The 230,686-nt window shown below is 43.7% G+C and carries 212 protein-coding genes, 6 pseudogenes, 1 riboswitch and 1 other annotated feature (1 of these 220 cut by a window edge); of the genes and pseudogenes, 195 read left to right on the forward strand and 23 right to left on the reverse strand.

Features of this window, described 5'->3' with window-relative positions:
* The 14 genes from AX677_RS08900 to AX677_RS01000 all read left to right on the forward strand — a co-directional run.
* The coding region (locus AX677_RS08900) for an LPXTG cell wall anchor domain-containing protein (protein ID WP_156445971.1) at positions 1-860 on the forward strand (860 nt) is incomplete at its 5' end.
* A gap of 336 nt (positions 861-1,196) precedes the next feature.
* Complete coding sequence (locus AX677_RS00940; protein ID WP_060975833.1) at positions 1,197-4,421, forward strand: SP_1767 family glycosyltransferase; 3,225 nt, start codon at positions 1,197-1,199, stop codon at positions 4,419-4,421.
* Positions 4,422-4,437: 16 nt separating this feature from the next.
* Positions 4,438-5,442: a sugar transferase gene (locus AX677_RS00945; RefSeq protein ID WP_060975834.1), complete on the forward strand. Its 1,005-nt coding sequence runs from the start codon at positions 4,438-4,440 to the stop codon at positions 5,440-5,442.
* A gap of 32 nt (positions 5,443-5,474) precedes the next feature.
* A complete protein-coding gene (gene secY2, locus AX677_RS00950; RefSeq protein ID WP_060975835.1) occupies positions 5,475-6,698 on the forward strand; it encodes an accessory Sec system protein translocase subunit SecY2 in 1,224 nt (407 codons plus the stop codon).
* Between the two features lie 8 nt (positions 6,699-6,706).
* The gene (asp1, locus tag AX677_RS00955) at positions 6,707-8,287 is read left to right on the forward strand and encodes an accessory Sec system protein Asp1 (RefSeq protein ID WP_060975836.1); all 1,581 of its coding nucleotides are present in this window, start codon (positions 6,707-6,709) and stop codon (positions 8,285-8,287) included.
* A complete protein-coding gene (gene asp2, locus AX677_RS00960; protein WP_060975837.1) occupies positions 8,277-9,806 on the forward strand; it encodes an accessory Sec system protein Asp2 in 1,530 nt (509 codons plus the stop codon). The genes asp1 and asp2 overlap by 11 nt, the downstream gene beginning before the upstream one ends.
* Complete coding sequence (asp3, locus tag AX677_RS00965) at positions 9,803-10,282, forward strand: accessory Sec system protein Asp3 (RefSeq protein WP_060975838.1); 480 nt, start codon at positions 9,803-9,805, stop codon at positions 10,280-10,282. Before asp2 ends, asp3 begins: the two co-directional genes overlap by 4 nt.
* Positions 10,275-12,656, forward strand: coding sequence for an accessory Sec system translocase SecA2 (secA2, locus tag AX677_RS00970; RefSeq protein WP_060975839.1), 2,382 nt, complete (start codon positions 10,275-10,277; stop codon positions 12,654-12,656). Before asp3 ends, secA2 begins: the two co-directional genes overlap by 8 nt.
* Positions 12,657-12,668: 12 nt before the next feature.
* Positions 12,669-14,189 (forward strand): accessory Sec system glycosyltransferase GtfA, encoded by a 1,521-nt coding sequence (gene gtfA, locus AX677_RS00975; RefSeq protein WP_060975840.1) that lies wholly within the window; start codon positions 12,669-12,671, stop codon positions 14,187-14,189.
* On the forward strand, positions 14,173-15,525 hold the full coding sequence (gene gtfB / locus AX677_RS00980; RefSeq protein WP_060975841.1) for an accessory Sec system glycosylation chaperone GtfB: 1,353 nt from the start codon (positions 14,173-14,175) through the stop codon (positions 15,523-15,525). Before gtfA ends, gtfB begins: the two co-directional genes overlap by 17 nt.
* Complete coding sequence (asp4, locus tag AX677_RS00985; protein ID WP_002897858.1) at positions 15,518-15,700, forward strand: accessory secretory system protein Asp4; 183 nt, start codon at positions 15,518-15,520, stop codon at positions 15,698-15,700. The genes gtfB and asp4 overlap by 8 nt, the downstream gene beginning before the upstream one ends.
* 1 nt (position 15,701) lies before the next feature.
* The gene (locus AX677_RS00990; RefSeq protein WP_048774456.1) at positions 15,702-15,923 is read left to right on the forward strand and encodes an accessory secretory protein Asp5; all 222 of its coding nucleotides are present in this window, start codon (positions 15,702-15,704) and stop codon (positions 15,921-15,923) included.
* Positions 15,924-16,096: 173 nt separating this feature from the next.
* Entirely contained in the window at positions 16,097-16,477 is a 381-nt protein-coding gene (locus AX677_RS00995) for a CidA/LrgA family protein (RefSeq protein ID WP_060975842.1), read from the forward strand.
* Complete coding sequence (locus tag AX677_RS01000; RefSeq protein ID WP_002910116.1) at positions 16,470-17,165, forward strand: LrgB family protein; 696 nt, start codon at positions 16,470-16,472, stop codon at positions 17,163-17,165. The genes AX677_RS00995 and AX677_RS01000 overlap by 8 nt, the downstream gene beginning before the upstream one ends.
* A 42-nt stretch (positions 17,166-17,207) precedes the next feature.
* Here AX677_RS01000 and AX677_RS01005 read toward each other — a convergent pair whose 3' ends face one another.
* Both AX677_RS01005 and AX677_RS01010 read right to left on the reverse strand, forming a co-directional pair.
* Entirely contained in the window at positions 17,208-18,047 is an 840-nt protein-coding gene (locus AX677_RS01005; RefSeq protein ID WP_060975843.1) for a hypothetical protein, read from the reverse strand.
* A 14-nt stretch (positions 18,048-18,061) separates the two neighbouring features.
* Positions 18,062-18,769, reverse strand: coding sequence for an ABC transporter ATP-binding protein (locus tag AX677_RS01010; protein ID WP_002900663.1), 708 nt, complete (start codon positions 18,767-18,769; stop codon positions 18,062-18,064).
* 180 nt (positions 18,770-18,949) lie between these two features.
* Between AX677_RS01010 and AX677_RS01015 the strand changes: the two genes are divergently transcribed.
* The 4 genes from AX677_RS01015 (at position 18,950) to lepB (ending at position 25,457) form a co-directional block, all read left to right on the forward strand.
* Entirely contained in the window at positions 18,950-22,060 is a 3,111-nt protein-coding gene (locus AX677_RS01015; RefSeq protein WP_060976043.1) for a DNA polymerase III subunit alpha, read from the forward strand.
* 84 nt (positions 22,061-22,144) lie between these two features.
* Entirely contained in the window at positions 22,145-23,155 is a 1,011-nt protein-coding gene (pfkA, locus tag AX677_RS01020; RefSeq protein WP_060975844.1) for a 6-phosphofructokinase, read from the forward strand.
* A 56-nt stretch (positions 23,156-23,211) separates the two neighbouring features.
* Positions 23,212-24,717, forward strand: coding sequence for a pyruvate kinase (pyk, locus tag AX677_RS01025; protein WP_060975845.1), 1,506 nt, complete (start codon positions 23,212-23,214; stop codon positions 24,715-24,717).
* Positions 24,718-24,899: 182 nt separating this feature from the next.
* Positions 24,900-25,457 (forward strand): signal peptidase I, encoded by a 558-nt coding sequence (gene lepB / locus AX677_RS01030; RefSeq protein WP_060975846.1) that lies wholly within the window; start codon positions 24,900-24,902, stop codon positions 25,455-25,457.
* A gap of 78 nt (positions 25,458-25,535) precedes the next feature.
* Here lepB and AX677_RS01035 read toward each other — a convergent pair whose 3' ends face one another.
* Positions 25,536-26,723, reverse strand: a complete 1,188-nt coding sequence (locus AX677_RS01035) for a cation diffusion facilitator family transporter (RefSeq protein ID WP_060975847.1) — start codon at positions 26,721-26,723, stop codon at positions 25,536-25,538.
* Between the two features lie 260 nt (positions 26,724-26,983).
* Between AX677_RS01035 and pcrA the strand changes: the two genes are divergently transcribed.
* The 21 genes from pcrA to AX677_RS01140 all read left to right on the forward strand — a co-directional run bounded on the left by pcrA (position 26,984) and on the right by AX677_RS01140 (position 53,181).
* Positions 26,984-29,272 (forward strand): DNA helicase PcrA, encoded by a 2,289-nt coding sequence (gene pcrA / locus AX677_RS01040; RefSeq protein WP_060975848.1) that lies wholly within the window; start codon positions 26,984-26,986, stop codon positions 29,270-29,272.
* A complete protein-coding gene (locus AX677_RS01045; protein ID WP_060975849.1) occupies positions 29,269-29,667 on the forward strand; it encodes an NUDIX pyrophosphatase in 399 nt (132 codons plus the stop codon). Before pcrA ends, AX677_RS01045 begins: the two co-directional genes overlap by 4 nt.
* 98 nt (positions 29,668-29,765) lie before the next feature.
* Complete coding sequence (locus AX677_RS01050; RefSeq protein WP_060975850.1) at positions 29,766-31,046, forward strand: O-acetylhomoserine aminocarboxypropyltransferase/cysteine synthase family protein; 1,281 nt, start codon at positions 29,766-29,768, stop codon at positions 31,044-31,046.
* Positions 31,047-31,144: 98 nt separating this feature from the next.
* Positions 31,145-32,071 (forward strand): glycosyltransferase family 2 protein, encoded by a 927-nt coding sequence (locus tag AX677_RS01055; RefSeq protein ID WP_060975851.1) that lies wholly within the window; start codon positions 31,145-31,147, stop codon positions 32,069-32,071.
* 54 nt (positions 32,072-32,125) lie between these two features.
* The gene (locus AX677_RS01060) at positions 32,126-33,349 is read left to right on the forward strand and encodes a hypothetical protein (protein ID WP_060975852.1); all 1,224 of its coding nucleotides are present in this window, start codon (positions 32,126-32,128) and stop codon (positions 33,347-33,349) included.
* A gap of 109 nt (positions 33,350-33,458) precedes the next feature.
* Positions 33,459-34,313 (forward strand): dTDP-4-dehydrorhamnose reductase, encoded by an 855-nt coding sequence (rfbD, locus tag AX677_RS01065; RefSeq protein ID WP_060975853.1) that lies wholly within the window; start codon positions 33,459-33,461, stop codon positions 34,311-34,313.
* A 117-nt stretch (positions 34,314-34,430) separates the two neighbouring features.
* Positions 34,431-35,759, forward strand: a complete 1,329-nt coding sequence (locus AX677_RS01070) for a lipopolysaccharide biosynthesis protein (RefSeq protein WP_060975854.1) — start codon at positions 34,431-34,433, stop codon at positions 35,757-35,759.
* Positions 35,760-35,765: 6 nt separating this feature from the next.
* Positions 35,766-36,758 (forward strand): glycosyltransferase family 8 protein, encoded by a 993-nt coding sequence (locus AX677_RS01075; RefSeq protein WP_002899985.1) that lies wholly within the window; start codon positions 35,766-35,768, stop codon positions 36,756-36,758.
* Between the two features lie 36 nt (positions 36,759-36,794).
* Positions 36,795-37,511, forward strand: a complete 717-nt coding sequence (locus AX677_RS01080) for a glycosyltransferase family 2 protein (RefSeq protein WP_060975855.1) — start codon at positions 36,795-36,797, stop codon at positions 37,509-37,511.
* Positions 37,511-37,870, forward strand: a complete 360-nt coding sequence (locus tag AX677_RS01085; protein WP_002895011.1) for a DUF2304 domain-containing protein — start codon at positions 37,511-37,513, stop codon at positions 37,868-37,870. Before AX677_RS01080 ends, AX677_RS01085 begins: the two co-directional genes overlap by 1 nt.
* Complete coding sequence (locus AX677_RS01090; RefSeq protein WP_060975856.1) at positions 37,860-38,639, forward strand: glycosyltransferase family 2 protein; 780 nt, start codon at positions 37,860-37,862, stop codon at positions 38,637-38,639. Before AX677_RS01085 ends, AX677_RS01090 begins: the two co-directional genes overlap by 11 nt.
* 24 nt (positions 38,640-38,663) lie before the next feature.
* The gene (locus tag AX677_RS01095; protein WP_060975857.1) at positions 38,664-41,645 is read left to right on the forward strand and encodes a rhamnan synthesis F family protein; all 2,982 of its coding nucleotides are present in this window, start codon (positions 38,664-38,666) and stop codon (positions 41,643-41,645) included.
* Positions 41,632-42,939: a DUF2142 domain-containing protein gene (locus tag AX677_RS01100; RefSeq protein ID WP_060975858.1), complete on the forward strand. Its 1,308-nt coding sequence runs from the start codon at positions 41,632-41,634 to the stop codon at positions 42,937-42,939. Before AX677_RS01095 ends, AX677_RS01100 begins: the two co-directional genes overlap by 14 nt.
* 3 nt (positions 42,940-42,942) lie before the next feature.
* A complete protein-coding gene (locus AX677_RS01105; protein ID WP_060975859.1) occupies positions 42,943-44,190 on the forward strand; it encodes a glycosyltransferase family 4 protein in 1,248 nt (415 codons plus the stop codon).
* Positions 44,191-44,303: 113 nt separating this feature from the next.
* Complete coding sequence (gene cps2T, locus AX677_RS01110) at positions 44,304-45,452, forward strand: beta 1-4 rhamnosyltransferase Cps2T (RefSeq protein ID WP_060975860.1); 1,149 nt, start codon at positions 44,304-44,306, stop codon at positions 45,450-45,452.
* Entirely contained in the window at positions 45,449-46,384 is a 936-nt protein-coding gene (locus AX677_RS01115) for a glycosyltransferase family 2 protein (RefSeq protein WP_060975861.1), read from the forward strand. The genes cps2T and AX677_RS01115 overlap by 4 nt, the downstream gene beginning before the upstream one ends.
* Positions 46,385-46,389: 5 nt before the next feature.
* Positions 46,390-47,196: an ABC transporter permease gene (locus tag AX677_RS01120; protein ID WP_060975862.1), complete on the forward strand. Its 807-nt coding sequence runs from the start codon at positions 46,390-46,392 to the stop codon at positions 47,194-47,196.
* Positions 47,196-48,401: an ABC transporter ATP-binding protein gene (locus AX677_RS01125; protein ID WP_060975863.1), complete on the forward strand. Its 1,206-nt coding sequence runs from the start codon at positions 47,196-47,198 to the stop codon at positions 48,399-48,401. The genes AX677_RS01120 and AX677_RS01125 overlap by 1 nt, the downstream gene beginning before the upstream one ends.
* A gap of 16 nt (positions 48,402-48,417) precedes the next feature.
* Complete coding sequence (locus tag AX677_RS01130) at positions 48,418-50,088, forward strand: rhamnan synthesis F family protein (protein WP_060975864.1); 1,671 nt, start codon at positions 48,418-48,420, stop codon at positions 50,086-50,088.
* A 56-nt stretch (positions 50,089-50,144) separates the two neighbouring features.
* Positions 50,145-52,613: an LTA synthase family protein gene (locus AX677_RS01135; protein WP_060975865.1), complete on the forward strand. Its 2,469-nt coding sequence runs from the start codon at positions 50,145-50,147 to the stop codon at positions 52,611-52,613.
* A 79-nt stretch (positions 52,614-52,692) separates the two neighbouring features.
* Positions 52,693-53,181, forward strand: coding sequence for an EbsA family protein (locus AX677_RS01140; protein ID WP_060975866.1), 489 nt, complete (start codon positions 52,693-52,695; stop codon positions 53,179-53,181).
* Here the strand turns inward: AX677_RS01140 and AX677_RS01145 are convergent.
* On the reverse strand, positions 53,178-53,375 hold the full coding sequence (locus tag AX677_RS01145; RefSeq protein ID WP_295345912.1) for a ferredoxin: 198 nt from the start codon (positions 53,373-53,375) through the stop codon (positions 53,178-53,180). The two genes, AX677_RS01140 and AX677_RS01145, sit on opposite strands and share 4 nt — an antisense overlap.
* Before the next feature lie 45 nt (positions 53,376-53,420).
* On the opposite strand from AX677_RS01145, the gene AX677_RS01150 reads away from it, so the two are divergent.
* The 15 genes from AX677_RS01150 to AX677_RS01220 all read left to right on the forward strand — a co-directional run bounded on the left by AX677_RS01150 (position 53,421) and on the right by AX677_RS01220 (position 65,750).
* Positions 53,421-53,858, forward strand: coding sequence for an SAG1386/EF1546 family surface-associated protein (locus AX677_RS01150; protein ID WP_002895035.1), 438 nt, complete (start codon positions 53,421-53,423; stop codon positions 53,856-53,858).
* A gap of 9 nt (positions 53,859-53,867) precedes the next feature.
* Positions 53,868-54,545: a (d)CMP kinase gene (gene cmk, locus AX677_RS01155; RefSeq protein WP_002897257.1), complete on the forward strand. Its 678-nt coding sequence runs from the start codon at positions 53,868-53,870 to the stop codon at positions 54,543-54,545.
* A 26-nt stretch (positions 54,546-54,571) separates the two neighbouring features.
* Positions 54,572-54,702: a sequence feature (ribosomal protein L20 leader region), on the forward strand.
* Positions 54,703-54,718: 16 nt separating this feature from the next.
* Positions 54,719-55,249: a translation initiation factor IF-3 gene (gene infC / locus AX677_RS01160; RefSeq protein ID WP_002895037.1), complete on the forward strand. Its 531-nt coding sequence runs from the start codon at positions 54,719-54,721 to the stop codon at positions 55,247-55,249.
* 33 nt (positions 55,250-55,282) lie between these two features.
* On the forward strand, positions 55,283-55,483 hold the full coding sequence (rpmI, locus tag AX677_RS01165; RefSeq protein ID WP_002895038.1) for a 50S ribosomal protein L35: 201 nt from the start codon (positions 55,283-55,285) through the stop codon (positions 55,481-55,483).
* 44 nt (positions 55,484-55,527) lie between these two features.
* Complete coding sequence (rplT, locus tag AX677_RS01170; protein ID WP_000124830.1) at positions 55,528-55,887, forward strand: 50S ribosomal protein L20; 360 nt, start codon at positions 55,528-55,530, stop codon at positions 55,885-55,887.
* Positions 55,888-56,104: 217 nt separating this feature from the next.
* The gene (locus tag AX677_RS01175) at positions 56,105-56,572 is read left to right on the forward strand and encodes a deaminase (protein ID WP_002895042.1); all 468 of its coding nucleotides are present in this window, start codon (positions 56,105-56,107) and stop codon (positions 56,570-56,572) included.
* A 172-nt stretch (positions 56,573-56,744) separates the two neighbouring features.
* On the forward strand, positions 56,745-57,167 hold the full coding sequence (locus tag AX677_RS01180) for a hypothetical protein (RefSeq protein WP_223311157.1): 423 nt from the start codon (positions 56,745-56,747) through the stop codon (positions 57,165-57,167).
* A 263-nt stretch (positions 57,168-57,430) separates the two neighbouring features.
* Positions 57,431-58,621 carry a methionine adenosyltransferase gene (gene metK / locus AX677_RS01185; protein WP_060975867.1) on the forward strand — a complete coding sequence of 397 codons (1,191 nt, stop codon included), beginning with the start codon at positions 57,431-57,433 and terminating at the stop codon, positions 58,619-58,621.
* Between the two features lie 267 nt (positions 58,622-58,888).
* Positions 58,889-60,148 (forward strand): UDP-N-acetylglucosamine 1-carboxyvinyltransferase, encoded by a 1,260-nt coding sequence (locus AX677_RS01190; RefSeq protein ID WP_060975868.1) that lies wholly within the window; start codon positions 58,889-58,891, stop codon positions 60,146-60,148.
* 33 nt (positions 60,149-60,181) lie between these two features.
* Positions 60,182-60,733, forward strand: coding sequence for a GNAT family N-acetyltransferase (locus AX677_RS01195; RefSeq protein ID WP_060975869.1), 552 nt, complete (start codon positions 60,182-60,184; stop codon positions 60,731-60,733).
* Positions 60,726-62,003, forward strand: coding sequence for a CBS-HotDog domain-containing transcription factor SpxR (gene spxR, locus AX677_RS01200; protein WP_060975870.1), 1,278 nt, complete (start codon positions 60,726-60,728; stop codon positions 62,001-62,003). The genes AX677_RS01195 and spxR overlap by 8 nt, the downstream gene beginning before the upstream one ends.
* A gap of 21 nt (positions 62,004-62,024) precedes the next feature.
* The gene (locus tag AX677_RS01205; protein WP_060975871.1) at positions 62,025-62,882 is read left to right on the forward strand and encodes a methionyl aminopeptidase; all 858 of its coding nucleotides are present in this window, start codon (positions 62,025-62,027) and stop codon (positions 62,880-62,882) included.
* Between the two features lie 33 nt (positions 62,883-62,915).
* The gene (locus tag AX677_RS01210) at positions 62,916-63,845 is read left to right on the forward strand and encodes a YihY/virulence factor BrkB family protein (RefSeq protein WP_060976044.1); all 930 of its coding nucleotides are present in this window, start codon (positions 62,916-62,918) and stop codon (positions 63,843-63,845) included.
* Between the two features lie 730 nt (positions 63,846-64,575).
* Positions 64,576-65,025, forward strand: a complete 450-nt coding sequence (locus tag AX677_RS01215; RefSeq protein ID WP_002924152.1) for a MarR family winged helix-turn-helix transcriptional regulator — start codon at positions 64,576-64,578, stop codon at positions 65,023-65,025.
* 17 nt (positions 65,026-65,042) lie between these two features.
* A complete protein-coding gene (locus tag AX677_RS01220; protein ID WP_002933166.1) occupies positions 65,043-65,750 on the forward strand; it encodes a B3/4 domain-containing protein in 708 nt (235 codons plus the stop codon).
* Positions 65,751-65,822: 72 nt separating this feature from the next.
* Here the strand turns inward: AX677_RS01220 and AX677_RS01225 are convergent, their stop codons facing one another.
* The gene (locus AX677_RS01225) at positions 65,823-66,263 is read right to left on the reverse strand and encodes a GtrA family protein (protein WP_002924154.1); all 441 of its coding nucleotides are present in this window, start codon (positions 66,261-66,263) and stop codon (positions 65,823-65,825) included.
* 28 nt (positions 66,264-66,291) lie between these two features.
* Positions 66,292-66,428: riboswitch (PreQ1 riboswitch) on the forward strand.
* On the opposite strand from AX677_RS01225, the gene AX677_RS01230 reads away from it, so the two are divergent.
* The 10 genes from AX677_RS01230 to AX677_RS01275 all read left to right on the forward strand — a co-directional run bounded on the left by AX677_RS01230 (position 66,426) and on the right by AX677_RS01275 (position 73,365).
* On the forward strand, positions 66,426-66,941 hold the full coding sequence (locus tag AX677_RS01230; protein ID WP_060975872.1) for a QueT transporter family protein: 516 nt from the start codon (positions 66,426-66,428) through the stop codon (positions 66,939-66,941). (Overlaps the previous riboswitch by 3 nt.)
* A 156-nt stretch (positions 66,942-67,097) precedes the next feature.
* Entirely contained in the window at positions 67,098-67,520 is a 423-nt protein-coding gene (locus tag AX677_RS01235) for a hypothetical protein (protein WP_060975873.1), read from the forward strand.
* 14 nt (positions 67,521-67,534) lie between these two features.
* Positions 67,535-67,927: a hypothetical protein gene (locus AX677_RS01240; protein ID WP_002924159.1), complete on the forward strand. Its 393-nt coding sequence runs from the start codon at positions 67,535-67,537 to the stop codon at positions 67,925-67,927.
* A 20-nt stretch (positions 67,928-67,947) separates the two neighbouring features.
* The gene (locus AX677_RS01245; protein WP_002924160.1) at positions 67,948-68,283 is read left to right on the forward strand and encodes a hypothetical protein; all 336 of its coding nucleotides are present in this window, start codon (positions 67,948-67,950) and stop codon (positions 68,281-68,283) included.
* Positions 68,280-68,939: a hypothetical protein gene (locus AX677_RS01250; RefSeq protein ID WP_002924161.1), complete on the forward strand. Its 660-nt coding sequence runs from the start codon at positions 68,280-68,282 to the stop codon at positions 68,937-68,939. Before AX677_RS01245 ends, AX677_RS01250 begins: the two co-directional genes overlap by 4 nt.
* A 1-nt stretch (position 68,940) precedes the next feature.
* Complete coding sequence (locus tag AX677_RS01255) at positions 68,941-69,417, forward strand: hypothetical protein (protein WP_002924162.1); 477 nt, start codon at positions 68,941-68,943, stop codon at positions 69,415-69,417.
* 15 nt (positions 69,418-69,432) lie between these two features.
* Positions 69,433-71,790 carry a hypothetical protein gene (locus AX677_RS09470; RefSeq protein ID WP_231730773.1) on the forward strand — a complete coding sequence of 786 codons (2,358 nt, stop codon included), beginning with the start codon at positions 69,433-69,435 and terminating at the stop codon, positions 71,788-71,790.
* Between the two features lie 12 nt (positions 71,791-71,802).
* Positions 71,803-72,462: a hypothetical protein gene (locus AX677_RS01265; protein ID WP_060975874.1), complete on the forward strand. Its 660-nt coding sequence runs from the start codon at positions 71,803-71,805 to the stop codon at positions 72,460-72,462.
* On the forward strand, positions 72,455-72,895 hold the full coding sequence (locus AX677_RS01270; RefSeq protein WP_060975875.1) for an NADAR family protein: 441 nt from the start codon (positions 72,455-72,457) through the stop codon (positions 72,893-72,895). The genes AX677_RS01265 and AX677_RS01270 overlap by 8 nt, the downstream gene beginning before the upstream one ends.
* On the forward strand, positions 72,895-73,365 hold the full coding sequence (locus AX677_RS01275) for a hypothetical protein (protein WP_060975876.1): 471 nt from the start codon (positions 72,895-72,897) through the stop codon (positions 73,363-73,365). Before AX677_RS01270 ends, AX677_RS01275 begins: the two co-directional genes overlap by 1 nt.
* 118 nt (positions 73,366-73,483) lie before the next feature.
* Here the strand turns inward: AX677_RS01275 and AX677_RS09290 are convergent.
* Positions 73,484-73,603, reverse strand: a pseudogene (locus AX677_RS09290) (transposase); the annotation flags it as partial.
* Here AX677_RS09290 and AX677_RS01280 point away from each other — a divergent pair.
* The 7 genes from AX677_RS01280 to AX677_RS01310 all read left to right on the forward strand — a co-directional run bounded on the left by AX677_RS01280 (position 73,593) and on the right by AX677_RS01310 (position 82,866).
* The gene (locus tag AX677_RS01280) at positions 73,593-73,856 is read left to right on the forward strand and encodes a hypothetical protein (protein WP_197416873.1); all 264 of its coding nucleotides are present in this window, start codon (positions 73,593-73,595) and stop codon (positions 73,854-73,856) included. The pseudogene AX677_RS09290 and the gene AX677_RS01280 sit on opposite strands and share 11 nt — an antisense overlap.
* 24 nt (positions 73,857-73,880) lie before the next feature.
* A complete protein-coding gene (locus AX677_RS01285) occupies positions 73,881-74,459 on the forward strand; it encodes a TMEM175 family protein (protein WP_060975878.1) in 579 nt (192 codons plus the stop codon).
* 183 nt (positions 74,460-74,642) lie between these two features.
* The gene (gene ligA / locus AX677_RS01290; protein WP_011837172.1) at positions 74,643-76,601 is read left to right on the forward strand and encodes an NAD-dependent DNA ligase LigA; all 1,959 of its coding nucleotides are present in this window, start codon (positions 74,643-74,645) and stop codon (positions 76,599-76,601) included.
* Between the two features lie 9 nt (positions 76,602-76,610).
* Positions 76,611-77,561, forward strand: a complete 951-nt coding sequence (locus AX677_RS01295; protein WP_060975879.1) for a diacylglycerol kinase family lipid kinase — start codon at positions 76,611-76,613, stop codon at positions 77,559-77,561.
* A gap of 23 nt (positions 77,562-77,584) precedes the next feature.
* Positions 77,585-79,882: a type I pullulanase gene (pulA, locus tag AX677_RS01300; RefSeq protein WP_060975880.1), complete on the forward strand. Its 2,298-nt coding sequence runs from the start codon at positions 77,585-77,587 to the stop codon at positions 79,880-79,882.
* A gap of 321 nt (positions 79,883-80,203) precedes the next feature.
* The gene (locus AX677_RS01305; RefSeq protein WP_060975881.1) at positions 80,204-82,000 is read left to right on the forward strand and encodes a serine hydrolase; all 1,797 of its coding nucleotides are present in this window, start codon (positions 80,204-80,206) and stop codon (positions 81,998-82,000) included.
* Complete coding sequence (locus AX677_RS01310; protein ID WP_060975882.1) at positions 81,985-82,866, forward strand: alpha/beta fold hydrolase; 882 nt, start codon at positions 81,985-81,987, stop codon at positions 82,864-82,866. Before AX677_RS01305 ends, AX677_RS01310 begins: the two co-directional genes overlap by 16 nt.
* Positions 82,867-82,966: 100 nt before the next feature.
* Here the strand turns inward: AX677_RS01310 and AX677_RS01315 are convergent.
* Positions 82,967-84,243, reverse strand: a pseudogene (locus AX677_RS01315) (ISL3 family transposase).
* Positions 84,244-84,405: 162 nt separating this feature from the next.
* On the reverse strand, positions 84,406-86,601 hold the full coding sequence (locus AX677_RS01320) for an LTA synthase family protein (protein WP_060975883.1): 2,196 nt from the start codon (positions 86,599-86,601) through the stop codon (positions 84,406-84,408).
* 250 nt (positions 86,602-86,851) lie between these two features.
* On the opposite strand from AX677_RS01320, the gene AX677_RS01325 reads away from it, so the two are divergent.
* From AX677_RS01325 to AX677_RS01525, 41 genes are all read left to right on the forward strand, one after another.
* Entirely contained in the window at positions 86,852-88,015 is a 1,164-nt protein-coding gene (locus AX677_RS01325) for a class I SAM-dependent rRNA methyltransferase (RefSeq protein ID WP_060975884.1), read from the forward strand.
* Positions 88,012-88,689 carry a type I 3-dehydroquinate dehydratase gene (aroD, locus tag AX677_RS01330; protein ID WP_060975885.1) on the forward strand — a complete coding sequence of 226 codons (678 nt, stop codon included), beginning with the start codon at positions 88,012-88,014 and terminating at the stop codon, positions 88,687-88,689. The genes AX677_RS01325 and aroD overlap by 4 nt, the downstream gene beginning before the upstream one ends.
* On the forward strand, positions 88,679-89,533 hold the full coding sequence (locus tag AX677_RS01335) for a shikimate dehydrogenase (RefSeq protein WP_060975886.1): 855 nt from the start codon (positions 88,679-88,681) through the stop codon (positions 89,531-89,533). Before aroD ends, AX677_RS01335 begins: the two co-directional genes overlap by 11 nt.
* Positions 89,534-89,543: 10 nt before the next feature.
* Positions 89,544-90,611, forward strand: a complete 1,068-nt coding sequence (gene aroB, locus AX677_RS01340) for a 3-dehydroquinate synthase (protein ID WP_060975887.1) — start codon at positions 89,544-89,546, stop codon at positions 90,609-90,611.
* Positions 90,612-90,701: 90 nt separating this feature from the next.
* Positions 90,702-91,868 carry a chorismate synthase gene (aroC, locus tag AX677_RS01345; RefSeq protein WP_060975888.1) on the forward strand — a complete coding sequence of 389 codons (1,167 nt, stop codon included), beginning with the start codon at positions 90,702-90,704 and terminating at the stop codon, positions 91,866-91,868.
* 16 nt (positions 91,869-91,884) lie between these two features.
* Positions 91,885-92,991: a prephenate dehydrogenase gene (locus tag AX677_RS01350; protein ID WP_060975889.1), complete on the forward strand. Its 1,107-nt coding sequence runs from the start codon at positions 91,885-91,887 to the stop codon at positions 92,989-92,991.
* An 18-nt stretch (positions 92,992-93,009) separates the two neighbouring features.
* The gene (locus tag AX677_RS01355; RefSeq protein ID WP_060975890.1) at positions 93,010-93,348 is read left to right on the forward strand and encodes a YlbF/YmcA family competence regulator; all 339 of its coding nucleotides are present in this window, start codon (positions 93,010-93,012) and stop codon (positions 93,346-93,348) included.
* A gap of 132 nt (positions 93,349-93,480) precedes the next feature.
* On the forward strand, positions 93,481-94,764 hold the full coding sequence (gene aroA / locus AX677_RS01360) for a 3-phosphoshikimate 1-carboxyvinyltransferase (protein ID WP_060975891.1): 1,284 nt from the start codon (positions 93,481-93,483) through the stop codon (positions 94,762-94,764).
* A complete protein-coding gene (locus AX677_RS01365; RefSeq protein WP_060975892.1) occupies positions 94,757-95,233 on the forward strand; it encodes a shikimate kinase in 477 nt (158 codons plus the stop codon). Before aroA ends, AX677_RS01365 begins: the two co-directional genes overlap by 8 nt.
* Positions 95,230-96,063, forward strand: coding sequence for a prephenate dehydratase (gene pheA / locus AX677_RS01370; RefSeq protein WP_060975893.1), 834 nt, complete (start codon positions 95,230-95,232; stop codon positions 96,061-96,063). Before AX677_RS01365 ends, pheA begins: the two co-directional genes overlap by 4 nt.
* An 18-nt stretch (positions 96,064-96,081) precedes the next feature.
* A complete protein-coding gene (locus AX677_RS01375; protein ID WP_060975894.1) occupies positions 96,082-97,431 on the forward strand; it encodes an LCP family protein in 1,350 nt (449 codons plus the stop codon).
* Positions 97,432-97,515: 84 nt separating this feature from the next.
* Positions 97,516-98,886, forward strand: a complete 1,371-nt coding sequence (rlmD, locus tag AX677_RS01380) for a 23S rRNA (uracil(1939)-C(5))-methyltransferase RlmD (protein ID WP_082730177.1) — start codon at positions 97,516-97,518, stop codon at positions 98,884-98,886.
* A gap of 323 nt (positions 98,887-99,209) precedes the next feature.
* Positions 99,210-100,274: a hypothetical protein gene (locus tag AX677_RS01385; protein WP_060975896.1), complete on the forward strand. Its 1,065-nt coding sequence runs from the start codon at positions 99,210-99,212 to the stop codon at positions 100,272-100,274.
* A gap of 22 nt (positions 100,275-100,296) precedes the next feature.
* A complete protein-coding gene (locus AX677_RS01390) occupies positions 100,297-101,592 on the forward strand; it encodes a hypothetical protein (protein ID WP_060975897.1) in 1,296 nt (431 codons plus the stop codon).
* 205 nt (positions 101,593-101,797) lie between these two features.
* Positions 101,798-103,351 carry an ABC transporter ATP-binding protein gene (locus tag AX677_RS01395; RefSeq protein WP_060975898.1) on the forward strand — a complete coding sequence of 518 codons (1,554 nt, stop codon included), beginning with the start codon at positions 101,798-101,800 and terminating at the stop codon, positions 103,349-103,351.
* A gap of 154 nt (positions 103,352-103,505) precedes the next feature.
* Positions 103,506-103,982: a type II toxin-antitoxin system antitoxin PezA gene (gene pezA / locus AX677_RS01400; protein ID WP_060975899.1), complete on the forward strand. Its 477-nt coding sequence runs from the start codon at positions 103,506-103,508 to the stop codon at positions 103,980-103,982.
* Entirely contained in the window at positions 103,982-104,764 is a 783-nt protein-coding gene (locus tag AX677_RS01405) for a zeta toxin family protein (RefSeq protein WP_060975900.1), read from the forward strand. Before pezA ends, AX677_RS01405 begins: the two co-directional genes overlap by 1 nt.
* Positions 104,765-105,214: 450 nt before the next feature.
* Entirely contained in the window at positions 105,215-106,972 is a 1,758-nt protein-coding gene (locus AX677_RS01410; protein WP_060975901.1) for a glycoside hydrolase family 13 protein, read from the forward strand.
* 86 nt (positions 106,973-107,058) lie between these two features.
* Positions 107,059-107,556, forward strand: coding sequence for a hypothetical protein (locus AX677_RS01415; RefSeq protein ID WP_060975902.1), 498 nt, complete (start codon positions 107,059-107,061; stop codon positions 107,554-107,556).
* Between the two features lie 58 nt (positions 107,557-107,614).
* A complete protein-coding gene (locus AX677_RS01420; RefSeq protein WP_060976045.1) occupies positions 107,615-108,157 on the forward strand; it encodes a ClbS/DfsB family four-helix bundle protein in 543 nt (180 codons plus the stop codon).
* Between the two features lie 33 nt (positions 108,158-108,190).
* Positions 108,191-109,036: a DUF4300 family protein gene (locus AX677_RS01425; protein ID WP_060975903.1), complete on the forward strand. Its 846-nt coding sequence runs from the start codon at positions 108,191-108,193 to the stop codon at positions 109,034-109,036.
* 46 nt (positions 109,037-109,082) lie between these two features.
* Positions 109,083-109,394: a hypothetical protein gene (locus AX677_RS01430; protein ID WP_060975904.1), complete on the forward strand. Its 312-nt coding sequence runs from the start codon at positions 109,083-109,085 to the stop codon at positions 109,392-109,394.
* Positions 109,395-109,534: 140 nt separating this feature from the next.
* Positions 109,535-110,629: a hypothetical protein gene (locus AX677_RS01435; RefSeq protein ID WP_002933323.1), complete on the forward strand. Its 1,095-nt coding sequence runs from the start codon at positions 109,535-109,537 to the stop codon at positions 110,627-110,629.
* Positions 110,630-110,975: 346 nt separating this feature from the next.
* Complete coding sequence (gene rexB, locus AX677_RS01440) at positions 110,976-114,257, forward strand: ATP-dependent nuclease subunit B (RefSeq protein WP_060975905.1); 3,282 nt, start codon at positions 110,976-110,978, stop codon at positions 114,255-114,257.
* The gene (addA, locus tag AX677_RS01445) at positions 114,254-117,928 is read left to right on the forward strand and encodes a helicase-exonuclease AddAB subunit AddA (RefSeq protein WP_060975906.1); all 3,675 of its coding nucleotides are present in this window, start codon (positions 114,254-114,256) and stop codon (positions 117,926-117,928) included. The genes rexB and addA overlap by 4 nt, the downstream gene beginning before the upstream one ends.
* 33 nt (positions 117,929-117,961) lie before the next feature.
* Positions 117,962-118,267, forward strand: a complete 306-nt coding sequence (locus AX677_RS01450; protein WP_060975907.1) for a DUF4298 domain-containing protein — start codon at positions 117,962-117,964, stop codon at positions 118,265-118,267.
* 473 nt (positions 118,268-118,740) lie between these two features.
* Positions 118,741-119,799, forward strand: a complete 1,059-nt coding sequence (gene hisC, locus AX677_RS01455; protein WP_060975908.1) for a histidinol-phosphate transaminase — start codon at positions 118,741-118,743, stop codon at positions 119,797-119,799.
* Positions 119,800-119,854: 55 nt separating this feature from the next.
* Positions 119,855-120,844 (forward strand): ATP phosphoribosyltransferase regulatory subunit, encoded by a 990-nt coding sequence (locus AX677_RS01460; protein WP_060975909.1) that lies wholly within the window; start codon positions 119,855-119,857, stop codon positions 120,842-120,844.
* Positions 120,841-121,485: an ATP phosphoribosyltransferase gene (gene hisG, locus AX677_RS01465; protein WP_002904747.1), complete on the forward strand. Its 645-nt coding sequence runs from the start codon at positions 120,841-120,843 to the stop codon at positions 121,483-121,485. Before AX677_RS01460 ends, hisG begins: the two co-directional genes overlap by 4 nt.
* Positions 121,482-122,774: a histidinol dehydrogenase gene (gene hisD, locus AX677_RS01470; protein WP_082730179.1), complete on the forward strand. Its 1,293-nt coding sequence runs from the start codon at positions 121,482-121,484 to the stop codon at positions 122,772-122,774. The genes hisG and hisD overlap by 4 nt, the downstream gene beginning before the upstream one ends.
* Before the next feature lie 11 nt (positions 122,775-122,785).
* Positions 122,786-123,370 carry an imidazoleglycerol-phosphate dehydratase HisB gene (gene hisB, locus AX677_RS01475; protein WP_060975910.1) on the forward strand — a complete coding sequence of 195 codons (585 nt, stop codon included), beginning with the start codon at positions 122,786-122,788 and terminating at the stop codon, positions 123,368-123,370.
* 34 nt (positions 123,371-123,404) lie between these two features.
* A complete protein-coding gene (gene hisH / locus AX677_RS01480) occupies positions 123,405-124,028 on the forward strand; it encodes an imidazole glycerol phosphate synthase subunit HisH (protein WP_060975911.1) in 624 nt (207 codons plus the stop codon).
* On the forward strand, positions 124,006-124,728 hold the full coding sequence (hisA, locus tag AX677_RS01485; protein ID WP_060975912.1) for a 1-(5-phosphoribosyl)-5-[(5-phosphoribosylamino)methylideneamino]imidazole-4-carboxamide isomerase: 723 nt from the start codon (positions 124,006-124,008) through the stop codon (positions 124,726-124,728). The genes hisH and hisA overlap by 23 nt, the downstream gene beginning before the upstream one ends.
* A gap of 2 nt (positions 124,729-124,730) precedes the next feature.
* Entirely contained in the window at positions 124,731-125,489 is a 759-nt protein-coding gene (gene hisF / locus AX677_RS01490; protein WP_060975913.1) for an imidazole glycerol phosphate synthase subunit HisF, read from the forward strand.
* Complete coding sequence (hisI, locus tag AX677_RS01495; RefSeq protein WP_009659375.1) at positions 125,489-125,833, forward strand: phosphoribosyl-AMP cyclohydrolase; 345 nt, start codon at positions 125,489-125,491, stop codon at positions 125,831-125,833. Before hisF ends, hisI begins: the two co-directional genes overlap by 1 nt.
* A gap of 112 nt (positions 125,834-125,945) precedes the next feature.
* Positions 125,946-126,260 carry a phosphoribosyl-ATP diphosphatase gene (gene hisE / locus AX677_RS01500; RefSeq protein WP_060975914.1) on the forward strand — a complete coding sequence of 105 codons (315 nt, stop codon included), beginning with the start codon at positions 125,946-125,948 and terminating at the stop codon, positions 126,258-126,260.
* Positions 126,261-126,293: 33 nt separating this feature from the next.
* Complete coding sequence (locus tag AX677_RS01505; RefSeq protein WP_060975915.1) at positions 126,294-127,043, forward strand: PHP domain-containing protein; 750 nt, start codon at positions 126,294-126,296, stop codon at positions 127,041-127,043.
* Positions 127,044-127,054: 11 nt separating this feature from the next.
* Positions 127,055-127,525, forward strand: coding sequence for a GNAT family N-acetyltransferase (locus AX677_RS01510; protein ID WP_060975916.1), 471 nt, complete (start codon positions 127,055-127,057; stop codon positions 127,523-127,525).
* A gap of 16 nt (positions 127,526-127,541) precedes the next feature.
* Positions 127,542-128,468, forward strand: coding sequence for a YafY family protein (locus AX677_RS01515; protein ID WP_060975917.1), 927 nt, complete (start codon positions 127,542-127,544; stop codon positions 128,466-128,468).
* Positions 128,469-128,551: 83 nt separating this feature from the next.
* A complete protein-coding gene (locus AX677_RS01520) occupies positions 128,552-128,917 on the forward strand; it encodes a nuclear transport factor 2 family protein (protein ID WP_060975918.1) in 366 nt (121 codons plus the stop codon).
* Between the two features lie 195 nt (positions 128,918-129,112).
* On the forward strand, positions 129,113-129,511 hold the full coding sequence (locus AX677_RS01525) for a hypothetical protein (RefSeq protein ID WP_060975919.1): 399 nt from the start codon (positions 129,113-129,115) through the stop codon (positions 129,509-129,511).
* A 93-nt stretch (positions 129,512-129,604) separates the two neighbouring features.
* Here the strand turns inward: AX677_RS01525 and AX677_RS08915 are convergent, their stop codons facing one another.
* A complete protein-coding gene (locus AX677_RS08915) occupies positions 129,605-129,775 on the reverse strand; it encodes a DUF3042 family protein (RefSeq protein WP_002895160.1) in 171 nt (56 codons plus the stop codon).
* Between the two features lie 82 nt (positions 129,776-129,857).
* Between AX677_RS08915 and miaA the strand changes: the two genes are divergently transcribed.
* From miaA to AX677_RS01665, 29 genes and pseudogenes are all read left to right on the forward strand, one after another.
* A complete protein-coding gene (gene miaA / locus AX677_RS01530; protein WP_060975920.1) occupies positions 129,858-130,742 on the forward strand; it encodes a tRNA (adenosine(37)-N6)-dimethylallyltransferase MiaA in 885 nt (294 codons plus the stop codon).
* Between the two features lie 31 nt (positions 130,743-130,773).
* Positions 130,774-132,012 (forward strand): GTPase HflX, encoded by a 1,239-nt coding sequence (gene hflX / locus AX677_RS01535; protein ID WP_060975921.1) that lies wholly within the window; start codon positions 130,774-130,776, stop codon positions 132,010-132,012.
* Entirely contained in the window at positions 132,005-132,628 is a 624-nt protein-coding gene (locus AX677_RS01540; RefSeq protein WP_060975922.1) for a hypothetical protein, read from the forward strand. The genes hflX and AX677_RS01540 overlap by 8 nt, the downstream gene beginning before the upstream one ends.
* A gap of 10 nt (positions 132,629-132,638) precedes the next feature.
* Positions 132,639-133,568, forward strand: coding sequence for a ribonuclease Z (gene rnz, locus AX677_RS01545; RefSeq protein ID WP_060975923.1), 930 nt, complete (start codon positions 132,639-132,641; stop codon positions 133,566-133,568).
* Positions 133,569-133,607: 39 nt separating this feature from the next.
* Positions 133,608-134,099, forward strand: a complete 492-nt coding sequence (locus tag AX677_RS01550) for a hypothetical protein (protein ID WP_060975924.1) — start codon at positions 133,608-133,610, stop codon at positions 134,097-134,099.
* Between the two features lie 28 nt (positions 134,100-134,127).
* Positions 134,128-134,883 carry an SDR family oxidoreductase gene (locus AX677_RS01555; protein ID WP_060975925.1) on the forward strand — a complete coding sequence of 252 codons (756 nt, stop codon included), beginning with the start codon at positions 134,128-134,130 and terminating at the stop codon, positions 134,881-134,883.
* A 6-nt stretch (positions 134,884-134,889) separates the two neighbouring features.
* Positions 134,890-135,600 (forward strand): class I SAM-dependent methyltransferase, encoded by a 711-nt coding sequence (locus AX677_RS01560; RefSeq protein WP_060975926.1) that lies wholly within the window; start codon positions 134,890-134,892, stop codon positions 135,598-135,600.
* Positions 135,601-135,657: 57 nt separating this feature from the next.
* The gene (locus AX677_RS01565; RefSeq protein WP_060975927.1) at positions 135,658-136,692 is read left to right on the forward strand and encodes an acyltransferase family protein; all 1,035 of its coding nucleotides are present in this window, start codon (positions 135,658-135,660) and stop codon (positions 136,690-136,692) included.
* Positions 136,693-136,756: 64 nt separating this feature from the next.
* A pseudogene (locus AX677_RS01570) lies at positions 136,757-137,347 on the forward strand (HD domain-containing protein).
* A 105-nt stretch (positions 137,348-137,452) separates the two neighbouring features.
* Positions 137,453-139,675 (forward strand): single-stranded-DNA-specific exonuclease RecJ, encoded by a 2,223-nt coding sequence (recJ, locus tag AX677_RS01575; protein ID WP_060975928.1) that lies wholly within the window; start codon positions 137,453-137,455, stop codon positions 139,673-139,675.
* Positions 139,676-139,719: 44 nt separating this feature from the next.
* Entirely contained in the window at positions 139,720-139,851 is a 132-nt protein-coding gene (locus AX677_RS09560; RefSeq protein WP_082730182.1) for a hypothetical protein, read from the forward strand.
* Between the two features lie 97 nt (positions 139,852-139,948).
* Positions 139,949-140,461, forward strand: a complete 513-nt coding sequence (locus tag AX677_RS01580; RefSeq protein WP_002906315.1) for an adenine phosphoribosyltransferase — start codon at positions 139,949-139,951, stop codon at positions 140,459-140,461.
* A 147-nt stretch (positions 140,462-140,608) separates the two neighbouring features.
* Positions 140,609-141,550, forward strand: coding sequence for a homoserine O-succinyltransferase (metA, locus tag AX677_RS01585; protein ID WP_060975929.1), 942 nt, complete (start codon positions 140,609-140,611; stop codon positions 141,548-141,550).
* An 8-nt stretch (positions 141,551-141,558) separates the two neighbouring features.
* On the forward strand, positions 141,559-142,239 hold the full coding sequence (locus tag AX677_RS01590) for a DnaD domain-containing protein (protein ID WP_002897343.1): 681 nt from the start codon (positions 141,559-141,561) through the stop codon (positions 142,237-142,239).
* 67 nt (positions 142,240-142,306) lie between these two features.
* Complete coding sequence (gene yghU, locus AX677_RS01595) at positions 142,307-143,095, forward strand: glutathione-dependent disulfide-bond oxidoreductase (RefSeq protein ID WP_060975930.1); 789 nt, start codon at positions 142,307-142,309, stop codon at positions 143,093-143,095.
* Between the two features lie 140 nt (positions 143,096-143,235).
* The gene (locus AX677_RS01600; protein WP_060975931.1) at positions 143,236-143,925 is read left to right on the forward strand and encodes a tRNA (adenine(22)-N(1))-methyltransferase TrmK; all 690 of its coding nucleotides are present in this window, start codon (positions 143,236-143,238) and stop codon (positions 143,923-143,925) included.
* Positions 143,912-144,709, forward strand: a complete 798-nt coding sequence (locus AX677_RS01605) for a Nif3-like dinuclear metal center hexameric protein (RefSeq protein WP_060975932.1) — start codon at positions 143,912-143,914, stop codon at positions 144,707-144,709. Before AX677_RS01600 ends, AX677_RS01605 begins: the two co-directional genes overlap by 14 nt.
* 11 nt (positions 144,710-144,720) lie before the next feature.
* Positions 144,721-145,815: an FAD-binding oxidoreductase gene (locus AX677_RS01610; protein ID WP_060975933.1), complete on the forward strand. Its 1,095-nt coding sequence runs from the start codon at positions 144,721-144,723 to the stop codon at positions 145,813-145,815.
* A 1-nt stretch (position 145,816) separates the two neighbouring features.
* Positions 145,817-146,287, forward strand: coding sequence for an 8-oxo-dGTP diphosphatase (locus AX677_RS01615; RefSeq protein ID WP_060975934.1), 471 nt, complete (start codon positions 145,817-145,819; stop codon positions 146,285-146,287).
* A gap of 22 nt (positions 146,288-146,309) precedes the next feature.
* Positions 146,310-146,977, forward strand: a pseudogene (locus AX677_RS01620) (ZIP family metal transporter).
* Positions 146,978-147,111: 134 nt separating this feature from the next.
* Entirely contained in the window at positions 147,112-147,981 is an 870-nt protein-coding gene (rfbA, locus tag AX677_RS01625; protein ID WP_002913447.1) for a glucose-1-phosphate thymidylyltransferase RfbA, read from the forward strand.
* Between the two features lie 4 nt (positions 147,982-147,985).
* The gene (locus AX677_RS01630) at positions 147,986-148,579 is read left to right on the forward strand and encodes a dTDP-4-dehydrorhamnose 3,5-epimerase family protein (RefSeq protein ID WP_060975935.1); all 594 of its coding nucleotides are present in this window, start codon (positions 147,986-147,988) and stop codon (positions 148,577-148,579) included.
* A gap of 169 nt (positions 148,580-148,748) precedes the next feature.
* Entirely contained in the window at positions 148,749-149,795 is a 1,047-nt protein-coding gene (gene rfbB, locus AX677_RS01635; protein ID WP_060975936.1) for a dTDP-glucose 4,6-dehydratase, read from the forward strand.
* Between the two features lie 203 nt (positions 149,796-149,998).
* Entirely contained in the window at positions 149,999-150,598 is a 600-nt protein-coding gene (locus AX677_RS01640) for a hypothetical protein (RefSeq protein WP_002909478.1), read from the forward strand.
* 90 nt (positions 150,599-150,688) lie between these two features.
* Positions 150,689-151,549, forward strand: coding sequence for a GNAT family N-acetyltransferase (locus AX677_RS01645; RefSeq protein ID WP_060975937.1), 861 nt, complete (start codon positions 150,689-150,691; stop codon positions 151,547-151,549).
* 64 nt (positions 151,550-151,613) lie between these two features.
* Positions 151,614-152,246 carry a copper homeostasis protein CutC gene (locus AX677_RS01650; RefSeq protein WP_060975938.1) on the forward strand — a complete coding sequence of 211 codons (633 nt, stop codon included), beginning with the start codon at positions 151,614-151,616 and terminating at the stop codon, positions 152,244-152,246.
* Between the two features lie 34 nt (positions 152,247-152,280).
* The gene (locus AX677_RS01655) at positions 152,281-152,952 is read left to right on the forward strand and encodes an MmcQ/YjbR family DNA-binding protein (RefSeq protein WP_060975939.1); all 672 of its coding nucleotides are present in this window, start codon (positions 152,281-152,283) and stop codon (positions 152,950-152,952) included.
* A gap of 88 nt (positions 152,953-153,040) precedes the next feature.
* A complete protein-coding gene (locus AX677_RS01660) occupies positions 153,041-154,783 on the forward strand; it encodes an ABC transporter ATP-binding protein (protein WP_060975940.1) in 1,743 nt (580 codons plus the stop codon).
* 1 nt (position 154,784) lies between these two features.
* On the forward strand, positions 154,785-156,524 hold the full coding sequence (locus AX677_RS01665; protein ID WP_060975941.1) for an ABC transporter ATP-binding protein: 1,740 nt from the start codon (positions 154,785-154,787) through the stop codon (positions 156,522-156,524).
* A 49-nt stretch (positions 156,525-156,573) separates the two neighbouring features.
* Here AX677_RS01665 and AX677_RS01670 read toward each other — a convergent pair whose 3' ends face one another.
* On the reverse strand, positions 156,574-157,893 hold the full coding sequence (locus tag AX677_RS01670; protein WP_060975942.1) for a PLP-dependent aminotransferase family protein: 1,320 nt from the start codon (positions 157,891-157,893) through the stop codon (positions 156,574-156,576).
* A 39-nt stretch (positions 157,894-157,932) separates the two neighbouring features.
* On the opposite strand from AX677_RS01670, the gene AX677_RS01675 reads away from it, so the two are divergent.
* Both AX677_RS01675 and AX677_RS01680 read left to right on the forward strand, forming a co-directional pair.
* Positions 157,933-158,799, forward strand: coding sequence for a pyridoxamine kinase (locus tag AX677_RS01675; protein WP_060975943.1), 867 nt, complete (start codon positions 157,933-157,935; stop codon positions 158,797-158,799).
* A complete protein-coding gene (locus AX677_RS01680; RefSeq protein ID WP_009659447.1) occupies positions 158,780-159,379 on the forward strand; it encodes an ECF transporter S component in 600 nt (199 codons plus the stop codon). Before AX677_RS01675 ends, AX677_RS01680 begins: the two co-directional genes overlap by 20 nt.
* A gap of 30 nt (positions 159,380-159,409) precedes the next feature.
* Here AX677_RS01680 and AX677_RS01685 read toward each other — a convergent pair whose 3' ends face one another.
* Positions 159,410-160,057, reverse strand: coding sequence for a hemolysin III family protein (locus tag AX677_RS01685; RefSeq protein WP_002900134.1), 648 nt, complete (start codon positions 160,055-160,057; stop codon positions 159,410-159,412).
* Positions 160,041-160,502, reverse strand: a complete 462-nt coding sequence (locus tag AX677_RS01690) for a DUF1836 domain-containing protein (protein WP_032905395.1) — start codon at positions 160,500-160,502, stop codon at positions 160,041-160,043. Before AX677_RS01690 ends, AX677_RS01685 begins: the two co-directional genes overlap by 17 nt.
* 129 nt (positions 160,503-160,631) lie before the next feature.
* Between AX677_RS01690 and AX677_RS01695 the strand changes: the two are divergent.
* Together AX677_RS01695 and yaaA are read left to right on the forward strand one after the other, a co-directional pair.
* Positions 160,632-161,230 (forward strand): annotated as a pseudogene (locus AX677_RS01695) (VanZ family protein).
* Positions 161,231-161,242: 12 nt separating this feature from the next.
* On the forward strand, positions 161,243-161,971 hold the full coding sequence (gene yaaA, locus AX677_RS01700; protein ID WP_060975944.1) for a peroxide stress protein YaaA: 729 nt from the start codon (positions 161,243-161,245) through the stop codon (positions 161,969-161,971).
* A gap of 211 nt (positions 161,972-162,182) precedes the next feature.
* Here yaaA and AX677_RS01705 read toward each other — a convergent pair whose 3' ends face one another.
* Together AX677_RS01705 and AX677_RS01710 are read right to left on the reverse strand one after the other, a co-directional pair.
* Positions 162,183-162,731, reverse strand: coding sequence for an NADPH-dependent FMN reductase (locus tag AX677_RS01705; RefSeq protein ID WP_060975945.1), 549 nt, complete (start codon positions 162,729-162,731; stop codon positions 162,183-162,185).
* Positions 162,732-162,816: 85 nt separating this feature from the next.
* Complete coding sequence (locus AX677_RS01710; RefSeq protein WP_002933417.1) at positions 162,817-163,263, reverse strand: MarR family winged helix-turn-helix transcriptional regulator; 447 nt, start codon at positions 163,261-163,263, stop codon at positions 162,817-162,819.
* Positions 163,264-163,377: 114 nt separating this feature from the next.
* Between AX677_RS01710 and AX677_RS01715 the strand changes: the two genes are divergently transcribed.
* The 7 genes from AX677_RS01715 (at position 163,378) to AX677_RS01745 (ending at position 172,038) form a co-directional block, all read left to right on the forward strand.
* A complete protein-coding gene (locus tag AX677_RS01715) occupies positions 163,378-163,866 on the forward strand; it encodes a DUF5590 domain-containing protein (RefSeq protein ID WP_060975946.1) in 489 nt (162 codons plus the stop codon).
* Positions 163,863-165,044 carry a pyridoxal phosphate-dependent aminotransferase gene (locus tag AX677_RS01720; RefSeq protein WP_060975947.1) on the forward strand — a complete coding sequence of 394 codons (1,182 nt, stop codon included), beginning with the start codon at positions 163,863-163,865 and terminating at the stop codon, positions 165,042-165,044. Before AX677_RS01715 ends, AX677_RS01720 begins: the two co-directional genes overlap by 4 nt.
* 350 nt (positions 165,045-165,394) lie before the next feature.
* A complete protein-coding gene (locus AX677_RS01725) occupies positions 165,395-165,760 on the forward strand; it encodes a VOC family protein (RefSeq protein WP_060975948.1) in 366 nt (121 codons plus the stop codon).
* Between the two features lie 22 nt (positions 165,761-165,782).
* Complete coding sequence (gene asnS / locus AX677_RS01730; protein WP_060975949.1) at positions 165,783-167,129, forward strand: asparagine--tRNA ligase; 1,347 nt, start codon at positions 165,783-165,785, stop codon at positions 167,127-167,129.
* Between the two features lie 156 nt (positions 167,130-167,285).
* Complete coding sequence (locus AX677_RS01735; protein WP_060975950.1) at positions 167,286-168,473, forward strand: MFS transporter; 1,188 nt, start codon at positions 167,286-167,288, stop codon at positions 168,471-168,473.
* Between the two features lie 96 nt (positions 168,474-168,569).
* A complete protein-coding gene (locus AX677_RS01740; protein ID WP_060975951.1) occupies positions 168,570-170,324 on the forward strand; it encodes an ABC transporter ATP-binding protein in 1,755 nt (584 codons plus the stop codon).
* Positions 170,302-172,038, forward strand: coding sequence for an ABC transporter ATP-binding protein (locus AX677_RS01745; RefSeq protein ID WP_060975952.1), 1,737 nt, complete (start codon positions 170,302-170,304; stop codon positions 172,036-172,038). Before AX677_RS01740 ends, AX677_RS01745 begins: the two co-directional genes overlap by 23 nt.
* A 74-nt stretch (positions 172,039-172,112) precedes the next feature.
* On the opposite strand, the gene AX677_RS01750 is transcribed toward AX677_RS01745, so the two are convergent.
* Positions 172,113-173,639, reverse strand: coding sequence for an ATP-binding cassette domain-containing protein (locus AX677_RS01750; RefSeq protein WP_060975953.1), 1,527 nt, complete (start codon positions 173,637-173,639; stop codon positions 172,113-172,115).
* Between the two features lie 617 nt (positions 173,640-174,256).
* On the opposite strand from AX677_RS01750, the gene AX677_RS01755 reads away from it, so the two are divergent.
* From AX677_RS01755 to AX677_RS01780, 6 genes are all read left to right on the forward strand, one after another.
* On the forward strand, positions 174,257-174,448 hold the full coding sequence (locus tag AX677_RS01755) for a hypothetical protein (protein WP_060975954.1): 192 nt from the start codon (positions 174,257-174,259) through the stop codon (positions 174,446-174,448).
* Between the two features lie 113 nt (positions 174,449-174,561).
* The gene (locus AX677_RS01760; RefSeq protein ID WP_060975955.1) at positions 174,562-176,352 is read left to right on the forward strand and encodes a serine hydrolase; all 1,791 of its coding nucleotides are present in this window, start codon (positions 174,562-174,564) and stop codon (positions 176,350-176,352) included.
* Between the two features lie 64 nt (positions 176,353-176,416).
* Positions 176,417-178,198 (forward strand): serine hydrolase, encoded by a 1,782-nt coding sequence (locus AX677_RS01765; protein ID WP_060975956.1) that lies wholly within the window; start codon positions 176,417-176,419, stop codon positions 178,196-178,198.
* Positions 178,199-178,403: 205 nt separating this feature from the next.
* Positions 178,404-179,216 (forward strand): CPBP family intramembrane glutamic endopeptidase, encoded by an 813-nt coding sequence (locus tag AX677_RS01770; RefSeq protein ID WP_060975957.1) that lies wholly within the window; start codon positions 178,404-178,406, stop codon positions 179,214-179,216.
* Positions 179,217-179,319: 103 nt separating this feature from the next.
* Entirely contained in the window at positions 179,320-181,101 is a 1,782-nt protein-coding gene (locus AX677_RS01775) for a serine hydrolase domain-containing protein (protein WP_060975958.1), read from the forward strand.
* A gap of 64 nt (positions 181,102-181,165) precedes the next feature.
* Positions 181,166-182,944 (forward strand): serine hydrolase, encoded by a 1,779-nt coding sequence (locus AX677_RS01780; RefSeq protein ID WP_060975959.1) that lies wholly within the window; start codon positions 181,166-181,168, stop codon positions 182,942-182,944.
* A gap of 58 nt (positions 182,945-183,002) precedes the next feature.
* Here AX677_RS01780 and AX677_RS01785 read toward each other — a convergent pair whose 3' ends face one another.
* Both AX677_RS01785 and AX677_RS01790 read right to left on the reverse strand, forming a co-directional pair.
* Entirely contained in the window at positions 183,003-183,743 is a 741-nt protein-coding gene (locus AX677_RS01785) for an amino acid ABC transporter ATP-binding protein (protein ID WP_060975960.1), read from the reverse strand.
* Positions 183,743-185,911 carry an ABC transporter substrate-binding protein/permease gene (locus AX677_RS01790; protein ID WP_060975961.1) on the reverse strand — a complete coding sequence of 723 codons (2,169 nt, stop codon included), beginning with the start codon at positions 185,909-185,911 and terminating at the stop codon, positions 183,743-183,745. Before AX677_RS01790 ends, AX677_RS01785 begins: the two co-directional genes overlap by 1 nt.
* A 195-nt stretch (positions 185,912-186,106) precedes the next feature.
* Between AX677_RS01790 and AX677_RS01795 the strand changes: the two genes are divergently transcribed.
* The 11 genes from AX677_RS01795 (at position 186,107) to AX677_RS01845 (ending at position 194,486) form a co-directional block, all read left to right on the forward strand.
* Entirely contained in the window at positions 186,107-187,042 is a 936-nt protein-coding gene (locus tag AX677_RS01795; protein WP_060975962.1) for a CPBP family intramembrane glutamic endopeptidase, read from the forward strand.
* 76 nt (positions 187,043-187,118) lie between these two features.
* The gene (locus tag AX677_RS01800; RefSeq protein WP_060976047.1) at positions 187,119-188,066 is read left to right on the forward strand and encodes a CPBP family intramembrane glutamic endopeptidase; all 948 of its coding nucleotides are present in this window, start codon (positions 187,119-187,121) and stop codon (positions 188,064-188,066) included.
* Between the two features lie 161 nt (positions 188,067-188,227).
* Entirely contained in the window at positions 188,228-190,216 is a 1,989-nt protein-coding gene (gene uvrB / locus AX677_RS01805; RefSeq protein WP_060975963.1) for an excinuclease ABC subunit UvrB, read from the forward strand.
* Between the two features lie 106 nt (positions 190,217-190,322).
* Positions 190,323-191,099 (forward strand): hypothetical protein, encoded by a 777-nt coding sequence (locus AX677_RS01810; RefSeq protein WP_060975964.1) that lies wholly within the window; start codon positions 190,323-190,325, stop codon positions 191,097-191,099.
* A 30-nt stretch (positions 191,100-191,129) separates the two neighbouring features.
* Positions 191,130-191,627, forward strand: coding sequence for a GNAT family N-acetyltransferase (locus tag AX677_RS01815; protein WP_060975965.1), 498 nt, complete (start codon positions 191,130-191,132; stop codon positions 191,625-191,627).
* A gap of 36 nt (positions 191,628-191,663) precedes the next feature.
* Positions 191,664-192,209: a DUF1697 domain-containing protein gene (locus AX677_RS01820; protein ID WP_060975966.1), complete on the forward strand. Its 546-nt coding sequence runs from the start codon at positions 191,664-191,666 to the stop codon at positions 192,207-192,209.
* The gene (locus AX677_RS01825) at positions 192,199-192,735 is read left to right on the forward strand and encodes a hypothetical protein (RefSeq protein WP_060975967.1); all 537 of its coding nucleotides are present in this window, start codon (positions 192,199-192,201) and stop codon (positions 192,733-192,735) included. The genes AX677_RS01820 and AX677_RS01825 overlap by 11 nt, the downstream gene beginning before the upstream one ends.
* On the forward strand, positions 192,713-193,156 hold the full coding sequence (locus AX677_RS01830; RefSeq protein WP_060975968.1) for a hypothetical protein: 444 nt from the start codon (positions 192,713-192,715) through the stop codon (positions 193,154-193,156). Before AX677_RS01825 ends, AX677_RS01830 begins: the two co-directional genes overlap by 23 nt.
* Before the next feature lie 73 nt (positions 193,157-193,229).
* Positions 193,230-193,655: a hypothetical protein gene (locus AX677_RS01835; protein WP_060975969.1), complete on the forward strand. Its 426-nt coding sequence runs from the start codon at positions 193,230-193,232 to the stop codon at positions 193,653-193,655.
* A gap of 22 nt (positions 193,656-193,677) precedes the next feature.
* On the forward strand, positions 193,678-194,145 hold the full coding sequence (locus AX677_RS01840) for an 8-oxo-dGTP diphosphatase (RefSeq protein ID WP_060975970.1): 468 nt from the start codon (positions 193,678-193,680) through the stop codon (positions 194,143-194,145).
* Positions 194,146-194,189: 44 nt separating this feature from the next.
* Positions 194,190-194,486 (forward strand): hypothetical protein, encoded by a 297-nt coding sequence (locus AX677_RS01845; RefSeq protein WP_002912660.1) that lies wholly within the window; start codon positions 194,190-194,192, stop codon positions 194,484-194,486.
* A gap of 120 nt (positions 194,487-194,606) precedes the next feature.
* On the opposite strand, the gene AX677_RS01850 is transcribed toward AX677_RS01845, so the two are convergent.
* Positions 194,607-195,140 carry a transcription repressor NadR gene (locus AX677_RS01850; RefSeq protein ID WP_185773126.1) on the reverse strand — a complete coding sequence of 178 codons (534 nt, stop codon included), beginning with the start codon at positions 195,138-195,140 and terminating at the stop codon, positions 194,607-194,609.
* Between the two features lie 20 nt (positions 195,141-195,160).
* Positions 195,161-195,685: a hypothetical protein gene (locus AX677_RS01855; RefSeq protein WP_060975971.1), complete on the reverse strand. Its 525-nt coding sequence runs from the start codon at positions 195,683-195,685 to the stop codon at positions 195,161-195,163.
* Positions 195,686-195,960: 275 nt separating this feature from the next.
* On the opposite strand from AX677_RS01855, the gene AX677_RS01860 reads away from it, so the two are divergent.
* From AX677_RS01860 to AX677_RS01915, 12 genes are all read left to right on the forward strand, one after another.
* Entirely contained in the window at positions 195,961-196,299 is a 339-nt protein-coding gene (locus AX677_RS01860) for a zinc ribbon domain-containing protein YjdM (protein ID WP_060975972.1), read from the forward strand.
* A gap of 7 nt (positions 196,300-196,306) precedes the next feature.
* Positions 196,307-196,939 carry a Pr6Pr family membrane protein gene (locus AX677_RS01865; RefSeq protein ID WP_060975973.1) on the forward strand — a complete coding sequence of 211 codons (633 nt, stop codon included), beginning with the start codon at positions 196,307-196,309 and terminating at the stop codon, positions 196,937-196,939.
* A gap of 138 nt (positions 196,940-197,077) precedes the next feature.
* Complete coding sequence (locus AX677_RS01870; RefSeq protein ID WP_060975974.1) at positions 197,078-199,615, forward strand: pneumococcal-type histidine triad protein; 2,538 nt, start codon at positions 197,078-197,080, stop codon at positions 199,613-199,615.
* A 234-nt stretch (positions 199,616-199,849) separates the two neighbouring features.
* Positions 199,850-200,368, forward strand: coding sequence for a bifunctional pyr operon transcriptional regulator/uracil phosphoribosyltransferase PyrR (pyrR, locus tag AX677_RS01875; protein ID WP_002904664.1), 519 nt, complete (start codon positions 199,850-199,852; stop codon positions 200,366-200,368).
* Between the two features lie 8 nt (positions 200,369-200,376).
* Positions 200,377-201,660 (forward strand): uracil-xanthine permease family protein, encoded by a 1,284-nt coding sequence (locus tag AX677_RS01880; RefSeq protein ID WP_049547679.1) that lies wholly within the window; start codon positions 200,377-200,379, stop codon positions 201,658-201,660.
* Between the two features lie 107 nt (positions 201,661-201,767).
* Positions 201,768-202,685, forward strand: coding sequence for an aspartate carbamoyltransferase catalytic subunit (locus tag AX677_RS01885; RefSeq protein WP_060975975.1), 918 nt, complete (start codon positions 201,768-201,770; stop codon positions 202,683-202,685).
* Positions 202,686-202,799: 114 nt separating this feature from the next.
* Positions 202,800-203,876: a carbamoyl phosphate synthase small subunit gene (locus AX677_RS01890; RefSeq protein WP_009659482.1), complete on the forward strand. Its 1,077-nt coding sequence runs from the start codon at positions 202,800-202,802 to the stop codon at positions 203,874-203,876.
* A 23-nt stretch (positions 203,877-203,899) separates the two neighbouring features.
* Complete coding sequence (gene carB, locus AX677_RS01895) at positions 203,900-207,079, forward strand: carbamoyl-phosphate synthase large subunit (RefSeq protein ID WP_060975976.1); 3,180 nt, start codon at positions 203,900-203,902, stop codon at positions 207,077-207,079.
* Between the two features lie 282 nt (positions 207,080-207,361).
* Positions 207,362-208,300: a metal ABC transporter solute-binding protein, Zn/Mn family gene (locus AX677_RS01900; protein ID WP_060975977.1), complete on the forward strand. Its 939-nt coding sequence runs from the start codon at positions 207,362-207,364 to the stop codon at positions 208,298-208,300.
* A gap of 9 nt (positions 208,301-208,309) precedes the next feature.
* A complete protein-coding gene (locus AX677_RS01905) occupies positions 208,310-211,861 on the forward strand; it encodes a pneumococcal-type histidine triad protein (RefSeq protein ID WP_060975978.1) in 3,552 nt (1,183 codons plus the stop codon).
* A 154-nt stretch (positions 211,862-212,015) separates the two neighbouring features.
* Positions 212,016-212,546 (forward strand): hypothetical protein, encoded by a 531-nt coding sequence (locus AX677_RS01910; protein WP_002930726.1) that lies wholly within the window; start codon positions 212,016-212,018, stop codon positions 212,544-212,546.
* A 125-nt stretch (positions 212,547-212,671) separates the two neighbouring features.
* On the forward strand, positions 212,672-213,265 hold the full coding sequence (locus AX677_RS01915) for a hypothetical protein (RefSeq protein ID WP_002930725.1): 594 nt from the start codon (positions 212,672-212,674) through the stop codon (positions 213,263-213,265).
* 127 nt (positions 213,266-213,392) lie between these two features.
* Here the strand turns inward: AX677_RS01915 and AX677_RS01920 are convergent, their stop codons facing one another.
* A complete protein-coding gene (locus AX677_RS01920; protein ID WP_060975979.1) occupies positions 213,393-214,772 on the reverse strand; it encodes a PLP-dependent aminotransferase family protein in 1,380 nt (459 codons plus the stop codon).
* 88 nt (positions 214,773-214,860) lie between these two features.
* On the opposite strand from AX677_RS01920, the gene AX677_RS01925 reads away from it, so the two are divergent.
* The 3 genes from AX677_RS01925 (at position 214,861) to AX677_RS01935 (ending at position 218,105) form a co-directional block, all read left to right on the forward strand.
* Positions 214,861-216,105, forward strand: a complete 1,245-nt coding sequence (locus AX677_RS01925; RefSeq protein WP_268687550.1) for an MATE family efflux transporter — start codon at positions 214,861-214,863, stop codon at positions 216,103-216,105.
* A 2-nt stretch (positions 216,106-216,107) separates the two neighbouring features.
* Complete coding sequence (locus AX677_RS01930) at positions 216,108-217,076, forward strand: NADPH:quinone reductase (RefSeq protein ID WP_002924420.1); 969 nt, start codon at positions 216,108-216,110, stop codon at positions 217,074-217,076.
* Between the two features lie 135 nt (positions 217,077-217,211).
* Positions 217,212-218,105, forward strand: coding sequence for an alpha/beta hydrolase (locus tag AX677_RS01935; RefSeq protein WP_002924421.1), 894 nt, complete (start codon positions 217,212-217,214; stop codon positions 218,103-218,105).
* Positions 218,106-218,641: 536 nt separating this feature from the next.
* Here the strand turns inward: AX677_RS01935 and AX677_RS01940 are convergent.
* Positions 218,642-219,238 (reverse strand): annotated as a pseudogene (locus AX677_RS01940) (IS256 family transposase); the annotation flags it as partial.
* Positions 219,239-219,349: 111 nt separating this feature from the next.
* Between AX677_RS01940 and AX677_RS01945 the strand changes: the two are divergent.
* The 3 genes from AX677_RS01945 (at position 219,350) to AX677_RS01955 (ending at position 221,293) form a co-directional block, all read left to right on the forward strand.
* Positions 219,350-220,021, forward strand: a complete 672-nt coding sequence (locus AX677_RS01945; RefSeq protein ID WP_002930721.1) for a PoNe immunity protein domain-containing protein — start codon at positions 219,350-219,352, stop codon at positions 220,019-220,021.
* 47 nt (positions 220,022-220,068) lie between these two features.
* The gene (locus AX677_RS01950) at positions 220,069-220,503 is read left to right on the forward strand and encodes a hypothetical protein (protein ID WP_060975980.1); all 435 of its coding nucleotides are present in this window, start codon (positions 220,069-220,071) and stop codon (positions 220,501-220,503) included.
* 130 nt (positions 220,504-220,633) lie between these two features.
* Complete coding sequence (locus AX677_RS01955) at positions 220,634-221,293, forward strand: DUF6572 domain-containing protein (RefSeq protein ID WP_060975981.1); 660 nt, start codon at positions 220,634-220,636, stop codon at positions 221,291-221,293.
* A gap of 46 nt (positions 221,294-221,339) precedes the next feature.
* Here AX677_RS01955 and pepT read toward each other — a convergent pair whose 3' ends face one another.
* The gene (gene pepT / locus AX677_RS01960; RefSeq protein WP_060975982.1) at positions 221,340-222,563 is read right to left on the reverse strand and encodes a peptidase T; all 1,224 of its coding nucleotides are present in this window, start codon (positions 222,561-222,563) and stop codon (positions 221,340-221,342) included.
* A 139-nt stretch (positions 222,564-222,702) separates the two neighbouring features.
* Here pepT and AX677_RS01965 point away from each other — a divergent pair, with 139 nt between their 5' ends.
* From AX677_RS01965 to AX677_RS01995, 7 genes are all read left to right on the forward strand, one after another.
* Positions 222,703-223,473 carry an SDR family oxidoreductase gene (locus AX677_RS01965; protein ID WP_060975983.1) on the forward strand — a complete coding sequence of 257 codons (771 nt, stop codon included), beginning with the start codon at positions 222,703-222,705 and terminating at the stop codon, positions 223,471-223,473.
* Between the two features lie 2 nt (positions 223,474-223,475).
* The gene (locus tag AX677_RS01970) at positions 223,476-224,618 is read left to right on the forward strand and encodes a glycosyltransferase (protein ID WP_060975984.1); all 1,143 of its coding nucleotides are present in this window, start codon (positions 223,476-223,478) and stop codon (positions 224,616-224,618) included.
* Positions 224,611-225,258 carry a hypothetical protein gene (locus tag AX677_RS01975; RefSeq protein ID WP_060975985.1) on the forward strand — a complete coding sequence of 216 codons (648 nt, stop codon included), beginning with the start codon at positions 224,611-224,613 and terminating at the stop codon, positions 225,256-225,258. The genes AX677_RS01970 and AX677_RS01975 overlap by 8 nt, the downstream gene beginning before the upstream one ends.
* A complete protein-coding gene (locus tag AX677_RS01980) occupies positions 225,227-226,510 on the forward strand; it encodes a glycosyltransferase (RefSeq protein WP_060975986.1) in 1,284 nt (427 codons plus the stop codon). Before AX677_RS01975 ends, AX677_RS01980 begins: the two co-directional genes overlap by 32 nt.
* A gap of 195 nt (positions 226,511-226,705) precedes the next feature.
* Positions 226,706-227,800 (forward strand): ferrochelatase, encoded by a 1,095-nt coding sequence (gene hemH / locus AX677_RS01985; RefSeq protein ID WP_060975987.1) that lies wholly within the window; start codon positions 226,706-226,708, stop codon positions 227,798-227,800.
* Positions 227,801-227,851: 51 nt separating this feature from the next.
* A complete protein-coding gene (locus AX677_RS01990; protein WP_060975988.1) occupies positions 227,852-228,217 on the forward strand; it encodes a TIGR02328 family protein in 366 nt (121 codons plus the stop codon).
* 367 nt (positions 228,218-228,584) lie between these two features.
* The gene (locus AX677_RS01995) at positions 228,585-229,160 is read left to right on the forward strand and encodes an NADPH-dependent F420 reductase (RefSeq protein WP_060975989.1); all 576 of its coding nucleotides are present in this window, start codon (positions 228,585-228,587) and stop codon (positions 229,158-229,160) included.
* Positions 229,161-229,237: 77 nt separating this feature from the next.
* Here the strand turns inward: AX677_RS01995 and AX677_RS02000 are convergent, their stop codons facing one another.
* Positions 229,238-230,053 (reverse strand): Cof-type HAD-IIB family hydrolase, encoded by an 816-nt coding sequence (locus AX677_RS02000; protein WP_060975990.1) that lies wholly within the window; start codon positions 230,051-230,053, stop codon positions 229,238-229,240.
* Positions 230,054-230,175: 122 nt separating this feature from the next.
* On the opposite strand from AX677_RS02000, the gene lepA reads away from it, so the two are divergent.
* Positions 230,176-230,686 carry the start of a translation elongation factor 4 gene (lepA, locus tag AX677_RS02005; RefSeq protein ID WP_060975991.1) on the forward strand. It continues 1,313 nt past the right edge of the window, so only the first 511 of its 1,824 coding nucleotides appear in the window; its start codon is at positions 230,176-230,178; its stop codon lies off the right edge, out of view.

The raw sequence follows: 230,686 nt of genomic DNA on the forward strand, positions 1-230,686 counted from the left end.
GCGAATCCGCTTCGACCAGCGCATCCGTGAGTGCAAGCACATCTGCCTCAACGAGCGCATCTGTAAGCGCCAGTGAATCAGCCTCGACAAGTGCGTCGGTATCAGCCAGCACATCCGCCTCAACAAGTTCGTCGGTAAGCGCCAGTGAATCAGCCTCAACAAGTGCATCAGTAAGTGCAAGTACATCTGCCTCAACAAGTTCGTCGGTATCAGCCAGCACATCCGCCTCAACAAGTTCGTCGGTATCAGCCAGCACATCTGCCTCAACGAGTGAATCTGCCTCAACAAGTGCGTCTGTAAGTGCCAGCGAATCCGCTTCGACAAGTGCGTCTGTAAGTGCCAGCGAGTCCGCCTCAGCGAGCGCGTCTGTATCAGCGAGCGAGTCCGCTTCGACAAGTGCGTCAGTGAGTGCCAGCACATCGGCCTTAACAAGTGCGTCGGTATCAGCCAGCACATCTGCCTCAACGAATGCATCCGTAAGCGCCAGTGAATCTGCCTCGACAAGTTCGTCAGTCAGCGCTAGCATGTCTGCGTCTACTAGCGCGTCAGTAAGTGCTAGCGAGTCCGCCTCAGCGAGTGCGTCTATAAGTGACTCTCAATCGACATCATTAAGCGCTAGTGTCTCAGTCTTTCATAGTCAGTCTGTATCAGCAAGTCTTTCTACGAGTCTGTTGGCTAGTCAGAGCACATCAGAAAGTCAGTCCGCTTCTGAAAGACAGTCTGAGCTGGATCTGATTTCCAGAGGTCTTTTACCTCAGACAGGGGAAACGGAGAGCAAAGCTTCCATCCTAGCTTTAGGCTTAGGAGCATTGAGCTTGAGCTTCAAGAAACGTAAAAAGAAAAGTGACTCTGAGAAGTAGTGTCAAGTAGAACTAATTAGTTTATATTTAGGCTGTTAAAAGTTCGCTTAGTTGGTAAGCTGTAGAAGTACTGAATGGAGCAAGATATGAGGAAATAACTTGATTTTCTCTAGTGTTTGTTAAAATTCTAGACACCGTACTAGTAAAAATAAACTGAGAAAAAATTGAAACAGGAAGTTTTGACAACTTCCTGTTTTTTGACAATTTTGTGAGAAAAAAATTTTTTATTGAATAAGAGAAGACTAGCTAATCTAGATTTTTAAGGTAATATTTTATATAATATCAAGTATAGAAATGATGTTTTAGAGTTTATGAAATGAAAGAGTAAGGGAAGAAATGAAAACGATTGTTTTGGTTGGTGATCAGGCCTATCAGGAGCAAGTTTCGACTACAATTAAGTCGATTTTGTATTACAATAAAAATGTAAAAATCTATGTTTTCAATCAAGGATTGAGTGACGAATGGTTTCGTGATTTTAATGAGCTGGCCGAGCAGCTGGACAGTGAATTGGTCAATATCAGCTTGGACCAAGTGACTATCAGTCCAGAGTGGCTGACTCAGGACCATATCAGCTCAGCTACCTATGCTCGCTATTTTATTCCACAGTTTGTTGCTGAGGGGCGAGTCCTTTATCTGGATAGCGATCTGGTGGTCAATAGAGATTTGCAGCCTTTATTTGATATTTCTCTAGAAGGCAAGCTTGTGGCTGCGGTTGGAGATGCCGGAGATTATGGCTTTAATGCTGGCGTTCTGCTAATTGATAATCGAGCTTGGAAAGAAAGGCAGCTGCAGGAAACCTTTATCAAGGAAACGGACCGCATCATGGGCTTGGTCCAGTCTGGCCATATGGAGGCTTTTAACGGTGATCAGACGGTTTTAAATCATGTGCTGGCTCAGGACTGGCTGCCCTTGGATAAGATTTACAATCTGCAGGTAGGTCATGACTTGGAGGCCTTTTACAGCGGCTGGAATGGCCATTTTGAGCTGGATCAGGAACCTCTGATTATCCACTATACCACCTTTCGTAAGCCTTGGAATTCGAAGATCAGCTATCGCTACCGCCAGCTATGGTGGGACTTTCAGGCCTTGAGCTTGGCGGAGATTTCAGCCCATCATCGGGGAGAGTTTGAGATGCCGGACCGTTGGGAGAAGGCAGCTCTGAACTGCATGCTCCTGACAGATGTGCAAGAGTTAGAGCAGATTGAGTTTTTAGCTCAGTCTCTGCCTAGCGTTCATTTTTATATAGCCTGTTACACAGATATGGGAGATTATCTGCGCTCTTTGGATCGCTATGAAAATATCCATCTCTATCCGCAGGTTATTCATGCAGTGCTGGATGAGCTCATTGATAAGTGCCAGGTCTATTTGGATATTCACCATGGAAGCGAGCACTATCAGCTGAGCAGTCGTTTCAAGGCACTTGGCAAGCCAGTTCTGGCTTTTGACAATACTAAGAAAAATGAAAACGAAGAACTGGTCTATCCCCATGAGCCCCCTCAGGAGATGGTGAGAAAGCTGCGCAGTCTGATGAAAAAAGAGAAGCCGCAAGCCTTTCGGGCTGTGGTGCTGGCGGCTAATGCTGCCTATAGTGAGCAGGTCTTAACCACCATTAAGTCCATCGTCTGCCACAATCGCTTTATCAAGTTTTATGTCATCAACAGTGATTTTCCGACAGAGTGGTTTGTCAGTATGCGGAAAAAGCTGGCCAAGCTAGACTGCCAAATCGTCAATGCTCGAGTGTCTGCTTCGCTAGTGTCAAATTTTAAAACGGATATTAGTTATACTGTTTTCCTGCGCTATTTTGTAGCGGATTTTGTCGAGGAAGACAAGGCTTTGTATTTGGATTGCGATATCGTTGTAACGCGGGATTTAAGCTCCTTATTTGAAACAGAACTTGGAGATGCACCACTTGCTGCGGTCAAGGATCTGGGTGGGCAAGTGTATTTTCATCAGCATATCTTTAATGCTGGGTTCTTATTAATCAATAATGCCCTTTGGAAGCGAGAAAATATTCGCCAACGTTTGATTGAACTGACCAATGAATGGCATGACAAGGTACCGTCTGGTGACCAAAGCATTCTCAATATGCTCTTTGAAAACCGCTGGATGGAGCTGCCTTTTGCTTATAACTGCATTACGCTGCACACGACCTTTTCGGACTATGAGCCAGAAAAAGGTCTCTATCCGCCTGTGATTCACTATCTGACCGAGCGAAAGCCTTGGAAAGAGTATACCCAGTCCATCTATCGTGAGGTCTGGTGGTTCTATCAGGGACTGGATTGGTCGGATATGCAGGAGCCAGTCGGAGCCCTGACTCAAAAGATGGTGGAAGGTGAAGATGGCCCAAGCCTGTCCTGCCTGGTCTACACCTACTCTTGTGACCTGATGCATATCAACTATCTGATTCAAGCCCTGCCTGTCTGTCATTTCTACATCGCTGCACCGGTAGTGGTAGCAGAGCCAATCACGCGTCTGCTCCAGTATCCTAATGTCAGCGTCAGTTCAGATATAGCGGGCATTCCGGCTCTCTTGGAGTCGCTGGAAGCCAAGTCTCAGCTGCTGCTGGATATCAATGCTGGTGATGAGGTCGGGGATATTATTGCCCGCTTTAAGTCTGCTGGCAAGCCGGTCTTTGCCTTTGATAGTACAGTCCATGGCCAGCAGGGGCAGGAAGTCTTTCCAGCTGATAACCCTGAAGTCATGGTGCAGGCTATTGAGAAGCTAAGATTGGCCGAGCCTGAGGAGCGGCAGATTTCTGTACTCTCTATCGACCAATCGCTGGATTATCTCTTGGAGAAAGGTGCTTCAGTGGTTCGTTTTGGAGATGGGGAGATGGATTTGGTTGCGGGCCGTAGTATCGTCTATCAGGAATACGATCCAGAACTGTCAGCGCGCTTGAGAGAGATGATGTCTATGGAAAGCAATGAGCGTTTGATGATTTGTCTGCCCGATGTCTTTACAGGGCTAGAGCGCTATTCCATCGATGCCCAGAATTTCTGGAGTCTAAATCATTTGCCACATTTTCTTGAGAAATATAAAAATATTTGCCGAGCACCTTGGTATGGATCGACCTTTATTTCCCGTCCTTATATTGACTTGGAAGATAAGACACCGTCTGCGGGCTATTTTGCAAAGCTCAAGCAGCTATGGAAGGACAAGGACCTCTTGATCGTAGAGGGCTTGACTTCTCGCTCTGGTGTGGGCAATGACCTCTTTGACGGGGCTAAATCCATCAAGCGGATTATCTGTCCTTCGCGCAATGCTTACAGCAAGCTGGAGGCGATTAAGCAGGCTGTTCGAGAGCATGCGGATAATCGTCTGATTTTGACCATGCTGGGTCCGACGGCCAAGGTCTTGGTCTATGATCTGGTTCAGGAAGGTTATCGAGCGCTGGATATTGGGCATATTGACTCAGAGTATGAATGGTTCCAGATGGGAGCTAGCCACAAGGTCAAGCTGTCGCACAAGCATACGGCTGAGCACAACTTTGATCAGGATATTGAGTTTAGAGACGACCAAGCTTATGACAGTCAGATTATTGCCAATCTGGCTCAGGAATGAAGATTAGAAAAAGAATATGAAAGTTAATATTACCAATCTATACGGTATGTCTGGCCAGAGTACGGCCTTGATTGCCCAGAATGATGTGACCAAGCTAGCCAAGCAGCTGGGCTTCAATGAACTGAGTTTTTATTTTTACGATATTTACAGCGATAGCCAGTCGGAGCTCAGTCGTCGTCTGGACGGTATCATGGCTAGTGTGGGCTATGGCGATGTGGTTATCTATCAGTCGCCGACTTGGAATGGCCGGGAGTTTGACCAGGCCTTTATCAGCAAACTGAAGATTTTGCAGGCTAAGCTGATTACCTTTATCCATGATGTGCCGCCGCTGATGTTCCCGTCAAACTACTATCTGATGCCGGAGTATATCGATATGTACAATCAGTCAGATGTAGTCATCGTTCCTTCTGAGCAGATGCGGGACAAACTTCTAGCAGAGGGGCTGACTGTGGACAAGATTTTGGTCCAGCGCATGTGGGATCATCCCTATGATCTGCCCCTGCACCAGCCTCAGTTTGCACCTAAGCTGTATTTTGCCGGAAGTGTGGAGCGTTTTCCACATCTGATTAATTGGTCTTATGCTACGCCTCTGGAGATTTTTTCGCCTGAGGAAGAGTCAAATCCAGAGGCCAATGTCAGCTATCGCGGCTGGGTCAGCCGGCCAGAGTTGCTCTTGGAGCTGTCCAAGGGTGGTCTGGGTCTGGTCTGGGGGGTTGAGGAAAATTCAGCAGACGAGCCGGAATACTATGGTCTCAATATCTCTCATAAGTCTGCCACTTATCTGGCAGCTGGGATTCCGGTCATCGTCCCTTCTTACCTGTCCAATGCAGAGCTGATTCGCGAGCGCGGTCTGGGCTTTGTCGTAGACAGTCTGGAAGAGGCCAGTCGGATCGTAGAAGGTCTGAGTCAAGAGGAGTATCAGGCTATGGTCGAGCGGGTTAGAAAGTTCTCTTTCCTGCTCAAGGAAGGTTATTTTAGCAAGAAAGTCTTAGTAGATGCGGTGATGGAAGTCTTATCTTAGAGCCTTTCCAGCCATCGTCATGAGGAGTCAGTGTGAAGTCATTTTTTAAACCAGTCATTATCAAGAAGTTTCTATGGACCTTATTTTTCTTATTTATCTATGTCTTGGGAACCAAGCTGACCCTGCCCTTCATCGATATGAGTAGGGCAGCTGCCATGGACGGGACCTCTACGACCTTGAACTATGCGACAGCTCTGATGGGTGGGAATCTGCGCAGTATGTCGCTCTTTTCTGTCGGCCTGTCTCCTTGGATGTCCTCTATGCTGATCTGGCAGATGTTTGCTGTGTCCAAGCGCCTAGGCTTGAGTAAGCTCCCTCTGGAAGTGCAGGAAAGGCGGCGGATGCTGCTGACCTTGGTCATTGCCTTGATACAGTCTGTGGCACTGGTCCTAAACTTGCCACTGCAAGAAGCAGGTGGGGTGGATATGACTACGATTATGGTCTTAGATACCTTGGTCTTGATGGCTGGGACCTACTTTCTCATCTGGATGACGGATTTGAATGCTGCCATGGGACTTGGCGGCTCCATCATGATTGTCATGGCCAGTATGATTGCCTACATTCCGCAGGATATTTGGAACTCTATTCAGGAGCTGAAGATTTCTTCACTTTGGCTGGTCTTGATGCTAGTTTTCAGTCTAGTCTTTCTCTATCTGGCTGTTACAGTTGAACGGTCTAAGTACCGAATTCCAGTCAATAAGATTAATATCCATAACCGTTTCAAGAAATACTCTTATCTGGATATTCGTCTGAATCCTGCTGGTGGGATGCCGATTATGTACGCTATGACCTTGGTCAGCGTTCCCCAGTATTTCCTTTTGATTATCCACTTTATCCAGCCGAACAATCAGCTGATTGATCAGTGGATAGAAGCGCTGTCTATGGGAAGTCCAGCTTGGTTTATCCTATATCTGCTGACCATTTTCATCCTGGCGCTGGCCTTCGCCTTTATCAATATCAGTGGCGACCAGATTGCTGAGCGGATGCAGAAGAGTGGAGAGTATATTGAAAATGTTTATCCGGGAGGAGCAACCCGTCGCTATATCAATGGTTTGGTGACCTATTTTGCACTAGTGGGTGCTTTCTATCTGATCCTGATTTCTGGTCTGCCTATGATGGTGGTCCTTCTGGACATTCGCTATCTGCGGCTCAGTATGATTCCGGGGATTTTTATGATTTTTATCGGGATGGTCTTTTCTATTAAGGACGAGGTGGATGCCTTGACGCTTAATGACCGTTATCGTACATTGTTGTAGGAGAAACTATGTATTATTTTATTCCTTCATGGAGTGGCAGTGGGGATCGGGTTTGGCACCGGGATATTGTCCCTTGGTACCGCTCTATGCAGCGATTGGAGTTTGATGACTCGATTCATCAGATTCGGATTTTTCAAAGTGAAAATTTGCCAGTCCAGCTGCTTTTGCCAGCCTATATGCCGCATGCCCGTTACCTCTTGCATCGGCAGGATATTTTTGAGACGGACTATTACTCGGTCTTTGATGAGATTCAGGGAATCCAGTCTAAAGAAATGCAAGTACTGCAAATCAAGGATCTGGACTGGGAACCAGACTGTGAGTTTGTCTATACGCCCTTTCTAATCATGGTCCGCAGGCAGGGACAGCTCTATGCCCATGTCGAGTTTGGAGTAGAAGGCTTTATCAGCTTTATCAAGTTTTTCAAGGATGACCAGCTGGACAAGTTTTATATCTTTGATGATCGGGGCTTTGTCTCCAGTATCACCTATTATGAAGAGGGGCAGCCCCTTTATCAGGACTACCTGCAGCCGGATGGTGACTGGCGGATTCGTGAGCATCTCAAGCCTGACGACAGTCGGATAGAGGTCAATCCTGCTTACTTACTGGACTTTGATAAGCTGGAGTATGAGCGGATGCCGGACTTGATCTTGGAGAAATTGGGCCACTATATCGAGCGCAATGCAGGAGCGGACAGCCGGTTCGTCCTGGCAGCGCATCCCTTATACACTCAAGCCATTTTGCGCTTATTGCCCAAGAATGTTCAAATCATTCTTAGCTTTTTCTACGAGCGCAATCATACAGTGGATTGGCCAGCTTTAGAAGCAGATTTGCAGCAGGCGGATTTAGTCTTAACTGACCGTATGGATTTCAAGAAGTCTATTCACCGCTACCTGCCTGGGCAGGCTCAGAAGGTGCATTACCTGTCACCTTTTGATACCCGTCTGCAGCTGGGCAAGAGCCAACGCCGTCGTGAATCCAAGATTTTTTATCAGATTAATCTGGAAGAAGGGCTTAATGACTATGCCATCTTCAAGGTTCTCCACTATGTGGCCAAGCATCCGGATACGGAGCTGACTATCGGTGTTTACAATGCTTGGCAGGAAGGAATCCAAAAGGTGGAGACCAAGGTACAGGAGATTATTGATGAGTATCTGAATCAATATGAATTTGTCAAGAATTACCGCCGCAGTGAGCAGGCTGAGAATGCCCTGCTGGAAAATCAGGAGCAGGATCTCCGTTTCACCATTAAAAATATCACAGACGAGCTCAGCTTGATTCAGGAGCTGGATGATACACGGTTAATCATTGACCTGAGTGAGCAGCCCAATCTCTATACACAGATTGCTGGGATTTCTGCTGGGATTCCGCAGATCAATCTGGTGGGCTCGGACTATGTGACCCATCTGCAAAATGGCTATATCTTGGATTCTATCTCTGATGTTCCGACTGCTGCAGACTATTACTTGGAAGGTTTGAAAAATTGGAACCAGGCCCTGATTTATTCTATTGAAAAAATCCATCATAATACTGGTCTGGAGCTGATTGGCCGGTGGGAGCAGTGGCTCAAGGAGGCTGAGAATGCAAAATAAGCTGAAAATCTTACAGATTGGCTCAAGCGACTGGAGCAAGGAGCTTGCCATTCCAGACAATATGGCCTGGTATTATTTCTTTCCCAACTCCAATCTAGCTATCAAAAAGGTCATGGAGATGGATAAGATTGGCAAGTTTGATGCGATTCTGGTGGACGACCTGCGTCGGATTCCAGATTTGTTTATGATTGAGGCCAAGATTATCCCTTATACAGTTTTCTATGATCGGGAACAGGAAACCCAGGAAGCGGATATTGAGTACTTCCTCAAGCGTCACTGCGCTCAGCCAACGGATATGAGCGATCGAGCTGATCTCATCCGCAAGCTGTCTAAGGCTCTCTTTTCCGGCCAGTATGGGGATAAGATGACCCCGCTTGATATGGTGGTCAGTCCCGGATTTCGGGGCAAGATTTGCTACAATGGCTATGAAAATCTGGAGCTGGAAGGTGACTTTGGTCAGGACTTTCAGCCAATCCTGTCTTGGAAATACAATATTATTGCCAATAAGTTCAATCCAGTTGAACTCTGGCTTGAATATGAAAAGTCCGGCAGCTGTGAGCTGCGGCTGCGCCTCTATAATATCCAGGAAGGCTCGACTGCAGATATTGCTCGCGAGACTATTTTCACAGAAGAGGACATGCGGGAATCCATGGTTCTGGACAATGACTTTACTTCCTATCTGGGTGTCAGTCTGGAGGCTAGAGGCGAGGGGCGGATTCAGGTCGGGGCTCTGCATCAGCGCTTAACCCGCTATGAGTTTGGCAAGTATGTCCTGGGTGGAAAGATTCTCCGCGACAGCCACCGTCAGGAGATTAATTACTTCTTTTATCCGGGAGATTTGAAGCCGCCCTTGGCTGTTTATTTTTCTGGTTACCGTCGGGCGGAAGGCTTCGAGGGCTTCGGAATGATGCGGAGTCTGGGCTGTCCTTTTCTCTTGTTTTCTGATCCGCGCGTGGATGGCGGTATGTTCTATCTGGGCAGTCAGGAGCTGGAGAGCAGTATTCATAAGATTATCCAAGAGCATTTGGACTTTCTGGGCTTTACTGAGCGGGATCTAATCCTGTCGGGGATGTCAATGGGGACCTATGGTGCGGTTTATTACGGTTCGGAGTTTCGTCCGCGAGCCATCGTTTTGTCCAAACCCTTGGGAAATCTAGGGACTATTGCCCAACGTGGTCGTTTACGCCTGCCTAAGGTCTTTCCGACGGCTCTAGATGTCCTTCACCGTCACACGGGTGGCAAAGACAAGGAGCATGTAGAGGAGCTGAATCGCCGCTACTGGCGTAAGTTTGAGAAGGCTGATTTCAGCCGGACGACTTTTGGTATCGCCTACATGAAGGAAGAAGACTATGATCCGACGGCCTATGAGGACCTGGTAGCGGCTCTTCATCTTACCGAAGCTAAGCTGATTAGCAGAGGTGTCCCTGGACGGCATAATGACGACTTAGCTGTGTCTGTGTCTTGGTTTATGAATTATTATCGAATGATATTGGAAAAGGAATTTGGGAGAAAGAAATGAACATTCAAAAAAGAAAGGGCATATACTGGGGAGAACTGAGAGGAGTTTCGGCAGCTGGTAAAATGACTGACTTTACCTATCTTTATGGCACTACCCTTATTATTCATTCCCCTTCACATATTTTTTTTGAAAATAAACTGATGGCCTCCGGCCAGACCATCCATGAATGGTCTTCCAAATGGAACTATCAGCGAGACCGGCAGGTGCCTGCTCTCCCCTTGCTCAAAAAGGGGGCTCGCTATTGCCTGTCTAGAGATATGACCACCTATCCTGAATCCAGCGTCTTTCTGAAAATCATCTTTTTTGACCGTTATGAGAAAGAAATCAGCAATCAAGTGGAGCGCTCGGAGAGTATGATCTTTACCTACCCAAAGGAAGCCTATAGCTATAAGGTTCAGCTGCTGAGTGCAGGAGTTGAGTCCTTAGAGTTTCATTGCCTAAACATTGACCAAATCATAGAGGAGTCTGATGATTAAAAATCATTTTCAAATTCAGCGCTTAAAGAAAATCTTAGCCAAAGTCAAGAGCTTTGAGTCAGAAATGGCTGGCTTGTCAGACGCTGATCTGCGAAAGAAAACACAGGAATTTAAGGAGAGACTGACCGCAGGTGAGACTTTAGACGACCTGCTGCCGGAGGCTTATGCTGTGGTGCGGGAAGCGGACAAGCGGGTGCTGGGTATGTTCCCCTACGATGTTCAGGTCATGGGAGCGATTGTTCTCCATGAGGGCAATGTCGCTGAGATGGCTACAGGGGAGGGCAAGACTCTGACGGCTACCATGCCGCTCTATCTTAATGCCTTATCTGGTCAAGGAGCTATGCTGGTGACCACCAATACCTATCTGGCTCTGCGGGACGCTCAGGAAATGGGGCAGGTCTATCGTTTTCTGGGGCTGACTATTGAGGCTGCAGTGGTAGCTGATGGGTCTGGAAATTTGACGCCCAAGCAGAAGCGGCTGATTTACCAGGCGGATATTGTCTATACGACCAATAGTGCCTTGGGCTTTGACTATCTGATTGAAAATCTAGCAGAGAATAAGGATAGCCAATACCTTAGCCCTTTCAACTATGTCATCATAGACGAGATTGACTCCATTCTCTTGGATAGCGCTCAGGTGCCTTTGGTTATCTCTGGTGCTCCTCGGGTTCAGTCAAACTTCTATAGTATCATGGATACCTTCATTACGACTTTGAAAGAAGACGAGGATTATCACTACGATGATGAGAAGAATGAAGTCTGGCTGACGTCGAAAGGTATTTTAGCGGCGGAGTCTTTTCTTGATTTGGAGCATCTTTTCTCCAAGGAAAATCAAGAGTTGGTCCGCCACCTCAATCTAGCTCTGCGGGCCCACAAGCTCTACAAGAAGGACAAGGACTATGTTGTCCACCAGGGTGACAAAGAAGCTGAAGTCGTACTTTTAGACCGTTCAACGGGCCGTCTACTGGAAATGACCCGGCTTCAGGGAGGCCAGCACCAGGCCATTGAGGCCAAGGAGCATGTCAAGCTGACGGAGGAAACGCGTGCCATGGCATCCATCACTTATCAGAATCTCTTCCGGCTCTTCCGGAAAATCTCTGGTATGACTGGGACCGGCAAGGTGGCGGAGAGCGAGTTTATGGAAACTTACTCCATGTCTGTCATCAAGATCCCGACCAACCAGCCAGTGATTCGACAGGATTTGCCAGACCAGCTTTATCAGACCCTGCCAGAAAAAGTCTTTGCTTCATTGGACGAGGTCAAGCACTACCATGCCCAAGGCAATCCGCTCTTGATTTTCACCGGCTCAGTGGAGATGTCAGAGATTTACTCATCCCTACTGCTGAGAGAAGGAATCGCCCACAATCTGCTCAATGCCAACAATGCGGCGCGTGAGGCGCAAATCATCGCTGAGTCTGGACAGAAAGGTGCGGTGACGGTGGCTACATCCATGGCCGGCCGCGGTACGGATATAAAGCTGGGACCGGGTGTCGCAGATTTGGGTGGTCTTGTGGTGATTGGTACTGAGCGGATGGAGAACCAACGGATTGACCTACAGATTCGTGGCCGTTCAGGCCGCCAAGGTGATCCGGGGATTAGTAAGTTTTTCATCTCGCTAGAGGATGATCTGCTCAGGAAGTGGGGGCCAGATTGGCTCAAGAAGTTCTACAAGGACTACTCAACTGAAGAAGTTCAGCAGCATCCAGTCCAGCTGGGACAGCGCCGCTTTAGACGCTTAGTAGCTAAGGCCCAGAGAGCCAGCGAAAGCAGTGCCAAGATGTCCCGTCGGATGACGCTGGAATATGCCCAGTGTATGAAGATTCAGCGGGAGATTACCTATGCTGAGCGCAATCGTCTGATTCAAGCTGAAGAGCGGATTGATGAAGAAATCAGCCGTGTCCTCAGTCAGGTCATTCATCAGGCGGCCTATGAGCAGTCCTATGAGACGCGAGCTGACCTCTATCGCTTTATTTTAGACCATTTCAGCTATCATGCTGAGCGTATTCCTTATGATTTCGATATTTATTCGCCGGAGAAAATTACAGAGCTCTTGCAGGATATTGCCGAGCAGGAATTGCAGGCAAAGAAAGCCTATCTCAAGTCTGATAAGCTCTTTACCCATTTTCAGCGGGTCTCTGTTCTCAAGGCTATTGATGAGAACTGGGTCGAGCAGGTGGACTATCTGCAGCAGCTCAAGACAGCCTTGAGCGGTCAGCATTTCTCTATGAAAAATCCTCTGGTAGAATACTACCAAGAGGCTTACGATGGATTTGAATATATGAAGGAGCGCATGAAACAGCAGATTGTCAAGAATCTTTTGATGAGTGAATTGGCACTCAACCCTAAAGGAGAAGTCATCATGTACTTCCCGTAAGACGAGGAGAATATGACAGTATATAACATCAACTTAGGCATCGGCTGGGCCAGCAGCGGTGTAGAGTATGCCCAAGCTTATCGAGCTCAGCTTCTGCGCAGGATCCAGCAGCCGGCTAAGTTTATCTTTATGGATATGATTTTAGCGGATAATATCCAGCATCTGACGGAAAATATTGGTTTTCTGGATGAGGAAGTTATCTGGCTTTATAATTACTTTACTGATATCAAGATTGCACCGACGACGGTGACGCTGGATCAGGTGCTGGCTCAAGTCGCAGGTCAGCCGGAACGCTCGGAGAGAGAGGGCAAGATTGTCCGCTATTTCTATCCGCAGGATGATCATTTTATCACTTGCTATCTGCGACATGAAGATCAGGACTTTGTGGAGCATGTGGAGTATGTCTCGCGGGGGAGATTGATTCGCAAGGATTATTTCTCCTATGTCCGCTATGCCAGCGAGTACTTTGCACCCCATAATGACGCTGCAACCCTCTACCAGCGCCGTTTTTACCATGAAGACGGCAGTGTGGCTTATGACATGCTGATAGAGGATGGTCAGGAAGAGCTCTATCGCTTTCCAGATCGGATTTTTTATTCCAAGTCTGAGCTGATCCGCTATTTTCTCCAATGTTTGCAGCTGCAGTCAGATGATGTGGTTATCTTGGATAGGGAGACAGGAATTGGTCAGGTTGTCTTTGAGGAGAGCCAGAAGGCTAAGCTGGGAGTAGTGGTCCATGCCGAGCATTTCAGTGAAAATGCCAGCAGCGATGACTACATTCTCTGGAACAATTTCTATGACTACCAGTTTACTAATGCTGACAAGGTGGACTTTTTCATCGTGGCAACAGAGGCTCAGAAAACGATTCTAGAGCAGCAGTTCCAGCATTACTCGAACAAGCAGCCTAAGATTGTCACCATACCGGTGGGGAGTCTGGACCAGCTGACTTATCCCAAAGAGCCTCGCAAGCCTTACTCCATGATCACGGCTTCGCGTCTTGCTACGGAAAAGCATATCGATTGGCTAGTGGCAGCTACTGTCCAAGCCCATGCCCAGCTGCCTGAGCTGACTCTGGATATTTACGGTAAGGGGGGCGAAGAGGAGAAGCTGCGCCGCAGGATTGAGGAAGCAGGAGCTCAGGACTACATTCGACTCAAAGGGCATTCAGATTTAAGTCAGATTTATGCAGGCTATGAGCTTTATCTGACGGCTTCAACCAGCGAAGGCTTTGGTTTGACTCTTATGGAAGCAGTTGGCTCCGGTCTGCCCCTCATCGGATTTGATGTCCGCTATGGCAATCAGACTTTTATCGATGATGGTAAAAATGGCTATCTGCTGCCGGTCAGTTCCAATCAGGTCGAGGATCAGATTATTGCTGCTTTTGTGGAGAAAATAGTAGCTCTCTTTAGTCAAGGGCGCCAGCAGGAGATGAGCCAACACTCTTATCAAGCGGCCGAGAATTATTTGACCAGCCGGGTTGAAGCGGCTTGGTCCCAGCTTTTAAAGGAGGACAGAGATGATTCAGCTCTTTGATTATTATAATCAGGAAACCCAGGATCTGCATGATTCCCTCCTTGCAGCTGGCTATGACTGTCCGACCATTGTCATTGAGGCCAATGGCTTTCTGCCGGACGACATGATCTCCCCCTATACTTATTTTTTGGGAGATGAAGAGGGAGTAGACCACCCGCTCTTTTTCAATCAAGTGCCAGTGCCCCCTTTCTGGGAAATCACAGGAGACCATCAGTCGGCACGTGTCAGTGACATGGGGGAAGAAAGAGCACGGATTCATTATGCCAGTCAGGCCAGGGGCCGGCTGGTCAAGCAGGTGGATTGGCTGGATAAAAAAGGCCAGCTGCGACTGAGTGAGCGTTATAATAAGCAAGGCCGTTGCTTTGCCAAAAAAGCCTATAAATCAGGCCAGGAGGCTTTCAACACAACCTATTACAGCACTGATGGTCAGGAGCGTATCGTGGAAAATCACGCCACCGGTGACATTATCCTGACCCTGGACCAAGAGCCCTTGCGGATTTTTAAAAGCCGAGTGGATTTTATCCGTTTCTTTTTAGAGCGGCTAGACTTTGACTTGGATCACATTCTCTTTAATTCGCTGGCTTATTCTTTCCTAGTTTCCCACAGCTTGACAGGCCGAGCTGGCCAGGATATTCTCTTTTGGCAGGAGCCTCTGTATGAAGAGCTTCCTGGCAATATGCAGCTGATTCTGGAAAATAGTCAGCTGCGGGCACAGACTATTGTCATTCCAGACTTAGCGACTTATGAAAAGGCCATGAGTCTGGCTGCAGCTGACCAGCAGCAGAAGTTCCTGCATCTGGGCTATCATTATGATTTCAAGCGGGATAACTACCTACGAAAAGATGCCTTAATCCTGACCCATTCGGATCAGATTGAAGGCTTAGAGACCTTGGTTCAGTCCCTGCCGCAGCTAGTCTTTCGCATTGCTGCCCTTACGGAAATGTCACCTAAGCTCTTGTCTATGCTGTTTTATAAGAACGTTGTCCTTTATCAAAATGCCAGTCTCAAGCAGATTGAGCAGCTCTACTTGGAATCAGACATTTATCTGGATATCAATCACGGCGGTCAGGTCCTGCAGGCAGTGCGCAAGGCTTTTGAGAACAATCTCTTGATTCTAGGCTTTGAGCAGACCCTGCATGACAGGCACTACATTGCCCGAGAGCATATTTTTGACAGCAGCCAGCCAGCTCAACTGGCATCAACTTTGGAAGAAGCCTTATCTGGTGTTGAGCAGATGCGGTCAGCCTTGCAAGCTCAAGGCCGACATGCCAATGATGTACCCGTCAGTCTTTATCAGGAGACTCTCCAAAGCTTATTAGGAGGTCAGCATGGCTAAAAAAGATTTATTTCATAAGGATATTGAGGGGCGGTTAGATGAGCTCAAGCATGGCAAGCCTAAGAAAGAGAAGGCCAGCTTGGGAGAAAATCTCAACAAGGCTTTTGTCATCGCCTTGGGCTTGATGATCTTGATTGGCTTGATTTTTACATTGATTGGAGCCTTGAGGAAATAAAATGCAAACAATATTGATTACACTTACCATTGTAGCAGCCCTTGTCTTGATTTTGCTGGTTAGTCTTCTTCCCAGAGAAAACCAGCAATTTTACAGAGACACCAATACATCAATCGGCAAGTCAGGCTACTGGGAAACCCACCTCGCAAAGAAAATCCTCGTTCTTTTAGCAAGCCTTGCCTTGATTGTGCTCATGATTTTCTTTATGATTCAATCCATCTAGTATCTGTTTAGGAAGTTACTCAGACGACTGCTAAATAAGAAAGACCCTCTATTGCAGATAATGGAGGGAATTTTTATAAGCAAATTTTTTATGTAAAGGTTTTAATTTCTGAAAGCACCTTGATATTTTTCTGAAAAGGAGTAAACTGGATATACAAGTGATGGAGGTTTGGTATGAAATTATACGTTCAGTTGATGATTATTTTTATGATTTCCCTCGTTGGAGAAGGAATTTCAAGTGTTTTCCACCTGCCTGTTCCGGGCAGTATCATTGGTTTGGTCTTGCTGTTTTTGGCTCTGCAGTTCAAGCTCCTACGCCTGCGTCATATCAGTATGGTTGGCAATTTTCTCTTGGCAAATATGACCATCCTTTTTCTGCCTCCTGCGGTTGGTATCATGGATAAATTTCAGGTCATTGCGCCTTATCTGCTGCCAATTATTTTGATTGTTTTAGGAGCGATTGTGCTTAATGTCTGCGTGATTGCAGTTGCGGTGCAGCTGATTAAGACTCGTTTTGAAGGAGATTATGAGGAAGGAGACGCCAGCAATGTCTGATTTATGGAGCAACCCTCTCTTTGGCCTTGCCTTGTCTATTTTGGCCTATCTTTGTGGGCTATTGATTTTTCGGAGATTTCCTCATCCTTTGACAACACCGTTGTTGATTGCAGCAGTTTTGGTTATTGCCTTTTTAAAATTAACCGGTATTTCCTACAAGGATTATTATGTCGGCGGCTCCTATTTAAACAACCTGATTGTGCCATCTACGGTTGCTTTGGGAATTCCGCTTTACAAGACTTTTCATTTGATGAAGCACCATGCGCGCAGTATTTTGATTGGAACCTTTGCGGCGGTTGTAGTCAATACCAGCTTCACTGCTCTGCTGGCTAAGTTTTTCGGAATGGACTTCTTTCTGGCTGTTTCTCTTTTTCCGAAATCTGTCACAACGGCCATGGCTGTCGGTATCACAGACAAGCTGCAAGGACTTGCTACAGTGACATTAGTGGTGGTGGTTGCGACGGGCATTCTGACCAGTGTCTTAGGGCCAACGCTTCTTAAGCTCTTAAAAATCACAGACCCGGTAGCTATCGGTCTAGCTTTAGGGGGAACCGGCCATGCGGTAGGAACGGGAACTGCCTTTAAATACGGCCAAGTCGCCGGAGCTATGGCAGGACTTGCGATTGGCGTGACCGGCCTCATGTACGTTCTGGTCAGCCCCATCGTGGCAGCCATTATTTTGAAGTAAAAATAAACAAGGTTGAAACGTTTTGTTTCAACCTTGTGTTGCTTATTGAAGATTTAGTTTGTTTTTTACGATGGTATGGATTGTAAAATAGAAACCGAAAATTTTGACCAGTTCGAAGATGATTCGGATAACCAGTGAAAAATCCAGTACCTGTCTAAGATTTGTATAGAAGTTATCATAACTATAATCATACAGATTTAGGAAGTTTGTTGCGGAATATGGAGTAGGCAGGAATATAGATAAGACCGTCAAAACAGTCCAAATCAAAAATCCAAAGAGTACAGCCATCATAATCCGATTTTTCTTAAAGAGCTGCCCAATAGATATGACCAAATAAAAGAAGAGAATGCCAGAGATAATTTGTAAAAGATTAAGGAATCCATATTTGATAAGCCAGATCCAGATATCTGGTATGTAACTAAGGTAACTAAACAGTTCTCCTAAGGAATGACCCGCGATAGGTAGGGCGATTCCAAAAATTAGGAGACTGCCAACAAACATGGTTAGTGTACACAAGAGACTCCATAAAATTGCTGAGAGGAGCTTGGATAGGAGAATCTGATGTGGTGTGACCGGAAGAGTCCAAGTCAGATAGCCTTCACGTCCAAATACATTTTTATAAAAACGCCGGATAATAATGATAGTATTAGACAGAAAGACAGCGCAGGCTGCTGAAAATATCAGTAAGAAGAGCAAGTAGAAAAAAACTAGAAATCCTAAAGTAGACGATGGATAATCACTCAGAAAATTCAGCTGTTCAGGTTTCAGAACACTGCCGGCAAATATCCCCATGACAATCGAGAGACTTAAGAAGATTGCAAAAGTGATACAGTACCATTTGTAATTAGACTTAAAATCGTATTTAAATAATTTTCCAAACATATAATGAAGCCCTCCTAATAAAAGCGAAACTGGCTGCGGAAGAGATTATCAATGGATTGATTGTACTGTTGACGCAGCTGATTAGCATTTTCATGCAAAAAGATCTGACCTTGGTTAATCAGGATTACTTCATCCAAGATTGGCTCGATATCTGCGATCAAGTGGGTGGAAATGATGACAGAAGACTGAGGTGTGCGGTTTTGAATGATGGTCTGCAGGATATAGTCACGAGCAGCCGGATCAACACCACCGATAGGTTCGTCTAGGATATACAGTTCCGCATGGCGGCTCATGACCAAAATGAGCTGCATTTTTTCTTTATTTCCTTTTGAAAGGCTTCCGATGCGTGCTTGAGGATCGATATGGAGATCCTTTAGAAGCTGCATGGCTTTCGCGCTGTCAAAATTATCATAAAAATCTTGGAAATATTTTACAGCTTCGATTACTTTGGAGCTGTCGCTTAGGTATGTCGTATCTGGTAGATAGGAAACGATTCTTTTGGTATCAGGAGAAGGTTTGACGCCTTTGAGATAAATATGACCAGAGGTCGGCTGCAAGAGACCATTGATAAGCTTGATAATAGTTGTCTTGCCGCTTCCATTAGGACCTAGAAGTCCGATAATTCTGCCAGGTTGGATGTTTAAGCTCACATCATACAGGGCGGGTGCGTCGCCATAATTTTTATGGACATGGTCAAGATAGACCAGAGGATACTGATTCATACATGTCTCCTTTGTTTTCTTCAATTTACAATTATTATACCTTTTCCTTAGGAAAATGGCAAAGAAAGCCGGAAAGGGTGAATGGAATCATTCTGTTCAGTCAAACTCCTATTTCCCTCATTCAGTGAATTGCGGTATAATAGTTATAAGAAGAAGCAAAGCATGTTCAAGGAGAAAAATGTGGTGATACAACTTGATACCAAGACTGTTTACAGTTTTATGGATAGCTTGATCCCGATAAAGAAATATGTGCAGAAAGCCAAGGACTTAGGATACAGTCATCTGGGCATGATGGATGTGGACAATCTCTATGGAGCCTATCATTTCTTAGAGGAAGCCGAATCTGCGGGACTGCAGCCGCTTTTAGGATTGGATCTGAGTCTGATCAAGGCAGAGAAGGAGCTTCATCTCCGTCTGCTGGCCTTGGACAGTCAGGGCTATCGCAATCTGATGAAAGTCTCGACTCTCAAGATGATGGGACAAAAAAATTGGGAAGATTTCCAGCATCTCTTTAAGGGCTTGGCTGTGATTGTTCCTGCTTTTGACGGAGTAGCAGATCTGGATTTGGGGTTGGATTTTTATGTTGGTGTCTTTCCAGCAACGCCTAAGCAGGAGTTCGGTCGGCCAACCCTGCCCCTGCATACCGTCCGATATTTTGACACGGGGGATTTGGAAACCTTGCAGATGCTCCGGGCTATTCGAGAAAATGCCAGCCTGCGGGAGATTGGCAGCCTTCCCAATCATGAGTTTTTGCTGGCACCAGATGCTCTGGCAGGAGCTTTTAAGGAAACTTTCCCAGAGAGTCTGGCTAATCTTGAGAAGCTAGTCCGTCATGTTCACTATGATATCAATAGGGAGCTGAAACTGCCCCGCTTTAATCGGGAGCGGCCAGCCGTGGAAGAGTTGCGGGAGCGCTCCGAAGCTGGCTTAAAAAAACGCGGTTTAACAGGTAAACTTTATCAGGAACGGCTGGACCAGGAGCTGGCTGTCATTCATCAGATGGGCTTTGATGATTATTTTCTCATTGTCTGGGATTTGCTGCGCTTTGGTCGCAGTCAGGGCTACTATATGGGCATGGGCCGAGGATCTGCTGTCGGTAGTCTGGTGGCCTATGCTTTGGAGATTACTGGGATTGACCCAGTCAAGAACAACCTGCTCTTTGAACGCTTTCTAAATCTAGAGCGCTATACCATGCCCGATATTGATATCGATATTCCTGATGTTTACCGGCCAGAGTTTATCCGCTATGTTCGTGACCGCTATGGCAGCATGCATGCGGCTCAGATTGTAACCTACTCGACTTTCGGAGCCAAGCAGGCCATTCGCGATGTTTTCAAGCGTTTCGGTCTGCCAGAGTATGAGCTAACCAATATCACCAAGAAAATCCGCTTCGGTGATAGTCTGACCTCTGCTTATGAGAAAAATATGGGCTTTCGTCAGATTATCAACAGTAAGCTAGAATATCAAAAGGCCTTTGATATTGCTAAAAAAATTGAAGGTCATCCCCGTCAGACTTCTATCCATGCAGCCGGCGTTGTGATGAGTGACAATGACCTGACAGACCAGATACCGCTCAAATACGGTGAGGACATGTATATCACTCAATATGATGCCCACGGTGTGGAGAGCAACGGTCTGCTCAAGATGGACTTTCTGGGCTTGCGCAATCTGACCTTTGTCCAGCGGATGAAAGAAGCAACCCTGAAAAAATATGAGGTAGATATTAAGATTGCAGAGATTGACTTGGCGGATGCAGACACTCTGAAACTCTTTGCGGCTGGTCAGACCAAGGGGATTTTCCAGTTTGAGCAGCCGGGTGCTATCAGCCTGCTCAAGCGGATTCAGCCGATTTGCTTTGAGGAAGTAGTGGCCACAACCTCTCTCAACCGTCCTGGAGCCAGCGATTATATTGACAATTTTGTCAAGAGAAAGCATGGACTGGAGCAGGTGGCGCTGATTGATGATAGTTTGGCTGATATTCTAGCTCCGACTTACGGTATCATGCTCTACCAAGAGCAGGTTATGCAGGTGGCCCAGCGTTTTGGTGGCTTTAGTCTGGGGAAAGCCGATATTTTACGAAGAGCAATGGGTAAGAAGAGTGCTGCTGAAATGCATCGCATGCAGGAGGACTTTGTTGCAGGTGCTCTCAAGCTAGGGCATTCGGAATCCAAAGCCAAGGAAGTCTTTGCTATTATGGAGAAGTTTGCTGGTTATGGCTTTAACCGCAGCCACGCCTATGCCTACTCAGCTCTGGCCTTTCAGTTGGCTTACTTCAAGGCTCACTATCCAGATGTTTTCTTTGATGTCATGCTTAATTATTCTAGCAGCGACTATATCACCGATGCCTTGAGTTTTGACTTTGAGACAGCGCCCCTCAGTATCAACAATATCCCCTACCATGATAAGTTTCAGGATAAGAAGATTTTTTTGGGTCTGAAAAATATCAAAGGCCTGCCTAGGGATTTGGCTTACTGGATTATCGAAGAGCGACAAAATGCCACCTTTACTGGGGTGGAAGACTTTATTCTGCGCCTGCCTCAGAATTACCATAAGATTCCACTGCTGACTCCTCTGATCCAGCTGGGGCTCTTTGACAGTTTTGAGAAAAATCGCCAAAAAATTCTAGCCAACCTGCCTAATCTATTTGTATTTGCGGATGAGCTGGGCAGCCTCTTCGCGGATACGACCTACTCTTGGACAGAGGCTCAGGATTTCAGCGATGCCGAAAAGTTTGAGCTGGAACAGAGCATTATCGGTGTGGGGCTTAGCGATCACCCCTTGGTTAAACTGGCCAAAGAAGCAGATCAGCCCTTTAGCTGGATTAGTGAGTTGACAGAAAATAGCAGAGCTAGGATTTTAGCTCAAGTCCAGACTGTCAAAACTATTCGGACTAAAAAGGGCGAGAACATGGCCTTCTTGCAGGTTTCAGATACGAAGAAAAAACTGGATGTTACCCTCTTTCCTGATACTTATAGACAGCTGGGTGAACGTATTAAGGAAAAGGGCATTTACTACTTGACTGGCAAGGTGCAGGAACGGGATGGCCGTTTACAGCTGGTCTTGTCAGATATAGAAGAAGCCACTACAGAACGCTTCTGGATAAAACTTGCTGGACATGAACATGATCGGGAAATATCTCAGATTTTGCAGAAATACCCCGGTAATATTCCGGTTGTCCTGCGCTATGAAGATGAGAAGCGCACCATGTCTGCACCGCATTTTCGAGTGGAGAAATCGGAGCAGCTGCAAGAGGAATTGAAGAATTATACTATGAAAACGATTTTTCGTTAAAAAATATGGAAAATAAGAGAATTTTCATGATGATTGTGGTATAATCTATAAGAATGTTAAAAAGAAAAAGGAGCAAAAAGCGAAATGAAACGTATTGCTGTTTTGACTAGTGGTGGTGATGCCCCTGGTATGAATGCTGCCATCCGTGCGGTTGTTCGTAAAGCAATTTCCGAAGGAATGGAAGTTTACGGTATTTATGATGGTTACGCTGGAATGGTAGCTGGCGAGATTTACCCACTTGATGCAACATCAGTTGGTGACATTATTTCTCGCGGTGGAACTTTCCTTCACTCTGCTCGTTACCCTGAGTTTGCCCAAGTTGAAGGGCAGCTGAAAGGAATTGAGCAGCTTAAAAAACATGGAATCGAAGGTGTCGTTGTTATCGGTGGTGATGGATCTTACCACGGTGCGATGCGTCTGACAGAGCACGGCTTCCCCGCTGTTGGTGTTCCAGGAACCATTGATAATGATATCGTCGGAACAGACTTCACTATCGGTTTTGATACTGCTGTTACTACAGCTATGGATGCGATTGACAAGATTCGGGATACCTCATCCAGTCACCGCCGTACTTTCGTTATCGAAGTAATGGGTCGTAATGCTGGTGATATTGCTCTTTGGGCAGGTATTGCATCTGGTGCGGACGAAATCATCGTTCCTGAAGAAGGTTTCAAGATCGAAGAAGTTGTTGAAAGCATTAAGAATGGCTATGCCAAGGGTAAGAAGCACAACATCATCGTCTTGGCTGAGGGTGTCATGTCAGCGGATGAATTCGCTGAGAAGCTAAAAGAAGCTGGTGATATGAGCGACTTACGTGTCACAGAGCTCGGACATATCCAGCGTGGGGGCTCACCGACTGCGCGTGACCGTGTTCTTGCATCTCGTATGGGAGCACATGCTGTTAAACTGCTTAAAGCAGGTATCGGCGGAGTTGCTGTTGGAATCCGCAATGAGCAGATGGTTGAAAGCCCAATTCTGGGAACTGCTGAAGAAGGAGCACTCTTTAGCTTGACTGCTGAAGGCAAGATTGTTGTCAATAATCCGCACAAGGCTGATCTGGACTTGGCTGATTTGAACCGCAGCATCAATATTTAATTATTATTTGTTATTCAGGCCAAGAGGCCAAATAGAAGAAGGAGTTTCATACAATCATGAATAAACGTGTAAAAATCGTTGCAACATTAGGTCCTGCGGTAGAAATCCGCGGCGGTAAAAAATTCGGTGATGACGGATATTGGGGAGAAAAGCTGGATGTTGAAGCATCAGCTCAAAACATTGCTAAGTTGATTGAAGCTGGCGCAAACACATTCCGTTTCAACTTCTCACACGGTGACCATGCTGAGCAAGGAGAGCGCATGGCAACTGTTAAGCGTGCAGAAGAAATTGCCGGTCAAAAAGTTGGTTTCCTTCTTGATACAAAAGGACCAGAAATTCGTACAGAATTGTTCGAAGGCGATGCAAAAGAGTATTCATACAAGACTGGTGAAAAAATCCGTGTTGCTACTAAGCAAAGTATCAAATCTACTCGTGAAGTCATTGCTTTGAACGTTGCTGGTGGATTGGACATTTACGATGATGTTGAAGTTGGCCGTCAAGTATTGGTTGACGATGGTAAACTTGGTCTTCGTGTTGTCGCAAAAGACGATGCTACTCGTGAATTTGAAGTAGAAGTTGAAAATGACGGTATCATTGCTAAGCAAAAAGGTGTGAACATTCCTAACACTAAGATTCCTTTCCCAGCACTTGCTGAGCGTGACAATGACGATATCCGCTTTGGTCTTGAGCAAGGAATCAACTTCATCGCGATTTCATTTGTACGTACTGCAAAAGACGTCAACGAAGTTCGTGCAATCTGTGAAGAAACTGGTAATGGACACGTTCAACTGTTCGCGAAAATCGAAAACCAACAAGGTATCGATAACTTGGACGAAATCATTGAAGCTGCTGACGGTATCATGATTGCCCGTGGTGACATGGGTATCGAAGTACCATTTGAAATGGTTCCAGTTTACCAAAAAATGATCATCACTAAGGTAAATGCAGCTGGTAAAGTGGTTATCACAGCAACTAACATGCTTGAAACCATGACAGAAAAACCACGTGCAACTCGTTCAGAAGTATCAGACGTATTTAATGCTGTTATCGATGGAACTGACGCAACTATGCTTTCAGGTGAGTCTGCAAATGGTAAATACCCACTTGAGTCAGTAACAACAATGGCGACTATCGATAAGAACGCTCAAACCCTTCTTAACGAATATGGTCGTTTGACAACTGATAACTTTGAGCGCAACTCTAAGACTGAAGTTATGGCTTCAGCAGTTAAAGATGCTACAAACTCAATGGATATCAAGTTGGTAGTTACCCTTACTAAAACAGGTCACACAGCTCGCTTGATTTCTAAATACCGTCCAAACGCTGATATCTTGGCTATCACTTTTGACGAATTGACTCAACGCGGTCTTATGCTGAACTGGGGTGTTATTCCAGTGACTACTGAAACTCCATCTAATACAGACGATATGTTTGAAATCGCTGAAAAGATTGCAGTTGAGCAAGGTTTGGTTGAATCTGGTGATGATATCGTTATCGTTGCTGGTGTGCCGCTTGGTGAAGCAGTTCGTACCAACACAATGCGTATCCGTACAGTACGTTAATCTAAGATAATAAGAAGAACCGTTGATTGAAAAATCATCGGTTTTTTCTCTTGTCGAAGTGACGACCATTATCTTGTGTGGGAAGAAGGAGACATCAGCGTTTTGATTTTTGAAATAAGATCGTCCCTTTGTCTATTTTATCTAAAAATGATATAATGGTATAAAAGAGATGAGAGAGACTAATGTTAAAGAGAGATTTATTAAGAAATATCATTATTTTTTCAGTACTGGCAGCTATTATTATAGGGCTGAGAGTTTTTATTTATACGCCTTATCGGGTGACGGAGCAAGACAGCAATGCTTACTTGGCAAAGAATGACTTGGTCTTGGCGACGAGAAAGCAAGACATCAAGCGTGGGGATTTTGTCCTCTATGAAGTGGACGGCAAAGACTATGTCGGACGGGTCATTGCCCAGGAAAAGGATCAAGTAACCTATATGGATGATCTTCTTTACCTGAACGGTCAGGTCATGTCGGAAGAATACATTGAGAAAATGCGCGAGAAATATCTAGCTTCAGCAGGAAGTTCGGGTTACTATACTCATGATTTCTCTGTTATGGATTTGAAGGGCTCAAAGTCTGATAAAATTACTAAAGATTCTTATTTGATTCTTAATGATCGACGGGAAAATACGAAGGACAGCCGAGAATTTGGGCTCATCAAAGCCAGTCAAATCAAGGGGGTGGTGGAGTTCCGACTCTCACCGCTGAGTAAATTCGGATTTGTCGAAACGAAGTAACCCACAGTTGCTTTGTTTTTTAAAAAAATCTTTTTAGGAAGAAAATTACTGTTTACAAAAAACAACCAGACAGTCTGTCTAGTTGTTTTTTCGTGTCTCTTGGTGAAAAATATTTTTCCATACTTCGTGGCGGCGCCAGAGGCTGGTATGGATAACACCATCCATTTCATAGCGGATGAGCTTGGTTTTTTGGCTGACAGAGAGCAGTTCAACGTTTTTGATAGGTGTTTTTGAGGCTCTTTCTGCCTGAAACTCAGCTTTGTTTAGCTGTCGACCATCTTGGGAAATATAGAGAAATTCAGCAGACAGAAGTGTATCCAGTTGGCTGCCTTGCTCCACGAGCTGCTCACGCATGAGTAGGTTTGGATAAAGATTGGCCAGCATCTCATCCTCGGGAATGGGAGCGGGCTCAATATGAATATCAATATCAAAGACTCCGAAGCGCTCCATAAGCATATCCTCAACTTGGTCCGCAATCTCATGGCTCTCAAAAACAGACAAATCTGGGTTCATTTCCAAAATAATATCCAGATAGATATTACTGCCATAGGTCCGGCCACGCTGCGACTTGACCTGAGTGATTTTAGGAATTTCCAGTATAGCTTGCTTATAGTCCTGCAGCAAGCTTTCATCAAATCCGTCGGACAGGCTGAAGGAAGATTCCATAAAGATATCATAGGCCGTCTTGAGAATGAAGAAGGTAATGATAATGGCTGCTAGCTTATCAACGATTGGGAAATTGAAGGCGCTGGCAATGATCGCAACTGAAGTGCCGATCGAAGTTACAGCGTCTGACAAGTTGTCCTTGGCTGCGGCATCCAGAGCCTTGGAGTGAGCTTTTTTAGCTAGCGTTTTATTGTAAAAATAAACACCCAACATAATGATTGCCGAGATAATTCCGACCACGGCACCAACTGGGTCAAGCTTGGTTTCTTGATTGGAGATAATCTTCTGAATGGTCTCTATCAAGACATCAAATCCAACGAAAAACATGATAAAAGATGTGATGAGACTGGCCAGATCTTCTATCTTCCAGTGGCCGAAGCGATGGTCACGGTCGGCTGGTTTTCTAGCCATACGCAGGCCAATTAAAACGGCGATATTAGCCACGATATCAGAAACATTGTTGAAGCCATCGGCCGTCAGACTGGAGGACTGGAGAGTTGAGCCTGCGATAATCTTGACCGCGGAGAGAATCAGATAGGTAGCGATGGACAGGATGGCTCCTCTCTCCGCTAGCTTCAGATTGTTACTAGGATTTTTCATGACAGCCTTTCTTTCTAAGTGGGGCAGCAGAATGGAAAAGAGACTTGCGAAAAAATGTCATCTCTGGAAAGATATTCTAAGTCTCATATGGGCATATTATAGCAAAAATAGGCCTGATTATCAATTTGCATCGGGCTTAGGAGGCCTTAGATGACTTTGTCGAAAATCTAATCTAAAATCAGAAATTCCTCTTCTTTCTGGTTTAGCTTCATCAGGATTTTTGTTATAATAGTAGCATTGACTTTGAAAGAGGAAGAAAAATGCATCCTTTATTAAACGGTATGAATGACCGTCAGGCTGAGGCGGTTCAAACAACAGAAGGGCCTTTGCTGATAATGGCGGGGGCTGGTTCGGGTAAGACCCGTGTCCTGACCCATCGCATTGCCTATTTGATTGATGAAAAAATGGTCAATCCATGGAATATCTTAGCCATTACCTTTACCAATAAGGCGGCGCGGGAGATGAGAGAAAGGGCTGAAAAACTTAAAACGGAGGCCCAAGATTGCTTAATCGCTACCTTCCACTCCATGTGTGTGCGCATCCTGCGGCGAGAAGCAGATCATATTGGCTACAACCGCAACTTTACTATCGTGGATCCAGGTGAGCAGCGGACTCTGATGAAACGGATTCTCAAAAATCTCAATCTAGATCCTAAAAAGTGGAATGAGCGCGCCATTCTGGGTACTATTTCCAATGCTAAGAATGACCTGATTGATGAGGTGGCCTATGCAAATCTAGCTGGTGATATGTATACGGAGATTGTGGCCAAGTGCTACACGGCCTATCAAAAGGAATTGCGCCAGTCTGAGGCCATGGACTTTGACGATTTGATCATGTTGACCCTGCGGCTTTTTGACCAAAATCCTGATGTCCTGATCTACTACCAGCAACGCTACCAGTACATCCATGTGGACGAGTATCAGGATACCAATCATGCTCAGTATCAGCTGGTCAAGCTCTTGGCTTCCCGCTTTAAGAATATTTGCGTAGTCGGAGATGCTGACCAGTCTATCTATGGCTGGCGGGGAGCCGATATGCAGAATATCCTGGACTTTGAAAAGGATTATCCAGAAGCTAAGGTAGTTCTGCTAGAGGAAAACTATCGTTCCACCAAGACCATTCTTCAGGCAGCTAATGAAGTCATCCGAAACAACCGCAACCGACGTCCTAAAAATCTCTGGACTCAAAACGAAGACGGTGAGGAAATTGTCTACTATCGGGCTAATGACGAGCAGGATGAGGCTCTTTTTGTCGCCCGAACTATTGATCAGCTGAGCCGAGAAGGATACAGTCATAAGGATTTTGCAGTTCTTTACCGGACCAATGCCCAGTCACGGACGGTGGAGGAAGCCCTGCTCAAGTCCAATATTCCCTATACCATGGTTGGTGGAACCAAGTTCTACAGCCGCAAGGAAATCCGAGATGTTATTTCTTATCTCAATCTCATCGCCAATCCTAGCGATAATATCAGCTATGAGCGCGTAATCAATGAGCCCAAGCGTGGAGTCGGTCCAGGAACGGTGGAGAAAATTCGGGATTTTGCGTCTAGTCAGGAAATGTCTTTACTGGATGCGTCGGCCAATATCCTGCTGTCACCTGTCAAGGGCAAGGCGGCTCAGGCGGTCTATGATTTTGCCAATATGCTTCTTGATTTGCGGGAGCGCTTGGACGACTTTACAGTAACGGAGCTGGTAGAAGCTGTGTTGGAAAAGACAGGTTATGCTGCGGCCTTAGCTGCGCAGGTAACCTTGGAAAGCCAAGCACGGATTGAAAATATCGAAGAATTCCTGTCTGTAACCAAGAATTTTGACGAAAGTCCAGACAATCCTACTGATGAGTCTGGTCTTGATAAGCTCAGCCGTTTTCTCAATGACTTAGCCTTGATCGCAGACACAGATGATGGGGATACGGAGAGTTCCGAAGTGACTCTAATGACCCTCCACGCAGCCAAGGGATTGGAATTTCCGGTCGTCTTTCTGGTTGGTATGGAGGAAAATGTCTTCCCTCTAAGTCGGGCGTCTGAAGATGAGGATGAGTTGGAAGAGGAACGGCGTCTAGCTTACGTTGGCATCACCCGAGCAGAGAAGATTCTCTATCTGACCAATGCTAATTCCCGTATGCTTTATGGTAAAACCAACTATAATCATCCTACACGCTTTTTGAGAGAAATCAGCTCAGACTTGCTAGACTATCAGGGACTGGCTCGACCGTCAAATAGCTCCTTTAAGGTTAGTTATACCAATAGTGATACCAGTCAATTCGGTCAAGGCATGAGTCTGGCCCAGGCCCTGCAAGAACGGAAGCGTCAGGCAGCACCAAGCTCGATTTCTACAGGCAGTCTGCCTTTTGGAAAGAGCGGTCAGAGCCAGCCATCTAAGCCAGAAGTTGCTTGGGCTATTGGAGATATTGCCCACCATAAGAAATGGGGCGATGGGACAGTTCTAGCAGTCTCTGGCAACGGCAATAGCCAAGAGCTCAAGATTAATTTCCCAGAAGTCGGTCTGAAGAAAGTGCTGGCCAGCATAGCACCGATTGAGAAAAAATCATGATGAGGCGGTCGATTGAAGCCTGGATTTATCATCCAGAGGAACGAGAAATCTTGCTCTTGAAAGTTGAGGATGAGAGAGTTTCCTTTTGGCAGCCCATTACTGGTGGGATTGAGAGTGGTGAGAGCCCAGAAGAGGCCTGCCTTCGTGAAATAAGAGAGGAGACAGGCTTGGTCTTAGCTTGTTCAAACCTGACGGCTCTTGGAGATTTCACAGTAAAGATTGATGAAAATCTGACCATCCACAAAAATCTCTTTCTAGTTCTGACAGAGCAGAAAGAAATTCGGATTTCTGATGAGCATGTGGGAGCTCAGTGGATAGCTTTAGACAAAGTTTCGTCGCAGTTGTACTGGCCTAGCAATCAGGCGACTTTTGAGATTATATCTGAGAAGCTATAAGATATAGCTTCTCTTTATTTCTTTTGATAAGGAAATTCTATTAGTCAAGCGAGACGTTTAGTGGTAGACTTATCACATAACTATAGTGAGGTGACCTTATGACACGTGAATTTAAATTTGAAACTCTGCAGCTTCATGCTGGACAGACAGTTGACCCGACTACTAAGTCGCGGGCTCTGCCTATTTACCAGACAACTTCCTATGTGTTTGATGATACTCAGGAGGGAGAAGATCTCTTTGCCCTGCGCAAACCGGGCAATATCTACACTCGGATTACCAATCCGACCCTGTCTGCTTTTGAGGAGCGCATTGCGGCTTTGGAAGGTGGAGTCGGAGCTCTAGCAACAGCTTCTGGTATGGCAGCTGTTACCTACACCATTCTAGCTTTGGCCCATGCTGGCGACCACGTAGTAGCAGCCTCTACCATCTACGGTGGTACCTTTAATCTGCTCAAAGAAACCCTACCTTGCTATGGCATTACCACGACTTTTGTTGATATTGAAAATCTGGCTGAAGTAGAAGCAGCTATTCAGGACAATACAAAGTTGGTTTTGATTGAAAGTTTGGGCAATCCGCTGATTAATATCCCTGACTTTGATGCTTTGGCAGAGCTGGTTCATGCTCATAAAATTCCGCTGATTTCCGACAATACTTTTGCCACTCCTTATCTGATCAATGTTTTTTCTCATGGAGTGGACATTGCGGTACATTCTGCGACCAAGTTTATCGGAGGTCACGGAACCAGCATAGGTGGTGTGATTGTAGACAGCGGTCGTTTTGACTGGGAAGCTTCAGGCAAGTTTCCGCAGTTTGTGGATCCAGATCCAAGCTATCATGATATCAGTTATACGCGCGATGTTGGAGCAGCAGCCTTTGTCACTGCAGTCCGGACTCAGCTCTTGCGCGATACGGGCGCAGCCATGTCACCCTTCAATGCCTTTCTCTTCCTGCAGGGGTTGGAAACTCTCTCTTTGCGTGTAGAACGCCATGTGTCCAATGCAGAGAAGATTGTTGATTTCCTGGTAGGGCATCCTAAGGTTGAGCAGGTCAATTATCCCAAACTTGCTGACAGTCCTTATCATGCTTTGGCTAAAAAATATTTCCCTAAAGGTGTGGGCTCCATCTTTACCTTTAATGTCAAAGGTGGGGAGAAAGAAGCTCGTAAGGTTATTGACAGCCTAGAGATTTTCTCTGACTTGGCCAACGTAGCCGATGCTAAGTCCTTGGTTGTCCATCCAGCTACGACAACTCACGGTCAGATGTCGCCAGAAGATCAGCTGGCAGCAGGTATTACACCAAATCAAATCCGTCTCTCTATCGGCTTGGAAAATGTGGATGACTTGATAGAGGATCTCAAACTAGCCTTGGAATCTATCTAATTTTCAAGGCCTCTAGACAGAGCAAATAAGATTAAAACTAGGTTTTCGCCTAGTTTTTTGTTATAATGAGAGATATTAAAAAATAGCAGGTAATCAAAATGACAATTTCAGTGATTGTTCCGTGCTTCAATGAAGAAGAATCTATTCCTCTGTTTCATGAAGCTATGGAAGCGGTCAAATATCAAATCCGTGACCAGTTTGAATATATTTTTGTCAATGACGGATCGACGGACCGGACCTTGGCTGTTTTGCGAGAGCTCAGTAGTCGCTGTCCAGATGTGCACTATCTGTCCTTTTCTCGTAATTTCGGAAAAGAAGCAGCCCTCTATGCTGGTTTGCAAGAGGCGAGTGGGGATTTTGTGACGGTCATGGATGTGGACTTGCAGGATCCGCCAGAGCTCCTGATTGAGATGAAGGCTTTGCTAGACTCGAATCCTGAGTTGGACTGTGTGGGTACCCGTCGCACTACTCGCGAGGGAGAGCCGCCTATCCGAAGCTTTTTTGCCAATTTGTTCTATAAGCTGATTAACAAGATTAGTCAGGTAGAGATGGTAGATGGTGCGCGTGACTTTCGACTGATGCGCCGCCAGATGGTAGAAGCCATTCTGGAGGTTTCAGAGTACAATCGCTTCTCCAAGGGAATTTTTGCCTGGGTAGGCTTCAATACCGAGTATCTGGAATACAAAAATGTCGAACGGGTAGCTGGTAAGACCTCTTGGAATTTTTGGTCTCTTTTCAACTATTCTTTGGAAGGTATTGTCAATTTCTCTGATGCGCCTCTCAACATTGCCTTTTTAGGGGGTATCCTGTCTTGGATTTTAGCCTTCATCCTGATGGCAGTGATTATTATCCGTACCTTGGTTTTTGGTGACCCGACATCGGGCTGGCCGTCCCTTATGACCGTCATTCTCCTTATCGGAGGCTTCCAGCTGCTGACCATCGGTATCCTAGGCAAATACATCGGCAAAATCTTCATGGAAACCAAGCATCGCCCAATCTATGTGATTAAAGAGAAGAGTAAATGAGTCTTTGAGAGTGTTTTTGAGCTTAAGTGACTCTTATTTAGCTGAGGAGAGATTGTGAAAAATAAAAAAATTAATATTGTCTTATGCTTGTCTTCGTTTATTTATGCGATACAGTTTTACATCAATAATAAAATCACTCCAGTAGGAGACCAAACGGCTTTTTTAGAATACGCTAAGGAATTTCATTACAATTATTTATTCTTTGGGATTGATCGTTATTTTACCTGGAGCAGTAGACTGCTCATTGAGTCAGCCACCTTATTATTTTCCGTTCACGAAAAGCTGTCTATAGCAGCAGCCTTTCTGGCAACTTTGCTTTTGGTCTATGCTTTAAGGAAGCTGACCCCTTCCTTACCTTGGCTGCCAGCTTTACTTATTTTTATATTCCTTCCGGCGACGGAATTTTTAAGCGCGGGCTCTATTCCGACCTATGTCAATTACATTTTCCCGGCTTCCTTGTTGCTTTTCGCACTTTTTTTCAGAGAATCTAAAAATATTTGGATTAATATGGCTAGCCTTTTGTGCTTTTTAGTTGCTATCATGCAAGAACAATTAGCTGTCTACGCTTTTTTGTGGCTTCTGTTTGAAACTGTTCTTGCGAAAAAAAATAAAAACCCTTTACTGGGTAATCTATGCTATTTGGCACTAAGCGCTTTAGGAATCATATCAGCCAAGCTGTCTCCGGGGAATGCTCTGCGTTTGGAGAAGAACATTGTCAGTTGGTTCCCAAACTTTCCTAACTGGAATATCTATCAAAAGCTTGGGCTGGGCTTTCTGGAGACAGGGGATAATATGCTTTCCACGTCCTTTGCCTTTGTGATGGTCTTCTTGCTTGTGCTCTTTGTCTATGCTCTTCATAAGAAAAATGTAACAGCCATAGCTCTGAGCGGTTTTGTCTTACTCAATATTTTTTCACAAAAAATGGGCTGGAATACTATTTTTGGTACCTTAACAGGTATCAGTAAAGCAGCCAGAGAATCAGGGACATTTTCTTTTAATATCACGTATATGAGCGCAGTAGCCTTTTATGGCTTGCTGCTATTAATGATTCTTTACGCTTTGTGGCTTGTAGTTTCTGACTGTAAAGAAAAAATATGGCTGCCCTATTTATTTGTAATTGGCTTTATTGGCCGCATGGTTATTTCATTATCTCCAACTCTCTACGCTTCAAGCACTCGAACCTTTTTGCCTCTGATGATAAGTCTATTCATTATTACTTGCAGATTGTTGTATCACTTGTATACAGAGTATCAAAAGCGGCAAGAAGCTCTTCTCTAGATCATACTAGGAAGTATATTTTCCGATAGGGATTCGACCAAGCAGATTTTTTCTGCTTTTTTTGTTATAATAAACTCATTGAATGTTTATGATGTGAAAGGAAAGACAAATGATTTTAATTACAGGTGCGAACGGACAGCTGGGTACAGAGCTTCGCTATCTTTTGGATGAGCGCAATGAGGAGTATGTGGCTGTTGATGTGTCGGAAATGGATATCACCAATGCCCAAATGGTGGACAAGGTCTTTGCGGAAGTCAAGCCAAGCTTGGTCTATCACTGTGCAGCCTATACCGCAGTTGATGCTGCTGAGGACGAAGGAAAAGAGCTGGACTACGCCATCAATGTGACCGGTACCGAAAATGTGGCAAAAGCTGCAGAAGCACACGGAGCAACCTTGGTCTACATCTCAACAGACTATGTCTTTGACGGACAAAAGCCTGTCGGTGAGGAGTGGGAAGTAGATGACCGGCCGGATCCGCAGACTGAGTATGGCCGTACCAAGCGCATGGGTGAGGAGCTGGTTGAGAAATATTCCAGCCGTTTCTATATTATCCGTACTGCCTGGGTCTTTGGTAACTATGGCAAGAACTTTGTTTTTACTATGCAAAATCTTGCCAAGACACATAAAACTTTGACCGTAGTAAACGACCAACATGGCCGTCCGACATGGACTCGTACGCTGGCTGAATTTATGACTCATCTGGCTGAAAACCAAAAGGAATTTGGTTACTACCATCTGTCTAATGACGCTGCAGAGGACACCACTTGGTATGACTTTGCAGTGGAAATTCTTAAAGATACAGATGTGGAAGTCCAACCGGTTGATTCCAGCAAGTTCCCAGCCAAGGCTAAGCGGCCTTTCAACTCAACTATGAGCCTGGTCAAGGCCAAGGCTACAGGCTTTGTCATTCCGACTTGGCAGGATGCCTTAAAAGAATTTTACAAGCAGGAAAAGAAGCAGTAATTGGCTATATAAAGAAGGACATAGTTGTCCTTTTTTTATTGGCTGATTAATGCCCTATTTTCACTTTTCACTGAAAGTATAGTATAATAAGAAATAGAATACATTTGGAGAAGAAAAATGCCCTCAAAATCAGGATCATCACCTTATGCTAAAAATAATGACGGTAATAAAGAAATAGAAAAAATAATCTCAAAAGAAGGACTGAAAAATAACTATATATGGAACATGTTGGGGACAGTCTCATCTTCATTGATATCAGTCGTCTTGCTTCTACTAGCTTCTAGATTTCTAGATTCAAGAGATTCTGATATTTTTAGTATTGCTTATGCTCTTGGTCAGCAGTTTTTTGTTCTAGGTTATTTTCAAGTTAGAAATCTGCAATCTACGGATGTAAAAGAAAGATACCAATTTGCTTCTTATCATAACACGAGACTTTTTACGGTCTTTTTGATGATTTTTACATCGTTTATCTATACTCTATGGCAAGGGTATGATATTTACAAATCTAGTATTATTTTATTGCTTGTTGTTTATCGGGCTATAGATGCATATTCAGATGTTTTTCAAGGATTATTTCAGCAAAAAAATAGATCAGACTTAGCTGGAAAGGTGCAATTCTATAGGAGCTGGATTTGCATGTTAATATTTGCGATAGTCCTGTTGCTTACAAAATCATTGATGGTAGCTAGTATTGTTATTTGCTGTGCGAATTTTATTCTGACCTTCCCCTTAGATTTCAGAAACTGTAGATTATATTTTTCTCAGGAAAAGTTTTCTCCTAAACTCCATGATGACAGAAAAAATGTGTATTCTATTTTGAAAAATAGTTTCCCTTTGTTTTTAAATGGATTTTTGCTAACGTATATCTATAACGAGCCCAAAATTGATATTGACTACCTTTTGACAAATGGCTATTTTCCATCTGGGATTCAAAGAGATTTTAATGTTCTATTCATGCCTGTCTTTGTTCTATCCCTTTTATTCTTTGTCCTGAGACCGTTGACTACACAGCTTTCCATTTATTGGAATGAAAAGAAATTTACACTATTTTTCAAACAGGTCAATACTCTAAATCTAGTAATGACTGTTTTAGGACTCGTTATTGTTATTTTGGGTTATCTGATTGGTACAGAAGTTCTTAGTGCTGTCTATGGTATCCAATTACAGGAGTATAAACTTCCTTTCACAATATTACTTATAGGCGGTATTTTGAATGTTTTTGCTCTAGTGGTTGATATCATTATGACCATCTTTAGAAAACAGCATTATCTGATGATAGCCTATTTATTGGCATTTGCTGTTTCAAAATTTATTACTTTACCATTTATTCGCGATCAAAAATTGCTGGGAGCTGCTAATTCCTTTTTAATCTCCATGTGCGTCTTTTATGCAACAAGTCTGATTATTTATGGCGTTGCTAAAAATCAGGAAAAAAGAAAGAAGTAGAATTCTATGAATATCTTATTTACATTAAATGATGCGTTTGTACCTCAAGTTGCAACCTGTATGTGTTCTATATTTGAGAATAATAAATCTGCAGAGAATATTACAGTATATTTAATTGGCGAGAGGATAAACCAAGAGAATCAAGACAAATTAAAAGGATTCGCTAAAAGTTACGATAGAAAAGTTTGTATTATTTCTATAAATAATATCGCAGACTATATTGACTTTGATTTTGATACAAACGGTTGGTCTTCAATTATTTTGGCACGTCTTTTTTTAGATAAACTTCTTCCACAAGAAGTTGATAGGATCTTATATCTCGATGGAGATACACTAGTTCTAGAAGATATAGGTTCACTTTTTTATAGCGACTTGGGAGATAAGGTAATAGGTATGTGTCCCGAACCAACTGTGGATAAGTCAAGAAAGGAATTTCTAGCTTTGAAAGAGCACCCCTATCATAATTCGGGTGTCCTATTGATTGATCTAAAAAAATGGCGTAAGGAAGAGATTGGTAAAAAGGTTATAGAATTTTACCAATTTCACGAAGGAAAGCTATTCGCACCAGACCAAGATGCCTTAAATGGAGCCTTGAAAGAGCAAATTTTTACTTTGCCAATTTCCTTTAATTATTTTAATATTTATGATGTTTATCCTTATAAAACGTTGAGTGAATTAAGTAAGCCAACTAAGTTTATATCACAGGAAGATTTTAATCATTTTCGGAAAGCACCTACAATTATTCACTATCTTGGTGAAGAGAGACCTTGGCGGAAGGGGAATACACATAGATTTAAAAAGGAGTATCTCCATTATCTCCACAAAACTCCATGGAAGGATACACCAATGGAAGAAGGTTGGCAGCTGTATTTTGTTTGTTTTAGAATCTTTAATATTGTTATGAAGCCTTTTCCAATGCTAAGATATAAGATTATCAATTCCCTAATCCCGAGCTTTATGAAATATAGAAAAAAACAGTTACAGAAAAACAAAAAATAATGTGATGACATGTTATAGAAAGAATAGATTAAATTAATGAAAGTTTTAATGATAATTCCTGCTTATAATGAGGAAGAAAGTATTTTAAATACGGTTATGAGCATTGTAGAATATCGGAAGAAAGTTGATTTTGACTTAGACTACGTAGTTATCAATGATGGGTCAGTTGATAGAACCAAGGATATTTTGGACAGCCATCATCTGAATGCTATTCATTTGGTTATGAATTTAGGGATTGGCGGAGCTGTTCAGACGGGTTATAAGTATGCTCTTGAGAAGGATTATGATGTGGCCGTACAGTTTGATGGAGATGGTCAGCATGATATTGAGTCGCTGGATGCTTTGCTGGAGCCTATTCGTCGTCAGCAGGCTGATTTGGTTGTTGGTTCTCGTTTTATCGGTGACAAGTCTTCGGAATTTCAGACGACTTTTATGCGGCGTTTTGGCATTACCATTATTTCAGCTTTTATTAAATTAACAACAGGCAAAAGGATTCTGGATACCACATCAGGCTATCGTTTGGCCAATCGATACATTATTCGACAATTCGCTGCGCGCTATCCTATCAAGTATCCTGAGCCAGAATCAATCGTCCATATCTTGAAGCGGAAATATAAAGTGGTGGAAGCACCGGCCAATATGTTTGAACGTGCAGGAGGAGTCTCTTCGATTACTCCGATTAGGTCCATTCGCTATATGATTGAAGTTTGCTCTTCGATCTTGATTGCTGCTTTTATGAAAGAGAGTGAATAATGTCCATTTTGTCTATTGTTATGCTGGTGGCTTCAGTCCTATTCCTGTATTTTGTCTTTCGGAATATCAATCAAAACAATATTTTATTTGAGCAAGCCTTTATGTGGATTATTATTGGCTTCGTTCTGATTGTTATTTCTATTTTTGATTGGATTCCCGTTTCGATTGCCAAATTGTTAGGTTTTGAGTTGACCTCAAACTTTGTCATGTCCTTGGCCATCTTTTTCCTGCTGGTTATTGTTTTTTTACATACTATTTCCATTTCCAAACAAAAGGAGCAAATCAAGCAGTTGGTGCAAGAACTGTCCATCATGAAGCAAAGAATGTCAAAGTTAGAGAGTAAAAAAGATGAAAAATAACCATACCTGGGTGATTTGCGCCTATGGCGAAAGTGAATTTTTAGAAGCTTGTATCCTGTCTTTGCAAGCTCAAACCTTGCCATCAAAGATTATCTGCTATAGCTCAACACCGTTGGATTCAATCAAGCAGCTGTGCCAGAAGTACGGTATTCCTTTTTATACGAAAGAAGGAGGCGGTATCGGTAAGGACTGGAACAATGCCCTTTCCTTTGTTGAGACTTCTTATGCTACCATTGCCCACCAGGATGACTACTATGAGCCAACTTATCTAGAAGCAGTGATGCAGAAGATAGAGCAGTCTAAGGACATTCTCATTGCCTATACAGACTACTTTGAAGAGAAAAATGGAGTCAAAATTCCGGCTAATACCAATCTGAAAATCAAGACTCTCATGCTTAAAACCTTGAATCTGATGCCATCCAGTCGTTTTTGGAGAAATCGGGTTCTAGCTTTTGGCAATCCCATTTCCTGTCCGGCGGTGACTTACAACTTAGAGACATTAAGGGATTTTCGATTTGATGAGGAAATGCGCGTGAGTCTGGATTGGTACGCTTGGTACAAGATTAGCGCCTATAAGGGTCGCTTTGCTTATATTTCTGAGAAGCTTATGTGCCACCGGATTCATGGAGAGTCGGAAACAACCAAGACTATTTCAGATAATACTCGGACCAAAGAGGACTTGTTTATGTATCAACTTTTCTGGCCAAAGTGGGTGGCTAATCTGATAAATAGAGCATACATGAAGAGTCAAGATGCTAACTCAAACTAATAGAGTTATTTACAAGGAAAGTATATGAAAGATTTAATATCTGTTGTTGTAACTTGTTACAACCATCAAGATTATATTGAACAGTGTTTGCGCAGTATTTTTGCTCAGACCTATCGAAATATTGAGTTACTGGTATTGGATGATGGCTCCTCTGACTATTCTGCTGAAATCATAGAGGCTGTCTTGGCGGATTCCCCTTTTCCGACTCAGTTTGAAAGCCACGAAAATATGGGGGTTGTCAAGACAAGAAACAAGGCTTTGCAGCAAATTCAAGGCACTTATTTTATTTTTGTGGATAGTGACGATTTTCTGGATTCAGACTATGTTGAGAGCTTCTACACAACCATGGTGCAAGAGGAAGCAGATATTGTCTATGGGGATTTGTATGATCCTGATAAAAAGGAGTTTTACCTTAAATCACGGCCCTATGACAAGCTAGCTTTCTTAACAGAGAATTATATTTCCAACTGTTCCCTCATTCGTCGTTCGGTTGCTGATGGTATTTATTATGATGAAGCGCTGAATCGTGAAAAACTGGAGGACTATGATTTCCTTTTAAACTTAATTATCAATCAAGGAGCGAGACCAGTTTATGATGCAAAAACAAAGCTGAATTACCGGGTCTTTGATAAGGAATCAATCTCTAAACGGGATTCTACGAGATATCATTACGAAATGTATCTGAAAATCTTGCGTAAGTATGTGAGAAAGATACCAGATGAAATATATCAAGCTTTGGGCAAGAACATATTTACTCTGGAAGGCCGTTTGGATGAACTGATTCAGCATATGGATAAAGTGAACGACTATGTTCTTGAACTGCAGGAGGATCAGCGACAGTTACATAAAAATCTAGATTCTCTGAAATCCAGACTGAGAACGATAAAGGAACAGCGAGATGAGGCTATTCAGGAGCAGTTTCGTATTCGCCGATCTATTTCCTATCGGCTGGGGAATGGTGTGATTACCCCATTGAAACGTCTGGCTCGATTAGTCAAAAATCCTCGCAGTATCAAAGCTGTTTTAAGTCGGATTAAGCAACAGTTGATTCGTCTAAAACGTCAAGTTAAGTCTCCTAAAGTTTATTATTATCAATGGCTGCGGAACTCTCAAAGGGAAAAAGCTCTTGCTTCAGTTTCAAGCGGCGAAAAAGTCTTAATTTATGTCATTTTTGAATCCGAGCCTCGCTTGCAGCAGTATAAGGTTATCTTTTTAGAAAAATTAGCAACCTTGGCTGATAAGACTCTCATCGTCGTTAACGGCGGACTGGCTGCAGAGGATTTAGAAACTTTAGAGCAGTATGGGCAAGTCTTGGTGCGGGATAATACCGGCTATGATACAGCAGCTTTTCGTGAAGGCATTCTTTCCTTAGGAAAGGAAAAGCTGCAGCATTGCTCTCAGCTGATGCTCGTCAATGACACCAATATCGGCCCTATGAGTGATTTGACGGCTGTCTTTCAAACTATGGCTGGCAGAAATCTTGACTTTTGGGGGATTTCCTATGGTGAGACCCAGGAAGATATCACTGGTTTTAACCGCTATGGTTACATTCCCAACCACCTACAGTCTTATTTTTTGGTGATTGAGCCTTTGCTGCTTCAGTCCGAAGAATTCTACGACTATTGGCAAGTGCTGACTGACACGGATTCACGGGAAGAAGCTATCGGAAAGCATGAAACGACTTTTACCAAGTACTTTGCTGACTTGGGCTATCGCTACGATGCCTTGGTTCACGAAAATCAGGATTCGGCTATGTATATTCATCCATTAAGGATGTTAAAGGCGGGTAGTCCTCTGATTAAGTACACTTCTTTGAAGAATTATGATGATCAGCAGTTTTTATGGCAAGGTTTGGAAAGAGAGTCAGAGGTTCCTGATGTATTGGACTATGTCCGGGAGAAGACAGACTACCCAGTGGAGATTCTTAAGAACATCGTTCAAAAATTCAAAGATGTGCCTCGTGATCAATATCTTCTCATCATTGACGGTGTAGAGAATATCATTCCACAGTGTACGCGCTACCGTGTGCTCAATAAGGCAGAGCAGCTTAGAAAAAATGGCTTTGCTGTGAAAGTGGTCAATGCGTCTAAGTTTAGTCTGGCTCAGGCCCAGTATGCCAGCCACATCATTATCTACCGCGCTCCTTGGTCCGCTCAACTCCAGCTTTTATGTGATTTGGCTCGGGAGGAGCATAAGCCAGTTTATTTTGATATTGATGATTTGGTCTTTGATACCCTTTATACCGACCAGCTAAGCTATACCCAAGGCTTGTCTGAGAAGGAAAAGGGCAATTACGATGCTGGTGTCAAGAATTACGGGAAAATGTTGGCGGCTTGTGATGGGGCGATTACCTCTACGAATCAGCTAAAAGAGGAATTGCTCAAATACAAGGATACAGTTCTGCTGAATCGTAATCTGGCGTCCAGCGAATTGATTGCGGTTAGCTCGCAGTTTTTGAAGGAAGACTTTGGTGCAGACGACAGAATCAAAATCGGTTATTTCTCTGGTTCTATCAGCCACAATGAAAATTTTGAGCTCATCAAGCCGGCTATCAAAGAATTGCTAGACAACTACCCAACTGTGGAGCTTCATATTGTAGGGCACTTGGATATCCCGCAGGATATGAAACAATATTCGCAGCGTATTATCGTCCATGACTATGTGGACTGGAAGGCCTTGCCTCAGTTGATTAGCCAGGTTGATATTAATCTAGCTCCGCTGGTTGACTCAGTCTTTAATCGGGCCAAGTCAGAAATCAAGTGGATAGAAGCAGCTCTAGTCAAGGTGCCAACGATTGCCAGTCATATCGGTGCTTTTTCTGATATGATGATTGACGGTCAGACTGGACTTTTGGCTAAAGATGGTGAATGGAAAGAAAAGCTGGAAAGCCTGATTCTTTCTACGGATTTACGCAGAGAACTGGCGGAGAATGCCTACGCTTTTGTATTAGAAAATTGCAGTTTAGATAAAAAAGATGAAATGGTGACTTATTTTGAAAAGAAATAAAGAAGTAAAAGTTGAGAATATTTTCTTGCTGCTGGCAAGTATCTTTGTCTTGACTTTTATGATTGCACAGCCGATTAATCGAGTGCCTGATGAGACCAATCATGCTCGTATGACATGGGAAATCTTCCATAAACCGACCAATCGAACATATAAATGGATGGACAAAATCCCATCTACTCCGAATGTTTCGCCGGCAGAGTACAAGCAGCTGTTCTCAGAGAAGATAGATCTGGCGCAAGAAGAGTTTGCCTTTGGCTTTAATCTCAAGGCTGTCTCTTTCCTGCCTCAGCTGCTAGGTATGACCTTAGGAAGCTTGCTTTATCCGTCAGTAGGCTTCATCGTGATAATGGGGCGGTTCTTTAATGCCTTAGCATACATCATCGGGGTTTATCTGCTGATTAAATACTTCAAATATGGCAAAAAAGCTCTGCTTTTCCTATCTCTTTTGCCTATTATGGTTCAGCAGGCAGCTTCTCTGTCTTATGATGTGATGAGCTATCTGGAGATTATGCTGGCGGTTGGCTTTTTGACCAATATTGCCTACCATAAGAAATTCACTAATAGAAATGTACTGGAGCTTTTGGTGATTTCTATAGGCCTCTTTGTTACCAAACCGAATAATGTCCTTTTATTAGGCTTGCTACCTTTTGTTCATTTTGAGTTTGAAGGATTCCTTGCGGTTCTGAACAAGCCTTTTGTTGCAACCAAAGCTTTTGTAGCTCGTTATCGCATTATCTTTTATATACTTGGCTTTGCAGCTTTCTTTCTTGCCCTGCATTTGGCATTTCGCAATCAGGGAGGGCTCTTGCACTATGGCCAAGTCTTGCTGAATACGCTCTTTAAGCAAAGTGTTAATGGCGACTTGAATACGATTTTGACAATTGGTATGTTTGGCTTTTTGGGGAATTTTACTATCCAGCTGCCGCTTTGGCTGATTTTTATTGATGTGGCAGTTTTGGCGCTTATCTTTTTGCAGTCGCAGAAAGATTTTATGACCAAGAGCTATACAGTCATGTCGCGTTATCTGTTTCTGGTTCAAGTGATTGCTGTTGTGTCGATTATGTATCTGCAGTGGACGCCCATCGTCCTAGGTAAAAATGCCATGATATCAGTTGGTGCTCAGGGACGTTATTTTACACCCTTCTTGATCTTACTGCTACCAACTGTTGCTAATTTAGGAACCTTGGACATTAAAGACAGGGTAGTGAATCGAATGATGGTTGGGACTCTGGTAGCTAACTTCTTGGTTTCCCTCTACTTGATGGTGCCCTTTTATTGGAATATATTAGGATAAGCTATGAAAAAAAAGATATTATTCATTTCGCCGACTGGAACGCTAGATAATGGAGCTGAAATCTCCATTGTCAATTTGATGGAATACTTGGTAGAGATGGGCCATCAGGTTATCAATGCGATTCCGGATTATCATGTAGCCGTTCAGCAGGACTATATCTCCAGTCTGGCAGCCTTGGGTATTGAGACTATAGCCTTGCCGGCAGTTAAATGGTGGTGGGAGGATGCGCCTGGTGGCCTGCCGGACAGTCCTGAGTCTAGAGCTCGCTCTTATCAAGATAATACCTCAGCGCTCAGAAAGATACTAACGGAGCGAAAGATTGATTTGGTTATTACCAACACGGTCAATATGTTTCAAGGTGCAGTGGCAGCTGCCTGCGAGAATGTTCCGCATTTCTGGCTGATTCATGAATTTCCTGACGGAGAGTTTGGCTACTATAAGGAAAAGCTAGATTTTATCAGTGATTATTCGCAGGAAATATTTGCAGTTAGAGGTGCCTTGCAGAGACAGTTACAGGAGCTGCTGCCAAACAGAAAAGTCTTGTCTTTTGCCCCTTTTACGAAAATTCATCCTACTAATACAGGAGAAAAGGATAGAGCCGAAAGACGTATTGTGTCAGTCGGACGTTTGACAGAGCGGAAAAATCAATTAGAATTGATAAAAGCCTATAACCAGTTATCTCAGCCAAAACCGCCCTTAGTTCTGATCGGAGCCTGGGATGAGGAGTACAAAAAAAGATGCGATACTTATATCTCTGAACATCAGGTCAAAAATATTAGTTTCTTGGGACACAAGGACAATCCTTGGGCAGAGGTGACGGCAGCAGACCTAGCGGTATTTCCTTCTGCTATGGAAACCTTTGGTTTAGTCTATATTGAAGCGATTATGAATGGTTTTCCGACCATTTTGTCGGACAATCCTGGTCATCTATCCGCCTATGAAATCTTTGAAGAAGGTCAGCTGTATTCATCTGGCAATATTGAGGAGTTGGCTGATAAGATAAACATTGCCTTGGCAAATTTTAAGGGATTAAAAGACCAGTCGGTGGCCAATCTTGGCAAAATCCAAGAGCACTACACAGTTCAGAGTGTTTACCAAAACTTATTGGATAAGATTGAAAACACTGAAATGTACCAGGTTAACTCCTTGCGTCATGTCAAATGCTTATTGGATACAAATTTACCTTCTCAACAAGCCAGCTCTTTCTTACGCAAAGTGAAAAATAAGCTATTTTCTGGTAGAAGAGGTTAAAGAAAGAAAAGGACAAGTGCAGCCGTGGCTCTACCTGTCCTTTTTGTATTATACAAATACACTAGAAAGTGGTATAATGGACTTGATTGTAAAATCTTGAATTGAGGGAAATCATGAAACATGTCTTCATCATCGGGAGTCGAGGACTTCCTGCCAAATATGGAGGATTTGAAACCTTTGTCAAGAAATTGACAGAGCATCAAATCTCTTCTCAAATCCAATATCATGTGGCTTGCTTATCAGATGATGAAGCTTTTCATCATTTTGACTACAAGGGGGTAGACTGCTTTACAGTTAAGCCACCCAAGCTTGGCCCTGCCCGTGTAATTGCCTATGATATGATGGCTGTCTCCTATGCCCTCAAGCTTGCTAAGAAAGAGCAGATTGAGCAGCCAATTTTTTACATTCTTGGAAATACGATTGGTGCCTTTATCTTTCCCTTTGCTCGTCGTATCCATCAGGCAGGCGGTCAATTCTTTATCAATCCTGACGGGTTGGAGTGGAAGCGGGCCAAGTGGTCTAAGCCAGTTCAAGCCTATCTCAAGTATTCTGAGAAGGTCATGACCAAGCATGCAGACTTGGTTATTGCGGACAATCAAGGCATCGAAAGCTATATTCAAAAAGCTTATCCTTGGGCTAAAACGACCTGTATCGCTTATGGAACCGACCTTTATCTGTCTAATCTGACGGAAAACGAAGGCAAGGTCAGGGTCTTCTTTGAAAAGTGGGCTAGTAAGGAAAAAGACTATTACCTGATTGTCGGACGCTTCGTTCCGGAAAACAACTATGAAACCATCATTCAAGAATTCATGAAATCCAAAACCAAACGTGATTTGCTGATTATCTGCAATCATGAGGGCAATCCCTATTTTGAAGAACTCAAGCAGAAAACAGGCTTTGACCGTGATTCTCGTATTAAATTTGCTGGGACGGTCTATGATCAGAATCTGCTCAAATATATCCGTAATCATGCTTTTGCATACATACATGGCCATGAGGTTGGCGGGACTAATCCGGGACTCTTGGAAGCACTGGCTCAGACAGATGCCAATCTGGTGCTGGATGTGGACTTTAACCGTAAGGTAGCAAAAGAAACAGCTCTATACTGGAAAAAAGAACCTGGCCAGCTGGCCCAACTGATTGACCGAGTAGATGCTCAAACAGAGTTTACGGAGCTAGGTCAAGCCGCAAAAGAAAATATGAAAGAAAACTACACCTGGGAAAAAATTGTGGGTGAATACGAGGATTTATTTTTATCATGAAAGTGACTATTCTTCTGTCCACCTATAATGGGGAGCAGTTTCTGTCCGAGCAGATTAAGAGTATCCAAGAGCAGACATATAGGGATTGGCAGCTACTGATTCGTGATGATGGCTCTACAGATGGGACGCGGGCTGTCATTGAGGACTTTTGCCGCAAGGATGACCGCATTGCCTTTATCAATCGGGAAAATTCACAAAATCTAGGTGTCATTCAAAGTTTTCATAGCCTGCTTCAGTACCAAGATTCGGATTTCTATCTCTTTAGCGACCAAGATGACGTTTGGCTGCCAGACAAGATTGCCATGCAATTGGCTGAGGCAGACAAGTATGATAGCAGTCTGCCCTTGCTGGTGTATACTGACTTGAAGGTCGTAGATCAAGAGCTACAGGTTGTTCACGAAAGCATGATTCGCACTCAGTCAGATCACGCTAATATAGAACTAGTTCAAGAGTTGACGGAGAATACGGTGACGGGCGGTGTTTCTATGATAAATCGCGCCTTGGCCCAACTTTGGACTGGGAAGGAAGAGCATGAACTGCTCATGCACGATTGGTATCTGGGCTTGCTGGCTGCGGCTTTTGGCAATCTAGTCTATATTGACAAGCCGGGTGAGCTTTATCGTCAGCATTCGAATAATGTGCTAGGAGCTCGAACGCTCAGAAAACGCGTAAAAAACTGGGTGCGTCCCCATGTTCTTTTTGCCAAATATTGGAAATTGATAAAAGACAGTCAGACTCAGGCCAGAAATTTGCTGGTCCTGCCACTGACTGCTAAAAATAGAGAGTTAATTGAGAACTTTGTGACCATTATGGAGGTGCCTTTTAAGGAGCGTTGGCGCAGGATTCGCCAGTACGACTACCGTAAAAACCGCACTTTTCATACTCTGGTTTTTACGAGCCTCATTCTCACAAAGTTTGCTTATAAGGAGTAATATTCATGGATTTTTTTAGTAAAAAAAATCGTATTCTTTTGAAAGAATTAATCAAGACGGATTTTAAGTTGCGTTATCAAGGGTCCTTGGTCGGCTATCTCTGGTCGATTTTGAAGCCATTGATGATGTTTACTATCATGTATTTGGTCTTTGTCCGCTTTTTGCGATTTGATGATGGGACACCCCACTATACAGTAGGGCTTTTGCTGGGGATGGTTTTCTGGTCTTTCTTTACCGAAGCCACCAATATGGGCATGCTTTCCATCGTCTCTCGGGGAGATTTGCTTCGTAAATTGAACTTTCCCAAGCATACCATCGTCATTTCATCGGTTCTTGGAGCAGCTATCAATTTTCTGATTAATCTGGTCGTTGTTTTTCTCTTCGCCTTGATTAATCAGGTGGAATTCGGCTTGTATACGCTAGTGATTATTCCTCTTTTTCTGGAGGTATTGGTCTTGGCAATGGGCTGCGCCCTCATGCTGTCTTCCTTGTTTGTGAAGTATCGGGATATTGGACCGATTTGGGAAGTGGCTCTTCAAGCAGGAATGTATGCTAGTCCTATTATTTACTCTCTGACCTTTCTTTTGCAGCGGAAGCAACTCTTCGTCGCTAAAATTATGATGCTCAATCCGATTGCTCAGATACTGCAGGACATGCGCCATTTCATTGTTGCTCCTGTTAATGTCAGAGGCTGGGATATCGTGAACAACAAACTAATCGCCCTCATTCCTTATATGATTCCTTTTGTGATATTGGCTCTAGGTTTGTTCTTCTTTAATAAAAATGCTAAGAGATTTGCGGAGATTTTATAATGTCAAATAATATTGCAGTAAAAGTCGATCATGTAAGTAAATTCTTTCGATTGCCTACTGAGGCTACTCAGAGTTTGAGAACCAGTCTGGTTAATCGTTTTAAGGGGATTAAAGGCTACAAAGAACAGCATGTTTTGAAAGATATTTCCTTTGAGGTCGAAAAGGGTGACTTCTACGGGATTGTCGGCCGCAATGGCTCTGGTAAGTCCACCCTCCTGAAAATTATCTCTGAGATTTATATTCCGGAGAAGGGCAAGGTAACTATTGATGGTAAGTTGGTTTCCTTCATTGAGCTGGGTGTCGGTTTCAATCCAGAACTAACTGGCCGCGAAAATGTCTATATGAATGGTGCCATGCTGGGATTCTCAACAGAAGAAGTAGACGACATGTACGATGATATCGTGGAGTTTGCTGAGCTGGGCGAGTTTATGAATCAAAAACTCAAGAACTATTCCAGCGGTATGCAGGTGCGTTTGGCCTTTTCTGTGGCCATCAAGGCTCAGGGTGATATTCTGATTTTGGACGAGGTCTTGGCTGTTGGGGACGAAGCCTTTCAGCGTAAGTGTAATGACTATTTCAAAGATCGCAAGGAGTCAGGTAAGACGACCATTCTGGTGACCCATGACATGGGAGCTGTTAAAAAATATTGCAATAAGGCTGTCTTGATTGAAAATGGCTTAGTCAAAGCTATCGGTAATCCTGATGATGTTGCCAACCAGTACAGTCTGGACAATGCGACTGAAACAAAAGCCATGAACGAAGGATTCCAGGTTGAGAATGCAGCGGTTTCTGATTTGAAGGTTAAGCTCTTGCATTCGTCTCAGATTTCACCTGAACAAGAGATTGAATTTGAAGTTTCTTATCAGGTAAATCAAGACCTACCGACCTATGTTTCCTTTTCTCTGACAGATATCGATCGAACTATCTGGCTTTACAATGATAATTCCATGGATCAGCCGACAGAAGGACCTGGACAGAAGCGCTTGACTTATAAGTGCCATGTGTCACAGATAAATAACGCTAAGTTAAAGCTGCAGGTTTCAGTGAGGGATCAGGAAGAACAGATTCTAGCCTTTGCAGACTCTCAGAACAACCCTGTTATCTTAGTCAATCGCCAGGATATTAAGGATGACGATGTCTCTGCTAAGGATTCTGCCACTGGCTTAATCCAGCGTAATGGCAGTTGGAAGATTTCTCAATCATAAAGAATAAGGTATTTTCATGGAACGAATATTACTCTATGTTCATTTCAATAAATGCAATCATATAAGCGGTCATGTCTTCTATCAATTGGAGCAGCTAAAGCCGCTTTTTTCTAAGATTATTTTTATTTCAAATAGTCCTTTGAGCAATGAGGACAAATGCCGGCTGAGAGAAGATTTGGGAATTTCTGACTTGCTTGAGCGGGATAATCGAGGCTTTGATTTTGCAGCCTGGCGTGACGGTATGAACCGGCTGGGTTTTGACACTTTACAGAACTCAGACTCTCTGACTCTCATGAACGACACTTGCTTTGGTCCGCTATGGGATTTAGCGCCCATTTATCAGCGCTTTGAAGAGGATTCTCAAGTTGATTTTTGGGGAATGACTAATTTTCGCAAGACCAGGTACTTTGAAGAACACTTGCAGAGCTACTTTGTAACCTTTAAGCAGTCAGTTCTCAAAGACAAGACTTTCCGTGAATTTTGGTCTCAGGTAGAAGATTTTACTGACGTTCAAGATGTGATAGACCATTACGAGACCCAGTTTACCAAGCGCTTTGTAGAGGCAGGATTCAGATATCAAGCTCTCCTTGATACCCGTCAGGAAGAAGCAGGGGAGTTGGTTCATCCAGACTTTTCATACTATAAGCCACTTAGGATTCTGGAAGCGAAGGTTCCTTTTCTAAAGGTGAAGGCTCTCTCGGGCAATCCTTTTTTGGCTAGGTATTTGCTGGAAGATCTTGAAACAAACTCATCCTATCCGACTTCCCTGATTAGGGAACACCTTTTCTATCATTTTGGTCCTGACCTTCCTTGTTTGCTGCAGGATAAGTATTTGTCTCAGGCAACTTCGAACTATCGGGCTCATCAGCCTGTCCTCCTGCATATTCATGTAACGGATTTTCCTATTTTTCAGCAGTACCAGGACAAGCTATTCTCTCTATCGTCTCAGTACCAGTATTTATTGACAACAAATCAGCCAGAAGTGCTGAAACAGCTGCAGACAGTGCTGGCTCATCTTGGCAATAAAGTGCAGATTATCCTAAGTCAGAAATCTCATGCCTGGCTTGCCATGCTGGAGCAGAAGGAAATTCTGCAAAACTATGCTTATATCGGTCATCTATCTACTCATAGATTGGTAGAGAATCAGGCGGCTTTTGACCAAACCATGCGCTCTGATTTGATAAATCTTATGGTGGATTATGCGGATGCAAGCATAGAAGCGCTAGAGAAGGAGTCTGCTGTAGGGCTGGTTATTCCAGATTTGCCGCGCCTAGTCAGAGATGGCTTGTTTGAGTCAGAACCTCCACGTCCAAGGCTGGCTGCTATCTGGCAGGAAGCTGGTTTGCATAAGTCTTTTGACTTTATGACCGCCCCTTCTCTGACGAGAGTCTATGGCGGCTTCTTATGGTTCAAATATTCTGCTTTGGCTAGTTTGTTCCCGATGAAGAGTTTAGAAAATTCGCCATCCTCTGAGCAGGAATTGTCTGATGTTTTAGAGCAATTATTGGTTTATCTAGCTTGGGACAATCATTATGATTTCAAGATTATGCCCTTATCTTCTCTACCCTCTTTACTGGACTGGCAGAGGAAAAAAGCAGAGTTGACCGAGCAAAAAGAAAAATTAAGTCAGAAAAATTTATCTCAAAAGATACGAAATCGTTTGTCCAATCTTTTAAAGAAAAAGTGAGATTCTTGGTTTACAAAAAATCTCGCTAGAGAATTTAACTATTTACCAAAAAGAAAATGAAATTTTTACTCAATCACTATAAGCAGTTCTCATACCTGCTAATTAGTTTTTTACTTTTAGATATAGTCGCTGTTACGACGGTTTTATTGTTGGAGGAAGGCGAAGATTTGCGGAATTATCCAGCCTTGTGGCTGGCCTTTCTGATGTTGCTCCCTCTTTTGTTTGGCTTGGGCAAGCTTTTGTCTCAGCTCTTCAGCAAAAGATTCTTTATATGGTTAGCCATTATTTACGCTCTCTATACGGGATTCTCTTACTTACTGACAGTAACGCAGCACGTCAATGATTTTGAGTTCAAAGCAGAACGGGTTTTCAGCAATCATTTTTGGCAGTTTAACTCCCTGCCTGGCTTGCTTTTGATTTTCTTATTTGCGTATATTTTTATCCATTTTCCAAAGCTTAAAAAACGCTTCCCAGATAAGTTCTTGCAGGTTAATAAGAAAAATAGAGAGGTACTGGAAAATCTTTTTCTATCCCAGCTCTTCCTATTTCTTGCTTTGATGGACGATAAGATGCCGGAATTGCTGCATCACCAAAGCTATTTAGTGAATTTCCTTGAGGAAGGCAAGTTGGATATAACGCAGAATTTTATGCTAACTCTCCTCTGCCTTATCGCACTTATCTTTATCCTGCTTTCTCTCCCCAGCTTTCTAGCTGTTAAGGGATTGCGCGATCTCGCTCAGAATAAAGCCAGTGTTTCTGTTGCTTTTGTGTTGAGTGCAGTGTTTGCCCTTGTCTTTAACTATACAATCCAAAATAGTATCCGAGGAGATGTGATTGTTTTGGATCAGTATCTTTTCACTGGAGCCAGTCTCTTTCAAATCATCGTTTTTTTCATGATTTTTATGGCTCTTTACCTGATTTTCAATCATTTTCTCCTGCCAACCATGCTGATAACAGCCTTAGTGGTGATTGTCACCATAGCCAGCAGTCTGAAATTTCAGTATCGCCAAGAGCCAATATTGCCTAGTGATATGGTCTGGCTGAGAAATCCCAAGACCCTCTTTGACTTTCTTGGAGGCAATTATGGATTTTATGCTATCTTGGGACTAGCTGCTCTAGGCGCTCTCTATTGGTATTTGCGCAAGAAAATCTTGCCAGGCAAGCTCATTACCGTTCTTAAATACCAGCTTCTCTTGCTAGTCCTGCCCTTGGTCTTTTTCTTGGGAGTCATGGATATATTTGCCACTAAAAAGAATGGCAAAATAGTAGAGAATATCCCAGTTATTTCGATCTTGAATAATTACCATGACCTGACCTGGATGGGAAATACTGTCAATTCACAGCTGCGCTCCCTTTCTTTTGTCTGGTTTTCACAGATGTCGGATACAACCATGACCGAGCCACGTGGCTATTCTAAAGAAAAGATTCAAGAGATAGAAAAAAAGTATAAGAATGTTGCGGAAGCTATTAACAAAGAACGCCAGAATAAAATCGAAGATCAAACGGTAATTTATCTCCTGAGTGAAAGTTTTTCTGACCCTGCTCGGGTTGACGGCGTTACTATGTCTGAGAATCCAATTCCTTATATTCAGGAAGTTAAAACTCGCACCACCAGTGGACTTATGAAGTCAGACGGCTATGGTGGAGGAACGGCCAATATGGAATTTCAGACCCTGACAGGTTTGCCTTTTTATAATCTGTCTCCATCTATTTCGGTTCTCTATACTGAAATTGTCCCGAGGATGAATAGATTCCCTTCCATTAGTGATGCTTATTCATCTAAGAATCGGACAGTAATCCATCTGGCCTCCCCTAGCAATTATGCCAGAAATGTCATTTACCAAGATTTGGGATTTGATACCTTTATTCACTATGGTACCAAAGGCCTGAAGGGGGATAATATAGGTGGTAATTACAGCGATAAAACGACTTATAATCAAGTCTTGGAGCATTTGAATGGCAAGCAGGGACAGTTTTTCTCTGTCATGACCATGCAGAACCACATGCCTTGGAGTGAGCCCAATCCTGTCTACATGTCTGCCAGCTATCCTGATTTTAGCAAGGAAGGGAACGAATCTCTTTCCAGCTATGTCAGAATGCTTTACCATACAGATCAGGCGACCAAGGAGTTTTTGGAGAAGCTTTCAAAGGTAGATAAAAAAGTAACAGTCGTCTTTTACGGTGACCATTTGCCTGGTCTCTATCCTCAGTCAGCCTTTAAAGAAGATTCAGAAAGCCAATATCTGACAGATTATTTCGTTTGGAGTAATTATGAAACTCCTAAACTCGATTATCCAAGAGTCAATTCTAGCGATTTCTCCGCTCTCTTGCTGGAGCAGACAAATTCCAAAGTATCACCTTACTATGCTTTATTAACAGAAGTATTGCATAAAGCCAGCGTGGATAAAAAGGAATTGGACGAAGAAGCTCAAGAAATAGCAGATGATTTGAAACTGATTGAGTATGATATGGTCAGAGGCAAGGGCTACTTGTCTGATAGCTTCTTTAAGACAGCAAAATCATAAATAAAAAAATAGAATAGGCAAGTCTACCTGTTCTATTTTTTCTAAATTTATGCTAAACTAGTAGTACGGGGGTGTGAGCATGATAAAGATTTTCGGTAAGGTTCGCTATCACTGGCAGCCAGATGTAGCTATCCTGATAATATATTGGTCTTTATCGGTCATTCCGATTTTTGTTGGCCTGGCTTTGATGTATGAAAGCTCACGAGTGCCGACTCTTGTTCTGTTTTCTTTCTTCTTGTTCATGGTTTTGCTGGGAATGGGAGTTCATCGTTATTTTACCATTTATGACGATGGAACCTTGCGAATTATCACAGCCAATCCCTTTACTCCGATAAAGGTCAAGATTTCAGATATTGAAAAATTAGAAGTGACTAAGACGTCAATTACCTTATATTTTAAAGGGCAGAGCCGCAGCCGGAGTTTTTGTATGCGCAAGTGGCCTAAAAAATATTTTGTCAATGCCCTAGCCCTTAATGAGCATTTTAAGGGTGAAGTAGAATTAGTAGATAATTTTACCCATATTGATTATTTTGAAGCTTACTATGGCAGTCAGTCCAAAAAATCCTAGTCTTTCAAAAGAGCTCTGGTTGGGCAGTTTTTGATGGCTTCCACGACATCGGGATCCTCAGCGATTTCCTTTTCTAGGAGCTGGTCGTCCTGGTAAAATTTGACGATGCCATTGTCATGATAGTCAAAAAGATCTGAGTAGGTTTGACAAAGCCCGCAGGCAATGCACCGTTCGGGAATGAGTGTTACTTTCATACCCATATTGTAATAAGATTTTAAGAAAAACTCAAGGAGGAAGTCATGGAAAAAGAACCATGGGAAGAAGATGTATACGATAACGGAGAAGATAAGTTGAAACGAACTAAGAAGTTTAGCGCATTGAATGCTGATCGTTTGTTGACCATATTAACCATTATTTTCTGTATTTTAGTGGTTGCGGTGGTATGCTTCCTGACCTATCTGTCTACTGGGGGAAGTAATAGACAGACCCAAATGGAAGGTTTTTACGGCACTTCAGCAGCAAGTTCCAGCAGTGAAGCGTCTTCTACAGCAGAGCAGACGGCGGCAAATACCACAGAATCATCTGAAGGAACTCTGACTGTCCAGCCTGGTGAAGGTGAGGCAGCCATTGCGGCGCGTGCAGGTATTTCTATTGCCAAGCTTGAACAGCTTAACCCTTCTCATATGTCCACTGGTTCTTGGTATGCCAATCCAGGTGACGTTGTGAAGATTGAGTAGGAGCCAGCTATGAAACAGATTCAAATTGCGATTGACGGTCCAGCTTCCAGTGGAAAATCGACCGTTGCCAAGATTATTGCTAAGGATTTTGGCTATACTTATTTAGATACAGGAGCCATGTACCGGGCTGCAACCTATCTGGCTTTGCGGCATCATCTGACAGAAGCAGATGCCACTGAAATTGTAGACTTGCTCAATAATCATTCGGTTAGTTTTGGTCGAGCGGAAGATGGCGAGCAGTTGGTTTTTGTCGGAGATGTAGATGTGACTCACCCAATTCGAGAAAATGAAGTTACCAATAATGTTTCCTGGGTATCTGCCATTCCTCAAGTCCGTGAGAAACTGGTGGCCTTGCAGCAGCAAATTGCAGCTCAGGGAGGGATTGTCATGGATGGCCGTGATATTGGAACGGTTGTCTTGCCTCAGGCTGAGCTCAAGATTTATCTGGTAGCCTCAGTCGAGGAAAGAGCTGAGCGCCGTTATAAGGAAAATCTATCAAAAGGTATTCCTGCTGACTTGGAGAAACTGAAAGAAGAAATTGCAGAGCGAGATTATAAGGACAGTCATCGCGAGGTTTCGCCATTGAGACCGGCAGACGATGCCATACATTTTGATACCACTGGTATTGGCATTTCTGAAGTTGTTGCATTTATCGAAGAAAAAGCGAAAAAAATTATTGACAAATAAAATGAAACTTGGTATGATAGTAGAGTTGAGAAAAGCAGAAGTGAGAGCTTCTCGCCTTGCGACTAACGTTGTCTGGCTCTACAGGATTCAGTTTCAGTAATGAAATACTATCATGTAGTGCGGGTTTGCGTTAGCAGGTCCGCACTTGTTTTTCTCTAAAAATAAAAAAAGAGGTGAAAACCATAGCAAAACAAGACTTATTCATCAATGATGAAATTCGTGTGCGTGAAGTTCGCTTGATCGGTCTTGACGGCGAACAATTAGGTATTAAACCGCTGAGCGAAGCGCAGTCTCTTGCGGATGAAGCAAATGTCGATTTGGTCCTGATTCAGCCACAAGCTAAACCACCTGTTGCAAAAATTATGGACTACGGTAAGTTCAAATTTGAGTACCAGAAAAAACAAAAAGAACAACGCAAGAAACAAAGTGTTGTTACTGTGAAGGAAGTTCGTCTCAGTCCAACCATCGACAAGGGAGACTTTGACACTAAACTTCGCAACGCACGCAAGTTCCTTGAAAAAGGAAATAAAATAAAGGTATCTATCCGCTTCAAAGGCCGGATGATTACCCACAAAGAAATCGGGGCTAAAGTTTTAGCAGATTTTGCTGAAGCGACTCAAGATGTTGCTATCATTGAGCAAAAGCCTAAGATGGATGGTCGTCAGATGTTCATGCAGATGGCGCCAATTCCTGACAAAAAATAGATTGTCAGAAAGATAGAAAAAGGAGAAAACATTATGCCAAAACAAAAAACACACCGCGCATCAGCTAAACGTTTCAAACGTACAGGTTCTGGTGGCTTGAAACGTTTCCGTGCTTACACTTCTCACCGTTTCCACGGAAAGACTAAGAAACAACGCCGTCATCTTCGCAAAGCAGGAATGGTGCATGCAGGAGACTTCAAGCGTATCAAAGCAATGCTTACAGGTCTGAAATAAGAGCTACTGTAACAATTATCTAGGAAATATTGGAGGAAATATAAATGGCACGTGTTAAAGGTGGCGTTGTATCACGCAAACGCCGTAAACGTATTTTAAAATTAGCTAAAGGTTACTATGGAGCAAAACATATCTTGTTCCGTACTGCAAAAGAGCAAGTAATGAACTCTTACTACTATGCATACCGTGACCGTCGTCAGAAAAAACGTGACTTCCGCAAACTTTGGATCACTCGTATCAATGCGGCAGCTCGTTTGAACGGACTTTCATACTCACAATTGATGCATGGTTTGAAATTGGCTGAGATTGAAGTTAACCGTAAAATGTTGGCTGACTTGGCTGTTAACGATGCAGCAGCTTTCACAGCTCTTGCAGATGCAGCTAAAGCTAAGCTTGGTAAATAATTAAAATAAGAACTGAGGATTTCCTTGGTTCTTTTTCCATAACTATTAATGAAAAGTATAAAGAAAGAAATAGCCCGCCAAGCCACTTATAGTATAGATAAAGGCTTGTTACTGATAAGACAGCTTTCATGGTAAAGCTAGTTAAAAATAGGGAATTGCGATATAATAGAAAAAACAGATACTTATGTGAATAAAAAATCAGTAGAATGGAGAAACTATGTCGGAGAATCGTTTAGCTTGGGATCAGTATTTTGCGGCTCAGGCTCTCTTAATCGCTAATCGTTCAACCTGTAAGCGAGCCAAGGTTGGCGCTGTATTGGTCAAGGATAATAAGGTTATTTCAACTGGTTACAATGGCTCGGTTTCAGGGACTGAGCACTGTATTGACCATGAGTGTCTGGTTATTGACGGTCACTGCGTGCGGACCTTGCATGCTGAGGTCAATGCCATCTTGCAAGGAGCCGAGCGGGGAGTCCCCAAGGGATTTACGGCTTATGTGACTCATTTTCCCTGTCTCAACTGTACTAAGCAACTGCTTCAGGTCGGCTGTAAGCGAGTGGTCTACATCAACCAATATCGGATAGATGACTATGCTCAGTATCTCTACAAGGAGAAAGAGGTGGAATTAGTTCATCTGCCGCTGGATGATGTCAAGAAGGCTATCGCTCAGACGGATTTGGTATAGAATGAGGAGTTTATGTGAAAAGCGCATATGTATGTTATGTAGCAAAATATTCTCTGAATCAAGCGTGTATTATAGAGGTTGGACATAAGTGAAATGCTATTATCTGAGGAACAATAGTGGGATAGATATCTTGCCTCTTCAGTCTAAAAAATAATTAGAAAGGATGAATCAAATGACGAATAATGAGATGAATAAAGATAATAATCAATCTATTGAGGAACAAAATATTCCTGACGTTACTATGAAGAATTCAAAAGAAACCAAGTATAGGTCAGGTCTGCTGTCATTTGCTTTTTATCTATCGATAATTTATCTTGTCTTGTTTGTTTTACTTTTCACTCTAGCAGGTCCATGGGGGATCGTCTTGTTAATTTTCCTAGCACCCAGCTTAATTTGTATTTTAATTGCGACCGTTTTAACTGGTATTGGAAAGAATAGAGGAAATAAGGGTTTACTGTATGCAGGTTCAGGACTTTACCTGATTTCTGCCTTTTTTGCAGGAGACCCAGATTGGTTTCTTTTTCAAATCGCTCCATTTGTTTTAGCAGCTCTTGTTTTGTTCGGAACTCTAATGGCTAAAGAAGTGGAGAGGTAACAGAAGAAAATTTGGTGCTAAACTATATCTTCTCTTTATGTTTTTATTTTGTTATTTAGTCTGGATAGGTTGGTTAACTTCCAAGAATGAATGGAGCTTAACAAGGTATAGTTTTAATCTATATCTTGTTCTTTTTTTAAAAAAAGGGAGTGGTATCGTAAATTATGGTATAATGAGAAAGTTATATAGTCCCGATAAGATGATAGGAAACTTCTATCAGTACTTTGTAACTCTATAACAATTTTTTAAGGGGGGACATTTCTATGTCAGAACGTAAACTTTTCACGTCTGAATCTGTATCGGAGGGACATCCCGATAAGATTGCAGACCAAATTTCCGATGCTATTTTGGATGCTGTCTTGAGTCAGGATCCAAATGCCCATGTGGCTGCTGAAACAGCCGTTTATACGGGCTCGGTTCATGTTTTTGGTGAGATTTCGACCACAGCTTATGTAGATATTAACCGTGTTGTTCGAGATACCATTGCAGACATTGGTTACACCAATACAGAGTATGGATTTTCAGCTGAGACAGTCGGTGTGCATCCGTCTTTGGTGGAGCAGTCTCCAGATATTGCTCAAGGTGTCAATGAAGCTCTGGAAGTTCGTGGGAATGTGGATCAAGATCCATTGGACTTAATTGGTGCTGGAGACCAGGGGCTTATGTTTGGCTTTGCAGTGGATGAAACGCCGGAGCTCATGCCGCTTCCTATCTCGCTCAGTCACAAGCTAGTCCGTCGATTGGCAGAGTTGCGCAAATCAGGAGAGATTGCCTATCTTCGTCCAGATGCTAAGTCACAGGTGACAGTTGAGTATGATGAAAATGACCAGCCTGTGCGCGTGGATACGGTGGTTATTTCGACTCAGCATGACCCAGAAGCGACTAATGAAGAGATTCATCGTGATGTGATTGAAAAGGTGATTAAAGCAGTAATCCCAGCCCAGTATCTGGATGATAAGACAAAATTTTTCATCAATCCAACCGGCCGCTTTGTAATTGGCGGTCCGCAAGGAGACTCTGGCTTGACTGGACGTAAGATTATTGTGGATACTTACGGCGGTTATGCTCGTCATGGTGGCGGTGCCTTCTCTGGTAAGGATGCAACCAAGGTCGACCGCTCAGCTTCATACGCAGCTCGTTACATTGCTAAAAACATCGTGGCTGCTGGACTGGCCAAGAAAGCAGAAGTACAGTTAGCCTACGCCATTGGTGTGGCTCAGCCGGTTTCTGTACGCATCGATACTTTTGGCACTGGTACTGTTGCAGAAAGCAAATTGCAGGAAGCAGTTCGTCAGATTTTTGATCTGCGTCCGGCCGGTATCATTCAAATGCTGGATCTGAAACGGCCAATCTACCGTCAGACAGCAGCTTATGGCCACATGGGTAGGACAGACATTGACCTGCCTTGGGAAAAGTTGGATAAGGTAGAGGCATTGAAAGCAGCAGTGCAGTAAGAAGACAGTTCTCAATCGTAATGGTTGAGAGCTTTTCTTTTTTAAGAAAAAGTTATTTCTATACAGACAACTTTTAAAAGGCAAGCAGTCTAGCCTTGCGCTTCTCTCATTCTTGGGAATACTGTATTTTTTTGAAAAAACTATTAAAAAAGCCATTTTCTCTGTTTCATTTTAATTTCAATTGTCTTATTTATCTAAAAGTATAGGAAATTTCCTGAATCTGTGGTATAATAAATGGCAATACCTTGAAAGAGCTTTATTTTAAACATGAAAAAAATTGTAATACATGGTGGTCGCCCCTTAAAAGGAGAGGTGACTATTAATGGTGCTAAAAACAGTGTTGTTGCCTTGATTCCGGCTGTGATTCTGGCAGATGATATTGTAACGTTGGATGGCGTTCCGGATATTTCGGACGTGGATAGTCTGATTGATATCATGATTGCCATGGGAGCTAGTGTTACTAGCTCTGAGGACAGTCTGACGATTGATCCGCGTGGTATCCAAAACGTCCCTATGCCTTATGGGAAAATCAACAGTCTAAGGGCTTCTTATTATTTCTATGGCAGCTTGCTTGGTCGCTATGGTGAAGCAACAGTAGGTCTGCCTGGTGGTTGTGACTTGGGGCCGCGTCCTATTGACTTGCACCTCAAGGCTTTTGAAGCTATGGGGGCTAAGATGACCATGGACGGCAACTACATGAACCTATCCACAGGAGGTCAGCAGCTGAAAGGCGCTAGCATTTATATGGATACAGTCAGCGTGGGTGCCACCATCAATACTATGTTGGCTGCTGTCAAGGCCAAAGGTCGGACTATTATTGAAAATGCAGCGCGGGAGCCAGAAATCATCGACGTAGCAACTCTCTTGAACAATATGGGAGCGCACATCCGTGGAGCAGGAACCGATATTATTACGATTGAGGGGGTTCCACACCTTCATGGAACGCGTCATCAAGTAATTCCAGACCGTATCGAGGCAGGGACTTATATCGCCCTTGCTGCAGCTATTGGTCAGGGAATTCAGATTAATAATGTCCTTTATGAGCATTTGGAGAGTTTTATTGCCAAGCTTGAGGAAATGGGTGTTCGGATGACGGTTTCTGAAGACAGCATTTTTGTCGAAGAGCAGCAAAACCTGCGAGCTATAAACATCAAGACTTCCCCTTATCCAGGCTTTGCAACTGACCTACAACAGCCGATTACTCCGCTCTTGCTGACGGCTAATGGCCATGGTAAGATTACGGACACCATCTATGAGAAGCGGGTTAACCATGTGGCGGAGCTGGCTAAGATGGCAGGTAAGATTTCGACCAGCAGCGACCAGATTGTCTATGAGGGGCCAAATCAACTGCAAGGAGCTCAGGTCAAGGCGACCGATTTGCGAGCAGGAGCTGCCTTGGTTATTGCAGGTTTGATGGCTCAAGGAAAGACAGAGATTACTAATATCGAGTTTATCCTGCGTGGCTATTCTAATATTATTGAAAAATTAACAAGTCTGGGTGCAGATATCCAGTTGATAGAAGAATAAGCGTTTTTCGCTTATTTTTTGTAGAGGTAGCAGATGAATTTATGGACACATTTAGCAGCCTGCTCATTTATTGAGACAGAGCATGCTTTTTTGCGGCCCATTGTCTTTGAAGATGCAGGAGCCCTATATAAGATTGCGTCCAATCCGGAAAATACTCAGTTCATCTTTCCGACAGAAGCAAGCCTAGAGGAAAGTGAATACGTCATTGCCAATTTCTTTATGAAAAATCCTCTGGGGATTTGGGCCATTTGTCACAAGGAAACGCAGGAAATGATTGGCTCTGTCAAGTTTGAAAAGATGGATGAGATCAAGAAAGAAGCTGAGTTAGGCTATTTTCTGCGGCAAGATTACTGGGGACAAGGGCTGATGACAGAAATTGTCCGAGAGATTGTTTTTCTATCTTTTACCCGCTTTGACTTCAAGCGTCTCAGCATTATCACTCATGCAGAGAACCTAGCCAGTCAGAAGGTAGCTCAAAAATCTGGCTTCAGCCTCTACCGGCAGTTTAAAGGGAGCGATCGGTACACGAGGAAGATGAGAGATTATCTGGAGTACCGTTATGAGAGAGGAGATTTTAATGAGTAAGCATCAGGAAATTTTAACCTATCTTGAAAATCTTCCAATCGGCAAGAGGGTCAGTGTCCGCAGTATTTCAAACTATCTGGGAGTCAGCGATGGGACGGCCTATCGAGCGATCAAGGAAGCGGAGAATCGAGGTATTGTTGAGACCAGGCCTCGGAGCGGTACGGTTCGGGTTAAGTCCAAGAAAGTTGTCTTGGAGCATCTGACCTATAAGGAAATCGTTGATATTACGGGCTCAGAAGTATTGGCTGGAGAAGATGGTCTAGAAAAAGAATTCAATAAATTTTCCATCGGAGCCATGACGGAGCAGAATATCCTACGCTATCTGACAGAGGGCGGTCTCCTGATTGTTGGAGACCGGACGAAAATCCAGCTCTTGGCTCTGGAAAATGAGAATGCGGTGTTGATTACTGGAGGTTTTGAAGTCAGCTCGGAAGTTCTGAAGATGGCTAATCTGCTCAATATACCGGTTCTCAGGACCAAGCACGATACCTATACTGTTGCAACCATGATTAATCGTGCCCTGTCCAATATGCAGATCAAGACCGATATATTAACAGTGGAGCAGGTCTATCGCTCCAGCCACGAGTACGGCTTCTTGCATGATACTGATACTGTGCGTGATTATCTGGACTTGGTTCGTCGCAATCGTGCCAGCCGGTTTCCGGTTATCAACCAGCAGCAGATGCTGGTGGGAGTAGTAACCATGCGGGATGCAGGGGATAAGTCTCCTCTGACAACCTTGGATAAGGTCATGACGAAAAATGTCTTTATGACAGGCTTATCTGCTAATATTGCCAATATCAGCCAGCGCATGATTGCAGAAGATTTTGAAATGATACCAGTAGTGCGCAGCAACCAGACCTTACTAGGTGTAATCACGCGGCGGGACATTATGGAGAAAATGAGCCGTTCTCAGATTTCTAGCCTGCCGACTTTCAGTGAGCAAGTGGGACAGAAGATTAGCCGTCAGGATGATTTGTTTTCCTTTACTGTTGAGCCATTTATGCTGGAGCAAAATGGTGTGCTGGCCAACGGTGTGCTGACAGAAATTTTGACTCGGATTACCCAGCAGCTCATGGTCAACAGCGGCCGCAGCCTGATAATCGACCAGCTGATGATCTATTTCTTTCAGGCGGTTCAGATTGATGATCTGCTGCATATCCAGCCACGTATTATTCGTCAGACTAGGCGAACAGCTATTATTGACTTTGAGATGTATCTGGAAGCGATGCTGGTTGCCAAAGCGACGATTACAGTGAAAATTAATTAAGAAGAGGAATTTAGAAAAAGAATGATTACTTTAAAATCACAGCGTGAAATTGACTTGATGGACAAGAGTGGAGATTTTTTGGCTTCGGTCCATATCGGTTTGAGAGACTTGATTAAGCCAGGCATTGACATGTGGGACATCGAAGAGTATGTCCGCAAGCGTTGTAAAGAAGACAATGCCCTGCCCCTGCAGATTGGTGTTGAAGGCTCTGTCATGGACTATCCTTATGCGACTTGCTGCTCTCTTAATGACGAGGTGGCCCATGCCTTTCCCCGTCATCAGAAGCTGGTAGAAGGTGATGTCATCAGCGTTGATATGGTGGTTGGCCTGGTTGATAAGGCCGAGCTGGATGTGTCCAAGCTAGATTTTGACAATGTGGAACAGATGAAGCAGCATACAGAGAGCTTCCGGGGCGGTGTGGCAGACTCTTGCTGGACCTATGCTGTAGGAAAGATTAGCCCAGAGGCTCAGCAGCTGATGGATGTGACTAAGGAATGTCTCTATCGTGGAATTGCGGCTGCCAAGGTTGGCAATCGCATCGGCGACATTGGCGCAGCTATTCAGGAATACGCTGAAAGTCATGGCTATGGTGTTGTGCGTGATTTGGTCGGTCACGGTGTTGGCCCAACCATGCATGAGGAGCCTATGGTACCGCATTACGGTCGAGCAGGACGCGGCTTGCGCTTGCGTGAGGGAATGGTTTTGACTATTGAGCCCATGATTAATACAGGTACTTGGGAAATTGATACGGACTTTGAGACCGGCTGGGCACATAAAACGCTGGATGGCGGCCTGTCCTGTCAGTATGAGCATCAGTTTGTCATTACAAAAGATGGTCCTGTCATTCTGACCAGCCAGGGAGAAGAAGGAACTTATTAGAAATCAAAGGCTGGGCACTTGTCTCAGCTTTTTTTGAAGGAGAAGAGAGTGAAGAAATTATTTGCCAAGATTCGCAGAAATCAGTTTTTAAGAGCATTTTTCCGCTTTTATCGGGCAGCAGATAGTGAGCTGACCAGCGTTGCAGTTGCTTATTATTGGCTGATTTCCGTTTTTCCCTTGCTCTTGATTGTTGTCAATATTCTGCCTTATTTCAATATTCCAATTGCGGATTTTCTGACAGCTATCAAGGACATGCTGCCAGAGACTTTATATGATGTTGTAGCAAAAGTTATGCGTGAAGTGCTGACCCAGCCTTCGACTGGCCTGTTGAGCTTCTCAGTCTTGTCAGCTCTTTGGACTTTTTCCAAGTCCATGAATTTCCTTCAGTTTGCCTTTAACAAAGCCTATGGGGTAGCCAAGAGCCGAGGGCTGATTTCTCATCGCGTCATGAGTTTGGTTGTCAGTATTGGTCTGCAGATTCTCTTTGCCTTTACCCTCTTTCTGACCATGTTTGGCCATATGTCGCTGGACTTCCTCCGTACTTACTGGAAGTTAGATAACCAGCTTTATCAACACTTGCAGCATTTTACCGAGCCCCTGATTTACGCCTTACTCTTTGCGGTTTTGGTTATGCTCTATTATTTTCTGCCTAATGTGAAAATCAGCAAAAAACGCTATGTTCTGCCTGGCAGTGCCTTTGTGCTTCTGACCATTCTGGCCTTGCTGAATATCTTTTCTGTCTACATGGATAATTATTTAAATCATCTGGTTGATGTTCGCTTTTTCAGCTCCATCATTATGGTTGTGATGATGTTTTGGTTTATCATGATTGCTAAAATTTTGATTGTTGGCGCAGTACTCAATGCCAGTATCCAGAGCTGCTGTGAGTCAGGGTTTAAAGTTGAAAGCACAGGCCGCTTTACTTTCAAGAAGAAGGAGCAGGATGGGGAAGGTGAATTATAATATGACATTATTTAAGAATGGTAGAAGAGGATGATAAGATGTGAAGAAAAAGTAGAATTGTTTTATGGCTACTGTTAGGTGGAATATTTTCCATAATTACACTAACTGGTTGTAGGACACTGAATCCCTCGGTTCCTGAAAATCGAACAGAGGAAGAATATGTTCTGGAAAATAGCTTCAAGCCTTTCTTTAACTTTTTAGCAGCAGAAAAGAAAGATTTATCAACTGTTCAAGAATATAGCTCTTATTTATTGGAACAGGAGAATCCCTCAAGTACTTTACAACACCATAAAATAGATTTAGACAGAAAAGGCAATATATTAGAGGGAAATTATAATATTGGTTATAATGATGGGGAGCCAAATTCAACAGACAACTTTACAAACCATTACTTATAAAGCTAATGATTACCTTGATTTTGTAAAAGAGAAAAAAAGAATTATAATATTAAGAGTTATGTGAGTATTACTTTAACTAATAGAGGATATGTAGAATTTTCTGTGGATATCAGTATTGAAGCTGAGAATGGACAATATATTAGTGTTTTAAATCATATTGTGTTGAAAAAAACAGAGGAACAGTAGAAAAATACTAGAAGATAAAACCTTTGTTAAATTCTTGCATTTTTTCAATTTAAAGAGGATTTTCCTCTTTTTCTTTTTGAATAATTTTATTGCATTTGCAACAAAATGTGTTATAATAGTTTCGAATAAAAATCAAAGGAGGGGATATGTCAGTATTGCGGGAAATTGGGATTATCGCCCGGGCTTTGGATTCCATTGCTAATATTGAGTTCCGTGACATAGAGCTGGCACGGGGGCAATATCTTTATCTGGTGCGAATCGCGGAGAATCCGGGAATTATCCAAGAGGAGCTGTCGGAGCTGCTCAAGGTGGATCGCTCAACGGTTGCCCGCTCTGTCAAGAAGCTAGAGGCCAAGGGCTTGGTCCAGCAGAAGGCAGCCAAAGACAACAAGAAGAACAAGGAATGGTTTGTGACGGAAAAAGGGGAAACACTTTATCCTTTTATCCTAGCGGAGAATGACTATTCTGAAGAGACATCCCTGCAGGGCTTTTCTCAGGCGGAAGTGCAAGCCTTGGAAAAAATGCTGGTCCGAGTGCGTGAAAACATCACAGGTGACTGGGAAGCCGTCAAAAAAGGACAAAAAAGAAACTATTAAGATTGAAGAGGTGCATCATGAAAGTTACAGTTGAACATGAATTTTGGCAAGTATTTCCGGAAGCTCAGATTAGTGTTTTAGTGGTCAAGGGGATTGATAATAGTGTGGATGAGAGTAAGGACTCATATTTCAAATCCCTCCTGGATAAGGGAGCAAAACGAGCTGAGGACTTTATTCCAGATGAGAACTTCACTCAAAATGAAGTCATTCAGGAGTGGCGGCAGGCTTTCAGCCAATTCAAGACCAAGAAAGGAGCACGATCCTCTATCGAAGCCCTGCTCAAACGGGTTAGTCAGGGGAGGGAATTTCATCCAATCAATCCTTTGGTTGATATCTATAACAGTGTCTCGCTGTCTTATGCAGTTCCTTGTGGCGGTGAGGATTTGGATAAGATTGTCGGAGGTCTTCATCTAGGAAAAGCCAAGGGTGGGGAAGCCTTTTTCCCATTGGGTGCTGAGAGTGACGCACCGGCACTGCCAGAAGAAATCATCTACTATGATGAAGAGGGAGCTGTCTGCCGTTGCCTTAACTGGCGAGAGGCCCAGCGAACTATGCTGACCGAGGAGACCAAGAATGCCATCTTGGTTATCGAGTCCATCAACGAAGAGCAGGCAGTGCGTGCCCAAGCAGCTATGATAGAGCTTCAGACTCTGATTGAGGACTATTTTGGTGTCAAAGGTGAAATCACCCACCTGACGCTTGATAATCCAAGCTTGGAAATCTGAGAATAAAAAAATCTGGATCAGAATTATCTGGTCCAGATTTGCTTTTATAGGGTGAAATAGACTGATTTGTTGTTATTTTTTCTTGTTTTTAAAGACAAAAATCTTACTAAAGATATAGTTGAGGACGATAATAAGTACTTGGGCAATGAAGGTTTCGATGGTATTGACCATTTTAATATTGTTATTGACAAACTGGCCTATAATCTGTGGGAAACTAGTGACAAAGATAAAAGTCAATAGTAAATTTAAGCCCATAGTAGCCAAACGTGCAGTGAAAAATTTGATAAGTCTAGAAGGCCAGCCACTCCTTGCTTGCTTGAAAACGATAGTATCGTTGGTTACAAAGGCAAAGAGAATACCAAGAATATCACCTATTATTGTAGCCAGTAGTTCGTTTCCCGTCAATTCATAGCAGAGCATCCGACTGACAACGGATACGACAGTTGTTGCCACACCAAAGAAAAGATAGGACAGAACCTCATTGTCAAAGAATTTTTTGATTAAAGTTTTCATAAAGATAGTCTATCATATTTCTGGGATTTATGCTATACTAGTTGGGTTGCCAAATCTGTGGGGGAATCAACTAATGATGCTCCACTCATGGGGCGCAACCCTTGGCGCTTAGCTTCTTTCGCCAAGCATATTACACGCGGTAAAGCCGCTAAAGGAGAAAACATGAAACAAGAAAAACTGACAGTTCGTGATTTGGCTAAGATTGCCATTGTTGCTGCCATTTATGTTGCCCTTACGATTACGCCCCCTTTAAATGCGATTAGCTTTGGTGCTTACCAGTTCAGAATTTCTGAAATGATGAACTTTATGGCCTTTTATAATCGGAAATATATCATGGGTGTGACTATTGGCTGTATGATTGCCAATCTATATAGTTTTGGAATCATTGATGTCTTTGTTGGCGGCGGATCCACCTTGGTCTTCCTGTCACTAGGTGTCTATCTTTTCAGTCGCTATAAGAATCAATATCTGATTAAAGGCTTGATTCGTTTGGATCATTTCTATTTTGCAGTATTCTTTTCTATTTCGATGGTGACTATTGCTGCAGAATTACACTTCTTGCAAGGCCTGCCATTCTTCCTGACTTGGTTTACAACGGCCATTGGAGAATTTGCTTCTTTGATTGCTGGAGCTATCATTATTAACCAGATTGCAAAAAGTATTGATTTGACAAAATAGGCTTTTTGTGGCTCTGATGTGTGTAAATAGACAGATTGGAAGCATTTGCATATTTTTTTACTTCATGGTATGCTAGAAGTGTACATTTAGACTAAGATTAGTCTCATTAAACTTCTTGGTAGGGGAGACCAAAAAAACAACGCAAGGAGGTTCTGTATGGAACAAAATGAGCAGCTTAGGGAGTATTTGATAATCAAAAAAGAGGCCTATCATTGGCTTCTTTGGTGGGGACTTGCATACCTTATTGGAGTGGCGGGTGTCATTATATTACTATATAATGATTTACCGTCCTACAATAGGTATTTTTCTATTCTCACGATTATTATGCTCCCTATTTGGTTTGTCGGGGCTTTTCCTCTATTTATGGCAAAAAATCAAATAGAAAAAGAGCACCCAGAATTTAAAGCTGTTAAGACCAAAGAGGTCGTGGTGCCTATGTCTATGCGGAAAAAGCGATATCTGATGCTTCTTCCAGCGCTCGTAGTTGTGGCTTTTGTCTTTGTGCAAAGCTATCAGTCGGGCATGGCAGAGAAAGAAAAAAAGGAAATCTACGAGATTATCCAACAGTATCGTAATTAAGGAAGGAGAAGAGTATGGCAAGTGATGAAGAATTGAAAAGCAGGGTAGAAAACCTGAGCGGTGAAAAGAGAAAATATGAGCGGGTGCGAAATAGTATTCGGTCGCATAGTTTGAGTCATATGCGTAGTCTGGATGATATGAACAATTTTATCGATTATTGTGAAAAAATCATCGGCATTGTAGACGGTGAAGAGGGCTATCATTACATCAGCAATCTTTCTGAACATCTCAAAGAAGATGTCAAAACGATGAAAAAATACCGCGACTATGTTCGTGACGCCAATCAGTCATTCGTCAATCTGCACAATCTTTTAGAATCGAAAATCAGTAGCCTTGACAGTCAGATTGATAGTGCTAAATCTGAATACAATGAAGGAAAATGGAATCCTTTCGAAAGAATGTGGTAATTAAGGAGGAGTGTGTATAAATGAATACAAATATCAATGATATTCAAGACCGTTATACGGCTGAGACGGTACAATACGAAAGTAGCAATATTGCTGCGGTGTTGGAAAATCTAAAAGCAGCCGTGACTTTGATAGAGACAACCATTCCTTCTAATATCTCCGCTATGGAAAGCAGTGAGAGCCTCTGGAGCGGAAAGGCTAAGGAGCAATATCTGGGGCTGAAGGATTTTCTCAAACAGTACCAAGGTGATTTTTCTTCTAGCGTGAAGGAGCTGAAAACGGCTGTTGAGGGGCTGGAAACCCTGCTCAATTCAACTTCCCAAGCCAATGTAAAAAAGGAGATTGACAACGGATGAAGACTTTTACTTTGGAGGCGATTTACGCCTTACACATGTTTAACGATTATTCGGATGACCTCTTCTTTCTGCCCCTGCCTAGCGAAGAGGGAAAAACTCGCTTGGAAAATCTGCGCCAGGTTTTAGAAAAAGGCTACGAGGACTTGGGGAAAATGGGCTTGGTGATTGATAACGAGCCGACGGAAGAGTGCGCTTATTACGGCGCTTTTCTGGAGCGTTATCACAAGGCGATTTACCATTGTCAGGTGGACAGCAATTATTTCTGCGCGCAGGAAACCGACAGCAACAAGTGGACGACGACGGTCATCAAGCAGATTGGCGATAATCAATATGTGATTGAAACTTTGCATAGCCTGGTTTTTCTGGCGCATTTGAAAGACATTCATCCGATTTTGAAGGACTTGGAAGAGAAGCGCAAGAACTACGCTTACTACAGCTGGGAACCTTTTTCGGCTTTTCGCTTACAGGCTTACTATGCCGACAATGAAGCCATTCGTTTGCAGACATTTCGGCGCAAGGAGCTGCTGAAAGACAGTCTCTTTTTGGAGGCGCCATCGGGCTTGTATGAGTTTGATGTGGCGCATGAACGCATTCGCTCGGTGGACGGTGAGGAATTACGAGATGAGATTATCCACGATTTGAAAGTGAGGGTGTAATATGGCAGACAAAATTAGTATTGACCTAACGCAGCAGGAACAGCTTTTGCTCCATATCCGAACTATGGTCACTTCAGCAACCCAGCTGAGTACGAAATTAAAAGAAGGAGTTGACGGCTTGCCTGCGCTCACTTCAAAGGGAGAAGTGCATAATCGTATGGTTGGAAATGAGAATCAGCTGATTCGATTTGTCACGAAAGCGCAGACTTTTCAGACTTTGACCGAGGTCATATTTAAGCACACACAGACCACCTATAGCGAATTTATTGATACTGATAAGATACTGGCTATGGACATCGCCAACAGTATTTTATATAGCTCCGAGACTTCTGCTGAGGACAAGCAGGGGATAAAAGACGATCCTAAGGGCTCTGTTGACAAGCTGAAAAAATCTATTCAAGACGAGAATGGTGAAATTCACAAGAATATGAAGGGGACCAAGTCTTCTGATATTATCATCGGTACTGGTGGAGCCTGATAGAGAGGAGTTACAATGGCTAAATATTATACGAATGAACCTGACTTTAAAGAAGGCTCTAAGACGGGTTGGTTTCACAGCAACATCAACTGCGTAAAGGACTTGCTACGCGATATTGATGAAGTGTCAAATAAGGTCAATTCTGAGGGCTTAGCTCATCTCTATGTGGCAACGGGAGAAGCGACTTTGGGGCGTGACATGCCCGTCGGTCCTTTTGAAGATGCGGAGCACCATGCTCTTCATCGCTTGGATGCCTCTAAGAAAGTCCACAAGGAAATCGTCCAAAATATTGACGGGAAATTCTTTGAGGGTTTGGATAATGCTTTGGAGAGTCTCAATAAGGTCAACGAAGGGAAAAACCAGTATAAGAGTAAGTATTTGACTTATACGAAAACCAACACGGCTTACGATGAGTACGGGACTGCGATAGAGTACACCACCACAGAGCACTACAGTATTTCGGATATTGTCAATAGCGACAAAACACCGATACCCGCTGCCAAGGAACTCTACGATGTTAAGCTCAAGCTGGCAAAAGAAGGCTTGGCGAAAATTGAGAAAGAAGATCATGAGAATTACGAAAAGCTCAAGGGCTTGAGCGACCAACAGCTCATGGAAGCTATGTTTCCGACGCAAGTCGGCGAGTACGAGCGGGCGCGCTCGACTTGGAAGGAGAACAACAAAGGCTGGTTGCAGTGGGTTGAAATTGGTGGTAAAATTATAGCAGTGGGTGCCATTATCGCAGGGAGCGTCCTGAGTGGCGGTACCCTAGCTCCTATCCTTATCGGAGCAGGGACTGCTTATCTGGTGGCAGATAGCGGTTATCAGGCGATTAGCGGGGAGACCATTTCGGGGAAACGGTTGACTGACGGGGAGCGTATCTGGGCAGGTGTGGACGCAGTCTTGACGGCAGCGACCGGTGGCTTTGCGACCTATGCCAGCGTGCTTGCCAAGACAGGGAAAGCCGCCTCTACGACGGTACAGACGGTAGGCAAAGCTGTCAATTATGCCGATGATGCCAATGACATCGCTCATACGGTGTCTGCAATGCAGGATGACCCCTTGGGCGCCGCACTCCAATTTGGAATAGGGCGTGCGATTGGTCATGGAGCTACTGCTCTTGGAAATAAAGCTCGAGCAAGATTTGGCAAGGGTGGCAGTGGAGCTGATGTGGACTTGCCAAGTAGTGGGAAAGGTGTGGATCTGCCAGCGGGCAATGCAGGCTTGAAGACCCATGCGGACACAGATGTGGATCCGTCTACGCTTGGTACAGGCAAGAAGCCAAAACCAGAGATTCAGACGCCTCAACATCAAGAAATACCAAGCCCAAGCAAGAAGCCAGAGCTTGATGTGACGAAGACAAGCAAGCCTGAGATTGACCGTGCAAGCAGTCCAGAGATAACTGGTCCAAGTAAGAAGCCAGAAATTGATACCACTAAAACGGCGAAACCCGAGATTGACAATCCAAGCCGTCCAGCGGTGGATAAGACCAACAGCGAGTTGGATACAGGTAAGCCCGTGAAGCCGGAGGTCAGCCAAGCTCGTCCGAGCGAGGTGGTGTCACCAAACAGCCGTCCGAAAGAAGTGGACGTGACCAAGAAGCCCGATATCGAAGTGACTCGCCCAGCCGAAGTCAATCCGACCAAGGTTAAGCCAGAAATGGAAACCAAGGTCAAACCAGACATTGACGCAGCTGCGGCTAGTGCCAGCGCCGTTCCGAAAGTCAAGGCGCAAGAGCCCGACCTCCCCAAAGCCGGACAACCCGAAGTCACCCCTGACGCTGGCAAGAAGGTGCAGAAGCCAGAAGAGGTGGATACCGAAGCCAATAAGGCTGGGAAGGTTGAAGAGACAGGTGGAACGAGTGAAATCCCAACGACAGAAAAAGAAGTACCTCCTCATGTTACGCGTCAAGATAGTAATTTTTATGATATATATAATCATAAGGGAAACCTAAAGGCTCATATTGATGAAAATGGCTATCTGGTGCCAGCAAATGTAGACGGAAAAGGACAGCCTCATTCCCATATTAGAGGTGGAAATTCTAAGGAAAGTCCATATATTTCGACTACAGATCCGTCTGTAACAGGAGCACCCAAAGAATATGGTGGGAGTAAAATACACATTGATACAGCTAAAATCCAACAAGATATTGAATCTGGCAAGCTGAAAGATGTGGAAATTGTTACCCATGATGAATTGATGAAAGAACTTCAAGCGCGTGTAGATTCTTTGGAGAGCAAGCCTCAACCTCATTCTAAAAAATTAAAAGAAAAAATTGAAAGAGCTAAGGGAGATGTAGCGAATGCCCAGAGAGACGGGGAAGTCTTAATCAAGGGTGCCATTCCACCAGAGTATTTTCATTTTATCGAATAGAAGGATAAACTAATGAACGAACAAGAAATTCATCATTTACTTTACGACATTCCAGAGAATGTTGATTATACGGATATTCCGCAGGAGCTGGATTTAGAAGATGTTCCTAAAGAAAGAGTTGATAAATTACGAGATTTACTCCATTCAGATGATTTGGCAGTGCGTTTTGATGCTGCATTGCTATTGACAAATTGGGGGGTGGAAGACGGTCTGAATACTTTGATAGACTTGTTTGAGAAAGGAGAAACGAAGGGATTTATCCCTCATCATCTACATCCTTATGATGACACCAACAAACATATTTTAGATGCGTTAATTGGCTATTGGGCGAGTCAAACTGATTTACATAAAGAACAAGAAGCTCGTAAAAGGATATATCCTACGATTATTTCAATCATTAAGCAAGCAGTACATTCATCTTATAGTATTGCGCAAATTGGTTTTTTAATAAAAAAAGATTTAGATATTCATAAAGAAGTTTATACAGAATATATCCCAGTTTTAGAGGACTTTTTGACAGCTATTATTGACGATAAAGAGAGGAACTATTGGCGCATTCATGACGCTCTTAAGTTGCTTTTAGAGGTGGATGAAACTTTTGTTCAGAAAATCTTGACTGAAAAAGGCAAAACATTGGCTGATTTTGGCTTAGATGGAGAAGAAAATGACTGAAATTAAATTTTATCGGGTAAATGATGCTTATGGCTATCTGTCGAATTTCGCTCCCTACCCTTTTGAGATAAATGGACTAATCTGGTCAACTTCGGAGCATTATTTTCAAGCTCAAAAGTTTTTGGACAAAGCTATTCAAGAAAAAATTCGTCGCTTGAAGTCACCAATGGACGCTGCTTTAGAGGGGCGCAATCGAGAAAATCCCTTGCGTTCGGACTGGGAAGTGGTAAAGGATGACATCATGAGGTTAGCTGTTTTTGAAAAATTCTGCCAGAATCCTGCAATTAGGAGAGAGCTATTAGCGACTGGGCATGCTACTTTGATTGAACATACGAAAAATGATAACTACTGGGCGGATAATGGTGACGGGACTGGTAAAAATATGCTGGGAATTATTCTCATGGAAACGAGAAAAAGACTGAAAGCAGAGTAATGGAAATAGATCCACAAGTCAAGCAGGCTCTGCTTAATATTGACTTTATCAAACGTTATGGAGCTTTATCGAAAGAGTATGATTTAGAAAGATTGGGTGATAAAACTCGATTGAAATATCTTGACGGTGAGTTAGTTATGGATATGATTTCAGAGGCTGGCTATATTCCCGGTTTTGACCCCAAAGAGAAATTTTTAAAATTTTATCAAGAAATAGGCGATTATACTTTTGGTTTACATTTCATCCTCTACAATGGAACGGTTGATTTTATTTGGGCAGTAACTAAGGGCAAACAAGTGCTTGCGGGAGCCCCTTGGGGTGTTTATTCTAAGCGACTAATTGACCCTAGTTATCGTATCAAAAAGCCGATTTTCAGTGACTACGACGAATTGGAAGATATTTTAAAAACAGCTTTTAAGATTTATGAGGATTTCAAACAAGTCTTTTTAGAAATTGCTGAACAAAAATAGATGTCGAAAGAGGGCAATCGCCCTCTTTTTTGCTATACTGGTATCAGCGGGGTGGAGTAGATGATAGATAAAATAGATTTTTTAGGCTTTTTGTCAACTGTAGTGGGTTGATAAAAAGTTACAACCTGGAGAGGACCAAATTGGTTCTCTCCTTTTTGATATTCAAAGCAATAAGAATTCTCGTTTTAAAATTTTCAAAGTTCCGGAAGCCAAAAGCATTTCTCTTAATGACTTTGATCGGTGTTGGCAATCTCTATACAGCTGACGATATCCTAGCAGCCTATCAGACAGGTTTTGCAGATTTTGTCGCTTTAGGAAAAACCGTCATGCTCAATCCAGACTTAGTAGCATTGATAAACGAAGGACGAGAGACTGAGATTGAGACAAGCTTTGATTGGCAAAAAGTTGAGAAATACCGCTATACCCCAGCAATGTTAGAAGGAACCAAGCAAGGTTTAGACTTTTACCCACCGTCAAAAAATGCCTTATAAGGACTTATTGGAGAAAGGAAAAGTATGTCAAAAGAGAGAATGATGGCTTTTACAGATGCACTATTAGCCATTATCATGACCGTTTTGATTTTAGAATTGCAAAAACCAGCGCAAGCCACTTGGCAGGCAGTTTGGGACTTGAGGGAAAATTTTGCAGTCTATGGTATTTCTTTTTTCTGGTTAACCGTGATGTGGATTAATCTCCACAATGAATGGCAGCATGTTAAACAAATTACAATATCGGTCATTTGGTGGAATATGTTTTTATTATTTACAGCCTCTTTCTTTCCTTACATGACAAGCTTTGCTGGCAGTCATTTTTATAGTTCTGTTGCAGCTACCTTGTATGTTGCAGAGGCTTTGCTAGTGACTTTTGCTTTTTATGGTTTAGGTCATGCTGTCCATGAAGCTAATCCTGATTTACCACCAGCTATTTTAACGATTTATGGACAATCAAAACAAATTGACTATGCCATAAAAATCCTTGGACTTGTTTTTTCTCCCTTCATCTACCCACCAGTAGGACCTTGCAGTGTTGTCTTGAGTGCCTTGTGGATTATCTACAAAATGAAATTATACAAAGTAAGACCAACAAAACTTTAAACACTAATCAAAGCGAACATTTCTAGCAGAATGTTCGCCTTTTTTGTGAAATATGATATAATAGGGTTAAAAAAATAAGACAGCAGAGAGCGGTATTTCCGCTCTTTTTATGTCCTTTTGTTTTTTAGGAAGAATTGGGAACAAATAGAGGAAGATTTTGTGTATTTGTGATAAAATAGAAGTATGAAAGAAAGAATGTCAGAATTAGTAGAATTGCTCAACCGATATGCCCATGAGTATTATACGGCAGACAGGCCAAGTGTATCGGACAGCGAGTATGACAGACTCTATCGTGAGTTAGCGGAGTTAGAAGAAAAATACCCAACCGATATCCTACCTGATAGCCCAACGCATCGGGTGGGAGGGAAGATTTTAGAAGGATTTGAAAAATATCCACATCAGTATCCTCTCTTTAGTTTGCAGGATGCTTTTTCACGTGAAGAATTACTAGCCTTTGACCAGCGGGTTCGCAAGGAATTTCCACAAGTTTCTTATCTTTGTGAACTCAAGATTGATGGGCTCTCTATTTCCCTGACCTATGAAAATGGAATCTTGGTAGCAGGAGCGACTCGGGGGGATGGTTCTGTTGGTGAAAACATTACTGAAAATCTCAAGCGAGTCAAGGATATTCCACTGACTTTGAAAGAACCGCTGGACATTACGGTTCGCGGAGAGTGCTATATGCCCAAGGCATCCTTTGATGCGGTCAATCAGCTGCGACAGGAAAATGGTGAGCCTGAGTTTGCCAATCCACGTAATGCAGCAGCGGGAACCTTGCGCCAGCTGGACACAGCAGTTGTGGCTAAGCGCAATCTAGCGACTTTCCTATACCAAGAAGCCAGTCCTACTCAGGTTGGCAGCCAAGAAGAGGTCTTAAACAAGCTGGCAGATTTGGACTTCTCAGTCAATCCTACTCATATTCTGGCGGACTCTATTGAATCAGTTTGGGAGTTTATCGAAAAGATCGCTGAGGAGCGGGATAGCCTGCCTTATGAAATTGACGGTATTGTCATCAAGGTTAATGACTTGGCGGTGCAAGAGGAGCTTGGCTTTACTGTCAAGGCACCTAAGTGGGCTATCGCCTATAAGTTTCCAGCTGAGGAAAAGGAAGCCCAGCTTCTATCTGTTGACTGGACAGTGGGTCGGACGGGAGTTGTGACTCCGACAGCTAATCTGACGCCTGTCCAGCTAGCGGGAACGACAGTTAGCCGAGCGACCTTGCACAATGTGGACTACATTGCCGAGAAGGATATTCGTCAGAAAGACACAGTTATCGTCTATAAAGCAGGAGATATTATTCCAGCTGTCTTGCGAGTGGTCGAGTCCAAGCGGGTGTCAGAAGAGGCTTTGGAAGTGCCAAGCCATTGTCCAAGCTGCGAGAGTGAGCTAGTGCACTTTGAAGACGAAGTGGCTCTGCGCTGCATTAACCCGCTCTGTCCAGCCCAGATCAAGGAGGGCTTGATTCACTTTGCTAGCCGGGATGCCATGAACATTACCGGCCTTGGTCCAGCAGTGGTAGAGAAGCTCTTTGCTCAAAATCTAGTCAAGGATGTGGCTGGAATCTATCGGCTAACGATAGAAAATTTACTAGAACTAGAGAACTTTAAGGAAAAATCAGCAAATAAGTTGTATACTGCTATTCAAGCTTCCAAGAAAAACTCAGCTGAACGCCTCTTGTTTGGCTTGGGGATTCGCCATGTGGGAAGCAAGGCCAGTCGGATTTTGCTGGAGAAATTCCATGATATTCCTAGGTTGTCTCAGGCCAGCCAAGAAGAGATTGCGGCTATCGACAGTCTTGGGACGGTGATTGCCCAAAGCCTGCATACCTATTTTGAGCAGGAAGGCTCTCAGATTCTTTTGGCGGAACTGCAGGAAGCAGGTGTGAATCTGGACTATCTGGGACAAAAGGCAGCGGCTGATGCAGCCCTATCAGGTATGACGGTTGTTTTGACTGGTAAATTACAAAAATTGACACGCAATCAAGCTAAAGAAAAATTGCAGAGTCTAGGTGCTAATGTTTCTGGATCTGTTTCTAAAAAAACGGATCTGGTAGTAGCTGGCGCAGATGCCGGTAGTAAGCTGGCCAAGGCTCAGGAGTTAGGAATTGAAATTCGGGATGAAGATTGGCTTGATAGCTTATGAGGCTGAAGTATGAAGGATAAGATTAAACGAGCACGATTGATTTATAACCCGACTTCGGGACAGGAAATTATTAAGAAAAATATAGCGGAAGTTCTGGATGTTTTGGAGGATGTGGGCTATGAAACCAGCGCCTACCAAACCACTCCAGCGCCTCTTTCTGCTCAAAAAGAAGCTGAAAGAGCAGCAAAAGCAGGATTTGATTTGATTATTGCGGCAGGCGGCGACGGTACCATCAATGAGGTAGTTAATGGTGTGGCGAATCTGGATGAACGGCCTAAATTGGCCTTTATTCCAACTGGTACAACCAACGATTATGCGCGTGCTCTGAAGATTCCCATGGGAGATCCAGTAGCGGCAGCCCGTATTATTGAAAAGAACCAGACCATTAAGATGGATATTGGCCGGGCCTATGGTAACAAGTATTTTATTAATATTGCAGCAGCTGGAACCCTGACAGAGCTAACTTACAGCGTTCCTAGCGAGGTCAAATCCCGCCTAGGCTACTTTGCCTATGTTGCAGAAGGAGCAAAAAAGCTCCCTCGCTCTAAGTTCCGCAAGGTTCGTATCATGCACGACCACGGTGTCTTTGAAGGGAAGATTTCGCTCATGTTTGCGGCTCTGACCAACTCCATTGGTGGTTTTGAAAAGCTAGCGCCAGATACTAAATTAGATGACGGGAATTTTACCTTGATTTTGGTCAAGACAGCCAATCTCTTTGATATGCTGAGTCTGATGATGCAGGCTATCAATGGCGGTCAGCACGTTGGAGATATCAATGTAGAATACCTCAAAACAAGCAAGCTGCAGCTGGAAGTTTTAGATAAAAAAGGTCCATTTATGCTGAATTTGGATGGAGAATACGGCGGTGATACGCCTGTTGAACTGGAAGTGCTGCACGGCCATTTGGAATTTTTTGCCAATATTGATGAAATCAGTCAGACTGCCCTTTCAATAGAATAATTTTAGATAAGAGATGAAAGAACATGCTAGACTATAAAGTCTTAGTCCATTACCACAATCCTACTGGAGATTATTTCTCCTATGATATGTGGCAGTGGCAAATAAACCAATGGGGAAAGGAAGCAGCCTTTTCCAAACTTGATTATTTTGGTATTCAGGGGGAATTATCATTTCAAACCTGGGAGCCCTTAGATCATGCTCATGTGATTATCAAACGTTCAGACTGGTCTAGCCAGTCCTGTGACTATCATATTGATCTGTTACCTCCTCATCTGGTTACGGAAATTTGGCTGATTGAGGGAGATACGCAGGTTTATTATTCCCTGCAGGCTGCAACGACGAGTCACCAGTATTCACGCCGGCGTCCGCATAACTTTGATATGGCTCTAAGAACAGACTATTTTGATGAATGCTGGGGCTATCAAGGCTGGTTGGGACACCGTCAGGCGGACGGCAAACATACTTTCAAAGTTTGGGCACCGACAGCTAGGAAGGTAGAGCTGGTAGTCTATGAATCAGCTGACAATCAAGCTTCTGTTTATGAAATCTTCCGAATGCAAAAAGGTGACCGATATTCCCACGACCATAAGGAAAATACCATCGGTGTCTGGTCAGTTGAAATAGCAGAAGACTTGACCGGCAAAACTTATCACTACCATGTTAGCTTTGAATACCGCAATTTTTATACTCGAGATCCCTATACTGTTGCGACCAGTCCAGATGGCAAACGCTCAGCGATTCTTGGAGCGGATGAGACAGAGGTAGCTGGTTTTCAGGTCCGACAAGGCAAAGAAGCTTTCTGGCGCTTGGATAATCCAAATCAAGCAGTGATTTATGAGATGCACATTCGTGATTTGACCAAGTCGGAAACTTCTGGCGTGGATAGTCAGCTGCGCGGGACCTTCTTGGGAGCCTGTCAAAAAGGCACTACCAATCATCAAGGGCAAAAGACAGGCTTTGACTATATCAGTGATTTAGGCGTTAATGTTGTCCAGCTTCAGCCCGTGTCTGACCGTCACAAGGACTATGATGAAAATGGAGAGCTAATCTACAACTGGGGCTATGACCCGCAGAATTATCATGCTCCAGAGACTAGCTTTTCCAGCAATCCTGCTGACCCAGCGCAGGCTATTCGCGATTTGAAAACGATGATTCAGGCCTACCATGATGCGGGGATTTCTGTGACACTGGATGTTGTTTACAATCACATCTACTCGACCTATGATTCTGCTTTTCAGGCTACAGTACCGGATTATTACTATCGGATGAATCCTAATGGCTCTTTCCAAAACGGAACTGGAGTGGGGAGTGAGACAGCCAGCGAACATGAGATGTTCCGCAAGTTTATGATTGACTCTCTTCTGTATTGGGTAGAGGAGTTTAATGTAGATGGCTTCCGCTTCGACCTGATGGGAATTCATGATGTGGAAACGATGAATGCCATTCGTCAAGCTATGGATGAGGTGGATCCGCGAATCCTGCTCTATGGAGAAGGCTGGGATATGGGAACGGGCCTGAGACCAGAAGACAAGGCCAAGAAGGACAATGCTTATCAGTTGCCGCGGATTGGATTTTTCAATGATACAGAGCGGGATGCGGTCAAAGGAGCAGAGGTTTACGGTGGCATCAAGGCTGGTTTTGTCAGTGGTCAGGCGACGGAGGATATCGTCGCTAAGTCTATCCTTGGCAGCAGTGAGCTAGGCAGCTATCTCAGTCCTGATCAAGTCCTTAACTACGTTGAGGCACACGATAATTTCAATCTGCATGATTTGCTTGCGGAGCTGCATCCTGATGATGATGTTCTGACTCGCACCAAGCGGATTGAGCTGGCAACTGCCATGAACCTACTCATGCAAGGTATGGCTTTCATGGAGGTTGGACAGGAATTTTCTCGTACCAAGCTCGTAGCTACGGGGGAGGACGGCCAAGTCCTGCATAGCGATCGCGAAAGGGCTATGAACAGCTACAATGCGCCAGATGCAGTCAATCAGCTGAATTGGGATATTTTGCAGGACCATCAAGAGAGTATTGATTTTATCAAGGACATCATTCGCCTCAAGACAAGCTGCAAGGCCTTTTCTTATCAGACCTATGAAGACATTTATAAGCATGTCTTTGTCCAATCAGCAGAGCAGGGCAGTGGCTTGATTATCTTTGAAATCAAGGATGACAAGCACTATCAAGTCATTTTTAATGCCAGCGGCCTGCCTTACTATCTGCCTAATGCAGATAAGCTGTGCCTTGTAGTTGGCAATAGCCGTCATAAGAAGCCTTTCTATGTTGAAAATCTGACGGTTTCTGTTTTTGAAGTTATTCAATAAGTTATTAGCTACATGAAAAGCGGCTCTTTGTCAACCGTAGTAGGTTGATGAAAAGTTATAATCTGGAGAGGACTAAATCAGTCCTCTCCTTTTTGATATTCAAAGCGATGAGGATTCTAGTTTTAAAATTGTCAAAGTTCCGAAATCCAAAAGCATTTCGCTCATTCCTACAGCGGTTTTACCCACTACAGAAATTATAGAGCTACTTTTTCTACCACTTACTTAGGAAATCTTACCACTTACCGAAAAGGGGTAGATTTGCTATTGTCCATTTGTTAGGATAAGGGTGCAAAGGGGAAAATACATCTTAAGGAGGATATCATGAAACCATCATTTTTGAAAAGCGCTGTGGCGCTGGTAACATGTGGCTTGCTGGCTTTTGGAGCAGCGCAAGTTCGAGCTGACCAGCAAAAATTGCCGTCGGGCACGCCTTATGACCAAATCGGTCAGAAAATTGAAAATTTCCACAAGGAACACGAAAAAACCAGCGCGGGACTGGCGGCAGCAGTCTTTGATAAGGACGGCCAAACCATTTACCAAAAGAACTTTGGCTATATGGACAAGGAAAAGAAGCTGGCTGTGGACGACAACTCGGTTTTTGAGTGGGGCTCTGCCACCAAATTGACCGTCTGGCTCAGCGTCATGCAGCTTTGGGAAGAAGGAAAAATTGACCTAAAAACAGATATAAAAGAGTATTTGCCCAAGGATTTCCTGAAACACCTCAAATACGACAAGCCCATTACCATGCTGGATCTGATGAACCACCAAGCGGGTTTTGATGAAACGCCGCTGAACACAGGAACAGGCAAGAGCTTGGAAGAATTACTAAAAAGCCAGCCCGCTCAAACTTATGAGCCAGGGACGGTGACATCCTATTCCAATTACAGTACAGCTCTAGCAGGCTATATCGTGGAGCGCATCAGCGGACAGGACTTTGCGGATTATGTCCACGAGCATATTTTCCAGCCTTTGGGCATGAACCATACCGCTCTCTTACCTGATTTGTCGGACAATACCTATGTCCGAGACAAGCGGCAGGGTGAGAAAACCTATGATACAATCGGAAGTTTATATCTAGATAAATTGCTTCCCGCGGATATTTATCCAGCGGGGCAGGCGACAGGGACTTTTGCCGATTTCAAGCGGTTCGCGCAAGCTCTTTTGAGAAAGGAAAAGCTCTTTAAGCGCCCAGAAACCTGGAATGAACTGTATCAGACAACTTCTACATTCTCAGATAAAGCAGTCGCTAAGAATGCCCACGGCTTTTGGGTGACAGAGTATGAGATAGGCTCTATTTTAGGGCACGGCGGTCATTCTTTTGCCGGTTTTTCAACCATGATTTCGCTGGATTTCAAGTCGGGTATCGGCATGGTTACCATGGTAAATCAGAGAGAAGAAGCCACCTTTTCTTTCGGTCTGCCCGATTTAGTCTTTGGCAAGAAAAAGCAAGCCCCTAACCAGTCTCAAAAAGACTTTCAGGAGGGCATGTATCGGACTTCCCGCTCCATTCAGCAAGGCCCGACCTCTATTTCGCGCCTTACTCCTGTTTATACTTTTTATGTGAAAGATGTGATCAAAGACGGTCATCTGCTACTCAGCAACTACTGGCTTTGGCAACATCGCCAAGGACGAACAGAAGTTGAAACAACCTATAATCATTTAGAAAAGCTCTCGCTTTGGGAGGTGGTAAAGGATTATGGTTCTGTCGCTCTGCTGGGTCTCGCAGTTGTTTATGCTGTGCTTGTTCTTTTGTTAGCTGCTTTGGGTAAGGTGTATCGCTTGCTTTTTGGGAAAGAAAGTAAAAGAGCGACTCCAAGAAGTTGGAAAATTTGGCATTATGGCACTTGCGGACTGATTTTGGTTAGCCTAGTCAATCTAGCAGGTCTCGTCATCGTTGCCGTTTCGGGCAAGTACATGCCCGATTATCGCTGGCAAGCCATTCTCTTTGCCTTCTTAGCACTGATTTTTCTGGTCAATGCTGCGCTGCCCATCTTCCTGCGCTCAACCTTCCAAGTGAGCAAGGGTCGAAAAATCTTGACCTACTTGACCAGCAGCGCTTCACTTATCGTCGTTCTCAATATCCTCTACTGGAGCCTCTACCAATGGTGGGCACTTTAATAGAAAGGAAAGCTATGACCCATTCTCAAAAAATCGAAACAATGATTCAAAACGGATCCGACCAACTCTACACCGTTTGCTATCCCAATCCTGACAAGGAAACGATTATCCTGCTGCACGGTGGACCGGGAACGCCTGATGACTTCAAGCTCTTTATCCCTAAGCTCGAAAAAGATTATCAACTGATTGTCTTTCACCAGCGGGGAACGAGAAAATCGCCCTGCCTGAGTGGCGACTACAGCATGGAAGCCTACATTGCGGACATCAACACGATTGCCGACCACTTCAATGTAGATAAATTTCACCTTTTGGGACATTCCTGGGGCGGATTGTACGCGCAAATCTACGCCAGCAAAATCCCTGAGCGGGTTCTTAGTCTCTTTCTTTCCTCTCCGGGAACAGGCACGAGCAAGCAGTGGCAGCAAATGGAAAAAGAGATGATGAATTACAATAAAAATCACTGCACGACTATCGAATGGCTAAAAATGGAAATCTATTCTCTGCTCGGCAATCTTGGTAGTTCCAACGCTTCGCAAGCTCTCTTTCGCCAAGTTGTCCGTAATTACAATGCCGACTATCCAGCCTTTCATGATGTGAAACTAGACATGAGCAATGTTTCAGTCCAAGCAGGCAATCAGACAAGAAAGGAAATTATGGCCTATCCTCTCTTGCCCCGACTAGAAGATCCTGCTTTTCCTATTACCGTGACTTTCGGTGACAATGATATTTTTGGTGCTAGCATGCACTTTGTCATCAGCCGCTGTCCCAGCGCTCAGGTGTTCACCATTAAAAACAGCGGCCACTTCCCATTTCTCCACAATCCAGAAGACTACTTTGCTATCTTGCACCAGCATTTTCAACCTTAGCATGAACCTCTAAAGTTTTCCAACTTTAGAGGTTTTCACTTATCTGCAACTTATCCCTTTTTTTCGGGCTCTTTGTCAACTGTAGTGGGTTGATGAAAAGTTATAATCTGGAGAGGACTGATTTAGTCCTCTCCTTTTTGATATTCAAAGCGATGAGGATTCTAGTTTTAAAGTTTTCAAAGTTCCGAAATCCGAAAGCATTTCGCTTGATGACTTTGATGAGGTTGTTAGTAGCTTCTAGTTTTGCATTTGAGTAGGGCAGTTCCAGTGCGTTCAGGATCTTGTCCTTATCTTTCAAAAAGGTCTTAAAAACAGTTTGAAAAATAGAATTTACACAAGAAATGGTATCTTCAATGAGTCCAAAGAAATGGTCAGCCTGTTGCTCTTGAAAATGAAACAGTAAGAGTTGGTAGAGTTCATAGTGTTCTCGGAGTGCTTGAGAGTAAGAGAGAAGCTTTTCCAGAATCTCTTTGTTGGTCAAATGCAACCGAAAAGTTGGACGATAAAAGCGTTTATGACTTAGTTTTCGACTATCTTGTTGGAGCAGTTTCCAGTAGCGTTTGAGTGCCTTATATTTGTGCGATTTTTTATCCAACTGATTCATGATTTGGATGCGAAGGCGGTTCATAGCCCGGCTGAGATGTTGTACAATGTGAAAACGATCCAGAACGATTTTAGCGTTTGGAAATAGTTTTCTGGCAATATCGTAGTAGGGACTAAACATGTCCATGGTAATGACTTTCACTCCGTTTCGGACCTGTCTAGAATAACGAAGGAAATAATTGCGAATCGTTGCTTGGGTCCGTCCATCTAAGATAGCTATGATCTTTCTGGAATCAAAATCCTGTGCAATGAAGTTCATCTCTATCTGCCGATTGAAACAGTCACTTACCTGACTGTTTCCACATCCCAGCTCATGTATTCTGGAAGGTAGTTAAGGTCAGTCTTGAACTTGAATTCTTTCAATTTACGAATGACGGTGGAAGTAGAGACATCTAAGCTTTCAGCGATGGCCGTCATAGGGACTTTCTCGATTAGTTTTTGAGCGATTTTCTGCTTGACGATGGTTGCGATTTGGTGCTTCTTCTTGACTAAGGAAGTCTCTGCGACAGCCATTTTCCTACAGACTTTACAGCGGAAACGGCGCTTTCTCAATCGAACGAGAGTCTTGTAACCCGCACACTCTAAATAGGGAATTTTTGATTCTTTCTGGAAGTCATATTTAGCCATTTGTCCTTGACAGTGAGGGCATTCAGGAGCTAGATAATCTAGCTTAGCGATGATTTCTTTATGTGTACCAGCATCTAGAACATCCAAGATAGTGATATTCTGGTCTTTTATTCCCAATAAGTTTGTGATAAAATTTAACTGTTCCATAAGAGTCTTTCTAATGATAGTTTCATCGCTTTTCATTATAGGGCTTATGGGACTTTTTTCTACAACAAAAGAGGCTCCATCATTCCTACAGTGGTGTTACCCACTGCAGAAATTATAGAGCCTGAAGAGCCTTAAGTCCATTGGACTTAAGGCTCTTGCTATCTATGGATTGGCTGTGGAGCTAGAGCTGGAAGAGCTCGAGTCTTCTTGACTACTATCTTCGTCGCTGCTGCTAGTTTGGAACTGCTCTGGATGCAGTGCCCGGTAGCTTGGCGAATTAAAGAGGTCCACAGTGGAGACATTGCCTCGCTTAGAGTAAAGGCTGGTCGATTGGTCTCCTTTTTCTTTTTCAATAGCCAACAAGGCCTTCATTGAATTAAGATAAGAGTAATCTTTAGGGTTGACCTTGCCTAAGTCATTTCCCTTGTAGAAGCGAATCAAGTCGCCGGTCTGAATAGCGTCACTCATCTTCAGCTGAGTATTGGCGGCATTGCGAATCTCATCCAGTTCTTTCTTGATGGTTTCATCTGGATTGGTAATTTCTTCACCGGTCTGGGTGTAGTAGGTCCGTCCGTTGAAGCTAGTGTATTTTGGAGTGACAAAGTTATTGCTGGAGCGGAAAGCTGTGATTTGCTGGTGCTGACTTGATAGCATATCTTGGCCGACCTGAAGGTAGTTTTTAGAGTCAATGCCCAGCAAATGCTCCAATGTTGGCAGCATATCCACTTGACCGGCGTAGGTATCAATTATCTTTCCCTTGTCCATGCCAGGCACCACTACCATGTATGGCACGCGCTGCATCATGGCATTGTCGTAGTTGGACCAAGTCTCAGAAGTCTTGCCTACAAGAGGGGCCAAGTTAGGATTACGGGTTTGGGAAATTCCAAAATGGTCTCCATAGAGAACGATAATAGAGTTGTCATAGAGGCCGGATTCTTTGAGATAGTCAAACAAGGCCTTGACAGAAGAATCTAGATAGTTAGCAGTAGCAAAGTAACCGTTGATGGTCTCATCCTTGGTCTTGGCCAGAGGGAAGCCAATCTCGTCACCAATCAAGCTAGTCGTGTAAGGATAGTGATTGGAAACCGTGATATACTTGGCATAGAAAGGCTGCTGCAGGTGTTCCAGATATTTGATGGAATCTTTCAGCATAATCTTGTCGTTCAAACCATACTGGAAGGAGTTGGTATCGTCCTGCTTGGTAAAGTATGACGCATCGAAGAAATAGTTATAACCCCATTGCTTGTAAGCTGTATTACGGTTCCAGAAGCTTCCAGTGTTTCCGTGGAAAACAGCGGAAGTGTAGCCGCCGTTTTTGGAAAGAATAAAGGGTGCAGCTTGCTGGGTATTAGTACCACCGTAGTTGACCATGAAGGATCCTTGATTGAGACCGAAGAGTCCAGTTTCAATCATGGTTTCAGCATCAGAAGTCTTACCAGCCTTGACCTGGTTGAAGACATTAGAGAAAGCCAGAGTCGAATTGGAGTGGTAGAGGGAATTAAGGAAAGGTGTCACCTCGTACTCTTTCCCATCTGCCTGCAGCTTATAGTCAATCAGGAACTGCTGGAAGCTTTCCAGATGGACATAGATAACATTGCGGCCTTTGGCAATCCCGTAATATTCTGGATTTGGTTCCGCATAATGGGATTGGATATATTCTGTTACTGGTTCCAAGTCTTTTTCAGAAGCTTTGGAGCGCTCACGATTGGCGGTATATGTCTGGTTAGCACTGTAACCTAGAAAGGCTGGTAAGCCCAGAGCCCGAACGACATAATAGTTGGAAAATCCACGTGACAAGAGCTCAGGCCGGTCAATTTCAGCCAAGAATAAGTTGGCAGAGAACAGCATGGCAGACAGGGAGGTCACAGCAAAGCTGGCGCGTTTATTGAAAGGCCGGTCATCCATTCGGATGTATTTCTTAAAGAATAAGAAGGCCAAAATCGGGAAATCAATCAGATAAAGAATATCCCAAGGGCGGAAGAGCTCCAGTGCTGCTTCCCCAAGTCCAGCTGAAACGCTGCTAGAAGCCAGCATAGTATTGACTGTAACAAAGTCACTGAACTCGCGGTAGTAAATGGAGTTAGATACCAGCCAAGCAAAGAGGAGCAGATAGATGAAAAAGGCAAAAAAATAAAATAATTTTGTATTTTTAAAATAGAGGGCGAAACCAAGTAAGAGAAGAGCAATTGGAATTGGACTGATAATCGCTAAAAATACTTGATAGGCACCCTGAATATCAAGGTTAAAATCAATTGTATACGCCCACATGGTTTTTAACCAATAGAGGAACAATAAAATCAAGACAAAACCTAGTCTTGTACTCATAAAATGGAGTAAATTCTTGGTTGTTTTTTTCACAGAAAGTTACTTCCTTGTCTTATTTCCTAAAAATTTTCTCCTCTAAGTATAACATAATTTCTCTAGTTAAGGAAAATTTGAACAATATTTGAAAGATTTTAAATTTGAAAAATTGTAATTTTTCTGAACACCTACTATTCCTTATATGGTAGGCCTTCTAGGTATTATAAAATCATTTGTGAAATCTTTTGTTAACTCAAATGTAAAATATGCTTTGAGAATTTTCACAATCTTTGGTATAATATAATTTATGAATAAACTTACTGTTACTCAACAGGCAGAAGAAAAACTGAGAAAGGGCATTCTTTTATTAGATAAAAAGGATTTTGGCGCTCTCTCGCTTCAGAATCAATGTGTGGAGCTCCAAAACCGTCAGGGAAAGTTTTTAGGCACAGCTTATCTCTCTCCGCAGAATAAGGGAGTTGGCTGGCTGATTTCCCAGAAGAAAGTAGAGCTGAACTCGGATTTTTTTCAAGGCCTCTTTGAGCAGGCTAAGAGCAGACGTTCTACTTATTTCCATTCGTCTGACACGACAGCCTTTCGACTCTTTAATCAAGAAGGGGATGGCTTCGGGGGCTTCACAGTGGATTTCTACAATGATTTTGCGCTTTTTTCTTGGTACAATGACTTTGTTTTTGCTATCAAGGAGCGGATTCTGACAGCCTTCGCTAAGGTTTTCCCAGAGATTCAGGGAGCTTATGAAAAGATTCGTTTCAAGGGTTTGGACTATGAATCGGCCCATCTCTACGGAGCGGAAGCGCCGGAAACCTTCACAGTCTTGGAGAACGGTGTTCGCTATCAGGTTTTTCTGAATGACGGTCTCATGACCGGTATCTTTCTGGATCAGCACGATGTGCGTGCTAGTCTGGTAGATGGTCTGGCTGCTGGCAAAAGTTTACTCAATATGTTTTCCTATACAGCTGCTTTTTCAGTTGCAGCAGCCATGGGCGGTGCCAGTCAGACAATATCAGTTGATTTGGCTAAGCGTAGCCGTGAGCTGTCAGAGGCTCATTTTCTGGCCAATGGTCTGACACTGGATCAGCATCGCTTTCAGGTGATGGATGTCTTTGATTATTTCAAGTACGCTAAGCGTCACGATCTAAGTTTTGATGTCATTGTGATAGATCCGCCTAGCTTTGCTAGAAATAAGAAGCGGACATTCTCAGTTGCTAAAGATTATCATCGTTTGGTTGCACAAGCTTTGGAAATCCTGAATCCTCAGGGAATCATGATTTTAAGTACCAATGCAGCCAATCTTTCCAAAAGTAAGTTTAAACAAGAAATTGAAAAAGGCCTTGCCGGCAGAAAGCACCGCTATCTTGCGGAGTATGGCCTGCCAGCAGACTTTGTCTATAATAAAAAAGACGGGAGCAGTAATTACCTCAAGGTATTTACAATAAAGGTGGACCAATGAAATTAGTCGTTTCTGTAATGCCCAAGAGTTTAGAAGAAGCTCAAGAAATTGATGTGTCACGCTATGAAGATGCGGATATTATTGAATGGCGGGCAGATTTTCTGGCCAAGGATGACATTTTAAATGTTGCGCCAGCTATTTTTGAAAAATTTGCCGGACGTGAGTTGATTTTCACGCTACGGACCCGTCAGGAAGGCGGAGAAATCGAACTATCCGATGATGAATACGTAGCTCTCATCAAGGAAGTGGCTGGTTTTTACCAGCCGGATTATATCGACTTTGAATATTTCTCTCACAAGGGGAAATTTGAAGAAATGCTAGAGTTTCCTAATCTGGTGCTGAGCTACCATAACTTTGAGGAAACGCCTGAAAATATGATGGAAATCCTGTCTGAGCTGACTTCTCTGACTCCTAAGGTGGTCAAGGTTTCTGTCATGGCTCATAATGAGCAGGATGTGCTGGACTTGATGAACTATACTCGCGGTTTCAAGACTTTAAATCCTGAGCAGGATTTTGTCACTATTTCCATGGGAAAAGTCGGCAGGATTTCACGCATTGCGGCTGATTTGACAGGTTCCAGCTGGTCTTTTGCCAGTCAGGAGATAGCGTCAGCACCTGGTCAGATTTCTCTGAGCAATATGAAGAAAATCCAGGAGATTTTGAATGAAAATTAATGGCCACACCCGCATGGCTGCTGTGGTTGCCAAGCCAATTAAGCATAGTATTTCTCCTCTTATTCACAATATGGCTTTTGAAAAGACCGGTGTCAATGGTGTCTATCTAGCTTGGGAAGTAGAAGCAAAGGATCTGCAGGCAAGTATAGAAAATATCCGCAGATACGATATGTTTGGTGTCAATCTTTCCATGCCCTACAAGCAGGAAGTGATACCTTATCTGGACGAGCTGGATGTCAGTTCCCGCCTTATCGGAGCGGTCAATACGGTTGTGAATAAAAATGGAATTTTAGTTGGTTATAACACAGATGGCAAGGGATTTTTTAAGAGCTTGCCTTCTTTTGCTATTCGGGGCAAAAAAATGACGATTTTGGGGGCAGGTGGAGCAGCGACAGCGATTATTGCTCAAGCAGCTTTGGACAATGCAGAGGAAATTTTTGTTTTCACTCGACAGGCTTCCTATGAGAAGATTGTCAGAAAGATAGCAGCTATTAGCCGCCAAACCAAGAGTTCTATCCAGGTACTAACCTTGGAAGATGCGGATAGCTTGCAGGATACAATCAACCAATCAAACCTTCTGGTCAATGGGACCAGTCTAGGCATGGATGGCATCAGCATGCCCCTGCCTGAACAGCTTGAGCTGCCCAGCCAGATTATAGTTGCGGATGTTATCTACCAACCTTTTGAAACGCCCTTTCTCAAATGGGCCAGAAATCAAAATGTCACAACAATCAATGGACTTGGTATGCTGCTTTATCAAGGAGCAGAAGCCTTTGAGCTTTGGACTGGTAAAACCATGCCCAGTCAGGAAATTTGGCAGTGTTTAGAAGAATTGTATAAATAAGGAGGCGCTTATGAAACTGAATGTGAATCTCCCGCATCATCTCTATGATATTCTCATCGAAAAGGGGTCTTTATCTCAGGCTGGAAGATGGCTGAGTCAGCTTTGGCAGCCTCAAAAGGTAGTCATCGTCACGGACAATCGAGTGGCTAGACTCTATGCGGAAAAGGTCAAGCTGAGTTTGGAAGCGGCTGGGTTTGAGACCTATGTCTTTGACTTTTTGGAGGGCGAAGCCAGCAAGAACTTAAAGACGGTCAACAAGGTTTATGAGTTTTTGGTCAAGGTTGGTCTGACCCGCAGCGATGGTATCGTGGCCTTGGGTGGCGGAGTTGTCGGCGATTTGGCAGGCTTTGCCGCTTCAACCTACATGCGGGGTGTGCATTTTGTGCAGATTCCAACCAGTCTGACAGCCCAAGTGGACTCCTCTATCGGTGGTAAGACTGGTGTCAATACACCTTGGGCCAAGAATATGGTCGGCACCTTTACCCAGCCTGACGGAGTTCTGATTGACCCTCAAGTCTTGCAGACTTTAGGCCAGCGTGAACTGATTGAAGGCATGGGCGAGGTGGTCAAGTACGGCTTGATTGAAGATAAGGAACTCTGGGATGAGCTGTCAGAAATGGATGGCAGTCCAGAGTCAATTTTGGAGCATGCCGAAAGCATCATTTACCATTCCTGTGATGTCAAGCGTAAGATTGTGGTCGAGGACGAGCTGGATAATGGTGTTCGCCTTTACCTGAACTTCGGCCATACTATTGGGCACGCTATTGAAGCGACAGCGGGCTATGGAAAAGTCATGCACGGTGAAGCTGTAGCCATTGGCATGGTACAAGTTTCCCGCATCGCTGAAAAGCAAGGCCTTATGCCAGCTGGGATTACAGAAGACATCATCCATATGTGTCAGAAGTTTGGCTTGCCGGTGGATTACCAGCCTTGGAATGAAGTTGCTCTCTATCAGGCACTGACCCATGATAAGAAGGCTAGAGGCAACTCTATCAAGCTAGTACTGGTGCCTGAGTTGGGTTCGGCTAGTATTCACCAGATTCCGCTGGAAGAGATGAAAGAATTTCTGAAGAAATAAGTGCCAGATGGAGTTTAAGACGATTGGACAGTTTAGATGAAAAATAGACAGAATGTCCAGTTCTTTCCATCTCAGAATAGGAGAAAATGTATGAGATACTTAACAGCAGGAGAATCGCACGGACCACGTCTGACAGCTATTATTGAGGGAGTGCCGGCTGGTCTCCCTTTGACCGCTGATTATATTAATGCTGAGCTCAAGCGTCGTCAGGGTGGGTACGGTCGTGGTGCCCGCATGAAGATTGAAAGCGACCAAGTCGAGATTACGTCTGGGGTTCGTCATGGCTTGACCATGGGCGGCCCGATTACCCTCAATGTCACGAATCTGGATCATCAGAAGTGGCTGGAGATTATGAGCGCGGCAGATGTGGATGAAAAGAAAAAAGGGCTGCGCAAGATTACCAAACCACGCCCTGGCCATGCGGACTTGGTTGGTGGTATGAAATACCGCTTTGACGATTTGCGAAATTCCCTTGAGCGCTCTTCTGCGCGTGAAACGACTATGCGTGTGGCAGTCGGAGCAGTAGCCAAGCGTTTGCTGGAAGAAATCGGTGTGGAGGTAGCCAGCCATATCGTAACCTTTGGTGGCATTGATATTGATGTACCGAATAATCTAACTGTAGCAGAGATCAAAGAAAGAGCTGCCCAGTCAGAGGTTTCCATTGTCAATCCCGAGCGCGAAGAAGAAATCAAGGCCTACATTGATCAAATTAAGAAAGACGGGGATACCATCGGTGGTGTCATTGAGACTGTCGTTGGTGGTGTGCCGATTGGTCTTGGCTCCTATGTCCAATGGGACAAGAAGCTGGATGCCAAAATTGCTCAGGGAGTCGTGTCCATCAACGCTTTTAAGGGAGTCGAGTTTGGCGTGGGCTTTGAAGCTGGCCGTCTCAAGGGCAGTCAAGTCATGGATGAAATCCTCTGGTCTGAGGAAGATGGCTTCACTCGCAGAACCAATAATCTAGGCGGCTTTGAGGGTGGTATGACCAATGGTCAGCCAATCGTGGTGCGCGGGGTTATGAAGCCTATTCCAACCCTTTACAAGCCACTGATGAGCGTGGATATTGAGACCCACGAGCCTTATAAGGCGACAGTGGAGCGGAGCGATCCGACGGCTCTGCCAGCGGCGGGTGTTGTCATGGAAAGCGTGGTGGCAACAGTTTTAGCCACCGAAGTCTTGGAGAAGTTTTCTTCGGACAATCTGGAAGAACTAAAGGATGCAGTAGCCCGCCATCGGGAATTTGTCAAGAACTTTTAGAAGTAAGGAGAAGGGCATGGAGAGAAAAACAGTCTATATCGCAGGTCTGGGACTGATTGGAGCATCCTTGGCTCTGGGCATCAGGCGAGCTCATCCTGAGATTGAGATTCTTGGCTATAATCGAAGTGAAGAATCAAGACAGGTTGCCCTGGAGCGGGGAATGGTAGACCGGGTAACGGATGATTTTGCGGCCTTTGCTCCATTGGCTGATGTGATTATTCTGGCTGTGCCCATCAAGCAGACCATAGCATTTATCAAAGATCTAGCGGAGTTGGACCTGAAGGAAAATGTTATCATCTCAGATGCTGGATCGACCAAGGCTGAGATTGTGGCAGCTGCAGAAAAGTATCTGCAGAATAAGCCCGTCCGCTTTGTCGGAGCTCACCCGATGGCCGGAAGTCACAAGACTGGAGCCAAGGCAGCCCATGTCACCCTCTTTGAAAATGCCTATTATATTTTCACGCCCTCTAGCCTGACCAAGCCTGGTACGCTTGAGGAAATGAAAGACTTGCTAAGTGGTCTTCATGCCCGCTTTATCCAGGTGGATGCAGCTGAGCATGACCGAGTGACCAGTCAAATCAGCCATTTTCCGCATATCCTAGCCTCCAGCCTGATGGAGCAAGCGGCAGCTTATAGCCAAGAGCACGAGCTGACCCAATCTTTTGCAGCCGGTGGTTTTCGAGATATGACACGGATTGCGGAGAGCGAGCCTGGTATGTGGACCTCTATTCTCTTGACAAATCCTCAAGCTATCTTGGAGCGGCTGGAAGATTTTAAAAACCAGTTAGACAAGGTTGCCGCAGCGATTGAGGCTAAGGACGAGACAGCTATCTGGGAGTTTTTCGACCGAGGACGACAAAGCCGCAAGCAGATGGAAATTCATAAACGTGCCGGTGTGGACAGCTTTTATGACCTCTTTATTGAAGTGCCTGACGAAGAAGATGCGATTTTGGGCATTCTGGAGCTTCTGCGCGGAATTTCAGTTGTCAATATTCGTATCAACGAGGAAAACCGAGAAGATATAAATGGTATTCTGCAAATCACCTTTAAAAATCACCAAGATTTGGAAAAATCTGCTAAAATAGTAAGAGAAAATACGGATTACCTAGTGTCCGTAGACTAATATAGATTGGAGAACTCTATGTCAAATATTTATGATTTAGCCAATGAACTGAGCAGAAATCTGCGTGAGTTGCCTGAGTACAAGGCAGTTGCAGAAAGCAAGAAAGCAGTAGATGCTGATAGCGAAGCGAAGGCTATTTTTACAGATTATCTGGCTTTCCAGCAGGAGTTGCAACAGCTGGCTCATACTGGTCAGGTACCGACTCAGGAGGTACAGGATAAGATGACTTCCTTTGGTGAGAAGATTCAGGGCAATGCTGTTCTTTCTGAATTCTTCAATAAGCAGCAGCAACTGTCCATCTATTTAGCGGACATTGAGCGTATTATCTTTGATCCGGTGCAGGATTTGCTTAAGTAAGCTAATAAAAAAGAGGAATCTGGGCTGAATACCCGGATTCTTTTTGCTTGAGCTAGGATTCCAGAAATTTTAAGAATTTCTGGTCTTTTTATGATAAAATAAGAAGCAACAAAGGAAAGTACGAGGTCACCTATGAAATTATCAACCAATGTAAGAGGTCTGAAGGGCCGTATCCGAGTACCGGGAGATAAGTCTATCAGCCACCGTTCCATTATTTTTGGCAGTTTGGCCAAGGGAGTTACTACTGTTCGTGACATTCTGCGAGGAGAAGATGTGCTGTCTACCATGCAGGTTTTTCGTGACTTAGGTGTGCAGATTGAGGACGATGGAAATCTAGTCAAGATTCATGGCGTAGGATTTGAAGGTTTGCAAGCACCGAAAAATAAGCTGGATATGGGCAATTCTGGAACGTCTATCCGTTTGATTTCTGGTGTTTTGGCTGGTCAGGACTTCGAAGCGGAGATGTTTGGTGACGACAGTCTATCCAAGCGGCCTATGGATCGGGTGACCATTCCTCTGCGGCAGATGGGAGTAGAGATTTCTGGTCGGACTGAGCGCGATTTACCACCGCTCAAGATGAAGGGCAGCAGGGAACTGCAGCCTATCCATTATCAGCTGCCAGTGGCTTCTGCTCAGGTTAAGTCGGCCTTGATTTTTGCTGCTTTGCAGGCTCAGGGAGAGTCGGTTATTATAGAAAAGGAAATCACCCGTAATCATACAGAAGATATGATTGCCCAGTTTGGCGGGCAAATTGAGGTTGAGGGCAAGGAAATTCGCATTCAGGGTGGTCAGGAATTCACTGCTCAGGAAGTGACGGTTCCAGGAGACATTTCCAGCGCGGCCTTCTGGCTGGTAGCTGGATTGATTGTGCCGGACTCTAAGATTGTTTTAGAGAATGTCGGCATCAATGAAACTCGTACAGGAATTCTAGAAGTGATAGAGGCTATGGGCGGACGGATGACGCTGTCAGATGTCGATCCGGTAGCCAAGTCTGCAACTATCACCGTTGAGACTTCTGAGCTTAAGGGAACGGAGATTGGCGGCGAGATTATCCCACGCTTGATTGATGAGTTGCCGATTATTGCGCTTCTGGCGACTCAGGCTCAGGGACGGACTGTCATTCGTGATGCAGAGGAGCTCAAGGTCAAAGAAACCGACCGGATCCAGGTAGTGGCAGACGCTCTCAATAGCATGGGCTCAGCTATTACCCCGACGGAAGACGGCATGATTATCGAAGGGAAAACACCTCTTCATGGTGCTCAAGTCAATACCTTTGGTGACCATCGTATTGGGATGATGACAGCTATTGCTGCTTTGTTGGCTCAAAGCGGTCAGGTAGAACTTGAACGATCTGAAGCTATTAAGACTAGCTATCCAAACTTCTTCAACGACTTGGAGGGTTTGATGCATGGCTAAGATATTGCTGGGCTTCATGGGAGCCGGAAAATCTACAGTGGCCAGAGCCTTAGCCCAAGACTTTGTCGATATGGATGAACTGCTCTGCCAGCGACTGGGCATGTCAATCAAGGACTACTTTGATCAGCGTGGTGAAGCAGCCTTTCGGACTGTAGAAGCCCAGCTCTTGGCTGAGTTGATCGATACGGACTTGGTCGTCTCAACGGGCGGCGGTGTAGTCGTCAGCCCTGAAAATCGCAAATTACTGACTCAGAATGCTGACAATATCTACCTGAAAGCAGATTTTGAAACGCTCTATCAGCGGATTCAGCAGGATGCTGAGCAGGAGAGGCCCCTGTTCTTAAACCAGAACAAATCAGACTTGCAGCAGATTTTTGAGCAGCGTCAGCCCTGGTATGAGGAAGTAGCGACCCAGGTTATCGATACGAGGCTCAAAAGCCCCCAGGAAATTATTGAGGAAATTCAATGAAAATAGCATTTTTAGGTCCCAGAGGCTCCTTTTCTCACCACGTAGCCCAAGCTGCCTTTCCCAGCGAGGACTTGGTGCCTTATCAGAATATCACCGAGGTCATGAAGGCTTATGAGGCTAGAGAAGTGGATTACTCGGTTGTTCCGGTGGAAAATTCCATTGAGGGCAGTGTCCATGAGACCTTGGACTATCTCTTTCATCAAGCAGACATTCAGGCAGTGGCAGAAATCGTCCAGCCCATCAAGCAGCAGCTTTTGGTGACGGATTTGGAGAAGCCAATCGAGAAGATATTTTCTCACCCGCAGGCTATTGCTCAAGGAAAAAAATACATCCGCCAGCATTATCCGCAGGCTGCCATTGAGGTGACAGCTAGTACGGCCTATGCAGCTCGTTTTGTGGCAGAACATCCTGAAAAGAATTTTGCGGCTATTGCCCCGCGCACGGCTGCAGCAGAATACGGGCTTAAAGTAGCAGCCAGCGACATTCAGGAAATGGAAGAAAATTATACCCGCTTCTGGATTCTGGGTCATGAGGTGCCTGAGCTTGAACTGGCTAAGACGGGAGACAAGCAGACACTGGCTTTAACCTTGCCGGACAATCTGCCTGGTGCCCTTTATAAGGCTTTGTCGACCTTTGCTTGGCGTGGGATTGATCTGACCAAGATTGAGAGTCGGCCTCTAAAAACGGCTCTGGGAGAGTATTTCTTCATTATTGACATTGACAACGAGCAGAAAAAATTGGCGGATTTTGCCTATCAAGAGTTGACAAGTCTTGGAATTACTTATAAAATTTTTGGTAGCTACAGTGTGTTTCTGATTCAGGACAAGTAGCAGTAGATTGGAGAAGAGATGAAGAAACCAGAAAATCTTAGCCATCATGAACAGCTCCGCTTAGATTATCTCTATAAGAATTATTACTATCTAAACGATAAAGAAAAGAAAGAATTTGACTATCTGCGGCAGAAGTCCAAGGGGATTGGCAGTTCAGCTAGTGCGCCTAACCATGAAGAGCAGCCGCAAAGGCCTAGTGACGCCTATGAGCAGGAGTCTGTGGAAATGGATTCTTCTGGCCTCTTGCCCAAGTACCCTGAGCGTTCTTCTCGCAGCAGAAAGCAAAAGAAGGAGTCGGAAGCTCTGGCAGGAGCTGGTCTGGGACAAGACAAGCCCAAGAAACCCCGCAAAAAAATCCGCTTGAAACGGATTCTGCTTTGGGCAGGGATTTTCCTGCTGATGGTCTTGGGCGGCATGATTTTCATGTTTGTCAAAGGCTTGACGACAGCTCACACTGGCAATTCTAAGCCAGCAGAAACGGAATTCTTTGACGGCAAGGATACTAAGGACGGAGTGAATATCCTCATTCTCGGAACAGACGGTCGGGTTGGTGACGACTCGACTGAGACGCGGACTGACTCTATTATGGTCTTGAATGTTGGTAATAAGGACCACAAGGTAAAATTGGTCAGCTTTATGCGTGATACTCTTATTCACATTGACGGCGTCAGCAATGAGTACACGGACCCTTCGCAGGCCGATTACTATGACCAAAAGCTCAATTCTGCCTATACGATTGGGGAGCAAAACCACAACCGAGGTGCAGATTATGTCCGCCAGATGCTCAAAGATAATTTCGATTTGGACATCAAATATTATGCACTGGTGGATTTCCAGACCTTTGCGACAGCTATTGACACCCTTTTCCCAAATGGCGTCAGCATGAATGCGCAGTTCTCAACGATTGATGGGGAGAAAGTGACAGAAGTTGAAGTGCCGGATGACCTGAATATGAAGGACGGTGTGGTGCCTAATCAAACAATCAAGGTCGGTCAGCAGCAGATGGACGGTCGGACCTTGCTCAACTACGCTCGCTTCCGTAAGGATGATGAGGGCGACTTTGGCCGGACCCGTCGCCAGCAGGAAGTTTTGACAGCTGTCTTCCAGCAGGTCAAAGATCCGACTAAGCTCTTTACCGGATCAGAGGCTCTTGGTAAGGTCTTTGCCTTGACTTCGACCAATGTACCATACAGCTTCCTTTTGACTAATGGTCTCTCTATGGCTGGAGATTCCCGCAACGGGGTTGAGCGCCTGACGATTCCGGAAAATGGCGACTGGGTTGATACCTATGACATGTACGGTGGTCAAGGGCTCTTGATTGACTTTGAAGCCTATAAAGAAAGACTGCAGCAAATGGGTCTCAGATAAGATATATGATATAATGAAAGGTAGGACGATGTTCTGCCTTTTCTTTTGGGAAATGGCAGAGCGATAAAGCAGAAAGAGAAAAATATGTTAAAAAAGAATGATGTGATTGAAGTTGAAATTGTGGATCTGAGCCATGAGGGAGCAGGAGTGGCCAAGGCAGAGGGCCTAGTTTTCTTTGTAGAAAATGCCCTGCCGGGTGAGCTCATCCGCATGCGTGTGCTTAAGGTCAACAAAAAAATTGGCTTTGGCAAGGTGGAGGAATTTCTCCGTACTTCAGACCAGCGCAATGAAAATCTTGATATGGCCTATCTGCGTACGGGGATTGCCGACTTGGGGCATCTGAACTATCCAGCCCAACTGGACTTCAAACGCAAGCAGGTCAAGGACAGTCTCTATAAGATTGCTGGTTTGTCCGATGTTGAAGTGCCGCCGACACTTGGTATGGAGCAGCCGTTGGGCTACCGTAATAAGGCTCAAGTGCCTGTTCGTCGTGTCAATGGTCAGCTGGAAACAGGATTTTTCCGGAAAAATTCCCATGACCTCCTGCCGATTGAAGATTTCTATATTCAGGACCCAGTCATTGACCAAGTTATCCTATTTACACGCGACTTGCTGCGTCGTTTTGACCTCAAACCTTACGATGAGCAAGAAAAGACAGGACTCATTCGCAATCTAGTTGTTCGCCGTAGCCATTATTCAGGGGAAATCATGGTAATTCTGGTCACAACCCGACCTAAAATTTTTCGAGTGGAGCAGTTGATGGAGCGCTTGACAGAAGCATTCCCAGCTATCAAATCCATCATGCAGAATATCAACGACCAGCCCGGCAATGCGATTTTTGGAAAAGACTGGCGAACGCTTTATGGCCAAAACTACATTACCGACCAGATGCTGGGAAATGACTTCCAGATTGCTGCGCCTGCCTTTTACCAAGTTAATACCGAAATGGCAGAAAAGCTCTATCAGACAGCCATTGACTTTTCTGAACTGACTGCAGATGATGTGGTGCTTGACGCCTACTCTGGCATCGGGACTATCGGTCTATCAGTTGCCAAGCAGGTCAAGCAGGTCTATGGTGTCGAAGTGATCCCAGAAGCTGTCGAAAATAGCCAAAAGAATGCGGCAATCAACGGCATTACCAACGCCAGCTATGTCTGCGCTCCTGCTGAGGAAGCCATCCAAAACTGGCTTAAAGAGGGTATCCAAGCGGATGTCATCCTAGTCGATCCACCACGAAAAGGACTGACCGAGAGCTTCATCAAAGCCAGCGTCAGCATGGAGCCCAAGAAAATCACTTATATCTCCTGCAATGTCGCCACTATGGCGCGTGATATCAAACTCTATCAAGAATTAGGATATGAGTTGAAGAAAGTACAGCCGGTGGACTTATTTCCGCAGACGCATCATGTTGAATGTGTGGCTCTGCTGGTACGAGCGGAATCCTCTGAGAAGTAGAATCAGAATGGCAGTTTATATTCTTACGGAAAATCTAGAAATTTTTATAATAAAATATTATGGACTGACAGAAGTTGATAACTTTTTAGAATATTACTACAGTTAACAACTAAAATTGTTAGTTTGGAGAATAAAATAGGATTTTAATGGGTTAATTATATTCTAGATATTGGATGGAATCACTATCGAAAAAGAAAATGTTTCTGTTAAATTTTTAGATGGAACAGAGATAGAATTGTAAGAGACTGTGACTGCTTGGTTGCAGTCTTTTTGTGGCTTTAGTGGTATAATGAACGATATAAGTAAGCTGTTTGGAGGACTAAATGACTGATAGTAATGATGCGAAGAAAGTGGAAAGAGATTCTATAAAAATTGCGGTAGACAACGTAGCAAACCTTTCTGAGAAGATCAAATTGGGACAAAATATTGCAGCTATTTCTATTTTGTCTGGTACCCTTAGTAGCTTTCAATCAGCAGTAAATGCTTCCAATATTTCAGGATTCATTGCGACTTCAAATGCATTAAGTGCATCTAAATTAATGAATATAGCTAATTTTACGACTCCTTCGGCAAGTCTGACTTCATCAATTCAAATTGATAAAAGTGCTATCGATGCTATGTCAGAAGTAATTGCTTCGTACAATAAGATGTTGTCGAGTACACACTTGCAAGCAATTCAAAACATTGCAGAATCCACTAAAAAGTTAATTGCTAGCTATCAGATTGATTATTCAAAGATTTTTAGTAACATCAATGAACTTTTAAAGTCACTGCCTTCGACATACACAAATGAGGAAATTAAACAGATTATTTCTGGAGTTAAACTTTTGGCAGAAAGTGGTTGGGTTATTTATTTTCGTGATAAAAATGTTTATCAGCATATACTTGCTGAGGAATGGAATTACTTGGAGGAAGAATGGATTGAGTTACTTAGGGACAAACTAAGAGATAGGGACTTTATTATTGACTTGCAAAAGTCGGAATGTTACTCAGAACCCTTAGTAAAATCAATGGTTGAGTGCTATTTAAATCAAAATTTCTATGCAGCATACACTTTAGGCAGTTTGGCGATTGATGGCGGACTAAATAGAGTTTCCGAAAGGACTTCTTCAAGTAAGAGAATACCCGTTGGGTATAAAGCGGTTGAAGAAATTGATACTATATTTATCGAGAAGTCGTTGAGTGATGTAGGGCTAATGCATTGGTTGTATAATTTTTTCAAAGATACGAATAGATTTACACTTGATGAACCAAATAGACATATGGTGGGACATGGTCGTTGGGATAAGGAAATCGAAGAAAAAGATTTTTTGAAATTATTTAATACATTATTGTATATCTATGATGAGTATGAGAACTGGTTAGAAATCATAGATACTGTCAGATAAACAATTATGAGAGAGTTGAAATATGAAGATTAGTAAAATATTTAAATATACCTCGCTTCTTATAACGGTAGCACTGTTACTATTTTTTGGAAAAATTATAGTTAGTGAAGTTATTTCTACTAATTTGAACGTTTCACAAGGAAATTTGTTGGCTTTAACTTTTATATATTGGATAGAATTACTTTTTGTATTACTCATATATGATTTAGTAATTATTAAGTTATATAGCGGTATAAGCTATTATTTGTGTGAACTAGGGCAATTTGCAGTAAGAATGAAGAAGATAGGAATTGCACTTTACACAATTAGATTAAATTATTATTTGCTAAGACTAAGTAAATTATTACGTTTGGGTTGGGTAACTTATGGTAGTGGTGAAAAAAGTTCAGTCTGGAGAGGGATATCTAAGCTCTCCTTGGCTCAGCTGTTAGTTAATATTTTTAGAATTATAATAAGTGTACCTATGCTCTTTGCATTTTTATCTGCTTGTTTTTCATTGGGGATATTGAAAGGAGATATTGCATACTATTTGTATAATCTCCAAGAATTTCTAAGAGGTATTTTACAAATAAAAGTAAATATTGGTGATATCTTTTCAAGATTACCAGCCCTTGTAGCTTTGATGACGATATTACCAATAGTCTTTTTCTTCTATTTCTATAGCCAAAAACGTGATGTTCGAAAAATAATTGATAAGGAAAATAGTCAATATTTTGAAGAAGTTGTCTTATTATACGAAAAATTATTGATTTGGATTGATAAACATATCTATCAATTATCTGAAAATTTTGATTATGCTATTAGTTGCCAAGACTCAATTGTTGAAACATTTTTAAATAAGGAGATTCCTAACTATATAGCATTAGTTGGGAAGCAGTATTATATTCCCAGAGATATTGAGTCATTTAGATTTGTTGAGATAGCAGATCTGACTGAGTTACGAGAAATTATTATTAAATTATCAAGTGATAGATTAATGAAATTTACACGAATATTCTCTGTTAAACGGTTTGATATCTGGTATTTTTATTTTTGTGATTTTCATACATTGAATGCAGAAGAGAAAATCGAAAAGTCTTTCTATACTAAAAAGGGGATGACTTATAAATTAGCTAAACGCCACACTTATCAGAATGATTTTACTCAAGAGCAAATTGAGAAGAGGAGGAAAGAGGAACTTTCTCTTTTATCTTGGTCTATTTATGACGACTTGGAGTTATTATACAGGTTTAAGAGAGTAAGTGATTCATTGAGAAAATACCTTTATTCTTCACGGATGGAGCGATTGATATTAAAAGCATTAAATAAAGATAAGTGACTCCGTTCCATAGTATAATTTTAAACTTGACTGACTATATTCGTTCTATGGTGCAGGAATGCCATATCACCACATATTGAGTGTGTAGCTCTGCTGGTGAAAGCCTAGGAATCTTTTGACGAAAGAATTTTTAAGTTCTTATATCCCCATCTAGATAAAAAACGACTATCTAAGTTGGTAAATAACTTCAGGAGGTTTATACGCTATGCTTAGATCCTATGTGACTAAAAAGTATTTATTCTTCTATTTTGTGGCAATTATGATTACTTGGTTGGAGGCTGTCATTACACCAGCTTTGATTCAGTATATTGTCTCTAGTTTTACCAATCACCAGTTGCATTTGCTGTGGCAGGTCTTGATTTGGGGAATTGTGGGGAATTTGATTCTCTTGCTGGGTTTGGCGGGTAAACGCTATTACTACGCACGAGTGCTGACAGACTTTAAGTCGGGGATCAAGCAGGCTATCTTTCAGACTTTCTTATATAGCCGTCGGATAGCGGATGAAGAGGTTTTGTCCGACCTGGAAAATGATGTGAAACAGCTAGAAGATAATTATATTGAGCCGACTGTCATTATCATTTCTTCTTTGGGATTTACAACTGTCTCTATCTGTTATGCTCTCTGGACTAATTTTTATCTGGGTTTGCTCTTTATCATTTTTTATTCGATACCTGTCCTTTGTAGTAGCATAGGTTCCAAACGCTTGGATGCGATTTCTGAGCAGAAGTCCATGGCTAACCAAAGCTATGTTTCTCAAGTGACTAATATGATTGCGGGTGCTCGTTCCATACGTCATTATCGGGGACAAAGCTTGTTTTACAATCTTTTTTCCAAAGATTTGCACAAGACTTTAGAGCAAGAAGTCGCCTATGAAAAGCAACGGACGATAAACAGTCTCTTTATTAATGGGATTGATGCTTTTTGTTCGGTTGCGCCGATTGTCATTGGTGGTTTCATGACCTATTATAACTACCTATCTGCAGCCAGCTTTGTTGGGATTTACCTAGTATCGCATAATATCGGCTACCAATTTCAGGAGTTATCTTACTTTATCAATACTAGAAAATCAGCCAAGTCTCTCTGTGATAAGTATCAAAACTTGCTGGGAGAGGAGTGGAAAATGCCTTCTGTTCTTGAAGGTTCCGTCTTTCCTATCCAGCTAGAGCGAGTCAGCGTAGAGCGTCATGGTCAAGAAATACTAGCCCCTTGTGACCTTACCATTGAGGAAGGGGAAAAGATTGCCATTATCGGAGAAAGCGGGTCTGGGAAAACAACCTTACTGAACCTCATCTATGGTGAAATCATGCCTAGCCAAGGTCGGATTCGTTACCATGGACAAGAGCTAAACTCGGATGAAATCTATCAGGCAGGAGCCTACATTCTCCAGTCAAGTCATGTCTTTGATGGATTGACTCTGGAGGAAAATATTGCTTTGGGACAAGAACTGGATTCTGTGAGGATGGAGGAAATCCTGCAGCAAACAGGTTTGAAAGCTCTCCAAGGCAAAACACCCAGCAATCAAACCCTGTCCGGTGGTGAGAAGCAGCGGTTAGAAATTGCCCGCGCGCTCTATCAGAATCGCCAATTTATCCTGGCTGATGAGGTCAAGGCCAATCTAGACCTTAAAAATCAAGAGAAAATCAGTCAGCTTCTCTTCTCTCTCCCACAAGCACTTGTGGAAGTGATTCATCACTATAGCGAAGAGGACTTGAAGCGCTATGATAAGGTGATAAAATTGGGGAGATCGGTGGAGGTATAGATTTCAAAAAGGAGTGGCAGAGGCCACTCTCAGATTGCAGACAAAGCCCTTAGAAACTTGTGTGCTGAGGACTTTGTCTGCAATCTTAACGCACCAAAATTGGTGCGTTATAATTTTGTGCTATAATGGAGTTATAAAATCAAAGGAGAGAGCCATGATTGGAGACAATATAAAATCTTTACGAAAGACAAATGACTTGACACAACCAGAATTTGCACGGATTGTTGGTATTTCACGTAATAGTCTGAGCCGTTATGAAAACGGGACAAGTCCTATTTCAACGGAGTTGATAGACACCATTTGCCAGAAATTCAATGTATCCTATGTCGATATTGTGGGGGAAGAGAAAATGTTAAACCCAGTAGAAGATTATGAATTGACATTAAAAATAGAGATTGTCAAGGAACGTGGCACAAATTTACTAGCTCGCCTCTATCGTTATCAAGACAGTCAAGAGATTGCCTTTGACAATGAGAGTAATCCGTGGCTTTTAATGAGTGATGATTTGTCTGATATGGTCAATACTAACATTTATCTGGTGACTACTTTTGAAGAACTAGAGCGATACAGTGGTTACTTGGATGGAATCGAGCGTATGTTGGAAACATCAGAAAAACGGATGGTAGCTTGATGGGGATTCAGGATTATACCGAAGAAGAGTTTAATCATGCCTTGGCTCGCAATTTACGCACACTGACTAGAGGAAAACAAGTAAGTAAAAATCCAGGCGCTATTTTGCTTGGAGGACAGAGTGGAGCTGGTAAAACGGCTATCCACCGTATCAAGCTCAAAGAATTTCAGGGTAATATAATCATCATTGATGGCGATAGTTTTCGAGCTCAACATCTACATTACCTGGACCTTCAGCGAACTTATGGTAAAGATAGTGTCGAATACACCAAAAAATTTGCAGGACAGATGGTGGAATCCTTGGTAGAAAAACTGAGTGAGGTGGGCTACAATCTTTTGATTGAGGGGACATTGCGAACGGTTGACGTACCAAAGAAAATAGCAGAACTATTGATAAGTAAAGGCTATGAAGTTCAGCTATCTTTAATCGCTACAAAGCCTGAGCTGTCTTATTTGAGCATGCTTATCCGATACGAAGAACTAAACGCTATCAATTCCAATCAAGCAAGAGCAACCCCAAAAGAACATCATGACCTGATAGTAAACAATCTAGTTGAGAACACCCATCAGCTGGAGCAATTAGGTATCTTTGAACAAATCCAAATCTATCAACGAGATAGGACCTGTGTTTACGATTCGAGAGATGATGAAATATCAGCAGCAGTTGTTCTTCATGAGTTATTGTTTGGAGAGTGGAGTCAGGTAGAAAAGGAGATGTTGAGGGTAGGGGAGGAACGGTTGATAGAATCGCATAACAAAGAAAGAGATAATATTAGGGAGTAAGTTATAATTGATTATGTTAGAGAATTTAAAAAATTATTTTGATAATCTATACGCTAAGGATAGGAATAATATGCTGAGTGTAGATTTTAATCAATCTATTGATAAAATGTTCATGAGATTTTAATCTTGGCAAAGATAGAACATCAAGCCACCAAAGATTATGTGTTCATTCTCTTAACTTGAGTGCAGGAATTGATTAAGGAGGTCAGGAATTCCATTCCCTTTAGTCAAGACTTCTGTGAGAAATATATTTAGAAAATAAACCTTCATTGTTGTACTGTTTCGAGGAATAAAAGTTTTGATATTTTTTGAAAAGATATACCTCCTATTCCCAAACTTGAACAATAGCTTGCAATCATTTTTTTAAAATAGTATACTAGGGCTAAGCTATGGAATCGTTTGCATAGAATCACGATGAGTTTAAAAAGTGAAATCTAGGAGATGAAAAGTATGGAATTAACAGCCATTTATCATAGACCGGAGTCGGAGTATGCCTATCTTTATAAAGAAGGTCAAGTGCATATCAGAATTAGGACTAAGAAAGAAGATATAGAGAAAATCGTTTTGCACTATGGGGATCCCTTTGTTTTTCTTGAGGATTCTTATGAAGATGTAAAAGAGATGGTCAAGGTGACCTCTGATGCCTTATTTGATTATTGGCAAGTAGCTGTCTCTGTGCGCTTTGCTAGGCTCCAGTATCTGTTTGAGCTTAAGGATAAAGTAGGTCAAAGCATCTTATATGGAGATAAAGGCTTCGCTGACAATAGTCCAGAAAACCTTGTTTTAGAGGGCAATGGTTTTAAACTCCCTTATATTCACGAAATTGATGGCTGCCAGGTTCCTGATTGGGTTTCAAAAACGGTCTGGTATCAGATTTTCCCAGAACGATTTGCCAACGGAAATGCTGAACTTTCGCCAGCAGGAGCTCTAGATTGGGATTCATCTATCAGACCTAAAAGTAGTGATTTCTTTGGTGGGGATTTACAAGGGATTATTGACTATCTGGATTATTTGCACGACTTAGGGATTACAGGGCTTTATCTCTGTCCCATCTTTGAATCTCCAAGTAATCACAAGTACAATACGACGGATTACTTTGAAATTGATCGACACTTTGGGGACAAGGAGACTTTCCGTCAACTGGTGGAGCAAGCTCATTTGCGTGGGATGAAGGTCATGCTGGATGCGGTTTTCAATCATATGGGCGATCAATCCGCTCAATGGCAGGATGTTCTCAAGCATGGTGAAAAGTCAGCTTACAAAGACTGGTTCCACATTCAAGAGTTCCCAGTGACGAATGACAAGCTTGTGAATCCCAAAGAACTCCCTTATCATACCTTTGCCTTTGCCAGCTATATGCCTAAGCTGAATACGGCAAATCCTGAGGTAAAAGACTATCTCTTAAGCGTTGCGACCTATTGGATTGAATATTTTGATATTGATGCTTGGAGATTGGACGTGGCCAATGAGGTTGATCATCAATTCTGGCGAGATTTTCGTAAGGCTGTTTTGGCCAAAAAGCCTGACCTTTATATTCTTGGAGAGGTTTGGCATACCTCTCAGCCTTGGCTTAATGGCGATGAGTTTCACGCTGTCATGAACTATCCTCTATCCGATAGTATCAAGGACTACTTTTTGAGCAGGAGCAAGAAGATCAGTCAATTCATATCTGAGATGAATTGCCAGTCCATGTATTACAAGCAGCAGATTTCTGAGGTTATGTTTAATCTCTTGGATTCGCATGATACGGAGCGCATTTTGGCGACAGCTAAAGGAGATATACAGCTGGTCAAATCTGCACTCGCCTTTCTCTTTTTACAAAGGGGGACGCCTTGTATCTATTATGGGACCGAGCTAGAATTGGGTGGAGGTATGGACCCGGATTGTAGACGGGTCATGCCTTGGGACCGGGTTTCAAGTAGCAATGATATGCTCAATTTTATGAAGAACTTGATTCAGCTTCGCAAGGATGTTGCGGACATTATTCAGCATGGGAAATATAGTCTAGAAGAAATCGAACCTGATGTACTGGCTTTAGAATGGCAACATAATCATCAAGTAATCCGAGCCATTTTTAATCAGTCCAAAGTAAATTATCTCTTAGACAGAGATTCAGCTGATTTGGTGAGCCATTGCCAAACTGATGACGAGAAACTTGTCATCTTACCAAAGGGATTTGTAGTTTATTGTGATGAGTCTAAAAGGTAATGGAGTAGAAATAAAGGAATCCGAACAAACAAGGTCTTAAAAATTCCTTCTTTAAAAGTGTTGGAATTTTTTCATGGTGGTTTAAGATGAAATCAAAAGGACTTCTGAAGAAAAAGTTGATTAATCTAGCTAGTGGGGAGTTGGTCGCTGTTTTAGTATTTTGGATGAATTTTTTCCTGCTTAAAAAGTGGATTTTTACTACTGAAGGCTTCATTTCTATTTCTTTCTCCTTGTTTCTCCTAACTTTTATCTTGATACAAGGTTCCGTTTTTTGGTGGATTTTAATCAAGAGGATTTCCAATCCAGGATTTGCTGAAAAGTATACAGGACAAATTTACAAGATATTGAAGAAATTGGATTTTATTTTACTAGCTACGGGAATTTTTGTGATATTATTTAATCACGGAGAGTTTTCTACGTTTATCATTTCTTTTTCGATTTGGATGTTTGCTCTTATAGAGTGGGTAAATTACTTTCTATTGCAATTGTCCTACAGCTTGAATCCTGCTGTTTTATGGAGATACATCAGATATAGGAAATTGAAAAAGAGTAAAATAGCAAAGGAAATTGAGAAAATCCTATAATGCTGATGATTTGCAAAATGATTTCCAAGAACCGAAAGATGCAAAGGAGTGCAATCTTATGCCTAGACCGAAAACTAAAGAAGAGTTGATGCTAGCTGCTAAGGAAAACTTTGAGAAGTTGCAAACTCTCATTTCCAAATTGTCTGATCAAGAGTTAAATACCCCTTTTGATTTTTCTCGGGATGAAAAGAAGAAAGAGGCCCATTGGAGACGAGATAAAAATGTAAGAGATGTTTTGATTCACCTCTATGAATGGCATCAGCTCTTGTTGGATTGGGTGTATTCCAATCAAAAGGGTCAAGAGCAGCCCTTTCTTCCTGCGCCCTATAACTGGAAGACTTATGGAGAGCTGAATCAGGAATTTTGGAAGAAGCATCAAAAGACTTCTCTAAAAGAGGCAACTGAGATCTTTCATCAGTCCCATCAAGATGTTTTGCACTTGGCAGACACATTTACAAATGAAGAATTATTTTCAAAAAAAGTCTATAAATGGGTCGGAGGGACTGTATTAGGTTCCTATTTTGTAAGTGCTACTTCCAGCCATTATGACTGGGCCATGAAAAAGTTGAAGGCTCATCAGAAAAATTGTAAAGCAAAATAGTCTGTAGAAGACAAGAATTAGAGAGAAATAAGAATGAAGAAATACAGCAAAATAATCATGTCCTGCGCCTGCTTGGCTTTAGCTTTTGGGATGGCAGCATGTGCTAGTTCGCAGAAAAATAAAGAAACAAGTCAAACTACATCGACTTATTCAAATCTAAACAGTAAAAAGAGTGTCGAAGAAGTTAAGAGTTTGTTGGCTGCCAACTTGGATAAAGACAGTGTCGATAACTTTGTCAATCTAGTCAATGACTACAATGGACTTGTTGGTTCTACTGGATTAACGGGCGATTTCACTAAGTTTACCAAAACAGAATATGACGTAGAAAAAATCAATCCTCTATGGCAAGCAAAAAAGGGCGATTTTATCGGAACAAATTGTCGGATTAATACTTACACTTTGCTGAAAAATAGCATCGAAATCCCTCAAATAGAAAAAGATGATGAACTCTTGTTCATAGATAATGATGCAATTGACAAGGGCAAGCTCTTTGATGCCAAGGATAAGGAAGAATTTAATATCTTGTTTTCAAGAGTCAAGACCGAAGCGACTCAAGATGTAAAAGTCCATGCTAAGAAGATGGAGGAATACTTTAAACAGTTCAAGTTTAGTGAAAAGGCGAGGATGCTTTCTGTCATAGTCCACGACAATCTTGATGGTGACTCTCTCTTTGTAGGGCATGTCGGCGTCTTGGTTCCAGATAAAGATGGATATTTATTTGTCGAAAAACTGACATTTGAAGAGCCTTATCAGGCAATCAAATTTGCGACCAAGGAAGATGTCTACAAATACTTGCAGACCAAATATAAAGACTACACAGGGGAAGGTTTGGCCAAGCCCTTTATCATGGACAATGATAAGTGGGTAGAAGGTAAATAGTGTGCTTTAGTTGGCATTAAGAAAATAGAACTGGGAGATTTAGCGTATGGAATTAAAAGATTTTACAGAAAAAGAACAAGAGCAGATTAATCAAGGGCTCAGCACCGCAGAAATTTCCGATAAGGAAGCTGCCAAAAAGATTCTGGCACTCGTGCCCCAAGAGTGGATTAAGAGGATTCCTTTCTTCGTGAGAGGGCATGCGACGACCAAGACGGTTGAGCGAGTTGCCAAGCAATGTCCTGAACTATACGCTGTCGCTAAGCAACAAGGCGAACTTCCTGACAAGGAAAGAGAGGAATTGCGCGCCATTATGACAAGCATTTTTGAAGAAAAGATGAATAAGCATAAGATTAAGTAAGCTTTTGTACCTATATAATTGTATATTTTTGGAAAAAGAATAATAGTGTTTTTATTATCTATATTCGATTTTAAAATACAGATAATATAAATTTATATTTTGTTTTATACAGAAAAATAAAAAATGGAGAAGAGTTTTATATGGATTTATTTTTATCAATGATCACATTTGTACTTGGTTTCTTAGCAGAGAAACTATTGGATTATATAATGGCATTCTTGGGCAAGAAAATGAAGAAGAAAAAACTAGAAACTACTCTAGAAAATTTTTACACAAAGCCACATCAAGATATAGTAATTACTGCGAGTGGGTTTCCATATTTTTCATTTGATTCTATTCAAGAAAGTATCAGTAGTAACAAGAAGCTATTGCTAACAACACCTAAAGAAGTAACAATAGATGATAACTCTAACTTTTCAAATAAAGATATCCTTAGAGATGATTTCCGTAAATTTATTTCAGAAAATGAATTAGAGACTCAATTGGAAACTATTAGAGAAGAGGTTTTTGCTTCTTTTTTAAAAAAGGAAAATGGCAATTACTTTAATGGTAAAATTTTAGGTGTAAATCGTCTTGATGGTCTATCTAGAACAAATGATATAAACGAAGCTCCAATATTATCAATAGACTTCTTTGAAACAGACTACTACACACATAAAATTGTTGAAAAATTAATTCAAAATTTAACTTTTAAAAAAGAAAGTTTAGTGAAGGACTTAAATAGTTCTTACAGCTGGTCTAGAAGTTCTTTTGGAGTAAGCTTGATTCTAATACTTCCAAAGCAAAACGAAATCATTTTGACCAAAAGATCAAGTAGAGCCTCATATACGGGTGGTAAGGAGTGGATATATGTTTCTGTTACTGAAACACTATCTGAAACGGATTTTGATGAGGAAACCCGAAGCCCGGATTTGTTAAAATGTGTATGGCGTGGTATTAGAGAAGAACTGGGACTTTCGGATAGGCAATTAAAAAAAGACACGTTAAAGTTTTATGAGTCATTTTATGAAACTCATTTTAAACAAGACAATATTGTTGCATCCGTTGAAATTTCTGAAGATTTAACTTTTTCTGAGATCTATTCTTTGCTTGCAAAAGATAAATTCTTAGAGATATCAGATATTATTACTATTCCTAATGATAAAAAAGCAATTTCTAACTTTATCGAAGATAATAGAAGTAAAATGAGAGCACAAACTATTTTTTCTTTAGAAAGCTTCAATGCTAGAAAGTGATAAGTTTTTAAGTCAAGTTGACTTTAACACTCTTTAAAAATTTCAAAATTTAGAAAAAGTAATACCGCGAACAGATAAGAGAAGAATTGCGCGTGATTATGACAAGCATTTTTGAAGAAAAGATGAATAAGCATAAGATTAAATGAGTTCTTACTTTGAAAGAAGTGAGAGCCTTAGGAAGTCACTGGAAGCAGTGGCTTTTTCGTTTTTTATAGACATGATGAGGCTAGTTATTAAAGCTCTATTTGGACGTTGAGTTCTAATTGGGCTTTGGGACTATTCTCCATGAGAATTATTGGTAAAAATGGTATAATGTTCCTATATTTTCTAGAGGAAAAGGCAGGCTATGAAATTACTTTATACAGATATTCGCCATTCTTTGACCAAGGTTTTGGTGGCTGAGGCTGAGAGCTTGGTGGCGGCTGGTAAGCGAGTCTTTTATATTGCGCCTAATTCGCTTTCTTTTGAGAAGGAGCGAGCGGTTTTGGAGTGCCTAGAGAACAAGGCTTCCTTTGCCATTACGGTGACGCGCTTTGCCCAGATGGCTCGGTACTTTGTCCTCAATGATGTTCGGCAAGGGCAGAGTTTGGATGATATTGGTCTGGGAATGCTGATTTATCGGACCTTGACAGAGCTAGATGATGGAGAGCTTAAGGTCTATGGCAGGATTAAGAAGGATTCCCAGTTTATCCAGCAACTGATGGATCTTTACCATGAATTGCAGACGGCCCAGATGTCCTTTGCGGATTTGGAATTTCTTGAGGAGCCTGAGAAGCGGGAGGATCTGGTCAAGATTTTTACAGCGGTAACTGCTGCTCTGAATGAGGATAATTTTGATTCGTCTTCTCAGATTGCGGCTTTTGCTCAGCATATTCTAGCTGGCGACACAGATGAGGAGCTGGCAGATTTGGCCCTGGTCATCGATGGCTTTACTCGTTTTTCTGCCGAAGAGGAATACCTGGTCAGTCTCCTGCATCGAAAAGGTGTGGAGATTATCATCGGGACCTATGCCAGCCAAAAAGCCTATCGAGCAGCCTTTCGTGAGGGCAATCTCTATCAGGCCAGCGTGGATTTTTTGAGAAAACTGGCCGAGGACTATCAGGTCAAACCTGACTATATTCCTCATGCAGAAGCAGAAGATGCCTTTGGACGGATTTCTAAGATCTTAGAGAGTCGTTATGACTTTTCAGAATCAACGGTTAGTCTTAGTGAGACAGACCGCTCGCAGCTCCAAATTTGGGCTACTATGAACCAGAAAGAAGAGCTGGAGTATGTGGCTAAGTCCATCCGACAGCGGGTTCATGATGGTGTGCGCTATAAGGATATTCGTCTGCTTTTGGGAGATGTGGAAGCCTACCAGCTTCAGCTCAAGACCATTTTTGATCAGTATCAGATTCCCTACTATCTAGGGCGGAGCGAGTCGATGGCACAACATCCGCTTGTCCAGTTTGTCGAATCTTTGGAGCGGCTCAAACGCTATAATTTCCAACTGGAAGACCTGCTCAATCTCTTAAAGACGGGGCTCTATGGCGATTTGACTCAAGAGGAGCTGGATCATTTTGAGCAATATCTGCGCTTTGCGGACATTAAGGGGGCAGGCAAGCTAGCCAAGGATTTCACGGCCAATAGTCAAGGGAAATTTGACCTAGATCGTCTCAATCATATTCGTCGTCGGGTCATGACTCCGCTGCAAGACTTCTTCAAATCCCGCAGCCAGACGGCGTCGGGGCTCTTAGCTAAGTTTACGGAGTTCTTCCAAGCAGCCCGTTTGTCTGACAATTTGAAGGCTCTGCTACAGGGAGCAAGTCAGCAGGAGCAGGAGCGCCATGAGGAAGTCTGGAAGGCTTTCAGCCATGTCTTAGAGCAGTTTGCTCAGGTTTTTGCAGATAGCAAGGTCAAACTGGATGATTTTCTAGCCTTGATTCTGTCGGGTATGCTTTTGTCTAACTATCGGACGGTACCAGCGACGGTAGATGTGGTCAAGGTCCAGTCTTATGACCTGATAGAGCCTTTAGTAGCTCCTTACGTCTATGCGATTGGACTGACCCAGGAGCGTTTTCCGAAAATCGCGCAAAACAAGAGTTTGCTCAGTGATGAAGATCGGGCTCGGCTCAATGACGCAACGGATTCTCAGGCGGAACTGCAGATTGCTAGCTCTGAGAATCTCAAGAAGAATCGCTATACAGCGCTATCGCTGATGAATTCTGCTACCAAAGAGCTGGTCTTGTCTGCGCCAGCCTTGGTCAATGAAGTAGAGGACAGCATGTCGACCTATCTGCTGGAATTAACTGCAGCTCCGCTTTCCTTGCCCATCATTGTCAAAAAGCCTCAGGCTTCCAGTGATGATATTGGCAGCTACCGAGCTCTCTTGTCTCAAATCATCGAGCTCCACCAAGAGGAGATTGACCGAGAGTGGACAGCAGAGGAGCAGACTTTTTGGGCGGTGGCTGTGCGGGTTCTCCGCAAGAAATTGGCTGCAGAAGGAATTAGCATTCCGCAAATTAGTAAGGAACTAAAAACAGAGTCTCTACAACCGGAAACTCTGCAAGCCCTCTACCCTCAGGAGCAGCCTCTCCGACTTTCAGCGTCTGCTCTAAACGAATATTTCCGGCATCAGTATGCTTATTTTCTCAAGTATGTTCTGCGCTTGCAGGAAGAGTGGACCATTCATCCAGATGCTCGCAGTCATGGGATTTTCCTTCACCGGATCTGTGAAAAGGTACTGCAAGATGATTCGTCAGCTGATTTTGACCGGCGTTTAGCGCAGGCTATGGAAGAGACCAGCCGAGAGGCCGAGTTTGAGAGTATCTACAGTGAGTCAGGTCAGACCCGTTTTGCGCGCCAACTCTTGCTAGATACGGCGAGGGCAACCGGCCGGGTGCTGGCTCATCCAACTGGGATTGAGACCATTGGTGAGGAGATTGGCTTTGGCTCAGCTTCTAAGCCTTTCCTGACCTTGGAAAATGGCAGAGCAGTGACCGTGAGTGGTAAGGTGGACCGGATTGACCGTCTGACCAAGACCGAGAGTCTGGGAGTGGTGGACTATAAGTCTGGCGACATCAAGTTCAGCTTTGAAAAATTCTTTAACGGGCTGAATTCTCAGCTGCCGACCTATCTGGCAGCGATTGAGGAGTTAGCAGACTATAAAGAGGATAAGGGTACTTTTGGCGCCATGTATTTGCAGATGACAGATCCGATTGTGGCGCTTAAAGATACCAAGACCTTGGCGGATGCAGTCAATCAGTCTATGAAACCACTCCAGTACAAGGGACTTTTTGTGGCTGATGCTGTCAAGGAGCTTGGTCCGCTCTATGAAAAAAATAAGACCAACTTGCTGAGCCAGGAAGACTTGGACTTGCTGCTGGCCTACAATGCTTATCTCTACAAAAAAGCTGCAGAAGGCATTCTATCAGGCCACTTTGCAGTCAATCCTTATACAGAGAATGGGCGAAGCATTGCTCCTTATGTGGAGCAGTTCAAGGCCATCACTGGCTTTGAAGCCAATCTCCATTTTGGACAGGCACGCCAATTAGAAAAGCTGGATACAAGCAAATTTGATAGGCGTCCGACCGGTGAGAAGTTGCGCCAGGCCTGGCTAGAAAAGATGAGAGGGGAGATGGAAAAATGAAGAGAATTCCTTTTTTAACTGCAGAAGAAATTGCTCTTAAGCAAGCCCAAGAAGCTGCTTCGGATAAGCCACAGAAAAAGACGGCAGAGCAGATTGAGGCCATCTACTCCTCTGGCCAGAATATTCTGGTCTCCGCTTCGGCCGGATCGGGTAAGACTTTTGTCATGGTCCAGCGGATTATTGACCAGATTCTAAGAGGTGTTGCTGTCAGTCAGCTCTTTATCTCAACCTTTACTGTCAAGGCGGCAGGTGAGCTGAAAGAGAGGTTGGAGAAGGAACTGGGCCAGGCCTTAAAATATGCCGATAGTCCTGAACTCAAGCAACATTTGGCCCAGCAATTGGCGGACTTGCCCAATGCTGACATCGGCACCATGGACTCCTTTACCCAGAAAGTGCTTAGTCGCTATGGTTACCTGCTTGGTTTGGCACCGAATTTTCGGATTCTCCAGTCTGCCAGTGAGCAGCTGATTCTGCAAAATGAAGTCTTTAGCCAAGTGTTTGACCGTTACTATGACAGCGAGCGTCAGGCTTTGTTTAGCCGTTTGGTTAAGAACTTTACTGGTAAGCGCAAGGATTTATCAGGTTTCCGGGAGCAAGTTTATCGGATTTACAGTTTTCTGCAGTCAACCAGCAGCCCTCAGCGCTGGCTGGAAGAAACCTTCCTCTATGGCTATGAGCACAGCGACTTTGCAGCAGAGAGAGAGAGGATATTCGGTCAAATCAAATCAGCCCTTTGGGAGCTGGAAGCTTTCTTTTCTGCCCATCTGGAGCATGAAGGAAGAGAGTTTGTAGGCGCCAAGTATCAGGAGAATGTCCAAGACGCTCTGACCGCCTTAGCAGGGCTGAATGAACTGTCCTCGATAGAAGAAACAGCTCAGATTCTCAAACAGATCGTGGCCCTTTCCCAACTGTCCAATGGCCAAGCCTTTACAGCTCGGGTTGGCAAGAATGCAGACGAGCTCAAAAAAGAAATGGCCAAGGACTACAATGAGGCCAGGAAGCCTATGATTGAGCGGCTGCGAAGCTTTGACCAGCAGCTTTATCAGCTGGACTTTATCGAGCAGCATCAGGATGAATGCCTGCCTCTGGTTGAGCTTCTGCGAGATTTTGTGGCGGACTTTGCGCAGGCTTACTTGGAGCGAAAGAAAGTGGAAAATGCCTTTGAATTTGGTGATATCAGCCATTTTGCTATTGAGATTTTAGAGAGATTCCCAGAGGTGCGTAGCTTTTATCAGGAACGTTACCACGAGGTCATGGTGGATGAGTATCAGGATACCAACCACACGCAGGAGCGCATGCTGAACTTGCTTTCCAGAGGGGAAAATCGCTTTATGGTAGGTGATATCAAGCAGTCTATCTACCGCTTCCGTCAAGCTGACCCGCAGATTTTCAGTGATAAGTTTAAGGCATATCAAGAGGATAGCAGTCAGGGCAAGCTAATCGTCCTCAAGGAAAATTTCCGTAGTCATCTTGAGGTGCTGGAAGTAACTAACGATGTTTTCAAACGCCTGATGGATGAAGAAGTCGGGGAAATTGACTACAACGAAACCCACTATCTAATAGCTGGAAATCCAGCCAAACGTGATCCTAATCCAGCTAACCGCGCTTCCTTCTTAATCTATGAAGGCGCCAAGGAGAGTCCGGAAGAGGAGGCTGATGAAGGCTTACCACAGGCAGTATCAGCTGGGGAAGTCGATCTAGTCATCAAGGAAATCATCCGCCTGCACAATGAAGAAGGGGTGGCTTTTAAAGATATCACGCTGCTGACGGCTTCCAGAACCCGCAATGATTTGATTTTAGCTGCCTTTGAGCAGCACCAGATTCCGTTGGTACCAGATGATGGCGCCGCAAACTATCTGCAGTCAGTAGAGGTATTGGTTATGCTAGACACCCTGCGGACCATCAATAATCCGCTGAATGACTATGCCCTGACCGCCCTTCTCAAGTCTCCCATGTTTGACTTTGGTGAGGATGAGCTGGCTCGGCTGTCCCTGCAGGCCAGTCAAGAGCGTTCTCAGGAAAATCTTTATGAAAAATTGGTAAATGCCCTTGAAGGAAGAGGTTTGCAGGCAATTTTAGTCACCCAGGAACTGCAGAAAAAATTGCAGCATTTCCATGAGACTCTGCAAAGCTGGCGGACCTATTCCAAGACGCATTCCCTGTATGATTTGATTTGGAAGATTTACCAGGACCGTTTCTACTATGACATGGTGGGGACTCTAGTCAATGGTGCCCAGAGACTGGCCAATCTCTATGCCCTCTCTTTGCGGGCCAATGAGTATGAAAAGTCCAGCTTTAAAGGCCTGTCTCGCTTTATCGGGATGATAGACCGTGTCTTGGAAAATCAACACGATCTGGCCAGTGTGCCAGTGGCGGCGCCTAAGGACGCCGTTCGTCTCATGACCATTCATAAGAGTAAGGGGCTGGAGTTCAAGTATGTCTTTCTGCTCAATATGGACAAGGCCTTCAACCGTCAGGATAGCAGCTCTGCTATTATCCTTAGCCGGACCAAAGGAGTCGGCATCAAGTATGTGGCGGATGTGTCCGTTTCTGTGGAAGACCCCTATGCGCCTAATCAGCTGCGTATTTCTATGGATACGCTGCCTTATCAGCAGAATCTAGCAGAGCTGCAGTTGGCTAGTTTGTCTGAGCAGATGCGCTTGCTTTATGTAGCTATGACGCGGGCTGAAATCAAGCTCTATCTGGTCGGCAAGGGCAGTCAAGAGGCCTTGGATAAGCGTCAGTGGGGCAAGAGCCAACAAGGGCGTTTGTCTGCCAGTCTGCGCAGCCAGCTCAGTAATTTCCAAGACTGGCTCTATGCTATTCAGGCTGTTTTTTCCGATGAGAATCTTGCCTACGAGACCCGTTTTGTCACTGATGAGGAGCTAACTGCTGAAGAGATAGGGCGAATTAATGAGCCTGTGCTCTTTCCAGCGGATGATTTGGCGGATAATCGTCAGTCGGATGACATCCGTCGGGCTCTGGATATTTTAGAAAGCGTAGATCGACTGAATAGCCAGTATCGCTCTGCTATTGAGCTGCCTAGTGTGCGAACTCCAAGCCAGATTAAGAAATTTTATGAGCCAATCATGGATACGGATGGTCTGGATATCATGGATGAGCGAGCGTCTTTTCGGCCGCAGCCTAACTTTGACTTGCCTGATTTTGGCAAGAAAGCCAAAGTGACTGGGGCCCAAGTCGGCAGTGCCGTTCATGAGCTCATGCAGCGGATTCCTTTGGATAGCAGGCCCAGCATGGCTGTACTTCGTTCTGCCTTGGATCAGGTTCAGGCTGATGAAGCAGTCAAAAAGCAGATTCAGCTGCCTAATATTTCATCTTTCTTCGAGACGGATTTGGGACGACTCTTGATTGAGAACAGTGACAGAGTTCGTCGAGAAGCACCTTTTGCCATGCTCAAGCAAGATGAGGACAGCGGTCAGGAATTTGTTTTGCGGGGTATTTTGGATGGTTACCTGCTTTTTGAGGACCGAATCATTCTCTTTGACTACAAGACGGATAAATACAAGGATTCGTCTGAGTTGATTGCTCGCTACCGTGGTCAGCTAGACTTATATGCTCAAGCTCTCAGCCGCTCTTATGGCATTTCGCAGATTGAAAAATATTTGATTCTGCTAGGCGGTGAGCAGCTTCAGGTGGTTAAGGTTGACTGATTAGTTTGTCGTGTTCAGAAAGGAAGGAATCCTGTGGAACAGTTAGAACGCATTCAAAAAATGGAAAAGCACCTGAATAAATATTCTCAGGTATTGGCAAGAGCTCAGGAAACTTTAGCTGAGCTGGAGCGCTGCCAGTCAGATTATATCCAGCTGAGGGACTACTATACTGGTCAGGAATTTTTTGATGATTTAGAGTTCTCGAATGGACCGGATTTCCCTGAAAATATAGCTTGCGGCGTCTTAAGCGAAGATGCTGTCTATGACCTGATGGGGGAGCATTTTGAGACAGCGATTAGTTTGTTGGATTTGTCCAGTGCTATGCTGAAAGAACGTTAATTCATTTAGAAAGAAAAAAATATTTAATTTTTTTCAATTTTCCTCTTGCTTTTTAATAAAAATTCATGTAGAATATTCAACAATAAATTGAAAGCGATGAGAGAAAAAGTCTAAGACAAGAAACAGAGAATGCCTAATGGTGAGACGGCATACAATCCTTAGACGACACATTCTTGAGTGCGGATGCGAAATCAGTCATCAGTCTGAGACTAGTGTCCGACGGCTGATTGCCGTTATCAATCTGGAGTCTCGTACTCCCAGAGGGTCCTCAGGCGACTGGGGTCCGAATAAAGGTGGAACCACGTGTCAACGTCCTTGCAAAGTTTTTTTGCGAGGGCTTTTTATTATATTTAAACTAGAAGATTCCCCCATTTTCCTTTAGCAAAGCGGTAAATTCCGTCTTTCATTTATTAGAAGTTCTAAAAGATAATCAGAGTCAGATAATGGCTAGTGTGTGAAAGAGAGGTGGCAAGATGGTTAAGCTAAAAGGTCTCAGGCAGATCAGCCCCTATGTAGCAGGGCAGCAACCCAATGAGCCAGACATGATTAAGCTCAATACCAATGAAAATGCTTATGGACCAAGTCCTAAGGTGGCAGAGGCCCTGCAGAACTTTGATGTCCAGGAGTTGCGCAAGTATTCCAGTTTGGACCAGGCGGAGCTCTGTCAGGCTTTGGCGGCAAACCTGGGTGTATCACCCGACCAGCTCATTATTGGTAACGGGAGTGATGACATCTTGTCCATGGCTTTCCTAGCTTTCTTTAACAGCGGCGAGTCGGTCTTATTTCCCGATTTGACATATGGTTTTTACAAGGTCTGGGCGGACCTCTACCACGTGCCTTTTCGAGAAATCCCTCTGACAGCTGATTTTGAGGTCCATCTCTCCGACTATTTTGGAGACAATGGAGGCATTATCCTAGCCAATCCCAATGCTCCGACGGGGATATATCTGCCGCTGGATCAGCTGGAGGAAATTCTGGCGTCCAATCAGGATGTGGTAGTGGTGGTGGATGAGGCTTATATTCACTTTGGCGGTCAATCTGCCCTGTCTCTGTTAGGCAACTATCCCAACCTCTTTATCACACGGACCTTTTCCAAGGATGCGGCCTTGGCTGGTCTGCGGGTGGGCTACGGCATCGGTCATCCAGACTTAATAGCTGTCATGAAAGCTGTCAAGGACTCCATCAATCCTTACTCAGTGGATATGTTAGCAGAGCGTTTGGCTTTTGCTGCGGTGGAAGATTGGGATTATTATCGGGAGACCGGTAGAGCCATTCAAGAGACCCGAGATTGGTTTGCTGGGGAATTGGCTGCGCTGGATTTTCAAGTCCTGCCAAGTCAGACCAACTTTGTCCTAGCTCATCCTAGTGGAATTTCTGCAGTAGAGCTTTTCCAGCAGCTAGAAGAGCGTCGGATTTATGTGCGGTATTTTCCGAAAGCAGAACGAATCAAAGACTTTCTGCGCATCTCTATCGGACGGCGAGAGGAGATGGAAAAAGTCCTGGCAGCTATCAAAGAAGTTTGCAGCAGCTGAGAGTTTGACTCGGAGCCAACCAATGTAAGAATAGAGTAAGAAAGGAAAGCAGCCTATGAATAAAATCACCCTTCCGATTGGCATGCATGACAAGCTTTTCAAGAGGGCGCGTGTGACTTACGAGATTGAGCGGGCCATCAGCGATTTCCTGATGGATCAGGGCTTTAATCGGATTGACACACCAACTTTGGAGCATTTTGAGGTCTTCAGTGACCATGTGGAGCCCCATCATTATCATCTTTTTGATAAAAAAGGCGAGTTGCTGGTGCTGAGACCAGATGTGACCAGCCAGATTGGTCGGGTTATTGCTTCGACTAGGGTGCACACGCCGACTAAGTTTTCCTATTCAGGCAAGGTCTTTCACTATCAAGAAGAGCTGCGCGGTCTTGCCAATGAGCTCAGTCAAGCTGGTATTGAGATTATCGGCTATCCAGCTCGAGAAGCGGTGCTTGAGGCTATCAAGACAGCCAAGCAGTCGCTGGATTTGGCGCAGGTTAAGTCTTATCAGTTCGAGTTTTCCCATGCAGCAATCCTGCAGACAATTCTAGAGAGTCTGGCCTTGGATTCGAAGGAGGAGGCCCAGCTACTAGATTATATTCGCAAGAAAAATCGGACGGGAATCTTTGAATTCACCCAGACCAGATCGAGTGAATTTGATGATTTTTTACAAGAACTTCCCTATTTGTTTGGACCTAGCCAACAGGTTTTAGCTAGGGCTAGAGAGATAGTTGACAACGAGCGGATATTGATGGCTTTAGATGATGTGGAGCAAGTTTTGCGGAGCCTATCAGGCTTGCTGGATCAGACAACCATGGACTTGGGGCAGGTAGCGGCCATGCCTTACTATACTGGATTGACCTTCAAGGTCTTTGGCGACCGAGTGCCAGATGCTTTTCTATCTGGTGGTCGCTATGACCAGCTTTTCAAGCGCTTCGGGGCAGCAGAGCTGACAGCTATCGGCTGGTCCCTAGACATTGACAGTGTCTATCAGGCCATTCATGATGACCTACCGGACGAGGGCGGAAAGGAAGGTGACGGCAGATGAGTCAGATTACCATTGCCCTGACCAAGGGGCGGATTGAGGAAGATACGGTCAAGCTCTTGACCCAGGCTGGCTTTGATATGTCCTTCATGGCAGACAAGGGGCGCAGCTTGATTTTTGAAAGTCCAGACAGTCGCTTTCGCTTTCTCTTGGTCAAAGGGCCTGACGTGACGACCTATGTGCGCCATGGAGTCGCTGATCTAGGCATTGTCGGCAAGGATATTCTCTTTGAGCATCCGACCGGATATCTGGAGCTGCTGGATCTGAACTTTGGCCTTTGTAAATTCTCACTGGCCTCAGTGCCCAGCTATGACCCTCATGATCACAAGCGCAAGCGGATTGCGACCAAGTATCCGACAGTGGCGACTGATTATTTTAATCAAAAGGGGGAAGATGTGGAAATCATCTCCATCCAAGGCAGTGTGGAGATTTCACCGGTGCTGGGCTTGGCGGATGCCATTGTTGATATTGTGGAGACGGGGCATACCTTGTCAGCTAACGGCCTGCTGGTTTTTGAGGACATTTGTCGGGTGTCAGCCCGGCTCATTGCCAATCAGGCTTCCCTGAAAAATAACCCGGATATCATGCCTTTTGTGGCAAGGATTGAATCCCTAGTAGGAAGAAGAGAGGTGGCTTTTAAATGACAATTATCAAGCGTTTAAGTGGAAGTAACGAAGAAATTTCACGGATTTTATACGAAGAGCAGCTGCAGCTCAGCCATCAAAACTTAGATGTGGAAGAAGCAGTGGCTGAGATTATTGAAACGGTCAAACAGGACGGTGACCAAGCATTAAGAGACTATACCATGCTCTTTGACAAGGTTGAGGTAACAGATTTTGAGATTGGACAGGAGCTAATTGACCAGGCTTTTGAGGAGATTGACCCAGAGGTCTTGGCCGCCCTGAAAAATGCCCAAGCCAATATCGAATCCTACCACCGCCAGCAGTTGGAGACTGGTTTTGAGGACAGTCCCAGTGAGGGCGTTATCCGTGGTCAGTTGATTCGGCCGATTGAGCGGGTCGGTACCTATGTACCTGGCGGTACCGCAGCCTATCCGTCCTCCGTTCTCATGAATGTTATCCCAGCTAAGATTGCTGGTGTCAAAGAAATCATCATGATTACACCGCCCCAGGATCATTTTACTCCAGCGATTTTGGTCGCTGCCAAGCTGGCTGGTGTGGATCGGATTTTCCAAATTGGCGGAGCCCAAGGTGTAGCTGCCCTGGCTTATGGAACTGAGACTATTCCCAAGGTGGATAAGATAACAGGACCAGGCAATATCTTTGTGGCCACAGCCAAGAAGATGGTTTATGGTGTCGTGGGAATTGACATGATTGCCGGACCTTCGGAGATTGGAGTCATTGCGGATCGTTCAGCCAGTCCCGTCTATGTGGCAGCTGACCTCCTGTCGCAAGCTGAGCACGACAAGCTGGCTCGGGCTATTCTGGTGACCGACTCGGAGGAGCTGGCAGACCAAGTGGAAGCAGAGCTGGACAGACAGCTGAAAGAGCTGCCGCGGGAGGAAATCGCGCGTGCTTCGATTGAGAACAACGGCCGCATCATCCTTGCACCTTCGAAGGAAGCTATGTTCGAGCTCATGAATCAGGTGGCACCGGAGCATTTGGAAATTGCCATGGATGATGCTTACAGCTATCTGGATCAGGTTGAAAATGCTGGCTCTGTCTTTCTGGGGCATTATACTAGCGAGCCAATCGGTGACTACTATGCGGGAGCCAACCACGTTTTACCGACAACCAGCACCAGTCGTTTTTCATCAGCTCTGGGTGTCTATGACTTCATCAAGCGTATCCAGTACACCCAGTACAGCCGCGCTGCTGTAGGGGCGGCTGACAAGGATATTACCAGTCTGGCCTATGCAGAAGGCCTGCAGGGACATGCCAAGGCCATTGAAGCCCGCAGACAGAAAAAATAGAAGGAGTTGCCATGAGACAAGCTGAAATCAAGCGTAAAACACAGGAGACCGTTATTGAGCTGGCTGTGAATCTGGATCAACAGGAGCCGGTCGCTATCGAGACTGGTGTCGGATTCTTTGACCACATGCTGACCCTTTTTGCCCGCCACAGTAGGATTTCTTTGACGGTTAAGGCTGAAGGTGACCTATGGGTGGACAGCCACCATATGGTTGAGGATGTGGGCATCGTGCTGGGGCAGGCTCTGCGTCAGGCTTTGGGAGACAAGGCAGGTATCAACCGCTATGGTACTAGCTTTGTGCCCATGGACGAAACGCTGGGTATGGCCAGTCTGGACCTATCCGGTCGCTCCTATCTGGTCTTTGAGGCGGATTTTGATAATCCCAAGCTTGGGAATTTTGACACAGAGCTGGTAGAGGAATTTTTCCAAGCCCTAGCCTTTAATCTGCAGATGAATTTGCACCTGAAAATCCTTCATGGCAAGAACAGCCACCACAAGGCGGAAAGCCTCTTTAAAGCGACTGGACGAGCTCTACGGGAGGCTATTACGATAAATCCAGAGATTCATGGAGTCAACTCCACCAAGGGCTTGCTCTAGCTTGTCCTTCTGAGTGAAAGGAGTTGATGTAGAGATGATGATTGTTATTGATTATGACGCGGGAAATACTGCCAATGTTCTCCGCGCTCTGGCTCAGGTCGGAGTAGAAGCGCATCTGTCAGCTGACCCGCAGGAAATTTTAGCTGCCGATGGCTTGATTTTACCAGGTGTCGGTGCTTTTCCTACTGCCATGCAGGAGTTGGAAAAGCGAGGGATGGTTTCAGTTATCCAGCAGGCTGTGGCCGATGGTAAGCCTCTCTTGGGCATTTGCTTAGGCATGCAGCTCCTGCTGGAGTCTGGATTGGAGAATGGTCAAAGCTCTGGGCTGGGTTTGATTCCCGGTGTTTGCCGCCGGATTCCGGATCAGGCTGGTCTGCCTGTGCCTCACATGGGCTGGAATGACTTACAGGTCCAGCGGTCGTCTGCTTTGACAGCTGGTCTCGAGGGCCAGTCAGTCTATTTTGTCCATAGCTACTATACAGATGTTCCGGAGGAGTACTTGGATGTGACGGCTGATTATGGGTTACCTATTCCAGCCATGATTCGCAGAGGCTCGGTCTTTGGCTGCCAGTTTCACCCAGAAAAGTCTGGTGCTGTCGGTCTCGGTATTCTAGAGAAGTTTAAGGAGTATGTCTATGAAAATACTGCCCGCTATTGATATCAAAGACGGTCAGGCCGTCCGCCTTTTAAAAGGGGATTTTAGTCAGAAGACGGTAGTCAATCCCGATGTCTTGGAGCAAGCTCGAGTTTTCAAAGAAGCCGGCGTTACCATGATTCATGTGGTTGACTTGGACGGGGCCTTAGAAGGTCGGGCGGCCAATCGGGATTTGATTGCCCAGATTAAAGCGGAAACTGGTCTAGCCATCCAAGTCGGGGGCGGCATTCGCAGTCTGGAGCAGATTGAAGATTACCTGGCGGTTGGCATTGACCGTGTCATTATTGGCTCCATGGCTGTTAAGAATCCTGTCTTTGTTGAGGCTGCGCTGGAGCGCTTTGGAAGCAGCAAAATCGTGATTGGCATTGATGCGAAAGAGGGGCTGGTTGCGACTGAGGGTTGGCTGGAAACCAGCAGTCAGGACTATATCAGCCTAGCGCTGGCCATGGAAAAAATCGGCGTCCGTCTCTTTGTCTATACGGATGTAGATCGAGATGGGACTCTGACTGGTCCCAATATCCAGCATTATCAAAAATTGCTGGCGTCCCTCAAGCATGCTCATGTCATTGCCTCTGGTGGCATCCAGTCAGCGGATGACTTAAAGGAACTGAAAAAGCTGGGCTTGGCTGGTGCCATTGTGGGCAAGGCCTATTACAGTGGACGAATTAGCCTAGAGCAGATCAAGGAAGCAGAAAGGGGCTAGCCATGCTGAAAAAACGAATCATTCCCTGTCTGGATGTCAAGGACGGCCGGGTGGTCAAGGGCATCAACTTTGTCAATCTGACTGACGTGGGCGATCCAGTTGATGCGGCCAAGGCCTACTATGAAGCAGGCTGCGATGAGTTGGTCTTTCTGGACATCACCGCCACCCATGAGGAGAGGGACACGACGGTCGAGATGGTCCGGCGCGTAGCGGAGCAGATTTTCATTCCCTTTACCGTCGGGGGCGGCATTCGTACGGTTGAGGACATGAAGCGGATGCTGCAGGCTGGGGCGGATAAGGTTGCGGTTAATTCCTCAGCATTGGCAAATCCTCAGCTTTTAGCTGACTGCGCTGAGAAATTCGGCAGGCAATGCGTTGTGCTGGCCGTGGATGCTAAGAAAGAAGCGGATGGAAGCTGGCATGTCTATCTGGCTGGCGGCCGAAAGGACAGCGGTCGCGACCTGTTAGACTGGGTCCAAGAAGCTGTCAGTCTTGGAGCGGGGGAAATTCTTTTGACCAGTATGGACAAGGATGGGACCAAGTCTGGTTTTGACTTGCCAATGCTGGAAGCCGTCTCTCAAGTGGTTTCCGTTCCTATCATCGCCTCTGGTGGTGCTGGCAGTAGCCAGCATATCCTAGAACTTTTTGAAAAGACTGCAGCGACGGGTGCTTTGGCAGCCTCGATTTTCCATTATGGGCAGGTCTCCATCTCAGAGACCAAAAAAGCCATGCTGGAAGCTGGATTGGAGGTGCGCATCTGATGACAGAAATGAAGTTAGATTTTCAAAAGCAAGGCGGTCTTATACCTGCCATTATCCTAGACCACACCAGCAAAGAAGTCCTCATGCTGGCCTATCTCAATGAAGAAGCCTACCATCTGACCCGCACTAGCGGTCAGATGTGGTACTGGAGCCGGTCACGTCAGGAGCTTTGGTATAAGGGGGCCACTAGCGGCCACTACCAGACTGTCAAAAAAATAACAGCTGACTGCGACCTAGATACCCTGCTGATCGAAGTAGACCAGCTGGGAGCTGCCTGCCACACCGGAGCCAAATCCTGCTTTTTTCATACAATCTGGGATGAAGAAGACGGCAAAACTGACTAAATGCTCCCTTGCTTTAGTACTTGGTTAATGCAAAAATAAAACTAAGACATCAGCCCGCCATTGGAAAGAATTGCTTTTTATAGTAAAATAAGGACAGTAACAAGGAGATACTATGCTAGAAACCCTCTATCAAGAAGCCCTCAAACGCAAAAAAGAGCCTAAGGAAGGCTCCTATACCAGCTATCTCTATGACAAGGGGCTGGACAAGATTCTAAAAAAAGTCGGTGAAGAAGCGACAGAAGTGGTCATTGCGGCCAAAAACGCTGATAAGAACGAGATGGCCAATGAGACAGCTGATCTGCTCTACCATCTGGCGGTCGCTCTCGTCGAGACTGGCGTCAGTCTGGAAGAGGTCGAGGCCGTCCTCCAGGCCCGTCAGGGCAAGCAGAGCCGGATTCACGACCGACCTGAAATTGACCATTACTAAAGTGACACAAGATTTTCAGAAAGGCGGTCCAGCATGCGCGACAACCATCTTCATACCTATTTTTCCTACGATTCTGAGGCAGATTTCTGTGACTATCTAGACCATTACGAGGGCGAGATTGTCACCACCGAGCACTATGATTTGTCTAATCCCTACCCCTATGAAGCGGCCTCGCCCCATGATGATGTACCTGACTATGCGGCCTATTCAGCAAAAATAGCAGAGCTGAACCAACAGTATGGCAACCGCATCAAAAAGGGGATTGAAATTGGCTATTACGCTCCGCGTAAGGCCGATATCCTCGCTTTCTTAGCAGATAAGGATTATGATCTCAAACTCCTATCTGTCCACCACAATGGCAGTTTTGACTATCTGGAAGAGCCAGTCCTGCTGCTGGATAAGATGGAGCTGATTCCCCGATACCTGAGAGAGTTAGAAGAGGCTATCGAGGCTTTGCCAGCGGATGTACTAGCTCACTTTGACTATGGTTTTCGGAAATTTGCGCTTACTGTAAATGAGTTAAAAACTTTTGAACCAGAGTTGCGACAGCTTTTTCAAAAGATGATTGATTATGGTCTGGCTTTTGAGCTCAACTGTAAGTCCATGTATCTTTACGGTCATGAGGAACTCTATATCTATGCTCTCTCTCTAGTCAAGGAGCTTGGCGGTCAGCGCTTTTCAGTGGGATCAGACGGCCACAAGCTGGAGCATTTCCGCTTGCAGTTTGACCGAGTTGCCAAAATCTTAGCGGAGGCCGGCATAGGCGAGGAGCAGTTGATCTAGAAGGAGAAATCATGGCCGAGATTAGGCCCTTAAAATCAGAGGAAATCCCGCTCTTAGAGGAATTTCTTTACCAAGCTATTTTTATTCTCCAAGGTCTAGCGCCGCTTTCTAGAAGAATCCTGAAAGAGTCAGATTTAGAGATGTATATCAAGGACTTTGGCAAGCAGCCAGATGATTGGGCTTTAGTTGCAGAAATGGACGACCGGTTGGTCGGAGCCGTTTGGATTCGCATCATGAAAGATTACAGTTATTATGACGACCAGACGCCCTCTCTGTCCATTTCATTCCTGCCTGAGTTCAGAAGCCAAGGACTAGGCCAGCAGTTGATGACGGCCATGCTGGACTTGCTCAAGGCTAAAGGCTACCCAAGTGTCTCCCTCTCCGTTTCCAAAGATAATCCCGCCGCTCACTTTTATAAAAGATTGGGCTTTGTTACGGTTGAAGAGAGGGAAGATGACTATTTGATGCTGTGTCGATTGTAATAAGAAAAGAAAACTCATGAAATTAGAACGATTAATTTATATTTTATTAGCTCTTTTGAACAAGAAACAGATAACAGCTAAAGAAATTGCTGAACGTTTTGAAATATCTACCCGCACAGTATATCGAGATATGGATACGCTCAGCTTAGCTGGAATCCCTATCTACTCTGAACGTGGAGATAAGGGCGGCTTTTATATACCTGATGACTACAAGATGGACAGCAGTTTTTTCACAGAAGAAGAAAAGCAGTTTATCATCAATATGAGCCAAAATGTCGGCAAAATTGTTGGCCGTCCAAGTTTTGGCAGTCTTGAGCATAAGTTTGCTTCTCAAGAGGCGGCCGATAAGGTTAATCCATTTTATTTTGATCTCAGTTCCTGGTCTCTCAATACAAATTATTTGCTTGAAATTGAACAGGCTATACAAACTGGGAAGAAAGTTTCCTTTTCTTATTTTTCTAAAAAACAAGAACGAAGCCGGCGAACGATTCTTCCTTATCGTCTGATTTTTAAACTAAATGCCTGGTATGTTATCGGCTACTGTTTAGAAAAGTTAGATTTTCGTTTTTTCAAACTTAGCAGGATTCGTGATTTGCAGCAAGTAGAAGAGGGGCTCGGAGTTGGAGATTACCCGCTTTTATCTCAAGAAAAGCTAGATCTTTTTCTAAATCCGTCTAAAGATAAAGTTGAGGGCAATAAAGAGGAAGTAGAGTTGATTTTCACGGAATCTGCACTTCCAAAGATTTATGACCACTTCACAGAAGAAGAAATCACTGTTGAGCAAACCAGAATAAAGGTACATGCTTTCAGAGCATTGACACCAGCCTTTTTCGAATTGATTTTAAGTTTTGCTCATCAAGTAAAAGTCATATCACCAAAAGAACTGCAGGATAAATTAATTGATTCTCTTCAAAAAAATCTTCAGCAATATGACAGACTGTAGTCATATTGCTTTTTGTATAATCTTAAATGGCTTGAAAATCTCATTGTTTGAGTGCTTGCCTATATTATTTTTGGAGGTTCCAAATGGATACAAGAACATTAGCAGAAAGCTATTTTACCGCAGTCAATAAAGGTGGCTGGGAAGATTTCGTGGCTGAACATTTTGATTATGGGATGTGTGATAGTCAGGAGATCAGACAAGGACGTGATGTTTATCTGCAAGGTGCAGGTCAATTCTATGCTTTAAGTCAGAATCTTGAAGTGAAGAAGTTATTGGTAGAGGGACGAGAAGTAGTGGCTTTAAATCGCTATCGCCTGCAGTCGCCACACGGAAATGAACTAGAGTTGGATGTGGCAGAATTTTTAAAATTTGACGAATCAGATAAATTGATTGCGTCTACTATTTACTTTGATACTCATCGTTTCCAAGAGTTTATGCAAGGGAGATAGGCATGTAGAAAAGTCACCGAATGGTGGCTTTTTCAGTAACCAATGACTTCTACAAATGCTTTATCGTATTATTTGTAAGTTTTCTTGCCAAGTGGTAAAATAAAGCCGAAATAAAATATGTTCTCCTAGAGCAATCTAATCGATTAGGAACAATTAATTTGACTGTTTTTCGTAGTCATTAAAGGAGTTGATTTTATGTCTAATACTAGGCGAGCAGTGCTAGCACTGAGCTTGGGTGTTTTGTTATTGCTAGCAGCGGGAGTTCTACTGCAGGTTCATTTTTGGAGAATGATCATTTTGCTAGGTCTATTCTTTTTTGCGGAAGTATTTATCATCTGGTACTCGGGAAGCAAGTCTAAGTCGCAGATCAATGGCAGGCAAAGCCTTGACCTCTTCTGGCTTTATATCAAAGGCTTGAAAATTTTTTATATCACACTTGTGTGTCTCGCAATTCCTTTCGTTTCTCTGTCTTCCAATCCTGCTTTCGATTTGTTTTTTGTGCTTGAGCTGTTAGTGTTCTTGCTCTTAAGCAATTATATCTTTAGCTCTCATGGTATTCAACCACCCAAGAAAGAGAGGGCTCTTAGAGTATAATAGCTTTGTTTGCAGCAGTCAATTTGATTGCTGTTTTTTTGAAAGAAGAAAAAGCCTGGAAAAAATCCAGGCTTTTTAGTGAAATGTGCAGGCTTAGTGTGCTACACGTTTGCGAGCTGCTTTTTTACGGTTTTCTTCGATGAAAGCCGCTTTTTGTTCTTCAGGTTCGATGACTTTTTTCTTGACTGCATATACTGCGCCTGCCACGGCAGCAACAGTAGCTGCAACTCCTGTAAGAACGCCTTTTCCAAATCCTTTAGCCATGTGATTTCTCCTTTTCTGAACTTTTATTATTTATGTTATAATTAATAGTAACGAAAAATCAAAATTTTTTCAAGGAAAAAAGATGAAAACCAAGATAATTGTGATAGTGGGGCCTACGGCAGTTGGAAAAACAGCTCTGAGTATCGAGGCAGCCAAGCGCTTCAATGGCCAAATCATCAGCGGTGACAGCCAGCAGGTCTATCGTGGCTTGGATATTGGCACGGCTAAGATTCGTCCTGAAGAGCAAGAGGGCATTCCCCATCATCTGCTGGATGTGAGGGAGGTTGGCGAGAGCTACTCTGCCTATGATTTTGTGACTGAGGCAGCTCAGGCTATTCGTGAGATTGCGGCTCAAGGTCAGCTTCCCATCATTTGCGGTGGCACAGGGCTCTATATCCAGAGCTTGCTCGAGGGCTATCATCTGGGCGGCTCCGTTCCTCACGAGGAGATTCTGGCCTATCGGGCGCAGCTGGATAGTTGGTCGGATGAGGATTTGTTTAGGAAAATAGCAGAGCTGGGTATCGAGATTCCCCAGCTGAATCGACGCAGGGCTATGAGGGCGCTGGAGATTGCCCATCTGGGTGGTCAACTAGAAAACAATCAACCTGATTATGAAGCCCTGCTGATTTGCCTAGATGATGAGCGACAAAAACTTTATGAGCGAATCAATCAGAGAGTAGATCTGATGATAGAAGATGGTCTCTTAGAAGAAGTCCGTTGGCTTTTTGAGAAAGCTCCGACCAGTCAAGCCAGCAAGGGTATCGGCTACAAGGAACTTTTCCCCTACTTTGAAGGTCAGATGAGCCTAGAAGAGGCAGTGGACAAGCTCAAGCAGAATACCCGTCGTTTCGCCAAGCGCCAGCTGACTTGGTTTCGCAACCGGATGTCCGTGACCTTCTATCAGGTGGGAAATCCTGACTATAAAAATCAGGTCATGGAGGACATCAAGAATTTTCTGGACAAGTAGCTGGCTGACCAAGTCTTAGTAAGGATATGAGATGATAGAAACAGAGAAAAAAACGGAGCGTGTCTTTTTGGTCGGTGTGGAGCTGGCAGACACAGAAAATTTTGACCTATCTATGGAGGAGCTGAAAAGCCTAGCTAAGACTGCAGGGGCTGAGGTAGTCGGCTCCTATAGCCAGAAACGGGAAAAGTATGACAGCAAGACCTTTGTCGGATCTGGCAAGTTAGAAGAAATCCGACAGATGGTTGATGCCGAAGAGATTTCGACCGTTATTGTCAATAACCGTCTGACACCTCGCCAGAATGTCAATCTAGAGGAAAGCTTGGGGGTCAAGGTCATTGACCGTATGCAGCTGATTTTAGATATTTTCGCCATGAGGGCTAGGAGTTATGAGGGCAAGCTGCAGGTGCATCTGGCCCAACTCAAGTACCTCCTGCCTCGCTTGGTTGGCCAGGGAATTATGCTCAGCCGTCAGGCAGGTGGAATTGGCTCCCGCGGTCCTGGTGAAAGCCAGCTGGAGCTCAATCGACGCAGTGTCCGCAATCAGATTCATGATATTGAGCGCCAGCTCAAGGCGGTTGAGAAAAATCGAGCAACCGTTCGTGAAAAACGGCTGGAATCCAGCATTTTCAAAATCGGCCTCATCGGTTATACCAATGCGGGCAAGTCTACAATCATGAACAGCTTGACCAGTAAGAGCCAGTATGAGGCCGACGAACTCTTTGCGACGCTGGATGCCACGACCAAGAACATCAATCTCAGTGGTCAGCTCAATGTCACGCTGACGGACACAGTTGGCTTCATTCAGGATTTGCCGACAGAGCTGGTATCCAGCTTTAAGTCGACTCTGGAAGAGAGTAAAAATGTCGATTTGCTGGTCCATGTTATTGATGCTAGTGACCCTCATCATGAGGAGCACGAAAAGACCGTCCTTGACATCATGAATGAGCTGGACATGCTGGATATTCCCCGGCTGACTCTCTATAACAAAGCGGACAAGGCGGAGCATTTCACTCCGACCCTGACTCCTTATTCTTTGATTTCGGCTAAGGCGGACAATAGCAGAGCTCTTTTGCAGCAAGTCCTGCTGGAGCGGATGAAAGAGCTCTTTTTGCCTTTTACCATCAAGGTAGCACCGGCTAAAGCTTACAAGATTCATGATTTAGAGAAAGTCGCGATTATGGGGAATCGAGAATACATAGACGATGTCGAAACCATTTCAGGCTGGATTGCCGAGAAAAACAAATGGAAGCTGGAAGAATTTTATGATTGATTATATTGACTTGGCCCTCAAATACGGTGGTTTTACTAGCCTAGATAGGGTTTACTTAGAGCAAGTATTGGCTGGCCTGACAGAAGAGCAGAAGCTGAGCTTTATCACACCACCGCCTAGCGTTATCAATGCTTACTTTGCTGAGCTTTATCAAAAGAAAAGTCCGGAAGCCGCGACAGCCTATTTTTTAGAGATTAGCCAGGCGCTGGACTTGTGGAATGCGGAGCCTAGCTTTGTAGAAAATAAACCTTTTGTACGGCTTAATCTTTCTGGCAAGTCCTATGGATTTTGCTATGAGAGCGAGGAAGTCGGCTTGGTCTTTCCTGAAAAGCCAGAGCCAGTAACAGCCGATTTACTCTTTGAAATTGCCCAAGTCTTTCCACAGTACTTGGTCTACGAAGAAGCTGGGAGAATAAAAACGGCACCTCTCAAAACTGAATCTCAAGTCGTGGACAGTCAGGCGCTTACTGCTTTGACCGATTGGCAGCAGCTAGCGGATGGCGGTCAGAGAGTTCTGGGCTACAATCAAGATGAAGTCAGTCAGCTGGCTCAGTCCTATGCTGGAAAAAAATACTACCACTCGCAGAATCGCTCTGCCATGATTTATATCATTTAGAAAGAAAAACATGCAATTACAATTTTTAGGAACCGGAGCCGGTCAGCCCTCCAAGGCTCGCAATGTGTCCAGCCTTGTCCTCAAGCTGTTGGAGGAAATCAATGAGGTCTGGATGTTTGACTGCGGTGAAGGTACCCAGCACCAGATTTTGGAGACGACGATTAAACCGCGCAAAATCAGCAAGATTTTCATCACGCATCTGCATGGCGACCATATTTTTGGCTTGCCGGGCTTTCTATCCAGTCGTTCTTTTCAGGCTAATGAAGAACAGACAGACCTAGCAATTTATGGTCCCAAAGGCATTAAAAACTTTGTCCTGTCTAGCCTGCGCGTGTCTGGTTCTCGTCTGCCTTATCGGATTGATTTTCATGAGTTTGATGAAAACAGTCTGGGCAAGATTTTGGAAACAGACAAGTTCATTGTTTATGCGGATAAGCTAGACCACACGATTTTCTGCGTGGGCTATCGGGTGATGCAGAAAGATTTGGAAGGAACGCTGGATGCTGATAAGCTACGAGCAGCGGGTGTTCCCTTTGGCCCCCTCTTTGGCAAGGTCAAGAATGGTCAGGATATCGTCCTAGAAGATGGGACCAAAATCATCGCAGCCGACTATATCTCAGCTCCTCGTCCGGGCAAGACTATTGCTATTCTGGGTGATACTCGGAAGACTGCTACAAGCGTTCGCTTAGCAGTGGCAGCAGATGTGCTGGTTCATGAAGCAACCTATGGCAAGGGAGACGAAAAATTGGCCCGTAACCACGGTCATTCTACCAATATGCAAGCCGCAGAAGTAGCCAAGGAAGCTGGTGCTAAGCGACTCCTGCTCAATCATATCAGTGCTCGCTTTCTAGCCAAGGACATCAGCCAAATGCGTCGCGATGCCAGCGCTGTCTTTGAAAAGGTCCATGTGGTCAAGGACTTGGAAGAGGTGGAGATATGATTTTACAGTCTCGGACAGTTTCGTTGAGAGGAAAATAAGATGACAGTTGAAAATCGTTTATTTGATAAAGCTGATTGGTATTTTGAGGATGCATTAACCAACTATATTTATAGTTATAACTTAGAAAATGAAGAATTAACACAAGATGATTACCGGGAGGTTCATCGTTGGGCTGCGAATCATATTGGCTTCTTCGTTACTTGGCTCATCCAGCATGATGCAAAGGAAATGATGATTCCTGATGAAGAAACATCATTTCAAAGTGTCAAAGACGAGCAAACTTTGGGTGTAGATTATGTTCTAGACTTGTGTGACGGAAAATTAGGAACAATGGATATCAAAAAGGATTTTCAGGCTTTTGTGAACGATTATTATGAACATCAGTATATGAAGGATTACTCCAAATTTGTAGTCGATGACTTGTACGACCTACCTTTGGAATTTTTAGGTAGCTGGGAGGATTATCATCTTTTTGCTCCTGTCATTGATCAAGCCTATGCTGACTATTTAGCTGGAAAAAGATTTCATTAAAACGATCAACACTTTGAAAGGGATAGAGATGCGCACCATCATCATCACAGGGGCTAGCGGTGGGCTGGCTCAGGAAATGGTTAAGCTCTTGCACCATGACCGACTGATTTTGGTCGGACGGAGCAAGGCTAAGCTGGAAAAACTATATGGAGAAAGGGAAAATCTTGACCTAGTGGAGCTAGATATTACAGATAGCTCAGCTTTGGAAAGATTTGCTGAGCGGATTGACAACCAATACGGCCAAGTCGATGTCCTAGTTAATAACGCTGGCTATGGAATTTTTGAAGAATTTGACAAAATCAGCTCAAATGATATCGAGGTCATGTTTGAAGTCAATACCTTTGCCCTGATGAATCTGTCCCGTATCTTTGGAGCTCGCATGAAGCAGGCAGGGCAAGGACATATCGTTAATATCGTTAGTATGGCTGGCCTCATTGCAAGTAGCAAGTCTAGTCTTTATTCAGCGACCAAGTTTGCAGCGATTGGTTTTTCCAATGCCCTGCGTTTGGAACTCCTGCCTTTTAGGGTTTATGTCACGACGGTGAACCCAGGTCCTATCAAAACAGCCTTTTTCGATCAGGTAGATCCTGATGGTTCCTATGTAAAAGCAGTCGACAAATATATTCTTGAGCCTGACTTTGTAGCGAGCAAAATTGTCAGCTCCTTTGGCAAAATGAAGCGGGAAATTAATCTACCTGGGATTCTCAATCTAGCGCACAAGCTTTATACCCTTTTTCCAAGAATTGCCGACAAGATGGCAGCCAATATGTTTAACTATAAATGAGGTTTTATGACAGCTAATCTACAAGCCTACAAGGCTCATCTGCAGGCGCCTTGGGGAAAACTTCAGTATGATATTATTTTTGCCTTTCTTGAGTCACTTAAGGGCCAGAAAATTCTTGATTTCGGCAGTGGTTTTGGGATTGTGGCTGATTTTCTAGCGGAAAAAAACCAAGTGACCGCCATCGAGCCAAGCCCAGAGATGATCGCCGAGCGCAAGCAGGACTTTTCCTATGAGCAATTGCAAGGCAGCTTGGATCTTCTGCAAAAATTACCTGACCAGTCTTTTGATGTCATCGTATGTCATAATGTCTTAGAGTATGTATCTAACCCTGCTCTTTATTTAGCAGAATTTTCCCGCCTCTTAAAAAAGGACGGCAAAATTTCTCTGGTTAAGCATCACGAGGTTGGACGAGTTATGCATACGGTAGTTTTTGAAAATGACCCAGAAAAGGCCCAGCACCTTTTGGCGGGTCAGGAATATCAAACCCACAGCATGGGAGCTGCAAAGGTCTATCAGATCCAAGATGTGATTTCAGGTCTTCCATTAGAAGTTGAGGATTATCAAGGAGTACGAATTTTTTATGGGCTGCAATCCAATGACTACAAAACTGCCCCTGATTGGGCTGAAAAGATGCTTGAGATGGAGCTGGTTGTCTGCAACCAATCTCCTTATCGGGACATCGCTGCCTTTCAGCATGTTTGGCTAGTCAAGTCCTAAATTGAATGAAAAAGTGTTCATTTACATCTTAAACAAACCTCGTAAGGAGAAAGCTTGATGCAAAGGAGAGGAGTCATAGAGCCAGAGCAACCTGTCAATTATGCCCTGCTCAGCCTTTTTCAATATATTGCTTCAGTTTTAGTGATTATGGTCCATTGCCAGAGGCTTTTTGAACATGAAACCCTGCATTTTGTTCAAAAGAGTATGTTTGGTCGCATGGCAGTGCCGTTCTTTTTAATTTCTTCAGCCTATTTTTTCCGAGTACGCTGGAAGCAAGAGCCTCAAGACGTGAAACTGACTCTGTATATTAAAGGTATTTTAAAGGTCTATGGCTTTTGGAGCTTGGTCTATCTCCCCTATGCTTTGACTTACTTCCAATCTCTGCACTGGCCTCTCTACCTAGCTCCGCTGGCTATTCTAGCAGCGCTCTTCTACATCGGAATGAGCTACCAGCTCTGGTATATTCCTGCCTTTCTCTTAGGTTTGCTGCTAGTCCATTTTTTGTATAGGAAGTTGGGTCCCAAGAAAACATTTGCCCTTTTGTTAATTCTCTACGCCTTAGGTGCTATTGAGACTTATCACGCCTATCTGTCGCCTAGTCTGCTGACAGACTGGTACGATGTCTATGCCAAGCTCTTTTTCACTAGCAGGAATGGCCTCTTCTATACGCCCATTTTTATCTATTTAGGCTACTTTCTAGCTGATTACGGGCAGATAGCCTTATTTCAGAAGAAGCGCTGGCTGTCTCTTCTGTTGGCAAGTCTTTTCCTAGTAGGCGAAGGAGTGCTGGTTTACATGAGGCAGGGACTGGATAAAAACTTTTTCTTTGCTCTCATTCCCTTTACGCTCTTCTTATTCAATTGGCTGTTAAAAACTCAGTGGAAGCGCGAAAAAAACTGGCGACATTTAAAAGACCTAAGTATCCTTTATTTCTTCCTCCATCCTATCTTTATTGAGTTATCTTTCTTTCTGCTCAAATCCCAGCAGCTGACCAAGTGGGAAAATGGCCGTTGGGCCTTCCTTCTGACGATTATCCTGACCCACCTGGCGTCAGAGTTGGTGATTCGATGGCGAGGGAAGAAAATCATATAGAGCGTTAAGAGCAACTATCAATTTTGAATAGAATTAACTATAAAACATTTCAAAGGAGTTCCACATGCTTGAACGTCTACAGCAGCAGTTAGCTTTTACCAATGAGCTGGAAAAGCTGAAAGCCACTCATCGCAACAATCGGACCTTGGATGCCTATCGTTTTGAGAATTCTGCAGAGCATAGTTGGCAGGGAGCGCTCATGGCGCTAGTCTTTCGAGAATATATCCCTGAAGAAGTTAATCTGGAAAAGGTCATGTCTATGTTACTGATTCATGATTTGGGCGAAATATATGCTGGCGATACCTTTATCTTTGACGATGTGGGCAAGAGCGATTCTTACGATAGAGAGTTTGAGTCCTTGAAAATCAGTTTAGACAAGCTGCCGTCAGATCAGCAGGATACCTTTTTAAAGCTCTGGCAGGAATTTGAGACCGGCATTAGCATAGAGGCTAAATATGCCCGAGTGCTGGATGCTCTGGTTCCCCTGCTCAATCACTTGGAAGTCGCTTAGCCCCATGACAATCCTCATAGCCTGACCAAGTCGCAGGTCATCGCTAAGAAATCCTTTATCCAAGAAACCTCTTTAGCTCTTTGGAAATTAGCTCAGGAAGTTATTGATAAAAGCGTTGCTAAGGGACTTTATCTAGATGAGTGAGGCTGAGGGCATTGTTTGTAGATAGAAAGTTTGAGACTGGTTGAACCAGTCTTTTCATGTTATAATATTCAGACAAGATTGAACGGAGAAAGTGTCTCACTTATCATGATTAGCTCAAAATACGACTGGCAGTTTGCCACAAATTTTACAGACGAAAAATTTTTAAAAAAGGCTAAGAAAGCTGGATTAGAACCCGCCGCTGCCAGTCTCCTTTACCAAAGAGGTGTGCAGACTGAAGAAGCTTTGCTGGAATTTTTGGAGCCTAGTTTAGACCAGCTTCACGACCCTTATGACCTGCATGATATGGAGCGGGCAGTGGAGCGCATTCGCTCAGCGATTGAGAATTACGAGCAGATTTTGATCTATGGTGATTATGATGCTGATGGGATGACCTCGGCATCGATTGTCAAGGAAGCCTTGGAGCAGCTGGGGGCTGAGTGTCAGGTCTACCTGCCCAATCGCTTTACGGACGGCTATGGTCCTAATAGCAGCGTTTACAAGTATTTTATTGAAAATCAAGGCATTTCGCTCATTATTACAGTAGATAATGGAGTGGCGGGCCTTGAAGCTATCGATTTGGCCCAGTCGCTGGGGGTGGATGTCATCGTGACAGATCACCACTCCATGCCTGAGGAGTTGCCAAATGCCTATGCGATTGTTCATCCGGAACATAGCGGTGCGGATTATCCTTTCAAGCATTTGGCTGGCTGTGGAGTGGCTTTTAAGTTGGCAACAGCCTTACTGGAAGAAGTCCAAGTCGAACTTTTGGACTTAGTGGCCATTGGTACCATTGCCGATATGGTCAGTCTGACAGGGGAAAATCGTATCTTAGTCAAATATGGCCTCTCCGTCCTCAAAAATACTCAGCGAGTAGGGCTTCAGGAACTCTTCAAAATCGCTGGCATTCAGCCAGACGAACTGGATGAAGAAACGGTTGGCTTCCAGCTTGCTCCCCGACTCAACGCCTTGGGACGGCTGGATGATCCAAATCCAGCAGTTGAGTTTTTGACTGGCTTTGATGACGAAGAAGCTCGTGACATTGCTCTTATGATCAACCAGAAAAATGACGAGCGCAAGGAAATCGTCCAGCAGATTTATGAAGAAGCACAAACCATGCTGGATCCTAAGAGACCAGTGCAGGTGTTGGCTAAGGAAGGCTGGAATCCTGGTGTGCTAGGGATTGTCGCTGGGCGCTTGTTGGAAGAGCTGCACCATCCAGTCATAGTGCTTAATATCAAGGATGGCATCGCTAAGGGCAGCGCCCGCAGTATTGAAGCAGTCAATATCTTTGAGGCCTTGGACAGTCACCGTGATCTCTTTGTAGCCTTTGGCGGGCACGCTGGAGCGGCTGGGATGACTCTTGAAGCAGACAAACTAGCAGAGCTATCTGATATCCTGACAGCCTACATCTTAGACAATGATTTGGATTTGACTGGTAAAACTGTTCTGTATTTAGATGAGGAGCTGCGTCTGCCAGAACTGACCCTGGATACACTCAAAAGTTTTGAAAGACTGGCTCCTTTTGGTATGGATAATAAGAAGCCACTTTTTTACCTCAAGGACTTTAAAGTGGACAATGCTCGGACTATGGGAGCTGGCAATAGCCATCTCAAGCTGAAAATTTCTCAGGAAGATGCATCTTTTGAAGTAGTAGCTTTTGGGCAAGGAAACCTGGCGACAGAATTTGCCCAAACCAAGAATCTGGAGCTGGCTGTCAGCCTCTCTGTCAATAAATGGAATGGACAGACCAGTCTCCAGCTCATGCTGGTAGATGCCCGTGTAGATGGGGTTCAGCTTTTCAATATCCGCAGCAAAAATGCGACGCTGCCTGACAAGGTTCCTGTCTTGCGTTTCACAGAGGAGTTGCCGGATTTGACAAATAGCAGAGCAGTTGTGGTTTATGACCTTCCCAATGATTTGCAGGACTTGAAGAAGCTTCTTCAGTCTCAGGATTTTGAAGCGATTTACTTTAAAAATGAGATTGCCAAGCCTTACTATCTGACAGGCTGTGGTACTCGTGAGCAGTTTGCCAAACTCTACAAGACTATCTATCAGTTCCCCGATTTTGATGTACGCTATAAGCTCAAGGACCTAGCAGCTTACCTGAAAATTGATCCTATTCTCTTGGTCAAAATGATTCAAATTTTTGAAGAGCTGGGCTTTGTCAGCATCAAAGAAGGCGTCATGAAGGTCAATAAGGAAGCTGAAAAGAAAGAAATTGACAGCAGTCGTATTTACCAAGACCTCAAGTGCCTAGTTAAAGAACAAGAACTCATGGCACTGGGCACCGTGCAGGAGATTTATGATTATTTGATGGAAGTAGACTGAAAATTGTGCAGCTAATCTCCTTAAAAAGTGAATGACTTGGATCTATGGCTCAGCATGTTAGGGAAAAGGAAGTTTCGCTCTTTGAGTTGACAGAAGAAATTATAAAGAATAACCAACTCTATCTCAGCCTCAATATGGTGGTCTATAAATGGATCAGACATGATTTTTCAGATTAAATAATAGATACCAATAAAAAGTAAGTTTTTATCTTACCATTTGGATGAAAAAGTGATATAATAGAGAGTAAAAAATTTTTTTGAAAGAAAGTATATCATGAATTTAAAAGACTACATTGCAACAATCGAAAATTATCCAAAGGAAGGCGTGACATTCCGTGATATCAGCCCATTGATGGCAGACGGAAATGCATATAGCTACGCTGTTCGTGAGATTGTTCAGTATGCGACAGACAAGAAGATTGACATGATTGTTGGACCGGAAGCTCGTGGCTTTATCGTGGGCTGTCCAGTTGCCTTTGAGTTAGGAATCGGCTTTGCTCCGGTCCGCAAACCTGGTAAGCTTCCTCGTGAGGTTATCTCAGCTGACTATGAAAAAGAGTATGGTATGGATACCTTGACCATGCATGCGGATGCTATCAAGCCAGGTCAGCGCGTTCTAATCGTAGATGATCTCCTTGCGACTGGTGGAACAGTGAAGGCGACGATTGAGATGATTGAGCGCCTTGGCGGTGTAGTAGCTGGATGTGCCTTCCTTATTGAGCTGGATGAGCTCAAGGGTCGCGAAGTTATCGGCGATTACGACTATAAGGTTCTGATGCACTATTAATACATAGTTTTTAGCTATATCTAGTTAGAGAAAAAGTATAATTGAAAACTATATCTCCTTTCAGTATAATGAAAGTACATTGGATAAACAAAGAATAGGCTGGAAAAGTATTTCCAAGCCTTTCTGACGATTGAAGGAGATATTTTCATGCCAATTAAGATTGATAAGAAACTGCCAGCTGTTGACATTTTAAGTTCTGAGAATATCTTTGTCATGGATGACGACAGGGCGGATCATCAGGATATCCGACCTCTGAATATTTTGGTACTCAATCTCATGCCACAGAAAATGGTAACGGAGACTCAGATACTGCGCCACTTGGCTAATACTCCGCTGCAGTTGACGATTGACTTCCTCTACATGAGCTCTCATCAGTCTAAAACGACACGTGCAGAGCATATGGAGACTTTCTATAAGACTTTTGATGAGGTTAAAAATCGCTATTTTGATGGCTTGATTATTACTGGTGCGCCGGTAGAGCATCTGCCTTTTGAAGCGGTGGACTACTGGGAAGAGTTCCAGCAGGTGATTGAATGGTCCAAGACCCATGTCTTTTCGACTCTGCATATCTGTTGGGGAGCTCAGGCTGGACTTTATGCTCGCTACGGCGTTGACAAGCACCAGATGACACGCAAATTATCGGGTGTCTATAGCCAGTCGGCTGACAGCAGTAATCTGCTTTTCCGTGGCTTTGACGATGAGTTTTATGCGCCGCATTCCCGTCATACGGAAGTTCTGAAGGAAGATATTGTCAATATGACTAATCTGGAAATTCTCTCATATGGTGAAGATACTGGCCTCTCTGTGCTGGCTAGCCGGGACTTGCGAGAGGTGTATAGTTTCGGTCACATGGAATACGACCGCGATACTTTATCTAAGGAGTATTTCCGCGATTTGAAGGCAGGGAAGAATCCACACATTCCAGAGAATTATTTTAAAAACGATGATGTCCATGCGACACCGGCCTTACGCTGGAGTTCAGCTGCTGCACTCTTTTTCAGCAATTGGGTCAATTATGCTGTCTATCAGGAGACGCCTTTCGACTGGGAGAGTCCTGAAAATGATGTATCGTTTTTTGCTTATCTATAAGAGGTGACATGACTTATTTATCAGCTTTTAAATCGGGCAATCTAGTAATCCCGAGTGCCCTTCTTTTACATTTTAAGGACATCTTTGATTCCAGCGATGATTTCTTGGTCTGGCAGTTTTTCTATCTGCAAAATACGACTTCCTTGGAAGAGCTGGCGCCCAGTCAGATTGCGGAGCATATTGGCAAGACCCTGTCAGAAGTCAATCGCTCTATGTCCCATCTGACAGAGAAAGGTCTCTTGCAGTATAAAACCATTGAACTGAATGGAGAGACAGAGGTTATCTTTGATGCTTCACCGGCTTTAGAAAAGCTGGATGAACTGCTGGCAGCCAAAAGTGGTCCGCAGACTGTTGCAAAGGCGCCTCAGAATGTTTTGAAAGACTTGGTGGAGACCTTCCAACAGGAGCTGGGCCGTCTCTTGACACCCTTTGAAATTGAGGACTTGACCAAGACTGTCCAAGACGATAAAACCAATCCTGACTTGGTCAAGGCTGCCCTTCGTGAGGCTGTGTTTAATGGCAAGGCTAACTGGAAGTACATTCAGGCTATCTTGCGCAATTGGCGCAAGGAAGGCATCACCACACTTGCTCAGGTAGAAGCAAAGCGGGAAGAGCGCGAAGCAGCTAACCCTCAAAATGTGACAGTTTCAGATGATTTCCTCAATGCCATGAATTTGTGGAAGGACTGACTTTATTTGATTTACAGCGGCCTGTTAGATATGACAGGCCCTTGGTTTTATAAAAAAGGAGAAAAGTATGACCTATCAATTACCAAAAGTCTGGTCTGCTGCGGACAGCGACCAAGGAAAATTTTCAGGTATCAATCAGCCTACTGCTGGAGCGCGCTTTGAGCAGAAGCTTCCTGTCGGTAAAGAACCTTTTCAGCTTTATTCACTTGGGACTCCTAATGGAGTCAAGGTGACGATTATGCTGGAGGAACTACTGGCATCGGGTATCACTGAGGCAGCCTATGACCTCTATAAGATCAGCATTATGGACGGCGACCAGTTTGGCTCAGATTTTGTGAAAATCAATCCCAACTCTAAGATTCCGGCCTTGTTAGATCAGTCAGCTGATAAGCCGATTCGTGTCTTCGAGTCAGCCAATATCCTACTCTATCTAGCAGAGAAGTTCGGAAAGCTGTTTCCTTCAGATTTGGCTGGTCGGACTGAGGTGCTCAACTGGCTCTTCTGGCAGGCAGGAGCGGCTCCTTTCTTGGGTGGCGGATTTGGTCATTTCTTTAACTATGCACCAGAAAAACTAGAATATCCTATCAACCGCTTTACGATGGAAGCCAAGCGCCAGCTGGATTTGTTGGACAAAGAATTGGCCAACAAATCTTATATTGCTGGAGATGACTATAGTATTGCTGATATTGCTATCTGGTCTTGGTATGGGCAGTTAGTACAGGATAAGCTCTATCCAGGCGCAGCTGAGTTCTTGGATGCCACCTCCTACAAACACCTATCTGCTTGGGCGGAGAAGATTGCAGCTCGTCCGGCAGTTCAGCGCGGTTTAGCTGCCGAGTATCAAGAAATCAAATAAAAAAGTGATGGTTAGAACACCCCATCACAAAGTGGCGAGATAAAATCAGTTTATCAACAGGCTGATTTTTCTTTCGTTGCTTTTTTTATACCCTTAAAAATGATATACTGAATAGAAGAATGTTTAGAAAAGAGTAAACAATGCAAAAAAAAACTATTTCCCAACGCTTGGAGCGAGTAGCTGCTTTTGTGCCGGAGGGGGCAAAGTTGCTGGATGTTGGCAGCGATCATGCCTATCTGCCTATTTACCTGATTCAACAGGGACGGATTGAGAAGGCTCTGGCCGGAGAAGTGGTAGAGGGGCCTTTTCAGTCTGCTCAGAAAAATGTGGCGGAGCATGGACTGACGGAGCAGATTGTGGTTCGCTTGGCCAATGGTCTGGCAGCTTTGGAAGCGGGAGATCAGATTGACACCATCGTTATCGCTGGCATGGGTGGTCGCTTGATTTCAGAGATTTTGGAAAATGGCAGAGCTAAGCTTGCGTCTATTTCCCGTTTGATTTTGCAGCCCAATAACCGAGAAGATGAGCTTCGCAGCTGGCTGGTATCTAACGGTTTCCGTTTGCTGGCTGAGGATATCTTAGAAGAGGCGGGGAAGTTTTATGAAATCCTAGTAGCAGAAGCTGGCCAGCAAACTTTGACAGAGCAAGAAAAGCGTTTTGGTCCTTTTCTGATGAAGCAACAGTCACCTGCTTTTCAGCTAAGATGGCAGAAAGAACTGAAGAAACTTGAAGGAGCACTGGCTCATATCCCAGAAAAGAATGAGCTGGAACGCTCTGCTATGTCCCAAAAAATCGAAAATATCAAGGAGGTACTCCATGCTAGCAAGTGAAATCATCGCCCGTTATGAAGCCTATTGCCCGCAAGAACTGTCCATGGAGGGGGATATTTCAGGCCTGCAAATCGGGACTTTGAATAAGGAAGTGGACAAGGTTCTAGTGGCGCTGGATATTCGTGAGCAGACGGCGGCGGAGGCTATCGAGGCAGGTGCTGGATTGATTATCGTTAAGCATGCGCCTATCTTTCGCCCGCTCAAGGACCTAGTGGCGGATAAAGCGCAAAATCAGATGATTTTAGACCTCATCAAGCATGATATTGCTGTCTATGTCAGTCATACCAATATTGATGTTGTGGAGGACGGGCTTAACGACTGGTTCTGCCAACTTCTTGAGATTGAGGAGACAAGTTTTCTCAGTCAGACGGGGCCAGAACATGGTATTGGCCGCGTGGGGAAGATTGCTCCTCAGACCTTTAGGGGCTTTGCGGCTAAGGTCAAGGCCGCTTTTGGACTAGATAGTTTGCGTCTGGTCGCTTATGAAGAAGCAGATCTCGAACGAGTGATTGAGCGTGTGGCTATTTGTGGTGGCAGCGGTCAGTCCTTTTATCCGGAGGCCATTGCCAAGGGAGCGCAAGTCTACATAACAGGTGATATTTACTATCATACAGGTCAGGATATGCTGACAGAGGGGCTTTTGGCGCTGGATCCTGGACATCATATCGAGATTCTTTTTACGGAAAAATTAAAAGAAAAGTTTGAGTCTTGGAAAGCCGAAGAGGGCTGGGAGATTGAGATTCTAGCTAGTCAGGCTTCGACCAATCCTTTCCGACATATTTGAGAGGGAGCGACATGAAAAAAGTAGCAGTAATTGGTGCTGGGATTGTCGGTTCAACAGCGGCTTACTATCTGTCCAAATCACTAGATGTGGAGGTGACTGTCTTTGATGACGGCAAGGGGCAGGCAACCAAGGCAGCCGCTGGCATTATCAGTCCTTGGTTTTCCAAGCGTCGCAACAAGGCTTGGTACAGGATGGCGCGTTTGGGCGCTGATTTTTATCAAGACTTGATTGCGGATCTGAAAGCGGCTGGAATCCAGACAGACTTTTACCAACAAACAGGTGTTTATCTGCTGAAAAAGGATGAGAGCAAGCTGCAGGAGCTTTATGATTTGGCTGCTAATCGTCGTGAAGAGTCGCCCTTAATAGGGGACTTGAGTCTTCTCAGACGTCAGGAAGCCCAGAAGAAATTTCCAGACTTGCTAAGTTTTGAGCGACTTCTCTATGCTTCCGGCGGTGCTCGGGTGGAGGGAGCGCTCTTGACGGAGACGCTTCTGAAAGCCAGCAAGGCAGAGTTAGTTGAGAAAAAGGTAAGCTTGACAGTAGAAGGAGAGCAACTTCTGGTGGATGGTCGTAGCTTTGACTGTGTCATCTTAGCTGTTGGGGCTTGGTTGGGAGAAATCTTGCGGCCGCTGGGCTATAAGACAGATGTTCGGCCGCAAAAAGGACAGCTACGTGATTTCAGGCTGGCTGAAAAGACGGATGACTACCCAGTTGTTATGCCTGAGGGTGAGCTGGATATCATTCCTTTTCTGGCAGGCACGGTCAGCGTCGGTGCCAGTCATGAAAATGATCAGGGCTTTGATTTGACGGTAGATAGGACATTGCTGAATCAGTTGCAGCAAGAAGCGGAAACTTATTTGCCAAGGTTGGCTACTGCAGAGATTTTAGGTGAGCGCGTGGGAACACGGGCCTATACTAGTGACTTTGCGCCTTTCTTTGGAGCTGTGCCAGAATTGCAACATGTCTACGCTGCTAGTGGACTAGGATCTTCTGGTCTGACAACTGGCCCGCTCATCGGACGCCAATTGGCCCAAATGGTTTTAGGAGAAGCAGGACTGCTGAATCCAGCTGACTATCCTATCGAGCGGTATGTGAAGAAGGTTTGATATGACAGAAACTATTTTGAATTGGGTCAATATTTGTGTAAAAAAAGATGATGAAATTTTACTGCTTAATCGCCAGCATGATAACTTTAAAGGGTGGATACAACCAGGCGGGAAGGTGGAGTTTCCAGAATCTTTCTTCGAAGCTGCAAGGCGCGAATTAAAAGAAGAAACGGGGCTGACTGCTCTAAATATGGAATTGAAGGGAATTTCAGGCTTCACCAATCCAAGTAAAAAAGAACGATATGTGTATTACGATTTTCTTTGTACTGCCTTTGAGGGGCAAGTCAGGGGAAACAATCATGAAGGGGAACCAAAATGGTGGAAGATTTCTGAACTTGGCCAAATAGACATGCAGAACGACATACGTGAACGTCTGCCTCTCTACTGGCGGAAAGGATCTTTCGAGCGGATTCATTACTGGAATGAGGAAAAACACTGTATCGGGGAAACCAAGACGATTTTGTATGATTGATTTTAGAGAATAGGGAGAAGTTATGGACTGGTTACGATCGCAGCCTGTAGTTATGCAGGCATTCTTGGCTGGGCTTTTTACATGGGGATGTACCATTGTGGGCTCTGCTGTTGTATTTTTCTTTAAAAAGGTCAGTCGCAAGTTGCTGGATATTATGATGGGCTTTGCGGCAGGCGTCATGATTGCGGCTTCCTTTTGGTCGCTTCTGGCACCGTCGATTGAATATGCGCAAAGTTCTTATGGCAAGCTGTCCTGGCTGCCTGCAGCAATTGGTTTTTTAGTGGGAGGTTTTTCCTACGTTTGATTGATGCGGTGGTGCCTCACTTGCACTTGAGTAAAGACATTTCGGAGGCCGAGAGTGTTCCTGAGCATAGCCGAAAGAAGCTGTCTAAGACGGCTCTGTCCATTCCGATTAGGACGGACGGCAAGTCGTCTCGGCTTAAAGCCTTTTACTGGGGTTCCATGTCTGCGATTGTAGAGCCAATCGGGGCTGTTCTGGGGGCAGTTGCTGTTATGGTCATGACAGCGATTCTACCCTATGCCCTTTCCTTTGCGGCGGGTGCTATGATTTTCGTGGTGGTAGAGGAGCTGATACCGGATCCGCAGACCAATGGCAATACAGATGTGGCGACTTTAGGTCTCATGGTGGGCTTTGTTCTCATGATGGTTTTAGATGTGGCTTTGGGTTGATGCCAACTTAGAATCAAAGAGTGGAAGAAAGCGGAATTTCCACTCTTTTTCTTTTATTTAAGGGTAATGAAAAGGATGACATTCGCTTTCAAAAATGGTAGAATAAGGAGAATACATTAAGAGAGGAAACTCATATGAAAGGTATTATTCTTGCAGGTGGTTCTGGTACACGTTTGTATCCATTGACCCGCGCTGCGTCAAAACAGCTCATGCCGGTTTATGACAAACCCATGATTTATTATCCACTGTCAACTCTCATGCTGGCTGGTATCAAGGACATCTTGATTATCTCCACTCCGACGGATCTGCCTCGTTTTGAGGATCTGCTGGGTGACGGCTCTGAGTTTGGCATCAAGCTATCATATGCTGAGCAGCCAAGTCCAGATGGACTGGCACAAGCCTTTATCATTGGTGCGGATTTCATTGGAGATGACCGCGTGGCGCTGATTCTTGGGGATAATATTTATCATGGACCAGGTCTGAGTAAAATGCTCCAAAATGCTGCTGCTAAGGAAAAAGGAGCAACTGTTTTTGGCTATCATGTCAAGGATCCAGAACGTTTTGGTGTAGTAGAATTTGATGAGAATATGAATGCTATCTCCATCGAAGAAAAACCAGAACAGCCACGCTCTAACTATGCAGTGACAGGACTGTATTTCTATGATAACGATGTTGTAGAAATTGCCAAGAACATCAAACCAAGTCCTCGCGGAGAATTAGAAATTACAGATGTTAACAAGGCTTACTTGGAACGTGGTGATTTGTCTGTTGAGCTTATGGGACGTGGTTTTGCTTGGTTGGATACAGGAACTCATGAAAGTCTCTTAGAGGCAGCTCAATATATCGAAACGGTTCAGCGTATGCAGAACGTTCAGGTGGCAAATCTGGAAGAAATTGCTTATCGTATGGGCTATATTACTAAAGAGCAAGTGCATGAATTGGCGCAGCCGTTGAAGAAGAATGAATACGGACACTATCTCTTGCGCTTGATTGGAGAAGAATAAGAAGATGACGGAACAATTTTTTGATAAGGAATTAGCAGCGCGTGAGGTTCCCGGAATCCCTGGAATGCTGGAATTTGATATCCCTGTACGCGGGGACAACCGAGGCTGGTTTAAGGAGAATTTCCAAAAGGAAAAAATGCTGCCGCTAGGCTTTCCTGAAAGCTTCTTTTCAGAAGGAAAACTGCAAAATAATGTCAGCTTTTCTCGAAAAAATGTCCTGCGTGGCCTTCATGCTGAACCCTGGGACAAGTACATCTCTGTTGCAGATGACGGTAAGGTGCTGGGAACTTGGGTAGACCTGCGTGAGGGTGAGACCTTTGGAAATACTTACCAGACAGTGATCGATGCCAGTAAGGGTATTTTTGTGCCACGTGGTGTAGCCAACGGCTTCCAAGTCCTTTCTGACACGGTTTCTTATAGCTATCTAGTGAATGACTATTGGGCTTTGGAACTCAAACCCAAGTATGCCTTTGTCAACTATGCAGACCCAGCTCTGGGAATCCAGTGGGAAAATTTAGAAGCAGCAGAAGTCTCAGAAGCAGACAAGAACCATCCACTACTTAAGGATGTAAAACCATTAAGAAAAGAAGATTTGTAAAAGAAAATTCTTTTCTGATTTATTAATTGATACTAAAATATATGATTTAGCTCAGCTCCTATCCGAGAGAAGCGAGTGGAAGAATTGATTGCCAAAGTGATATAAAGTATATAATAGAATGTCTATCTTGTTACATGACAGGCAATCATAAAAATATTAAGGAATAAAAATGACTGAATACAAAAAAATTATCGTGACTGGTGGAGCTGGATTTATCGGTTCTAACTTTGTCCACTATGTTTACAATAACTTTCCAGATGTCCATGTGACAGTGCTGGACAAGCTGACCTACGCAGGTAATCGTGCCAATATCGAAGAGATTTTAGGCGACCGTGTTGAGTTGGTTGTTGGAGATATTGCTGATGCAGCCTTGGTAGATAAGCTGGCAGCTGAAGCTGATGCTATCGTTCACTATGCGGCAGAAAGCCACAATGATAACTCGCTCAATGATCCAAGTCCATTTATCCACACCAACTTCATTGGAACTTACACACTTTTGGAAGCAGCACGTAAATACGACATTCGTTTCCACCATGTGTCAACTGACGAAGTCTATGGGGACCTGCCTCTGCGTGAAGATTTGCCAGGTCATGGCGAAGGACCAGGTGAGAAATTTACTGCTGAAACCAAGTACAATCCAAGCTCACCTTACTCATCAACCAAGGCAGCTTCAGACTTGATCGTTAAAGCTTGGGTGCGCTCATTTGGTGTGAAAGCGACTATTTCTAACTGTTCAAACAACTATGGACCTTACCAACACATCGAGAAGTTCATTCCGCGCCAGATCACCAATATCCTGAGCGGTATCAAGCCAAAACTCTACGGTGAAGGTAAAAACGTTCGTGACTGGATTCACACCAATGACCATTCATCAGGTGTTTGGACGATTCTGACCAAGGGACAAATCGGTGAAACTTACTTGATTGGTGCTGATGGTGAGAAGAATAATAAGGAAGTTCTGGAGCTGATTCTCAAGGAAATGGGACAGCCAGCTGACGCTTATGACCATGTGACAGATCGTGCGGGTCACGACCTTCGCTATGCTATTGATGCCAGCAAGCTCCGCGATGAGCTAGGATGGAAGCCAGAGTTCACCAACTTTGAAGCGGGTCTCAAAGAGACGATCAAGTGGTACACGGACAACCAAGACTGGTGGAGATCTGAAAAAGAAGCAGTCGAAGCCAACTATGCTAAGACTCAGGAAGTAATTAAGTAAGAATAGGCTATCTATGATGAGCCTTGTAAAACTAGCGCTATGTGATTGAGAGGCTGGGATTATCTGTCCCAGCCTTTTCTCACAGGATTGTTAGCTTTTTAATATGTTTGTTACAGAAAATTATGCAAAAATAGTGTAAAATAAGATAAATCCTTGCTGTGTTTTTGGCTAGAGGGATTTTCTCAAATTAAAGGAATACAAACATGAAAATGGTAAAAAGAGTAGTGGGAATTGCTTTGGTGCTGTTGCTTGCAGCGGTGCTGTTTCTGGTTCCTGCATCTGTTAATCAAAGTGAACAATTAAAGAATGTTCAAGGCAGTGCTTCCTGGATGAGTATTATTGAGCCAGCTTTGAGCAATGCCAATGTAACGGCTCAGGGAGTCAGCACAGAGGTTTCTCTCAATAGCGTCCAGCTTAATCAGGTGCTCAAGTCTTCTTTGACTGACTCTGAGAATCAGGAGCTACTGAATAGTGTTTACAGCATTGAAGGCAATAAGCTGCGCATCCAGTATCCAGTCAAACTGCTCTTCATTGGCAGTAAGCTGGACCTAGAGGTGGATGTGACGGTGAGGGATAATGTCTTGCACATCACAATTGATAGTGCCAAGCTAGGCTCTCTTCCTATCCCTAAATCTTGGGTGACAGGCATGCTGAAGCAACAAATGCAGGCCTCTAATTCATCTATCACAACGGAGGGAGATAGTTTCCTTCTAGCTCTGCCGCAGAGTCAATTCAGCATTAACAAGATCAGCTTCCAGAACGGTGCTGCTAAAATCCAGTTCAGCATGGGTTATGGAATCTAAAAAAGAAAACTTCATTTGAGGAGGAGTCCTTCCGAATCAAATGGAGTTTTTATACTATTATTTGAGCAATAGCATTGTGAGGGGGAGAAGATGCCTATTCCTAATATCCAGCAAGAGGAGCTGATTGTTATTGATGACAATCTGCGTTTGCGGGCCTATGATGGCCAGTTTGAGTTAGCCTTAGATTGGCACCAAGATCCAGATACGATTTATATGATTGATGGCAGAAGAGACCCCTATCCGCCGGAGCGAGTTCAAAGGATGTATGAGTATTTGGCTTCGCGAGGTGAAGTGTATTTTATTGAGGTTTGGGAGACGGAGTGCTGGCTGGCCATTGGGGATGTGACCTTTTGGAAAGATGATTTGCCTATTATCATTGGAAATGCGGACTACCGTAGGAAAGGAGTTGGCAAGAAAGTTCTTTCTGCTTTGATACAGCGCGCACGCAATCTAGGCTATCAGAAACTAACAGTTCAAGAAATTTATGATTTCAATCAGCCCTCTTGCAGTCTATTTGAGTCGCTTGGTTTCTATCCAACTCATGCTAGGGAGAGAGGTAGGTACTATACACTTGATTTGACCTTGCCCATAGCGCAGATCCAGCCCAGTCAGTTCTACCTTTCACGGGAAAAGCTGGACAGGATTAGCATTGATTTTGACCAACAAGAACTTGAAGCTTTACCTGTCAAGCGCATGGATGGAAAAGTTTTCTTTACTGATGGACATAGCAGAGCCTTTAAGGCTTATCAGGCTGGCCTCTCTCATATTCCCATCTATTATGATAGGGACGAGCTTAACTGGGACTTTTATCGATACTGTGTTCAGGCTTGTCAAGAAAGAGGTATCTTCTCGATAGCTGATTTACAGAACCGCATTTTGTCCAAGGAAGACTATCAGATCCATTGGCTTGATTGGTGTAAAAGAGAAGCTAGAAAATTTGATAAGAGCTGATATCGCGAAGCTCTTGTGTTATAATAGATAGAGGGAATCAATATATTAAATCAGAGGTAAGATGATGCTTTATGAATTTTGTGCTGAAAATGTAACCTTGTTAGAAAAGGCTATGAAGGCGGGAGCACAGCGGATTGAGCTCTGTGATAACCTGGCTGTCGGTGGTACGACGCCCAGCTATGGCGTAATTCAAGCAGCGGTTGACTTAGCCAAGCCTTACGGTGCGACTGTGATGACCATGATTCGGCCTCGGGGCGGTGATTTTGTTTACACTGATCTTGAAATTGAGATTATGCTGGCAGATATCCAAAAAGCCAAGGAAGCCGGCAGTCAGGGAGTGGTTTTTGGTGTCTTGACGGAGAAGAACGAAATAGATGTTCCGAAGATGCAGCGCCTGCTGGAGGCATGCAAGGGACTGGAAGTAGTCTTCCACATGGCTTTTGACGCGATACCCGCTGAATACCAGTTTGGCGAAATGGACTGGCTGATTGAGAACGGTGTCCAGCGAATTTTGACCCACGGAGGACCTGCCAGTGAGCCGATTGAGAAGCATTTTGCTTGGCTGGATGAGTTAATCGAGCATGCTGCTGATCGGATTGATATCATGCCGGGCGGTGGCATTCATCTGGGCAATCGTCAGCAAATTATAGACCGTCTGGCAGTTGACCAGCTGCATGGAACTAAAATTGTATTTTAAGGAGGAGTAAGCTGCGCTAGCAGCGGCTAAGTAAATGTTGGAATTATTTGAAAAATACAAGTCTAATCCAAATAAGCTTCAGACTTACGGTTTTAAGGAGTCTGATGGAGTTTACCATTTCTCGCAGAAGATTATGAAGGGTGACTTTCGCTTGGAGGTGACTATCAGAGATGGGAAGCTGGACTATCAGGTTTTTGATTGTGATACTGATGACGCCTATCTGCAGGTCAAGATGGAGCAGGTGATGGGGGAGTTTGTCGGTCAGGTTCGTGAAGCTTGTCAGGCAGCTCTTTTGGCTATCCGTCAGCACTGTTTTGACGAGGTTGGCTTTCTCTATGAGCAGAGTAAGCGACTGCGGGATCATGCGGCTGAGGTTTATCAGGGGCAAATAGAGTACCTCTGGGAGAAGTCGTCCAGAAAGAGCTCGACCAAGGCTGGAGTTTTCCGCCACCAGGACAGTAAAAAATGGTATGGGGCTTTTCTGACCACAGACTGGTCTAAGTTTGAAGCAGAGCGGAGCGGCGCTATTGAGGTGCTAAATGTTAAGAATGATCATGTAGCAGAACTGATTCAGAAAAAGGGGATTTATCCAGCCTTTCACATGAATAAGAAATATTGGCTCAGTCTGCCCTTGGATGATACCCTGAGTGATCAGGAAATCTTTGATTTACTGGCTGTAAGTTACCAGCTGACAGATAAAAAATAAAATCGAAAACACAGCGCTCCAATCCGCTGTGTTTCATTTTTCCTCAAAAAACAGTATAATAAAAAGACTAGTAAGAATAGGAGAAATTATGAACCTCATTAGAAAATTAGCCTGGTTTTTTAAGTTGGAAAAGCGGCGCTATATCATCGGTATCTTGGCCTTGTCCTTGGTCAGTGTCTTCAATCTGATACCGCCCAAAGTCATCGGTCAGGTTATTGACCGAATTGCTAGCAAACATCTGACTTCTCAAGAGCTGCTCTTTAATTTGCTGTTGCTGATTGCTTCAGCTTTTATCATGTATGGTCTGCGCTATGTCTGGCGCCTTTATATCTTAGGGACGTCCAATAATCTGGGTCGGATTCTGCGCTCTCGATTGTTCGAGCACTTTACTTACATGTCTCCCTCTTTTTATCAGAAATATCGGACAGGGGACTTGATGGCTCATGCTACAAATGATATCAATGCAGTTGTCAGTCTGGCTGGTGGTGGAGTCATGTCAGCTGTAGATGCTTCTATTACAGCCCTGGTGACCCTGCTAACTATGTTTTTCGTTTTGGACTGGCGGCTGACTTTGATTGCCATTGTGCCCATGCCCTTCTTGTCATGGGGCACAGGCTTGATTGGTCGAAAAAATCATGAAAGTTTTAAGGCTGCTCAAGAGGCTTTTTCAGATTTGAACAATAAGGTTCAGGAGAGCGTTTCAGGGATTCGAGTGACCAAGTCCTTTGGCTATCAAGAGGCAGAGACTCAGTCTTTTGCACAGACCAATCAGGAAGTCTACGAAAAAAATGTTTTGGCTGCCAAGTACGATTCTCTTTTTGACCCCTTGGTTTTGCTTTTTATCGGTCTTTCTTATGTTTTGACCTTGATTTTCGGTGGGATTTTTATCTCCCAAGGGCAGTTTACCATAGGAGAGTTGGTTACTTTTATCACTTATCTGGATATGCTGGTTTGGCCGCTGCAGGCTACAGGCTATCTTTTTAACATCGGCCAGCGAGGTGCTGTTTCCTATGAACGGATTGAGAAACTGTTGGCTCAGGAGTCAGATGTCAAGGAAGCTGAACAGCCTCTTTCTCATGCGGAAAATGGTCGATTGGATTATGACATTCAGAAATTTGCTTATGCAGAGGAGACTAGTTTATCGGATATTCATTTTTCCATTGAGCAGGGACAGACACTGGGAATTGTCGGTCAGACGGGCTCAGGGAAGACCACTCTTCTGCGCTTGCTGCTGCGGGAGCAGGATATTCAGGAGGGGGCTATCTATCTGAATGGCCATGATATCCGGGAGTACCGCCTCAAAGACTTGCGCCGTCTCATCGGCTATGTACCACAGGAACAGATGCTCTTTGCTCTGTCCATTCGGGATAATATCCGTTTTGCTAATCCCCAGCTGACAGATAGCCAGGTTCTAGCTGCCGCTAAACTATGCGGTGTGTATGAGGATATTCAGGCTATGCCAGAGGGGCTGGATACAGTTGTTGGTGAGCGGGGCTTGTCCTTATCTGGCGGGCAGAAGCAGCGCTTGGCGATGAGTCGGGCTATTATTACCAATCCTGAAATTCTGATTTTAGATGATTCCCTGTCGGCTGTTGATGCCAAGACGGAGCATCTGATTTTAGAAAATCTAAAGTCAGAGCGTGCTGGCAAGACAACCATTATCACAGCTCATCGGCTGTCAGCCTTGGTGCATGCAGACCTGATTTTGGTCATGGAAGAAGGACGTATCAAGGAGCGGGGCACCCACCAAGAGCTATTGGAGCAAGAGGGCTGGTATGCCCAGACATATCATAATCAGCAACTGGCAGAAAGCTTGAAGGAGGAAGATTAATATGAAAAAGAAAGCAACTTTTCATCGCCTCCTAGGCTATATGTGGCGCTACAGGATAGTGAGCAGCATGGCTTTGACCTTCATCCTGCTGACGACTCTGGTCACAACAGCATTGCCGCTTTTGGCCCGCTATTTTATTGATCAATTTATCGGCCGTAACCAAGCCTGGGCTGGCCTGCCTTTGCTGGCTCTTTACTATGGCCTTTTCCTCTTGCGGGTACTTTTTACCTTCTTGGGAAAGTATTTCTTTGCTCGTGTGGCTCAAAGCGTGGTTCGGGACTTGCGACAGGAAAGCTTTGCCAATATCCAGCGTCTGCAAATGGCTTATTTTGATAAAACGCCAGCTGGTGCTATCGTTTCCCGCCTGACTAATGATACTCAGGCAGTAGCAGATATGTTCAGTGAGATTTTTTCTAATTTTTTGAGTTCCTTGCTGATTTTAGTTGTTACTTTGAGCGCTATGTTTGCCCTCAACTGGCAATTGACCCTGATGATCGCTCTCTTTTTGCCTTTGATGGCAGCCTCTATCTTGCTCTATCAGCATCTATCCAATCGTCAGCTGAAGCAGGTCCGGAATAAGCTCAGCGATTTAAATGTCAAGCTATCTGAGAGTATTGAAGGGATGCGGATTATTCAGGCATTTGGGCAAGAGAAGCGCTTGCTGCGGGAATTTGAAGAAATCAACGGTCAGCATTTAGGCTTTACCAATCGCTATCTCAATATCAACAGTCTCTTTCTGAGGCCGGCCATGTCTCTGCTGAAAATCTTGGCTTATGGAGTGATTCTGACTTACTTTGGCTTGACTTGGCAAGTGGTGGGAATTACGGCAGGTATTATGTATGCCTTTATCCAGTATGTCAATCAACTTTTTAATCCTTTGATTGATGTTATGCAGAATTACTCTGTTCTGCAGACATCTATGGTTGCTGCGGAGCGGGTTTTTGAAATCATGGATCGCACAGATTATGAGCCTGAGCAGGCTAACCAAGACTTGCAAATCCAAGATGGCAGTATCGAATTCAAGCATGTCTCCTTTTCTTATGATGGAAAACGTGATGTTTTGCGAGATATCTCCTTTTCTGTCAAAAAAGGCCAGACGATTGCCTTTGTGGGTTCGACTGGCTCTGGCAAGTCTTCGATTATCAATCTCTTTCTGCGTTTTTATGAGTTTGAGGGGGGGCAGATTTTGATTGATGGTCGCGATATTAAAGACTATAGTCAGGAGGAGCTGCGGCGAAAGATTGGACTTGTCTTGCAGGATCCCTTCCTTTATCATGGTACAGTTGCTTCCAATATTCAGCTTTACCAAGAGCAGCTGACGCGAGAAGAAATTATAGAAGCGGCTAAGTTTGTAGATGCTCATGGCTTTATCAGTCAGCTCCCTCAAGGCTATGATGCCCCTGTGACTGAGCGGGGAGCGACTTTTTCCAGCGGTCAACGGCAGCTTTTAGCCTTTGCCAGAACCATCGCTACTAAGCCTAAAATCTTGATTTTGGATGAGGCGACAGCCAATATTGATTCGGAGACGGAGGAGTTGATCCAAGCGTCATTGAGAAAAATGCGGCAGGGACGGACAACCATTGCCATTGCCCACCGTCTGTCTACCATTCAGGATGCCGACTGCATCTATGTCTTAGACAAGGGCCGCATTATCGAATCTGGCAGCCACGAAGAATTGCTAGCTCAAGATGGCACCTATAAGAAAATGTACCAACTCCAGGCTGGGATGATGGAGTCTTGAAAAACCTGATTATAAATGAAAGGTGTAGAATTCCAAATGAATTCTACACCTATTTTAAATAGGCTTTTAATTTCTCTAGATTTTCTTCTAAGTTATCATAAGGCAGCTTGGCGTACTGGTAAGGACAGCTAGCAAGGTAGCTTTGTTCAAAGAAGTCAAGCGGCAGGCTACTATGTTTGAGAGCACTGACGGAAGGAAGTGACCTCAAGTCTAACAAAATGCCGTCCTTGGTCAGATAGCTGGATAGCGGCAGCTGAGCTTGCTCCAGTAGTATCTGCGCCTTTCTTGCTTCCTCTTCTTGTAGCTGCAGCAGCGCCAATCTATTTTTTTCAAACATGAGACTGTCGATGTAGAGCGATAGGGCCTTCTGCATGATGAGGTTGCTGTCATAGTCCACGGCACTTTTATAAGCGATAAAGGTCTTTTGAATCTGGGGCGGAAGGAGCAGGGCGGTGATTCTTAGGGCTGGGAAAAGGCTGGTAGAAAAAGATTTGATGTAGATGACCCGCTGGCTATTGTCTAGATAGTGAAAGGTCAGCTCCCGCCGGCTATCAAAGTCTGATAGGTAGTCATCTTCTACGATATAGACATTATAGCGCTGTGACAGCCGAAGAATCTCTTCCTTGTCTTGCCGGCTGTAGGAGTGGCCTAAGGGATAGTGAAAGCGTGGAATGGTATAGAAAAACTTAATCTTTCCGCTTTGAAAAATCTTCTCCAGCTCTTGCAGATTAATCCCCTGTGGTGTTCTTTCAATGGTTTCATATGGAAGTTTTTGCGCTAGCAGAAGATCATTAATTCGATGGTAGGTCGGCTGCTCCACCAAGATACGATCTTTTTGGTTGGGAAAGTCAATCTGTGAGAGGATATAGAGGGCCTGCTGGGTACCGGAAGTCAGAACCAGCTGTTCCCTAGCAGCATAGACAGCAGAGTCCAGCATCAGTTTTTGCACAGACTGGCGCAAATCCTCCAGTCCTTCCTGCTGAGGGTAGTAGTTGAAGAGATAATTTTCCCGGCCAATCAGAGTTTCATTTACACAGAGTCGGAAATCTTCATAAGCTTGGTGGCGGTCATCCCTCACAGGCAACTCCAAATCCTGCTTTTCTTCCTGAGCATTCTCCAGCACATAGTAGCCGCTTTTGGGAACGGCATAGATGTACTTCTGATACTTGAGCTCAATCAGAGCCTTCTGCGCAGTATCCTTGCTACAGTGATAACGCTCTGCCAGCTTGCGAACAGAAGGGATTTTATGACCAGTAGCCAATTTTCCCTCTTTAATGTCCTTAGTAATTTTATCAATTATGCGTTGGTATTTTGCTTTAACCATGAAACTGTCCCCATACAGATTTGATTTTTTCATATTGTAACTCATTTTCAGATATTTTACAATAGAGAGCAAGTAGGAGGAGTCATGAAAACAAAAACAGTCATTCTGGCCACAGATATTTCTGGCTTAGGTAAGGTTGCCGCAACAGCTGCCCTGCCGCTCTTTGCAATTTGCCAGCTAGAGGTTGCCCTCTTGCCAACCATGATTTTGTCGTCACATACAGGCGGTTTTTCCGACATCTATATGGATGATTACACGCATGGGATGCTTGCTTTTTTGAAACAATGGCATAGCCTGGAGTTCGACTTTTCAGCTCTGGTAATAGGATATTTGAAGTCTGATATTCAGGTGGAAAATTTGCTGCGCTTTAAGAAGGAAAAAAGCTTGCCCCTTATCGTGGATCCTATCATGGGGGATAAGGGAACATTTTATCAGGGATTTTCAGATGCCCATCTAGACCATATACGTCGCCTCTGCCAACATGCCGATTTGGTTCTGCCCAATTTGACGGAAGCCTGTTTGTTGTTAGAAGAATCCTACGAAGAGAGTTTATCAGAAGATAGATGGGAGGACTACTGCAAGCGTTTGGCTGAGTTAGGACCGAGCAAGGTCTTGTTGACTGGCTTGCCGATGAAAGAGAATCAGATTGGTGTGGCCTATTTTGATGCGGCAACAGAGGAGTTTAACCTCTTTTCCAGTCCAGCTCTGCCCCAGCAATTTTTTGGAACGGGTGATATATTGACGACTCTTGTAGCTGCGGCTTTTGTTCAGGAGATTGACATCAAGCAAGCCCTGCCTGTGATTTTGAAATTTATTGAAAAGAGTTTGGCACTTAGCTTTAAAGAGCAAATAGATCCAAAGAAGGGCGTTTTTTACCAGCCCTATCTAGGAGAGCTTTTCGCTGATTTTCAAGCCTTAATGGAGGAAAAATATGAAGAAACAAACACTTGATTTGCAAACCTTAACCATGATTAGTTTATTTGCTGCTTTGATATTTTTGAGCATTCAGTTTTTTAAAATTCCTGTCGGAGCTCAGTTTATTCACTTTGGAAATGCACTGGTGGTAGTGGGCTGTCTGATTTTTGGCAGTAAACTTGGTTTTTTAGCGGCTGCTATCGGATTGGGAATATTTGACTTGCTAAATGGTTATGCAGCGGAAATCCCAGTTATCTTGTTAGAAGCACTTGCGGTGGCCGCGGTGATTCATTTTCTGTATGAAGAACTTTTTCAGAGAAAGGATAAACTAAGAAATATTCTTGTGACAGCAGTAGCAGCAGCTTTGGTGAAGATTGTACTCAATATCTTCAAGTACACTCTGACAGGAACACTGTTTGGCGGGAGTAGTTTACCAGCAGCCTTTTTACTGGCAGTAGCTGAGATTACTGGTACATTTGGCTCCAGTCTAGCCACAGTCATCGCTGTTCCAATCTTATATCCAATCTTTAAGCAAGTCAGAAAAGCGCATAAGCAAAGAAGACCACTGAAAAGTAAGGATGAATCAATAATCAGCATAAACAAAGAAACCGTCTGAGAATTCTCAGACGGTTTTTGTGTTTCTCTCTTACATAAAGTAAACGATAGCAAGGTATTGAAGGGCAGAGGCCGCTAGGATGAAAAGGTGCCAAATCATATGGAAGTAGGGCTTCTTTTGAGCATAGAAGCCAGCTCCTACAGTATAGCAGAGGCCACCAGCCAGCATGAGTCCCCAGAAGACAGGTCCGGTTTGACCGATAATCTGCGGAATGATAAAGACGACCAGCCAGCCCATAATCAGATAGAGAGCCAAGCTGAATTTTTCATTGACCTTCTTAGCGAAAATCTTATAAAGAATGCCAAAGATGGTCGTGCCCCACTGGATAGCAATGATGAGATAGCCAAACCAGTTATTCATCAGCGACAGCACGACAGGCGTGTAGCTGCCAGCGATGGCGATGTAAATCATAGAGTGGTCAATAATGCGCAAGATATATTTGTGGGTCGAGCCATAGGACATAGAGTGATAAACTGTCGAGGAGAGGAACATGAGAAAGAGGCTGATGACAAAGATAGAAGTTCCGACAGCAGCCACCAATCCGTGCCCTTCATAGCTATAAATGGCCGAAATAGGCAGCAGAATCAGCATCAGAACAGCCCCTACCGCATGTGTAACAGCGTTGGCAATTTCCTCTCCAAAGGATAGTTTTTTACTGAGTTTAAGCGCGTAGTTCAAGGTTTTCTTCCTCCTCATTTGGTACTTGGATTAGGGATAAGGTCTTTTGATAGAGTTTGACCGTCTGGCAGGCAGTGGAAATGATGGGTGCCACCTCTAGTTTATTGTCATTCATGTAGTCAACGAAGTCATCATAGAGCTCTCGCGAATCTGCTGATTTATGTAGCATATTTAAAGTAGCAGAGATTTCCTGGATAGAAAAGACCGTTTTTAAGGTCGTAATGGCAATCAAGCGAGCTACTTGGCGGCGTTGGTATTTTTTCTTGACCGGCTTAGCAATATAGCCATGCTTGACATAGTTGTTAATCATAGAAGCGGTCAATCCCTTGTCAGCAGCTGAAAAGGAAGAGCCACAGACATTGTTTACATAGAGCAGAACCTGGTCCAAATATAGCTCCAGTTCTGGTAATTCGTCCCACTTGGGAAAAACTTGTTGAGCGTTCAAATCTTTATCACTTTCTTATCTAGTCTTTATAACTAGATGATAACATCTCTGTAAATCAAAGTCAAGCAAAAAATAGAATGTCCCTTTGAAATTTGATATAATTTTAAAAAGAAGAAAGGGAGGTTTCATATGAAAAAACAAACAATCTTTGATATGGCATCCTTCCTAGGCAGTCTGATTTTTTGGTCTTGGCTCTATATGAGCTTTTTTATGCCTATGTAGCCCTTGTCTTTTACAAGAATCAGCCAGAATGGAACCTGCTGATACCAGCTTCTATCATCCTAACATTGACAGCGATTAGCTCACTTTTTATTCGTGGCCTCTACAGTCGGCACATTCCTCGTTGGCTGGTGCTAGCCAGTTACACCCTTTATTTTCTCATTCTATTCTATGCGCTCTTTTTGAAAAATATCGGCAGGCAGGGCTTCAGTCTGGACCTTCAGTCTTTTACCTATAATTGGATTTATGGAGATAAGCTGGTACCGACCATGAATATCATTATGTTCATTCCGCTGGGCTTTCTCTGCAAGCTATCATGGAAACATTTAGCTTATTTTACCTTGGCTATCAGTCTGGTTGAGGGGAGCCAGTATCTCTTTCACCTTGGCATTTTTGACTTGGGTGATATCTTGACCAATCTGCTAGGCTTCATCATCGGCAGCTATCTACTAGAGACAGCCTTGGGTAAATGGGTTGTCCGCCATATTCACTACATATTCACTAAATGAAAGAAGGAAACTATGAAAATTCTTATCCCAACTGCGAAAGAGTTGAATCTAACTGCTCCATCTGCAATCCCTAATCCATTTTCAGAACAAACTCAGGCTGTGTTGGATGAGTTGGCAACCATGCCAGTAGCTGACTTGGCATCATTTTATAAAATCTCCCCAGAAAGAGCGGAGGTAGAGTGGCAAGCCATTCAGACTTTGCGAGAAGGAACTGCGCAGCATGCTCCAGCACTTTATCTATTTGATGGCCTTATGTACCGCCATATCAAGAGGCAGGACTATACCAAGGAGGAAAGTCAGTATATCGAGAAGCATCTTGCCATCACATCAGCGCTTTACGGTGTCATCCCAGCCCTGGAGCCCATAGCTCCCCATCGCTTGGACTTTATGATGCCACTCAAGTTAGATGGGAAGAGTCTCAAGGCATTTTGGAAAGAAGCTTATAACCAAGCTCTGGCAGAAGATGAGATGATTTTCTCCCTCCTGTCCAGCGAGTTTGAAACGGTCTTTTCCAAGGAAATCCGTCAGCGCATGATAGGTTTCAAGTTTCTGGAAGACCGAGGCGGCAAGCTGAAAGTCCATTCGACTATTTCTAAAAAAGCGCGTGGCGACTTTTTAACAGCTCTAATAACTAACCAAGTGACAGAAGTCGAACAGATGAAAAAATTAAGCTTTGCTAGCTTCACTTACCGACCTGATCTATCTAGTGAACAAGAATTGGTTTATGTGAAGGAAGTGTAGAAGAGATATTTATATAAGGAAAAAGCATTCTTTTTATATGTGAAATGAAACAAAACACTTTAAAAGTCTTAAATTTTATTTGTCTCTTTAAAAGTACTAAAATGGCGACTGTTTTGATGAATCTCATACTAAAACCCCTCGCAATTTTTGCGAGGGGTTAGTGTCTTATAAGTTTTCTTTTCTTTTCTTTTCTTTTTATAATCGTCTCTTTTTAGTTAATGGCTGCTAAAAGAGCATCAGCCTGGGCTGAGAGTTCAGCAAGTTTGTCTTCTGCGACAGTCAGTTGTCCAGTTCCCCATGCTTCTGGGTTGATACCAACTCCTGTGAATGGTTCTACCACGTTCATACGGATGAAAGGCAGCAGGCTGCGGTAGTGTTTGAATACTTCATCTGGTGATGTGCCGTTAGCTACAGATGAAACAGTAACAACCTTAGCATTCAGAGCAGATGGGCCAGTTGGGTCTGACAGATCCAGAGCGCGTGAAGTCCAGTCCAAGAGGTTTTTCACTACTCCTGGAATAGCCCAGTTGTAGACAGGTGAGAAAATCCAGATGGCATCAGCGGCCAAAATTTCTTCACGAACCTTAGCAACAGCAGCTGGAGCAGGACTTTCGATGTCTTGGTTGAAGAATGGTACATCTTTGTAATCAAGATATGAAACTTCTGCCTTGCCAGCCAAAGCTTTTTCAGCTTGCTCAGCCAATTGGTGGTTGAAAGAACCTTGACGAAGCGAGCCGACGATGAATAATACTTTAGACATTGCATTGTCTCCTTTTTTATAAAATAAAGAGATATTTCTCTTGTTACAATATATGTTACAACATTAATTACTAGTTAGCAATTATTTAGCTCAATTTTTTGAAATTTTTTAGAATGCGAATCAAATCCTGCTTATCGTCTTCTTCGAGAATGGACAGAGCTTGCTGAATATTTTTAATATGATCAGGCAGGGCAGCTTCAATTTTAGCTCTGCCTTGTTTCGTCAGACCAATCAAAAAAGCCCGGCGGTCATTTGGGTCGCAGGTGCGGACAATCCAGCCGTCGCGTTCCATATTTTTGATGACGACAGTCATGTTGCCAGAAGTAGCCAGTATACGGTCAATCAGGTCCTGAATACGCAGCTCTCCTTTGCTGTATAGGGTTTCTAAGACGGAAAACTGAGTAGGAGTCAAATCATGCTTTTTAAAAATTTGGGCTTCAATGGCACGGATAGTTCTTTCTGCCTTATGAAAGACAATCATGGTTTTCAAATCAAGCAGAGTTTCTTTGCTTAAATCGTCTGTAATCTTCATAACAATATTTTACCAATAAATAGTATCATATGCAAGGATATTGCTTTAGAATTTTGCGAATATTCTCATCAAAAAAAGATAGAAAAATAGGAGTATTTGTAGTATAATGACGGAGTGAAATGTAAAAATAGAAATAAAGCCAGTTTTCCAATTTGGCAATACCTTATCGGTATTTTTATCGTTCTCAGCGTTCTTGTCTTTTCATTTTTTGCAGTTTTGCAAGTATCCATGCAGCCGAGACAGTCAGCTAAGGAAACAAGCAGACGTTTGGCCGAGGAATATGCAGATCTTGAAAAAGTTGACTCATTTGCCATCTACAATGGGCAGGAATCCTACTACAGTCTGCTTGGCAAGACCAGTAAAGGTGTTGAAAAAGCTGTTTTGATTGCCAAAGATTCCAATGAGATTCGGGTCTATCGACTAGATCAAGGTGTCAGTCAGGCTGAGGCGAAGAGCATTGCCAAGGAAAATGGAGCAGGAACTATTGATAAGGTGACCATGGGCTATTTTCAGGATCAGCCCATCTGGGAAGTCAAGTCGGGAGGCACCTACTACCTGATTGGTTTTGAAAGCGGACAGTTGGTCAGCAAGGAGGGACTATGAAAATATCAAATCGTGTCTTAAAGATGGAAGAAAGCGTGACTTTAGCAACAGCAGCGCGTGCTAAGGCTTTGAAAGCACAGGGGCGGGATATTCTATCTCTGACTCTGGGAGAGCCAGATTTTCCAACGCCTAAGAACATCCGAGATGCGGCTGTAGCAGCTATTGAGGATGGACGTGCTAGCTTTTATACGGTGACTAGCGGTCTGCCAGAGCTAAAAGAAGCTGTAGTTGAGTATTTTGCTAACTATTACGGTTACACCATCCAGCCCAATCAAGTGACGGTGGCAACCGGAGCTAAATTCTCCCTCTACACTTTCTTTATGAGTGTGCTTGACCCAGGTGATGAAGCTATCATTCCAACGCCTTATTGGGTCAGCTACGGCGACCAGATTAAGATGGCTGAGGGAACTCCTGTTTTTGTCCAAGCCACTGAGGAAAATAATTTCAAGGTAACGGTGAAACAGTTGGAAGCTGCTCGTACTGATAAGACCAAGGTCTTGGTTTTGAACTCGCCGTCCAATCCGACTGGTATGATTTATACAGCGGATGAGCTAAGGGCGATTGGGAACTGGGCTGTAGAGCATGACATTCTGATTTTGGCAGATGACATCTATGGACGGCTGGTTTATAACGGTAATAAATTCACACCAATTTCCAGTCTATCTGAGGAGATTCGCAAGCAGACGGTGGTCATCAATGGTGTCTCTAAGAGCTACTCCATGACAGGCTGGCGGATTGGCTATGCAGTTGGTGAGCCGGAGATTATAGCAGCTATGAGTAAGATTGCTGGCCAGACGACCTCTAACCCGACAGCAGCGGCTCAATATGCAGCTATCGAAGCTCTGACTGGCAGTCAGGAAACGGTTGAAACCATGCGTCAGGCCTTTGAAGAGCGTCTGAATACTATTTATCCACTCTTGGCTCAGGTGCCAGGATTTGAAGTGGTCAAGCCACAAGGGGCCTTCTATCTCTTTCCAAATGTCAAGAAAGCCATGGAAATGAAAGGTTATACAGATGTGACTGACTTTACGACAGCTATTTTAGAAGAAGTTGGCGTGGCTTTGGTGACCGGAGCAGGCTTCGGTGCTCCAGAAAATGTCCGTCTTAGTTATGCGACGGATTTGGATACGCTCAAAGAAGCCGTTCAGCGTCTGCAGCAATTTATGGAGAGTAAATAGGGCTCTCAATCTTAGACTGCTTTCGAAGATTTATAAACAATAGATAAGGATGGACTCAGAGTTCGTCCTTTTTAGTTCCCCTAAACTGCATTGGCAAACAATTTGATAAAGTTGTAAAAGAATATAGATTATAAGCATATGAGGTTTTTTCCAAACAATTGTTTTCTTAGATTACTTTATTAATTTATAATATAACACTCTCGAAAATTAGATATCTTTTAAAAAGATTTTTGATTTTAGCCTCTTCAAGGATAGCTATTGCAATCGCTTTATGGTAAAATATAGAACAGATGTCCAAAAGATTTGTCTTGAAATAAAGTGACATTTAGCAACCAATCTAGGAGGCAGATATGATTGATCATTTTGGGATTACAGTCAAGGATTTGGAAGCCAGCAAGCTCTTTTATCAGCAAGCTTTGGAGCCATTGGGCTACAAGATTGCCTTTGAAATTCCTCAGGCAGTCAGTTTTGCAGAACCTCGGACGGCTCCAGCTGGAGATTTTTGGTTAAGTCAGGGGCAATCAGATGCATCTCATTTTGCCTTTCGTGCAGAGACTAGGGAGCAGGTGGATGCTTTTTATCAAGCTGGCCTTGCGGCGGGTGGCAAAGATAATGGCGCCCCGGGTATTCGTCCCCAATATCACCAGCCTTATTATGCAGCCTTTGTCTTGGATCCAGATGGTAATAATGTCGAGGCAGTCTGTCATAAAGAATAAAAAATAGAAAAGAGAAAAAAACGTGTCAAAGAAAATCGTAACAATTATTGATGTGAAAAATTATGTTGGTCAAGAAGTGACCATCGGTGCTTGGGTTGCCAATAAGTCAGGTAAGGGTAAGATTGCTTTCTTGCAGCTGCGTGACGGAACAGCCTTCTTCCAAGGGGTGGCCTTCAAGCCTAACTTCATCGAGAAATTTGGCGAAGAAGAAGGATTGGCGAAGTTTGATACGATTAAAAAGCTTAGCCAAGAAACTTCTATCTATGTGAGAGGGATTGTCAAGGAAGATGAGCGCTCAAAATTTGGCTACGAGCTAGACATTACAGATATCGAAATCATCGGTGAGTCAAATGACTATCCAATCACGCCTAAAGAACATGGAACGGATTTCCTCATGGATAACCGTCACTTGTGGCTACGTTCTCGTAAGCAAGTTGCAATGATGCAAATCCGCAATGCCATCATCTATGCTACCTATGAATTCTTTGATAAGAATGGCTTTATGAAGTTTGACAGCCCAATCTTGTCAGGAAATGCAGCAGAAGACTCAACTGAACTCTTTGAAACAGACTACTTCGGAACTCCAGCATACTTGAGTCAGTCAGGTCAGCTTTATCTGGAAGCAGGTGCCATGGCTCTTGGTCGTGTCTTTGACTTTGGTCCTGTATTCCGTGCTGAAAAATCAAAAACCCGTCGTCATTTGACTGAGTTTTGGATGATGGATGCAGAGTACTCATACTTGACACATGATGAGTCACTTGACTTGCAAGAAGCTTATGTTAAGGCTTTGATCCAAGGTGTTCTTGACCGTGCTCCTCAAGCTTTGGAAACCTTGGAACGTGATGTAGAACTCTTGAAACGCTATATTGCAGAGCCTTTCAAGCGTGTTAGCTATGATGAAGCGATTGACCTCTTGCAAGCGCATGAAAATGATGAAGATGCAGACTACGAACATCTGGAACATGGAGATGACTTTGGTTCACCGCATGAAACATGGATTTCAAACCATTTTGGTGTACCAACCTTTGTCGTGAACTACCCAGCAGCTATCAAGGCTTTCTACATGAAGCCAGTTCCTGGAAATCCTGACCGTGTCCTCTGTGCAGACTTGCTTGCTCCAGAAGGCTACGGTGAAATCATCGGAGGCTCTATGCGTGAGGAAGACTACGATGCCCTTGTTGCTAAGATGAATGACCTTGGTATGGATACGACAGAATATGAATTTTACCTTGATCTTCGTAAGTATGGAACAGTTCCACATGGTGGCTTCGGTATCGGTATCGAGCGTATGGTAACCTTTGTGGCAGGGACCAAGCATATCCGTGAAGCCATTCCATTCCCACGTATGTTGCATCGTATTAAACCGTAAATCAATGAAAACGCCCATGGGGCGTTTTTTCAGCAATGAACTATGAAATAATCCAAATATAGAATTTTAGAGAAAGAAGAGGTGGAGATCATGTAAACAGCGGATTAACAAGTGATAAAGGATAGAAATTAGAAAACACTTGTTAAAGGAGAAAAGATGTTTAAAAGAAGTTATCGAAAAAATATCGGTCTTATGGCCGGAGTAGAATTTTTTGCCTTTCTAGGCATTACTAGTTTTTGGATTTTATTTCTAAGTCAAAACGGCATGTCCCTTTGGCAGATTGGGCTTTTGGAAAGTATTTTTCATGCTACCAGCGTCATTTGTGAAATTCCTTCTGGGATGTTGGCGGATCGCTTTTCCTACAAGACCAATCTGTATCTGAGCCGGATAGCTGGGATTGTGTCTTCTGTTCTCATGTTGGCGGGACAGGGGAACTTTTGGGTTTATGCATTGGCTATGGTGATTAGTGCTTGGTCCTATAATTTTGATTCGGGGACAAGCGCAGCCATGGTTTATGATTCATCTGTGGAGGCCGGACTCAAGGAACGTTACTTATCCATCTCCAGTTTTATGTCGGGGGTGGCTGAAGCGACCCGGTCTTTGGGAACGGTCTGGGCTGGATTTTTTGTCCATGGACAATTGCATCTGACCTACTATATCATGATTGGCACCTCTATTATCGTTCTTTTCTTGACCTGGATGTTGAAGGAGCCAAGTGTCAAAGCAGAGAAAGCAGAACGCCTGACTATGAAAAAGATTATCTGGGATGTCAAAGAGGAGTTGCAGAGAAATCCCAGCCTTTTTATCTGGATGATTCTGTCCCAAATCATCGGAACGCTGATGTGTATGTTTTATTTTTACTATCAAAATCAATTGCCGGACTTAAAAGATTGGCAGATTTCGGTAGTCATGCTAATTGGCAGTGCTTTGAATATCTTGGCGGTCTATCTGGCGAGTGTGATTGGAAAGAAGTATTCTGCCTTAAAACTCTTTCCTTCAGTAGTTCTTTTAACTGGAGTAAGCTACCTGCTGTCTTATTTTGGAACGCCAATCATCTATATTTTGATTTATCTAATCAGCAACGCCTTGTATGCACTCTTTCAGCCGATTTTTGACAATGATTTACAAAAGCAGCTGCCAAGTGAAGTACGGGCGACCATGCTCAGTGTTTATTCTATGATGTTCAGCCTGAGCATGATTGTCATTTTCCCTGTGACAGGCTGGTTGATTGATTACTTCGGCTTCGATTGGACTTTTATAGCTCTGGGCATATTTTTATTAGTAGCGACACCATTTTTGTATATGGGTCTAAAGAAAATAAGCCAGAACTTACAAGAAGTCTAAGATTAATGTTCTCTTTCTGCTGGTCAGAAGGAGAATATTTTTTACCCTTTGAAAATTATGGTAAAATAAATACAGTTTAATGGAGAAGTAGGCGGTATGAAAGATTTATTGAAATATTTCAAGGGATACATCAGGGAGTCTTTGTTAGGGCCCTTGTTCAAGCTCTTGGAAGCCAGTTTTGAACTCTTGGTTCCGGTTTTGATTGCGGGGATTGTGGACGAGACCATTCCTAGACACGACAGCTCCCATCTCTACTGGATGGTTTTTCTTTTGATGGGCTTGGCTGCGCTGGGCGTGGTGGTAGCAGTGGTAGCCCAGTATTATTCGTCAAAGGCTGCAGTGGGCTTTACTCGCCAGATGACAAGCGACCTCTATCAAAAAATCCTGCGTTTGCCTAAGGCTAGTCGGGATGAGCTGACGACTTCTAGCTTGGTGACTCGACTGACGAGTGACAGCTATCAGATTCAGACGGGCATCAATCAGTTTCTTCGTCTCTTTCTGCGGGCGCCCATTATCGTTTTTGGCTCAATCATCATGGCCTTTACTATCAGTCCGGTCATTACCTTGTGGTTCTTGCTCATGGTGGCAATTTTAACGGCTATTATCGTCCTCATGTCTCGTCTGATGAATCCTCTATATGCTAAGATTCGTCAACTGACAGACCAACTAGTCAATTTGACTCGTGAGCAACTGCAGGGCATGCGGGTTATACGAGCTTTCGGTCAGACCCAGCGCGAGGTTCAGACCTTTCGCAATCGCAATGAGCTCTATAAAACCTGGCAAATCAGGACGGGAGCTCTGGCTAGTCTGATTAGTCCTCTGACCTTTCTTACGGTCAATGGTACTCTGATTGCTGTGATTTGGCAGGGGAATACCTTTATTGGCAAGGGCTTACTGACTCAGGGGATGCTAGTGGCTTTGGTCAATTATTTATTGCAAATTTTGGTGGAATTGCTCAAGCTGGCGATGTTAGTCAACTCACTCAATCAAAGCTATATCAGTGCAGGCCGCATCAATCAAGTCTTCGAGCAAGCAGAAGAAGATGTCCTGCAGGAATTAGTGCAGGAAACAGCTCTGCCAAATCAAGCCATTAAAGTCCAGCAGGTTAGTTTTTCTTATCCAAATGCAGCTAGTCCAGCCTTGACTGGTCTGACTTTTGATTTGAAAAGAGGTCAGACTTTGGGGGTTATTGGTGGGACAGGTTCAGGTAAGTCTACTCTGGTTCAGCTCCTGGCTCACCTTTATCCTGTGGCTGCTGGTCAGTTGACCATCTTTTCTCAAGGACGCAGTCCTAAAAATCTCAGAGAATGGCGGTCTTGGATTAGTCTGGTGCCTCAGAAGGCGGAGCTTTTCCAAGGAACTGTTCGTTCCAATCTGACTTTGGGTATGTCAAGCAAGCCAACAGATGCAGACTTGTGGCAGGCCTTAGAGATTGCTCAGGCAGCGGACTTTGTCTCTCAGAAGGAAGGTGGCTTGGATGCGACTGTAGAGGCCTTTGGTCGGAATTTTTCTGGTGGTCAGCGTCAGCGTTTAACCATTGCCAGAGCTGTCTTGCGGAGGGGGCCTTTCTTGATTTTAGATGATGCGACCTCAGCTCTGGACTATCTGACAGAGGCTAGACTCTTGCAGGCTATTAAGAATGAATTGACTCAGACCAGCCTGGTCTTGATCTCTCAGCGGACCAATAGCTTGCGCTCAGCAGATCAAATCTTAGTCCTAGATAAGGGAGAGCAGGTGGCCCTTGGTCGCCATGAGGAACTCTTAGTCAGCTCTGCCATTTACCGAGAAATCCATCACTCACAGCATAGTCAAGGAGAGGAGGGCAAGCATGAAGCACAGGACATCATCTAGCAGCTTGAGGCGTTTGACTCGAGATTTGCTGCAGGCGCGCTGGCTCTTTCTCCTAGCTAGTCTGGGAACGGTGGCTCAAGTGGTTCTGACTGTTCTTCTTCCAGTTTTAATTGGAAATGCGATTGATAGCGTTCTTCTTCCTCAAGCGGACCAACATTTGATGCCGATTTTGGGCCAGATGTTGTTGGTTATCTTAGCCAATACGCTGATTCAGTGGCTCAATCCCTTGCTCTATAATCAGCTGGTTTATCGCTATAGCCAGCAGCTCCGACAGGGTATTATCAAGAAAGTTCATTATTTGCCTTTGGCTTATCTGGACCGGCAGGGAACTGGCGACTTGGTTAGTCGGGTGACGACGGACTTGGAGCAGCTTAGCAATGGCCTGCTTATGGTTTTTAATCAATTTTTTGTGGGTTTTCTGACAATTTTAGTGACTATCATTAGCATGGCCAGATTGGACCTTTTCCTCCTGCTTTTGGTTCTGCTTTTGACTCCCCTTTCTCTCTTCTTAGCTCGCTTTATTGCCAGAAAGAGTTTTAGTTTTTTCCAACGTCAGACACAGGCGAGAGGAGCGCAGACCCAGCTGATTGAGGAAAGTCTGACCCAGGAAAGTTTGATTCAGGCTTTTAATGCTCAGGAGCAGTTTGATACAGCTTTTACTCGCAGTAATCAAACCTATGCGGACTATTCTCAGGCGGCTATCTTCTATTCTTCGACGGTCAATCCTTCGACTCGCTTTATCAATGCACTGATCTATGCTTTGATTGTAGGCTTTGGGGCTGTCCGAATCATTCAGGGAACGGGCTTTACGGTTGGGCAGCTGGTAACTTTTCTCAACTATGTCAACCAGTACACCAAGCCTTTCAATGATATATCGTCAGTCATGTCGGAATTGCAGAGCGCTTTAGCTTGTGCGGAGCGAATTTACAGCGTTTTGGACCAAGAAGAAATAACTGAGCCCGGTCAGGAAATTCTTCATCCTGAAAATGTCAAAGGACAGATTAGCTTTGAGCATGTGGCTTTTGGCTATGAGCCTGGCAAAGAGCTGATTCGAGATTTGAATATAAAGATTCCAGCAGCTAGTAAGGTTGCTATTGTCGGGCCAACTGGTGCGGGCAAGTCTACCTTGATCAATCTCCTCATGCGCTTTTACAATGTAGACAGTGGTCTTATTTCTTTAGATGGTATTCCCATCACGCATTACACCAGAGCCTCTTATCGTCAGCAGTTTGGTATGGTACTGCAAGAGACTTGGCTCAAGACGGCGACCATTCATGATAACATAGCTTTTGGCCGGCCAGACGCTAGTCGAGAAGAGGTTATTGCAGCTGCCAAGGCGGCCAATGCGCATTTCTTTATCCAGCAGCTGCCTCAGGGCTATGACACCTATCTAGCGGATGCTGGGGACTCCCTGTCTCAAGGTCAGCGGCAGCTCTTGACCATTGCCCGCGTCTTCCTTTCGGTTCCTAAAATCCTAATCTTGGATGAGGCGACTTCCTCCATTGATACCCGGACAGAAGTCCTGATTCAGGAGGCTTTCAGCAAGCTCATGGTGGGGCGAACTAGCTTTATCATCGCCCATCGTCTATCTACTATTCAAAATGCTGACATTATCCTCGTCATGGTAGATGGTGATATCGTCGAGCACGGTAATCATCAGGAGCTCATGGCAGCCAGAGGTGTTTATTACCAAATGCAGACGGCGCAGGAGTAGAAGGGGAGCCTTATTAAAGTTCACAGATTGATGCTAAACAAAACTAAAAGAGTTGGGTTTCCAACTCTTTTTGCTTATAGTTCAACTTCCTCAAACCCTGTCTCCGTCAGTTTATAAATCTTTTGGCAGACTTCTTTGAGAAAGATTCGGTCGTGGGAGACAGCTATGATGGCGCCAGGATAGATCGCCAAAAGCTGGCGAACCTGGGGCTGAGAGGTGGGAGAGAAGTTGCGGGTTGGCTCGTCCAGCAGGAGGATATTGGAGCGGTCTAGGACTAGTTTGAGCAGGAGGAGCTTGGCTTTTTGACCGCCGGAAAGCTGCCCAATCGGGTGGCGAGCCTCGTCGCGCGTGAACTGAAGACTAGCTAGATGTGTCAGGATTTTCTCTTCCTGAGACTTGTCGCCAGAGGGAGCCAGAAAATCCAAAGGGCTGCTCTCATCAGCCAGCAAGTCACCATAATGCTGGGGCATGTAGCCTACTCGCATGTCTGTCCGCTCACGCAGGATCTTCCATATTTCCTTAAGCAGAGTCGATTTTCCTGCACCATTAGCACCAATCAGTCCGATTTTTTCCTGACCGAAGACCTCCAGAGTCAGGTTCTCCGCCAATTGTCGTTCGTCAGTTCCCAGTTTCATTCCTTCTAATTTCAGGATTCTTTTGGTCAATGGCAGAGCTTCTATGTCTGAGAAGTGAAGGCTGATGGCATCTTCCTGTGTCGGAATTTCTGTCATTTCAGCACCTGCCTTTTCGAATCGTTTGCCCTGTGAGAGGACGTTTTTCATTTTCTTAGCCACCAGTCGACCTGCAGTAGCGTCATGGGTGTTTCGTAAAGTATGCTCCACACTCTGCTTAACCCGTCGGTGTTTTTCCATGGTCTTGGCGTGTTCTTCTCGCTCTTTCCGTGCCAATTGACCTTGTTTTTCAAAGGTCTCCTGACGTTTGTGGCGGTAATTTTCATAGTCCAGACTCTTGACGCTGGTTCTAGCCTCCTGCTTCTTTTTGATTCGCTCCAGATGAACAATCTTGGTCGCAGCTTGAGCGAGCAAGTGCTCGTCGTGAGAGACGAAAAGGACCGTTCTCTGGCTGTGGCTGATAAAGTTTTCCAGCCAAGTCAGAGTTTCGAGATCGAGGTCATTAGAGGGCTCATCAAGAAAGAGAATGTCCCAATCACTGGCTAGTTTCTTGATGAGTTGGACCTTGAGCTTTTCTCCTCCAGATAGGCTGGCGAGTGGTTGCTGACTGGCAAAACGCTGGCTGTCAAAGTTGAGCTCTCCAGCATAGCGATAGAGCTTGGCATAGTCCAGCTCGGTCTCAAAATCAGCAAAGAAATAGTCATTGAGCGTCAGTTGGGCATCCTCTGAAGGTAACTGCTGGGGCAGATAAACAGCAGCAGTATAGGACTTGTCAATCTGTCCGCTGTAGCTGACATAGGAACTGACCAGTCGCTCGTCTAGCAGGAGCTTGAGCAGGGTGGACTTGCCATTGCCCTCCTCACCGATAATAGCGACCTTGTCTCCTTGATTGACAGTCAGTGACAAATCTTTGACTAACTCTTTCAGGTCTTTTAGGTGGGTAATGGTTAGATTTCTTATTTGAAGCATAGATGTCTCCTTCGTTTTATAACACAAAATACAGCCCTGCTTTATTTAGCAGAGCTGTTTTTAGTTGCACAAAGCAGACACAGGAGTGTCTAAGTAGGATTATTCGTTTATAGGCTTCCAGCTTACACTGTCATAGGAGCGACAGGATTCATCTAAAGATAAGCAAATAGAAGCTAGAAAGCACAAAAAATGAACATCCCGCGGATATGCAGAAACATTACAAAATCTACTAAATAAAGTTTCCTTTAAAAAATAGACTTAATTTTTCATGTCTCCGTGTACCTCCGAAATAGTTCTGCTTTAAGTCTAACAGAAGAAAGTAAATTCGTCAAGCGCTTTCAAATAAATAAAAATTTTTAAAAGATTTTTGGAGCAAATTTTTATAAACTCTCTAAGAATATTGATTTCAAGGCTTTTAAGCTGATTTTGATATATAATTTTTTAATTATATAAAAATTTGACATATACCAGAAAATTATATATAATCGTCTTGTATATAAAAATTATATATATAAAATGATTATACAAATAGGCCTAAAATTTGTAAAAGATAAGAAGAGCTGGAATGTGATAGATTCCGGTCGTCATTTTAAATTGTATCTAAGGAGTAAGAAACCATGCCAAAAACGTTATTTCTCTGGCTTTTGACAATCCTAAGCTTAGGACTAGTAAAAACGCCTCAAGCTAAGACGATGGAGCAATCTTTGAAGTCTAACACGGCGGCCATTGAGATTAGCCAAAAAATTCAGGACTATGTCAAGAAAGATGAAGTGACAAGGGTGGCTGTAGAAGCAGTGACTTTTGATTAGATGATGCAAATCATTGCTTAAGAAAGGAGAAAGATATGCTAAGAATTTTTATCCGAATGGTATACAGAAGTATCGCCTATGCGATTGTTGAAGCTAAATAGAAAGGAAATATCATGAAAAAATCATTTATTCTAACGCTTCTAACGATTATAACTCTAGGACTCTTCCGACCAATTACAGCCTTGGCTGAGGAGCAGAAGTTGCCGTCTGGTACGGAGCGCAGCCAAATTGGTCAGAAAATCCAAGACTTTGTCAAGGAACATGAAAAAACAACAGCTGGTTTGGCGACGACGGTCTTTGATAAGGATGGCACCATCTACAAAGGAAACTTTGGCTATATGAACAAGGAAAAGAAAGTCAAAACGGATGATAGCAGTGTTTTAGAATGGGGATCGGTTACCAAGCTGACGGTTTGGGTCTCCGTCATGCAGCTCTGGGAAGAGGGAAAGATTGACCTAGAGGAAGACATCCGCACCTATCTGCCAGAGGGATTTTTAAAAAACCTTCGCTATGACAAGCCAATCACTATGATTGATCTCATGAACCATCAGGCGGGATTTAGCGAGTCAATTCAGGGCCTTAAGGAAGAGACAGGATTGACAATTGAGGAAAGCTTAGCCAATAATCAGCCAACCCAGTCCTACGAACCCGGCACCATGACCAGCTACTCAAACTTCTCTGCCGGTTTGGCGAGCTATATCGTCGAGCGAATCTCCGGACAGGACTTCTCTACCTATGTCCATGAGCATATCTTCCAGCCATTAGAGATGAATGATACAGCTATGTCTTCAGATTTGAAGGATAATCTCAAGATTTATAAGAAGCGAATGGAGGCCTTGTCCTATAGTGCAGATGGTCAGACTTCGCAGGGGACTGCCTATTTATACTCAGCGCTCTATCCAATGGGAAATGCTGCCTCTACCATGGCTGACTTTCAGAAGTTTGCCCAAGCGCTTTTGAAGAAAGAGAAGCTCTTCCAGCGAGCTGAGACTTGGGCGACCCTATACACAGTGACCTCGACCTATCCAGGGACAGAGCTGCCGCTCAATATGCACGGTTTCTGGGCTACAGAGTTTGGCATGACTGTTGTCGGCCATAGCGGTAATACCTTGGGGTATTCCTCTTTCATCCTGCTAGACTTGAAAAATGGCATCGGTATGACTATCATGACGAATCAAGAACACGAATTTGTCTACAACCATGAGATGCCGGCTTTGGTCTTTGGACCTAAGAAAAAGACGGACTCAGCCACCTTTGACAAATTCCAGTCTGGAAATTACCGATCTGCTCGCTACTTTGCCAGTGGTCCTATGTCTATCTCTAGAAGCTTATTCCTTTATACTCGTTTTGTCAAGAAATCCGAGGACAATCCACTTTTGAGTCAGGATTTTTCAGTAGTCAGTGGCAGCGGAGATAAGGCCAAGGTGACAACTCCTTATGGAACTTATTTCAGAGTCAAGGATAGCGAAATTTTGGCAGACTGGGCCATGCTTATTGCAGCGGTAGTCGGAATTGTTTTCGGTATCATTCTCTTTTTGGTACGGGGTGGTTTAGATCTTTTCCGATTGGTATTCAAAAAAGGCCAGCCTAAAACACCTAAGAAACTTCGGATTTGGACTTATCTGACCTCTTTAGCAGCAGTAGGAGTGGTTTTAAATTTCTATGGCCTTGTTGCAGCTTTTCTAGCAAGTAATCGTAGTTACCCTTATAGCATATGGCCTTATATAGTCTTTGCAGTTCTAGGTTTAATCTTAGCAGGATGTGCCATCTATCCGCTCTTTAGCAAGGCTAAAAAGGGACTTGGCAAAGGTCGGCTCTTATTGACAATCATGACGAGTCTATCTGCTCTCGCTATTGTAGCTAACATTCTTTATTGGTCCCTCTATCAGTGGTGGGCGATGTGATAAGTTGCCTGTCTTACTTCGGGAAGGTGGGCTTTGTCTGCATAATTCTGCAAAGGAGAATCGCATGAAAAAAATATTTATTTTTACACTGCTAACTATTTTAACATTGGGGCTTTTTCGCCCAGCCACTGCGCTAGCTGAAGAACAGAAGCTGCCGTCTGGTACGGACCGTGACAAAATCGGTCAAAAAATCCAAGACTTTGTCAAGGAACATGAAAAGACAACAGCCGGTATGGCAACAACCATTTTTGACAAGGACGGGACTATTTACCAAGGCAGTTTTGGATATATGAACAAGGAAAAAGGCATTAAAGCCGACGACAACAGCGTCTTTGAATGGGGCTCAGTCGGGAAACTAGCTATCTGGGTCTCTGTCATGCAGCTCTGGGAAGAGGGTAAGATTGACCTTGACGAAGACATTCGCACCTATCTGCCAGAGGGATTTATGAAGACTTTGCGCTACGAAAAGCCCGTCACTATGACAGACCTCATGAACCATCAGGCCGGCTTTGGCGAGTCTACCCACGCCTATAAGGAAGATAAGGGCTTGTCTATCGAGGAGATTCTGGCAGTTAATCAGCCAGAACAGTCTTACGAGCCAGGCACCATGACAGCCTACTCGAACTTTTCAGCTAGTCTGGCAGCCTATATCGTTGAGAGAATCTCCGGTCAGGACTTCTCGGCCTATGTCCATGAGCATATCTTCCAACCACTAGGAATGAAAGACACAGCTCTATCAGCCGACTTTAAGGAAAACCCAAAGATTTACCAGAAGCGGATGGAGCAAATCTCTTATCGGGCGGACGGGACATCTATGGGAACTAGCTATTTTCATTTAGGACTTTACCCGGCAGGGAATGCCGTCTCCACTTTGGCTGACTTCCAGAAGTTTGCCCAAGCGCTTTTGAAGAAAGAAAAGCTTTTCAAGCATGCTGAGACTTGGACAACTCTCTACACAGCAACATCGAATTATCCAGGAACGGATATGCCGCTCAATATGCACGGATTTTGGACACGGGAGTACGGCACGACGCTTGTTGGCCATGGAGGAAACTCGACTGGCTATTCATCTTATATTCTGCTGGACTTGAAAAATGGTATAGGTATGACCATTATGACGAATCAAGATCATGAGTTGGTTTATAACTATGAAATGCCAGCCTTGGTTTTTGGACCTAAGAAAAAGACGGACTCAGCCACCTTTGACAAATTCCAGTCTGGCAATTACCGATCTGCTCGCTCCTTTGCCAGTGGTCCTATGTCTATCTCCAGAACCTTGCTTTACACTCAGTTTGTCGAGAAATCTAAGGACAATCCGCTTTTGACCCAGAATTTTTCTATAGTCAGCGGTAGTGGAGACGAGACTAAGGTAACAGCTTCCTATGGCGATAACTTCAGAGTCAAGGATAGCGAGTTCTTTACAGACTGGGCTCTGCTTATTTCAGCGGCAGTCGGACTTGTTTTCAGTATCATTCTCTTTTTGGCACGGGGCGGACTGGATCTCTTCCGCTTGGTCTTCAAAAAAGGTCAATCTAAAACACCAAAACCTCTTCGTATCTGGACTTACCTAACTTCTTTAGCTGGAGTAGGTGTGGCTATAAACTTCCTCCTCCTCTTTAACACATTTGCTACCAGCGATCTGACCTTTTTAGCTAGCTGGCGCTACATTGTCTTTGCAGGTCTGGGATTGATTCTAGCTGGCTGTGCAGTCTTCCCGCTTCTGACCAAGGCAAGAAAAGGGCTGAGTAAGAGCCGCCTTTTCCTGACTGTCTTGACTAGTCTATCTGCGCTGGCAATCGTGGTTAATATCCTCTACTGGTCCCTCTATCAGTGGTGGGCATTGTGATTATTTTCTTGTTTTTTCTTGGGGAATGGGCTAGCTCATGAGGGAAACCGTTTGATTAATTCTTTTCACAATTCTAAGGTTAGTGATTTTTCAACAGGAGCTGAAGTGCAAATGCTGTCTTCTGTACAGGGCACAGCTAAATGAAGCAAAAAATCAATGACCTTATCAGAGTACAAAAATCAAACCATTTAAAGGAGAAAATCCGATGACCAATGAAACAAGAATAGAACCACAACCAAAACTAGTCTGGCCGTTCCTAGCCTGGAACTTCGGCTGGACTTGGGGATTTATGTTGCTAGCGATCATTCTCAAAAATCTCTGGCCGGAAAATCCACCCGTACTTTATCTGACTCTGGAAGGCCTCCTAACGAGTCTCAGTATGTTCGGACCGGTGATAGCAAGCCTAATAGTGCTGAAAATAAAAGGCTTCAAAGCCATCTGTTCCTTTATCTTCTCAAGCAAGAAAGGGACTTGGCTCTATCTCCTACTCTTCAGTGGAGGTCTGGCTGTGACTTTTGCATTAGCTTCCGGAGGCAAGTTGGTAGACGGGGCTCTGCTTTCATTTATTGGATCCTTTATCTACCTTATGACCTTGGCTGGTGGCATGGAAGAGCCTGGCTGGCGAGGCTTTCTGCAGCCGGATTTGGAAAAGAAGTTCTCTATGCTTATCGCCTCCTCGATAACCGGTTTGGCTTGGGCTGTTTGGCATATTCCTCTCTGGTTTTATGACCGCTTTTATGATCGAAGTCAGAATCCCTTTCTAGTCTTTATCATTGTAACTATAGTCCAGTCCATCTGGTTTGCTGCGCTGCATAAGAAGACGAAATCCGTCCTTGCCTGTATGATTTTCCATGCCCTGCTAGACATTCTGATAGAAACCTTTGTCGGCATCAACCTAGCTGATAAGTTTGATTTCTCTCAGGTCAACTCCCTCTTTTACCTTGGCGGCATGGGCATTCTGACCCTTTACAGTATTTATCTCTGGTATCGGGCGGATAAGGAAGAGAAAAACGCATGATTAAAAAAACAAGAATAGCCTGATTCTAAAATTAAAAGGAGATTGTACAAATTATCTGAACTTAGCTCATGTGAATCTTTGAGTTGAACAGAAAGGAAATGCTATGAAAAAATCATTTATTCTAACACTTTTAACGATTATAACTCTAGGACTCTTCAGGCCGGTTACAGCCTTGGCTGAGGAGCAGAAGTTGCCGTCTGGTACGGACCGCGACAAAATCGGTCAGAAAATCCAAGACTTTGTCAAGGAACATGAAAAGACAACGGCCGGTATGGCAACAGCAGTCTTTGATAAAAACGGAACCATCTACAAGGGAAATTTTGGCTATGTGGATAAGGAAAACAAAGTCAAAGTTGACGATGACAGTGTTTTTGAATGGGCTTCAATCACTAAACTGACGGTCTGGGTATCGGTCATGCAGCTCTGGGAAGAGGGCAAAATCGACCTGGAAGCAGACATCAAAACTTATCTGCCAGAAGGCTTTCTCCGCAATCTTCGCTTTGACAAGCCTATTACCATGCTGGATCTGATGAACCATCAGGCTGGCTTTGATGAAATGCCACTCTACAAAAAGGGAGACAAGAGCGACTTGGAAGAGCAGTTCCGTGATTACCAGCCTATTCAGTCCTTTGAGCCGGGTACGACGACATCATACTCTAACTTCAGCACGGCTTTGGTATCTTATATCGTGGAGCGGATATCTGGGCAGAAGTATGCAGACTATGTCCATGAGCATGTTTTTGAGCCGCTGGAGATGGATCGGACTGCTATCTTGCCTGACTTATCGGACAACGCTTATGTACAGGAAAAGCGCAAGGAGGATAAGGGCTATGATGACCAAGGTAAGCTCTTGGGAGATACACCATTTAAGCTCTGGATGTACCCAGTCGGAGGGGCTGTGGGGACTCTAGGAGACCTGCAGAAATTCGCCCAGGCCTTGCTGGAACGTAAGACGCTCTTTCATCGTCCAGAAACTTGGACCGAGCTTTACTCAACAACCTCTACCCACCCTGGGACGGATATTGTTCGTAATGCTCATGGCTTTTGGGCCAGTCACTACGGTGTTACCTTGCTGGGACACAGTGGTAATGCTGATGGCTTTTCTAGCTATCTCTACTTGGATCTGAAAAATGGCATCGGCCAAGTCATCTTAACCAATCAACTGTATGAACAAGTTTACAATGTTCAAATGCCGGAGCTGATATTTGGCAAGATGCAGACTGTCAGCGAAGCTACTAAAAAGCAATTCAAGTCTGGCTCTTACCACTATCTGAGAAGCTATAATAGGGGGCCACTGTCCTTCATGCTCATGATTCCCGGGGCCATCCAAAAGATCAACAAAGTCTCAGATCAGCCGGATCTGCTGAGCACTTTCTGGACCATAGACAGAAGTCAAGGTGCTGACCGCCTCGAATTTGGTGTCCTTAATGCAGAAAGGATTTCCGATTCAGTTCTCTTTAGGCATTATCTAGTCGTATTTCTCGGAGCTCTTGCGCTCGTGTTTGCTCTGGGAAATGTCTTGATTAGTTTTCTGATTGGCGGTTTCCGTCTCATCCTGCGTAAAGCAAAAAGTTCGGTACCTCGCTCTTGGAAGGTTTGGAATTGCCTGACCTCTCTAGGAATGATCCTTTTTGCAGGCAATCTCATTCTGCTTTTACTGGCTGCCATGAATCAGGATTACTCAATTGTTCAATCTTGGCGTTACATACTCTTTGCCGGTCTGGGACTGTTCTTAGCAGGCTGTGCGGTTTATCCTCTCTTTAGCAAGACTCGAAAGGATCTCGGAAAAGGTCGCCTCTTTCTGACAGTTCTGACTAGTCTATCTGCGTTGGCTATTGTCGCGAATATTCTCTACTGGTCACTTTATCAGTTTTGGGTGATGTGATAAGTTGCCTGTCTTCCTTTGGGAAGGCGGGCTTTGGCCGCATAATTCTGCAAAGGAGTCTCTCATGAAAAAAACATTTATTTTCACACTTCTAACTATTTTGACATTGGGGCTTTTTCGCCCAGTCACTGCGCTAGCTGAAGAGCAGAAGTTGCCGTCTGGTACGGAACGAGACAAAATTGGTCAGAAGATCCAAGACTATGTCAAAGAGCACGAAAAGACAACAGCCGGCATGGCAACAGCTGTCTTTGACAAAGACGGCACTATCTATCAAGGAAACTTTGGCTATATGGATAAGGAAAAGGGAATCAAAGCCGATGATGACAGCGTTTTTGAATGGGGTTCCGTGACTAAGCTGACCGTCTGGGTCTCTGTCATGCAGCTCTGGGAGCAAGGTAAGATTGACCTAGAAGAAGATATTCGCACCTATCTGCCAAAAGGCTTTCTTAGAAATCTCCGCTATGACAAGCCCATCACTATGCTAGATCTGATGAACCATCAGTCTGGATTTGATGAAGCCCCTCTCTATATGCAAGGGGGCAAGAGTTTAGAGGATTTGCTGCTCCAATATCAGCCGGCTCAGTCCTTTGAGCCGGGTACAACGACAGCTTATTCCAACTACAGTACGGGGTTAGCAGCCTATATTGTGGAACGAATTTCTGGGCAATCCTTTGTTGAGTATACACATGAGCATATCTTCCAGGCATTGGACATGGAGAGAACGGCCATAGCGCAAGACTTGTCTGACAATGCTTATGTTCAAGCCAAGCGCAAGGAAGTAAAAGGATATGCGACAGATGGCAGCCTGTTAGGCGATGCACTTTATGAAGTCGGCCTGTATCCAGTTGGTCGAGCAACAGGAACATTGAGTGATTTTCAAAAATTTGCTCAGGCCCTGCTAAGTCGTAAAAGTCTCTTTACTCGGTCGGAGACTTGGGACAAACTTTACACCGGCACTTCCTATTATCCTGATACAGACATCGTTCGTAATGCTCATGGCTTCTGGGCCAGTGAATTTGGCGTTACAGTGCTAGGGCACGGAGGGAATACAAATGGTTTTTCCAGCTATCTCCTGCTGGATCTGAAGGATGGTATTGGTCAGGTAATCATGACCAATCAAGGTGTGGAAGAAATTTATAATGATGGCATGCCAGAATTGATTTTCGGAAAACGTCCGACAGCCAGTGCAGAGACTCAGAAAAAGTTCGAACCAGGCTATTATCAAATTCTTCGGAATTTCAACCAAGGTCCGCTCTCTTTGTATCAGCTCTTTCCAGGTAATATGCTTCATATGAAGAAGCCGTCCTCGGAGCGAATGGATCATTTGTTTTGGACTATTTATAAAAGTGGAAATGGCAAAACACGAATCGCTACTCCGGTCAGTGATTTCGAGAAAGTCCCTGACTGGGAAATCTGGACTAAGTTTAGCTTAATTGCTTTGGCTGCTCTTAGTGTCGTTTACGCTTTGAGCAATCTACTTGTTCGGCTTGTGCTAGTCCTCTATCGACTGGTCTTTGGCAAGGCGAAAAGCAAGCAAAATCGAGCTTGGAAATGGTGGCACATCTTGACAGCTGCAGGAGTAGTGGCCGTGGCTTGCAATTTACTCTTGCTCCTACTTAGCTCAAGTGCTACGGATCTCAGTATCATTTCTCAGTGGCGTTACATAGTTTTTGCCGGTCTGGGCCTATTCTTAGCAGGCTGTGCGGTTTATCCGTTCTTTAGCAAGGCTCGAAAGAGTCTCGGAAAAGGTCGCCGCTTCCTGACAGTTCTGACTAGTCTATCCGCCCTCGCCATAGTAGCTAATATACTCTACTGGTCACTTTACCAGTGGTGGGTGATCTAGTTTAAAAATTTTTGAAACAAGAAAAGAGCCGGCTTATAAGCTGGCTCTTCGTTTGGTTTTATACATTCAACACCTTGTCCAAGAAGTCCTTGAGACGTGGATGCTTTGGATTGTCAAAGATTTGGTCAGGCTTGCCGTCTTCTAAGAATTCACCGTCAGCGGTAAAGATAACGCGGTTGGCTACCTGACGGGCAAAGCCCATCTCATGGGTCACAATCAGCATGGTCATACCTTGCTGGGCCAGATCCTTCATAACGTTGAGAACGTCGCCGACCATTTCAGGGTCAAGGGCAGAAGTAGGCTCATCAAAGAGCATGATGTCTGGGTTCATAGCCAGACCGCGAGCAATAGCTACCCGCTGCTTCTGACCGCCGGACAGACTGTCTGGACTGGCATCAGACTTGTCAGCTAGGCCGACCTTTTCCAAGAGCTCCATCCCCAGCTTATTTGCTTCGTCTTGGGTTAAACGTTTGTGCTCAACAGGAGCAAAGGTGATATTTTCCAGAACAGTCATGTGCGGGAAGAGGTTGAAGTGCTGGAAGACCATACCGATATTTTCTCGGACCAGATCCACATCAGTCTTCTTGTCCGTCAAATCAAAGCCGTCAACCGTGATAGTCCCGCTGGTCACTTCCTCTAGCAGGTTGAGACTGCGCAGGAAAGTTGACTTACCAGATCCAGAAGGACCGATGATACAGACCACATCGCCCTCGTAGAATTTAGCAGTAATCCCCTTTAGGACTTCGTTTTCCCCGTAGTATTTATGAAGATCGTTCACATCGATTTTTAATTTTGCCATTACTTAATCCTCTTTTCTAAGCGTTTTGCCAAGCGGGTCAAGAGCGTGATAATGATGAGATAGAGCACGGCTAGGATCGCATACATCCGGAAACTCTGATAGTTGCGAGCGATGATGTCCTTACCCGTTTTGAAGAGCTCGGCCAGTCCAATAGCTGAGACAATCGTTGTATCCTTGAGTGCGATGACAAACTGATTAACAAAGTTTGGCAGCATAATCTTGGTTGCCTGTGGCAGGATAATCTTCCGCATGGTCTTTGAGTAGGAAATCCCCAAGCTGCGGCTGGCTTCCATCTGTCCAACTGGTACGGCCTGGATACCTCCACGGACAATTTCTGCGATATAGGCGCCGGCATTGAGAGAGAGAGCAATGGTTCCTGCAACGAAAGCGTTGATTGGGCTTTGTTGACCAGTCATAGATTCGATTAGGTTAGGAATCCCCCAGAAGATAAAGGCCGCCACAATCATCAGTGGAATACCTCGAATGACATCGACAAAGATTTCTGCAATCCAGCGCAGCGGTTTATAAGGGCTGACGCTGAACATACCAAAGATAATCCCGATGACCATAGCAATCGCAAATGAAATCAGAGCCAAAGCAATCGTCACTCCCAGACCTTTAAGAAGTTCTTGGTAGTTGTTTTGCAGCAAGCCCCAAATAGTAGACTCATCTACAGTGGATTCTTTTTCCTCGCTAGCCAGATACTTGTCTAAAATCTCTTGGTACTTGCCGCTTTCTTTGAGGTTGGCCAGCCCATTGTTAAACATCTCAATCAGCTCAGGATTGCTGCCTTTTTTGACTGCGAAAGCGACTTGGCCGCTTGGTGTACCTTCAATAGGTGTTTTAAGTTTCTTGCCTTGTTTGATAGCGTATTTGACAACGGGTTCATCATCCATCACAGCTGCGACAGAGCCAGTATTAAGACTGTCATACATGGAAGCTGCATCTGAGAATGTTTTGATAGAGTAGCCGTACTTGCTCTTGTTTTCCTCAAGGAAAGTCTGAGAAGCGGTACCGGTTTTGACACCGACTGTCTTGCCCTTGAGTTCCTCGTAGGACTTGATATTGCTGCTGTCCTTGACTGCCAAGATAGAGTTGGCCGTATAGTAAGGATCCGAATAATCAAAAGTTTTCTTGCGGGCATCTGTGACAGACATACCGGCGATAATTCCGTCAGCCTGACCGGTCTGAACGCTATTAATAGCTGCATCAAAGCCAGGGTTGGTTACTTCCACAGTAAAGCCTTGGTCTTTGGCAATAGCCTTAATCAGCTCCATGTCAATCCCAGTGTATTGGTTGCTGTCATCTTGGAAGACAAAAGGAGCAAAAGATGAGTCGCTGGCAATGATGTATTTGTCTTTTGTCGGAGTAGCTTTTTGACCGGCAGGAGTAGAAGTCTCTGGAACAGCTGAGTCAGAGCTGCCTTTAGAAGCCGTCCATTTATTGATGATTTCATCCAGACTGCCGTCTTCCTTCATCTGCGCCAAAGCCTCGTTAAACTCTGTAACTAAGTGCTCGTGCTTGCTGCTTTTTTTGACACCAAAAGCAAAGCTTCCAACAGCCTCACCCTTCATAGAAATTTTCAGGTTTTGGCCTTGATTGATGGCGTACTCAATGACCGGCTGATCATCCATCACTGCATCGACATCACCAGCAGAAAGGCTATTATACATCAAGTCACCTGTGTCAAAGGTTTTGAGAGTGTAGCCGTACTTATCCTTGTTCTTCTCAAGGAAACGTTGGGCAGCTGTTCCAGTTTTGACACCGACTTTCTTCCCTTTCAGCTGTTCATATTTGCTGATGGTGTTTGCCTTGGTCGTCGCGATAACGACCTTGGTGTCATAGTAGGTATCAGACATGGTAAAGACTTTTTCGCGCTCGCTTGTCTTGGTCATACCAGCCATGATGGCATCCGCCTGGCCAGCTTGGACGGCATTGACAGCTGCATCGAAGCCTGGGAAGCTCATGTCAATGTCCCATCCTTTGATTTCTGCGACCTTGTTGATGATATCAACGTCAATCCCCTTGTAAGTCTGATCAGAATCTTTAAATTCAAATGGTGCGTAAGCAGTATCGGATACGATTTTGACCGTATCTGCTTGGGCTGTCACCCCTAACGCAAAAAATGGAAATAATGTTAGCAAGACTGCTAAGAATTTTTTCTTCATTTTCTTCCTCCTTTTTAGCATTCTAGCATTATAGCAAAAAATCACTGATTAGGCAAATTTCTCCTATTTTTATGTTAGGTTTTCTGACATATGAACTCTGGATTTTTCACAAAAATAGCCGCAACTTTTCTTTGTACTTAAAGCAAAGTCTGCTATACTGGAAATGAATGAAAGCAAGGTTAGAATGAGGTTCTTATGAAAAAATCACGTATCTTGGACGGAGTCAATCAAGCTCGCTTTGTTCCTCCTTATATTTTGTCTCTTTTACTGGCAGTTGTTTTCGTGCAAGGGGGTCAGCAGTTATCTTATTGGGCCTTGGAGCCGATTTCGGCTGTGCTTAGTCTTATGCTAGGTTTCTTGGGGCAAGGCAGATTCTTTGAAATCTTCTTCAATTTTGCCCTGCCTTTTCTTTTGTTTGGCTTTGTATTTATGGTACTGGCTCTCTTTCTCTGGGTACGTTGGGGTGAAGGACGACCGTTCGCGACTCTGGGCTTTGTCAAAAAAGGAAGTTTAGTAGAGCTAGTCAAAGGATTGGCAGTAGGTTTTCTCATCTTTAGTCTAGTTGCTCTGCTTATGCTGTTGAGCGGAGCTGGCTCTTTCGAATGGGGACAGCTGACGCTGGGGCCTTTTCTCTATATCTTGATTTTGTTTCCGCTCTGGATGATTCAGGGTGGAGCAGAAGAGCTAGTGACAAGGGCTTGGCTGCTGCCAGTTGCTGTCAAAAAGACCAATCTGCCCATCGGTTTGCTGACTTCAAGCCTGCTCTTTGCCCTCTTGCACCTAGGCAATCCAGATATTGGTATTCTCCCCATTGTTAACATTGCTTTATTTGGACTCTTTGCAAGTCTCTATCTGCTCCGGACGGACAATGTCTGGGGGATTATAGGGCTTCATGCAGCTTGGAACTTTAGCCAAGGTAATATCTACGGTTTCAGCGTTAGTGGTAGGGGTGTTGATGCAGCAGTACTGAACTTTATCCCTAAGTCAGAATGGAGCTGGCTGACTGGTGGAGTTTTTGGTGCTGAAGCTTCTATTTTCAGCTCGTTCATTCTCTTGTTAGCCGTGCTTTACTTGCTTTTCAAGATGAAAAAAGATGGCAGTTTGACAGGGTTAGTGGGAAAGACAGAATAACTATTCGAACGGCACTCTTTTGCTCATCCTAAAATAATATGCTATAATAAATAAAAATAAGGAAAGGAATATGCATATGTTTAAATCTCGTATGTTGGATGCTATCAAGCAATCGCGTTATATTCCGCCGATTTGGTTGGCTATCTTGATTGCTATTGGTTTTGTTTATGGAGGAGGAATTTTAAGTTTTGTCGGAATGTTACCAATTGGTATCATTGTCGGACTCTTGTTTGGCTTTGCAGATCCGACGATTAATCGGACAGAAGCAATGGCAGCCATTAGTCACTATACGGTCTTTTTTCAGCTAGCTGGTTTCTTCTTTATCGCCCTAGCAGTTTTCCTCTGGGTTCGATATCGTGAAAAGCGTCCTTTTTCTAGTTTGGGATTCTATAAACAAGACTGGTTCAAAAATCTCCTCAAAGGCTTCCTTATTGGAGCCGTTCAGTTTTCACTGGTTGTTGTCTTGCTCTTGGTAACGGGGACAGGCAGTCTGAAACTAGGTCAGCTTAACTTGCAGTCTTTGATTTTTGTCCTAGCTATCATTCCTTTCTGGATTCTTCAAGGTGGGACAGAAGAGCTAGTGACGCGTGGTTGGCTCTTTCCAGCAGTTAGTGCTAAGTCAAATATCTTCATTGGTATCTTGATTTCTAGTGCTCTATTCGGTGCACTGCACCTCTTTAACCCTGGTGTGTCCGTTCTTTCTATTGTCAATATCATACTAGACGGTATCTTTGCTTGTTTCCTTATGCTCAAGTATGACAATATGTGGGTACTGGCTGGTATGCACGGTGCTTGGAATTTTGTGCAAGGAAATATCTATGGCATTCAGGTCAGTGGCCAAGGAGCATCTACCTCTATCTTGAACTATAGCTCACAATCTTCTGTGGATTTGCTGTCTGGTGGAGCCTTTGGTGCTGAAGGATCTATTTTTGCTACTATCGTCCTGATTGGCTGCATTGCCTATCTTTACTGGTCATTAAAGAAAGAAAATCGCCTGCCTCAGGAGCTGATTTTTAAGAAATAACCATTTCGCCCAGTTGAGCTGGGCATTTTTTATGTCTTTTAAAGAGATGTGTGACAAGGGACAGACGATGGTAGAAGCGTGGCCATTCTACCTACACCCAAATCCAGAGAAAATAGGGCAAATATGGTAAAATGATAGAAGCACAATTTAAGGAATAAAAGATGATTGACAGAATAACAGATAATAAATTTGAATTGGTTTCCAAGTATGAGCCTTCAGGTGATCAGCCTCAAGCTATTGAGCAGCTGGTGGATAATATTGAGGGGGGCGAGAAGGCCCAGATTCTCATGGGGGCGACTGGTACTGGTAAGACCTATACCATGAGTCAGGTTATTGCTCAGGTCAACAAGCCGACACTGGTTATCGCCCATAATAAAACGCTGGCCGGCCAGCTTTATGGTGAGTTCAAGGAGTTCTTCCCCAATAACGCGGTGGAATACTTCGTTTCCTACTATGATTACTACCAGCCTGAAGCCTATGTGCCTTCCAGCGATACATATATTGAAAAGGATAGCTCGGTCAATGACGAGATTGACAAGCTCCGTCACTCAGCGACATCTGCTCTCTTGGAGCGCAATGACGTGATTGTCGTGGCTTCGGTCTCTTGTATCTATGGTCTGGGTTCGCCTAAGGAATACTCCGATAGTGTGGTTAGCCTGCGTCCTGGACTAGAGATTTCCCGTGACAAGTTGCTCAATGATCTGGTAGATATCCAGTTTGAGCGCAATGACATTGACTTTCAGCGGGGGAAATTCCGTGTTCGTGGTGATGTGGTGGAGATTTTCCCAGCTTCTCGGGATGAACATGCTTTCCGAGTGGAGTTTTTCGGAGACGAGATTGACCGGATTCGTGAGGTTGAAGCATTGACAGGTCGAGTATTGGGTGAGGTCGACCATTTAGCCATCTTCCCAGCTACTCACTTCGTGACCAATGAAGACCACATGGAAGTAGCCATTGCTAAGATTCATGCTGAGCTGGAGGAGCAGCTGGCTATCTTTGAGAAGGAAGGCAAGCTTCTGGAAGCTCAGCGCTTGAAACAGCGTACAGAGTATGATATCGAAATGCTGCGTGAAATGGGCTATACAAACGGCGTTGAGAACTATTCTCGCCACATGGATGGTCGGAGCGAAGGAGAGCCGCCTTATACCCTTCTGGACTTTTTCCCTGATGACTTCTTGATTATGATTGACGAGAGTCACATGACCATGGGACAGATTCGTGGTATGTACAATGGCGACCGCTCTCGGAAGGAGATGCTGGTTAATTATGGCTTCCGCTTGCCGTCTGCTTTGGACAACCGACCGCTGCGCCGAGAAGAATTTGAAAGCCATGTTCACCAGATTGTCTATGTATCGGCTACGCCGGGTGACTATGAAAATGAACAGACGGATACTGTTATTGAGCAGATTATCCGGCCGACAGGACTTCTGGATCCAGAGGTGGAAGTCCGCCCAACGATGGGGCAAATTGATGATCTTTTGGGCGAAATTACTGCGCGTGCGGAGAAGAATGAGAGGACCTTTATCACAACCCTGACCAAGAAGATGGCGGAAGACTTGACGGACTACTTCAAGGAAATGGGTGTCAAGGTCAAGTACATGCACTCGGACATCAAGACTTTGGAGCGGACTGAGATTATCCGTGATTTGCGCTTGGGTGTCTTTGACGTTTTGGTTGGGATTAACCTGCTGCGCGAGGGAATCGATGTTCCCGAGGTTAGTCTGGTTGCAATTCTTGATGCAGACAAAGAAGGTTTTCTCCGCAACGAACGCGGTCTTATCCAGACTATTGGCCGGGCAGCTCGCAACAGCGAAGGGCATGTTATCATGTATGCCGATACCATGACCCAGTCCATGCAGCGAGCTATTAATGAAACGGCCCGCCGTCGGGCAATCCAGATGGCATATAATGAAGAGCATGGCATTGTACCTCAGACCATCAAGAAAGAAATCCGTGACCTGATCAGCGTGACCAAGGCTGCCCGGCCAGACAAGGAAGAAACAGTCGAAATCGAAAGCCTAAGCAAGCAAGAGCGCAAGGACATGATCAAGAAGCTAGAAGGTCAGATGCAAGAAGCTGCCGGCCTTCTCGACTTCGAGCTGGCCGCACAGATTCGCGATATGATTCTGGAAATAAAGGCGATGGATTAAAAAATATAGTTAGAACCAAAGTTGCAGACTATACTCTTAATTGCTTTTTAGTCAATCAGTCACTATGTAAAAAATAAATTAGAGAAGTTTATGTGGGGGAATTGAAGTGAAAAAGGATTTAATTAAACTAATATTTATTTTCTTTATTTCAATTTTTGTCATAGGCATGTTACCTATAGTTCAATTTATTTGGGCATTTATGCCGACAAAACTTGTTACAAAAGAGGAAAAGCAGCATATTGAATATGTTGTGAACACAGCTTTTGAAGATAATTTAGGATTGAAGGTTAAGAACATAGAGATTCCAACTTGGGTTAGCCATGTTTCTTATGAATATGATGTAAAAGTTCAACTGACAGAAGGTGCAAACAAAATTTTAACAGATAAGTTAGAAGAAGGGACTTTTTCCTATTACGCTAATAGTGACGATGAACCATCTTTGATACTAAAAGATCTTGTATTTTATTCTGTCTTAGATACAAATTCTCACCCTATGCTGAATGCCTTATATTTTGATAAAGAGTCTGTTCTAAAGCCAGTGAAATTTAAGGAGCTGAGAACAGATTTAGATTACGATGTAACTGATGACCAAAAAGGGTTTTATCGTGATTTGGTTCAAATTAAAAAAGAACTAAAGTATAATCCCAAGACAGAGAAGTATGAAGTATCGGCAGAAGAAATAAAAGATTTGAGAAAAGATTTCATTCGTTTATCGGAAAATTACGAGGTTCTGTTGTTTTTCGATCTATATCTGGAAGGTCGAATTCCTGATGGTGCGACTCTAACTGACTATGTTGATTTTGCTACCTTACCCAAAAATGTTTATGTAGTTGTTTGGGGAGAAAATGGGAAATTAGATAGCAATGGTTTTCAGGCAGAATAATCTAGATAGTTTTATTCAAGGAGGAAACAAATGGTCATCACAATCAAAGCAATGGAAACAGCTGAGGAGATAGAAGGGAAATCCAGAGTTCATTGGCAGACATGGCGAGAAGCTTATGATGGCATCTTACCAGCGGATTTTCAAGAACAAATAACTTTGGATAAGTGCCGATTTTATAGTCAAAATTATCCTGAAAATACCTTAATCGCTTTGGATGATGCTAAAGTGGTCGGCTTTGTTAGCTACGGTGATTTTCGAGATCCAGCTAGGATAGCTGGTGAAATTTTCGCCTTGTATGTCTTAAAAGATTATTATGGTAAGGGTGTAGGACAGCAGTTAATGCAGGCTGCTTTTGCTGGCTTGGATAGTTATCAAGAGATTATATTATGGGTTTTAGAAGATAACAAACGTGCCATCGCTTTTTATGAAAAAATGGGTTTTGTTTTTGACGGTGAGGGAAAGGTCATTGACTTAGGAAAAGCCGTGAAAGAAAAACGGATGATTTACGTTAGAAACTCGAATAGTTAGTCTGAAAACAATAGATATATTTTTAAGGAGCACTATATGCGTTATGCACTTTTACTCCGTGGCATCAATGTCGGCGGGAAAAACAAGGTCGTGATGGCTGATTTGAAGAAGGATTTGGCTGGGTTGGGTTTTGAAAATCCGGTTTCCTACATCAATAGCGGCAATCTTTTCTTTGATAGCGAGGAGCAGGAGGAGAGGATTCGGGAGAGCTTGACTGCTTATTTCAGTCGGTCTTACGATTTTCCGCTGCCTTTTGTCCTTGTCAGCTCTGCCATGCTTGAAAAAGAAATAGCCAATCTTCCTGCTTGGTGGCAGGATGAAACAGCCTTTCGGCGCGATGTTCTCTTTTATCTGCCAGAGGTAGACAGGGAAAGCGTTCAAGACCTAGCAGGCAGTTGGGCGAATGACAAGGAGCAACTGCATTTTGGACAGGCGGCATTCTTTTATAGCAATGCTGACCAAGCGGATTATCTCAAGTCCAACTACCATAAGAAACTGCTCAAGTCCAGTTTTTACAAGCAACTGACTATCCGGAACGGCAAGACTTTCCAGAAGATTGTGGAGTTGGTGAATGAAAAGTAAAACCAAAAAGAAAAAGAAAAATAAAAGAAAAGTAAAAGTTCAGGAGAACAAGTTTATTCTTTGGTTGGAAAAACATTGGCTAGTAGAAGCTCTTTTAGGTTATATATTCTTTATAATGGTTGCGATTGGAGTGGGATTTTTAACATTTGGAAATAAGTCTATTCCGGGTCCGCTTCGAGAGTTTAAATATGTTAGCCCTTTGTATATAAATTTGGTTTTCTTGATTGCTCTTCCATATTATTCCTGGTTTGGAAGTCTAAGAGAAGAAGGCTTCAACACGTTGAAAGGTTTTTCAGAAGTTTTTCTTTATCTTAATGGTCTACTTTTTCTTTTGCATTATTTTATAGGAATAGAATTAGAAGACGGAGAGGGATTTCTGCCACCATTGTGGAACTTGAATCCTCGCTATGTTTGGTTTCCAATTGCTACCTATCTAATCTTTTTCTTCATTCCAGCATTAACGATGTTGATTTTGAAATATAATGAAAAAAAGAGGAAAAATCATGACAAAAGAAAATCTGTCTAAATTATTTTCATTTAAAACACTCTATCTGGCCTTGCTAACCTTTGTTATTCTTCATTTGGTTTTGTTAGCTTTTGGTCTATCCTTTACTCCTGTTTTGTGGAATAGTTGGTTTTTTATTCTTTGTTTGACCTTCTTTATCCATCCTTGGATAGTCTTTTTTAGGACAAGAGATTTTCATTGGTATCATCTAATTTTTCAATTATTCAGTGGATTTGTGGCGCTTTATCTTTGGTTTTCGGCATTCTTTGCTTTGTCAATTATCTCGGATCCAGCCATTCCCATCAATATAGACTATCATATACAAGATAATGAAATCATCATTGTCAGAGGTTTTGTGGTCCATAGTACCTATGAACATCATGAATTGATCAATCCCTTTATCATGAAGTCAGAAGTGAAATATAACGAAGATATGTTTTAATAACTTAGAAAGTGAGCAAATCCATAGCCTGTTTTAGATCTAGTCATAATCTCGAGAAGAGGAAAAAATTATTTTGAGATATTTAAATTTATTTAGAATAGTTTATCTAGCCCTGTTATCCTTTGTCATTTTCCATCTTATTTTATTAGCATTTGGTTTAGCATTTATTCCAACTTTGTGGAATACCTGGTTGTTTTGCCTTGGTTTGACCTTATTGTTGCATTTATGGGCTCGATTTTATAAATCAAGGATAGATCAAAAGCGTCATCTTATCCTAGAGCTTTTTAGTGCTTTTGCAGTTTTTTGTCTCTGGGGTGTTTCACTTTTAGCTTTTTCTTTTATAGAAGATTCACGTATTCCAATTACAGTAGATTTTAAAATAGTAGATAGAGAAGTTATCATCGTTAGAGGATCTTTGCTTCATGGTTATCGTGAATACCATGAATTAGTTAATCCTTTTATGATGAAGTCCGAAGTGAAATATCGAGATGAATATTAACAAATAGAAAGCGAGCGAATCCATGTCACGTTCCCAAGAAACAATTCTAACAAACATCTGCCTTGTCGAAGATAAGGCGCAAGGTAAACTCCTAATGCAGTATCGCTCTCCTGAGCGCTATCCTTGGTCTGGATATGCTTTTCCGGGTGGTCATATTGAAAAGGGAGAGTCTCTCCATGATTCAGTTGTCCGTGAGATTTTAGAGGAAACAGGTTTGACTATTACTCATCCGAAATTGGTTGGGGTTAAGAACTGGCATACAGATGAGGGGATTCGCTACATTGTCTTTTGTTACAAAGCGACTGAATTTTCTGGTCAGATTCATTCGACAGAGGAGGGCGAGATTTCTTGGGTAGACAAGGAAACCCTGCCACAGCTGGACTTGGCCTACGATATGTTAGAACTTCTGCGTATGATGGAAGATGAGGAACTGTCAGAATATTACTATCATGAGCGTATCGAAGGTGGTTGGCGCAAGAGTATGTATTAAAAAATGTTTCCTTTTGTGTCTGAAGTGCAAAGATAGAAAGGTGGATGACTGTCATGATTTCATTATGGATTGCTATTGTTGCATTTTTTCTTTTGGGCTTAAACCATTTTTTTCCTTCTAGAAATGCTGGATTCGGTTTGAGATTTCCATTTGCTTTTCATACTTTAAAAGGATGGAAGCAGAGCCAATCTAGGTTTTATAGATCAGTGATTTTGCTTAATTTGCTCATTTTTCTTTATTCTTTGTACACAGATTTAAACGAGAATAGGGTCTTGGTCTTGTCAATTATTAGTATTGTATTTTCTGGAATATTAATTTTTTTAATTTCTTTTAAAGAATAGTTTGATTGTTTTATCAGTGATTTTTATAGCGACTATCTATCATTTGAAAGCCGGTTGGCGCAAGAGTATGTACTAAAAAGACTGACTAGGTTGGGGCCTAATCAGTCTTTTTCTTGCTTATTATTTATCCTGTAAAAATCCTAGGTCTCTCAAGGCAGATTCTACATAGTCCAAATCCTGCTGGGAGTCGGCTTGTACTAGGTGATAGTGGACTCCATCTGTCAACTCAGATAAGGGGCGAAAGGCACAGGATGCGACCTGTTGGAGAAAATGCTGGACATCTCGGCGGCAGGTCAGCTTCAGATAAGTCTGAATTTCGCCGTAAACTGGATGCTCAACCAAAATAGTCTGCACGCGGCCGCCATTATCCACGATAGCCAGTAGCTCAGCTTCCATATCCTCAGCCCTATGCTGAACCTTGAAGAGCTGATAAACAACAGTGCTTTCTTGGCGTTCTTTATAAAGATAGCCACGATTGGTTGAGAGGATGGGGGCACCATCAGCCCTCAAGAGGGCAATATCTTGCACGATAATCTGTCTGGTCACATGGAAATGTTCCGCCAGTGACTGACCGTTGAGGGCAGCAGATGATGTTTTCAAAAGGTTTAATAGTTCTTCTCGTCTTTGCTTGGTCATAGCTTCATTGTAAACCAAAAGTCAGGAATCTTCAAGCTCTAGCGAATCTTTTTCAGCGCTTGATAGATGAACTTAGCAATGACAAAGTCGATCATGCTATGGATGACCGTACCAAGTCCAACCAGACCAAATAAGATATAGAAAGCATTAGCTGGATAGGCAGAAGTCGTGTAAAAGAGGATGCAGACGACCACTTCGCCAAAGGCATGAATCAAGGCCAGTAAAAAATTAAATATCCAAGTCTTCTTCGGGCTGTCCAGTGTGTCCGGGTTCTTCTGCAGATAAAGAGCGCCGATGCTAGCAAAGAGCAAGTGGGACAGGGCTCTAAGCGTGATGATAAAAGGAAGCCCAGACATAAAAAATCCAATAGTGGAGCCAATCACAACAATCACCGTCATGAGAGGTGAAATAAACATAGCCAAAAAAATAGCGACATGGCTGGCTAAGGTGAAGGAAGCAGGCGGAATGACAATTTTAATCGGCATAACTAGTGGGATAACAATAGCTAGTGCAGTCAAAAAAGCGGTCAGTGTCATAAACTGATTTTTAGATCTTGGTTTCATAGTGACTCCTTTTTATCTGTATATACACTAGTATAGTACACTGTTTTTGCAGAAAGGTCAAGACCTGTAGGAAAGCCAAAAAGAGATTTGTCAAAATGCTTAAAATAGCTTATACTAGAATGGTGTGGAAATAGGAGTAAACTAGATTTTTAGAATTTAGTTGACCTTCACATTGATTAGTGTTCTACTGGACTTGAAAAATGAAAGAAGAGCTTAATCATATATAGAAGGCTGGTATGGAAATTTAGCAGCCTTGACTAGAAATGGAGAAGAAAATGAACAACTTACCAAACTGCACCAAATGTAATTCAGAGTATGTCTACGAAGATGGAACGCTCTTGGTCTGCCCTGAGTGCGCCTATGAGTGGAATCCAGCTGAGGTCCAAGAAACAGAAGAAGGACCAGTTGCAATTGATGCTAATGGCAATAAGCTGGCTGACGGCGACACAGTTACCTTGATTAAGGATCTGAAAGTCAAAGGAGCACCCAAGGATCTCAAACAGGGAACGCGCGTGAAAAATATCCGCATCGTGGAAGGCGACCATAATATTGACTGTAAGATTGACGGCTTCGGTGCGATGAAGCTCAAGTCAGAGTTTGTTAAGAAAATTTGAGGTCTCTATGAATCGTCGTTTTATCTTAATTTATCGAATTATTCTTTTTATCCTGGCCTTTTTGGGTGTGTATCTGGAAATCACTAAGTATGGCGTGGGCATGCTCATGTACTATACGGTTCTGTCCAATCTCTTGGTCCTGCTCTTTACGGGCTATCTGGTCTATCTGATGATGAGACCTGGCGATGCTTGGAAGGCGCCGAAAATCTTGCGAATCAAGGGCGGGGTAACCATGTCCATCATGATTACTTGCGTCGTTTACCACCTCTTGCTGGCTCCCATTGCGACAGATTTTTACCGTCTAGAGAATTTTCTGTGTCATTACATAGTCCCCTTGGCGTTTCTTCTGGATACAGTAATCTTTGACAAATCGCGCCAGTACCGCTGGTTTGATCCGATTTCTTGGACGAGTGTGCCTTTGGTCTACATGGCCTTTGCTCTCTTTAATGGCTTTTTCTTGAAAATAGATATTCCAAGATCCAAGGACAATCCATTTCCTTACTTTTTCCTCAATGTCTTTAAGAAAGGCTGGCCTTATGTCATCCAGATGTGTCTGATTATCTTTGCGGCCTATCTGGTATTTGGTTTTGTCTTTTACGGGATAAAAGCTATCTCTTTCTCAAAGAAGAAGACTTCATAGATACATGTACTTGTAGATGAAAAAAACAGATTTTATCTGTTTTTTTATTTTGCTTCGATTTTTTCTTGCCAATATCAGATTTGTATGATATAGTTAACTAGTTAACGATTAACTGGTTAAACAAAAAAGGAGGAAAGAATGAAACACAATCAGAAACTGTTAGGACTAGCAGGGATCATTCTAGCTTGTAATCTTTGCTTGGCTGCTTGTCAGTCTCAGACATCTCAACAGAAAAGCAGTCAAGAGAAGGTGAAGACCAAGCAAGAAGTGAAGAAGAAAAGTAAGGCGACCAAAAAAGAACAGGTTCCTGGAGTTGATAAGCCGACGGATGATGGTTTTCTTTTCAAAAGCGAGTCTCAAATTAAAGCTAGAACTAGTGAAGGTCTGATTTTAGAGCATGATGGCCATACACACTTTATTTTTTATTCTGATCTAAAGAATAGTAAATGGGCTTATCTGATACCAAAAGATGGACAAGTGCCTGCAGGCTCGACTCAGCTGGCAAATCAAATGAGCACTGCTGATGATGGTTATGTCTTTAATCCTAGAGACATTGTGTCAGAAGACCAATACGGCTATGTTGTGCGTCACGGGGATCATTTCCATTACATTTTAAAACAGTCTGTAGGTAATCTTGCACAAGCATCAAGTTATCGTCCAACGCCGTCTAGCAATCCTATGGGACATATTTATCAGTCAACGCTTAGACCATCTGTTCCCCAGCAGCAAGGGACAACTAAACGCCAGTTTGCTGGGATTGATTATCCTACAAGTGATGGATTCTTATTTAGAGGCACAGGGGTAACAGGCAAACTTGCTACAGGATTGCTGGCAGATCATAATGGTCATACTCATTTCATCCCCTATGAGCAGCTGATTGCTTCACCTTGGGAGTCATTGATTCCAGCGGAATATAAGAAAGCTGCTGAAGATGCCTACTATGGCCGGCAAGGGCAAGCACAGCCTTCACCAGAACCGCCAGCCCCAGCTCCTACTCCTGAGCCTGCGCCAAATCCATTAGACGAGGAAGAAGAAATTGCCAAGAAAAAGGCCTATTTGGCTCAGCAATTAGGAATCGATGAAAGTCTGATTCAGGTGAGCGATACAGATAAAGGAAAGATATTTATCTATCCGCATGGTGATCATAGCCATTCGACTTTGGTCAGTGAGATTGATACAACCAAGCCTTTTGACCCTCATGGAAATCCGCATGCTCATGACGCAGTTGGTATGGCAACCTTGAAAGCTCTAGGATTTGATGATGAAATCATTGAAGATATTTTACATGCTACGGCAGACACCCCATTCCCATCAGATGAGACGGATACGGAAAAGATGAAAGCCTGGCTGGCAACTGTGAAGTATCTAAATATCGGCCAGCGCAAAGATCCGCTGGAAAGAAAAGGCCTGGAACTGATGCCGAATATTGAGGTTCTGGGGATTGGCTTTACTCCGATAAAGGACATCAGACCAGTGCTGCAATTTAAACATTTGAAACAGCTGTGGATGACAAAGACAGGCGTTACCAACTATGATTTCTTAAAAGAAATTCCGACCTTGGAAGGCTTGGACATTTCCCAGAATGGCATCACTGATTTATCTTTCTTGAAGGATTATACGAACCTCAAAACAGTGGCAGCAGCGGGAAATGACCTTACCGATATTACACCTTTAGCTAAGCTAAAAAATCTGGAGTCATTGAACCTTGACTACAACAATATTTCAGATATTTCTGCTTTGACCAAGCTTCCAAAATTAAAAGCTGTAAGTTTAGAGCACAATCAACTGCAAGATGTTTCTGCTCTGAGCCGAAAAGAAGATTTAACAAGGCTTTTCTTATCCAACAACCCAAACTTAAATCTCAATACCCTCAAAGCTTCCCATCTGGAAGAATTAACAGCTGACAATTCCAATGTTGAGAGCTTGAATTTCCTGAAGTCTAATCCAAATCTGACAAATCTAAGTCTAAATGGAAATCGGCTGACGTCGCTGGCAGGAGTTGAAGCTGCTAAGAATTTAGTAACTTTGTCCGCAAGTCAAAACAAGATTACATCTTTGGACATTCCAGCCGCTCAGTCTTCCTTGAAGAATTTAAACTTGGGTGAGAATGAGCTGAAAAACTTGGAAGGAATTAATCAGTTTAGGTCTTTAGACAATCTGGCTGTCAACAAGAATAAAATCACAACCTTAGCGCTGCAGGAACCAAATAAGACGGTGACTTATATTAATGTCAGCGACAATCACATCCCTAAAGCAGAGCTTGAATTGAATGAAAATAAAATTCCAAAGGCTTTAGCCCAGCATTTCCCAGATGTTCAGGGTGGCAGCATTGACAATAATAAGCCGGCCGATTCAAAGGACGAAAAGAAGGAAGCATCTAAGGAAAGTGAGCCTAATAAGGCAGATGTCCAAGGGAAGTCAGCATCCGATAAGCCTGCCTCAGCTGAAGCAAGCAACCAAGGAGCTTCAAATTATAGCGAGCATGCAGCTGGATCTTCTGAAGCAGAGTTAAACAATCAAGCTGAGAATCCAGAAAACTCTTCTAAACCATCATCAGAAGAAGTTCCAACTGCTGAAAAGCCTGAATTAAAAGACGAGCCAGCTCAAGCAGAAAACAAAGAAAATCAAAAGGATTTAAAAGATAAGGAACAAGAAGAGAAAGAAGCTAATCACTAACCCTTATCCAGTCAAACAGAAAAAATACAATTTTTTTCTTGAAATAGTTTTGAATTTGTGATATAGTATAAAAAATTAAATAATCCTTTAATTCTATCCAGAGAGATAGACAAGGAGCAAGTAAAAAGATGGGTGGAGTGTAAGCAAGTGCGTCTTGTTTCAGCCTACCTGACTAGATTTTTCTGAAGTCTCCTTGTAATAAGGAGACTTTTTCTGTTGTTTGAGGAGGAAAGAATGAAAACAAAAGAAGTTGTCGATGATATCACCATGAATCGTGCGATTACGCGGATTACCTATGAAATCATCGAGCGCAACAAGGACTTAAACCAAGTGGTCTTGGCTGGCATTAAGACCCGTGGGGTTCACTTGGCTCATCGGATTCAAAAGCGATTGGCCCAGTTGGAGAATATCGATATTCCAGTCGCAGAAGTTGATACCAAGCCTTTCCGAGATGATATCAAGGTTGAGGAAGATACGACAGTGATTCCAGTGGATATTACCGACCGTCAAGTAATCCTGATTGACGATGTCCTCTACACAGGACGGACCATCCGGGCGGCTATTGACAATCTGGTTAGTCATGGACGTCCCTCTCGGGTTGGTCTGGCTGTCTTGGTAGACCGTGGTCACCGCGAGCTGCCTATACGGGCAGACTATGTCGGCAAGAACATTCCGACTAGCCAAACTGAGGAGATTATCGTTGAGATGACTGAGACAGACGGTCAAGATCGCGTGTTGATTATGGGGGAGTAATAAGCTAAATGAGTCAAGATGTTAAGTATGATGTACATGATATGCCAAAGCCAGGTCTGCTTTTAGGACTATCCTTTCAGCACTTGTTCGCCATGTTTGGGGCGACAGTCTTGGTACCGATTCTGGTGGGAATTGACCCAGCGGTAGCTCTCTTTTCAAGCGGTCTGGGAACATTGGCACATCTGACTGTTACCAAGTATAAGATTCCGGCCTACATGGGTTCCAGCTTTGCTTATATCGCAGCCATGCAGATGCTGATGAAGACAGATGGTATCGGAGCGGTTGCACAGGGAGCCATCACCGGTGGTTTGGTTTATTTTATTGTAGCACTGATTGTCAAGTTTGCTGGCAATGCTTGGATTGACAAGGTGCTGCCGCCAGTAGTAGTTGGCCCCATCATCATGGTCATCGGTCTGAGCTTGGCTGGGACAGCTGTTAGCGATGTGATGAACAAGACTGTAGCTAATGGCGAAAAGGTTTATGATTTGACCTACTTCATTATCGGTATGGTTACTCTCTTGGCAGTCATCCTCTTTAATATCTATGGTAAGAAGATTGTGGGAATCATTCCAGTCTTGCTGGGCTTGATAGTCGGCTACATCTTTAGCTTGATTCTAGGGGCTGTGACTGGGCAGGAAATTGTGTCTTTTGCCAAGGTAGGAGAAGCATCTTGGTTCCACCTTCCGCCTATGAGTCTTCCTTTCTTGGACTACGATGTGAAATTTTACCCTAGTGCGATTTTAACTATGGCGCCTATCGCCTTTGTAACCATGACAGAACACTTCGGGCATGTCATGGTGCTGAATAGCTTGACAGGTAAGGACTTCTTCAAGGATCCAGGACTGGACAAGACCTTGACTGGTGATGGTCTGGCTCAGATTATTGCAGGGCTTTTCGGAGCACCGCCCGTGACTAGCTACGGAGAGAATATCGGAGTCATGGCGCTCAATAAAATCTACAGTGTCTATGTCATTGCTGGTGCAGCAGTGCTGGCTATTGTCATGAGCTTTGTGGGCAAGGTCTCAGCCCTGCTCCAATCCATCCCGAGTCCTGTGCTGGGTGGTATTTCCATCGCCCTCTTCGGAGTAATTGCTTCAAGTGGTCTCAAGATTCTGATTGAAGCACAGACCAACTTTGACAACAAAAAGAATCTCTTGATTGCCAGTGTCATCTTGGTATCTGGTATCGGCGGTCTGACCTTGCAGCTATCGGGTCTGCAAATCTCAGGAGTTGCTTTGTCAACTATTCTGGGAATTGTCCTCTATCTTGTCCTGCCTGAGCCCAAGGATTGAGCTAGGCGATAAATCATTAACTTTCGTTCAAAAATAGCTTGCTCTCAGAGCGACTTTACTTGCAGCACTCTGGAAGCCCTCATTCTTTCAAAAAGGAGAATTACATCATGTCATCCAATCAAATCGCTCTTAAGAACCTTGTTTCTATGGAAACTCTGTCAAATGAAGAAGTTATGGCCTTGATTAAACGCGGAATCGAATTTAAAAATGGCGCTAAAGTCCATTATGATGAGCAGCATATCGTGTCTAACCTCTTCTTTGAGCCTTCGACTCGGACTCACAAGGCCTTTGAGGTAGCAGAGTTGAAGTTAGGCTGCGATCTTCTGGACTTTGATGTCAAGACCAGCTCGGTCAACAAAGGAGAAACCTTGTATGACACTATCCTGACCATGTCTGCCCTTGGTGTTGATGTTTGTGTCATTCGTCACCCTGAAGTGGACTATTACAAAGAGCTTGTCGAAAGCCCAACCATTACGACTTCCATCGTTAACGGAGGAGACGGTTCTGGTCAGCATCCTAGCCAAAGCTTGTTGGATCTGATGACTATTTATCAAGAGTTTGGTCGCTTTCAAGGACTAAAGGTTGCGATTGCTGGTGACTTGGACCATTCGCGCGTGGCTAAGTCAAATATGCAAATTCTCAAGCGCTTGGGGGCAGAGCTCTACTTTGCAGGTCCGGAAGAATGGCGGAGCCAAGAGTTTGCGGACTATGGTAAGTTTGTCACCATTGATGAGGTGATTGAAGAAGTGGATGTCATGATGTTCTTGCGCGTGCAGCATGAGCGCCATGACTACGAGTCCATCTTTTCTAAAGAAAATTACCACAGACTGCATGGGCTGACTCAAGAGCGCTATGATCGCATGAAAGATACGGCGATTCTCATGCATCCGGCTCCAGTTAACCGTGATGTAGAAATTGCGGATCATCTGGTCGAAGCACCAAAATCGCGTATCGTTGAACAAATGACCAACGGCGTCTTTGTCAGAATGGCTATTATCGAAGCAGTTCTGAAAGGCCGTCAATAATCTCGGACAGTAGGCCGGGAGTGGGTGAGGCTATGTAAAGCAATCCCACTCCCTATTATTATATATCTTATGTGGATGGTCATGGGCGGTCTGCATCTTGGACAGGAGGGAACAATGGCAAAGAGACTTTTAATATTAGAAAATGGCATGATCTTCGAAGGGGAAGCTTTTGGAGCGGATCTTTTTGTGACAGGCGAAATCGTCTTTAACACAGGCATGACAGGCTATCAGGAATCGATTACGGATCAGTCTTATAACGGCCAGATTCTGACCTTTACCTATCCCTTGGTTGGAAATTATGGTGTCAATCGGGACGACTATGAATCCATTCTGCCGACCTGCAAGGGAGTGGTGGTCTATGAGTATGCACGTCGTGCAAGCAATTGGCGCCAGCAATTGTCTTTGGATGAGTTCCTCAAAATCAAGAAGATACCAGGCATTTCGGGAATTGATACAAGGGCGCTAACCAAGATTATCCGCCAGCATGGAACTATGCGGGCGACCATTGCCAATGCGGATGATAGTATTGAGCATTTGCAAGACCAGCTTCAGGCAACTGTTCTGCCGACTGATAACATCAAGCAGGTGTCTACCAAGCAGTCCTATCCAGCTCCGGGAACGGGTCGCAGTGTGGTATTGGTGGACTTTGGTCTCAAGCATTCTATCCTGCGGGAGTTAGCCAAGCGCAACTGCAGCGTGACAGTGGTGCCATATGATACCAGCGCTGAGCAAATTCTCCAGCTCAATCCTGACGGCGTCATGCTGTCCAATGGACCGGGAAATCCGGAAGATGTGCCAGAGGCTCTGGACATGATTCGTGGTGTTCAGGGCAAGATTCCAATTTTCGGAATCTGCATGGGACATCAGCTCTTCTCCATGGCTAATGGTGCAAAGACGCATAAGATGAAGTTCGGCCACCGTGGCTTCAACCATGCGGTACGTGAGATTGCGACAGGCCGAGTTGACTTTACCAGTCAAAATCATGGCTATGCAGTCAGTCGTGAGGATTTGCCGGAATGCCTGATTGTGACTCATGAAGAAATCAATGATAAGTCTGTCGAAGGTGTGCGCCATCGGGATTATCCTGCCTTTTCTGTGCAGTTCCACCCAGATGCTGCGCCGGGACCGCATGATGCAGACTATCTCTTTGATGAGTTTATGGAAATGATGGATGCCCATCAGGCTTACTAGGAAGCAAGATTGAGAGGTGCACTATGCCAAAACGTAAAGATATTCAGAAAATTATGGTCATCGGTTCTGGTCCTATTGTTATCGGTCAGGCTGCGGAGTTTGACTATGCAGGAACCCAGGCTTGCCTGTCCTTGAAAGAAGAGGGCTACAGTGTTGTCTTGGTTAATTCTAATCCAGCGACCATCATGACGGACAAGGAAATTGCGGACCGAGTTTATATCGAGCCAATCACGTTGGAGTTTGTTGCGCGGATATTGCGTAAGGAGCGGCCAGATGCTCTTCTGCCTACTTTGGGCGGCCAGACTGGACTCAATATGGCTATGGAATTATCCAAGTCAGGGCTTTTAGAAGAGCTGGGAGTGGAACTCTTGGGGACCAAGTTATCGGCCATTGACCAAGCGGAAGACCGAGACCTTTTCAAGCAGCTGATGGAAGAGCTAGGCCAGCCCATCCCTGAGTCAGAAATTGTCAATACAGTTGATGAAGCGCTGGAATTTGCGGCTGGCATCGGCTATCCAGTCATTGTCCGTCCGGCATTTACACTGGGAGGAACTGGCGGCGGTATCTGTAGCAATGAAGAAGAGCTGCAAGAAATCGCAAAAAATGGCCTCAAACTCTCTCCGGTTACTCAGTGTCTGATCGAGCGCTCCATAGCTGGCTTTAAAGAAACCGAATACGAAGTCATGCGGGATGGTGCTGACAATGCGCTGGTCGTCTGTAATATGGAAAACTTTGACCCAGTCGGCATCCACACAGGGGATTCTATCGTTTTTGCACCTAGTCAGACCATCTCAGATTATGAATACCAGATGCTGCGGGACGCTAGTCTCAAGATTATTCGAGCGTTGAAGATTGAGGGTGGCTGTAATGTGCAGCTGGCTCTGGACCCGCATAGTTTTAAGTACTATGTCATTGAGGTCAATCCGCGGGTTTCCCGCTCATCAGCCCTAGCCTCTAAGGCGACTGGCTATCCGATTGCCAAGCTAGCGGCGAAAATCGCGGTCGGGCTTACATTGGATGAAATCATTAATCCGGTGACAGGCTCTACCTATGCTATGTTTGAGCCGGCTCTGGACTATGTGGTTGCTAAGATTCCGCGCTTTCCATTTGATAAGTTCGAGCAGGGTGAGCGCCGTCTGGGAACCCAGATGAAGGCGACAGGGGAAGTCATGGCTATCGGGCGCAATATTGAGGAGAGTCTGCTCAAGGCTTGCCGTTCTCTTGAAGTTTGTGTGGACCACAACGAGCTGCCTGCTCTCAGTCAAGTAAGCGATGACGAGCTGATGAGGAAGATTGTCAAGGCGCAAGACGACCGGCTTTTCTATATCTCAGAGGCTATTCGCCGTGGTTATAGTCCGGATGAAATTGCCGAACTGACCAAGATTGATGTCTTTTTCCTGGATAAGCTGCTCCATATTTACGAAATTGAGCAGGAGCTGGCCAGTCATATCGGAGATAGCTATGTGCTTAAGAAAGCCAAGCAAAATGGTTTTGCGGATACTAAGATCGCATCCTTGTGGGACATGACAGCCGAGCAGGTGCGTCGCATCCGGCAGGAGCAGAAGATTGTGCCGGTTTACAAGATGGTGGATACCTGTGCCGCTGAGTTCGAGTCTGCGACACCTTATTTCTACTCTACCTATGGCTTTGAAAATGAATCTGTCAAATCCAGCAAGGAATCTGTTCTGGTGCTGGGCTCTGGTCCTATCCGAATTGGTCAGGGAGTGGAGTTTGACTATGCGACCGTTCATTCTGTAAAGGCTATTCAGGCAGCTGGCTATGAAGCGATTATCATGAATAGCAATCCAGAGACTGTATCGACCGACTTTTCTGTCTCTGACAAGCTCTATTTTGAGCCGCTAACATTTGAAGATGTCATGAATGTCATTGAGTTGGAACAGCCTAAAGGAGTTATCGTTCAGTTTGGCGGACAGACAGCCATTAATCTGGCAGAGCCTCTGTCCAAGGCTGGTGTGAAGATCTTAGGTACGCAAGTAGCGGACTTGGATCGGGCTGAGGACCGAGATCTCTTTGAGCAGGCATTGAAAGAGCTTGATATTCCGCAGCCGCCGGGTCAGACGGCCACTAATGAAGAGGAAGCGGTAGAAGCTGCTCGTAAGATTGGCTTCCCTGTTCTGGTGCGGCCTTCCTATGTCTTGGGTGGCCGTGCTATGGAAATCGTAGAAAACGAAGCGGATCTACGCTCTTATATGCGGACAGCGGTTAAGACCAGTCCAGACCATCCGGTTTTGGTGGATTCTTACATTGTTGGTGATGAGTGTGAAGTGGATGCCATTTCTGATGGTCGACAGGTCTTGATTCCAGGGATTATGGAGCATATCGAGCGGGCAGGAGTTCACTCAGGGGATTCCATGGCAGCCTATCCGCCGCAAACCCTATCGCAGAAAGTCAAGGATATTATTGCAGACTATACCAAGCGTTTGGCTCTGGGACTGAACTGTATCGGCATGATGAATATTCAGTTCGTCATCAAAGATGAGCGGGTCTATGTCATTGAGGTCAATCCACGGGCCAGCCGGACTGTTCCTTTCTTGTCCAAGGTGACTGATATTCCGATGGCGCAAGTAGCGACTCGTTTGATTCTTGGGGAAACTTTGGCAGAGCTGGGCTATGAAGATGGCCTTCATCCAGAAAGTTCCATGGTTCATATCAAGGCGCCAGTCTTCTCCTTTACTAAGCTAGCGAAGGTTGACAGTCTCTTGGGACCAGAGATGAAGTCTACGGGTGAAGTCATGGGCAGTGACCGTACGCTCGAAAAAGCACTCTATAAGGCTTTTGAGGCTTCCTATCTCCATCTGCCAAACTTTGGTAATGTCGTCTTTACTATTGCAGACGACAGCAAGGAAGAAGCCCTGCAGCTGGCTCAGCGTTTTGCCAATATTGGCTATGGTATTTGGGCAACCAAGGGAACAGCCTCTTATTTTGAAAATCATGGTCTACACGTCCGTCTGGTGGAAAAAATCGGCAGTGATGATAACAAAGATATCCCAGCCTATATCCGCAAGGGCAAGGTTCAGGCTATTATCAACACGGTCGGAACCAAGCGGACAGCAGATAATCATGGTCAAATTATTCGTAGCTCAGCTATTGAGCATGGAGTGCCACTCTTCACAGCCTTGGACACAGCTGATGCCATGCTGAAGGTACTTGAAAGCCGCAGCTTCACTACAGAGGCGATTTAGAGCTGGAGTTTTTAGTTCCAGATTGTTATTTGACAGTCTGAAAGTCTGAAAAGTAATCTCATATAGTTAAGCTTGAGAAATCCATCTGTCCAATCTTATTCTATCCTTGAATAGTCATAATAAATAACCTTTCAAATATATTAAATTAAAAGCAAAGAGGAAGTGGGAAAGAATCCTACTTCCTTTTTGCTTTATTTTCTTAAAAGACTTGACAAAGAAGTTGACAAAGTGTATGATATTAACCGGTTAATAAACCGGTTAATAATGAGTTAAGGAGATGTTATGAAACGCGTTTTAAAAATCTCAGCATGCCTTAGCCTGATGGCTCTGGCCTTGTGTCTCTGGGCTTGTCAGTCTCAAAAGGAATCCAGTCCATCCAGTCCGTCGCAAGGATTGAGGATTGTAACTAGCTTCTATCCTATCTACTCCATGGTTAAGGCTATATCGGGCGATCTGAATGACGTGCGCATGATTCAGTCTAGCAGCGGTATTCATGATTTTGAGCCTTCAGCCAATGACGTGGCAGCCATCTATGATGCAGATGTCTTTGTCTATCACTCACGGACTTTGGAGTCCTGGGCTGGCGAGCTGAATCCCAGCCTCAAGAATTCCAAGGTTCAAGTCCTTGAGGCTTCCCAGGGTATGAAACTGGATCGGGTTTCAGGCTTGGAAGATGTCCAAGCAGGAGAGGGAGTGGATGAGAAGACGCTCTATGATCCCCATACCTGGTTGGATCCTCAGAAGGCTGCGGAGGAAGCCCAGATTATCGCCGACAGGCTGTCGGAGCTGGATAGCGACCATCGGGATACTTATCAGGTCAATGCTCGAAAATTTCAAGAAGAGGCCAAAAAACTGACAAAACGCTATCAGGAGATTTTTGATAAAGTGCCCAACAAGACCTTTGTCACGCAACATACAGCCTTTTCTTATCTAGCTAAGCGCTTCGGGCTGACTCAGTTGGGCATTGCGGGTATTTCACCGGAGCAGGAGCCTAGTCCGCGTCAGCTGACAGAGATAGAAGACTTTGTCAAGGAGCACAAGGTGAAGACCATTTTTGTGGAAAGCAATGCTTCTTCCAAAGTGGCTCAAACCTTGGTCAAGGCGACCGGTGTACAAATCAAGGAGCTGAATCCTCTGGAAGCAGATCCAGCCAACCAACTATCTTATTTAGAAAATTTAGAAAAGAATCTAGCTGTTTTAGCTAAAGATTTGAAAGGATAAAAGACAACCATGAAAAAGAAATATTTCCTTGCTTCAGCTGCTGTATTAGCTCTCGGTCTCGGAACTTACGGACTTATCCAATGGCAAGCTCAGCCCCGACCTCAGACCAAAGATAACAAAGTAGCCTATATTGAGGACAAGACTTCGGGTGACAAGACGGATAAAAATAAAAATTTGACACCTGACCAAATCAATGATGAGGAAGGTATTGAAGCAGAACAAATCGTTGTAAAAATCACAGATCAAGGCTATGTCACTTCTCATGGAGACCATTATCATTACTTTGACGGGAAAGTGCCTTTTGATGCCATTATTAGCGAAGAGCTGATTATCCGAGATCCTAACTACACGCTGCAGCAAGCAGATATTGTTAATGAGGTCAAGGATGGTTATATCATTAAGGTGGAGGGGAAGTATTATCTCTACCTCAAGGATGCCAAGCATACCAGTAATGTCCGCTCGGTGGATGAGATTGCTCGGCAGAAGAAGCTGCATAATACTAAGGAAGAAGGCGATAGTGGCAAATCTTCCACTACAAAATCAAGCAGAACTCGCGATTTCAGCCAGCCTAGCAAGTCCTTAGCTGCGGGAAAGACGGCCGCAGACCTTGCAGGAGTTTCTTATCAAGGTCAAGGAGGATATAGGACGGATGATGGTTATACATTCAGTCCCTCTGACGTCATCGAAGATACAGGTGATGCTTTTATCGTACCGCATGGCGGGCATTTTCACTATATTCCTAAGAGCGACCTGTCGCCGGCAGAATTGGCAGCAGCTCAGAGCTACTGGAATAGCAGAAGGGCTGGCGGACGGGTGAATCCGCCTAACTACGGCAGGACAATTGCTTCTTCCGATACTTGGAATCAGAATAGTGCTATCAATCAGGGTGGACCCATCTCAAATCCGTCTCCACAGCTGCCAAATCATTCAAAGATTGAGCAGCCAAGTCATGGCTTAGCGGTTACGCAACCGAGTCCGTCCAATCCGCTCCAACCGTCTCAACCATCTCAGCCATCCTTGCCAAGTCTGCTGCAGCAACTCTATGCCCTGCCTCAGTCTCAGCGCTATCATGAAGGGGACGGCGTGGTGTTTGACCCGCTGAAAATCAGCCGTCGGACAGAAAATGGAGTCGTTATACCCCACGGAGACCACCATCATTTCATTCCTTATGACAAGCTATCAGACTTGGAAGCGAAGATTGCCCGCTTGATTCCTATTGGTTATACTTACAAGCCGCTAGGAGATCCTCTGCAAGCTTTGAAGCCTCAGCTACCGTCACAGCCTGAGCACGACCATGGTTTTCATGCGGAGGCTGTCATTGGCAAGGACGAGCAAGGCTACATGGTATCGCACGGAGACCATGCTCATTACTTTTACAGGAAAGACTTGACTTCTGAACAGATTCAAGCAGCGGAGCAGGCCTTGGCCAAGCAGCAACCAGTAAAACCATCAGCAGCAGTCAATGACGCTGAACGCTATTCACGCGATGCCAGTGATGAGGAAAAGATTGCTTATATCTCCCAAACCTATGGCGTTCCCAAGGAGGCGGTTCGCATCTCAAATGGTTTCTTTGTCTTTAATAACCCTGACCAAGCCTACGATCCGACTCATATCCACCCCTATGCTGTTCGCAAGGAGCATGTTCGTATTCCTCTGGTAACGGGTAATGCAGAGCTGGACTTCATGAATGAACTCTACACAACAGCCTTGCGCTCAGGTCTTTCGCCTTACAGTCTGCAGGTGGAAGATGGTCAGTTTGTTATTCCTCATGGCGACCATAACCACTATATCAAAATCCAGTCCAAGGGCGCAGCAGAAGCCTTGAAAAATCGTCTGCCTCAGATTCAATCTAAGTATGAGCAGGGCGATTATGATGAGGCTGCTGTTTTGCAAAAAGTAGAAAGCCTAAAAGCAGACAGTCAGCGTCTCTATGCCGATGATCCTCTTATGCAGCGGCGGATTGAGCTTGCTTTGGGGCAGTTTGTAGAAACCATGAAGAAGCTGCCAAGCAACTCAACAGCTGGTTATCTGAGCAGTCTGGATAACTTTGATAAGCAGTTTATCCATGTGGATCAGACGGTCAAGCCAATCCAAGAGACCGAGCTGGACAAGAGCTATCAAGGACTTTTGGAGAGAATGAACCGACTTGACACAGATAGCTATGGGCTGAAGAAAGCTGACTTGCTGCAGCGTCTGCAAAATGCTTATGCTGGGCAGAATCAAGCTGAAATGGCAGAGCTAGGACAATTATTGTCTGCTTTGGAAGATTATCATGATCGGACAGGCGTCACAGCGGTTGATTATATTCGTTATTTCTACCAAGCTTTAGAGGATGGGCGTTTGAGCCCTGAGCTGCGCAAAAAAGCAGCTGGGCTAACCTTGACTCTCTATAAGTCTCAAGCCTTTATAGAAGCTACTAATCTCCAGCAGCTTTTTCCTGCCCTCTATCAGACTAAGAAAGAGATTGCAGCAGCCCTTGCTAACGGTCAGCCTTATCCGTCCTCTGAAAAGACAGAGTTGGATCAGGGAGAGCCAGATCAGCCGACCTACAAAGCCATGATTTATGACTTTTTGAAAGGCATTTATGACGATTTTGGAACAACAGATGATAGCGAGAAGAGCGCTCAAGCCCTTGTCTTCCTTGGAAAAGCGCAGGAATTGCTAGGAGAAATAAGGGACCAAAACAGTCGGGCAGACTATGCAGCTAAAATCTTGGAATTAGGCAAGGAATTAAAGAGCAGTAGCTCAGATAAGCAAGCTCTGCTGGCAGCAAGTCAGAAGCTTTTGGACCAGATGAGCCGGACCATTGCTGGGCAAAAGGAAGAGCCAGCTAATACGGAAAATCAGGAAGTTTATCAACAGCTTTATAATCTGCTCATGTCTATCCATCAGTATTTGGAAAAGAATCAAGGAAGTGAGCAGCAATACCAGCAGCTGGACCAGCTTTTTGATAAGCTTGGACAGAGAGCTACAGACAAGAAAGAGCTGCTGAAGGAAATTTTGGACTTTCAGCAGTCACTCGTCCATCCTAAGGAAACAAACGAGTCTCATTCTCAGCATAAGGAAGATGATGACTATCACTTTAATCTGCAGGATATGGTCGGAGCGGATGAGCAAGGCTATCGGGTAGCTCATCTGGATCATGAGCACTATATTTACAAGAAGGACTTGTCAGAAACTGAGCGCCAAGCAGCAGATGCCTATGCGGTACAAAAAGGGTTCCTGAAAGCACCGGCTGAACAAGCTGTTTCTGGTCAGCCAGCCAGCAGCAGTGTTCCAGAAACGGCGCAAAATGGCAATCTACCTTCCGAATCTGCCACTGGAGAAGCAGCTCAAAACCAATCTGACAAACCAGCAGAAGCTTCGACAGCTGCAAATCCAACTGGTCAATCAAGCTTAGCAGCGAGTTTTGGCATGACAGAGGAAGCATTCAACCAGAAATTGCAGGAACTTTCTCAGCTCTACGGTGTCAGCCCAGAGACTTTCAACTATAATCCAGCAACCAGAAGCGTCAGCTTTACAGGAACTGACGGACAGCTGAAAACTGTTCAGATTAACTAAGCTTACATTTTGATGCAAAACAAGAATAAAACGAATGATGAAGACCAAGCCAAGTCTAAGACCGTCATTCGTTTTTGATTTACACAAGCCTATACTTATTTGATTGATATTGTGTTAAAATAAACAGAGACTGATAGATGAAAGGATTGTCGTCATGACAGAAAAAGAACTACCCATCAAAGAATATCTTAGAGTAAAAAAAGAAGCTATTTATAGCCGCCTTATATTCTTGCTAACGGCCGTTACAGGAGCTATTCTATCCTTTATTTTGATTCATTCAGGATCTAGGAATCTAATCTTTGAAAATGTTTCAATTGGCTTAGTTGTGTTTGCAGGTGTTGTTATATCAAGGCCGTATTGGACAAAAAAGAAACAATACGAGAATCAGTATCCAGAATTGAAAGGAATGTCTACAAGAGGTACTGAAGCTTCTGGGAATTTTTGGGGAAAACATCTGATTGTATATCCAGCCATTTTTGTTTATATGGCTTGGGCCTTTTTCGCTTCTTATCATCCTGTTCAAAATCAGGAGATAATAGATGTTGATCTTCCGGCGATTAGTACAGAAACTGAGTATAGTTTGGATTTTCCAAAATCGGATAGTTCAGCGAGCACCAGCGACAGTCAAGGAGATACTCAATCTGAGGCTTCGTCGGTCGGACAAGAGGAAGAGGTCAATAAATGAATAAAAGAAAACTATTTATTTTAGTGATAGCTGTCTTACTAGTAGCTTTTGTAGCTTTGTTTATCTAAAAAAACAATTCTTTTCTTCCTCCAAGCCAAAGGAAGAGTCCAGAAAGGAAATATTAAATGATGAAATTTGGAAAATTTAAAAATTTACAGCATGTATCTACTCATTTACCACAAATAAATATTCCTCGAGCAAAAAAACTGTTGATAAATACATTTCAACAATTTCTATTAGAAAATCCTCTATTAATAGAAGAGTTAAAAGAGTACTATTTTCATGTTATAAAAATTGCAAGTCAACGATCTTATGAAGAATTACTAACCTTGTTAGCTAAGTATCTGGAACTTCCATATTTTTCTGAAATTAAGTACTCATTGACCAACTATAGATTGGTAGCCAAGGTTGAATTTGAAAATAGTATGGCAGAATCATTAAAAAATCAATTGCTATCTGACTTAATTTTATTAATTAATCTGACATTTGATTTTTCCAAAGTTGATAATAACAAAGTTTTTAGTTTTATCTCGAAAATTGACTATACTTTGTTGAGAGAGCTCCTTGATTCTACAATAGAAATTATGAACAATGCAGAAAATATAAATTATGAAAAATTAAGTAAATTATTTACAATAATTTCCCAAGATGAGAATATCTTTGAAAATCTTCAAAACTCTAAAAGTAAGAAGAAAATTTTGTTGAGTATTATCAAGTAGATTGAAAAGAAATTATTGTAGATGGGGGAGGAATATGAAGTGAAGATAGCACGCTTAACACCACATTTTTATTTTAGTGAATAAAATCATCAAAGAAAACTTAGGAAGCATTTTTTGGGTTCTGATACTAGACAAGAGGCAGCAGCTTTTTTAGTAACTTAAGTCCTTGTTCTAACTCTTCTGTCGTATCTGGTGAACAGGTGGCTACACGAAGAGCTGATTGTTCTGCTCCTCCTACCAGAAAGCGTTCTGCGCATAAAATTTCCACACCGTTTTTATTGGCCAATTCTTCAAAGTCATACCCATTTATGTGTTCAGGCAAAGGCAACCATTGAAATAAAACATAAGGATTGGCAGCAGCAGAGTTTGGAAAATACTGACGGTACAAAGCATTGCGTTCTTTAGCTAAGGCTTTTTTTCTTTCAATAACCTCATCGGCTTTACCGCTGACAATTAGCTCGCTGACGATATTAGCATCAAGCAAGGGGATATGAGTATTAAGAGTGTCAGCAGTTTTTGTAAATTGAGGCTGCAAATGGCTAGGAACAACCATATACGCCACACGCAGACCAGCAAATAAAGACTTGGACAGTCCGTGGATATAGATTGTATGCTGGGGAATGAGCTGAACAAAAGGTGGTGTGTTTTTAGCATTTATAAAAGCATAAGTATCATCTTCTATCAGCAAAAGATGATTTTTAACAATAAGCTCTGCTAACTGTCTTCGGGGCTTCAAAGACAGGCTAACAGTGGTTGGATTATTAGAAGTAGGAACCAAATAAAGGGCCTTGAGTTTCTGCTGTTTGAGTGTTTTTACTAAATCTTGAATGAGTATTCCTTCTTTATCGCTTTTTAAAGGTACCAGTTCAATCTGAAATTGATTAGCAAGAGCTATAAAATTTGTATAGGTAAAAGTGTCTACTCCAATTTTATCGCCAGCTTTAAAGAGAGTCAAAAATGCGATGACTAAAGCGTTCTGGGTGCCATCGGTCAGCAAGATATTGTTGACAGAAGTTTGGACTTGAAATTTTTGTAGCCAGTTTTGAGCAGTCAATTTTTGCTTTTGCTCCTGTTCCGTTTGACTGGCATCAAATTCAAATAATTGATCAACTGATTGGCTCTGCATCAATTTTCTAGATACATCAGATACGATATGATTCAGTTGATAATAGGAGCATAAGACACTGAGGCGGATACAAGTCTCATCCTTTTTAAAGGATGATAAAGGAAGAGGAGACTGAGATGAGACAAAAGTCCCCTTGCCGATTACAGCATGAATGAGCCCTTTTTGCATGCAAATTTTAAATGCTCTTGTAACAGTGCTTAAATTAATATCTAAAAAATCTGCCAATTCTCGCTGCGGTGGAAGCTGAGTTCCAAAAGACAAGCGTCCTGCCCTAATGTCTTGCTCTAAGAGTTGGGCTAAATGAAAATATAGGGGCGTTTTTAGTAAATTTCTGTCAGGTTTCCAAGTCATAGGGTAATTTTCAAATGAATTAATAGACATAGGCTCTCCTTAAATTGTCTGTCATACAATCTTATCGGTCCCCGTTAAAGAGTTTTCCTTTATAATAATTGTATGGATTGTATGCTTTATTATATCATTTTTAAAGGAGTTTAAAATGACTGACCTAACAAAGGGAGGTGAATTAAAAGCGCTTTTTGTTTTTGCCCTCCCTATTTTCTTAGGAAACTTATTTGAGCAGCTTTATAATATTACAGATACTGTTATCGTTGGTAATCTTTTGGGAGCTGAAGCCCTTGCTGCTGTTGGTTCTAGTACTCAAATATTAGCGTTGACAATATCAGTATCTACAGGGATGTCTATTGGTGCAAGTGTTATTATTTCCCAACTTTATGGCGCTAAAAGAAATCAAAATATGAAAGAAGTCGTTGACACAAATATTATTTTTATTAGTCTGTTTTCTTTCTTTTTAATGGTCTTAGGTCTACTTTACTCTCCTGTTCTTTTAGAACACTTGAATGTTCCAGCCAGCCTGCTATCTGATGCAGATGCGTATTTACAAACTATTTTGTTAGACGTCATTTTCATAAAATTTTTCACTTATGGTGTTGTTGGTGCCGCTCTGGCAACCGTACTTGCACAGGTCTTTTCCTTTATAGTCTGTTTGCGCTACATGTACAGATATTATCCTAAACTGGCTCCCAATCTTCTTCATTTAAAGTGGAAAGTCAGCGTTTTAAAGACTTCTTTAGCTATCGGGCTTCCTGCTATGTTACAGCAAATTTTTATCAGTTTAGGTTTTTTGGTTATCCAATTTTTAGTCAATGGCTTTGGAGCAAATGCGATTGCTGCTTATACTGCCGCTTCCAAAGTAGATGCTTTTGCAGAAATGCCTGCTATTAATTTAGGTCAGGCTCTTATGAATTTTACCGCTCAAAATAAAGGGGCAGGTGAACAAAAACGGATAGCAAAAGGAGGCAGGAGCGCCTTAATAATAACTTTGGGGATTTCGATTGCTATTTCTGGACTTATTTACAGTTTTGCTCCTCATTTTATTGCTATTTTTAATCGTCAGAAGGCAATTGTTCAGATTGGAGAAGGCTATCTACGAATTGTATCTATTTTTTACTTTGTTTTTGGTGCTATGCAGGTGCTAAATGGTCTATTATTGGGATATGGAAAATCCTTATTGCCATTGATTGCTTCTGTCACCACCTTTTGTCTGCTGCAGGTTCCGTTAGCTGTCTGCTTATCTCATACAAAACTAGGTTTTAACGGTATCTGGCTGGCAGCCCCTTTTGGCTGGTTTGCAGGCTTTTTAATGAGACTAATTTATTTTACTAATATTTCAAAACACATTGAGAGAAAGGAGTAGAAATGAAAGCAGTTTACATTTATGAGCAGGGAGACCCTTCAGTCATCCAAATTGGTGATTTGCCTGTCCCAGAGGTGATACCTAAAACAGTTCTCATCAAAGTTTTGGCAGTCTCGGTCAATTATGTTGATACCTTTATTCGCTCGGGACTTTATCAGACTCAATTGCCTCAACCTTATATTCTCGGTCGGGATGCTGTTGGCGAGGTGGTCAGCGTTGGTGATGACGTTAGCCAATTTGCCGCTGGTGATTTAGTCTGGACCAATAGTATGGGTTATGATAGCAGGCAGGGGGTCACTAGCGAATATGCTTTGATCCCGGCAGAAAGGCTTTTCTCAGTTCCTGAAGGAGCCGATCCAGTAAGACTAATTGGAGCTGTTCACTCTGCTGCGACTGCGGCCATCGTTTTGCAGGATATTATGCAGCTGGCAAGAGGTCAAACCTTATTAATTGAAGGGGCAGCAGGCCATGTAGGCAGCAAACTGCTTTGCCTTGCCCATGAAGCAGGTGCAAAGGTTGTTACGACCTCTAACTATCAGGATTTTTCAAAATTAGGCCAAATTGGGAGTTCTGCTTGTTTTGATTACCGTGATGATAAGCTTTTTCAAAAGCTGACGGAGCAATTTCCAGCTGGCTTTGATCATATTATTGACACTTCTGGGGAAATAGCTTTACAGACTAATATTGATTTGCTGGCTTTAAAGGGTGCCATAACCCTCATAACAACTCCTCGGGAGAGTACCTTTGATGCCCGACAATTCTATATGAACTGTCAGCAAATCAGAGGCTTTGTTATCAGCCAAGCCAACTTAAAACAATTGCAAATGGCAGGAAGACTTGTGAATAATGCCTTTAAAGAAGGCCGACTTTTAGAAGATGATACTGTTATTAAGACCTTTGATGAAGCAGCAGAGGCTCACCGATTACTGGATAATAAAAAAGAAAGGCGAAAAATTGTCTTAGTACCGTAAATAACGGAACACACCCTAAAAGATTGGGATTTAGAGATTTAGACCAAGCTTCTTGTCTGCAAGCAGCCGGCGTCACTTGCCTAAAATCCTAGTCGCTTTTTACGGGCTTTGTATCTTATATTAAGGAGGATTCTCATGAAAATTAATACACACGAACTTTGGTCAGGAGCTGATAAAAGCTCTGTCACTTATACAACCTATCTAGTGGAGGAAACGCCAGATATTAAGAATCATAATCCGCGTCCGGCTGTGATTATCTGCGGTGGGGGCGGTTTCTTTAAAGTAACAGATCGTGAAAAAGAGCCGGCAGCCCTTTATTTTCTTAATAAAGGCTTTCAAGCTATTACGCTTGATTATACAGTCGGCAAAGATAGTAGCTACCCAGCTCCCCTCTATGATTTAGCGAAAATGTTGCTGATAACAAGAGAGAAAGCGCAGCAGTGGAATATTGATCCAGATAAAATCATTTTTATTGGCTTTTCAGCAGGTGCTACCCACTGTGCCTCCCTAGCTAATCGCTGGAATGAGTCTATTTTGCAAGACTATTTTAACTATCCAAAGGAAAAAATAAGACCAACTTTAGTAGTTTTATCTTATCCCTTATTAGACTTTAACCATCAGTATGATAGTGTTGTGGCAGATCCAGATAATCAGCGGCCAACCAAGTTATCTCCCATGCCCAAACTAGACTTTCTAACTGGGGCCTTGAAAACAGTTGTGGGTAAAGAGTTAACCAGAGAAAATCTACAAGAACACAGTCCGATAGAACATATTTCTGCAGACACCGTTCCCACTTTCATTTGGGGCATGCAGAATGACGACTGCATCTATAACAATGCTCTCTTGGACTATGCTAAAAAACTAAAAGATAAGGCTGTTTTATACGAATTGCACATGTTTGCGATGGGGGAACACGGCTTATCTGTCATTAATCGAAATACACAGGCAGAATTTTCAGATTATGAAGAGTTAGCAATTTGGAAAAAATTATGCATGAACTTTATCAATCAGGTATTAGCTTTAAATTAAAGAATCAAAAAACGAGACTTTGATGTATTGTCAAAGTCTCGTTTTTAATGTCCTAAAAGAATAAAACGGATAAGCCAGAGCAGGCTGATGTGTATGGGATGAAAAGCGTAGAAGCCCCATTTAACCCAGAGTGGGGAGTAGCCGCGCCGGCCATTGTAAGCTTCCAACAGCGGAATGACCAACAGAAAGCCAAATTGGGCTAGAAAGCCGGCCCAGTTTTCAAGACTGGGATAAGACAGCAGCGCACTGTGCCATATATGAAAATGAAGGCAAGGAAGATACTGCCAACCTCGTCCTCATCATGAAAGTGAATAATCGTTAAAAAGAAAAAGCAGCCGCAAACGGGCTTCCTCAGGAATTCGCTTTGCCCTGCTTTTTTTATATTCTTATCGTTTTAAGACAGCCCCTTTAATCTCTTAATAAAGATTTTTTATTATATTTAAGTATGAATACAATGACATTTTATAAGAGCTGGTTAGGTTACTGTTGATACTGTCAATAATTATGTGTAAACACTCTAGTAGAGTTATGGAGTGTTAATCAAATAAGCTTTCAAGTGTGTCAGAACATTGGCCAAACCCTTTATGGATTCGTTGACTTTGCTTGAAATTATAATCTTCAAACAAAGTAACTAAGTAACGTTCTAGAGCCTCCTCGTTAGGAAAAAGAACCTTCTTTTTCGTTTGACGTTTGATTTCTTTGTTGAGAGACTCAATGAGGTTTGTCGAATAAATGCTGTGCCAAATCTGGTAGGGAAACTGATAAAAAGTTAAAAGATTACCCGTATTCTCCAAACTTTCCATTATTTTCCTATACTTTGGCTTCCATTCAGCGATAAAGTCCTTCAAAGCTTGTACTACCATTTCTAAATTTTCAACGCGATAAATCGTTTTAAATTGCTCCAAAATAACCGCTCTATCTGCTCGTTTCACTTTACTAGCCAGATTTCGACTAATATGAATGAAGCAACGTTGTTGTTTAGCTAATGGGTAAGCCTGACTGATCATCTGCTCAAGCCCCTTGAAGCCATCGGTCACTACAAGAGAAACCTGTTGAACCCCTTGGTTTTGAAGATTGTCTAATAGGGTGGACCAAGAAGCATTGTTTTCATTTGGGGCTAGGAAGTTAAGCAATTCTGTGGTAAACTGTGTCATAGGAATAATTCTCTTTCTAGTAATGTTTCGCAACTCTACTATAACGGATTTATTAGTTTTTGTGTTTACACAACTTATTTTACACTACCAATGATGATTAAGGAATGGCTACAAGAGTTAAATCAATTTAAACTAGGAATTAATCCTTATAAACGTCCAACTGACGAAGTTATTAAACTAACTCAAGAAGATATATCTATTTATCAAGAAAAGAATATGCTAGCTACATATACAGCTGGTTATCCTCTTGAAGATTTTAAGGAGGAATATATTAACTTTGTCAACAGTCTGCTTCCAGTTTGGCATAGCAATTCTGGCTATCTTCAAATGGTTTGGGCGCTTTCTATTGGTCTTCTGTTAGAAATTGATGAAGAGATTTTTAATCAGCTAGTAGACTTGGTTAAAAAAGATGATCCAGAGGATTATTTGATTGATTACTTGATTCAATCACGTCATCCAGATTGGAAGATTCATATAAACTATAATTTTCCAAGACCTTATGGCTTTACTCGAAAAATTATTGAAGAAGAGAATGCTGAACAGGCTCTCAAACTGCTCAAAGAATATGTAATTAAGAAATGGTATCCAGGACATAGGGATACAGGTTGGTATGATTTGCATAAGCGGAATATTGATAATTATTATGGTTATTGGTCCTTTGAGTCAGGTGCCCTCTGCAAGCTCAAGGGGTTGGATTATAGGGAATTGGAAGGTGTTCAGTATTTCCTGTATGATTTGGTTGCTGAAGGCGCAGAAGTCTAGGGTATTTTATTTTAACTAAAAATAAACGAATTTAAATGGGTGTTTGTATGACAACAGAAATTCAGCAATACAAAAATTGTACGATATTAAAAAACAACAATGATTATCAGATTCTGTGGAGTAGGGGGAAAGAAGTGCTTAACTTTCCCATTAGTCAGCAATTAGCAGAACGTGTTTCAAAATCAGAAAAAGATTCTTTAGAAGCAATGTTTTATTGTGAACATCATCATTGGCCAAAGGCAGATGAGTTAGATGATTATAATTATTCAGATACGATTGTACATAGAGGCGATGGATTTGTTGTATATGAGACAGATGGTTATTACGAAATTAGCTTCTTTAAAGAAATTGGGGGAGCCATGGGTCCAGAAGTTTGCTATCCCATTACTAAGGAACTGATGGATAAAGCATTTGAATCTTCTAGGGGAGCACATGAGGTGATGATTTATGCCGAAACAGGGAACTGGACCTTAAGTAAATAAAGAAATATTTGATAGGTAATTTTACTAAGGAATATTTGCGGTCAAAAACAATAAGTCGATATGAGATCAAATGTTTTGATAACATTAATAAATGATTAGTAGATAGGTATCAATTAGTGAAGGTGATGTAATGGAAACAATTTATTTAAGCAAAAAAGATATGTTGGAAATCTGTCAAGATGGGGATAAGTATTTCTTGCGTTATCCAACTTTTAATATTACCTGCCCAGAAGTGATTAGAGAAATTCCCAAAGAAGTTGCAGAAAGCTATATGTCGGGAGAACATACTGGCAAAGAGTTGATGAATTATGCGCAATATGGTTTTTGGAAATCTAAAAAACAATATACACAAGATGAGTCTGGTAAGCTCTTCATCGAAAATCATCCTTCTTTTATTTTAAAAAACCCTGAAAATAGTCGTCGTCTTTTTACAGCAGAAGAATTTACCCAAATCGTCACTCAAGCCATCTCTTCAGAACTCAAGCCAACTGAACTTGACACCATTGGTACAGTTGATAATCATTTGGAGCTTCTTCTAGTTGATCCAGTTGACTGGCAGGAAGAAATAGAGGCAGTCCATCTGGAAATTCTGCAAGAAAAACTCAATAACTATATCTACTTCCTCGAAAGTAAGCAATATGTGGAGAGATATGGCGATAGCTTTGACAAGAAAGTCATCCATATCACCTTCCAGTATTCTCCATCTGACAACGGTCTAGCCTTTCTCGCCGCTGTTCAGAAGACATTGCAGAATACGGATATGAGTTTGAAGATAGAATTACCAGAGTGAGAAAAAACCACAGAAATCCCTCGTGAACTTCTGTGGTTTCGTTTTTTTACTCTTGATAGGAAACAATACCGATGATGGTATCGACAGCGCGTTCCATGGTTTCTAGGCTGACATATTCGAAGCGGCCATGCATGTTTTCGCCGCCGGCAAAGAGGTTGGGAGTTGGGATGCCCATAAAGGAAATTTTAGAGCCGTCAGTTCCGCCACGGATAGGCTCGATAATAGGCTGGATGTTCAGACTTTCCATGACTGCTTTGGCGATATGGATAGGTGTCATGTCCTTTTCAATGACCTGCTTCATGTTGTAATACTGGTCTTTGAGGGTCAGGATAACGCGCTCGCTGCCCAGCTCTTGGTTCATCTTATCAGCAATGACCTTCATAGCAGCTTTGCGATTTTCAAAAGCCTCTGTCTCAAAGTCGCGGACAATGTAGCTAGCTTGAGCTTCTTCGACAGTACCAGTCAGGTTCATCAGGTGGTAGAAGCCTTGGTAGCCCTCAGTTTTCTCTGGTCGGTCTGCTTCTGGCAGCTGGTTGTGGAAGTCAATAGCCAATTGCAGAGCATTGACCATCTGGTCTTTAGCAGTTCCTGGATGGACATTGCGGCCTTGGAAGGTCAGTTCTGCTCCAGCGGCGCTAAAGGTTTCGTATTGGAGCTCGCCTAAAGGTCCGCCGTCTACTGTGTAGGCAAAGTCTACATCAAAGTCTTCAGCGTCAAACTTATCAGCCCCGATACCGATTTCCTCATCTGGACCAAAGCCAACTCGGATTTCTCCGTGTTTGATTTCTGGATGGGTAGACAGGTATTCGATAGCCGTCATGATTTCAGCGATACCAGACTTGTCATCTGCTCCCAAAAGAGTCGTTCCGTCAGTTGTGATCAGGGTTTGGCCCTTGTATTTATGGAGACTGGCGAAGTCCGCAGGATCTAAGTTAAAGCCAGATTGCCCCAGCGGAATCACACCGCCATCATAGTTTTCAATGACCTGCGGCTGGATGTTTTCTGCGTTGAAGTCGGCTGTATCCATATGAGAAATAAAGCCGATTTTGCGGGTAAAGCTAGGGTCGTTGGCTGGCAGAGTTCCAATCGCAAAGCCATTGGGCAGGTAGTAGACATTTTCCAAGCCGACCCGCTTCATCTCAGGGATGAGGACATTTTTGGCAAAGTCCACCTGACTCTGGGTGCTGGGCGTAGTAGTAGATGTCTCGTCTGAGCGCGTGTTGATTTTGACATAAGTCAGAAAACGCTCTAAAAGATTAGGATATTTCATAAATGCTCCTTGTTTCAATTCATTTAAGTCTATTTTAGCATATTCAGGAGAGAGTGAGAAATGTTTTTCGTTTCTTGAGGGTAGAGGTAAAATCTAGCAATTAGTTTTATATCTTGTCAAAATCTGGTAAACTATATCTATGCAAATGGAAAAAACAATCAGCAAAGCTGTGATTTTGGGGGCTTCGGGAGGTATAGGTCGTCAGCTGGCTAGAGAACTGGCTCAAAGGACAAACCAGCTTATTTTGGTCGGCAGAGATGAAGCTAAGCTCATTCAGCTGCAAGAGGACTTGTCTGGAGTTAGAGCTAAGCTTTCCTGCAGAGTTTTGGATTTGCTGGATGCAGCTGCGGTAGACGATTTTGCTCAGCAGCTAGAGGCAGATCTACTGATTAATTGCTGCGGTCTGGCGAACTTTGGTCCAGCGCTATCTCTTTCGGAAGCAGATGAAAATGCCCTCTGGCAGGTTAATTATCAGGCACCGATTCGACTGATCAAGCAAGTTGCGGAGCGTAATTGCAAGGTAAGGCTTGTCCAGCTTTCATCACTAGCGGCACTTTGTCCCCATCCTTATCTGGCAGCTTACAGCGCCAGTAAGGCCGCTTTGCAGACCTACTGTCTAGCCTTGCAAGAAGAGCTGCGCCTCAAAGGCTCTGAAATGACAGTTTGTCTTTATATACTGGGACCGGTTCGGACTTCTATCTTTCCTCCAGAGTTACAGAATGCTTTGGGTGGTGGTAAATTGCAGATGAGCCCGGAGATAGCAGCACGACGCATCATCAGACTCCTTCAGCAAGACCGTTCCTATGCTATAGTGGGCAAGAGATATCGACTATTGGCTTGGCTCATGAGACTACTTCCGCAAAGATGGATTATCCGTTTGATTGGCGCGTATCTACGAAAGGGGCTTTGAACATGAAACTTATTTTTTTCCTGCTGACATCTGCTTACCTGCTTCTCTTTATCTTGCGTTGGCTCTTGTCTTTGGCTTATTTGAAAAAAGGGCAGAGCTCTTCATCAGACTTTCAAGAGGAGCTTTATACGGTGGTTCAGCCCATCCTATCTGGTGATCCTCGTTTGGAAAATGATTTATTAGCCAATCTCCAACAGACTGAAGCAGTTGAGTTTTACTGGCTGATTGATCAGTCTGACCCAGAGGCGCAGCGAGTGGCTGACAAGATTTGTCAAAATCCTTCTTATGCCCAGCGCATTCGCATTTTTCTCATGGAGGATGTCCCCCAGGGGATTAATCCTAAGAGTTATAAGATTGAGCAGATTATAGATGAGCTGACTCGACCTTATTTGATTGTTCTCGACGACGACAGCGTCATTGATTTTTCAAAAATGGGAGAATTGACAGCTCATCTAGGTGAGAATGTTATTTTGACCGGTATTCCCTATAATCAAGAGCGAAGTAATTTCTGGTCCAAGCTAGTGGCAGCTTTTGTCAATGGAAATTCTTTCATTACCTATTTTACCATGGCAGAAGTCAAAGCAAATCACTCGATTAATGGAATGTTCTACATCCTGCCACTTGAACTGGTTAGGGAGCAGAAGCTCTTCAGTGCTATTAAAGACTATCTATGTGATGATTTAGCTGTAGCAGATTTTCTGCGCAGCAAGGGAGTGGAGATTATCCAGACGCGGGTGACCTGTAATGTTCGGACCACTATCAAGGATGCCAAGCAATATCTGCTGCAAATGAAGCGTTGGCTGCTTTTTAGCTCTATCTATCTGAAGGAGCACTTGGACTGGAAGGTTATTATTTTAATTGTTCTGCCTAGTTTTCTGCCCTTTCCTACCTTGCTCATTAGTTTCTTTCTTGGCTGGCCTTTTGTGCTGCTGGCTTTGCTTTTGCTCTTAGTCAAGGCGGTTTGGATGCTGGCTTATCGTCGCCTTATCCTAACTACTCAACCGCATCCTGATGAAGTGTTCTACGAAGTCCTGAATGATTTACTCTTGCCTTGGCTTTTCCTCTATATCTTGCTCAGTCCGCGGGTGATTAACTGGCGGGGAAGGAAGATTCGAGTGACGGATGGGAAAATCCGCTATGAGTAAGATGAAGCAGTACTTGGATAAGTTGGATGCTCTGTCGCCAGACCAAACCTTACTAAAATCTAGCAAGGTCTTGCTTTTTCTCAGTGGCAGCAGTCATTTGGACTGCGCTAGTCTGACATCAGGACAGCTTGAGTTTCTTGAGCAGATTTGTCCACCAGATTTCTCAGTGGTGGCTAGTAATTTTCCATTTAATCAGGGATTTGAGCACGAGCGACAAGCCCAAGTTTCCTTGCTGAATGCTTCCATTTCCAATATCCGTTACTATTGGCATACTCTCTACAATTCTCGCTTTCAGGAGGCTTTGCAACGGCATTTGTCTCCTTTACTAGATGCTGAGGAGGCTGTCATTATCTGCAAGAGCTCGGGGCTCAATATGCTGACACAGTGGCTGGAGGACTTGGGTGAGGAAAATTTGCCCTTCAGACTGAGAGTGATTGCGCTGGGGCCTGTTTCACGGAGACTCCTAAATCGCAAGGATATTGACATACTGGTCATTAAGGGAAAGAAGGATATTTACAGCAGATTTCTAGATGGCCATCCAGCTGATGTGATAGTGGATAGCAATCATTTTGATTATGAATACAGGGAAGATGTGAAAGGATTAGTTTATGACTGGATTAGAAAAAGTGATAAAGATTGATGTGATTAGTGTGCCATTTAGTGGGCATTTGCTGCCTACTTTGACCTTAGTCAAGCCTCTGCTGACGGATCCGCGTTTTCGGATTCGGGTCATCACTGGCTGCCAAAAGAAAGAGCTAGTAGAGGAAATTGGTTTTGACTGTCTGGCTCTCTTTCCAGAAAGACCGACAGTGATGGAAGACATCGCCAATACTCCGCAGCAAAGCAATCTTTTGATTGCCTATCAGCAGTTTCGGGCCAATTCTAGACTAATTCCAGAGGTTATAGACGAATTAAATCGAATTTGGCAGGAGGGTGGTAAACCGGATTTGGTCATAGCAGATTTTGTTGCTTCACCAGCAGGTCTGATTTCTGATCGCTTTGACATCCCCTGGATAACCACAATTCCGAGTCCGGTTGCGATTGAGTGCCGGACGACAACGCCGACCTATTTGGGAGGATGGAAACCTCATCAGGGTGCCTTATACAAGTTCAGAGATGCCTTGGGCAGGCAAGTTATTCGCTGTGGAAAGAAAATGGCTTTTGCTTTAGTTCGGAAGAGTTTGGGAGACTATCAAGATTTTAAACTCTATAGGGAAGACGGCACAGAAGCTATTTACTCGCCTTACTCTATCTTGGCTTTGGGCATGAAAGAGCTGGAGTTTCGAGATGATTTTCCTAAGCATCTTCGCTGGGTTGGCTACAAATGCCTGTCCTTTGATCGTCTGCCTGAAGCACATGAGTCTTATTTTGAGACCGATAAGAAGCGGGTTTTAGTGACTTGCGGTACGCATTTGAAATGGGAGAAGGAGCGCATGGTGGAAAGAGCGAAAAAGCTGAGTCATCTCTACCCAGATTACCTATTTTACGTTACCTTGGGTGAAGCTAGTGGTCTGGGAAATCCTCCGCGCGAACTGGCGGAAAACTTGCTGCTCTTTGACTATCTGCCCTATACCGACATTCTGGATAAGATAGATTTTGCTATTCACCACGCAGGAACGGGTATCATGATGGCCTGTATTGAGCATGAGATTCCCAGTCTCATTTTGCCGCAGGATTATGACCAGTTTGACAATGCCGTTCGTGCTGAGATTGCCCAGGTGGGGCTGGTTTCTCGCAGAAAGAACGATGCAGAAGTGCTGCGCCTTTTTAAGGAATTGACGGATCGCACGGACTGGTCTAAGTTGAAAACTCTTGCCCAGCAAAGCAAAGAATATCAGCCTACAGAGATTCTCTATCAAGAGCTGGGGCGGTTGCTTAAGGTTGATTTATAACTGGAAAACTCAACAAACTATTAAAGCATACTTCCAATATTAAAGTATCTGAATTATTAAATTTCCCTATTCTTTTTAAGGAATAGGTTTTTTGGTCTATTCAAGTCTTTTTTAAGATGTTAAAATGAAAGTGATTACAAGAAAGTCGTTGGAAAGTCAACTTGGCTTTCTCTGAGTGACTGAAGAGGAAAGATGATGAAGAAAGCAATTCTAATGATGACTTTTGGCTCGCCAGAGGAGATTAGCTTTGAGGGAGTGGCTGAATTTTTTACCAATATTCGCCGCGGCGTCAGACCGCAAGACCATGAGATTCAGACCCTTTATGATAACTATGTCCTCATCGGTGGAACGCCTCTGCAGCGTATCAGTCTAGAAGAGGTGGAAAAGGTCCGTCAGCGTTTGTCTGGTGAGTATGAGGTTTATTTTGCCAATAAATTCTCACGTCCTTTTATACCAGATGTAATTGAGCAGATGGAAGAAGATGGTATTGAGGAATGTATCTGTTTGATTCTAGAGCCTCATTTTTCTTACTATTCTGTCATGGGCTATGAGAAGTTTATCCAGAGTGATTCCATTCGCTTTAATATCATTAAGGAATGGTATCAGGAAGAAGCTATTCTTGATTATTGGTCAGAGGAGCTGAGAAAGATTCTTACAGAAGAGGTTAGAGAAGAGACCTTCAAGATTTTCTTCTCAGCCCACAGTGTGCCTATTCTGGCCTTGGATTTCGGAGATCCTTACATTGATCAGATCTATGACAATGCCCGTTTGATTGCTGAAAGGTTAGGTCTGACAGAAGAGGATTATCTCAATGTTTGGCAAAGTGAGAGTGACATCGGACTCCCTTGGATCAAACCTGACGTGCTGGACTACATGCGCCAGCAAGAAGCACATCCGCAGCATTATATTTTTGTGCCGATTAGCTTTATCAGTGAGCATATAGAGGTTCTTTTTGACAATGATGTTGAGTGTAAGGAACTTTGCGATGAACTGGGTGTTGCTTATCATAGACCGCCTATGCCCAATGCAGACGACCGTTTAATTGAGGCCCTGATTCAAACTATCCGCCGCCATGAGCATGAACCCTTCAAAGAATGCTTTCCAGAAGAAGAAACCTTCGATGAATTGCAGCCGTCGGAGGAGAGCAGCCAGATTCTTGCAGAGGATGAAGAGCTGAAAATGCCAGATTTCGTCAAGAAACTGATTGAGAAAAAAGGGCGCGAGAATGTTAAGATGCCGTATTTTGTCAAGAAAATGCTGGAGAAAGCAGGAAAGCTGCCCAAGAGATGATTGTTCATATTCGTTGATGATTTTATAAGATTATTCTAGAAGGAGAAAACTGTGAGACTTTGGCACCAAGATTTGATTGAAAAACTTCCGCGCCAGCAGCTTTTAGGCCAGCACCGAGAGTGTGCAGCCTTACGTGGACGAGGTTGGGGCAAGCCGCATGCGACGGTCAACTATGTTTTTGAGCACAGCCCTTATTGCCTGTATGCTTATCATCTCTTGATTATGGAGGAGATGCAACGACGGGGCTATCAGCCGGATAGCCTTTGGCTGGATAAGGACTACCGTGGCAAGACCTGCCCGCCTTACCAGAAGTTGCCGGCTGAGGAGCTCGAACATCCCATTTATCCGGAGCATGACACAACCTATCTGCAAGAATGCTTGGAAAATCTGAAAGAGAAGGGGATAGATATTGTCTGATTTCCAAGTGCCAAGACCATAGCACAAAAAAGGAAGATACAGCACTCTTCCTTTTTTGTTTCAAGTCCATGTTTTCAAAACTGCCGAATGTCTTGGTAAGTGACTGTTTCATTCTCGAAAAATGGGAAGCAATTCAAGGGCTGCTAAACTCTAAAATATGTTTGCTCCCTAAACATAGTTAGTCTAGATATTATGACTAGCTTTTTTGTATGTTATTTTGGAAAAAATACTAGTGATTTTAGGAACTTGAAATTTTTTTAAATTTCCCGAGTTGTAATTATTGAAATTACAATTCTATGTGTTATAATTTTAGATGTAACAAAAAATATTACAATAAAAATTTGTAACTTTAAAGGAGGAACATATTATGGCAAACATTACAATTTTTGGACAAGGAAATATGGGACAAGCAATCGCAAGTGTATTCACTTCAGGTGGACATGAAGTTGATTTTGTAGGTAAAGAAGGTCTTACAAAACGTGCGGGTGATATTGTTGTATTGGCTGTTCCATACGCCGCAATTGCAAGCATTCTTGAAGCTAATAAAGCATCGCTCGCTGGAAAAATCTTAGTAGATATTTCTAACCCTGTAAACTTTGAGAATATGGATGAATTGCTTACACCGGCTGGGAGTTCAGCAGCAGAAGAAATTGCTAAGTTGATTCCTGAAGCTCGTGTGGTCAAAGCTTTTAATACAAATTTTGCGGCGACAATTGCTTCGAAACAAGTCGCAGGTAAAGAAAAAACAACTGTTCAATTGGCATCGGCTGACCAAGAAGCTAAGAAGATTCTTGCTGGATATATCCAAGAAGGTGGTTTAGATACGATTGATGCGGGCGAGCTCAAACGTGCCCGTGAATTAGAGGCAATGGGATTCTTGCAAATAACACTTGCCGTACGTGAGAAAATCAACTGGACAGCTGGTTTTGCTGTTATTAAATAAAAAATAGCCTCAAAGCGGGCTAATTCTTAGACTGAAAACAAAATCCTCAGAAGTTTTACTTCTGGGGATTTATACTTTTATGAGTTCAAAATAAACTTCTCGATAGCTGTAGCGACCCCATGTTCCTCGCAGCTGTCTGTTACGGCATCGGCTAGGCTTTTGACATGGTCTGAAGCATTGCCCATGGCAACACCGAGGCCAGCATATTTCAGCATTTCGATGTCGTTGTTAGCATCTCCAATTGCCATGATTTCCTGAGGATTGACGTCCAATTGTTTAGCCAATCGCTCTAGGGCAAAGGCTTTTGTCACACCGGACGGCATGGCCTCGTAAATGACTGGCTGGGAGCGAACACCGCTGAAACGCTGGCAGATTTCTTGGCCAAAGTCGGCTTCAAAAGCATCTACTTGCTCTTGGCTGCCTAAAAACATAGCTTGAAACATTCTGTGTTTACCGCTGCAAGCCTCTTCCAGACTAATCTCGGTTGGAGTGGTGAATACTAGGCTAGCATCATTCACGACATAGGAACTGGCTTTTTCTCCGACGACGAAATAATGCTCTTCATCAAAGAGAGTCAGCTGGACAGGGCTATTTTCAGACAGGGAGTAGAGATAGCGAATATCCTGACCGCTCAGCTCTTGCCAGTCTACCAGACTCCAGTCGCTGGTCTGGTGAGTGGCGCAGCCATTGTCCACGATAACATATTCGTTTTCTTGTGCAAGGCCCAGCTTGTCATAATAAGGCTTGACGCCGACTAAGGGACGACCAGTGCAGAGAACCAATTTGACTCCTTTTTCAATAGCTCGGTGTAGAGCTTCAATGTGAGCCTGGGGAATTTCTTTTTTGCTGTTGAGCAAGGTGCCGTCCATATCAAGTGCAAGAATTTTAATCATAAAGTGTCTCCAAAATTATTCTCTGACTAGTATAGCATAATTTATAGAGAAAGTCCGAGTCTATAGGAAAAATCACTGGTCTTGTGTTATAATAAATAGAATACCCTAAAAGGATGAGAAAAATGAATTTAGAAGATTTGAAAAAACGTCAGGAGAAGATCCGCAATTTCTCCATCATTGCCCACATTGACCACGGGAAATCAACCTTAGCCGACCGGATTTTGGAGGCGACGGAGACGGTTTCCAGCCGAGAAATGCAGGCCCAACTTTTAGACAGCATGGACTTGGAGCGGGAGCGCGGTATCACCATTAAGCTCAATGCCATCGAGCTCAATTATACTGCCAAGGACGGTGAAACCTATATCTTCCACTTGATTGACACGCCGGGACACGTGGACTTTACCTATGAGGTATCGCGGTCGCTAGCGGCCTGTGAAGGGGCCATTTTGGTCGTGGATGCGGCTCAGGGGATTGAGGCTCAGACCTTGGCAAATGTTTATCTAGCGCTGGATAATGACTTGGAAATCCTGCCGGTTATCAATAAAATTGACCTGCCAGCTGCGGATCCAGAGCGGGTACGGGCAGAGATTGAAGACGTGATTGGGTTGGATGCTAGCGAAGCCGTGTTAGCTT

The organism is Streptococcus sp. CCH8-C6 (assembly GCF_001557225.1).
GTDB lineage: Bacteria > Bacillota > Bacilli > Lactobacillales > Streptococcaceae > Streptococcus > Streptococcus sanguinis_C.

What these genes read in the sequence shown, in the direction of transcription:
- AX677_RS00940 (WP_060975833.1), top strand. Translation starts at nt 1,197, where the DNA reads ATGAAAACGATTGTTTTGGTTGGTGATCAGGCCTATCAGGAGCAAGTT.
- AX677_RS00945 (WP_060975834.1), top strand. Translation starts at nt 4,438, where the DNA reads ATGAAAGTTAATATTACCAATCTATACGGTATGTCTGGCCAGAGTACG.
- asp1 (WP_060975836.1), top strand. Translation starts at nt 6,707, where the DNA reads ATGTATTATTTTATTCCTTCATGGAGTGGCAGTGGGGATCGGGTTTGG.
- asp2 (WP_060975837.1), top strand. Translation starts at nt 8,277, where the DNA reads ATGCAAAATAAGCTGAAAATCTTACAGATTGGCTCAAGCGACTGGAGC.
- asp3 (WP_060975838.1), top strand. Translation starts at nt 9,803, where the DNA reads ATGAACATTCAAAAAAGAAAGGGCATATACTGGGGAGAACTGAGAGGA.
- secA2 (WP_060975839.1), top strand. Translation starts at nt 10,275, where the DNA reads ATGATTAAAAATCATTTTCAAATTCAGCGCTTAAAGAAAATCTTAGCC.
- gtfA (WP_060975840.1), top strand. Translation starts at nt 12,669, where the DNA reads ATGACAGTATATAACATCAACTTAGGCATCGGCTGGGCCAGCAGCGGT.
- gtfB (WP_060975841.1), top strand. Translation starts at nt 14,173, where the DNA reads ATGATTCAGCTCTTTGATTATTATAATCAGGAAACCCAGGATCTGCAT.
- asp4 (WP_002897858.1), top strand. Translation starts at nt 15,518, where the DNA reads ATGGCTAAAAAAGATTTATTTCATAAGGATATTGAGGGGCGGTTAGAT.
- AX677_RS00990 (WP_048774456.1), top strand. Translation starts at nt 15,702, where the DNA reads ATGCAAACAATATTGATTACACTTACCATTGTAGCAGCCCTTGTCTTG.
- AX677_RS00995 (WP_060975842.1), top strand. Translation starts at nt 16,097, where the DNA reads ATGAAATTATACGTTCAGTTGATGATTATTTTTATGATTTCCCTCGTT.
- AX677_RS01000 (WP_002910116.1), top strand. Translation starts at nt 16,470, where the DNA reads ATGTCTGATTTATGGAGCAACCCTCTCTTTGGCCTTGCCTTGTCTATT.
- AX677_RS01005 (WP_060975843.1), bottom strand. Translation starts at nt 18,047, where the DNA reads ATGTTTGGAAAATTATTTAAATACGATTTTAAGTCTAATTACAAATGG.
- AX677_RS01010 (WP_002900663.1), bottom strand. Translation starts at nt 18,769, where the DNA reads ATGAATCAGTATCCTCTGGTCTATCTTGACCATGTCCATAAAAATTAT.
- pfkA (WP_060975844.1), top strand. Translation starts at nt 22,145, where the DNA reads ATGAAACGTATTGCTGTTTTGACTAGTGGTGGTGATGCCCCTGGTATG.
- pyk (WP_060975845.1), top strand. Translation starts at nt 23,212, where the DNA reads ATGAATAAACGTGTAAAAATCGTTGCAACATTAGGTCCTGCGGTAGAA.
- lepB (WP_060975846.1), top strand. Translation starts at nt 24,900, where the DNA reads ATGTTAAAGAGAGATTTATTAAGAAATATCATTATTTTTTCAGTACTG.
- AX677_RS01035 (WP_060975847.1), bottom strand. Translation starts at nt 26,723, where the DNA reads ATGAAAAATCCTAGTAACAATCTGAAGCTAGCGGAGAGAGGAGCCATC.
- pcrA (WP_060975848.1), top strand. Translation starts at nt 26,984, where the DNA reads ATGCATCCTTTATTAAACGGTATGAATGACCGTCAGGCTGAGGCGGTT.
- AX677_RS01045 (WP_060975849.1), top strand. Translation starts at nt 29,269, where the DNA reads ATGATGAGGCGGTCGATTGAAGCCTGGATTTATCATCCAGAGGAACGA.
- AX677_RS01050 (WP_060975850.1), top strand. Translation starts at nt 29,766, where the DNA reads ATGACACGTGAATTTAAATTTGAAACTCTGCAGCTTCATGCTGGACAG.
- AX677_RS01055 (WP_060975851.1), top strand. Translation starts at nt 31,145, where the DNA reads ATGACAATTTCAGTGATTGTTCCGTGCTTCAATGAAGAAGAATCTATT.
- rfbD (WP_060975853.1), top strand. Translation starts at nt 33,459, where the DNA reads ATGATTTTAATTACAGGTGCGAACGGACAGCTGGGTACAGAGCTTCGC.
- AX677_RS01070 (WP_060975854.1), top strand. Translation starts at nt 34,431, where the DNA reads ATGCCCTCAAAATCAGGATCATCACCTTATGCTAAAAATAATGACGGT.
- AX677_RS01075 (WP_002899985.1), top strand. Translation starts at nt 35,766, where the DNA reads ATGAATATCTTATTTACATTAAATGATGCGTTTGTACCTCAAGTTGCA.
- AX677_RS01080 (WP_060975855.1), top strand. Translation starts at nt 36,795, where the DNA reads ATGAAAGTTTTAATGATAATTCCTGCTTATAATGAGGAAGAAAGTATT.
- AX677_RS01085 (WP_002895011.1), top strand. Translation starts at nt 37,511, where the DNA reads ATGTCCATTTTGTCTATTGTTATGCTGGTGGCTTCAGTCCTATTCCTG.
- AX677_RS01090 (WP_060975856.1), top strand. Translation starts at nt 37,860, where the DNA reads ATGAAAAATAACCATACCTGGGTGATTTGCGCCTATGGCGAAAGTGAA.
- AX677_RS01095 (WP_060975857.1), top strand. Translation starts at nt 38,664, where the DNA reads ATGAAAGATTTAATATCTGTTGTTGTAACTTGTTACAACCATCAAGAT.
- AX677_RS01105 (WP_060975859.1), top strand. Translation starts at nt 42,943, where the DNA reads ATGAAAAAAAAGATATTATTCATTTCGCCGACTGGAACGCTAGATAAT.
- cps2T (WP_060975860.1), top strand. Translation starts at nt 44,304, where the DNA reads ATGAAACATGTCTTCATCATCGGGAGTCGAGGACTTCCTGCCAAATAT.
- AX677_RS01115 (WP_060975861.1), top strand. Translation starts at nt 45,449, where the DNA reads ATGAAAGTGACTATTCTTCTGTCCACCTATAATGGGGAGCAGTTTCTG.
- AX677_RS01120 (WP_060975862.1), top strand. Translation starts at nt 46,390, where the DNA reads ATGGATTTTTTTAGTAAAAAAAATCGTATTCTTTTGAAAGAATTAATC.
- AX677_RS01125 (WP_060975863.1), top strand. Translation starts at nt 47,196, where the DNA reads ATGTCAAATAATATTGCAGTAAAAGTCGATCATGTAAGTAAATTCTTT.
- AX677_RS01130 (WP_060975864.1), top strand. Translation starts at nt 48,418, where the DNA reads ATGGAACGAATATTACTCTATGTTCATTTCAATAAATGCAATCATATA.
- AX677_RS01135 (WP_060975865.1), top strand. Translation starts at nt 50,145, where the DNA reads ATGAAATTTTTACTCAATCACTATAAGCAGTTCTCATACCTGCTAATT.
- AX677_RS01140 (WP_060975866.1), top strand. Translation starts at nt 52,693, where the DNA reads ATGATAAAGATTTTCGGTAAGGTTCGCTATCACTGGCAGCCAGATGTA.
- AX677_RS01145 (WP_295345912.1), bottom strand. Translation starts at nt 53,375, where the DNA reads ATGAAAGTAACACTCATTCCCGAACGGTGCATTGCCTGCGGGCTTTGT.
- AX677_RS01150 (WP_002895035.1), top strand. Translation starts at nt 53,421, where the DNA reads ATGGAAAAAGAACCATGGGAAGAAGATGTATACGATAACGGAGAAGAT.
- cmk (WP_002897257.1), top strand. Translation starts at nt 53,868, where the DNA reads ATGAAACAGATTCAAATTGCGATTGACGGTCCAGCTTCCAGTGGAAAA.
- rpmI (WP_002895038.1), top strand. Translation starts at nt 55,283, where the DNA reads ATGCCAAAACAAAAAACACACCGCGCATCAGCTAAACGTTTCAAACGT.
- rplT (WP_000124830.1), top strand. Translation starts at nt 55,528, where the DNA reads ATGGCACGTGTTAAAGGTGGCGTTGTATCACGCAAACGCCGTAAACGT.
- AX677_RS01175 (WP_002895042.1), top strand. Translation starts at nt 56,105, where the DNA reads ATGTCGGAGAATCGTTTAGCTTGGGATCAGTATTTTGCGGCTCAGGCT.
- AX677_RS01180 (WP_223311157.1), top strand. Translation starts at nt 56,745, where the DNA reads ATGACGAATAATGAGATGAATAAAGATAATAATCAATCTATTGAGGAA.
- metK (WP_060975867.1), top strand. Translation starts at nt 57,431, where the DNA reads ATGTCAGAACGTAAACTTTTCACGTCTGAATCTGTATCGGAGGGACAT.
- AX677_RS01190 (WP_060975868.1), top strand. Translation starts at nt 58,889, where the DNA reads ATGAAAAAAATTGTAATACATGGTGGTCGCCCCTTAAAAGGAGAGGTG.
- AX677_RS01195 (WP_060975869.1), top strand. Translation starts at nt 60,182, where the DNA reads ATGAATTTATGGACACATTTAGCAGCCTGCTCATTTATTGAGACAGAG.
- spxR (WP_060975870.1), top strand. Translation starts at nt 60,726, where the DNA reads ATGAGTAAGCATCAGGAAATTTTAACCTATCTTGAAAATCTTCCAATC.
- AX677_RS01205 (WP_060975871.1), top strand. Translation starts at nt 62,025, where the DNA reads ATGATTACTTTAAAATCACAGCGTGAAATTGACTTGATGGACAAGAGT.
- AX677_RS01215 (WP_002924152.1), top strand. Translation starts at nt 64,576, where the DNA reads ATGTCAGTATTGCGGGAAATTGGGATTATCGCCCGGGCTTTGGATTCC.
- AX677_RS01220 (WP_002933166.1), top strand. Translation starts at nt 65,043, where the DNA reads ATGAAAGTTACAGTTGAACATGAATTTTGGCAAGTATTTCCGGAAGCT.
- AX677_RS01225 (WP_002924154.1), bottom strand. Translation starts at nt 66,263, where the DNA reads ATGAAAACTTTAATCAAAAAATTCTTTGACAATGAGGTTCTGTCCTAT.
- AX677_RS01230 (WP_060975872.1), top strand. Translation starts at nt 66,426, where the DNA reads ATGAAACAAGAAAAACTGACAGTTCGTGATTTGGCTAAGATTGCCATT.
- AX677_RS01235 (WP_060975873.1), top strand. Translation starts at nt 67,098, where the DNA reads ATGGAACAAAATGAGCAGCTTAGGGAGTATTTGATAATCAAAAAAGAG.
- AX677_RS01240 (WP_002924159.1), top strand. Translation starts at nt 67,535, where the DNA reads ATGGCAAGTGATGAAGAATTGAAAAGCAGGGTAGAAAACCTGAGCGGT.
- AX677_RS01245 (WP_002924160.1), top strand. Translation starts at nt 67,948, where the DNA reads ATGAATACAAATATCAATGATATTCAAGACCGTTATACGGCTGAGACG.
- AX677_RS01250 (WP_002924161.1), top strand. Translation starts at nt 68,280, where the DNA reads ATGAAGACTTTTACTTTGGAGGCGATTTACGCCTTACACATGTTTAAC.
- AX677_RS01255 (WP_002924162.1), top strand. Translation starts at nt 68,941, where the DNA reads ATGGCAGACAAAATTAGTATTGACCTAACGCAGCAGGAACAGCTTTTG.
- AX677_RS09470 (WP_231730773.1), top strand. Translation starts at nt 69,433, where the DNA reads ATGGCTAAATATTATACGAATGAACCTGACTTTAAAGAAGGCTCTAAG.
- AX677_RS01265 (WP_060975874.1), top strand. Translation starts at nt 71,803, where the DNA reads ATGAACGAACAAGAAATTCATCATTTACTTTACGACATTCCAGAGAAT.
- AX677_RS01270 (WP_060975875.1), top strand. Translation starts at nt 72,455, where the DNA reads ATGACTGAAATTAAATTTTATCGGGTAAATGATGCTTATGGCTATCTG.
- AX677_RS01275 (WP_060975876.1), top strand. Translation starts at nt 72,895, where the DNA reads ATGGAAATAGATCCACAAGTCAAGCAGGCTCTGCTTAATATTGACTTT.
- AX677_RS01280 (WP_197416873.1), top strand. Translation starts at nt 73,593, where the DNA reads ATGACTTTGATCGGTGTTGGCAATCTCTATACAGCTGACGATATCCTA.
- AX677_RS01285 (WP_060975878.1), top strand. Translation starts at nt 73,881, where the DNA reads ATGTCAAAAGAGAGAATGATGGCTTTTACAGATGCACTATTAGCCATT.
- ligA (WP_011837172.1), top strand. Translation starts at nt 74,643, where the DNA reads ATGAAAGAAAGAATGTCAGAATTAGTAGAATTGCTCAACCGATATGCC.
- AX677_RS01295 (WP_060975879.1), top strand. Translation starts at nt 76,611, where the DNA reads ATGAAGGATAAGATTAAACGAGCACGATTGATTTATAACCCGACTTCG.
- pulA (WP_060975880.1), top strand. Translation starts at nt 77,585, where the DNA reads ATGCTAGACTATAAAGTCTTAGTCCATTACCACAATCCTACTGGAGAT.
- AX677_RS01305 (WP_060975881.1), top strand. Translation starts at nt 80,204, where the DNA reads ATGAAACCATCATTTTTGAAAAGCGCTGTGGCGCTGGTAACATGTGGC.
- AX677_RS01310 (WP_060975882.1), top strand. Translation starts at nt 81,985, where the DNA reads ATGGTGGGCACTTTAATAGAAAGGAAAGCTATGACCCATTCTCAAAAA.
- AX677_RS01325 (WP_060975884.1), top strand. Translation starts at nt 86,852, where the DNA reads ATGAATAAACTTACTGTTACTCAACAGGCAGAAGAAAAACTGAGAAAG.
- aroD (WP_060975885.1), top strand. Translation starts at nt 88,012, where the DNA reads ATGAAATTAGTCGTTTCTGTAATGCCCAAGAGTTTAGAAGAAGCTCAA.
- AX677_RS01335 (WP_060975886.1), top strand. Translation starts at nt 88,679, where the DNA reads ATGAAAATTAATGGCCACACCCGCATGGCTGCTGTGGTTGCCAAGCCA.
- aroB (WP_060975887.1), top strand. Translation starts at nt 89,544, where the DNA reads ATGAAACTGAATGTGAATCTCCCGCATCATCTCTATGATATTCTCATC.
- aroC (WP_060975888.1), top strand. Translation starts at nt 90,702, where the DNA reads ATGAGATACTTAACAGCAGGAGAATCGCACGGACCACGTCTGACAGCT.
- AX677_RS01350 (WP_060975889.1), top strand. Translation starts at nt 91,885, where the DNA reads ATGGAGAGAAAAACAGTCTATATCGCAGGTCTGGGACTGATTGGAGCA.
- AX677_RS01355 (WP_060975890.1), top strand. Translation starts at nt 93,010, where the DNA reads ATGTCAAATATTTATGATTTAGCCAATGAACTGAGCAGAAATCTGCGT.
- aroA (WP_060975891.1), top strand. Translation starts at nt 93,481, where the DNA reads ATGAAATTATCAACCAATGTAAGAGGTCTGAAGGGCCGTATCCGAGTA.
- AX677_RS01365 (WP_060975892.1), top strand. Translation starts at nt 94,757, where the DNA reads ATGGCTAAGATATTGCTGGGCTTCATGGGAGCCGGAAAATCTACAGTG.
- pheA (WP_060975893.1), top strand. Translation starts at nt 95,230, where the DNA reads ATGAAAATAGCATTTTTAGGTCCCAGAGGCTCCTTTTCTCACCACGTA.
- AX677_RS01375 (WP_060975894.1), top strand. Translation starts at nt 96,082, where the DNA reads ATGAAGAAACCAGAAAATCTTAGCCATCATGAACAGCTCCGCTTAGAT.
- rlmD (WP_082730177.1), top strand. Translation starts at nt 97,516, where the DNA reads ATGTTAAAAAAGAATGATGTGATTGAAGTTGAAATTGTGGATCTGAGC.
- AX677_RS01385 (WP_060975896.1), top strand. Translation starts at nt 99,210, where the DNA reads ATGACTGATAGTAATGATGCGAAGAAAGTGGAAAGAGATTCTATAAAA.
- AX677_RS01390 (WP_060975897.1), top strand. Translation starts at nt 100,297, where the DNA reads ATGAAGATTAGTAAAATATTTAAATATACCTCGCTTCTTATAACGGTA.
- AX677_RS01395 (WP_060975898.1), top strand. Translation starts at nt 101,798, where the DNA reads ATGCTTAGATCCTATGTGACTAAAAAGTATTTATTCTTCTATTTTGTG.
- pezA (WP_060975899.1), top strand. Translation starts at nt 103,506, where the DNA reads ATGATTGGAGACAATATAAAATCTTTACGAAAGACAAATGACTTGACA.
- AX677_RS01405 (WP_060975900.1), top strand. Translation starts at nt 103,982, where the DNA reads ATGGGGATTCAGGATTATACCGAAGAAGAGTTTAATCATGCCTTGGCT.
- AX677_RS01410 (WP_060975901.1), top strand. Translation starts at nt 105,215, where the DNA reads ATGGAATTAACAGCCATTTATCATAGACCGGAGTCGGAGTATGCCTAT.
- AX677_RS01415 (WP_060975902.1), top strand. Translation starts at nt 107,059, where the DNA reads ATGAAATCAAAAGGACTTCTGAAGAAAAAGTTGATTAATCTAGCTAGT.
- AX677_RS01420 (WP_060976045.1), top strand. Translation starts at nt 107,615, where the DNA reads ATGCCTAGACCGAAAACTAAAGAAGAGTTGATGCTAGCTGCTAAGGAA.
- AX677_RS01425 (WP_060975903.1), top strand. Translation starts at nt 108,191, where the DNA reads ATGAAGAAATACAGCAAAATAATCATGTCCTGCGCCTGCTTGGCTTTA.
- AX677_RS01430 (WP_060975904.1), top strand. Translation starts at nt 109,083, where the DNA reads ATGGAATTAAAAGATTTTACAGAAAAAGAACAAGAGCAGATTAATCAA.
- AX677_RS01435 (WP_002933323.1), top strand. Translation starts at nt 109,535, where the DNA reads ATGGATTTATTTTTATCAATGATCACATTTGTACTTGGTTTCTTAGCA.
- rexB (WP_060975905.1), top strand. Translation starts at nt 110,976, where the DNA reads ATGAAATTACTTTATACAGATATTCGCCATTCTTTGACCAAGGTTTTG.
- addA (WP_060975906.1), top strand. Translation starts at nt 114,254, where the DNA reads ATGAAGAGAATTCCTTTTTTAACTGCAGAAGAAATTGCTCTTAAGCAA.
- hisC (WP_060975908.1), top strand. Translation starts at nt 118,741, where the DNA reads ATGGTTAAGCTAAAAGGTCTCAGGCAGATCAGCCCCTATGTAGCAGGG.
- AX677_RS01460 (WP_060975909.1), top strand. Translation starts at nt 119,855, where the DNA reads ATGAATAAAATCACCCTTCCGATTGGCATGCATGACAAGCTTTTCAAG.
- hisG (WP_002904747.1), top strand. Translation starts at nt 120,841, where the DNA reads ATGAGTCAGATTACCATTGCCCTGACCAAGGGGCGGATTGAGGAAGAT.
- hisD (WP_082730179.1), top strand. Translation starts at nt 121,482, where the DNA reads ATGACAATTATCAAGCGTTTAAGTGGAAGTAACGAAGAAATTTCACGG.
- hisB (WP_060975910.1), top strand. Translation starts at nt 122,786, where the DNA reads ATGAGACAAGCTGAAATCAAGCGTAAAACACAGGAGACCGTTATTGAG.
- hisH (WP_060975911.1), top strand. Translation starts at nt 123,405, where the DNA reads ATGATGATTGTTATTGATTATGACGCGGGAAATACTGCCAATGTTCTC.
- hisA (WP_060975912.1), top strand. Translation starts at nt 124,006, where the DNA reads ATGAAAATACTGCCCGCTATTGATATCAAAGACGGTCAGGCCGTCCGC.
- hisF (WP_060975913.1), top strand. Translation starts at nt 124,731, where the DNA reads ATGCTGAAAAAACGAATCATTCCCTGTCTGGATGTCAAGGACGGCCGG.
- hisI (WP_009659375.1), top strand. Translation starts at nt 125,489, where the DNA reads ATGACAGAAATGAAGTTAGATTTTCAAAAGCAAGGCGGTCTTATACCT.
- hisE (WP_060975914.1), top strand. Translation starts at nt 125,946, where the DNA reads ATGCTAGAAACCCTCTATCAAGAAGCCCTCAAACGCAAAAAAGAGCCT.
- AX677_RS01505 (WP_060975915.1), top strand. Translation starts at nt 126,294, where the DNA reads ATGCGCGACAACCATCTTCATACCTATTTTTCCTACGATTCTGAGGCA.
- AX677_RS01510 (WP_060975916.1), top strand. Translation starts at nt 127,055, where the DNA reads ATGGCCGAGATTAGGCCCTTAAAATCAGAGGAAATCCCGCTCTTAGAG.
- AX677_RS01515 (WP_060975917.1), top strand. Translation starts at nt 127,542, where the DNA reads ATGAAATTAGAACGATTAATTTATATTTTATTAGCTCTTTTGAACAAG.
- AX677_RS01520 (WP_060975918.1), top strand. Translation starts at nt 128,552, where the DNA reads ATGGATACAAGAACATTAGCAGAAAGCTATTTTACCGCAGTCAATAAA.
- AX677_RS01525 (WP_060975919.1), top strand. Translation starts at nt 129,113, where the DNA reads ATGTCTAATACTAGGCGAGCAGTGCTAGCACTGAGCTTGGGTGTTTTG.
- AX677_RS08915 (WP_002895160.1), bottom strand. Translation starts at nt 129,775, where the DNA reads ATGGCTAAAGGATTTGGAAAAGGCGTTCTTACAGGAGTTGCAGCTACT.
- miaA (WP_060975920.1), top strand. Translation starts at nt 129,858, where the DNA reads ATGAAAACCAAGATAATTGTGATAGTGGGGCCTACGGCAGTTGGAAAA.
- hflX (WP_060975921.1), top strand. Translation starts at nt 130,774, where the DNA reads ATGATAGAAACAGAGAAAAAAACGGAGCGTGTCTTTTTGGTCGGTGTG.
- AX677_RS01540 (WP_060975922.1), top strand. Translation starts at nt 132,005, where the DNA reads ATGATTGATTATATTGACTTGGCCCTCAAATACGGTGGTTTTACTAGC.
- rnz (WP_060975923.1), top strand. Translation starts at nt 132,639, where the DNA reads ATGCAATTACAATTTTTAGGAACCGGAGCCGGTCAGCCCTCCAAGGCT.
- AX677_RS01550 (WP_060975924.1), top strand. Translation starts at nt 133,608, where the DNA reads ATGACAGTTGAAAATCGTTTATTTGATAAAGCTGATTGGTATTTTGAG.
- AX677_RS01555 (WP_060975925.1), top strand. Translation starts at nt 134,128, where the DNA reads ATGCGCACCATCATCATCACAGGGGCTAGCGGTGGGCTGGCTCAGGAA.
- AX677_RS01560 (WP_060975926.1), top strand. Translation starts at nt 134,890, where the DNA reads ATGACAGCTAATCTACAAGCCTACAAGGCTCATCTGCAGGCGCCTTGG.
- AX677_RS01565 (WP_060975927.1), top strand. Translation starts at nt 135,658, where the DNA reads ATGCAAAGGAGAGGAGTCATAGAGCCAGAGCAACCTGTCAATTATGCC.
- recJ (WP_060975928.1), top strand. Translation starts at nt 137,453, where the DNA reads ATGATTAGCTCAAAATACGACTGGCAGTTTGCCACAAATTTTACAGAC.
- AX677_RS09560 (WP_082730182.1), top strand. Translation starts at nt 139,720, where the DNA reads ATGGCTCAGCATGTTAGGGAAAAGGAAGTTTCGCTCTTTGAGTTGACA.
- AX677_RS01580 (WP_002906315.1), top strand. Translation starts at nt 139,949, where the DNA reads ATGAATTTAAAAGACTACATTGCAACAATCGAAAATTATCCAAAGGAA.
- metA (WP_060975929.1), top strand. Translation starts at nt 140,609, where the DNA reads ATGCCAATTAAGATTGATAAGAAACTGCCAGCTGTTGACATTTTAAGT.
- AX677_RS01590 (WP_002897343.1), top strand. Translation starts at nt 141,559, where the DNA reads ATGACTTATTTATCAGCTTTTAAATCGGGCAATCTAGTAATCCCGAGT.
- yghU (WP_060975930.1), top strand. Translation starts at nt 142,307, where the DNA reads ATGACCTATCAATTACCAAAAGTCTGGTCTGCTGCGGACAGCGACCAA.
- AX677_RS01600 (WP_060975931.1), top strand. Translation starts at nt 143,236, where the DNA reads ATGCAAAAAAAAACTATTTCCCAACGCTTGGAGCGAGTAGCTGCTTTT.
- AX677_RS01605 (WP_060975932.1), top strand. Translation starts at nt 143,912, where the DNA reads ATGCTAGCAAGTGAAATCATCGCCCGTTATGAAGCCTATTGCCCGCAA.
- AX677_RS01610 (WP_060975933.1), top strand. Translation starts at nt 144,721, where the DNA reads ATGAAAAAAGTAGCAGTAATTGGTGCTGGGATTGTCGGTTCAACAGCG.
- AX677_RS01615 (WP_060975934.1), top strand. Translation starts at nt 145,817, where the DNA reads ATGACAGAAACTATTTTGAATTGGGTCAATATTTGTGTAAAAAAAGAT.
- rfbA (WP_002913447.1), top strand. Translation starts at nt 147,112, where the DNA reads ATGAAAGGTATTATTCTTGCAGGTGGTTCTGGTACACGTTTGTATCCA.
- AX677_RS01630 (WP_060975935.1), top strand. Translation starts at nt 147,986, where the DNA reads ATGACGGAACAATTTTTTGATAAGGAATTAGCAGCGCGTGAGGTTCCC.
- rfbB (WP_060975936.1), top strand. Translation starts at nt 148,749, where the DNA reads ATGACTGAATACAAAAAAATTATCGTGACTGGTGGAGCTGGATTTATC.
- AX677_RS01640 (WP_002909478.1), top strand. Translation starts at nt 149,999, where the DNA reads ATGAAAATGGTAAAAAGAGTAGTGGGAATTGCTTTGGTGCTGTTGCTT.
- AX677_RS01645 (WP_060975937.1), top strand. Translation starts at nt 150,689, where the DNA reads ATGCCTATTCCTAATATCCAGCAAGAGGAGCTGATTGTTATTGATGAC.
- AX677_RS01650 (WP_060975938.1), top strand. Translation starts at nt 151,614, where the DNA reads ATGCTTTATGAATTTTGTGCTGAAAATGTAACCTTGTTAGAAAAGGCT.
- AX677_RS01655 (WP_060975939.1), top strand. Translation starts at nt 152,281, where the DNA reads ATGTTGGAATTATTTGAAAAATACAAGTCTAATCCAAATAAGCTTCAG.
- AX677_RS01660 (WP_060975940.1), top strand. Translation starts at nt 153,041, where the DNA reads ATGAACCTCATTAGAAAATTAGCCTGGTTTTTTAAGTTGGAAAAGCGG.
- AX677_RS01665 (WP_060975941.1), top strand. Translation starts at nt 154,785, where the DNA reads ATGAAAAAGAAAGCAACTTTTCATCGCCTCCTAGGCTATATGTGGCGC.
- AX677_RS01670 (WP_060975942.1), bottom strand. Translation starts at nt 157,893, where the DNA reads ATGAGTTACAATATGAAAAAATCAAATCTGTATGGGGACAGTTTCATG.
- AX677_RS01675 (WP_060975943.1), top strand. Translation starts at nt 157,933, where the DNA reads ATGAAAACAAAAACAGTCATTCTGGCCACAGATATTTCTGGCTTAGGT.
- AX677_RS01680 (WP_009659447.1), top strand. Translation starts at nt 158,780, where the DNA reads ATGAAGAAACAAACACTTGATTTGCAAACCTTAACCATGATTAGTTTA.
- yaaA (WP_060975944.1), top strand. Translation starts at nt 161,243, where the DNA reads ATGAAAATTCTTATCCCAACTGCGAAAGAGTTGAATCTAACTGCTCCA.
- AX677_RS01705 (WP_060975945.1), bottom strand. Translation starts at nt 162,731, where the DNA reads ATGTCTAAAGTATTATTCATCGTCGGCTCGCTTCGTCAAGGTTCTTTC.
- AX677_RS01710 (WP_002933417.1), bottom strand. Translation starts at nt 163,263, where the DNA reads ATGAAGATTACAGACGATTTAAGCAAAGAAACTCTGCTTGATTTGAAA.
- AX677_RS01720 (WP_060975947.1), top strand. Translation starts at nt 163,863, where the DNA reads ATGAAAATATCAAATCGTGTCTTAAAGATGGAAGAAAGCGTGACTTTA.
- AX677_RS01725 (WP_060975948.1), top strand. Translation starts at nt 165,395, where the DNA reads ATGATTGATCATTTTGGGATTACAGTCAAGGATTTGGAAGCCAGCAAG.
- AX677_RS01735 (WP_060975950.1), top strand. Translation starts at nt 167,286, where the DNA reads ATGTTTAAAAGAAGTTATCGAAAAAATATCGGTCTTATGGCCGGAGTA.
- AX677_RS01740 (WP_060975951.1), top strand. Translation starts at nt 168,570, where the DNA reads ATGAAAGATTTATTGAAATATTTCAAGGGATACATCAGGGAGTCTTTG.
- AX677_RS01745 (WP_060975952.1), top strand. Translation starts at nt 170,302, where the DNA reads ATGAAGCACAGGACATCATCTAGCAGCTTGAGGCGTTTGACTCGAGAT.
- AX677_RS01750 (WP_060975953.1), bottom strand. Translation starts at nt 173,639, where the DNA reads ATGCTTCAAATAAGAAATCTAACCATTACCCACCTAAAAGACCTGAAA.
- AX677_RS01755 (WP_060975954.1), top strand. Translation starts at nt 174,257, where the DNA reads ATGCCAAAAACGTTATTTCTCTGGCTTTTGACAATCCTAAGCTTAGGA.
- AX677_RS01760 (WP_060975955.1), top strand. Translation starts at nt 174,562, where the DNA reads ATGAAAAAATCATTTATTCTAACGCTTCTAACGATTATAACTCTAGGA.
- AX677_RS01765 (WP_060975956.1), top strand. Translation starts at nt 176,417, where the DNA reads ATGAAAAAAATATTTATTTTTACACTGCTAACTATTTTAACATTGGGG.
- AX677_RS01770 (WP_060975957.1), top strand. Translation starts at nt 178,404, where the DNA reads ATGACCAATGAAACAAGAATAGAACCACAACCAAAACTAGTCTGGCCG.
- AX677_RS01775 (WP_060975958.1), top strand. Translation starts at nt 179,320, where the DNA reads ATGAAAAAATCATTTATTCTAACACTTTTAACGATTATAACTCTAGGA.
- AX677_RS01780 (WP_060975959.1), top strand. Translation starts at nt 181,166, where the DNA reads ATGAAAAAAACATTTATTTTCACACTTCTAACTATTTTGACATTGGGG.
- AX677_RS01785 (WP_060975960.1), bottom strand. Translation starts at nt 183,743, where the DNA reads ATGGCAAAATTAAAAATCGATGTGAACGATCTTCATAAATACTACGGG.
- AX677_RS01790 (WP_060975961.1), bottom strand. Translation starts at nt 185,911, where the DNA reads ATGAAGAAAAAATTCTTAGCAGTCTTGCTAACATTATTTCCATTTTTT.
- AX677_RS01795 (WP_060975962.1), top strand. Translation starts at nt 186,107, where the DNA reads ATGAAAAAATCACGTATCTTGGACGGAGTCAATCAAGCTCGCTTTGTT.
- AX677_RS01800 (WP_060976047.1), top strand. Translation starts at nt 187,119, where the DNA reads ATGTTTAAATCTCGTATGTTGGATGCTATCAAGCAATCGCGTTATATT.
- uvrB (WP_060975963.1), top strand. Translation starts at nt 188,228, where the DNA reads ATGATTGACAGAATAACAGATAATAAATTTGAATTGGTTTCCAAGTAT.
- AX677_RS01815 (WP_060975965.1), top strand. Translation starts at nt 191,130, where the DNA reads ATGGTCATCACAATCAAAGCAATGGAAACAGCTGAGGAGATAGAAGGG.
- AX677_RS01820 (WP_060975966.1), top strand. Translation starts at nt 191,664, where the DNA reads ATGCGTTATGCACTTTTACTCCGTGGCATCAATGTCGGCGGGAAAAAC.
- AX677_RS01825 (WP_060975967.1), top strand. Translation starts at nt 192,199, where the DNA reads ATGAAAAGTAAAACCAAAAAGAAAAAGAAAAATAAAAGAAAAGTAAAA.
- AX677_RS01830 (WP_060975968.1), top strand. Translation starts at nt 192,713, where the DNA reads ATGACAAAAGAAAATCTGTCTAAATTATTTTCATTTAAAACACTCTAT.
- AX677_RS01840 (WP_060975970.1), top strand. Translation starts at nt 193,678, where the DNA reads ATGTCACGTTCCCAAGAAACAATTCTAACAAACATCTGCCTTGTCGAA.
- AX677_RS01845 (WP_002912660.1), top strand. Translation starts at nt 194,190, where the DNA reads ATGACTGTCATGATTTCATTATGGATTGCTATTGTTGCATTTTTTCTT.
- AX677_RS01855 (WP_060975971.1), bottom strand. Translation starts at nt 195,685, where the DNA reads ATGAAACCAAGATCTAAAAATCAGTTTATGACACTGACCGCTTTTTTG.
- AX677_RS01860 (WP_060975972.1), top strand. Translation starts at nt 195,961, where the DNA reads ATGAACAACTTACCAAACTGCACCAAATGTAATTCAGAGTATGTCTAC.
- AX677_RS01865 (WP_060975973.1), top strand. Translation starts at nt 196,307, where the DNA reads ATGAATCGTCGTTTTATCTTAATTTATCGAATTATTCTTTTTATCCTG.
- AX677_RS01870 (WP_060975974.1), top strand. Translation starts at nt 197,078, where the DNA reads ATGAAACACAATCAGAAACTGTTAGGACTAGCAGGGATCATTCTAGCT.
- pyrR (WP_002904664.1), top strand. Translation starts at nt 199,850, where the DNA reads ATGAAAACAAAAGAAGTTGTCGATGATATCACCATGAATCGTGCGATT.
- AX677_RS01880 (WP_049547679.1), top strand. Translation starts at nt 200,377, where the DNA reads ATGAGTCAAGATGTTAAGTATGATGTACATGATATGCCAAAGCCAGGT.
- AX677_RS01885 (WP_060975975.1), top strand. Translation starts at nt 201,768, where the DNA reads ATGTCATCCAATCAAATCGCTCTTAAGAACCTTGTTTCTATGGAAACT.
- AX677_RS01890 (WP_009659482.1), top strand. Translation starts at nt 202,800, where the DNA reads ATGGCAAAGAGACTTTTAATATTAGAAAATGGCATGATCTTCGAAGGG.
- carB (WP_060975976.1), top strand. Translation starts at nt 203,900, where the DNA reads ATGCCAAAACGTAAAGATATTCAGAAAATTATGGTCATCGGTTCTGGT.
- AX677_RS01900 (WP_060975977.1), top strand. Translation starts at nt 207,362, where the DNA reads ATGAAACGCGTTTTAAAAATCTCAGCATGCCTTAGCCTGATGGCTCTG.
- AX677_RS01905 (WP_060975978.1), top strand. Translation starts at nt 208,310, where the DNA reads ATGAAAAAGAAATATTTCCTTGCTTCAGCTGCTGTATTAGCTCTCGGT.
- AX677_RS01910 (WP_002930726.1), top strand. Translation starts at nt 212,016, where the DNA reads ATGACAGAAAAAGAACTACCCATCAAAGAATATCTTAGAGTAAAAAAA.
- AX677_RS01915 (WP_002930725.1), top strand. Translation starts at nt 212,672, where the DNA reads ATGATGAAATTTGGAAAATTTAAAAATTTACAGCATGTATCTACTCAT.
- AX677_RS01920 (WP_060975979.1), bottom strand. Translation starts at nt 214,772, where the DNA reads ATGTCTATTAATTCATTTGAAAATTACCCTATGACTTGGAAACCTGAC.
- AX677_RS01930 (WP_002924420.1), top strand. Translation starts at nt 216,108, where the DNA reads ATGAAAGCAGTTTACATTTATGAGCAGGGAGACCCTTCAGTCATCCAA.
- AX677_RS01935 (WP_002924421.1), top strand. Translation starts at nt 217,212, where the DNA reads ATGAAAATTAATACACACGAACTTTGGTCAGGAGCTGATAAAAGCTCT.
- AX677_RS01945 (WP_002930721.1), top strand. Translation starts at nt 219,350, where the DNA reads ATGATGATTAAGGAATGGCTACAAGAGTTAAATCAATTTAAACTAGGA.
- AX677_RS01950 (WP_060975980.1), top strand. Translation starts at nt 220,069, where the DNA reads ATGACAACAGAAATTCAGCAATACAAAAATTGTACGATATTAAAAAAC.
- AX677_RS01955 (WP_060975981.1), top strand. Translation starts at nt 220,634, where the DNA reads ATGGAAACAATTTATTTAAGCAAAAAAGATATGTTGGAAATCTGTCAA.
- pepT (WP_060975982.1), bottom strand. Translation starts at nt 222,563, where the DNA reads ATGAAATATCCTAATCTTTTAGAGCGTTTTCTGACTTATGTCAAAATC.
- AX677_RS01965 (WP_060975983.1), top strand. Translation starts at nt 222,703, where the DNA reads ATGCAAATGGAAAAAACAATCAGCAAAGCTGTGATTTTGGGGGCTTCG.
- AX677_RS01970 (WP_060975984.1), top strand. Translation starts at nt 223,476, where the DNA reads ATGAAACTTATTTTTTTCCTGCTGACATCTGCTTACCTGCTTCTCTTT.
- AX677_RS01975 (WP_060975985.1), top strand. Translation starts at nt 224,611, where the DNA reads ATGAGTAAGATGAAGCAGTACTTGGATAAGTTGGATGCTCTGTCGCCA.
- AX677_RS01980 (WP_060975986.1), top strand. Translation starts at nt 225,227, where the DNA reads ATGACTGGATTAGAAAAAGTGATAAAGATTGATGTGATTAGTGTGCCA.
- hemH (WP_060975987.1), top strand. Translation starts at nt 226,706, where the DNA reads ATGAAGAAAGCAATTCTAATGATGACTTTTGGCTCGCCAGAGGAGATT.
- AX677_RS01995 (WP_060975989.1), top strand. Translation starts at nt 228,585, where the DNA reads ATGGCAAACATTACAATTTTTGGACAAGGAAATATGGGACAAGCAATC.
- AX677_RS02000 (WP_060975990.1), bottom strand. Translation starts at nt 230,053, where the DNA reads ATGATTAAAATTCTTGCACTTGATATGGACGGCACCTTGCTCAACAGC.